Origin of the sequence: Sphingomonas canaveralia, from assembly GCF_047238125.1 — a bacterium.
Taxonomy (GTDB): domain Bacteria; phylum Pseudomonadota; class Alphaproteobacteria; order Sphingomonadales; family Sphingomonadaceae; genus JBDFMH01.
Genome location: NZ_JBDFMH010000001.1, coordinates 341356 through 564087 on the forward strand (window position 1 = coordinate 341356; position 222732 = coordinate 564087).

General features: G+C 67.0%; 216 protein-coding genes and 2 tRNA genes (2 of these 218 cut by a window edge). 121 read left to right on the plus strand and 97 right to left on the minus strand.

Annotation, left to right across the window (positions count from 1 at the left end; translation table 11 throughout):
• Positions 1-138, minus strand: partial view of a HesA/MoeB/ThiF family protein gene (locus tag ABC347_RS01670; protein ID WP_413244051.1) — the 5' end (the start) only. The gene continues 741 nt to the left of window position 1, outside the view; only the first 138 of its 879 coding nucleotides appear in the window; its start codon is at positions 136-138; the stop codon falls past the left edge of the window.
• Positions 135-1082 carry a hypothetical protein gene (locus ABC347_RS01675; protein ID WP_413244052.1) on the minus strand — a complete coding sequence of 316 codons (948 nt, stop codon included), beginning with the start codon at positions 1080-1082 and terminating at the stop codon, positions 135-137. Before ABC347_RS01675 ends, ABC347_RS01670 begins: the two co-directional genes overlap by 4 nt.
• Before the next feature lie 105 nt (positions 1083-1187).
• Between ABC347_RS01675 and ABC347_RS01680 the strand changes: the two genes are divergently transcribed.
• Both ABC347_RS01680 and ABC347_RS01685 read left to right on the plus strand, forming a co-directional pair.
• A complete protein-coding gene (locus ABC347_RS01680; RefSeq protein WP_413244053.1) occupies positions 1188-1709 on the plus strand; it encodes a VOC family protein in 522 nt (173 codons plus the stop codon).
• The gene (locus ABC347_RS01685) at positions 1709-3319 is read left to right on the plus strand and encodes a GMC family oxidoreductase (RefSeq protein ID WP_413244054.1); all 1611 of its coding nucleotides are present in this window, start codon (positions 1709-1711) and stop codon (positions 3317-3319) included. Before ABC347_RS01680 ends, ABC347_RS01685 begins: the two co-directional genes overlap by 1 nt.
• 106 nt (positions 3320-3425) lie before the next feature.
• Here ABC347_RS01685 and dinB read toward each other — a convergent pair whose 3' ends face one another.
• Complete coding sequence (gene dinB / locus ABC347_RS01690) at positions 3426-4505, minus strand: DNA polymerase IV (RefSeq protein ID WP_413244055.1); 1080 nt, start codon at positions 4503-4505, stop codon at positions 3426-3428.
• A gap of 117 nt (positions 4506-4622) precedes the next feature.
• Between dinB and cysD the strand changes: the two genes are divergently transcribed.
• Positions 4623-5537 carry a sulfate adenylyltransferase subunit CysD gene (cysD, locus tag ABC347_RS01695; RefSeq protein ID WP_413244056.1) on the plus strand — a complete coding sequence of 305 codons (915 nt, stop codon included), beginning with the start codon at positions 4623-4625 and terminating at the stop codon, positions 5535-5537.
• A gap of 145 nt (positions 5538-5682) precedes the next feature.
• Positions 5683-7578 (plus strand): sulfate adenylyltransferase subunit CysN, encoded by a 1896-nt coding sequence (gene cysN, locus ABC347_RS01700; protein WP_413244057.1) that lies wholly within the window; start codon positions 5683-5685, stop codon positions 7576-7578.
• Positions 7579-7594: 16 nt separating this feature from the next.
• On the opposite strand, the gene ABC347_RS01705 is transcribed toward cysN, so the two are convergent.
• On the minus strand, positions 7595-8002 hold the full coding sequence (locus tag ABC347_RS01705; RefSeq protein WP_413244058.1) for an endonuclease domain-containing protein: 408 nt from the start codon (positions 8000-8002) through the stop codon (positions 7595-7597).
• A 228-nt stretch (positions 8003-8230) separates the two neighbouring features.
• Here ABC347_RS01705 and ABC347_RS01710 point away from each other — a divergent pair, with 228 nt between their 5' ends.
• A complete protein-coding gene (locus ABC347_RS01710) occupies positions 8231-8614 on the plus strand; it encodes a hypothetical protein (protein WP_413244059.1) in 384 nt (127 codons plus the stop codon).
• Positions 8615-8843: 229 nt separating this feature from the next.
• Here the strand turns inward: ABC347_RS01710 and ABC347_RS01715 are convergent, their stop codons facing one another.
• The 3 genes from ABC347_RS01715 to ABC347_RS01725 form a co-directional block, all read right to left on the minus strand.
• The gene (locus tag ABC347_RS01715) at positions 8844-9164 is read right to left on the minus strand and encodes a hypothetical protein (protein ID WP_413244060.1); all 321 of its coding nucleotides are present in this window, start codon (positions 9162-9164) and stop codon (positions 8844-8846) included.
• A 112-nt stretch (positions 9165-9276) separates the two neighbouring features.
• The gene (gene hemF / locus ABC347_RS01720) at positions 9277-10122 is read right to left on the minus strand and encodes an oxygen-dependent coproporphyrinogen oxidase (protein ID WP_413244061.1); all 846 of its coding nucleotides are present in this window, start codon (positions 10120-10122) and stop codon (positions 9277-9279) included.
• Entirely contained in the window at positions 10119-10568 is a 450-nt protein-coding gene (locus tag ABC347_RS01725) for a tRNA (cytidine(34)-2'-O)-methyltransferase (protein WP_413244062.1), read from the minus strand. The genes hemF and ABC347_RS01725 overlap by 4 nt, the downstream gene beginning before the upstream one ends.
• Positions 10569-10750: 182 nt before the next feature.
• Between ABC347_RS01725 and petA the strand changes: the two genes are divergently transcribed.
• From petA to ABC347_RS01745, 4 genes are all read left to right on the plus strand, one after another.
• Positions 10751-11320: a ubiquinol-cytochrome c reductase iron-sulfur subunit gene (petA, locus tag ABC347_RS01730; protein ID WP_413246978.1), complete on the plus strand. Its 570-nt coding sequence runs from the start codon at positions 10751-10753 to the stop codon at positions 11318-11320.
• A gap of 10 nt (positions 11321-11330) precedes the next feature.
• Entirely contained in the window at positions 11331-12644 is a 1314-nt protein-coding gene (locus ABC347_RS01735) for a cytochrome b (protein WP_413244063.1), read from the plus strand.
• Positions 12645-12667: 23 nt separating this feature from the next.
• Positions 12668-13504, plus strand: a complete 837-nt coding sequence (locus ABC347_RS01740) for a cytochrome c1 (protein WP_413244064.1) — start codon at positions 12668-12670, stop codon at positions 13502-13504.
• Positions 13505-13593: 89 nt separating this feature from the next.
• Complete coding sequence (locus ABC347_RS01745) at positions 13594-14286, plus strand: MOSC domain-containing protein (RefSeq protein WP_413244065.1); 693 nt, start codon at positions 13594-13596, stop codon at positions 14284-14286.
• Positions 14287-14385: 99 nt separating this feature from the next.
• Here ABC347_RS01745 and ABC347_RS01750 read toward each other — a convergent pair whose 3' ends face one another.
• From ABC347_RS01750 to ychF, 3 genes are read right to left on the minus strand one after another with little or no spacing between them, the layout of a single operon-like run.
• Positions 14386-14514: a hypothetical protein gene (locus ABC347_RS01750; RefSeq protein WP_413244066.1), complete on the minus strand. Its 129-nt coding sequence runs from the start codon at positions 14512-14514 to the stop codon at positions 14386-14388.
• Complete coding sequence (locus ABC347_RS01755) at positions 14511-14954, minus strand: MaoC family dehydratase (RefSeq protein WP_413244067.1); 444 nt, start codon at positions 14952-14954, stop codon at positions 14511-14513. Before ABC347_RS01755 ends, ABC347_RS01750 begins: the two co-directional genes overlap by 4 nt.
• A 7-nt stretch (positions 14955-14961) precedes the next feature.
• Positions 14962-16062, minus strand: a complete 1101-nt coding sequence (gene ychF, locus ABC347_RS01760) for a redox-regulated ATPase YchF (RefSeq protein WP_413244068.1) — start codon at positions 16060-16062, stop codon at positions 14962-14964.
• Between the two features lie 153 nt (positions 16063-16215).
• On the opposite strand from ychF, the gene ABC347_RS01765 reads away from it, so the two are divergent.
• Entirely contained in the window at positions 16216-16353 is a 138-nt protein-coding gene (locus ABC347_RS01765) for a hypothetical protein (protein ID WP_413244069.1), read from the plus strand.
• A 43-nt stretch (positions 16354-16396) separates the two neighbouring features.
• On the opposite strand, the gene ABC347_RS01770 is transcribed toward ABC347_RS01765, so the two are convergent.
• The 4 genes from ABC347_RS01770 to ABC347_RS01785 all read right to left on the minus strand — a co-directional run bounded on the left by ABC347_RS01770 (position 16397) and on the right by ABC347_RS01785 (position 19655).
• Complete coding sequence (locus tag ABC347_RS01770) at positions 16397-17152, minus strand: energy transducer TonB (protein WP_413244070.1); 756 nt, start codon at positions 17150-17152, stop codon at positions 16397-16399.
• Between the two features lie 105 nt (positions 17153-17257).
• Positions 17258-17827, minus strand: coding sequence for an aminoacyl-tRNA hydrolase (gene pth / locus ABC347_RS01775; protein WP_413244071.1), 570 nt, complete (start codon positions 17825-17827; stop codon positions 17258-17260).
• Positions 17828-17887: 60 nt separating this feature from the next.
• Positions 17888-18592 (minus strand): 50S ribosomal protein L25/general stress protein Ctc, encoded by a 705-nt coding sequence (locus ABC347_RS01780; protein WP_413244072.1) that lies wholly within the window; start codon positions 18590-18592, stop codon positions 17888-17890.
• A gap of 142 nt (positions 18593-18734) precedes the next feature.
• Complete coding sequence (locus ABC347_RS01785; RefSeq protein WP_413244073.1) at positions 18735-19655, minus strand: TraB/GumN family protein; 921 nt, start codon at positions 19653-19655, stop codon at positions 18735-18737.
• 115 nt (positions 19656-19770) lie between these two features.
• Here ABC347_RS01785 and ABC347_RS01790 point away from each other — a divergent pair, with 115 nt between their 5' ends.
• The 4 genes from ABC347_RS01790 (at position 19771) to ABC347_RS01805 (ending at position 26388) form a co-directional block, all read left to right on the plus strand.
• The gene (locus tag ABC347_RS01790) at positions 19771-20640 is read left to right on the plus strand and encodes a glycine--tRNA ligase subunit alpha (protein WP_413246979.1); all 870 of its coding nucleotides are present in this window, start codon (positions 19771-19773) and stop codon (positions 20638-20640) included.
• Between the two features lie 5 nt (positions 20641-20645).
• Complete coding sequence (gene glyS / locus ABC347_RS01795; protein ID WP_413244074.1) at positions 20646-22988, plus strand: glycine--tRNA ligase subunit beta; 2343 nt, start codon at positions 20646-20648, stop codon at positions 22986-22988.
• 197 nt (positions 22989-23185) lie between these two features.
• On the plus strand, positions 23186-25873 hold the full coding sequence (gene ppdK / locus ABC347_RS01800; RefSeq protein WP_413244075.1) for a pyruvate, phosphate dikinase: 2688 nt from the start codon (positions 23186-23188) through the stop codon (positions 25871-25873).
• A 35-nt stretch (positions 25874-25908) separates the two neighbouring features.
• On the plus strand, positions 25909-26388 hold the full coding sequence (locus ABC347_RS01805; protein ID WP_413244076.1) for a hypothetical protein: 480 nt from the start codon (positions 25909-25911) through the stop codon (positions 26386-26388).
• Between the two features lie 9 nt (positions 26389-26397).
• On the opposite strand, the gene ABC347_RS01810 is transcribed toward ABC347_RS01805, so the two are convergent.
• The 8 genes from ABC347_RS01810 to ABC347_RS01845 all read right to left on the minus strand — a co-directional run bounded on the left by ABC347_RS01810 (position 26398) and on the right by ABC347_RS01845 (position 34097).
• A complete protein-coding gene (locus ABC347_RS01810) occupies positions 26398-26886 on the minus strand; it encodes a hypothetical protein (protein ID WP_413244077.1) in 489 nt (162 codons plus the stop codon).
• A 69-nt stretch (positions 26887-26955) separates the two neighbouring features.
• On the minus strand, positions 26956-27954 hold the full coding sequence (locus ABC347_RS01815) for a type II secretion system F family protein (protein ID WP_413244078.1): 999 nt from the start codon (positions 27952-27954) through the stop codon (positions 26956-26958).
• 19 nt (positions 27955-27973) lie between these two features.
• On the minus strand, positions 27974-28939 hold the full coding sequence (locus ABC347_RS01820) for a type II secretion system F family protein (protein ID WP_413244079.1): 966 nt from the start codon (positions 28937-28939) through the stop codon (positions 27974-27976).
• A gap of 46 nt (positions 28940-28985) precedes the next feature.
• Positions 28986-30269, minus strand: a complete 1284-nt coding sequence (locus ABC347_RS01825) for a pilus assembly protein CpaE (protein WP_413244080.1) — start codon at positions 30267-30269, stop codon at positions 28986-28988.
• Entirely contained in the window at positions 30269-30904 is a 636-nt protein-coding gene (locus ABC347_RS01830; protein ID WP_413244081.1) for a CpaD family pilus assembly protein, read from the minus strand. Before ABC347_RS01830 ends, ABC347_RS01825 begins: the two co-directional genes overlap by 1 nt.
• Positions 30905-30928: 24 nt before the next feature.
• Positions 30929-32554, minus strand: a complete 1626-nt coding sequence (locus ABC347_RS01835) for a type II and III secretion system protein family protein (protein ID WP_413244082.1) — start codon at positions 32552-32554, stop codon at positions 30929-30931.
• A gap of 1 nt (position 32555) precedes the next feature.
• Entirely contained in the window at positions 32556-33584 is a 1029-nt protein-coding gene (cpaB, locus tag ABC347_RS01840) for a Flp pilus assembly protein CpaB (protein WP_413244083.1), read from the minus strand.
• Between the two features lie 42 nt (positions 33585-33626).
• On the minus strand, positions 33627-34097 hold the full coding sequence (locus ABC347_RS01845; RefSeq protein ID WP_413244084.1) for an A24 family peptidase: 471 nt from the start codon (positions 34095-34097) through the stop codon (positions 33627-33629).
• A 47-nt stretch (positions 34098-34144) separates the two neighbouring features.
• Between ABC347_RS01845 and ABC347_RS01850 the strand changes: the two genes are divergently transcribed.
• Together ABC347_RS01850 and ABC347_RS01855 are read left to right on the plus strand one after the other, a co-directional pair.
• Positions 34145-35071 (plus strand): alpha/beta fold hydrolase, encoded by a 927-nt coding sequence (locus tag ABC347_RS01850; protein WP_413244085.1) that lies wholly within the window; start codon positions 34145-34147, stop codon positions 35069-35071.
• Positions 35068-36162, plus strand: coding sequence for an NAD(P)/FAD-dependent oxidoreductase (locus tag ABC347_RS01855; RefSeq protein ID WP_413244086.1), 1095 nt, complete (start codon positions 35068-35070; stop codon positions 36160-36162). Before ABC347_RS01850 ends, ABC347_RS01855 begins: the two co-directional genes overlap by 4 nt.
• A gap of 97 nt (positions 36163-36259) precedes the next feature.
• On the opposite strand, the gene ABC347_RS01860 is transcribed toward ABC347_RS01855, so the two are convergent.
• A complete protein-coding gene (locus ABC347_RS01860; RefSeq protein WP_413244087.1) occupies positions 36260-37780 on the minus strand; it encodes a fumarate hydratase in 1521 nt (506 codons plus the stop codon).
• A gap of 416 nt (positions 37781-38196) precedes the next feature.
• On the opposite strand from ABC347_RS01860, the gene ABC347_RS01865 reads away from it, so the two are divergent.
• On the plus strand, positions 38197-38820 hold the full coding sequence (locus tag ABC347_RS01865) for a hypothetical protein (RefSeq protein ID WP_413244088.1): 624 nt from the start codon (positions 38197-38199) through the stop codon (positions 38818-38820).
• An 18-nt stretch (positions 38821-38838) separates the two neighbouring features.
• Here ABC347_RS01865 and ABC347_RS01870 read toward each other — a convergent pair whose 3' ends face one another.
• Positions 38839-39495: a glutathione S-transferase family protein gene (locus ABC347_RS01870; protein ID WP_413244089.1), complete on the minus strand. Its 657-nt coding sequence runs from the start codon at positions 39493-39495 to the stop codon at positions 38839-38841.
• Between the two features lie 444 nt (positions 39496-39939).
• Between ABC347_RS01870 and ABC347_RS01875 the strand changes: the two genes are divergently transcribed.
• Positions 39940-41841, plus strand: a complete 1902-nt coding sequence (locus ABC347_RS01875) for a ribonucleoside-diphosphate reductase subunit alpha (protein WP_413244090.1) — start codon at positions 39940-39942, stop codon at positions 41839-41841.
• Positions 41842-41891: 50 nt separating this feature from the next.
• Here the strand turns inward: ABC347_RS01875 and ABC347_RS01880 are convergent, their stop codons facing one another.
• Positions 41892-42152 (minus strand): DUF2171 domain-containing protein, encoded by a 261-nt coding sequence (locus ABC347_RS01880; RefSeq protein ID WP_413244091.1) that lies wholly within the window; start codon positions 42150-42152, stop codon positions 41892-41894.
• 58 nt (positions 42153-42210) lie between these two features.
• On the opposite strand from ABC347_RS01880, the gene ABC347_RS01885 reads away from it, so the two are divergent.
• The 4 genes from ABC347_RS01885 (at position 42211) to ABC347_RS01900 (ending at position 44786) form a co-directional block, all read left to right on the plus strand.
• Positions 42211-42402: a hypothetical protein gene (locus ABC347_RS01885; RefSeq protein ID WP_413244092.1), complete on the plus strand. Its 192-nt coding sequence runs from the start codon at positions 42211-42213 to the stop codon at positions 42400-42402.
• A gap of 33 nt (positions 42403-42435) precedes the next feature.
• Complete coding sequence (locus tag ABC347_RS01890; RefSeq protein ID WP_413244093.1) at positions 42436-43488, plus strand: ribonucleotide-diphosphate reductase subunit beta; 1053 nt, start codon at positions 42436-42438, stop codon at positions 43486-43488.
• Between the two features lie 201 nt (positions 43489-43689).
• The gene (locus ABC347_RS01895) at positions 43690-43980 is read left to right on the plus strand and encodes a GIY-YIG nuclease family protein (RefSeq protein ID WP_413244094.1); all 291 of its coding nucleotides are present in this window, start codon (positions 43690-43692) and stop codon (positions 43978-43980) included.
• Between the two features lie 230 nt (positions 43981-44210).
• Positions 44211-44786 (plus strand): hypothetical protein, encoded by a 576-nt coding sequence (locus tag ABC347_RS01900; protein ID WP_413244095.1) that lies wholly within the window; start codon positions 44211-44213, stop codon positions 44784-44786.
• Positions 44787-44831: 45 nt separating this feature from the next.
• On the opposite strand, the gene ABC347_RS01905 is transcribed toward ABC347_RS01900, so the two are convergent.
• Positions 44832-46010: a serine hydrolase domain-containing protein gene (locus ABC347_RS01905; RefSeq protein ID WP_413244096.1), complete on the minus strand. Its 1179-nt coding sequence runs from the start codon at positions 46008-46010 to the stop codon at positions 44832-44834.
• Positions 46011-46180: 170 nt separating this feature from the next.
• Here ABC347_RS01905 and ABC347_RS01910 point away from each other — a divergent pair, with 170 nt between their 5' ends.
• A complete protein-coding gene (locus ABC347_RS01910; protein ID WP_413244097.1) occupies positions 46181-47272 on the plus strand; it encodes an MBL fold metallo-hydrolase in 1092 nt (363 codons plus the stop codon).
• On the opposite strand, the gene ABC347_RS01915 is transcribed toward ABC347_RS01910, so the two are convergent.
• From ABC347_RS01915 to ABC347_RS01930, 4 genes are all read right to left on the minus strand, one after another.
• Positions 47269-48552 carry an MFS transporter gene (locus tag ABC347_RS01915; protein WP_413244098.1) on the minus strand — a complete coding sequence of 428 codons (1284 nt, stop codon included), beginning with the start codon at positions 48550-48552 and terminating at the stop codon, positions 47269-47271. The genes ABC347_RS01910 and ABC347_RS01915 overlap by 4 nt on opposite strands.
• Positions 48549-49376, minus strand: coding sequence for an arylamine N-acetyltransferase family protein (locus ABC347_RS01920; RefSeq protein WP_413244099.1), 828 nt, complete (start codon positions 49374-49376; stop codon positions 48549-48551). The genes ABC347_RS01915 and ABC347_RS01920 overlap by 4 nt, the downstream gene beginning before the upstream one ends.
• A gap of 237 nt (positions 49377-49613) precedes the next feature.
• Positions 49614-49883: a hypothetical protein gene (locus ABC347_RS01925; RefSeq protein ID WP_413244100.1), complete on the minus strand. Its 270-nt coding sequence runs from the start codon at positions 49881-49883 to the stop codon at positions 49614-49616.
• A 74-nt stretch (positions 49884-49957) separates the two neighbouring features.
• The gene (locus ABC347_RS01930) at positions 49958-51652 is read right to left on the minus strand and encodes a S8 family peptidase (protein ID WP_413244101.1); all 1695 of its coding nucleotides are present in this window, start codon (positions 51650-51652) and stop codon (positions 49958-49960) included.
• Between the two features lie 245 nt (positions 51653-51897).
• On the opposite strand from ABC347_RS01930, the gene ABC347_RS01935 reads away from it, so the two are divergent.
• Positions 51898-52185 carry a hypothetical protein gene (locus tag ABC347_RS01935; RefSeq protein ID WP_413244102.1) on the plus strand — a complete coding sequence of 96 codons (288 nt, stop codon included), beginning with the start codon at positions 51898-51900 and terminating at the stop codon, positions 52183-52185.
• Positions 52186-52202: 17 nt separating this feature from the next.
• Complete coding sequence (locus ABC347_RS01940) at positions 52203-54005, plus strand: YcaO-like family protein (RefSeq protein ID WP_413246980.1); 1803 nt, start codon at positions 52203-52205, stop codon at positions 54003-54005.
• On the opposite strand, the gene ABC347_RS01945 is transcribed toward ABC347_RS01940, so the two are convergent.
• Entirely contained in the window at positions 53983-55902 is a 1920-nt protein-coding gene (locus ABC347_RS01945) for a trifolitoxin synthesis, TfuA (RefSeq protein ID WP_413244103.1), read from the minus strand. The genes ABC347_RS01940 and ABC347_RS01945 overlap by 23 nt on opposite strands.
• 205 nt (positions 55903-56107) lie before the next feature.
• Between ABC347_RS01945 and ABC347_RS01950 the strand changes: the two genes are divergently transcribed.
• Positions 56108-56737, plus strand: coding sequence for a hypothetical protein (locus ABC347_RS01950; protein WP_413244104.1), 630 nt, complete (start codon positions 56108-56110; stop codon positions 56735-56737).
• Between the two features lie 16 nt (positions 56738-56753).
• Here the strand turns inward: ABC347_RS01950 and ftsH are convergent, their stop codons facing one another.
• The 9 genes from ftsH to ABC347_RS01995 form a co-directional block, all read right to left on the minus strand.
• A complete protein-coding gene (gene ftsH, locus ABC347_RS01955) occupies positions 56754-58700 on the minus strand; it encodes an ATP-dependent zinc metalloprotease FtsH (protein ID WP_413244105.1) in 1947 nt (648 codons plus the stop codon).
• 66 nt (positions 58701-58766) lie between these two features.
• Positions 58767-59783: a tRNA lysidine(34) synthetase TilS gene (gene tilS / locus ABC347_RS01960; protein WP_413244106.1), complete on the minus strand. Its 1017-nt coding sequence runs from the start codon at positions 59781-59783 to the stop codon at positions 58767-58769.
• A gap of 33 nt (positions 59784-59816) precedes the next feature.
• Positions 59817-59963 (minus strand): hypothetical protein, encoded by a 147-nt coding sequence (locus ABC347_RS01965; protein ID WP_413244107.1) that lies wholly within the window; start codon positions 59961-59963, stop codon positions 59817-59819.
• Between the two features lie 48 nt (positions 59964-60011).
• Positions 60012-60923, minus strand: a complete 912-nt coding sequence (locus ABC347_RS01970; protein WP_413244108.1) for a YbgF trimerization domain-containing protein — start codon at positions 60921-60923, stop codon at positions 60012-60014.
• Positions 60924-60985: 62 nt separating this feature from the next.
• A complete protein-coding gene (locus ABC347_RS01975) occupies positions 60986-61858 on the minus strand; it encodes a helix-turn-helix domain-containing protein (protein WP_413244109.1) in 873 nt (290 codons plus the stop codon).
• A gap of 86 nt (positions 61859-61944) precedes the next feature.
• Positions 61945-64224, minus strand: a complete 2280-nt coding sequence (gene ptsP, locus ABC347_RS01980; RefSeq protein ID WP_413244110.1) for a phosphoenolpyruvate--protein phosphotransferase — start codon at positions 64222-64224, stop codon at positions 61945-61947.
• A 59-nt stretch (positions 64225-64283) separates the two neighbouring features.
• A complete protein-coding gene (locus tag ABC347_RS01985; RefSeq protein WP_413244111.1) occupies positions 64284-65855 on the minus strand; it encodes a methyl-accepting chemotaxis protein in 1572 nt (523 codons plus the stop codon).
• A complete protein-coding gene (locus tag ABC347_RS01990) occupies positions 65852-66175 on the minus strand; it encodes a hypothetical protein (RefSeq protein WP_413244112.1) in 324 nt (107 codons plus the stop codon). The genes ABC347_RS01985 and ABC347_RS01990 overlap by 4 nt, the downstream gene beginning before the upstream one ends.
• A 68-nt stretch (positions 66176-66243) precedes the next feature.
• Positions 66244-67224: an NAD(P)H-dependent flavin oxidoreductase gene (locus ABC347_RS01995; protein WP_413246981.1), complete on the minus strand. Its 981-nt coding sequence runs from the start codon at positions 67222-67224 to the stop codon at positions 66244-66246.
• A gap of 172 nt (positions 67225-67396) precedes the next feature.
• On the opposite strand from ABC347_RS01995, the gene ABC347_RS02000 reads away from it, so the two are divergent.
• The gene (locus ABC347_RS02000) at positions 67397-68461 is read left to right on the plus strand and encodes a phospholipase A (protein ID WP_413244113.1); all 1065 of its coding nucleotides are present in this window, start codon (positions 67397-67399) and stop codon (positions 68459-68461) included.
• Here ABC347_RS02000 and ABC347_RS02005 read toward each other — a convergent pair whose 3' ends face one another.
• A complete protein-coding gene (locus ABC347_RS02005; protein WP_413244114.1) occupies positions 68462-69133 on the minus strand; it encodes a L,D-transpeptidase family protein in 672 nt (223 codons plus the stop codon). It lies immediately after the preceding gene.
• Between the two features lie 105 nt (positions 69134-69238).
• Between ABC347_RS02005 and ABC347_RS02010 the strand changes: the two genes are divergently transcribed.
• Both ABC347_RS02010 and ABC347_RS02015 read left to right on the plus strand, forming a co-directional pair.
• The gene (locus tag ABC347_RS02010; protein WP_413244115.1) at positions 69239-70027 is read left to right on the plus strand and encodes a tryptophan 2,3-dioxygenase; all 789 of its coding nucleotides are present in this window, start codon (positions 69239-69241) and stop codon (positions 70025-70027) included.
• On the plus strand, positions 70028-70939 hold the full coding sequence (locus ABC347_RS02015) for an alpha/beta hydrolase (RefSeq protein WP_413244116.1): 912 nt from the start codon (positions 70028-70030) through the stop codon (positions 70937-70939).
• Here ABC347_RS02015 and ABC347_RS02020 read toward each other — a convergent pair.
• Entirely contained in the window at positions 70875-71780 is a 906-nt protein-coding gene (locus ABC347_RS02020) for an alpha/beta fold hydrolase (protein WP_413244117.1), read from the minus strand. The genes ABC347_RS02015 and ABC347_RS02020 overlap by 65 nt on opposite strands.
• 101 nt (positions 71781-71881) lie before the next feature.
• Between ABC347_RS02020 and ABC347_RS02025 the strand changes: the two genes are divergently transcribed.
• Together ABC347_RS02025 and ABC347_RS02030 are read left to right on the plus strand one after the other, a co-directional pair.
• The gene (locus ABC347_RS02025) at positions 71882-72547 is read left to right on the plus strand and encodes a DUF969 domain-containing protein (RefSeq protein ID WP_413244118.1); all 666 of its coding nucleotides are present in this window, start codon (positions 71882-71884) and stop codon (positions 72545-72547) included.
• The gene (locus ABC347_RS02030) at positions 72544-73485 is read left to right on the plus strand and encodes a DUF979 domain-containing protein (RefSeq protein WP_413244119.1); all 942 of its coding nucleotides are present in this window, start codon (positions 72544-72546) and stop codon (positions 73483-73485) included. The genes ABC347_RS02025 and ABC347_RS02030 overlap by 4 nt, the downstream gene beginning before the upstream one ends.
• 79 nt (positions 73486-73564) lie before the next feature.
• On the opposite strand, the gene ABC347_RS02035 is transcribed toward ABC347_RS02030, so the two are convergent.
• The 5 genes from ABC347_RS02035 to ABC347_RS02055 form a co-directional block, all read right to left on the minus strand.
• Positions 73565-74215 (minus strand): OmpA family protein, encoded by a 651-nt coding sequence (locus ABC347_RS02035; protein ID WP_413244120.1) that lies wholly within the window; start codon positions 74213-74215, stop codon positions 73565-73567.
• A 124-nt stretch (positions 74216-74339) separates the two neighbouring features.
• Complete coding sequence (locus ABC347_RS02040; RefSeq protein WP_413244121.1) at positions 74340-75545, minus strand: toll/interleukin-1 receptor domain-containing protein; 1206 nt, start codon at positions 75543-75545, stop codon at positions 74340-74342.
• Between the two features lie 66 nt (positions 75546-75611).
• A complete protein-coding gene (locus tag ABC347_RS02045; protein ID WP_413244122.1) occupies positions 75612-75938 on the minus strand; it encodes a PilZ domain-containing protein in 327 nt (108 codons plus the stop codon).
• A 78-nt stretch (positions 75939-76016) separates the two neighbouring features.
• Positions 76017-76322, minus strand: coding sequence for a hypothetical protein (locus tag ABC347_RS02050; protein WP_413244123.1), 306 nt, complete (start codon positions 76320-76322; stop codon positions 76017-76019).
• 8 nt (positions 76323-76330) lie between these two features.
• Positions 76331-77869, minus strand: a complete 1539-nt coding sequence (locus ABC347_RS02055) for a L,D-transpeptidase family protein (RefSeq protein ID WP_413244124.1) — start codon at positions 77867-77869, stop codon at positions 76331-76333.
• A gap of 134 nt (positions 77870-78003) precedes the next feature.
• Between ABC347_RS02055 and ABC347_RS02060 the strand changes: the two genes are divergently transcribed.
• From ABC347_RS02060 to ABC347_RS02080, 5 genes are all read left to right on the plus strand, one after another.
• On the plus strand, positions 78004-78633 hold the full coding sequence (locus ABC347_RS02060; protein ID WP_413244125.1) for a murein L,D-transpeptidase catalytic domain family protein: 630 nt from the start codon (positions 78004-78006) through the stop codon (positions 78631-78633).
• Complete coding sequence (locus tag ABC347_RS02065) at positions 78630-79616, plus strand: bile acid:sodium symporter family protein (RefSeq protein WP_413244126.1); 987 nt, start codon at positions 78630-78632, stop codon at positions 79614-79616. The genes ABC347_RS02060 and ABC347_RS02065 overlap by 4 nt, the downstream gene beginning before the upstream one ends.
• Positions 79613-80926, plus strand: a complete 1314-nt coding sequence (locus ABC347_RS02070; RefSeq protein ID WP_413244127.1) for a M24 family metallopeptidase — start codon at positions 79613-79615, stop codon at positions 80924-80926. Before ABC347_RS02065 ends, ABC347_RS02070 begins: the two co-directional genes overlap by 4 nt.
• Positions 80926-81930, plus strand: coding sequence for a LacI family DNA-binding transcriptional regulator (locus ABC347_RS02075; protein WP_413244128.1), 1005 nt, complete (start codon positions 80926-80928; stop codon positions 81928-81930). The genes ABC347_RS02070 and ABC347_RS02075 overlap by 1 nt, the downstream gene beginning before the upstream one ends.
• A 92-nt stretch (positions 81931-82022) precedes the next feature.
• Positions 82023-83570 (plus strand): alkaline phosphatase D family protein, encoded by a 1548-nt coding sequence (locus ABC347_RS02080; RefSeq protein WP_413244129.1) that lies wholly within the window; start codon positions 82023-82025, stop codon positions 83568-83570.
• Between the two features lie 76 nt (positions 83571-83646).
• On the opposite strand, the gene ABC347_RS02085 is transcribed toward ABC347_RS02080, so the two are convergent.
• On the minus strand, positions 83647-84201 hold the full coding sequence (locus ABC347_RS02085) for a hypothetical protein (RefSeq protein WP_413244130.1): 555 nt from the start codon (positions 84199-84201) through the stop codon (positions 83647-83649).
• Positions 84202-84206: 5 nt separating this feature from the next.
• Positions 84207-86039 carry a gamma-glutamyltransferase family protein gene (locus ABC347_RS02090; RefSeq protein WP_413244131.1) on the minus strand — a complete coding sequence of 611 codons (1833 nt, stop codon included), beginning with the start codon at positions 86037-86039 and terminating at the stop codon, positions 84207-84209.
• Between the two features lie 289 nt (positions 86040-86328).
• On the opposite strand from ABC347_RS02090, the gene rpsM reads away from it, so the two are divergent.
• From rpsM to ABC347_RS02115, 5 genes are all read left to right on the plus strand, one after another.
• Positions 86329-86697: a 30S ribosomal protein S13 gene (rpsM, locus tag ABC347_RS02095; protein WP_413244133.1), complete on the plus strand. Its 369-nt coding sequence runs from the start codon at positions 86329-86331 to the stop codon at positions 86695-86697.
• Between the two features lie 114 nt (positions 86698-86811).
• Positions 86812-87201: a 30S ribosomal protein S11 gene (gene rpsK / locus ABC347_RS02100; protein ID WP_107969344.1), complete on the plus strand. Its 390-nt coding sequence runs from the start codon at positions 86812-86814 to the stop codon at positions 87199-87201.
• Positions 87202-87288: 87 nt separating this feature from the next.
• Positions 87289-88356, plus strand: coding sequence for a DNA-directed RNA polymerase subunit alpha (locus tag ABC347_RS02105; RefSeq protein ID WP_413244134.1), 1068 nt, complete (start codon positions 87289-87291; stop codon positions 88354-88356).
• 116 nt (positions 88357-88472) lie between these two features.
• Complete coding sequence (rplQ, locus tag ABC347_RS02110) at positions 88473-88895, plus strand: 50S ribosomal protein L17 (RefSeq protein ID WP_413244135.1); 423 nt, start codon at positions 88473-88475, stop codon at positions 88893-88895.
• Between the two features lie 84 nt (positions 88896-88979).
• Positions 88980-91127, plus strand: a complete 2148-nt coding sequence (locus ABC347_RS02115; RefSeq protein ID WP_413244136.1) for a prolyl oligopeptidase family serine peptidase — start codon at positions 88980-88982, stop codon at positions 91125-91127.
• A gap of 109 nt (positions 91128-91236) precedes the next feature.
• Here the strand turns inward: ABC347_RS02115 and ABC347_RS02120 are convergent, their stop codons facing one another.
• A complete protein-coding gene (locus ABC347_RS02120) occupies positions 91237-92283 on the minus strand; it encodes a methyl-accepting chemotaxis protein (protein WP_413244137.1) in 1047 nt (348 codons plus the stop codon).
• Positions 92284-92429: 146 nt separating this feature from the next.
• On the opposite strand from ABC347_RS02120, the gene ABC347_RS02125 reads away from it, so the two are divergent.
• Positions 92430-92906 (plus strand): hypothetical protein, encoded by a 477-nt coding sequence (locus ABC347_RS02125; protein ID WP_413244138.1) that lies wholly within the window; start codon positions 92430-92432, stop codon positions 92904-92906.
• A gap of 57 nt (positions 92907-92963) precedes the next feature.
• Entirely contained in the window at positions 92964-94523 is a 1560-nt protein-coding gene (gene guaA, locus ABC347_RS02130) for a glutamine-hydrolyzing GMP synthase (protein ID WP_413244139.1), read from the plus strand.
• An 80-nt stretch (positions 94524-94603) separates the two neighbouring features.
• Here guaA and ABC347_RS02135 read toward each other — a convergent pair whose 3' ends face one another.
• From ABC347_RS02135 to ABC347_RS02150, 4 genes are all read right to left on the minus strand, one after another.
• Positions 94604-95053, minus strand: a complete 450-nt coding sequence (locus tag ABC347_RS02135) for a hypothetical protein (protein WP_413244140.1) — start codon at positions 95051-95053, stop codon at positions 94604-94606.
• A 140-nt stretch (positions 95054-95193) separates the two neighbouring features.
• Positions 95194-96177: a DUF2891 domain-containing protein gene (locus ABC347_RS02140; RefSeq protein WP_413244141.1), complete on the minus strand. Its 984-nt coding sequence runs from the start codon at positions 96175-96177 to the stop codon at positions 95194-95196.
• Positions 96174-99743 (minus strand): hydantoinase B/oxoprolinase family protein, encoded by a 3570-nt coding sequence (locus ABC347_RS02145; protein ID WP_413244142.1) that lies wholly within the window; start codon positions 99741-99743, stop codon positions 96174-96176. The genes ABC347_RS02140 and ABC347_RS02145 overlap by 4 nt, the downstream gene beginning before the upstream one ends.
• Positions 99740-101248 (minus strand): helicase HerA domain-containing protein, encoded by a 1509-nt coding sequence (locus tag ABC347_RS02150; RefSeq protein WP_413244143.1) that lies wholly within the window; start codon positions 101246-101248, stop codon positions 99740-99742. Before ABC347_RS02150 ends, ABC347_RS02145 begins: the two co-directional genes overlap by 4 nt.
• Before the next feature lie 120 nt (positions 101249-101368).
• Here ABC347_RS02150 and ABC347_RS02155 point away from each other — a divergent pair, with 120 nt between their 5' ends.
• Positions 101369-102067 carry a glutamine amidotransferase gene (locus tag ABC347_RS02155; RefSeq protein ID WP_413244144.1) on the plus strand — a complete coding sequence of 233 codons (699 nt, stop codon included), beginning with the start codon at positions 101369-101371 and terminating at the stop codon, positions 102065-102067.
• Positions 102068-102122: 55 nt separating this feature from the next.
• Here ABC347_RS02155 and ABC347_RS02160 read toward each other — a convergent pair whose 3' ends face one another.
• A complete protein-coding gene (locus tag ABC347_RS02160) occupies positions 102123-102413 on the minus strand; it encodes a hypothetical protein (protein WP_413244145.1) in 291 nt (96 codons plus the stop codon).
• A 96-nt stretch (positions 102414-102509) separates the two neighbouring features.
• Complete coding sequence (locus tag ABC347_RS02165; RefSeq protein WP_413246982.1) at positions 102510-103490, minus strand: 2-hydroxyacid dehydrogenase; 981 nt, start codon at positions 103488-103490, stop codon at positions 102510-102512.
• A gap of 111 nt (positions 103491-103601) precedes the next feature.
• On the opposite strand from ABC347_RS02165, the gene ABC347_RS02170 reads away from it, so the two are divergent.
• Positions 103602-104090, plus strand: coding sequence for an SH3 domain-containing protein (locus ABC347_RS02170; RefSeq protein WP_413244146.1), 489 nt, complete (start codon positions 103602-103604; stop codon positions 104088-104090).
• Between the two features lie 83 nt (positions 104091-104173).
• Here the strand turns inward: ABC347_RS02170 and ABC347_RS02175 are convergent, their stop codons facing one another.
• Positions 104174-107500 (minus strand): outer membrane beta-barrel protein, encoded by a 3327-nt coding sequence (locus ABC347_RS02175; RefSeq protein ID WP_413244147.1) that lies wholly within the window; start codon positions 107498-107500, stop codon positions 104174-104176.
• Between the two features lie 314 nt (positions 107501-107814).
• Between ABC347_RS02175 and ABC347_RS02180 the strand changes: the two genes are divergently transcribed.
• The 27 genes from ABC347_RS02180 (at position 107815) to ABC347_RS02310 (ending at position 131789) form a co-directional block, all read left to right on the plus strand.
• Positions 107815-108198 (plus strand): tetratricopeptide repeat protein, encoded by a 384-nt coding sequence (locus ABC347_RS02180; RefSeq protein WP_413244148.1) that lies wholly within the window; start codon positions 107815-107817, stop codon positions 108196-108198.
• Positions 108199-108240: 42 nt separating this feature from the next.
• Positions 108241-109011: a prepilin peptidase gene (locus tag ABC347_RS02185; RefSeq protein WP_413244149.1), complete on the plus strand. Its 771-nt coding sequence runs from the start codon at positions 108241-108243 to the stop codon at positions 109009-109011.
• A gap of 96 nt (positions 109012-109107) precedes the next feature.
• Positions 109108-109923, plus strand: coding sequence for a type II secretion system protein N (locus ABC347_RS02190; RefSeq protein WP_413244150.1), 816 nt, complete (start codon positions 109108-109110; stop codon positions 109921-109923).
• Positions 109924-109967: 44 nt separating this feature from the next.
• Positions 109968-112145 (plus strand): type II secretion system secretin GspD, encoded by a 2178-nt coding sequence (gene gspD, locus ABC347_RS02195; RefSeq protein WP_413246983.1) that lies wholly within the window; start codon positions 109968-109970, stop codon positions 112143-112145.
• Positions 112142-113746: a type II secretion system ATPase GspE gene (gene gspE / locus ABC347_RS02200; protein ID WP_413244151.1), complete on the plus strand. Its 1605-nt coding sequence runs from the start codon at positions 112142-112144 to the stop codon at positions 113744-113746. The genes gspD and gspE overlap by 4 nt, the downstream gene beginning before the upstream one ends.
• 23 nt (positions 113747-113769) lie before the next feature.
• Complete coding sequence (gspF, locus tag ABC347_RS02205) at positions 113770-114993, plus strand: type II secretion system inner membrane protein GspF (RefSeq protein WP_413246984.1); 1224 nt, start codon at positions 113770-113772, stop codon at positions 114991-114993.
• Positions 114994-115001: 8 nt separating this feature from the next.
• The gene (gspG, locus tag ABC347_RS02210) at positions 115002-115517 is read left to right on the plus strand and encodes a type II secretion system major pseudopilin GspG (RefSeq protein ID WP_413244152.1); all 516 of its coding nucleotides are present in this window, start codon (positions 115002-115004) and stop codon (positions 115515-115517) included.
• A complete protein-coding gene (locus ABC347_RS02215) occupies positions 115492-115965 on the plus strand; it encodes a GspH/FimT family pseudopilin (protein WP_413244153.1) in 474 nt (157 codons plus the stop codon). Before gspG ends, ABC347_RS02215 begins: the two co-directional genes overlap by 26 nt.
• The gene (gene gspI / locus ABC347_RS02220; RefSeq protein ID WP_413244154.1) at positions 115952-116314 is read left to right on the plus strand and encodes a type II secretion system minor pseudopilin GspI; all 363 of its coding nucleotides are present in this window, start codon (positions 115952-115954) and stop codon (positions 116312-116314) included. The genes ABC347_RS02215 and gspI overlap by 14 nt, the downstream gene beginning before the upstream one ends.
• Entirely contained in the window at positions 116311-116961 is a 651-nt protein-coding gene (gene gspJ / locus ABC347_RS02225) for a type II secretion system minor pseudopilin GspJ (RefSeq protein WP_413244155.1), read from the plus strand. Before gspI ends, gspJ begins: the two co-directional genes overlap by 4 nt.
• Positions 116958-117944, plus strand: a complete 987-nt coding sequence (gspK, locus tag ABC347_RS02230) for a type II secretion system minor pseudopilin GspK (protein WP_413244156.1) — start codon at positions 116958-116960, stop codon at positions 117942-117944. The genes gspJ and gspK overlap by 4 nt, the downstream gene beginning before the upstream one ends.
• Positions 117941-119056 carry a type II secretion system protein GspL gene (gene gspL / locus ABC347_RS02235; protein ID WP_413244157.1) on the plus strand — a complete coding sequence of 372 codons (1116 nt, stop codon included), beginning with the start codon at positions 117941-117943 and terminating at the stop codon, positions 119054-119056. Before gspK ends, gspL begins: the two co-directional genes overlap by 4 nt.
• Entirely contained in the window at positions 119053-119535 is a 483-nt protein-coding gene (gspM, locus tag ABC347_RS02240; protein WP_413244158.1) for a type II secretion system protein GspM, read from the plus strand. The genes gspL and gspM overlap by 4 nt, the downstream gene beginning before the upstream one ends.
• The gene (gene gspN / locus ABC347_RS02245; RefSeq protein WP_413244159.1) at positions 119535-120251 is read left to right on the plus strand and encodes a type II secretion system protein N; all 717 of its coding nucleotides are present in this window, start codon (positions 119535-119537) and stop codon (positions 120249-120251) included. The genes gspM and gspN overlap by 1 nt, the downstream gene beginning before the upstream one ends.
• Entirely contained in the window at positions 120248-120625 is a 378-nt protein-coding gene (locus tag ABC347_RS02250; protein ID WP_413244160.1) for a hypothetical protein, read from the plus strand. Before gspN ends, ABC347_RS02250 begins: the two co-directional genes overlap by 4 nt.
• Positions 120626-120739: 114 nt before the next feature.
• Positions 120740-121318 carry a TerD family protein gene (locus ABC347_RS02255; RefSeq protein ID WP_413244161.1) on the plus strand — a complete coding sequence of 193 codons (579 nt, stop codon included), beginning with the start codon at positions 120740-120742 and terminating at the stop codon, positions 121316-121318.
• Positions 121318-122520 carry a TerD family protein gene (locus tag ABC347_RS02260; protein WP_413244162.1) on the plus strand — a complete coding sequence of 401 codons (1203 nt, stop codon included), beginning with the start codon at positions 121318-121320 and terminating at the stop codon, positions 122518-122520. The genes ABC347_RS02255 and ABC347_RS02260 overlap by 1 nt, the downstream gene beginning before the upstream one ends.
• A 16-nt stretch (positions 122521-122536) precedes the next feature.
• Positions 122537-123649 (plus strand): DUF475 domain-containing protein, encoded by a 1113-nt coding sequence (locus tag ABC347_RS02265; RefSeq protein WP_413246985.1) that lies wholly within the window; start codon positions 122537-122539, stop codon positions 123647-123649.
• 3 nt (positions 123650-123652) lie between these two features.
• The gene (locus tag ABC347_RS02270) at positions 123653-124231 is read left to right on the plus strand and encodes a TerD family protein (RefSeq protein ID WP_413244164.1); all 579 of its coding nucleotides are present in this window, start codon (positions 123653-123655) and stop codon (positions 124229-124231) included.
• A 31-nt stretch (positions 124232-124262) separates the two neighbouring features.
• Complete coding sequence (locus tag ABC347_RS02275) at positions 124263-124838, plus strand: TerD family protein (RefSeq protein WP_413244165.1); 576 nt, start codon at positions 124263-124265, stop codon at positions 124836-124838.
• A gap of 62 nt (positions 124839-124900) precedes the next feature.
• Complete coding sequence (locus tag ABC347_RS02280; protein ID WP_413244166.1) at positions 124901-125905, plus strand: ATP-grasp domain-containing protein; 1005 nt, start codon at positions 124901-124903, stop codon at positions 125903-125905.
• Entirely contained in the window at positions 125898-127097 is a 1200-nt protein-coding gene (locus tag ABC347_RS02285; protein WP_413244167.1) for a trypsin-like peptidase domain-containing protein, read from the plus strand. The genes ABC347_RS02280 and ABC347_RS02285 overlap by 8 nt, the downstream gene beginning before the upstream one ends.
• 21 nt (positions 127098-127118) lie before the next feature.
• Entirely contained in the window at positions 127119-128252 is a 1134-nt protein-coding gene (locus ABC347_RS02290; protein ID WP_413244168.1) for a phosphoribosyltransferase domain-containing protein, read from the plus strand.
• Positions 128252-128986 carry an HAD family hydrolase gene (locus tag ABC347_RS02295; protein WP_413244169.1) on the plus strand — a complete coding sequence of 245 codons (735 nt, stop codon included), beginning with the start codon at positions 128252-128254 and terminating at the stop codon, positions 128984-128986. The genes ABC347_RS02290 and ABC347_RS02295 overlap by 1 nt, the downstream gene beginning before the upstream one ends.
• Positions 128983-130056, plus strand: coding sequence for a cysteine protease StiP domain-containing protein (locus tag ABC347_RS02300; RefSeq protein ID WP_413244170.1), 1074 nt, complete (start codon positions 128983-128985; stop codon positions 130054-130056). The genes ABC347_RS02295 and ABC347_RS02300 overlap by 4 nt, the downstream gene beginning before the upstream one ends.
• Before the next feature lie 14 nt (positions 130057-130070).
• Positions 130071-130982, plus strand: a complete 912-nt coding sequence (locus ABC347_RS02305; RefSeq protein ID WP_413244171.1) for an HpcH/HpaI aldolase/citrate lyase family protein — start codon at positions 130071-130073, stop codon at positions 130980-130982.
• A 21-nt stretch (positions 130983-131003) separates the two neighbouring features.
• Positions 131004-131789: an AIM24 family protein gene (locus ABC347_RS02310; protein WP_413244172.1), complete on the plus strand. Its 786-nt coding sequence runs from the start codon at positions 131004-131006 to the stop codon at positions 131787-131789.
• A 36-nt stretch (positions 131790-131825) separates the two neighbouring features.
• Here ABC347_RS02310 and ABC347_RS02315 read toward each other — a convergent pair.
• A tRNA-Cys gene (locus ABC347_RS02315) sits at positions 131826-131899 on the minus strand.
• A 151-nt stretch (positions 131900-132050) separates the two neighbouring features.
• Between ABC347_RS02315 and ABC347_RS02320 the strand changes: the two genes are divergently transcribed.
• The 5 genes from ABC347_RS02320 (at position 132051) to ABC347_RS02340 (ending at position 138591) form a co-directional block, all read left to right on the plus strand.
• Positions 132051-132701 (plus strand): protein-L-isoaspartate O-methyltransferase family protein, encoded by a 651-nt coding sequence (locus ABC347_RS02320; protein WP_413244173.1) that lies wholly within the window; start codon positions 132051-132053, stop codon positions 132699-132701.
• A 5-nt stretch (positions 132702-132706) separates the two neighbouring features.
• A complete protein-coding gene (locus ABC347_RS02325) occupies positions 132707-134221 on the plus strand; it encodes a TolC family outer membrane protein (protein ID WP_413244174.1) in 1515 nt (504 codons plus the stop codon).
• Positions 134222-134237: 16 nt separating this feature from the next.
• A complete protein-coding gene (locus ABC347_RS02330) occupies positions 134238-134765 on the plus strand; it encodes a DUF2497 domain-containing protein (protein ID WP_413244175.1) in 528 nt (175 codons plus the stop codon).
• A gap of 144 nt (positions 134766-134909) precedes the next feature.
• A complete protein-coding gene (locus tag ABC347_RS02335; protein ID WP_413244176.1) occupies positions 134910-136961 on the plus strand; it encodes a dipeptidyl-peptidase 5 in 2052 nt (683 codons plus the stop codon).
• Positions 136962-136983: 22 nt separating this feature from the next.
• A complete protein-coding gene (locus ABC347_RS02340) occupies positions 136984-138591 on the plus strand; it encodes a histidine kinase famiy protein (protein WP_413244177.1) in 1608 nt (535 codons plus the stop codon).
• 15 nt (positions 138592-138606) lie between these two features.
• Here ABC347_RS02340 and pyrF read toward each other — a convergent pair whose 3' ends face one another.
• The 3 genes from pyrF to ABC347_RS02355 all read right to left on the minus strand — a co-directional run bounded on the left by pyrF (position 138607) and on the right by ABC347_RS02355 (position 141979).
• Positions 138607-139281: an orotidine-5'-phosphate decarboxylase gene (gene pyrF / locus ABC347_RS02345; RefSeq protein ID WP_413244178.1), complete on the minus strand. Its 675-nt coding sequence runs from the start codon at positions 139279-139281 to the stop codon at positions 138607-138609.
• Positions 139278-139622 carry a hypothetical protein gene (locus ABC347_RS02350; protein WP_413244179.1) on the minus strand — a complete coding sequence of 115 codons (345 nt, stop codon included), beginning with the start codon at positions 139620-139622 and terminating at the stop codon, positions 139278-139280. Before ABC347_RS02350 ends, pyrF begins: the two co-directional genes overlap by 4 nt.
• A gap of 62 nt (positions 139623-139684) precedes the next feature.
• On the minus strand, positions 139685-141979 hold the full coding sequence (locus ABC347_RS02355; RefSeq protein ID WP_413244180.1) for a patatin-like protein: 2295 nt from the start codon (positions 141977-141979) through the stop codon (positions 139685-139687).
• Between the two features lie 67 nt (positions 141980-142046).
• Here ABC347_RS02355 and ABC347_RS02360 point away from each other — a divergent pair, with 67 nt between their 5' ends.
• The 5 genes from ABC347_RS02360 (at position 142047) to ABC347_RS02380 (ending at position 148622) form a co-directional block, all read left to right on the plus strand.
• Complete coding sequence (locus ABC347_RS02360) at positions 142047-142955, plus strand: histone deacetylase family protein (RefSeq protein ID WP_413244181.1); 909 nt, start codon at positions 142047-142049, stop codon at positions 142953-142955.
• 63 nt (positions 142956-143018) lie between these two features.
• Entirely contained in the window at positions 143019-144887 is a 1869-nt protein-coding gene (locus ABC347_RS02365) for a 2-oxoacid:acceptor oxidoreductase subunit alpha (protein WP_413244182.1), read from the plus strand.
• Between the two features lie 56 nt (positions 144888-144943).
• A complete protein-coding gene (locus ABC347_RS02370; RefSeq protein WP_413244183.1) occupies positions 144944-145975 on the plus strand; it encodes a 2-oxoacid:ferredoxin oxidoreductase subunit beta in 1032 nt (343 codons plus the stop codon).
• Between the two features lie 11 nt (positions 145976-145986).
• On the plus strand, positions 145987-147366 hold the full coding sequence (locus tag ABC347_RS02375; RefSeq protein WP_413244184.1) for a cryptochrome/photolyase family protein: 1380 nt from the start codon (positions 145987-145989) through the stop codon (positions 147364-147366).
• Positions 147363-148622 (plus strand): class I SAM-dependent methyltransferase, encoded by a 1260-nt coding sequence (locus ABC347_RS02380; protein ID WP_413244185.1) that lies wholly within the window; start codon positions 147363-147365, stop codon positions 148620-148622. The genes ABC347_RS02375 and ABC347_RS02380 overlap by 4 nt, the downstream gene beginning before the upstream one ends.
• A 2-nt stretch (positions 148623-148624) precedes the next feature.
• On the opposite strand, the gene ABC347_RS02385 is transcribed toward ABC347_RS02380, so the two are convergent.
• Both ABC347_RS02385 and purF read right to left on the minus strand, forming a co-directional pair.
• Positions 148625-149335: an SDR family NAD(P)-dependent oxidoreductase gene (locus ABC347_RS02385; protein ID WP_413244186.1), complete on the minus strand. Its 711-nt coding sequence runs from the start codon at positions 149333-149335 to the stop codon at positions 148625-148627.
• A gap of 28 nt (positions 149336-149363) precedes the next feature.
• Positions 149364-150836, minus strand: coding sequence for an amidophosphoribosyltransferase (purF, locus tag ABC347_RS02390; protein WP_413244187.1), 1473 nt, complete (start codon positions 150834-150836; stop codon positions 149364-149366).
• Between the two features lie 94 nt (positions 150837-150930).
• On the opposite strand from purF, the gene hisI reads away from it, so the two are divergent.
• Genes hisI through ABC347_RS02405 form a run of 3 tightly spaced genes read left to right on the plus strand, consistent with a single transcriptional unit; the run spans position 150931 to position 153587 of the window.
• Positions 150931-151299: a phosphoribosyl-AMP cyclohydrolase gene (gene hisI, locus ABC347_RS02395; RefSeq protein WP_413244188.1), complete on the plus strand. Its 369-nt coding sequence runs from the start codon at positions 150931-150933 to the stop codon at positions 151297-151299.
• A gap of 44 nt (positions 151300-151343) precedes the next feature.
• Complete coding sequence (locus ABC347_RS02400) at positions 151344-151775, plus strand: MerR family transcriptional regulator (protein WP_413244189.1); 432 nt, start codon at positions 151344-151346, stop codon at positions 151773-151775.
• A gap of 18 nt (positions 151776-151793) precedes the next feature.
• Positions 151794-153587, plus strand: a complete 1794-nt coding sequence (locus ABC347_RS02405; RefSeq protein WP_413244190.1) for an acyl-CoA dehydrogenase C-terminal domain-containing protein — start codon at positions 151794-151796, stop codon at positions 153585-153587.
• A 13-nt stretch (positions 153588-153600) separates the two neighbouring features.
• On the opposite strand, the gene ABC347_RS02410 is transcribed toward ABC347_RS02405, so the two are convergent.
• From ABC347_RS02410 to rpsA, 3 genes are all read right to left on the minus strand, one after another.
• Positions 153601-153685, minus strand: a tRNA-Leu gene (locus ABC347_RS02410).
• A gap of 42 nt (positions 153686-153727) precedes the next feature.
• Positions 153728-154006 (minus strand): integration host factor subunit beta, encoded by a 279-nt coding sequence (locus tag ABC347_RS02415; RefSeq protein ID WP_413244191.1) that lies wholly within the window; start codon positions 154004-154006, stop codon positions 153728-153730.
• A 323-nt stretch (positions 154007-154329) separates the two neighbouring features.
• Positions 154330-156039: a 30S ribosomal protein S1 gene (gene rpsA, locus ABC347_RS02420; protein WP_413244192.1), complete on the minus strand. Its 1710-nt coding sequence runs from the start codon at positions 156037-156039 to the stop codon at positions 154330-154332.
• 336 nt (positions 156040-156375) lie between these two features.
• Between rpsA and fabD the strand changes: the two genes are divergently transcribed.
• The 5 genes from fabD to mltG all read left to right on the plus strand — a co-directional run bounded on the left by fabD (position 156376) and on the right by mltG (position 160787).
• Positions 156376-157311 (plus strand): ACP S-malonyltransferase, encoded by a 936-nt coding sequence (gene fabD, locus ABC347_RS02425; protein ID WP_413244193.1) that lies wholly within the window; start codon positions 156376-156378, stop codon positions 157309-157311.
• 48 nt (positions 157312-157359) lie between these two features.
• Positions 157360-158103 carry a 3-oxoacyl-[acyl-carrier-protein] reductase gene (fabG, locus tag ABC347_RS02430; protein ID WP_413244194.1) on the plus strand — a complete coding sequence of 248 codons (744 nt, stop codon included), beginning with the start codon at positions 157360-157362 and terminating at the stop codon, positions 158101-158103.
• Positions 158104-158185: 82 nt separating this feature from the next.
• On the plus strand, positions 158186-158422 hold the full coding sequence (locus ABC347_RS02435; RefSeq protein ID WP_413244195.1) for an acyl carrier protein: 237 nt from the start codon (positions 158186-158188) through the stop codon (positions 158420-158422).
• A gap of 111 nt (positions 158423-158533) precedes the next feature.
• Positions 158534-159796, plus strand: a complete 1263-nt coding sequence (gene fabF / locus ABC347_RS02440; protein ID WP_413244196.1) for a beta-ketoacyl-ACP synthase II — start codon at positions 158534-158536, stop codon at positions 159794-159796.
• A 1-nt stretch (position 159797) separates the two neighbouring features.
• Entirely contained in the window at positions 159798-160787 is a 990-nt protein-coding gene (gene mltG / locus ABC347_RS02445; RefSeq protein ID WP_413244197.1) for an endolytic transglycosylase MltG, read from the plus strand.
• Positions 160788-160806: 19 nt separating this feature from the next.
• Here the strand turns inward: mltG and ABC347_RS02450 are convergent, their stop codons facing one another.
• A complete protein-coding gene (locus ABC347_RS02450) occupies positions 160807-160944 on the minus strand; it encodes a hypothetical protein (protein WP_413244198.1) in 138 nt (45 codons plus the stop codon).
• Between the two features lie 367 nt (positions 160945-161311).
• Between ABC347_RS02450 and proS the strand changes: the two genes are divergently transcribed.
• The 11 genes from proS to glk all read left to right on the plus strand — a co-directional run bounded on the left by proS (position 161312) and on the right by glk (position 174583).
• Complete coding sequence (gene proS, locus ABC347_RS02455) at positions 161312-162628, plus strand: proline--tRNA ligase (protein ID WP_413244199.1); 1317 nt, start codon at positions 161312-161314, stop codon at positions 162626-162628.
• On the plus strand, positions 162625-163875 hold the full coding sequence (locus ABC347_RS02460; protein ID WP_413244200.1) for a lipoprotein-releasing ABC transporter permease subunit: 1251 nt from the start codon (positions 162625-162627) through the stop codon (positions 163873-163875). Before proS ends, ABC347_RS02460 begins: the two co-directional genes overlap by 4 nt.
• On the plus strand, positions 163868-164539 hold the full coding sequence (locus tag ABC347_RS02465; RefSeq protein ID WP_413244201.1) for an ABC transporter ATP-binding protein: 672 nt from the start codon (positions 163868-163870) through the stop codon (positions 164537-164539). Before ABC347_RS02460 ends, ABC347_RS02465 begins: the two co-directional genes overlap by 8 nt.
• A 20-nt stretch (positions 164540-164559) precedes the next feature.
• Positions 164560-164922, plus strand: a complete 363-nt coding sequence (locus ABC347_RS02470) for a hypothetical protein (RefSeq protein ID WP_413244202.1) — start codon at positions 164560-164562, stop codon at positions 164920-164922.
• An 83-nt stretch (positions 164923-165005) separates the two neighbouring features.
• Entirely contained in the window at positions 165006-165452 is a 447-nt protein-coding gene (locus tag ABC347_RS02475) for a hypothetical protein (protein ID WP_413244203.1), read from the plus strand.
• Between the two features lie 37 nt (positions 165453-165489).
• Complete coding sequence (dnaE, locus tag ABC347_RS02480; RefSeq protein ID WP_413244204.1) at positions 165490-168984, plus strand: DNA polymerase III subunit alpha; 3495 nt, start codon at positions 165490-165492, stop codon at positions 168982-168984.
• Between the two features lie 77 nt (positions 168985-169061).
• A complete protein-coding gene (locus tag ABC347_RS02485; protein ID WP_413244205.1) occupies positions 169062-169544 on the plus strand; it encodes a flavin reductase family protein in 483 nt (160 codons plus the stop codon).
• 68 nt (positions 169545-169612) lie between these two features.
• A complete protein-coding gene (gene zwf, locus ABC347_RS02490; RefSeq protein ID WP_413244206.1) occupies positions 169613-171067 on the plus strand; it encodes a glucose-6-phosphate dehydrogenase in 1455 nt (484 codons plus the stop codon).
• Positions 171060-171764 (plus strand): 6-phosphogluconolactonase, encoded by a 705-nt coding sequence (gene pgl, locus ABC347_RS02495; RefSeq protein WP_413244207.1) that lies wholly within the window; start codon positions 171060-171062, stop codon positions 171762-171764. Before zwf ends, pgl begins: the two co-directional genes overlap by 8 nt.
• 21 nt (positions 171765-171785) lie before the next feature.
• On the plus strand, positions 171786-173606 hold the full coding sequence (gene edd / locus ABC347_RS02500; protein WP_413244208.1) for a phosphogluconate dehydratase: 1821 nt from the start codon (positions 171786-171788) through the stop codon (positions 173604-173606).
• Between the two features lie 2 nt (positions 173607-173608).
• The gene (gene glk, locus ABC347_RS02505; protein ID WP_413244209.1) at positions 173609-174583 is read left to right on the plus strand and encodes a glucokinase; all 975 of its coding nucleotides are present in this window, start codon (positions 173609-173611) and stop codon (positions 174581-174583) included.
• Here the strand turns inward: glk and ABC347_RS02510 are convergent, their stop codons facing one another.
• From ABC347_RS02510 to ABC347_RS02535, 6 genes are read right to left on the minus strand one after another with little or no spacing between them, the layout of a single operon-like run.
• Positions 174584-174931: a VOC family protein gene (locus ABC347_RS02510; RefSeq protein ID WP_413244210.1), complete on the minus strand. Its 348-nt coding sequence runs from the start codon at positions 174929-174931 to the stop codon at positions 174584-174586.
• Positions 174932-174976: 45 nt separating this feature from the next.
• A complete protein-coding gene (locus tag ABC347_RS02515) occupies positions 174977-175270 on the minus strand; it encodes a hypothetical protein (RefSeq protein WP_413244211.1) in 294 nt (97 codons plus the stop codon).
• Positions 175271-175327: 57 nt separating this feature from the next.
• Positions 175328-176596: an N-succinylarginine dihydrolase gene (locus tag ABC347_RS02520; protein ID WP_413244212.1), complete on the minus strand. Its 1269-nt coding sequence runs from the start codon at positions 176594-176596 to the stop codon at positions 175328-175330.
• Positions 176583-177596 carry an arginine N-succinyltransferase gene (locus tag ABC347_RS02525; RefSeq protein ID WP_413244213.1) on the minus strand — a complete coding sequence of 338 codons (1014 nt, stop codon included), beginning with the start codon at positions 177594-177596 and terminating at the stop codon, positions 176583-176585. The genes ABC347_RS02520 and ABC347_RS02525 overlap by 14 nt, the downstream gene beginning before the upstream one ends.
• A complete protein-coding gene (locus ABC347_RS02530) occupies positions 177593-178804 on the minus strand; it encodes a hydrolase (protein ID WP_413244214.1) in 1212 nt (403 codons plus the stop codon). The genes ABC347_RS02525 and ABC347_RS02530 overlap by 4 nt, the downstream gene beginning before the upstream one ends.
• Before the next feature lie 51 nt (positions 178805-178855).
• Positions 178856-179500 (minus strand): hypothetical protein, encoded by a 645-nt coding sequence (locus tag ABC347_RS02535; RefSeq protein WP_413244215.1) that lies wholly within the window; start codon positions 179498-179500, stop codon positions 178856-178858.
• Between the two features lie 91 nt (positions 179501-179591).
• On the opposite strand from ABC347_RS02535, the gene ABC347_RS02540 reads away from it, so the two are divergent.
• Positions 179592-180680, plus strand: coding sequence for a Gfo/Idh/MocA family protein (locus ABC347_RS02540; RefSeq protein WP_413244216.1), 1089 nt, complete (start codon positions 179592-179594; stop codon positions 180678-180680).
• On the opposite strand, the gene ABC347_RS02545 is transcribed toward ABC347_RS02540, so the two are convergent.
• From ABC347_RS02545 to ABC347_RS02555, 3 genes are read right to left on the minus strand one after another with little or no spacing between them, the layout of a single operon-like run.
• Positions 180677-181687 (minus strand): DUF481 domain-containing protein, encoded by a 1011-nt coding sequence (locus ABC347_RS02545; protein WP_413244217.1) that lies wholly within the window; start codon positions 181685-181687, stop codon positions 180677-180679. The two genes, ABC347_RS02540 and ABC347_RS02545, sit on opposite strands and share 4 nt — an antisense overlap.
• A gap of 25 nt (positions 181688-181712) precedes the next feature.
• Positions 181713-182183, minus strand: coding sequence for an RNA pyrophosphohydrolase (locus tag ABC347_RS02550; RefSeq protein WP_413244218.1), 471 nt, complete (start codon positions 182181-182183; stop codon positions 181713-181715).
• On the minus strand, positions 182180-183160 hold the full coding sequence (locus ABC347_RS02555) for an alpha/beta hydrolase (RefSeq protein WP_413244219.1): 981 nt from the start codon (positions 183158-183160) through the stop codon (positions 182180-182182). The genes ABC347_RS02550 and ABC347_RS02555 overlap by 4 nt, the downstream gene beginning before the upstream one ends.
• A 146-nt stretch (positions 183161-183306) precedes the next feature.
• On the opposite strand from ABC347_RS02555, the gene radA reads away from it, so the two are divergent.
• On the plus strand, positions 183307-184680 hold the full coding sequence (gene radA, locus ABC347_RS02560) for a DNA repair protein RadA (RefSeq protein ID WP_413244220.1): 1374 nt from the start codon (positions 183307-183309) through the stop codon (positions 184678-184680).
• Positions 184681-184689: 9 nt separating this feature from the next.
• Positions 184690-185205, plus strand: coding sequence for a CvpA family protein (locus tag ABC347_RS02565; protein ID WP_413244221.1), 516 nt, complete (start codon positions 184690-184692; stop codon positions 185203-185205).
• 258 nt (positions 185206-185463) lie between these two features.
• On the opposite strand, the gene ABC347_RS02570 is transcribed toward ABC347_RS02565, so the two are convergent.
• The 6 genes from ABC347_RS02570 to ABC347_RS02595 all read right to left on the minus strand — a co-directional run bounded on the left by ABC347_RS02570 (position 185464) and on the right by ABC347_RS02595 (position 191829).
• On the minus strand, positions 185464-186237 hold the full coding sequence (locus tag ABC347_RS02570; RefSeq protein WP_413244222.1) for a helix-turn-helix transcriptional regulator: 774 nt from the start codon (positions 186235-186237) through the stop codon (positions 185464-185466).
• 106 nt (positions 186238-186343) lie between these two features.
• The gene (locus tag ABC347_RS02575) at positions 186344-186994 is read right to left on the minus strand and encodes a TadE family protein (RefSeq protein ID WP_413244223.1); all 651 of its coding nucleotides are present in this window, start codon (positions 186992-186994) and stop codon (positions 186344-186346) included.
• Positions 186991-187587, minus strand: coding sequence for a TadE/TadG family type IV pilus assembly protein (locus tag ABC347_RS02580; protein ID WP_413244224.1), 597 nt, complete (start codon positions 187585-187587; stop codon positions 186991-186993). Before ABC347_RS02580 ends, ABC347_RS02575 begins: the two co-directional genes overlap by 4 nt.
• Positions 187587-189560 carry a pilus assembly protein TadG-related protein gene (locus ABC347_RS02585; protein ID WP_413244225.1) on the minus strand — a complete coding sequence of 658 codons (1974 nt, stop codon included), beginning with the start codon at positions 189558-189560 and terminating at the stop codon, positions 187587-187589. The genes ABC347_RS02580 and ABC347_RS02585 overlap by 1 nt, the downstream gene beginning before the upstream one ends.
• Positions 189561-189746: 186 nt before the next feature.
• Positions 189747-190517, minus strand: coding sequence for a ThuA domain-containing protein (locus ABC347_RS02590; protein WP_413244226.1), 771 nt, complete (start codon positions 190515-190517; stop codon positions 189747-189749).
• Positions 190510-191829, minus strand: coding sequence for an aromatic ring-hydroxylating oxygenase subunit alpha (locus tag ABC347_RS02595; protein WP_413244227.1), 1320 nt, complete (start codon positions 191827-191829; stop codon positions 190510-190512). The genes ABC347_RS02590 and ABC347_RS02595 overlap by 8 nt, the downstream gene beginning before the upstream one ends.
• Positions 191830-191971: 142 nt before the next feature.
• Between ABC347_RS02595 and ABC347_RS02600 the strand changes: the two genes are divergently transcribed.
• Genes ABC347_RS02600 through ABC347_RS02615 form a run of 4 tightly spaced genes read left to right on the plus strand, consistent with a single transcriptional unit; the run spans position 191972 to position 195049 of the window.
• Complete coding sequence (locus tag ABC347_RS02600) at positions 191972-192751, plus strand: SDR family NAD(P)-dependent oxidoreductase (protein ID WP_413244228.1); 780 nt, start codon at positions 191972-191974, stop codon at positions 192749-192751.
• Positions 192748-193506 carry an SDR family NAD(P)-dependent oxidoreductase gene (locus ABC347_RS02605; RefSeq protein WP_413244229.1) on the plus strand — a complete coding sequence of 253 codons (759 nt, stop codon included), beginning with the start codon at positions 192748-192750 and terminating at the stop codon, positions 193504-193506. Before ABC347_RS02600 ends, ABC347_RS02605 begins: the two co-directional genes overlap by 4 nt.
• Before the next feature lie 11 nt (positions 193507-193517).
• Positions 193518-194285 (plus strand): SDR family NAD(P)-dependent oxidoreductase, encoded by a 768-nt coding sequence (locus tag ABC347_RS02610; RefSeq protein WP_413244230.1) that lies wholly within the window; start codon positions 193518-193520, stop codon positions 194283-194285.
• An 11-nt stretch (positions 194286-194296) separates the two neighbouring features.
• Positions 194297-195049 carry a glucose 1-dehydrogenase gene (locus ABC347_RS02615; RefSeq protein ID WP_413244231.1) on the plus strand — a complete coding sequence of 251 codons (753 nt, stop codon included), beginning with the start codon at positions 194297-194299 and terminating at the stop codon, positions 195047-195049.
• Positions 195050-195079: 30 nt separating this feature from the next.
• Here the strand turns inward: ABC347_RS02615 and ABC347_RS02620 are convergent, their stop codons facing one another.
• Together ABC347_RS02620 and ABC347_RS02625 are read right to left on the minus strand one after the other, a co-directional pair.
• Entirely contained in the window at positions 195080-195682 is a 603-nt protein-coding gene (locus tag ABC347_RS02620; RefSeq protein ID WP_413244232.1) for a TetR/AcrR family transcriptional regulator, read from the minus strand.
• Complete coding sequence (locus tag ABC347_RS02625; RefSeq protein ID WP_413244233.1) at positions 195682-197100, minus strand: aromatic ring-hydroxylating oxygenase subunit alpha; 1419 nt, start codon at positions 197098-197100, stop codon at positions 195682-195684. The genes ABC347_RS02620 and ABC347_RS02625 overlap by 1 nt, the downstream gene beginning before the upstream one ends.
• Positions 197101-197249: 149 nt before the next feature.
• On the opposite strand from ABC347_RS02625, the gene ABC347_RS02630 reads away from it, so the two are divergent.
• From ABC347_RS02630 to ABC347_RS02680, 11 genes are all read left to right on the plus strand, one after another.
• The gene (locus tag ABC347_RS02630) at positions 197250-198074 is read left to right on the plus strand and encodes a glucose 1-dehydrogenase (RefSeq protein WP_413244234.1); all 825 of its coding nucleotides are present in this window, start codon (positions 197250-197252) and stop codon (positions 198072-198074) included.
• A 22-nt stretch (positions 198075-198096) separates the two neighbouring features.
• Entirely contained in the window at positions 198097-199437 is a 1341-nt protein-coding gene (locus ABC347_RS02635; protein WP_413244235.1) for an aromatic ring-hydroxylating oxygenase subunit alpha, read from the plus strand.
• Complete coding sequence (locus ABC347_RS02640) at positions 199437-199856, plus strand: nuclear transport factor 2 family protein (RefSeq protein ID WP_413244236.1); 420 nt, start codon at positions 199437-199439, stop codon at positions 199854-199856. Before ABC347_RS02635 ends, ABC347_RS02640 begins: the two co-directional genes overlap by 1 nt.
• Complete coding sequence (locus ABC347_RS02645; RefSeq protein WP_413244237.1) at positions 199853-200263, plus strand: GFA family protein; 411 nt, start codon at positions 199853-199855, stop codon at positions 200261-200263. The genes ABC347_RS02640 and ABC347_RS02645 overlap by 4 nt, the downstream gene beginning before the upstream one ends.
• A gap of 12 nt (positions 200264-200275) precedes the next feature.
• Positions 200276-201022 (plus strand): glucose 1-dehydrogenase, encoded by a 747-nt coding sequence (locus tag ABC347_RS02650; RefSeq protein ID WP_413244238.1) that lies wholly within the window; start codon positions 200276-200278, stop codon positions 201020-201022.
• Entirely contained in the window at positions 201019-201540 is a 522-nt protein-coding gene (locus tag ABC347_RS02655; RefSeq protein WP_413244239.1) for a nuclear transport factor 2 family protein, read from the plus strand. Before ABC347_RS02650 ends, ABC347_RS02655 begins: the two co-directional genes overlap by 4 nt.
• Complete coding sequence (locus tag ABC347_RS02660; protein WP_413244240.1) at positions 201537-202061, plus strand: VOC family protein; 525 nt, start codon at positions 201537-201539, stop codon at positions 202059-202061. Before ABC347_RS02655 ends, ABC347_RS02660 begins: the two co-directional genes overlap by 4 nt.
• 11 nt (positions 202062-202072) lie before the next feature.
• Positions 202073-203302, plus strand: coding sequence for an aromatic ring-hydroxylating oxygenase subunit alpha (locus ABC347_RS02665; protein ID WP_413244241.1), 1230 nt, complete (start codon positions 202073-202075; stop codon positions 203300-203302).
• 113 nt (positions 203303-203415) lie between these two features.
• Positions 203416-204588, plus strand: a complete 1173-nt coding sequence (locus ABC347_RS02670; RefSeq protein WP_413244242.1) for an acyl-CoA dehydrogenase family protein — start codon at positions 203416-203418, stop codon at positions 204586-204588.
• Positions 204585-205655, plus strand: a complete 1071-nt coding sequence (locus ABC347_RS02675) for a phosphotransferase (RefSeq protein WP_413244243.1) — start codon at positions 204585-204587, stop codon at positions 205653-205655. Before ABC347_RS02670 ends, ABC347_RS02675 begins: the two co-directional genes overlap by 4 nt.
• A 52-nt stretch (positions 205656-205707) precedes the next feature.
• On the plus strand, positions 205708-206475 hold the full coding sequence (locus ABC347_RS02680; protein WP_413244244.1) for a TetR/AcrR family transcriptional regulator: 768 nt from the start codon (positions 205708-205710) through the stop codon (positions 206473-206475).
• Here ABC347_RS02680 and ABC347_RS02685 read toward each other — a convergent pair.
• The 8 genes from ABC347_RS02685 to ABC347_RS02720 form a co-directional block, all read right to left on the minus strand.
• Positions 206445-208469: a pyrroloquinoline quinone-dependent dehydrogenase gene (locus ABC347_RS02685; protein ID WP_413244245.1), complete on the minus strand. Its 2025-nt coding sequence runs from the start codon at positions 208467-208469 to the stop codon at positions 206445-206447. The two genes, ABC347_RS02680 and ABC347_RS02685, sit on opposite strands and share 31 nt — an antisense overlap.
• A gap of 1 nt (position 208470) precedes the next feature.
• On the minus strand, positions 208471-208710 hold the full coding sequence (locus tag ABC347_RS02690; RefSeq protein ID WP_413244246.1) for a biotin/lipoyl-containing protein: 240 nt from the start codon (positions 208708-208710) through the stop codon (positions 208471-208473).
• 27 nt (positions 208711-208737) lie between these two features.
• Positions 208738-209745: an alpha-ketoacid dehydrogenase subunit beta gene (locus tag ABC347_RS02695; protein WP_413244247.1), complete on the minus strand. Its 1008-nt coding sequence runs from the start codon at positions 209743-209745 to the stop codon at positions 208738-208740.
• Between the two features lie 23 nt (positions 209746-209768).
• Positions 209769-210767: a thiamine pyrophosphate-dependent dehydrogenase E1 component subunit alpha gene (locus ABC347_RS02700; RefSeq protein WP_413244248.1), complete on the minus strand. Its 999-nt coding sequence runs from the start codon at positions 210765-210767 to the stop codon at positions 209769-209771.
• A 10-nt stretch (positions 210768-210777) separates the two neighbouring features.
• On the minus strand, positions 210778-212079 hold the full coding sequence (locus ABC347_RS02705; protein ID WP_413244249.1) for a M24 family metallopeptidase: 1302 nt from the start codon (positions 212077-212079) through the stop codon (positions 210778-210780).
• The gene (locus ABC347_RS02710; protein ID WP_413244250.1) at positions 212076-212549 is read right to left on the minus strand and encodes a cupin domain-containing protein; all 474 of its coding nucleotides are present in this window, start codon (positions 212547-212549) and stop codon (positions 212076-212078) included. Before ABC347_RS02710 ends, ABC347_RS02705 begins: the two co-directional genes overlap by 4 nt.
• Positions 212550-212570: 21 nt before the next feature.
• A complete protein-coding gene (locus ABC347_RS02715) occupies positions 212571-213332 on the minus strand; it encodes an SDR family NAD(P)-dependent oxidoreductase (protein WP_413244251.1) in 762 nt (253 codons plus the stop codon).
• Between the two features lie 94 nt (positions 213333-213426).
• The gene (locus ABC347_RS02720) at positions 213427-213744 is read right to left on the minus strand and encodes a putative quinol monooxygenase (RefSeq protein ID WP_413244252.1); all 318 of its coding nucleotides are present in this window, start codon (positions 213742-213744) and stop codon (positions 213427-213429) included.
• Positions 213745-213764: 20 nt separating this feature from the next.
• Between ABC347_RS02720 and ABC347_RS02725 the strand changes: the two genes are divergently transcribed.
• Complete coding sequence (locus ABC347_RS02725) at positions 213765-215276, plus strand: tetratricopeptide repeat protein (protein WP_413244253.1); 1512 nt, start codon at positions 213765-213767, stop codon at positions 215274-215276.
• A 33-nt stretch (positions 215277-215309) separates the two neighbouring features.
• Here ABC347_RS02725 and ABC347_RS02730 read toward each other — a convergent pair whose 3' ends face one another.
• The gene (locus ABC347_RS02730; protein ID WP_413244254.1) at positions 215310-217715 is read right to left on the minus strand and encodes a TonB-dependent receptor; all 2406 of its coding nucleotides are present in this window, start codon (positions 217713-217715) and stop codon (positions 215310-215312) included.
• Positions 217716-217936: 221 nt separating this feature from the next.
• Here ABC347_RS02730 and ABC347_RS02735 point away from each other — a divergent pair, with 221 nt between their 5' ends.
• A complete protein-coding gene (locus ABC347_RS02735; RefSeq protein ID WP_413244255.1) occupies positions 217937-219628 on the plus strand; it encodes a DEAD/DEAH box helicase in 1692 nt (563 codons plus the stop codon).
• A gap of 4 nt (positions 219629-219632) precedes the next feature.
• Here the strand turns inward: ABC347_RS02735 and ABC347_RS02740 are convergent, their stop codons facing one another.
• The 4 genes in view from ABC347_RS02740 to ABC347_RS02755 are tightly spaced (at most 20 nt apart) and all read right to left on the minus strand, a layout consistent with a single transcriptional unit that may run on beyond the window.
• Entirely contained in the window at positions 219633-220754 is a 1122-nt protein-coding gene (locus ABC347_RS02740) for an alpha/beta fold hydrolase (RefSeq protein WP_413244256.1), read from the minus strand.
• A gap of 20 nt (positions 220755-220774) precedes the next feature.
• Complete coding sequence (locus tag ABC347_RS02745; RefSeq protein ID WP_413244257.1) at positions 220775-221305, minus strand: hypothetical protein; 531 nt, start codon at positions 221303-221305, stop codon at positions 220775-220777.
• A 9-nt stretch (positions 221306-221314) separates the two neighbouring features.
• Positions 221315-222316, minus strand: coding sequence for a 50S ribosomal protein L11 methyltransferase (locus ABC347_RS02750; protein WP_413244258.1), 1002 nt, complete (start codon positions 222314-222316; stop codon positions 221315-221317).
• Positions 222306-222732, minus strand: partial view of an SDR family NAD(P)-dependent oxidoreductase gene (locus tag ABC347_RS02755; RefSeq protein WP_413244259.1) — the 3' portion only. It continues 287 nt past the right edge of the window; 427 of the gene's 714 nt are visible here — the last part of the coding sequence; the start codon falls outside the window, past its right edge; its stop codon occupies positions 222306-222308. The genes ABC347_RS02750 and ABC347_RS02755 overlap by 11 nt, the downstream gene beginning before the upstream one ends.

The following is a 222732-nucleotide window of genomic DNA, read 5'->3' on the forward strand; positions in this document are numbered from 1 at the left end:
CAGCGCCATCAGCGCCGCGCCGCCCATCCCGCCGGTGCCGGGGATGAACACATGCGCCGCGCGCAGCCGCGCCTGCTCCGCCTCGGTCACGAAGCCGCGGTTGCGCGTCGTCATCTCGGCATAATCGAAGCCGCTCATCGCGCGGGCCTCAGCCGGCCGAGGCTACGGTCCGCCGTCAGCCACTGCGCGGTCGGTGCCACCACCGCCTGCACCGCCAGCATCGCGATCTGCACGCCCAGCCGCGGCAGCGCGCCCTTGGGCACGCTCTCGCTCAGGAAGCGGCGGGCGGTGCCCAAGTTGATCTGGCCGATCTGCAGCACATCGTCTCCCCTCTGATAATCCAGCATCGTCGCGCAGAAATCGTTGTAACGCGGGTCGCGATGCTTGGCGGCCACGTCCAGGCTCTTCTTCAGATTGTCGGAACCCCCGGTGTACGCGTTGGTGATTACCAGCCGTTCCTCGTCGAAGCCGGCATCCGCGCCCACCCCGAACGCATCGCGATGGTCGCGCATGATCTGCCGCGCGATGTGGCGGTGGGCAAAGCTCGGCTGGGTGCCCGGCTGGCCGGGAAAAACCTGATCGAACGTCTCGGCCACCATGCCGACGACGGCCGGTACCTGCGTCACGCTGCTGATCCACAGCGGCCGCATCCGCCCGCGCAGGAACAGCAGGAAACAGGTCAGCCCATAGAGGATCCACGACAGCCCCGCGCTGCGCGCGCCCGGGTCCACCATCACCAGCCCCAGATGCAGCACATGGATGCGCTCGGCGCCCTGGTCGACCGGGATCAGCGGCATCGCGTTGAACGCGATCGGCTGGCCGGTCGCCGCATCGCGCACCAGCGTGATGACGGTGCGGCTCCAGGCCTGCCCGTCATCCGCGAACAGCCCGTAATCCAGGTCGCGCCCGTCAAGGCATGCGCGCACCACCGCGCGGCAATCGGCGATCAGCGCTGCCAGCGCGTCCGCCGGCAGCCAGGCGCCAGGCCGCTCCACGATCTCCACCGCAAAGCGCGCGCTTGGCCGGAAGCTGATGTGAAGATGGTCCGATGCCAGCGCACGAAAGGGCAGGGGAAGCGCCATCGTCGATCAGCAAACCAGATCGCGCAGCCGGCGGCAAGGCGGGTGATTGACCCTTGCCCTGCCGCCGCAATTAAGCGAACGATCCTCACTAACGAGGAGAGAGCGATGCCGTTCGGACCAATCTTCCAGCTCGGCTATCTGGTCGATGCGCTCGAACCAGCGATGAAGCATTGGACGGACGCGTTCGGTGCGGGTCCCTTCTTCGTGCTGCCGCCGCGCCGGTTCGCCGCGTTGACGGTCGATGGTGTGCCCACTGATGACGATGCGATCATCGCCGATGTGGCGCTCGGCCAGCTCGGTCATCTCCAGATCGAGCTCATCGTGCCTGGCCCGGCGCCGTCCACCTATCATCACTTCCTGGATGCCGGCCAGCGCGGTCTGCATCATGTCGGCATCCTGGTCGACGATTTCGACGGCAAGCGCGCGGACGCGCTGGCCGCGGGCTATGTGCCCGAAACCGAAGGCCAGAGCGCGCTCACCCGCATCGCCTATCTGCGACCGCCCTCCACCCAGGGCGGCAGCGTGATCGAACTGGTCGAGACCTGCCTGCAGGTTGACGCAGCGTTCGGCCGGGTCCGCGATGCCGCGGATGGCTGGGACGGGCGCGATCCGGTCCGGCAATTCTGATGGCGGATGCGACGTTCGACTATATCGTCTCGGGCGCGGGCTCGGCCGGCTGCGTCGTGGCCGCACGCCTCAGCGAATCGGGGCGGTATCGCGTGCTGCTGCTGGAAGCAGGGCCGGAAGACAGCGCCTTCTGGATCAAGGTGCCGATGGGCTATCCGATGCTGTTCGCCAATCCGCGCGTGAACTGGATGTTCGAAAGCGAGCCCGAGCCGGAACTGAACGGCCGCCGCATGTATCAGCCGCGCGGCAAGGTGCTGGGCGGCACCAGCTCGATCAACGGCATGCTCTATATCCGCGGTAACGCGCGCGATTATGATCTCTGGCGCCAGATGGGCTGCACCGGCTGGAGCTACGACGAGGTGCTGCCCTTTTTTCGCAAGGCGGAGGATCAGCAGCGCGGCGAGGACGCCTATCACGGCGTCGGCGGCCCGCTCACCGTGTCGGATCAGCCCGGCCGCTCGCCGATCGCGGAGGCGATCGTGGCCGCCGCGCAGGAAGCCGGCATCCCCTACAATCCCGATTTCAACGGCGCGCGCCAGGAAGGCACCGGCTTCTTCCAGACGACCACGCGCAACCGCCGCCGCGCCAACACGTCGCAGGCCTATCTCGCGCCCGCGCGCCGCCGGCCGAACCTCGAGGTCGCAACCGGCGCGCACGCCACCCGCATCCTGTTCGAAGGCACGCGCGCGGTCGGCATCGAATATCGCGATCGCACCGGCCTCCACACCGCTCGCGCCGCGCGCGAGGTGATCGTTTGCGGCGGCGCGTTCGGCTCGCCGCACCTGCTCCAGCTGTCGGGGATCGGCCCGGCCGATCATTTGCGCGCGATGGGCGTGCCGGTCATCGCGGACAGGCCCGCGGTCGGCGATCGCCTCAAGGATCATTTCTATGCCTCGCTGATGTTCCGCTGCACGCAGCCGATCACGATCAACGAGCTTGCCCGCAGCCCGCTCGCGAAGCTGAAGGCGGGGATCGATTATCTGCTGTTCAAGCGCGGCCCGCTGGCCGCCAACGGCATCTTTGCGGGCGCCTTCACGCAGACCGATGCCGCGCAGGATCGGCCCAATCTGCAGATCAACACCAATATGTGGACGGTCGAGAGCCGCACGAAATCGGGTATGAAGCCACACGCCTTTCCCGGCTTCACGATGAGCCCGGTGCATCTGAACCCCGTCGCCAGCGGCACGGTGCGGCTGAAATCGCCCGATCCGCTCGCCGATCCGGAGATCCGCCAGAATTTCTTCCAAGACCGGCGCGATATCGATGCCATGGTCAGCGCCGTGAAGATCGTCCGCACGATCGCCGCCCAGCCCGCGCTCGCTCCCTGGATCCACAGCGAGATCGCGCCCGGCGCGGACCGGCACGACGATGCCGCGATCGAAGCCTGGCTGCGCGCCGCCGCGATCGCCAATCTTCATCCGGTCGGCAGCTGCGCGATGGGCGGCGATCCGTCCGATCCGCTCGACCCGCGCCTGCGCGTGCGCGGCGTCCAAGGCCTGCGCGTGGCGGACGCCTCGGTGATGCCCACGCTCCCCGCCGGCAACACCAACGCCCCCTCGATCATGATCGGCGAAAAGGCGGCCGCGATGATTCTGGAGGATGCGGGGTAGGTTGCGCCACTCCGTCATCCCGGACTTGATCCGGGATCCAGCCTCTTCTTCCTGATCGCGAAAGGCAGCGGGTTCCCGGGTCAAGCCCGGGATGACGGGTGACCCCTCACAGCGCCAGCGCCCCCTGTGCCGGCCGCCCCTCGTCCTCCACGATCCCCGACAGCGTCATCCCCATCAACCTTATCCCTTGGTCCGCCGGCAACAGCGCCGCGAGCAGGCCGGCCCCCGCCGCCTCGAACTGCGCGCGCGTGTCGAACTGGCCCTCCACCGACCTTGCGCGCGTGATCGTGCGGAAATCGGCGTAGCGGATCTTCAGCGTCGCGGTGCGCCCGCGTGCCTGGTGGCGCTCGATCCGTTCCCAGGCGGCGTCGGTCACGCGCGCCAGCGCCGCCATCAGCGCCGCCTGGTCGGTCAGGTCGGTGTCGAAAGTCCGTTCCGCCCCGATCGATTTGGTCGCCCGTTCGGCCCGCACCGGGCGCTCGTCGATGCCGCGGGCGGCGCCGTGCAGATAGGCGGCATGGCTGCCGAAATGGCGGGCCAGTTCCTCCAGCGATCGCGCCGCCAGGTCCGCGCCGGTCTCGATCCCCAGCCGCGCCATCCGCGCCGCCGTTACCGGCCCTACGCCGTGGAATCGGCTCACCGGCAGCCCCGCCACGAATGCCGGCCCCGCCGCGGGCGGAATTACGCACAGTCCGTCCGGCTTGTTCTGATCCGATGCCAGCTTGGCGATGAACTTGTTGTACGAAACGCCGGCCGATGCGGTCAGCCCGGTTTCCGCCTTGATCCGCGCGCGGATCTCCTCGGCGATCGCGCGTGCGGACCCCAGCCCGCGCCGGTCCTCGCTCACGTCCAGATACGCCTCGTCCAGCGACAGCGGCTCGATGAGCGCGGTGTAATCGGCGAAGATCGCACGGATCTGCTGCGATATCGCGCGGTACACGTCGAACCGCGGCGGCACGAACACAAGCTCCGCACAGCGCCGCGCGGCCGTCACCGATGGCATCGCCGATCGCACGCCGTGCACGCGCGCCTCGTAGCTGGCCGCCGCCACCACGCCGCGCCGCTCCGGGCTGCCCACCGCCACCGGCCGCCCGCGCAGCCGCGGATCGTCGCGCTGCTCGACCGACGCGAAGAAGGCGTCCATGTCGACATGGATAATCTTGCGTGGGGCAGGGGCATCGGCCATCGCGGCCCCCGTCTAGCGCGCGTTCGCGCTCCGTTCCAGCGCCTGCGATAGCTTCGCTGGGCCAGCGCATAGCTTTTCGCGATTGGAGCCGCAGCAGTTGGGCTTTAGCGCGCAGCCATGCCCGCCGCACCCGTCCCGCTCACCCATCTCCAGCGCCTCGAGGCGGAAAGCATCCACATCCTGCGCGAAGTGGTCGCCGAGACGCTCAATCCGGTGATGCTCTACAGCGTCGGCAAGGATTCGGCGGTGATGCTGCATCTGGCGAAAAAGGCCTTCTTCCCCGCACCGCCACCATTCCCGCTGCTGCATGTCGACACCACCTGGAAGTTCCGCGCGATGTATGATCTGCGCGATCGTGCCGCGGCCGAGGCCGGCATGCGCCTGATCGTCCACCACAACCCCGAAGCGCAGGCGCGCGGCATCAACCCGTTCGATCACGGCGCGCTTCACACCGACATGTGGAAGACCGAAGGGCTCAAGCAGGCGCTGGATGCGCATGGCTTCGATGCCGCGTTCGGCGGCGCGCGTCGCGACGAGGAGAAGAGCCGCGCCAAGGAACGCGTGTTCAGCTTCCGCTCGGCCAATCATCGCTGGGATCCCAAGAACCAGCGCCCCGAGCTCTGGAACCTCTACAATGCCCGCAAGGCGAAGGGCGAAAGCATCCGCGCCTTCCCGATCAGCAACTGGACCGAACTCGACATCTGGCAATATATCCAGCTCGAGGGGATCGAGATCGTGCCCCTCTATTTCGCCGCGCCGCGCCCGACGGTGGAGCGCGATGGTCTGCTGCTGATGGTCGATGACGACCGTTTTCCGCTCGCTCCCGGCGAGGTTCCGGTCGATCGCTCGATCCGCTTCCGCACGCTCGGCTGCTATCCGCTGACCGGCGCGGTCGAAAGCGAAGCGGTGACGCTCAGCGACGTCATCCAGGAAATGCTGCTGACCACCACCTCCGAACGCCAGGGCCGCGCCATCGACAAGGACGAGGGCGGCGCCGGCATGGAGAAGAAGAAGCAGGAGGGATATTTTTGATGGGCGCGCTGCAAGATCCTCCCCGGAACGGGGAGGGGGACCGCGCGAAGCGTTGTGGAGGGGGATCGTCACGAGCGCCCCGCCTGCCGCACGCCCCCTTCAACGTCCTGCGGACGGTCCCTCTCTCCATGCCGGGGAGGAGCCGGTGACCGCCTACAGCCCCGATGCCCTCATCGCCGAGGATATCGACGCCTATCTCGCCCAGCATCAGCACAAGACGCTGTTGCGGTTCATCACCTGCGGTTCGGTCGACGATGGAAAATCCACGCTGATCGGGCGCTTGCTCTACGATTCGAAGATGATCTTCGAAGATCAGCTGGCCGCGCTCGAAGCCGACAGCCGGCGCGTCGGCACCCAGGGCCAGGCGATCGATTTCGCGCTGCTGGTCGATGGGCTGGCGGCCGAGCGCGAGCAGGGCATCACGATCGACGTCGCCTATCGCTTCTTCTCGACCGACAAACGCAAGTTCATCGTCGCCGATACACCCGGGCACGAACAATATACCCGCAACATGGTCACCGGTGCCTCGACGGCCGATCTCGCGGTGATCCTGGTCGATGCGCGCAAGGGCATCCTCACCCAGACCCGGCGTCATTCCTATCTCGCCCACCTGATCGGCGTCCGCCACATCGTGCTGGCGGTCAACAAGATGGATCTGATCGGCTATGATCGTGCCATCTATGATGCGATCGTCGCCGATTATGCCGCGTTCGCAGCCGAGATCGGCATTGCCGGCTTCACGCCGATGCCGATCTCGGGCTTCAAGGGCGATAACGTCACCACCCGCTCGGCCGAGACGCCCTGGTACGAGGGGCCGACCCTGATCGAGCATCTCGAGACGGTCGAGGTCGATGCCGTGCGCGAGGCCGCCGGCCCCTTCCGGCTGCCGGTGCAATGGGTCAACCGACCCGATCTCGATTTTCGCGGCTTTTCCGGCCTGATCGCGGGCGGCACCGTCCGCCCCGGCGATCCGGTCCGGATCCTGCCGTCAGGTCGCAGCACCACGGTCGCACGCATCGTCACCTATGAAGGCGATCTCGATGTCGCGCAGGCCGGCCAGTCGGTCACGCTCACGCTGGCGGACGAGGTCGATTGCTCGCGCGGCGATGTCATCGCGGCCGCCGATGCGCCGCCGCAGGCGGCCGACCAGTTCGAGGCGACGATCGTCTGGATGGCGGACGAGCCGATGCTGCCGGGCCGCGCCTATTGGCTGAAGCTCGGCACACAGACCGTTACCGCGTCGGTCCAGCAGCCGAAATATCAGGTCAACGTCAACACGATGGAGCATCTTGCTGCCAAGACGCTGGAGCTGAACGCGATCGGTGTCGCCAACCTGTCTACCGATCGCCCGCTGGTGTTCGAACCCTATGGCGAGAGTCGCGCGCTCGGTGGCTTCATTCTGGTCGACAAGATCAGCAATGCCACCGTCGCCGCCGGCATGATCCATTTCAGCCTGCGCCGCGCGCAGAATGTCCACTGGCAGGCGACCGACGTGACGCGCGAGCATCATGCCGCGCTCAAGAACCAGAAGCCGGCCGTGCTTTGGCTCACCGGCCTGTCCGGCGCGGGCAAGTCGACCATCGCCAATCTCGTCGAACGCAAGCTGGCGCGCATGAACCGCCACACCTTCCTGCTGGATGGCGATAATGTCCGCCACGGCCTCAACAAGGATCTCGGCTTCACCGATGCCGATCGCGTCGAGAATATCCGCCGCGTGGGCGAGGTCGCTAGGCTGATGACCGATGCCGGGTTGATCGTGGTCACCGCCTTCATTTCGCCGTTCCGGGCCGAGCGCGAGATGGTCCGCCGGATGATGGCCCCCGGTGAGTTCATCGAGGTCCATATCGATACCCCGCTGGCGGAGGCCGAACGCCGTGACGTGAAGGGTCTCTACGCCAAGGCCCGCGCCGGCCAGCTCAAGAACTTCACCGGCATCGATTCACCCTACGAACACCCCGAGGCCCCCGAACTGCGCATCGACACGACGAAGCTGACCGCCGAGGAAGCCGCCGACCTGATCGTGGAGCGCCTGCTGGGGTGAGCGAAGGCAACGCGAGCTAAAAATCCTCCCCCGGAGGGGGAGGGGGACCAGCGAAGCTGGTGGAGGGGTAGCGCGTTCCGAGCGCCGCACTCTCGATATGCCGAACCACCGCATCCAGATCGCCCAGAACATCACGGGCCGCGACCCTGATTACACGAACTCCCTGCTCGGAAAGCCAGCGATCACGATCCGCATCGCGCTCGGGTCTGTCGCCGCGATCATGGGCTTCGCCATCGATCTCGATCGCCAGCCGATGCGCCGGGCAAAAGAAATCGAGGATGTAGCGGCCTGCTGGATGCTGGCGACGAAAGCGAAGGCCGGCGGGGCGCTCGCGGAGTGCGCGCCACAATATCACTTCCGGCAGGCTCATTGCCCGTCTTAACTCTCGAGCGCGCCATTGCGTGATCTTCGGACCGTGGAGCATGCCGCAGCCTACCCCTCCACCGTTGCTACGCAGCGGTCCCCCTCCCCCTCCGGGGGAGGATCGGAATCTAGTCCCTCCTTCGTCATCCCAGACTTGATTCGGGATCCAGAGCCACGAGCGCAAGTTTCCGCTATATGGATCCCGGCTTCCGCCGGGGTGGCGGGAGAACGACTGGATTGCGTAGAGTGAAGTCGGCTACTTTCTGGAGGACAATCGGGAGAACTGTTCATGCCGTTGTATCGCGTAGCGATAGCCACGATGCTGTGCCTCGGCGGAGTGGGCTGCGGACATCGCGATACCGAGCAAGAGGCTATAATCGCGGCCGCGCTTGCCAGCGATCAAGTTTACCGGGAAATCTCAGGCAAGCGCCCGTGCATACAGGCGGATGTGCGAAGCTCGTCGTCCGGAAGTAACAGCGGCGTGGTCTATCCATTGCCCTCACGTTTGCTCCCAAAGTCGCTTAACCTGTGCGGCAACCAGATCGACGAGTATTTCCAAATTTATGATCCAGAAATTGTCGGGAACCGAGCTACGCTGGACCTGGATTTCCATTGCGGCGGCTTGTGTGGCGCGGGTTCGACACTTGCGCTGGAACGCAGTAATGCCCGCTGAACAATCGTCGAGGTCTCACGGCGTTGGATCAGCTGATGGGCGCGCGACAAACTGTCCAGCCCGCTCTGGGCTCCTGCCTTGCGCAGGAGCACGCCACCGCTCGTCATCCCGGATTTGATCCGGGATCCAGAGCCGCGAGCGTCGTCCTCTGCAACTCTCGATCCCGGATTTCGCCGGGATGACGGTTGGCGAAATGCCTCGTTGCGCTGCCAAACTAGCTAACACCAGTTTATTTCAGCGGCGGAAGTAGTGCCTCTACCTGCTTCGCGAGACGATCGATCTGCCTGCCTATCATCTGGTGAAAGTCGCGGGAAATGGGCGTGGTTCTATCAGAACGACGGCAAGAATAGTCAGTTTTGCCGCGTCCGGCATCAAGATTGATGGTCGGGAAAACAGCGATGACGCGCGCCTTCAATTTGTCGATCCGTAGGTCGTGCGTCCTGCGCTTACGTAGATCAGGGTCGTGGCATAAGTAGGTCCACTGAGCCAATTCCGTGTAATAGTTGAGCGCCGCCAGCTGGGTCTCCACCTGCTGCAGGGTCGCCGGCACTGTGAGTGCAAATAGCGGAGTGCTCAGTACTATGGCGAGTCTCCAAAGGCGCTCATTCTAGCGGGACGGCTCACACATCCAACCGCTCAAATCGTCACACCCCAAGTGGACCTCACTCCCACGCCGCCAGCGGCGGCAGGCTCATCAGGATCGCGTCGATATTGCCGCCGGTCTTCAGCCCGAAACTGGTGCCGCGGTCATAGACCAGGTTGAACTCGGCATAGCGGCCGCGAAACGCCAGCATCTGTGCGCGGTCCGCCTCGGTCCAGGCCATGCCCATCCGCCGCCGCACCAGCGTCGGAAAGATGCCCAGGAACGCCTCGCCCACCGCGCGGGTCAGTGCGAAGCTCGGCTCGAAGTCGCCCTCCAGATGATCGTAGAAGATGCCGCCGACCCCGCGATGCACTTTCCGGTGTGGGATCCAGAAATACTCGTCGGCCCAGGCCTTGAAGCGCGGATAGTCGCCCGGCGGCGCATTGGCGTCGCAGGCCGCCTGCATCGCGGCGTGGAAGTCGGCGGTGTCCTCTTCGTACGGGATCGGCGGATTGAGGTCTGCGCCGCCTCCGAACCAGCGCCTGGTCGTCGCCAGGAAGCGGCAGTTCATGTGCACCGCCGGCGTATGCGGATTGGCCATGTGCGCGACCAGGCTGATGCCGGTGGCGAAGAAGCTTGGATCCTCGCCCGCACCGTGGATCGACTTGGCGAATTCGGGGGCGAACGCGCCGCCCACGGTCGAGACGTTGACGCCCACCTTCTCGAACACGCGGCCCTTCATCAGCCCCTGCACGCCGCCGCCGCCCTTGGCCTCCGGGTCGTCGTCGCGGTTCCAGGGGCGATAGTCGAACGCCGCGTCCGATCCCGCCTCGCGCTCGATCGCCTCGAACGCAGCGCAGATCCGGTCGCGCAAACTCTCGAACCAGTCGCGCGCGGCCTGCTGTTCGGCGTCCAGTGCGATCATTGCGGCCATCCCCCCGTCTGTCTCAGCGCTTCGGCCAATGCGATGCCAGCCGAGACCGCCACGTTCAAGGACCGGAAGCCCGGCCGCATCGGGATCCGCACCGCCAGGTCGCAGCCATCGTGCACCGCATCGGGCACGCCGGCACCTTCGGATCCCAGCAGCAGCATGTCGTCGGGCCGGAACCGGGCATCGGGCAGGGGGCAGGCGGCGCGCGTCGTCAGCAGCACGATCCGGCCCGGCGCGGACGCCCGCAGACTGGCGAAGTCGGGATGGCGAGTCACCGGTGCGGCGTCCGCATAATCCATCCCCGCCCGCCTCAGCGCACGATCGCCGAACGCGAAGCCGCACGGCTCGACGATGTCGACGGCCACCCCGAGGCAGGCCGCCAGCCGCAGGATCGTGCCGACATTGCCGGCGATGTCGGGCTGGTGCAGCGCGATCCGCATGGCCGCTTCGCTACGCGGGCTGCAACGCTGCTGGCAAGCGTGGCAAAATCGATATTGGCAAACCGGCGTGCACAGGGCTACAGCGCGCCAATCGCCCGGGGGCTCGGGCGTCGGCGAAACAGGGCTGCCGCTTGGCGCGCCCTGCCGTTCGTGCATAAGGATAATGGCGCAAAGGCATGGGAATGGCGACGCTCGAACAGTCCGACCATCAGCCGGCAGTGGAGGCCGAAGGCGCCGTCCGCCGTCGCGATTTCATCCACGTCGCCGCGGTCAGCTTTGCTGGTGTCGGTGCCGCCACCGTGCTGCTTCCGCTGGTCAACCAGATGAACCCCTCGGCCGATGTGCTGGCGCTCGCCTCGATTGAGGTCGATCTTTCCGCGATCCAGCCGGGCCAGGCGATCAAGACGCAGTGGCGCAAGCAGCCGGTGTTCATCCGCAACCTGACCCCGAAGGAGATTGCGGAGGCCAATGCCGTGCCCGTCTCCTCGCTGCGCGATCCCCAGACGCTGGCGGAACGCACGAAGGAAGGGAAGGCCAACTGGCTGGTCACGCTGGGCGTCTGCACCCATCTCGGCTGCGTGCCGCTGGGCGCCGCGGAAGGCGAGGCCAAGGGCGATTTCGGCGGCTATTTCTGCCCGTGCCACGGCTCGCACTATGATACCGCCGCGCGCATCCGCAAGGGCCCGGCGCCGCTGAACCTGCATGTCCCCGACTATGCGTTCAAGTCTGATACCGTGATCCAGATCGGCTGAGGTAGAGAAGATGAGCTTTCCCTGGGCGAAGCCTTACGAACCCAAGCTGGGTCTCACCAAGTGGCTGGACGAGCGGCTGCCGCTGCCCCGGCTGGTCTACAACGCGGTCGGCGCCGGCTATCCGGTCCCGCGCAACCTGAACTATTTCTGGAACTTCGGCGTCCTCGCCGGGGCCGCGCTGGGCATCCAGATCATCACCGGCATCGTGCTGGCGATGCATTATGCCGCCAACGGCGCGATCGCGTTCGACTCCGTCGAACATATCATGCGCGATGTGAACAGCGGCTGGCTGCTGCGCTATGCGCACGCCAACGGCGCATCGATGTTCTTCATCGTCGTCTATCTGCACATCTTCCGCGGCCTCTATTACGGATCGTACAAGGCACCGCGTGAAATGGTGTGGCTGCTCGGCGTGGTCATCTTCCTGCTGATGATGGCCACCGCCTTCATGGGCTATGTGCTTCCCTGGGGGCAGATGTCCTATTGGGGCGCGCAGGTGATCACCGGCTTCTTCTCGGCGATCCCGGTAGTGGGCGATCCGATCCGCATCTGGCTGCTGGGCGGCTTCGCGCCGGACAATGCCGCGCTCAACCGCTTCTTCTCGCTGCATTATCTGCTGCCGTTCGTCATCGCGGGCGTCATCATCCTGCACATCTGGGCGCTGCACATCCCCGGGTCGAACAATCCGACCGGCGTGGACGTGAAGGGGCCGCAGGATACGGTGCCGTTCCACCCCTATTACACCGCCAAGGATGGCTTCGGGCTGGGCGTGTTCCTGATCGTGTTCTCGCTGATCCTGTTCTTCGCGCCGAACATGCTGGGCCATCCGGACAATTACATCCCGGCCAACCCGCTCTCCACGCCCGCTCTCATCGTGCCCGAATGGTATTTCCTGCCCTTCTACGCGATCCTGAAGGCGTTCACCGGCGATTTCCTCTGGATCCCGGCGAAGCTGTGGGGCGTGATCGCGATGTTCGGGTCGATCCTGCTGCTGTTCTTCCTGCCCTGGATCGACAGCTCGCCGGTCCGCTCGGCCAATTATCGCCCGCTCTACAAGAAGTTCTTCTGGGTGCTGGTGTTGGACGTGGTGGCGCTCGGCTATCTCGGCCAGGCGGAAGTCACGCCGATGGTCGTGCTCGCCAGCCAGATCTGCGCGGCTTATTATTTCGCCCATTTCCTGATCATCCTGCCCATCGTCTCGGCGATCGAGCGGCCGCTGCCCTTGCCTAACTCGATCTCGGAATCGGTGCTGCATGGCGAGAAGGCGGAAGCCGCGCCTTACGGGGTGGATACCGGCACCGGCCCCGCCGGCCAGCCCGCCTGAGCCTCTCGAGGAGTTAAGAACAGATGGCCCGCATCATCGCCTTCCTCGTAGGCTGTGGTTTCCTTTTCGCGCTCATCTTCTCGGTGATCGTGACCCCGCGTGAAGCGGCCGAGGAATCGGTCGCCCATCGCTTCCACAAGCACCCCAAGGAAGTCGCCTTCAGCAGCGATGGCCCGATGGGCAAGTTCGATCGTGCGCAGCTGCAGCGCGGCTTCCAGGTCTACAAGGAAGTCTGCTCGGCCTGCCATTCGCTGCACCTGGTTGCCTTCCGCGACCTGCAGGAAATCGGCTTCACCGCGCCCGAGGTGAAGGCGATCGCGAACCAGTGGGCGATCGAGGTGCCTTCGGTCGATCCCGCCACCGGCGAGCCCGCGACCCGCAAGGCGCTGCCGTCGGACAAGTTCCCGAGCCCCTATGCCAACGAGACTGCCGCGCGCGCCGCGAACAACAATGCGCTGCCGCCGGATCTGTCGCTGATGACGAAGGCGCGCGAAGGCCACGCGGCCTATGTCTACTCGCTGCTCAGCGGGTACCAGAATCCGCCTGCCAACCTGCCGGCCGAAGCGCAGCCGGGCACGGGGCTGTACTACAACCCCTATTTCGCGAACCTCAACATCGCGATGCCCGCGCCGCTCGCCGCCGATGGCCAGGTGAGCTATGCCGACGGCACCAATGCGACGATCGATCAGATGGCCAAGGACGTCTCGGCCTTCCTGATCTGGACCGCCGAACCCAAGCTTGAGAACCGCAAGCGCACCGGCTGGGCCGTGGTCATCTTCCTGCTGATCGCCACTACGCTGGCCTATCTCAGCTACCAGACGATCTGGGCGGAAAAGAAGGGCAAGCGCGTCGCCGCCTGATCGGCATCGGCGCAGGCGTTGAAAGGGCGCTCCGGCTTGGGCCGGGGCGCCTTTTTCTTTGCTGCGAGGGGCGGGGGCATCTCGTCGTCTTGAAAAGCCAGAATTCAGAAGTCCGCCCGCACAACGTGTCCGGCCATCATGCGGCGAAAGCGAAGCCGAAGCTGCCGACGGAACGACCGCCGATGGTCGATTGCGGTCGTTCATCCACCTGCCTACGTCGTGAGCGGGAGGCTCGGATGCAGGACGGTCGAATAGTCGCGGTTGCCAGCGATGGGGACCATCGCTTCTCTAAACGGCTGGTGTCGCAGATCGAGGTCATCGCCGGGCTCGGCGTCAGGGGCGATGCTCATGCAGGCGACACCGTCAAGCATCGCTCCAGGGTCGCCAGCGATCCAAGCCAGCCGAACTACAGGCAGGTTCACCTGATCCACGCCGAGTTGTTCGCCGAGCTGGAAGCAAAGGGGTTCCGGGTCGGCGCCGCCGATCTCGGCGAGAATGTTACCACGGCCGGTATCGATCTGCTCGCTCTCCCGAGGGGCGCGAGGCTGCGGCTCGGGCGCGATGTGGTCCTCGAGGTGACGGGTCTCCGCAATCCCTGCGCTCAGATCGAGCGCTTCCAGCCGGGCCTGCTCGCCGCCGTGCTGGCCCGCGGACCGAATAACGAGGTGATCCGGAAGGCCGGGATCATGGCGGTCGTGCGAGACGGTGGCGTGGTCCGCCCCGGTGATCTCATCGAAGTCGAACTGCCGCCGCTGCCGCATTCTCCGCTGGAATGCGTCTGAACCTCCACTCTCCACCGGGTCCACACGTCGCCCCAGGCGCGCCGTCACGCGACGCCTGGAGCGATGAAGCGACGGCCGGGCAAAGCCCGGTCGGGCGGCCTAGAAGGCGAGCGACGCCATGATCCGGAAGATACTGTCGTCGCCGCGGCCGCCCAGCACGCCCGAATAGCCGCCCGTGATCGTCAGCGCCTGTGTCGGCGTCCAGTCCCTGCTGCGGGTTCCGATCAACGCCGCGCGAAGAAGCTCGTCGCCACGAAGCTCAGCACCGGCTGGTCATCCTGGTTGAAGGTCGTCGTCCGGCTCGTCACCGCGCCGCGGTCGGGTTTTGATGCGGATGGCTTCACCGCGATCACCTCGGCCTCCACGCGCAGCACGTCGCCGGGATAGACCGGGCGCAGCCAGCGCAGCTCGTCCAGCCCGGGCGATCCCATCGATGTGCCGCCGCCGGTGGCCTGCCAGTGATCCACCATCATCCGCATCGTCATTGCCGCGGTATGCCAGCCGCTGGCCGCCAGCCGGCCGAAGATCGGGCTCGCCGCGGCGGCCGCGTCGTCGAGGTGGAAAGGCTGCGGATCATAGGCCGCGGCAAAGGCCAGCACCTCCTCCCGCGTCACCTCGTAGCGGCCGAATCGCGCCACCTGGCCAACCGCGAAATCGTCGAAGGTCATCGCGCCCTCACACGTTGAAGCGGAACATCAGGATGTCGCCATCCTGCACGGCATAATCCTTGCCTTCCGAACGCCACTTGCCCGCCTCGCGCGCGCCGGCCTCGCCGTTGAACTTCACATAATCATCATAGGCCATCGTCTCGGCGCGGATGAAGCCGCGCTCGAAATCGGTGTGGATCACGCCCGCCGCCTGCGGTGCCTTCGATCCGGCGTGAAAGGTCCAGGCGCGCGCCTCCTTCGGCCCCACGGTGAAGAAGGTCTTCAGCCCCAGCAGTTCATATCCTGCGCGGATCACGCGCGCGAGCCCGGTCTCGCTCAGCCCCAGGTCGCTCAGGAATTCGGCGCGGTCGGCGGGGTCGAGCGTCACGATCTCGGCCTCGATCGCGGCGGAGACGACCACCGCCTGCGCGCCTTCGGCTGCCGCCTTCTCGAACACGCGCGCCGACAGCGCATTGCCTTCGGCCGCAGCACCCTCGTCGACATTGCAGACATAGAGTACGGGCTTAGCGGTCAGCAGCTGGGCGGTATCGAAGATGCGCTGCTCGTCCTCGTCCTTCGGATCGGTCAGCCGGGCGGGCTTGCCGGCGCGCAGCAGCTCCAGCGCCTGGCCCAGCACCGATGCTGCCGCCTTGGCCTCCTTGTCGCCCTGCGCCGCCTTTTTCTGGAATGCGGGCACGCGCTTCTCCAGGCTCTCCAGGTCGGCCAGCATCAGCTCGGTCTCCACCGTCTCGGCGTCGGCGATCGGATCGACCTTGCCTTCGACATGGGTCACGTCGCCATCCTCGAAGCAGCGCAGCACATGCACGATCGCATCCACTTCGCGGATGTTCGCCAGGAACTGGTTGCCCAGCCCTTCGCCCTTGGATGCGCCGCGCACCAGGCCGGCAATGTCGACGAAGCCCAGCTGCGTCTCGATGATCTTGGCGGATTGGCCGATCTTCGCGATCGTCTGCAGACGTTCGTCCGGCACCGCCACCTGGCCGACATTGGGCTCGATCGTGCAGAAGGGATAGTTGGCCGCCTGCGCCGCCGCGGTCTCGGTCAGCGCGTTAAAGAGAGTCGATTTGCCGACGTTCGGCAGGCCCACGATGCCGCAGCGGAAACCCATGGTCTTGGTCGTCCTGTCAGGAATGCCGGCGCAACGGGCCGGCGGATCGCGCCGCCGATAGCGCGCGCGCGTCCCGAATGCCAGCTTGGGCGCCGGTAGAGCGGGTTGCGCATGCGGCCGTTACGGCCCCGATACCAGCAAGGGGATTGCACCATGAGTGACATCAATCGGGACGAGCATGTTGTCGTCGCCAAGAGCAGCTTCAACATCGCCGACATCATCGCCGCGATCGCGCTGCTGCTGCTGCTGGTGCTCGGCCTGCTGAAATTCATGGGCGTCTCGCCGATCTGATGCGGCGTGCGACGGGGCGGCGCGTCGCGGACCCGCCGGCCTTCTATCGCCGCAGCTTCGGCTGCCAGAAGGCGACACGACGAATGGCATAGGACTCGACAGCGCTACCGCTCGCGTCGCGGGCGGGCTGGTACCGCCCCCGTGCGCGGATCGCGCGGCACGGGACCGGGGCGAACGCCGTCGATCCCGACAGGTGGACATTGCGGCACCAGCTGACCTGTCCGCTCGCCAAGATCTGCCACAGCACCGTCACCACCCCGCGCGCGCCGTTTTCCAACGCTTCGTTCGGAAAATCGCGGTCGTCCATCACGATCGGGCGGGCTTCGACAGCCGGCTGGACGATCCGCCCCACCTGCGCGGGATCGATGCCCCATTCCTGCAATTGCCGCCACGAACATCCGTCCAGCGCGCGCAACCCCGCCGGCAGTCCCGTCGGCAGGATCGCGATCTCGCGGCCGTCACCGATCTCGAATGTGATCCGCGTAGCGGTCGACAGATCCTTGGGGGAGGGGATCGCAAGATAGAATTTCTCGCGCTTGTCGGCGATGCGTTCGACGGGGGCGTCGCTGGCCCGCCACCGCAATCCCGGTTCGATGCGGACAGCGCGTTCCCGCTCGCTGCTGTCACGGCCATCGACGGCCGGTGCAAGCAGGGTGAAGAGCATCGTGCTGGAGATCGGGGACCGGTCGATCCTGACCGAAACCGCATCCGCGCCCGATCCGAACGTGCGCAGCAGGCTGCAGCCGCCTTCCGATCGATCGACCACCCATGGCCCGCCGGGCGCGAGTGCTGGCGGCACTGATCGCAAGCCATATCAACCCGGTCGTCAGCCCCGCCATCTCACGCCCCCCGCACGCTGGCGATCAGGCTATCGGCGCATTGGCCGTGCTGCAATCGGCCCGTGTCAGCCCTGCATCCGCAGCGCCACCTCGTTCATGAAGCGGGCATCGTCGCCCGCCGCCAGCCACGGGGCCTCCGCGGCGATCGCGCCCAGCATCTGCGCCAGATCGTCCATCTCAGCCTTGGAATAATTGCCCAGCACATGGGGCGTTACCCGGTCCTTGTGGCCGGGATGGCCGATGCCGATCCGCACCCGGCGAAACGCATTGCCGATATGGGCCTCGGTCGATCGCAGGCCGTTATGCCCCGCGGTGCCGCCGCCGGTCTTCACCTTCACCTTGAACGGCGCCAGGTCGAGCTCGTCGTGGAAGGCGGTGACGTCGCCTTCGGCCAGCTTGTAGAAGCGCATAGCCTCGCCCACCGCGCGGCCGCTGTCGTTCATGAAGGTGGCGGGTTTCAGCAGCAGGATGCGGTCGCTGCCGATCCGGCCGGTGGTGGTCCAGCCCTGGAAGCCCTTCTTCCACGGGTCGAACCGGTGCAGCTCGGCGATCGTATCGAGCGCCATGAAGCCGACATTGTGGCGGTGCAGCGCATATTGCGCACCCGGATTGCCCAGGCCGACCCAGATCTGCATCGATGGGCCTCTTGTGGGGCGAGCCCCTTCCCGATCGCGGGAAGGGGCTGCCGTCGCGGATTACTCCGCCTTGTCGCCTTCGCCATCCTCGGCGTCGGAGTCGGCCTCGGCGGCCTCCTCGGCAGCGGCCTCGGCCGAAGCTTCGGACTGCTCGGCGGCGACCTGCGCCTCAAGCTCCTCGTCTTCCTTGGTCGGCACGGTCGGCGGCACGATCGTCGCGATCGTCACGGCCTCGTCCTCGTTGGCCGGCGTCACGCCCTTGGGCAGCGTGATGTCACCCACATGGATGGTGTCGCCGATCTCGCGGCCCGCCAGCGAGATCGTGATCTCGGTCGGGATGTCGGCCGCATCGCAGACCAGCGCCAGCTCGTGCGCGACGACGTTCAGCACGCCATTGCCCTGCTTGATGCCGGGAGCGTCGTCATGGTCGGTGAAATGCACCGGCACCGATACGGTGACGGTCGCATGCTCGCTGATCCGCAGGAAATCGACATGGATCGGGCGATCGCTGACCGGATGGAAATGCACGTCCTTGGGCAGCGTGCGCGTCTTGCGACCGTCGATGTCGATCATCACGACGGTGTTCATGAAGTGGCCCGTGCTCAGCGCCTTGGCGAGCGCCTTTTCCTCGACGTGGATCGAGACGGGGTCCTTCTTCTGGCCGTAGATCACGGCGGGCACGCGGCCTTCGCGACGCATGGCACGGGAGGCTCCCTTGCCAGCCCGTTCGCGCGTCCCGGCCGACAGCGTAAGCTGATCGCTCATTGCAGTCTCCGATTGCTGGATATCATCAACCCCCGCCGCGCCTCCAGGGATGACCATGACGGGGAGGCGCGCGCATAGCGGAGGCGGCGCGGCGAGTCAAAGTCGGCGAAGATCCGCCCCCGGCGAGGGCGGACAGGAAGGCTCACTGCACCCGTTCGACCTTCAGCCCCTTCTTCTCGAGCAGTTCGCGCACCGATCCCGGACCTGCCAAATGGCCCGCGCCCACGGCGATCAGGATCTTGCCGGGGCGATCCGCCAGCATTTTCTGGATGCTGTCCGCCCAGGCGATATTCCGACGCACCAGCAGCGCCTCGCGCAGCGCGGGGCTGACTTCCAGATCCTCGTCGAAGGTCGCCGCGATCCCGGCCTCGTCTCCCTTTGCCCAGGCGGCCAGCATCTCGGCAAAGTCGTCCTTGGCGGTCTTGGGATCCTCCAGCAGGGTCTCCAGGAACTTGCGCTGCTCGGGCTCGGGCAGGGCATCCAGGAAGCCCAGCTGCTGCTCGGGCGATTCCAGCCCCTCGATCGGCTTCTTCGCATCGTTGAACTGCTTCTGCACGATGTCCTCGACACCGTTGCCCGCTTCCATGCCGAGATCGCCGATCGTCACGCCGACCAGCATCAGCGCCGCCGTCCACGTCTCCATCCGGTCCAGCAGCGATGTCGGCACCGGGCTGCGCTTCAGCATCGTCTCCAGCGCGGCGCGCTTGTCGGGCGCCACCCGCTCGATCAGCGGCGGCAGGCCCGGGCTCGATCCCATCTTCAGCAGCAGCGCGCCGGCCTTCTCGGGCTCCTTGTCGAGCAGCGTCTCGATCACCAGCGTGTCCGCCTGGCCAAATGCCTCGCGCAGCACCGGGTTCTGCCAGGCATAGCCTTCGGGCAGCACGTGGATCGTGCCGAACAGCCAGATCGTCGTGTCCGCATCGCTCACCTTCCACAAGGCGGGCTTCGCGATGTGCAGCGTGGTGTCCGCGGCGGGGGCGGGGGCCTGCACCGGGGCCGGGGTCGGCTCGGGGGCGGCGGCGGTCAGCGCCAGGGCGGCGATCAGCGGACGGAAGAACATCATCGCCGCCTTCGCTACTCCGCCCTGAACGCGGCGTGAAGGGTGCCTCGCGCGCCCGAAGGTTGACCGCGCTCGCTTTGGCCGCATAACGCGCAGCCACAAACCAGGGATATCCTCGATCGTGGCCCAGCCGCTGAGCTTCCAGAACCTGATCCTCACGCTCCATGATTATTGGAGCGCGCAGGGCTGCGTGATCCTCCAGCCTTACGACATGGAAATGGGGGCCGGCACCTTCCATCCCGCCACCACGCTGCGCGCGCTGGGGCCGAAGCCGTGGAAGGCCGCCTATGTCCAGCCCTCGCGCCGCCCCACTGACGGCCGCTATGGCGAGAATCCCAACCGGCTTGGCCATTATTACCAGTATCAGGTGATCCTGAAGCCCAGCCCGGCCGATCTGCAGGATCTCTATCTCGGCTCGCTGGCCCGCATCGGCATCGATTTCACGCGCCACGACATCCGCTTCGTGGAAGATGACTGGGAAAGCCCCACGCTCGGCGCCTGGGGGCTGGGCTGGGAAGTCTGGTGCGACGGGATGGAAGTCACCCAGTTCACCTATTTCCAGCAGGTCGGCGGCTATGATTGCAAGCCGGTCGCGGGCGAGCTCACCTACGGGCTCGAACGGCTGGCGATGTACATCCAGGGCGTCGACAACGTCTATGATCTGCGCTTCAACGATGATGGCGTCAGCTATGGCAACGTCTTCCTCGAAAACGAGCGTCAGTTCAGCGCCTATAATTTCGAGGCGGCCAACACCGATACGCTGTTCCAGCAGTTCCGCATGGCCGCCGACGAGGCGAAGGCGCTGATCGAGCGCGGCCTGCCGCTGCCCGCCTATGATCAGACGATCAAGGCCAGCCACATCTTCAATACCCTTCAGGCGCGCGGCGTGATCTCGGTCGCCGAACGCCAGGCCTATATCGGCCGCGTCCGCGATCTGGCGAAAGGCGCCTGCGAAGCCTGGATGACCCACAACGGATGGGTGGCGTGAAGCCGATGACCGATTTCCTCCTCGAACTCCTGTCCGAAGAAATCCCCGCGCGGATGCAGGCAAAGGCCTGTGCCGATCTCGAGCGGCTGTTCGCGGCCGAGATCGCGAAGGCCGGGCTCGCCGCTGCCGCGATCGAAACCTATGCCACCCCACGCCGGCTGGCGCTGATCGCACGCGGCCTGCCCGCCGCCACCGATCCGGTGTCAGAGGAGACCAAGGGCCCGCGCGCCTCCGCGCCGCCGCAGGCGCTCGAAGGCTTCCTGCGCAAGACCGGCCTCACCCGTGATCAGCTGGTCGAACGCGACGGCGTGTTGTTCGCGGTCGTCGAGCAGCCCGGCCGCGCCACTGCCGATGTGCTCGCCGCCGCGATCCCCGCGATCATCCGCGCCTTCCCCTGGCCGAAATCGATGCGCTGGGGCACCGCGTCCGCCAGCACCGCGTCGCTGCGCTGGGTGCGCCCGCTGAAAGGCATCGTCGCGCTGCTGGGCGATAATGTCGTGGCGCTGGAGATCGACGGCATCGTCAGCGGTGCCGCCACCGTCGGCCACCGCTTCCACCATCCCGATATCGTCACGATCGGCAATGCGGACGATTATGCCGCCAAGCTGCGCGCCTGCCACGTGATCCTCGATCCGGCCGAGCGCCAGCAGATCATCCGCGACGGCGCCGCCCGCGCCGCCGCCGCCCGCGGCCTGTCGGTCGTGCCGGACGAGGGGCTGGTCGCCGAGAATGCCGGCCTTACCGAATGGCCGGTGCCGCTGCTCGGCGATTTCGATCCCGCCTTCCTCGAAGTCCCGCGCGAGGTGATCCAGCTCACCATGCGCACCAACCAGAAATATTTCGCCTGCGTCGATGCCGCCGGCGCGCTTGCCCCGAACTTCATCTGCACCGCCAATATCGATGCGCAGGACGGCGGTGCCGCGATCGTCGCGGGCAACCAGCGCGTGCTCTCCGCGCGGCTGTCGGACGCGAAATTCTTCTGGGAACAGGATCTCAAGATCCCCCTCGCAGACCAGGCAAGCAAGCTCTCGCAGATCGTCTTCCACGAAAAGCTCGGTACCGTCGCCGACAAGGTCGATCGCGTCGCGAAGCTGGCCCGCTGGCTGGTGGAAGAGGGGATCGTGAAATCCTCCTCCGCGCAGCGGCAGACCCTCGCCGACATGGCCGAACAGGCTGCCCGACTCTGCAAGGCCGATCTCGTCACCGGCATGGTCGGCGAGTTCCCCGAACTGCAAGGCGTGATCGGCGGCTATTACGCCCGCGCCGAAGGCCTGCCGGAAGCCGTCGCCGACGCGATCCGCGACCATTACAAGCCGGTCGGCCAGGGCGATGAGGTACCGACCGCGCCGGTGACGGTAGCGGTGTCACTGGCGGACAAGCTGGATACGATTTTCGCATTCTTTGCGGCCGGTGAGCCGCCGAGCGGTTCTCGTGATCCATTTGCGCTTCGCAGGCAAGCTTTGGCTTCGATCGCGATAATCTTGCGCAATAATGTTAGAGTTGGGCTGCGATCAGTCTGGCATTCCCTCGGCGTTATGCAGCAGGAAGGCTATGCGTATCGAATGGCCGACGATATTGCCGACCTTGGAGAGCGTCTTGATACATATACAAAAGATTTGAGAAGGCGTCATGCTGGTGAATACGACCGGCTAAATGCGTTGATTGACGAGGCTATATCGGACTTTTTGCTGCGAGTGCCCGAAATCAGTTCCGATGCCTTTAATCGGCCAGAACAACAAAGGCGCATTGGTGCAGCGCACCGGAATCACATAGCCAGTCATCTATGGTTCCCCGATTGGAAAGCTGTGGAGAATGCTGGACAGCTAACGGCATTTTTTGTTGCCGACCGCCTGAAAGTCCAGCAGCGCGAAGCCGGCGTCCGCCACGATCTGATCGATGCCGTGTTCGCGCTCGGCGGGGAGGACGACCTTGTCCGCCTGCTCGCCCGCGTCCATGCGCTCCAGGCGTTCGTCGCCACCGATGACGGCGCGAACCTGCTCGCCGGATACAAGCGCGCCGCCAACATCCTCCGCATCGAGCAGAAGAAGGACGGCACGCAGAACTTTCCTACAGCCCCCCCTCCGGGCTATACTGCGCAGCCCGCGGAGGCCGCGCTGGTCGCCGCGCTCGATGCGGCCGAGCCGGCCGCTGCCGCCGCGGTCGAGCAGGAGGATTTCGCGCGTGCCATGCAGGCCCTGTCCACCTTGCGCGCGCCGATCGACGGCTTCTTCGACGATGTCACCGTCAACGATCCCGATCCCGCGATCCGCGCCTATCGGCTGGGCCTGCTCGCGCGGATCCGTGATGCCGTCCATCGCGTCGCGGATTTCTCGAAGATCGAGGGCTGATCCGCCGCGCCGCCCGCGCGCTGGACGGTGTGAACTTCGTCCCGAAACGGGATTCTTCGTGTGTGGCCGGCGCAATGCGCGGCCGACCGCAAGCGTTCGGGCATCCGAGCAACCCCTCTCCCTTTGCCGGAGTTGTGTCACGCGGTGCTGCGGTGCAATAGGCGCGCAATCGAGAGACGATCCGGAGCAATTTTCTGATGGCAAGCGCAGCGGTGGCTGAAACGTCCGATCGCTATGTCTACCGCTTCGGCGGCGGCGTGTCCGATGGCGGCTCCGGTGACAAGAATCTGCTCGGCGGTAAGGGCGCGAACCTGGCGGAGATGGCGTCGATCGGCCTGCCGGTGCCGCCGGGCTTCACCATCTCCACCGCGATGTGCGCGCGCTATTATGACGAGGGCCAGGCCTTCCCCGAAAGCCTGCGCGCCGAAGTGGCGGGCGGCATCGCCCATATCGAGGCAGTGACGGGCAAGGCGTTCGGCGATCCCGCCAACCCGCTGCTCGTCTCGGTCCGCTCGGGCGCGCGCGCCTCGATGCCGGGAATGATGGATACGGTGCTGAACCTGGGCCTGAACGACGAGACCGTCGCCGGCCTCGCCGCCGTCTCGGGCGATCCGCGCTTCGCGTGGGACAGCTATCGCCGCTTCATCCAAATGTATTCGGATGTCGTGCTCGAGCTCGATCATGGCGCGTTCGAGGAAGCGCTGGAGATCGCCAAGGAAGACAAGGGCGTCAGCCTCGATACCGAATTGTCCGCCACCGACTGGGAAGCGCTGGTCCGCCAGTACAAGGCGATCGTCGAGGAGGAATGGGGCAAGCCCTTCCCGCAGGACGTGCACGAGCAGTTGTGGGGCGCGGTCGGCGCGGTGTTCGGATCGTGGCAGTCCGAACGCGCCAAGGTCTATCGCCGGCTGAACGGTATCCCCGGCGAATGGGGCACCGCGGTCAACGTGCAGGCGATGGTGTTCGGCAATATGGGCGAAACCTCGGCCACCGGCGTCGCCTTCACCCGCGATCCCTCGAAGGGCGATCGCGCTTATTACGGTGAGTATCTGATCAACGCGCAGGGCGAGGATGTTGTCGCCGGCATCCGTACGCCCCAATATCTGACGAAGGCCGCGCGTGAGGCCGCCAATGCGAAGCCCGCCTCGATGGAAGAGGCGATGCCGCAGGTCTATGGAGAGCTCGCCAAGGTGTTCGACCTGCTCGAGACGCATTACCGCGACATGCAGGATATCGAATTCACGGTGGAGCAGGGCAAGCTCTGGATGCTCCAGACGCGTGCCGGCAAGCGCACCGCGAAGGCCGCGCTGAAGATCGCGGTCGACATGGCGGCAGAAGGGCTGATCACCGAGGCTGAGGCAGTCGCCCGCGTCGATCCGTCCGCGCTCGATCAGCTGCTGCACCCCACGCTCGATCCCGCCGCCCCGCGCGATGTGATCGCCAAGGGATTGCCGGCCTCGCCGGGCGCCGCATCGGGCATCGTCGTGTTCGATGCCGATACCGCCGAAAAGCGCGCCGAGATGGGCGACGCCGTCATCCTGGTCCGCACCGAGACCAGCCCGGAGGATATCCACGGCATGCACGCCGCCCGCGGCATCCTCACCGCACGCGGCGGCATGACCAGCCATGCTGCCGTGGTCGCGCGCGGCATGGGCCGCCCCTGCGTGTCGGGGGTCGGGACACTGGCGATCGATGCGAAGGCGAAGCGCTTCCGCGTAGGCGGGCGCGAGGTGGGCGAGGGCGATGTCATCACCATCGATGGCGCGACCGGCGAAGTGATGCTGGGCGAAGTCGCCACGGTGGAGCCCGAGCTGGCCGGCGATTTCGGCACGCTGATGGTCTGGGCGGACAAGGTCCGCCGGCTGAAGGTGCGCACCAACGCCGAAACCCCCGCCGATTGCCGCACCGCGCGCCAGTTCGGCGCCGAAGGCATTGGTCTCTGCCGTACCGAGCATATGTTCTTCGATGCCGCGCGCATCACCGCCGTTCGCCAGATGATCCTGGCGGAGGACGAGAAGGGCCGCCGCGTCGCGCTGGAAAAGCTGCTGCCCGAGCAGCGCGACGATTTCCGCCAGATCTTTGAGATCATGGCCGGCCTGCCCGTCACCATCCGCCTGCTCGATCCGCCGCTGCACGAATTCCTGCCGCACGAGGAGGAGGAGTTCGCCGAGGTCGCCAAGGCGACCGGGCTGGGCGTGGAGGCGCTGCGCCGCCGCGCGGCCGAGCTGCACGAATTCAACCCGATGCTCGGCCATCGTGGCTGCCGGCTGGGCGTCACCTATCCCGAGATCTACGAGATGCAGGCGCGTGCCATCTTCGAGGCCGCGGTCGAAGTGGCGGAGACGAGCGGCGACGCGCCGATCCCCGAAGTCATGGTCCCGCTGGTTGGCACGCGGCGCGAGCTGGAGCTGATGAAGACCGTGATCGACAAGGCCGCCGAAGCGGTGTTCGCCGACAAGGGCCGACGCATCGACTATCTGGTCGGCACGATGATCGAACTGCCGCGTGCCGCGCTCAAGGCGCGCGAGATCGCCGAGGTCGGCGAATTCTTCTCGTTCGGCACCAACGATCTCACGCAGACGACGCTCGGCGTCAGCCGTGACGATGCCAGCCGCTTCCTCACCGCCTATGTCGACAAGGGCATCTACGCCAAGGATCCGTTCGTCAGCCTCGACATCGATGGCGTTGGCGAGTTGATCGCGATGGCGGCGGAACGCGGGCGCGCGGGGCGGCCCGATATCAAGCTCGGCATCTGCGGCGAACATGGTGGCGATCCCGCCTCGATCGCCTTCTGCGAACAGCTCGGCCTCGATTATGTCTCCGCGTCGCCCTATCGCGTGCCGATCGCGCGGCTGGCTGCAGCGCAGGCGGCGCTGAAAGGCTGATCCGTGCGTTGACCTGTCTACAAGGAGATAGGCCGATGCACGCGCTGAAGATGATGATGCCGCTCCTGCTGTTCGGCTGCGGGCAAGGCGAGGGCGCCGAACAGCGCACCGTCACCCAGGCTACGCGCGAAGGCGCATCGGTGTCGCCGATGCCCGAGGGACGCGGAGGCAAGGCGCGGATCGACAAGGGCGGGGGCACGCTTCCTGCGACCGCGACGTTCGACTATACCGGCGATTGGGCCGCCACCGCGGATCTGTGCGCCGGCGGCCGCTGGCGCTTCACCCGTGATGGCGTGTCCACCGCCGGCGAAACCAGCTGCACCGGCCGCGCGATCGACGAGAGCGCCGATCGCATCACGCTCGATTACGCCTGCACCGCCGAAGGGCTCGAAACGCAGGAGCGCTGGACGATCGACCATCTTGCCGACAATCGCATCCGGGTCGTCCGCGCCGAAACCAATGGCAAACCGATCGGCGACGTCACTCTGCAAAGCTGTCCGACCGCCGCCGGCTGACCGCGCTGATCAGTTGAAGAAACGACCGCGATGCTCGTCGTGCCGGCCGGCTTCCAGCATGTCGGCCTGCTCGCGCCAGCGCTGCCGCTCGATATGGCCGGGCTCCCAGCCCATCCGTCCTTCAAGCGCCGCCTCGTCCTTCGCGCTCAGCGCGCTGATGTCGCGATAGCGGTGGATGCCGGCATCGTTCAGCCGCGTCTCGCCCTCGCGCCCGATGCCGTGGATCAGCGACAGATCATCGCGCTTGCCCCGCGCCGCCGCCGCGATTCCGCCCGCTGCGCCCACGCCCACTGGCGCATGGCGCTCCAGTTCGGCGATGCGCGCATTGGCCGCTTCGATGCGGGCGTCCTTGGCTTCGCGCAATGCGGCATGCTCGGCCCGCTCGCGCTCATATTCGCGCTTCCAGCGCCGTCCGCCGGATCGTGATGCTAGGCCGAACAGCCAGCCCAGCAGCAGCACGAGCAGCAGCACGCCCCATTCGTTCGTCGAAAAGCTCATCGTGCATCCCCTGCCGATTACAGGGGTGAAACGGGGCGCACCGCACCCCGTTCCATTACGGCTTAGTTCCTAGTTCCGGTTGAGGAAGCTGTCGCTGATCGAGCAGGCCGCCGGCCCGAGGATCACGATGAACAGCACCGGCAGGATGAACAGGATCAGCGGCACGGTCATGATCGCAGGCAGGCGGGCTGCCTTCTCTTCCGCGCGCATCATGCGTTCGTTGCGGAATTCGGCCGAAAGCACGCGCAGCGCCGAAGCCAGCGGGGTGCCGTACTTCTCGGTCTGGATCATGGTCGTCACGACGCCGCGGACCGAATCCAGGTCGACGCGGTTGGCCAGATTCTCGAACGCAGTCCGGCGATCGGTCAGGAAGCCGAGCTCGATTGCGGTCAGTGCGAATTCGTCGCCCAGCTCGGGATAGGCCTTGCCCAGTTCCTTGGCGACGCGGTGAAACGCGGCATCCACGGTCAGGCCGGCTTCGGCGCAGATCACCAACAGATCCAGCGCGTCGGGCAGACCTTTCCGGATCGCGGCCGAACGCTTCGTGATCTTGTTCTTCACGATCGTGTCGGGCGCCTTGTAGCTGCCGATCAACGCAGTCGCGACCAGCCCGAACTGCTTGATCGGGCTCCAGTCCGGCACGACCTTGAACACATAGACGGCAAGCGCCGCACCGCCGCCGATCACGATCGGCAGCACCAGCCGACCGAAGATGATCGCGACCGCGGCGTCCTTCGAACGGATGCCGGCCTGCGCCAGCTTCTTCTGCGCATCCTTCAGCTGCGTATCCTGCAGCACCTTCAGCGATGCCAGGAACGAGCGCATCCGATCGGTCGTCTCGTTGGACTTGGTCAGCTTCACACGGCGCTTGGACGTGGAGGCAGTGATGCCGGCTTTCAGCTGTTCGCGACGCTCGTTCAGCGCCTTCACGCGCTTCGCCATCGGGTCGCGCACCGTTGTCGCCGCATAGATGGCGACAAGCAGCGCGAAGGTGGCGACGGCCGTCATCATCGTCGCGACGAAGAAGACGTCGACTCCCATCAGGGTCGGGCCGGCTGCGGTTTCCATGTTGCTGTCCCGCCCTCGCTCAGATCTCGAAGTTGATCATCTGTTTCATGATGTACGCACCGATCGCCATCCAGATCAGCCCGCCACCACCGGCAATCATCAGCCGCTCGTCGCTGAAGAACTTGCCCATATAATCATAGTTGATGTAGCAGATCATGCCGAACACGGTGAAGGGCAGCGCGCCGATGATGTAGGCGGATGCCTTCGATTCCGAAGACATCGCCTTGATCTTCAGCTTCATCTGGCTGCGCTTGCGAAGCACTTCCGCAAGGTTTGAAAGCGTCTCGGCAAGGTTGCCGCCCGTCTCGCGCTGGATCGCCAGGGTGATCGTGAAGAACTGGAATTCGGGCGTTCCCAGCCGGTCTGCGGTTTCCTGCAGCGCGGCATCCATGGTGCGGCCGATCTTCATCTTGTCGGCGACCGCGCGGAATTCGATGCCGACCGGGCCGGGCACTTCCTGGCCGACCACGCCCAGCGTCTCCGAAATCGGCAGGCCGGAGCGCAGGCCACGTACCAGCAATTCGATCGCGTCGGGGAATTTCGCGGTGAACTTGCCGACCCGCTTCTTGATCGCCATCCCGACGATCATGTGCGGCAGGCCCAGCCCCACGAACAGCCCCAGGAGCAGCGCCAGCATCAGCGGCAGCCCCTTCAGCCAAGCAGCCAGACCGACGATCGCGAGCAGGCCCAGCGAGATGACGGCATATTTGCCGAGCGTCCAGTTCTTGCCGGTCATCTCCAGCCGCTTCCGCAGGATCGCCGGGTTCGGGATCAGCTTGGTGAAATAGCTGTCGAGCCTGGTGTCGCGCTGCGCCAGGATTTTGCGCATCTGCGCGGCGACCACGGCTTCGCCGGTGCCGGTGTGGCGCGCCTTGACGGCGTCGAGCCGGCGCGTCCTCGCCTTGCCCGTGGACGGGCCGGAGAAGGCGGCCACCGCCAGCAGCACCATCGCCGCCAGCCCGCCAATGAAGAGGATCAAGGTCATTCGACTGCGCCTCTCGTCACGCCAGTTCGGGCCACCGCAGCACGGATCAGGCCGGCTTCTTCTTCAGCATCGTGCGGAAATCGCCGATCTTGCCCATCAGCGACTTGCCTGCCGATCCACCCTTGCCTTTGCCGTCCTTAGTGGGGGCGGCGCCGGCCATGTCGAGCAGCTGGGTCGCCAGATCGGCCATCGTCGTGCCGGCCTTGCCGGCTTTGGCGACCTCGGCCAGCGGCTTGCCGAGCTTGGCGGCCTGGCCGGCCAGCCTGGGCTCCAGCGGGATCACGAAATCGATCTTGCGTTCGATCGACGTCTCGAAATCTTTGCGGCTGATCTCGGGATCACCCTTGGCCGGCACCTTGTTGGCGACCACCACCACGCGCGATTGCGGGGCGGACGACTTCAGCCATGACAGGATGCGGATCGTATCGCGGGTCGCGGCCAGCGTCAGTTCGGTCACCACCACCGATGCCTGCACTTCGTGCATCAGGTGCGGATACTGGACGACCATGTGCCGCGGCAGATCGATCACCGTGCATTCGAACGCGCTCTTCAGCTCCTCCTGAAGCTGGTAGAAGGCGGCTCCGTCGGTCATCATCGGCGCGCTGATCGGCGCCTCGGCGGACAGCACGGCCAGCTTCTCGTTGGCCTTCACCATCGCGCGTTCCAGGAACAGCCCGTCGATACGGCCCGGATTGTCGATCGCATCGATCAGCCCGCGGCCCGGCTCGAGATCCAGTGCCAGCGCGCCGGTGCCGAAATGCACGTCCAGGTCCAGCAGCGCGGTCGAGCGCTGGGATTTGTCGCCGAACAGCCAGGCGATGGACGCCGTCAGCGACGATGCGCCGACCCCGCCGCGTGCACCGATCACCGCCGCTACCAGGTGCGGGCGATCCGCCGCTGCACCGGTATCAGCATTGCGTGGGCCGCTGATCGTCATCTGCGCATTGGCGAATGCATCGCGCAGCTGATCCGGGCTGAACGGCTTCAGCAGATAGTCCTGGATGCCGGACGCCACGAGATCGCGGTACAGCCGAACATCGTTCACCTGGCCCGCGGCGATCACCACCGTACCCGGCTCGCAGACTTCGGCCAGCGCGTTGATGTCGTTCAGCGGATCGCCCGATTCGGACAGATCGACGAACAGGATGTGCGGGCTGGCGGAAACCGAAAGCGTCTGCACGGCATTGCGCAGCCCGCCGCGATTGACCTTCTCCTGCGCCCAGCCGAGCTCGGAGACGACGGGCCGCAGCATGTCGGCCGTCGATTCGTCGCAGACGAAGGCCGTGAACGGTTCGCGCAGGCCCGCGCGCGGGTTGAACGGTGCGTTCATTACTTGCCTCCGCCCTGGGTGGATTCGCTCTTCAGCTTGCCGCCGGCGCCGCTCGGCTCGGTATCGCGATAGGCCTTCAGCGCGCGCGCGGTGACCGCGGCATCGACGCCGGTGCTGTTGCGGCCGACCACCAGATCTTCCGGATTGGCGACCATCGCCGCCAGGTTCGAATTGGTGGCGCAGCCATAGTTGGGCGTGCCGGCACCTTCGAAGTCGATATTGGCCGGTCGATCCCAACGCGGGCAGTTCGGCACATTGGCGACCGCCCGGCTGACGACCACGCGGACCGCGCCCTGCGGCACCTCGCCCTGCGTGATCGGGGCGGTGCGATCCACCAGCAGGCCGTAGCGTGCGGCCACCTTGGCAACCGCGGCGCGGCTGCCATCGGCATAGCCCGACGGGTCGTCGATCGAGACACGGTCGCCATAGCGCAGGTCGATCGATTCGAACCAGTCGCCCAGTCGCTGGGCCTCGCCGCTAGCCAGCCCGTCGTAGCCGCTGCTGGCGACGTCGAGCACATAGTCGGTGCGCTGCACCACCGGCTGGTGGATGGATTCAAGCCCGCGATTGGCAGGTCCGCACGCGGCGAGCGTGAGGCCGAGACCGATCAGGGCGGCGGCGCTTTTGATACGCATCTGTCTATCTCCTCCGCGCGGGGCTCAGTTGATCGAGAAGCCGGGCGCCGCGGCGGCACCCTTTGCAGCTGCGCCGGCCGCACCCCGCGCCGGGGCGGGCGGGATCAGCGGGCCGTTGGCCTGCACCGGCGGGGCCGATGTCGGCTTCGGCCGTTGCTCGCCGCTCTTGCCTTCGAACAGTGCGCCACCCAGCACTCGGTCCAGATCGGTCGGGGCGCGATAGCCGTCGGTCGGCAGCTTCACCTCGTTGGCCGATACCGGCTTCACCAGGTACGGCGTCACGATGATCACCAGCTCGGTTTCCTGCCGGCGGAAGCTGTTCGAACGGAACAGCGCACCGATGATCGGCAGGTCGCCCAGGCCGGGGGCCTTGTCGATCGCATTGTTGTGATTGTTGGAGAGCAGGCCGCCGATCATGAAGCTCTGGCCGGAGCCGAGCTCGATCGTCGTCTCCGCGCGGCGGGTGCTCAGGCCCGGCACGGTGAAGCCGTTCAGCGTCACCGATCCCGCGCTCGTCAGCTGCGAAACCTCGGGCCGCACCCGCATCGAGATCCGCCCGTCGGCCAGCACGAATGGGGTGAAAGCCAGGCTCACGCCATATTGCTTATACTCGACCGAAACCGAGCCCAGCCCCTGGCTGACCGGGATCGGCACTTCGCCGCCGGCAAGGAAGCTCGCCGTCTCGCCCGACAGCGCGGTCAGGTTCGGATTGGCGAGCGTGGTCACCAGACCCTGCGTTTCCGCCAGGTCGATGGCGGCCGCCAGGTCGAGCCCGAACAGCTTGCCGGCCAGGCCGATCGCAGTCTTGCCCGCGCCTTGCCCAAGTTTGGCGAAGTTATAGGCCGTGCCGGCGCCGCCGGGGCTCGTCACGAACTGACGGGTCAGCGGATTGAACGGCAGCGTCGCGCCGGTGCCCGCTGGCAGGCCCAGGAAGGAATCCGCATTCAGCTGCGGGAAGTTGGCGGTCGAGATGTCGCCGATCGTGCCGAAGTTGCGGCCCTGCGCCACGCCGAACAGGAACCCGCCGGTCGTGTCGCGGCTGAGCAGGTTCACGCCGATATTCTTGACGAAATCGCGGCTCACCTCGGCGATCTTGACCTGCAGGTTCACCTGCAGCGGCGTCGCCGCCTTGATCCGGCTCACCACCTGCGTGTTCTCGCCGACGAAGGCCTTCACCAGGTTGGTCGCCTCGGCCACGTCTTCGGGCGTCGACACCGTGCCGGTCAGCAGCACCAGCCCGTTCATCGGGGTGGCGGTGATCGCAGCTTCGGGCATCGCCAGCTTCAGCATCGTGCCGACGCTGTTGATGTTCTGCCCAACCCGCACCGTCGCCGACCAGACGACTGCGCCGGCCTTGTTGGTGGCATAGACGTTGGTCTCGCCGCCGGCCTTGCCGAACACATAGAGCTGGTTGGCGGATTTCACCTGCACGTCGGCCACGCTGTCGTTGGCGACGAAGATGTCCGACATCGCGGCGGGCAGCTTGATCAGCGTGCCGCGGCCGACGGACAGCGTGACCGTCTCGCTCGGCTCACCGGCGTTGGCGGGCATCTGGGCGTAGGTCGGCGTCGGTGCCGCGGCCAGGCCGCCGGCCAGCGCTGCGGCCATGATCAGGCCGATCGCGCCGCCGTTCATCAGGGACTTGACCATGTTACTTCCCCCCCACGGGAACTTCGGAGACGGTGTTGCCGCGCGCGATCCGGACGATCGGGCCGGCGGGGCGCGGCAGCAGGCCGCTCGACGTGACCATCGACTGGCCACCGGCAGCAGCCGGCTGGCCGGGCTCGACCGGCTTGGCCGGCACGCTGCGGCGCTGGAAGCGCGAGACGTCGGCTCCGGTGGAGAAGCTGTTGTCCCCATCGACCGGACGCGAAGCCACTTCGAGCAGGAACTTCTTCTCGACCTTGGGATCGTCGCTTTCGGGCACGCTCACTTCGCCGGCGGCAATGGCGCGCTCCAGCTCCGCGGTGTTGTCGGCGATCGATCGCAGCGAAAGGCTGATCGAACCGATCGTCTGGGCAACCGCCAGTTTCTCGGCGATCTTGGGCGTTGCTTCGACCGTGACGGTGGAGAAGGTGGTGACGACAGTCTTGCCTTCCTCGTTCACCACATTGTCGGTGCGCTGGTCGGTCGCCAGCACGCGCACGTTGCGCATCACCGTCTCGGAAACCTTGAGCGGGGGGCCATCGCCGCCGCCAGCCACGTCCTGCGTTAGCATCACGTCCACCCGATCGCCGGGGAAGATGAAGCCAGCGACCGAAGACTGGGCCGATACGGGCAGCGTGACGGCGCGCATGCCGGGGCCGAGCGCTGCGGCCAGGAAGCCGCGATCGCCGGGCTTCACCAGCGCGCCTTGCGTCAGCGGCTGACCGGCCGTCACCGGATAGCGCACCACCGTGCCCTGCAGCGCGGCCGGATCGGCCTCGCCCTTGATGAAATAGGCCTTCTCCACCAGATCCTTGGGCCAGGGCTGATACTTGAAGCTGTCGGGCCCGATGATCGTGCCGACAGGTAGCGCACGGGTCGCGACCAGCACTTCCGGCCCAAGCGGCACGGGTGCCGGGATGGCGGCCTGCGCGGTCGGCGCGACGGATCCTGTGAACAGGCTTCTGGCCATTAGGGCCGAGACCCCGGCCATAACGAGCGCGCCAATCAGCAGCGCGAGCTTCTTAACATCCATGACGGCAAAAGCCTCCCACAGGGCCGGTTGAACCCACGCTGATCAATGATCCGAAATGGTTAAGATATCGTTGGCCAGAACCCACAAACCCGCGATAGAAATGGCGATTCCGTACGGCACCTCGATCTGTCCGCCGGCGCGCCGCCAGCGATGCCAGATCAGCGTCGCCAGCGTGACCGCGCCGCCCGCGATCGCCATCACCGTCAGCATCCGCAATTGCGGGCCGAGCGGCAGCCACAGCGCGAGCGCCGCGATCAGCTTGACGTCGCCGCCGCCCATCGCGCCCAGCGCGAATAGCCCGGCGAACAGCATGAAGATCGCGAACGCCGATCCGATCTGCAGCGCCATGTCCGGCCAGATCGATATGCCCGTCGCCCACCAGTAGAGCGGTGCGCCAAGCGCGATCGCCAGCGTCAGCGGGTTGGGGATGTCGCGGCGGCGCAGATCGCCCCACGCTGCCCACACGAGGAGTGCGGCCAGGCCCGCCGAAAGGATAGGGATCGTCCAGTGCATCCGATCCCCACTAGACGCCACCGCTTGCCAAACCGTAACCAGCGCCGATGCAGCCCGCCCCCTTCGATCGCCGTGCGCACCCCGCCGGCTTCATGATCGAACGCTGGCGTGCGCCGGACGGCTGGGATCATCGGCGCTTTTCCTGGCCTCAGCCGGCTGGGACTGGGGTGCGTGGCAGCCTGATCGTGCAGGGCGGGCGCGGCGATTTCATCGAGAAATATCTGGAAGCGATCGCCCATTTTCACTGCCGCGGCTGGGCAGTGGAGGGATTCGATTGGCGCGGGCAGGGCGGATCGGGCCGCACGGCTGACGATCTTCGCACGATCCCGGCGATGGTCGATGATCTTGCCGCGTTCGTGGCCGAATGGCAGCCGCGCACGCCCGGCCCGCACGTCCTGCTCGCCCATTCTATGGGCGGCCATGTCGCGCTGCGCTTGGCCGCGGAGCGCGCGCCTGCGATCGACGCGCTGGTGCTGTCCGCACCGATGCTGGGTTTGTCGGGTGGGCGTCCGCCAGGTCCGGTCGGCAGCGCGATCGCCGGATTGTTCTGCCGGATCGGCCTGTCCGCACGCGATGCGTGGGCCGAACGCGGCGAAAGCGCGTTCCGCCGAGTGATGCTCACCGCCGATGTCGATCGCTTTTCGGATGAGGGTTGGTGGAAGGCCGCCGATCCTACCCTCGCGCTCGGCCCGCCGCGCTGGAGTTGGATCGCCGGCGCCTATCGATCGATCGCCGCGCTGATGGCGCCCGGTATCCTCGAACGGGTGCGCGTGCCGACGCTGCTGCTGGCGGCTGCGCGCGATCGTCTGGTCGATAGCCGCGCGATCCGGCGCGCCGCGGCCCGGATCCCCGGTGCGCGTCTTATAGTGCGCGATGACGCGGCGCATGAACTGCTGCGCGAGGCGGATGGCCCGCGCACGGCCTTTCTCGCCGCCATCGACGACTTCCTCGACGAAAGGGCCGCGCCGCGATGATCCGGACCGAGATCGCGATCGTCGGCGCGGGGATGGCGGGCGCCAGTCTGGCTGCCGAGCTCGCGGCGCATGCGCAGGTGCTGCTGATCGAGGCGGAAGGACAGCCCGGCTATCACAGCACCGGTCGATCCGCTGCATTCTGGTCCGAAACCTATGGCGGCCCCGCCATCCAGCCGCTGACCACCGCGTCGGAAGCGCCGTTGCGTGACGGCGGCTATCTCGCGCCGCGCGGCGCGCTGCACATCGCGCGTGCCGGATCGGTGGATCGCCTGGCCGCGCTGCGGGCCGAGTTCGAAGGGACCGGCGTGCGGCTCGATCCGGTCGATCGGGCGGGGCTGGAGGCGATCGTACCTGGGCTGCGGCCCGATTGGACCGCCGGCCTGTCCGAGCCGAGCTGCGCGGACATCGATGTCGCGCGTCTCCACGCCGATTGCCTCGCCGCCGCGCGCCGCGCCGGGGCGCAGCTGCTGGCCGATGCCGAGGTCCGGTCCCTAGCACGTGAGCCGGGCGGCTGGCGGATCGAGACGCGCGCCGGCGCGGTCATCGCCGATATCGTCGTCAACGCAGCTGGCGCCTGGGCCGGCGCGGTGGCGGCGCTGGCAGGCGCGGCGCCGATCGCGATCACGCCCTATCGCCGCACGATCGTCCAGCTGGCAGTAGATCCGCCCGCGCCGGCCGCGCTGCCGCTGGTGATCGACATCGACGAGCAGCTCTATTTCAAGCCCGAGGCGGGCGGTCGGCTCTGGCTGTCCCCGCATGACGAGAGCGAGCAGCCTGCCGCCGACGCGCAGCCCGAGGAGCTGGACGTCGCGATCGCGATCGACCGGCTGGAACAGGCAGTCGACTGGCGTATCCTGAAACGCGAGCGCGCCTGGGCAGGCTTGCGCAGCTTCAGCCCCGATCGCGCGCCCGTCTACGGCTTCGACGCCCGCGCGCCGGGCTTCTTCTGGTGCGCGGGGCAGGGCGGCTTCGGCATCCAGACCGCGCCGGCCGCCGCTTTGCTGGCGGCCGCGCTTCTGCTCGGAAAGTCGCTGCCCGATACGCTGGCGGGCGTCGATGCAGAACGCTACGCACCGGGTCGCTTCGGCTGACCCTCACCGTCATCCCGGACTTGATCCGGGATCCAGGGCCGTAAACCCTGCCGCCCATAACCCTGGACCCCGACTTTCGCCGGGGTGACGAGAGAGCTCACACCCCCTCGAGCAACCGCTCCCGCGCGATCTTCTCGCGCCACACCAGCGGTGCGGTGTGGTGCACGCTTTCGCCGGTGGCATCGACTGCCACCGTCACCGGCATGTCCTGCACCTCGAATTCGTAGATCGCCTCCATGCCCAGATCCTCGAACCCGACGACCTTGGCGCCCTTGATCGCGCGCGCGACCAGATAGGCCGCGCCTCCGACCGCCATCAGGTACGCGGCCTTGTGCCGCTTGATGCTGTCTACCGCCGCCGGCCCGCGCTCGGCCTTGCCGACCATCGCCAGCAGGCCCGTGTCCAGCATCATGTCGGTGAACTTGTCCATCCGCGTCGCGGTTGTCGGGCCGGCCGGGCCCACCACCTCGTCCCGCACCGGATCGACCGGTCCGACATAATAGATCACGCGACCCGCGAACTCGACCGGCAGCGGCTCGCCCTTGGCCATCATGTCCTGGATACGCTTGTGCGCGGCGTCGCGCCCGGTCAGCATCTTGCCGTTCAGCAGCAGCCGGTCGCCCGGCTTCCAGCTCGCCACCACCTCGGGCGTGAGCGTGTTGAGATCGACGCGGATCGATTCCTTCGAAGGCGTCCACTGCACCTTGGGCCACTCGTCCAGCTTCGGCGGCTCCAGATAGGCCGGGCCGCTGCCATCGAGGTGGAAATGCGCGTGGCGCGTGGCCGCGCAGTTGGGGATCATTGCGACTGGCTTCGATGCGGCATGCGTCGGCCAGTCCATGATCTTCACGTCGAGGATGGTGGCGAGCCCGCCCAGGCCCTGCGCGCCGATGCCCAGCGCGTTGACCTTGTCGAAGATTTCGATCCGCATCTCCTCGATCTTGGTCTGGGGCCCGCGCGCCTTCAGCTGCGCCATGTCGATGTCGCCCATCAGCGATTCCTTGGCCAGCAGCATCGCCTTTTCGGCGGTGCCGCCGATGCCGATGCCAAGCATCCCCGGCGGGCACCAGCCGGCGCCCATCTGCGGCACCATCTCCAGCACCCAGTCGACGATCGAGTCGCTGGGATTGAGCATCTTGAACTTGGATTTGTTCTCGGATCCGCCGCCCTTGGCCGCCACCGTCACTTCGACATGGTGGCCGGGCACCATCTCCACGTTCAGCACCGAAGGCGTGTTGTCCTTGGTGTTCACGCGGCTGAAGGCGGGATCCTTCAGGATCGATGCGCGCAGGCGGTTTTCCGGGTGTAGATAGGCGCGACGTACGCCTTCATCGATCACCTCCTGCAGCGATCGGTCGCCTTCCAGCAGGCATTGCTGGCCCCATTTGACGAAGATGGTGACGATGCCGGTATCCTGGCAGATCGGCCGGTGACCTTCCGCGCACATCCGCGAGTTGGTCAGGATCTGCGCGATCGCATCCTTGGCGGCCGGGCCCTGCTCGGCCTCGTAAGCCACGCCCAGCGCGCGGATATAATCCATCGGGTGGTAATAGCTGATGAACTGCAGCGCATCGGCCACGCTGTCGATCAGGTCGGCCTGCTTGATGATAGTCGTCATGTCCGTCCCCGCGAAACGATGTCGCGGCTGCCTTAACCCCGTGACTGCGGCCGATGCACGATTTTTTGTGGATGGGTGACGCGTTTCGCCGTGCGCCTGCGCCTTTGTTATCGAGGATCGGTATCGGCTTCGTTGCGACCCGCTGTCGGCGCCGGTCCTCAACCCGGCAATTCGGTTCATTTCGGAGTCGGCCGGGCACGACTTTGCTGTATCGTCCCAATAGGGCTCCGCCTGTGATCGCGGACCCGCTCGAAGGGGGTCGACGCTCCGCTCGCCGGGCGGCATGGCGTTCGGCCGGAATGGCTCCCTTCGCCCACGTGCGTATCCGCTGTGACTGTGATGACGTCATGACCCCGGTCGATAACGATCCGGATGATGGGGGGCGATGCTGCGATGATCGATCGGGAAGGCTGCGAATGACCCCGCCCGCAACCCATGCCAAGGCGCCGGTAAGGCTGCGGCGGCGCGCCGTCCGCCCGGAGGTCGCGCTGGCCGCGACGCTTGCGCTGATCGCCATGCTGGCTGGGCTGGTCGTGGTCGGCGGACCCTCGCGCTTCCTGTGCGATACGGCGCGCGCCGAATATCAGGGATACCGCCTCTATCGCGCTCGGTTGCTGTCGGATGCGGCCGCGTGCCGGGTCACTGCCGACCCTGCGACGTGCTTGCGGGCCGGGGCGTGGGGCGCCGCCCCGCTCCGCTATGAGATCGAGGCGTGGCACGAGGTCGATCAATGCGAGGTCCAGCTCGCCCGGCTGCAGCGATTTGGCCTAGCGGACGGTACCGGCTGGGCCGGCTGGCACCCGGGCGTGGCGCGCACCGTCCCATGGGTGCTGCTGGCCGGCTGCCTGGTTGGCGGCGGCATCGCACTTCGATACGCCGTCCGGCCGCGGCGGGCGAGCGCCCCGGCCAGTGGCCGGTTGATCGCCGCGATCGCCACAACCCAGCTGGCGTTCGGCGCGGTCGTTGCTGCCGGCGCGCTGTTTCCCGAGACGTTTCCGTCGAACGCCGCGAATGCCGGAGAGGATCGCCGCCGCCGCTGAGGTCGCGTCGCCGACCCCTTATTCTCCATCGGGGATCGGCAGCGGGAACAGCGGGCGATAGGGCCGTGCCTCGTCAAGTGCGCGGGCATAGGATGGCCGCGCCAGCAGCCGCCGACGATAGGCATGCAGCCGTTCGAACCGCGCCTCGATCGGATGGCTCCAATGCGCATAGAGCAGGGCAGGCGCAGCCCCGCAGTCGGCAAGGCCGAACCGGTCGCCCGCGGCCCATTGGCGGCCGTCGCCCAGCCGCTCGTCCAGCCATGCATAGGCTGTGTCGAGCTTCATGCGTGCCTGGTCGGCGCTGTCCGCAGTCCCGCGCCCGATCGCCGCGAGCACGATCTCGGTCTGAACGGTCATCACATGGTTGTCGAACACCCGATCCATGAACCGCGCTTCCAGCGCATCGGCAGGATCCTCGGGCAGCATCCGGGCCCCACCGGGATGATGGCGGTCGAGATGCTCGATGATGATCGTGGCTTCCGCCACCGGCCGGTCTGCATCCACCAGCAGCGGGAATTTGCCGAACGGCCAGAAGCTGCACAGTTCGGCATGCCCCGCAGGGTCATCATGCGCCAGCAGCCGCGTCTCGAATGGCGTGCCACGCTCGTACAGCGCGACCAGCACCTTCTGGCAGAAGGAGGACAGCGGATGAAGGTACAGCAGTGGCACGGCCATGGGCGCCTCCGATTTGTTCATTATCCTGATAGCGCTTGCGAAAGGCGTTGTCGTGCGTCCCCCGGCCCACGCTTTCGGCCGCACGCTTCAAAAATTTTGTTCATCACTCGTTCCTCTTGCGCGGTCCGAAAAGCGAGGAAAGTCCATGCGTCGCTGCACCTGCGAAGAGAGCGTCGGGTGATGCCGGCAAGCAACGCTTTCGTTCAACAAGATATTTACCGTCTTGCGTCCGATCCCGGTTCGGGCACTAATGCTGGTAGGCGGCGAGGGGGCTGGCCTACCAGATTGTGAATCGACGTCGGCGACCCCATATCGGGATCGGCGCGTACCTTTCCCGCGGACGATGGGGCAGGGTGCGGATTCACGGTCGCTTTCCGGCCCCTGGCTGCTAGGCTCGTGGGTCTGGCCCCCGAGTCGAACGGAAACAGAACGGGGACGCCGGCAATGGACCTTTCGGGAAGCAGCGAAGCGGGTATGAACGACGTGGCGACGATCCTTGAGACGAACTCCGCTCCCCCGCAGCCGCTGGAGGCCGACGGCCCCGGCGCGCGGCCCCAGCCCTGGCCGGTCGAGGTTGATCATGGCCGCGATGCGCTGCTCACCGATTTCGGCAAGGAGACGCTGAAGGACCGCTATCTGCTGCCCGGCGAAAGCTATCAGGATCTGTTCGTCCGCGTGGCCTCCGCCTATGCCGACGATCAGGCGCATGCCCAGCGGCTCTACGACTATATCTCGCGGCTGTGGTTCATGCCGTCCACGCCGGTACTGTCCAACGGCGGCACCGGGCGCGGGCTGCCGATCAGCTGCTATCTGAATTCGGTGCCCGACAGCCTGGAAGGCATCGTCCAGACCTGGAACGAGAATGTGTGGCTGGCGTCGCGCGGCGGCGGCATCGGCACCTATTGGGGCGCGGTGCGCGGGATCGGCGAACCGGTCGGCCTGAACGGCAAGACCAGCGGCATCATCCCGTTCGTGCGCGTCATGGATTCGCTCACGCTCGCGATCAGCCAGGGGTCGCTGCGCCGCGGCTCGGCAGCCTGCTATCTCGATGTGTCGCACCCCGAGATCGAGGAATTTCTCGAGATTCGGAAGCCCTCGGGCGACTTCAACCGCAAGGCGCTGAACCTGCACCATGGCGTGCTGCTGACCGATGCCTTCATGGAAGCGGTCCGCGCGGGCGAGGAATGGGAACTGAAGAGCCCCAAGGACGGCTCGGCCCGCGGCAAGGTCGATGCGCGCGCGCTGTTCCAGAAGCTGGTCGAAACCCGGCTGGCGACGGGTGAGCCCTATATCGTGTTCGCCGATACCGTGAACCGCACCATGCCCAAGCATCAGCGCGATGTCGGCCTCAAGGTATCGACCTCGAACCTGTGCTCGGAAATCACGCTGCCCACCGGGCGCGACCAATATGGGCAGGATCGCACCGCAGTCTGCTGTCTGTCGTCGCTCAACCTGGAGATGTGGGACGAGTGGCACGGCGACAAGCGCTTCATCGAGGATGTGATGCGCTTCCTCGACAATGTGCTGACCGACTACATCGCCCGCGCGCCGGACGAGATGGCGCGCGCCAAATATTCGGCGGAGCGCGAACGCTCGGTCGGGCTCGGCGTGATGGGCTTCCACAGCTTCCTGCAGGCGCGCGGGCTGCCGTTCGAAGGGGCGATGGCCAAGAGCTGGAACCTGCGCATGTTCCGCCACATCGCCGCCGGCGCCGCCGAAGCGTCGATGCTGCTCGCGCAGGAACGCGGCGCCTGCCCCGATGCCGCCGATGCCGGGGTGATGGAACGGTTCAGCTGCAAGATGGCGATCGCGCCGACCGCATCGATCTCGATCATCTGCGGCGGCACTTCCGCCTGCATCGAGCCGATCCCTGCCAACATCTACACGCACAAGACGCTGTCGGGCAGCTTCTCGATCAAGAACCCGTATCTGCAGCGCCTGCTCCAGGCCAAGTCGAAGGACAGCGATGCGGTGTGGAACACGATCCTGGAAAAGGGCGGATCTGTCCAGCATCTCGATTTCCTCAGCCAGGAGGAAAAGGATACCTACAAGACCAGCTTCGAGATCGATCAGCGCTGGCTGCTCGAACTGCAGGCCGATCGCACGCCCTATATCGATCAGTCGACCAGCCTGAACCTGTTCATCCCGGCCGATGTCGAGAAGTGGGATCTGCTGATGCTGCACTTCCGCGCGTGGGAACTGGGGCTGAAGTCGCTCTACTATCTCCGCTCGAAGAGCATCCAGCGCGCCGGTTTCGCGGGCGGGGTGGAGGCCGACAACACGCCCGATCTCAAGCAGATCGAGCTCGACGCCAAGGACTATGACGAATGCCTGGCCTGCCAGTGATCGGACGCCCCGGGATCGCGCGGGCGATCCCGGGGACCGCGATCGGCAGGTCAGGCCTCGGTTTCGAAGCTCACCGCCACGTCGGCATTGGCGCTCAGCCGCACGGTGCCGTCCTCGATATCGGCCACCAGGCCGCCGTCGATATAATGATGGTGCCCTTCGTGCGCGCCGGTCGCGCCTTCGATCTGCGGTCCGCTGTCCTTCTTGGTCAGCTTGATGCGGTTGCCTTCCACCTTGTCGACCGTGCCGACATGCACGCCGTCCGCGCCGATCACTTCGGCATGTTCCTTCACCTGGGAAAGATCGGCCATTGTTCGTCTCCTGCTCTTGGGGTTCGGCGGGTCAACGCATCACGCGAAGGATCGCCGCATGACCAGCGCCGCCCTCTGGCTGATGGTGATCATCGGCCTTGTCGCCGGCGCGATCGGCGCCGGGCTGCTGCTCACCGCGCCCGCGCGCAGGCGCCCGCAGACGCGGTATGTCTCGCGGCTGGCGGGCGTCATGTTCGCCGCGGTCGGGCTGATCCTCATCGTCTACGTGGCTGCCTGGCGCAGCTTCTGAACCCCGCTCCAATTGCCTGAACAGGACAAGATCATGTCGCTTCTCTCCGCCTCGCGCACCTACAAGCCGTTCGAATATCCGTGGGCGTTCGATTACTGGAAGCGCCAGCAGCAGCTGCACTGGCTGCCCGAAGAAGTGCCGCTGGGCGAAGATTGCCGCGATTGGGCGCAGAAGCTGACCGATCATGAGCGCAATCTGCTCACCCAGATCTTCCGCTTCTTCACCCAGGCCGACGTGGAAGTGCAGGATTGCTACCACGAGAAATATGGCCGCGTGTTCAAGCCGACCGAGATCAAGATGATGCTGACCGCGTTCAGCAACATGGAAACGGTCCATATCGCCGCCTACAGCCATCTGCTCGATACGATCGGCATGCCCGAAAGCGAATATTCGGCCTTCCTCCAGTACAAGGAGATGAAGGACAAGCATGATTATCTGAGCACGTTCGGCGTCGATACCGACGAGGATATCGCGCGCACGCTGGCGATGTTCGGCGGCTTCACCGAAGGGCTGCAGCTGTTCGCCAGCTTCGCGATGCTGATGAACTTCCCGCGCTTCAACAAGATGAAGGGCATGGGCCAGATCGTGTCGTGGAGCGTGCGCGACGAGAGCCTGCACTGCGATGGCATCATCAAGCTGTTCCACACCTTCGTGAAGGAGCGCGATTGCCTGACGACCGCGGTGAAGGAGGATATCCTCGACCAGTGCCAGAAGACGGTGCGGCTGGAGGATGCCTTCATCGATCTGGTGTTCGAAATGGGCCCGGTCAGCGGCATGACGCCGAAGGACATCAAGAAATATGTCCGCTACATCGCCGATTGGCGGCTCGGCCAGCTCGGCCTGAAGCCGATCTACATGATCGACGAACATCCGCTGCCCTGGCTGGCGCCGCTGCTCAACGGTGTCGAGCACGCCAATTTCTTCGAAACCCGCGCCACCGAATATTCGAAGGCCGCCACCCGCGGTAACTGGGGCGAAGTCTGGGACAGCTTCGACCGCCGCAAGGCCGCGAAGACCGCGCCTGCCGCCAACGAGGATGCGGGCGAGGGGGACATGTTCTCGCGCGCGGGGGTTGCGGCGGAGTAGTGAGCAGGAAATCGGGGACGTTTATCGCGGCAGGCTCGTCTACCGAATTTTCGTCGCCCCTGCGCAGGCAGGGGCCCATGGCTCTCGTAGCTGGGTGCCGCGCCGGGATCGTGGCAAACCCGCTCGTCATTGGAGCCTCGATCCTGTGGCCTATCGACCAGACATGGGCCCCTGCCTGCGCAGGGGCGACGGGATGGTGGAATGCAGGGCGGCTGGGTTTACATCATGACGAACGGCCCTAGCGGGACGCTTTATACCGGCGTTACGTCCAATCTCCGTGCGCGTGTCTACCAGCACCGCATCGGCGTCGGCTCCGAATTCTGTGCCCGCTGGGGTCTGATCCGGCTCGTCCATGCCGAGCTATTCCCGACCGTGCTGGAGGCAATCGCCCGCGAGAAGGCGCTCAAGCGCTGGAAGCGCGGCTGGAAGCTCGATCTGATCGCGAAGTCCAACCCGGAGTGGCGCGATCTGTTCGACACTATCAACGCCTGATTCCGCCACCGCCCGTCGCCCCTGCGCAGGCAGAGGCCCATCACTCTCGCGGCTGGGGGCAGCGCCGGGACCGTGGCAGATCCGCTTGTTATCCGGGCCGCGATGATGCGGCATATCGACCAGACATGGGCCCCTGCCTGCGCATGGGAGACGGCGCGCGAAAAAAATGCTGTCCTACAACCAACCAAATGGGATAAATGGCTGGCTCCCTTAGCAAGGAGTGACCAGACATGCACACCTATCCCGAACCCAGCGTCGAGGATTTCGTCAACTTCACCCCCGCCGGCCTGCAGGCGCGGCATGACGGGTGGACGGCGGAGCGGCAGCGCACCTTCATCCTCACGCTCGCTGATACCGGCTGCATCTCGAAGGCCTGCGCGGCGGTCGGCATCCAGTCCTCCTCCGCATACCGGCTCCGCCGCCGCGCCGATGCGCGCGGGTTCGCCGCTGCCTGGGATCAGGCGCTGGTCCATGCCTCGCAGCGGCTCGTCACCATCGCGATGGAGCGCGCGCTCGTCGGCAATGTCCGCGAAGTCTATGTCGATGGCGCGCTGGTGCGGACCGAGCGCGTACCGGCGGACCGGCTGCTGACCTTCCTGATAACCAAGCTGGATAAGTCTCGTTTCGGCTGCTTCTCCGGCCTGATGCCGGTCGCGATCGAGGATCCGCGCGCGGTGGCCGCGGCCGAGCTGCCGCGCCTGCTCGAGGATTTCCGCGATGTCGACGAGCCGATCGATGCCGAACTGCGCTTCCCGCCGCCGCTGGTCGATGCCCCCGATTACAACGTCGATCTCGACCGGATGTAGCGCACAAGCGCTGCTTTCGCTGCTTTCGGGTATCGCGATACCGGTTCACCGCCCCCGCGCCAGCCTTTCCTCCGTGCTCGTGAAGGCGGATCGGCGGCCGGGGTCGGCGTCCGCGACCCCGGTCGCGAAATAGGCGATGCCGGTGCCGGCCGCGCGATCGATCCACAGGCCCGATTTCAGGCCATAGGCATCGCCCGCATGGCCGATCCGCGCGCGGCCGTCGCCGAACGGATCGTCGCGGCAGCCAGGGGCGTGGGTCGCCAGCGTCTGCATCGCCAGGCCATAGCGGCAGAAGAACCCCGCGGAAGGATCGCCATTGCCGCCGTCATACGTCCAGTCCGGCCCGGTCAGCCGCGCGATCGATCCGGGGGAGAGCAGGCGGATGCCGTCGACCGTGCCGTCGCCCAGCAGCAGCCGGCCGATCCGGGCAAGATCACGCGCGGAGATGCGCAGGCCGCCCTGCGGCGAGAACAGCGCGCCATTCTCGCCCGCCCGCCAGCGCGCCAGATCGCACGTGCCGTTAGCGGCGGGAACGACCGGGCAGGGCGGGCGCCGCCCGCCGAGATCGTCGCGGACGGGGGCGTGCGCGCCGTCGTACAGCACGACCGCGCGGCCGATCGCGCGGTTGCCGCACATCGCCCAGTTGAAGCAACCGTCGATCTTCAGCGGCGCCAGCACCAGCCGGTCCATCAGCCGGTCGAACCGCTCGCCGGTCGCCGCTTCCATCACGCTGGCGATCACGGGGAGATTGAGGTTCGTGTATCGGAAGAAGGCGCCGGGCGGATGATCGCCGTCCCAAGCCTCCGGATCGGCCAGCGCGGTGCGCAGGCTTGCGCCCAGCGGCAGCGCATAGTCGATCCCGTCGGTCAGGCTCGATCGGTGGGACAGCAGCAGCCGCAGCGTGATCGGCCGATCGGGGAAGGCGGGATTGCGCAGCCGCCAGCCGAGCCGATCGGACACGTCGGCATCCAGATCCAGCGCGCCCGCCTCCACCAGCCGCATCACCCCGATCGCGGTGACGAGCTTGGAGATCGAGGCGATCCGCACCGGATCGTCGGGCGTGATCCGGCGGCCCGCGGCGATATCGGCGAGCCCGGATGCGCGGACGCCGGTCTCTCCGCCGCGGTCGAACGTCACGCGCACCTCCGCCACCGGCAGGGCGGCCGGCGGGACAGGGGCGGTCGCGCAGGCGGAAAGCAGCAGCAGGGGAAGCAGGCGATGCATCGGGCGAGGTTAGCCTCATTCGTCACCACGGCGAAAGCCGGGGCCCAGGGCCACGGGCGACGTCGCTTGCGACCCTGGATCCCGGCTTTCGCCGGGATGACGAACGTAGCGCGCTTTCCATCCCCCCGTGCGCCCCCTATCTCCACTGCAGCAACCGCACGGGAGACATCATGCGCCGTATCCTGAAGGGCCTCGGGATCGGCCTGTTCTTCCTTCTTGTCGCGGTCTGCCTCGCGATCGCGCTGGTGCCGCCGTTCCTCGATCGCATCTATTACCGCGGGCCGGTGTCCGCGCATTTCGACGGGCAGCATTTCTTCAACCCGGATGGCGAGCAGGGCACCGGCGGGTCACAGGCCAGCGCGCGCAACCCGTCGCGTTTCCTGCGCTTCTTCCTGCGCACCGATCGCGCGCCCTGGCCGGAAAGCGTCGCCGTCACGCCGGCGAAGCCGACGGCGCGGGTTGCGGGCGGGGCGATGCGCGTCACCTGGATCGGCCATGCCAGTGCGCTGGTCCAGGTCGATGGGCTCAACATCCTCACCGATCCAATCTGGTCCGAGGTCGCCTCGCCGTTCCCGCCGCTGGGGCCGGGCCGGGTGCGCGCGCCGGGCATCCGCTTCGATGATCTGCCGAAGATCGATCTCGTGCTCGTCAGCCACAATCACTATGATCACATGGATCTGCCGACCTTGAAGCGGCTGTGGGATCGCGATCGGCCGCTGATCGTCACCAGCCTCGGCAACGATACGATCCTGAAGGCGAACGGCATCGACGCGGTCGCGCGCGACTGGGGCCAGGCGGTACCGGTGAAGCCGGGCGTGCGCGTCGTGGTCGAGCGGGTCCATCACTGGGGATCGCGCTGGGGCGTCGATCGCAACCGCGCCTTGTGGTCGGGCTTCACCGTCGTGCTGCCGGGCGGCAATTTCTACACCGCGGGCGATACCGGGCCCGGCGATCTGCGCTGGCCGATGGATACGGCATCACGCGGGCCGCTTCGGCTCGCGCTGATCCCGATCGGCGCGTTCCGCCCGCGCGCGATGATGAGCGGCAACCATATCGGCCCGGTGGAGGCGGTGCAGGTGTTCGAGCGCAGCCGCGCCGCCCATGCGCTGGCGATGCACTGGGGCACCTTCCAGCTGTCGAACGAGGCGATCGACGAACCGCCCGCGCTGCTCGCCGCCACGCTCCGGGCGCGCGGCATCGCTCCCGGTCGCTTCCGCGCGGTCGAGGTGGGCGTGCCGTGGGACGTGCCGGCTATGCGCTAGTCCTTGCGCGCCATCGCGCTGGTCCAGCGGGTCTCGGGCACCAGTGTATAGACGGCGCAGGTGATGCCGATCATCCCTGCTACATACCAGAAATAGAGCGACTCGCGGCCCCAGCCCTTCAGCAGATGCGCCAGCGGCTCGGCGGTGCCACCGAAGATCGAGATGCTGATCGCATAGGGCAGCCCAACGCCCAGCGCGCGGATGTGGGGCGGAAACATCTCCGCCTTCACCGTGCCCGAGACGGAGGTATTGCCCGCCACGATCAGCAGCGCGGCGGATATGAGCAGGAAGGCGGTGACGGGATCGCGAGTCGCGCCGATCGCGGTCATCAGCGGCACCGCGGTCAGCGTGCCCATGATGCCGAACCAGTAGAGCAGGGGCTTGCGCCCGATCCGGTCCGACAGCGCGCCGTAAAGCGGCTGGACGCACATGAACACGAACAGCGCCGCGGTGCAGACCAGCGATGCGGTGCCCTTCGCGAAGCCTGCCGTCGTGACCAGATATTTCTGCATGTATGTGGTGAAGGTATAGAAGGCGACATTGCCGCCCGCTGCCATCAGCAGCACGATCAGCACCAGCTTCGGATGGCGGAACAGTTCGCGCAGGCCGGTCTTGCGGCGGATCGTGCCGGGCTCCTCCAGGAAATCGGGCGTTTCCTCGATTCCCCGGCGGATGAAGAACACGACTACCGCCAGCGCCGCGCCGATCAGGAACGGGATGCGCCAGCCCCACGCTTCCAGCTGCGCCTCGCTCAGCACCAAATATTGCAGCGTCACCAGCACCGCCAGCGCCAGCAGCTGCCCCATGATCAGCGTGACATATTGGAAGCTTGCCCAGAAGCCGCGATGCTCGGGCTCGGCGATCTCGGCGAGATAGGTGGCCGACGTGCCGAACTCGCCGCCGACCGACAGACCCTGGATCATCCGCGCCAGCGTCAGGATGACCGGCGCCAGCACGCCGATGCTCTGATAGGATGGCACAACCGCTATCATCAGCGAGCCGAGGCACATCAGCGTGACCGACCAGGTAAGCGCCACCTTGCGGCCATGCTTGTCGGCCACCCGGCCCAGCAGCCAGCCACCGACCGGCCGCATCAGGAAGCCCAGCGCGAACACGCCGCTCGTCTTCAGCAGTTCCGCGGTGGGATCGCCGGACGGAAAGAAGCTGGCCGAGAAATAGAGCGCGAACGCGGAATAGGCGAACCAGTCATACCATTCGACCAGATTGCCGAGCGAGCCGCCGAAGATCGACCGCAGCCGCGCCGCCCGGCCCGCTATCATGGATAGAGGCCCAGCGCGTCGACTTCGGCCTGGTCCAGATCGATGCCGAACACGAAGTTCAGCCGCAGCCGATAGGCCTTGGCGCTCGCGATCTCGGCCTCGACATGCTCGCTGCCGTTGCGCCGCGAATAGCGGGTGTCGGTCAGCGTGGCGAAGCCGGCCGGCAACACCAGCGACACGATGCGATGCTGCACGAACCGGCTCGTCGGGGCGGTGGCGGTCCAGTGGTTGGCCAGCAGCAGGTCAGCCGGCCAGACTGAATCCAGCGTAAAGCTGTATTGTGGCAACCAGCCTGCTTGGCCGGCACCGCGTCCATCGGTGGTGGCCGCATCGCCGTGGCGCTCCAGCATCCAGCCATGATCGGGATCGCGGCGCAGCCGGTGCTCCGCGCCGTCAGGGCTCGTCGCCGTCGCACCGTCTTCCAGCGGCATCGGCGGCGCATAGCTGCCACCGAAGCCTGCATCGGCGATCCAGTCCTGCCCGTCGATCGAGACCAGGCTGAACGTGTGCGTCTTCGGCGGCGTCTCGCTGGCGCCCAGCCACACCCGCGCGAGCAGCGGCCGCGCCTCGTAACCCACGGCGTGCAGAGCGCGCAGAAACAGCTGGTTCTGCTCGAAGCAATAGCCGCCACGCCGCCGCGTCACGAGCTTGCCGAACACCGCGTCCGGCTCGAGGCTGATGCCACGGCCGATGGCGATGTCCAGATTCTCGAACGGAATGGTCAGGCGCTGATGGCGCTGCAGCAGGTGCAGCCCATCGGCATCGGGCGCAGGCGCCGTCTTCAGATGGATGCGCGCGAGATAGGAAGTGAGATCGAACGACATCGGCATGGCTTAGCCGGACCGGCGCAGTCGCGAAATAATTTTGCGTGTTGCCGATCTGTGCGCGCCGACACAGCGACTCCGCTGCGGGATGGTAAACGGGGGGTGCGACCCGAGGGTGGGATGTCCCATCCTACTGTGGCCCGGCAGCGCAAGCTGCCGGGCCACTTTTTCTCGCAGCAGTCGGAACAGGGACGCGCGCGTGCGACGCCGGCTGGCCGCGGCACTGGCCGACCGAGATCAGCGCTCCGGCTCATCCATCGGCGCGATCCGGGCATTGCCATAGGCGCCTTCCGCCGGGTGGCTCGCGCCATGCCGCCGGATCGCGCCGAGAGCGCTGTCGGCAGCCGCGGCTTCGATCAATACGGTGTAGAGATGTTCCTGTGGATCGGTGGCGATCACGCCGAAGCTCGAGTCGAGCGCAGCCTGTGACACGTCGAGCCAGACCGCCGCCTGGGCCAGGGTGGGCGTGCCGTGGGGATGGTGGAACTGGATCATGAGACCGGGCATCGGCTATTTCCTTCGCTGCGGATGACGACCGGCGGGCGGGAAGGGTTCCCGCCCGCCGGCACTCGGGAATGGTGTCAGGCGCCGCCGCAACCGCAGCCTGCCGCCTTCACCTTCGACGGCGCGGGTCGATCGCCCCCGCTTCCGCTCCGCCCCTCGCCCGCCCCATCGGCGAGCCCGAGTGTGTAGAACAGATCCGCCACCTCGTCGGTCGACAGCGTGTCGAGCAGACCGGCCTCGCCGAGATCCGCCATCGCCAGGCTATCGTCCGCTGCGCCGAACAGGCCTTGCGCGGGCGCGCCACGCCGGATCGGACCCGGCTCCGGGATCGGGAAGCGGTCTTCGGGAATACCGCGGCAGATCCAGGGATAGCGCTTGCAGATATCGATGGGGATCGGGCGCGGCCCGCACAGCCGCGGAATCCGCCGGCAGATGTCGATGATGATCGGCTGCAGGCGCTGCGCGATGGTGCAGCCATTGACGACGCCGAACCCATGATCGAGATCGAAGCCGGCGGTGCCCAGATCCTGCGCGGTCGAGCGCAGCAGATCGCGGATCGCGGTCGGCGTGCGCGATGCATTGCCCGCGATATAGGGCCGGCGCGATCGGATCGCCGCCACCAGCCCGGCCACCACCGGCGTCGCGGCGGACGTGCCGCCATCGGCCGCGTAGACGCCGGACCCTGCGAAATGGGTATATCCGCAGACGTCCGGCTTGTCGCGCACCAGCGCGCCCGGCCCCTGGTTGGAATAGCCGACCCGCGTCTTGGACGTATCGACCCCCGCCACCGTCAGCACCGAGGGGTGGCTGTTCGCGCCATAGATGGTGCCGGTCACGCCTTGGCAACGGCCATCGGGGCAGGGGGCGCCGCAATTGCCGGCGGCGAACAGGATGTCCGCGCCCAGCCGCTCCAGCGCACCGACGATGCGGTTGAACGGGTGGTTGGGGTTATGCGAATAATTGCCGGGGTGGCCGCGCGGATAATCCCAGCTCGGGTGGAACATGCCCCAGCTGTTGTTGACGACCATCGATGCATTCTCGCCCGGCCGCCGTGCGCCCGCCATCACCGTACACAGATGGCTGTAGGCCCGCACCGCATCGGAAAGCAGCCCTTCCATCACGGTGCCGCCCTGCGCATTGGATGCCAGCAGCGCGATATCCAGCAGCGTGCAGTTGGGCGCGGCGATACAGACGTCGAACGCGCACATCGTGCCGTGGCCGACCGCGCCCTGGCCCGGGATGATCGCCGGACGCGGCGCCCAGCTGCGGGCGGCATCGAACTGCGGATGCTTACCCTTGCCGTTCAGGTAGTTCATGTTCACGCCGGTATCGACGATCGCGACCAGCACGCCCGATCCCGTGGCGCCGGCCTGGCGCAGCCGGCTGGTGCACAGCAGGCGCTCCACATCCGTATGGCTGCCCATCGGCGGGCTGCCCGGGCAGATCTGCATCGGCTGGATCGCGACATCGGCATACACGCCGACGACATCGCCGCGCGCCGCGATCGCATCCTCCGTGCCTTCTTCCACGGTTGCGCGCACGATATAGGTCGATGCCTCGGGTGCCATGTCGACATCGACCTTCGCGCCGAATTGGTGGCCCACTTCCATTGGCGTCCGTGCCGTCACCTGTGGCACCTGCGTCGGCGGAAAGGCGGGGTCGATCGCGATTTCGGCACCCAGGTCGGGGGCCGCGTCCAGCGTTGGTGAGCCGAAGGCGGCCACCAGCGATGGTGTCGCCTGAAGCTCGATGATGATGTTGCGGGTTGCCATGTCGTCCTCCATCGGAATGTCGTGCGTCCGTCTGGGGCCGAAGGGATCGGCACTGCGGACATCGGCTGGATTAGACGCCAGTCGTGATCCGCCCGGCGATGCCAGCGTGAAACCAGCGTCAAATCGTTTGCCGCCGCGTGAAAAGGCGGTCCGCCACGACTGCGGAGCGCTTGACTCGATGGGCGGCGCGGCATGATGCCGGGCTGCCGGCAGCAGGGTGCCGGCGCATGTTCACGGAGGCGATCATGGCCAAGGGTGAAGCACCGGGGGCGGAGGTCGATCCCCGCCTGTTCGTGATACGGTTGGAGGGCGGCGACGGGCCGGCCTATGCGATCTGCGAGCGCAGCGCGCTCGTGGCCAAGCCTGCGGGCCGCGCTGATCCGATGGCGGACAGCCTGTTCAAGCGGATCGACCAGTTCTTCCGCGATGGCGAGAAGGCCGGCAAGATGTTGTCGGCAATCGGCCTGCCGGCGGAACTCGACCCGAAGGGTGGCGGCTACATGATGATGTCCAGCATGGGTGACGATCGGTAGCACCGCCGGATCGCGCGCTGCGCGCCGCGCCGGCCGAGGCGTGGGCCGATCGGATTGATGCGATCGCGCGCGCCATCGGCATCTCGCGGATCGGAAATGTCACCGGCTTCGATCGGATCGGTATCCCGGTCTGGCAAGCGGTGCGACCCATGTCGCGATCGCTCAGCGTTTCGCAGGGCAAGGGGCTCAACCGGGCACAGGCACGGCTGTCGGCGGTACTCGAGGCGCTAGAGCTCCATTGCGGCGAACGCTGCCCACCGGGCGATCGCACCGGTACCCTTACCGCGCTGGGGGCCGATTGGGGGCGTCAGGGCAGTGATCCGCACAGGATCCGCGATTGGATCGACGGCATCGATCTTCTGAGCGGGCGCCGCATTCCGGTGCCACGCTCGCTCGTCTTGCTCGACATGACCGGACCGGCCGGCGATCTGGATGGGTGCAGCGATGGCATGGGTGCCGGCGGTACCCGCGATGAGGCGCGGCTTGCCGGCCTGTGCGAACTGATCGAGCGCGAGGCCCATGCCCGGTGGCAGGCCCGACCCCGTGCCGAGCGCGCCGCTACCCGGCTGATCCCGGACACGATCGATGACCCCACCGCCGCCCAACTGATCGCCATGTGCACCGCCGCCGGCTGCCTGCCGACGATCCACGACCTGTCGGACGAGTTCGGCACCGCGGCGTTCCTGTGCGTTTTGCGCGAAGCAGGCTCGTCTGATGCCCGGCGGATCGCGCCGGCGGGCGGCAGCGGCTGTCATCCCGATCGATCCTTCGCACTGCGCCGGGCGATCCTCGAAGCCGCCCAGACGCGTGTCACCGCGCTTGCCGGCGCGCGCGAGGATCTCTCGCAAGCCCATTATGACGATGCCGGCCAGCTAGATCTGGCGCTTGCCGTGGAAGACGCGCTCGCCGGGCCGCCGCAGCGATCGTTCGGCACGGTCCCGCATGCCAGTTACACCACGGCCGCGCAGGCGATCGATGCGCTGCTGCGACATCTGCCCGGGCCAGTCGCGGCGATCGACTTCGCGCCCCCCGTCGCCGGCGTCGCCGTTACCCGGCTGATCGCGCCGTGGCAACAGGTGCCGCGCATCGCCCGTGGCCCGCGCGCAGAGCCGATCGATGCCGCATCCACCGGTGGCCGACTGATCTTCGTCGGGCCGAGCGCGCCGGCATTGCTCGCAGCACCGCCGCCCGGCATCGTCACCCGTCCGCCTGCGCGCTGTGGAGATGTCGCCGCCGCCATCGCCGGGGGGGCGTCAGCGATTGGCCTTGTCGATGGTGTGTTCGGAGATGCCCCCAGCGTCTGGCACAAGGAACTGCTGTTCGCGATCGAGGCTGGCGTCCCGGTGTTGGGCGCGGCCAGTCTCGGCGCGATCCGCGCTGCCGAACTCAGGCGTTTCGGCATGATCGGTATCGGCGCGGTCTTCGAAGCCTATGAGGCTGGCCGGATCGCGCGCGACGATGCCGTGCTGGTGGATCACGCTCCTCCCGCCCTTGGCTGCCGACCGCTGAGCCTGGCGCTGGTCGACATCTGCGCCACGCTCCGCAGCATCACCTGGCCGATCGGCCTCGCGCGCAAGCTGATCCGCGCCGCCGCCGCGCTGCCGGTACCCGAACGGACGTGGCCCGCGATCCTTTCGGCAGTGGGGGTCGACGATATCGCGCTGAAGGCACGGATCGCGGCGTCCGCAATCTCGGTAAAGCAACGCGATACCGCTGCCCTGGTGAAAGCGATGATGTCCGATCCGATGCCGGCGGCGCGCATCGCACCGGTGCCGGTCACCCGCTTCGTCGCGCAGTTCAGCCCAGTCCGGCGCGTCTGAGCCCTTCGCTCAGCCGCGTCCGATCCGATGCGCGCGCGAACGGCAGGCAGGTCTCCAGCGATCCCACCAGATCCGTATCGGTCGGGATCGCGGCTCCGGTCCACATCCGCATGAAACGCTGGCGCAACGCAGCGGTCAGGTCGCTGCCGCCGTCGTTCAGCCAGCCGCCATTGGCGACCCGCAGGCCCAAATAATGGAAGGAAGCCGCGCCCTGCATCGCGAAGTGGCGCTCAGCCTCGCGATGTTCGCCGCGCAGCATCAGCAGCGTCGCCAGATCGGCGAAATAATCTCCGTGCGGCACCGGGTTCAGCTCGATCGCCCGGCTCAGCAGCCGTTCGGCCTCGTCATGGTCGCCCAGATGAACCAGGCCGAAGCCGGCCGCGTTCAGGCAATCCGCATTATAGGCATTCAGCAGCAGCGCAGCGCGGAAATTCTGGCGCGCGGCGTCGGGCTCGTGCGCGCGGACCATGCACCAGCCGAGCACGATCCGCGCCCGCGAGTTCATCGGATCGAGCGCGGCGGCGCGCTGCGCCAGGTCGAGCGCCCGTTCGCGCAACGCCGCCACGTCATGCCCCGCGATCGTCTGCAGATAATCGGTATTGTAGATGCGGGCGAGCAGCAGCAGCGCCTGTGCATCGCGCGGCGTCGCCGCCAGCGCGCGCTCCAGCAGGTCGGCCGCCGCGCGCGCCTCGGCATAGCTTGCAGCCGCCGCCACCAGTGCCCGCGCCCGCAGATAAAGCGCGACCGGCGCATCCGCCGCCGCCGGCAGGGCATGGCCCACGTCGCGCGCGATGGTCGGCTCGATCGCGCCCACGATCCGGGCCACGATCCCATCGATATCGTGGGCGACGCTCCCCGGCTCGATCTGCGCCTGGTGCGTCCACAGCATCCGACCCGATCGGCGGTCGCGCAGCCGCAGGTTGGCGCGCAGCATGCCTTCCTGCGATCGCACCGATCCTTCCAGCACATACACGGCGATCGCCTGTGCAAGCACCGCCGGGTCGGCTTCCTCGCCGGGGGCGGATACGGCGATGTCGCGAAACCGCGCCAGCACGGTCAGCACGTCGTCCGCGCAGATCCGGGCCATCATCTGGGTCTGCGGATCATCGCCGAGCACATCGAACGGTGCCACGATCACGATCGGCGGCGTGGACGGCGCCTCATCGCTCGCGATCGGCAGCGCGGCGGGGGCGTGGAGCCCAGCATTCAGCGCGGCCTGCGTTTCCGCGGCAGGTTCGGCATCGCAGTCATTGGCCAGCGCCGTCGTCAACCGGCGAAAACGCCGTCGCGCGGCGGCCTGGTCGCCGGCCAGGAAATCGAATCGCATCCCCGCGCGTGCAACCATCTCATTGCCCGGGTCGAGCGTCTCCAGCGCGGTCGCGATCGCCTGGCCGGTTGCCGGCGGGCAGGCGGCGGTTTCGATCAGCCGCAGCGCATCACCCACGATCCGCTCCGCCGCGCCTGCGCGCTGCGCCTGCAGCCAATGGTCGAATTCGGTCTCGATGCCGTCCAGATCGGCAAACAGCTCGCCTTCGATCGCCGCCAGCGTCGCTGCGGTCGCGGTCAGGTCCCCGGCCCTGAGGGCAGCCGTCAGCTGCGCCAGATCGGTTTCGACCGCACCGGGTGCCAACCGCACCGTCAGCCTGTCCGCCAGCACGCGATCCTCGCCGATTGCTCCGCGCAACTCGGTCAGCGCCTGGCGCACGCTGGCGCGCGCCTGATCGGGCCCGCGCGTGCCCCACAGCAGCCCGGCCAGGCGATCGCGCGACGCGCCGCCTTCGCCGCAGGCCGCGAGATAGGCGAGCAGCGCGCGTGCCTTGCGACCCCGCGGCGGCGCGATCCCTGTCGCACCGGCGATGCCCAGCGCACCGAAACATCGCAACGTCACCCGATCCATCGATCCGTCTTCCCGCGATGAAGGTCCATTATCCTGCCGGAACGATGCCACGGCAACCGGGGGTGTCGATCGGGCGTGTCGGCCCGTCGACGAACGCTGGCGCAGGTCCGTCGCAGCGGATAGGCAAGCTAACGCAATGTCTTTCATCTCGACGCCGTCCGATCGCTCCCCCAGCCGACCGCGGTGGAGGACCGTTTTGCGCAGCATGATCGCAGTTGCTGTGTCGGTTTTGGGGACGGCGGAGCTGGCTGCGGCCATGCCTTCGGGCCATGAAGCGATCGCGGCGGCGGCGAGTTGCGTGATCCGGGCGGAGCCGGATCGCAGCATCGCCCGCGTGTCGGTCATCCCTGGCACGGTCCAGGAGGATGCGCTGCTCGCGGCGCTCGAACCGGCTTTCCAGCGCTGCAGCGTTGACGCGGGCGTGGCGGTGCGCGGCAACTGGGTCGCGCTTGATGGGCAGCTGGCTGAGGATCTTTATCGCCGGGCGATCGCACGGCGGCGGGCAACGCCGGTCGATCAGGTCGAGGCCGGCGATGCGCTGCCGGGCGCGATCCTTTCGCAAATGCAGGATTGGCCGCGCGATAGCGCGACGGTAGCGTGCGCGGTCGCGCTAGACCCCGGCGCCGCCGATCGCCTGATCCGCACCGGACGCGGCACCGATGATGAAGCGCGTGCAATCATGCCGATCCGCACGATCCTGCCGCGATGCCTGCCGGTCGGGCAGCAGCTGGCGATCTTTCCGATGGCGCTGCGCGGGGAAGTGGCGCGCGCGCTTTATCGCGATGTCAGTGATCTGATCGATATCGTCCAGGGCCGGACCGCGGCTTCCCGCTGATCCGGCCCCCGATCGATCAGGCGCCCTGCGGCGCGGCGCCGCCGAAACCGCCCGGCCGCTTGCTCTTGGGGATCGACGATCCACCGATGCCCAGCGCGATCGGCTTGTTGCGATTGCCCTGATTGCGGTCGATCGGCTCGCCGGCGACGACCTTGTTGATCTCCTCGCCGGACAACGTCTCATATTCGAGCAGCGCCTGCGCCAGCGAATGAAGCTGATCGATGTTGTCGGTCAGCAGCTTCTTCGCCTTTTCGTAGCTGCCTTCGACGATCTTCTTGATCTCCTCGTCGATCAGCTGCGCGGTCTGGTTCGACATGCGGATCGGGCGGCTCTGCGAATAGCCCAGGAAGCTCTCACCCTCCGGCTCGGCATATTCGAGCGGACCCAGCGCGTCGGACATGCCCCAGCGCGTCACCATGTCGCGTGCCAGGCCCGATGCGTAGCTGATGTCCGACGACGCACCGGACGACACCTTGTCGTAGCCGAAGATCACTTCCTCGGCGACGCGGCCGCCCATCGAGACCGACAGGTTCGCGAACATCTTGTCGCGATGGTAGCTGTAATTGTCGCGTTCCGGCAGGCGCATCACCATGCCCAGCGCACGGCCGCGCGGAATGATGGTGGCCTTGTGGATCGGGTCGGATGCCGGCTCGTGGATCGCCACGATCGCATGGCCGGCCTCGTGATAAGCGGTCATCCGCTTCTCGTCCTCGGTCATCACCATGGACTTGCGCTCGGCGCCCATCATCACCTTGTCCTTGGCCAGCTCGAACTCGGCCATGGCCACGAGGCGCTTGCCGAAGCGTGCGGCCATCAGCGCGGCTTCGTTGACGAGATTGGCGAGGTCCGCACCCGAGAAGCCAGGCGTGCCGCGCGCAATCGTGCGGGCATCGACGTCAGGCGCCAGCGGCACCTTCTTCATGTGGACCTGAAGGATCTTCTCGCGGCCCTCGATGTCCGGGCGCGGCACGACCACCTGGCGGTCGAAGCGGCCGGGGCGCAGCAGCGCGGGATCAAGCACGTCGGGCCGGTTGGTCGCGGCAACGATGATGATGCCCTCGTTGGCGTCGAAACCGTCCATCTCGACCAGCAGCTGGTTCAGCGTCTGCTCGCGCTCGTCATTACCGTTGCCCAGGCCGGCGCCGCGGTGGCGGCCGACCGCGTCGATCTCGTCGATGAAGACGATGCACGGCGCGTTCTTCTTGGCCTGCTCAAACATGTCGCGCACGCGGCTGGCGCCGACGCCCACGAACATCTCGACGAAATCGGAACCCGAGATGGTGAAGAAGGGCACGTTCGCCTCACCCGCGATCGCACGAGCCAGCAGCGTCTTACCGGTGCCCGGCGAACCGACCAGCAGCGCGCCCTTCGGGATCTTGCCGCCCAAACGAGCGAACTTTGTCGGATCCTTCAGGAACTCGACGATCTCCTGCAGTTCCTCGCGCGCCTCGTCGATGCCGGCGACATCGTCGAACGTCACCTTGCCCTGCTTCTCGGTCAGCAGCTTGGCGCGGCTCTTGCCGAAGCCCATCGCGCCCGAGCCAGCATTCTTCTGCATCTGACGCATCACGAAGAAGGCAATGCCCAGGATCAGAATGAACGGCAGAGCCTGGACGAGGATGATCTGCCAGAAGGAAGCCCGCTCCTCGGGCTTGGCGCTGAACGCGACATTCTTGTCGGCCAGACGCTGGACCAGCGTCGGATCGGTCGGCGCATAGGTGCGGAAGGTGGTGCCATTGGTATAATGACCGCTGATCACCTCACCGGCGATCTCGGCATCGCGCACGCTGCCTTCATCGACCTTGGACAGGAATTCGGAATATTGAATCCCGTCCTGCCCTTGCGTCCGCGCGCTTGAATCGAACAGCGAGACGAACAGCACCAGCGCAAGCAGAATGCCCGCCCAGATCGCCAGGCTCTTCATCCACGGGTTGCCCTGCGGTTCCTTGTCGTCACTGTTCATGCGTCGGTCCACCTCTCAGTGCCTAAGATAGGCACGTGCGGGTTAATGGCAATGGAACAAAGCCGATCAGGCTGATCGGATGCGGGACGGTCCGGTCGGCCTGCGCGGCGGGGCGGGGGCGAAGTGCCACAGGGCATTACGCGGGGTCGCCTTGATGCCTCGGATCGTCGCGGCGCGGCCGGCCTCGAGCGTCGCGATCAGCCGGTCGATCGCGGGGCCGTCGTCAGGATATTGGCCGAGATGGGCGATCGCCTTCATTGTCAGCCGCCGGATGAATTCGCGCGGCAGCCCGGTGGTGTCGAGCAGCGCGCTCCCGGCCCCGTCCGCATCGCCGTGATCGAACCGCAGATGCTCGCCCGCAATCCGCTGCTCGGTCCAGTCCAGCGCATCGCTGGCATCAAGGAGGTTGCGGGCTACAGCGGCCAGCCGGCGCGGATCGAGCAGGTCGGTCTCGGCGAGCAGCGCGCGGAACCGCGTCCGATCATGACGCGGGTCGGTGTTGGACGGATCGATCACTGGCACCAGCCCCGCATCCGCGACGATCGCACCCAATTCCGCGCGCGACCAACTGAGCAGCGGGCGGATCAGCATCACCGGCTGCTGCTCGGGCATGCCGCCCAGTCGGCCAACCGGGGCGATGCCGGCGAGTCCAGCCACGCCCGATCCACGCGCGAGCCGCATCAATACGGTTTCCGCCTGATCATCGAGATGGTGGCCGGTCGCGATCCAGGCGATGCCCTCGGCCGCCGCCCATTCGTGCCACGCCCTGCGCCGTGCGACACGGGCTGCGGCTTGGATGCCATGCCCATCGCGGCGAACCGCCACAGTGGCGATGCTGTGCGCAATGCCGAGTGCTGCGCAGATCCTCGCCACATGTGTGCATTCTGCCCCCGCCTCTGCGCGAAGGCCATGATCGATGCTCAGCGCGATCACACCGTCAGGCAGCGTCGCGTTTGCCAGCAGCAGCAGTGCGAGGCTGTCCGGTCCGCCGGAAACCGCCACGCCCAACCGCTCCCCCGCGCGCCAACCGAGGCCGAGCAGATCGCTGCGAAACCGGTCGATCGATGCGGGCTGGATGGTCACCCGGCGGTGCTAGCCCATGCCGGCGAACCGCGGCTACTTCTTTGCGGCTGCCTTGCCGCCCTTCTTGCCGAGCTCCGCCTGCGCAGCGGATGATTTGCGCGGGTGCTTCTCGCCTTCCTTGGCGGCCTTGGCATTGGCCTTCTGCGCGGTTTCGCTGCCCTTGCCCTTCTTCTCGGTCATCGCGTCCGTCTCCTCGGGCGCATCAACGCACGGGACGGCGCACCAGGTTCAGCCGCTGCACTTCGCGTTGATCCGCGCCTTGGCAACATTGTCGCGCAACGACTGGCTGATCTTCTCGCCATATTCGCGGGTCAGCGCGTCATAGGCCTCGCACGCCTTGGTCGCTTGCGGTGTCGGCAGGCGCATCAATGCCTGGCCGAGATAATAAAGGCTGTCAGGCGCGCGATCGCCACGCGGATTCTTCGTGTAATTGGCGTGGAAGGCGACCGCCGCCGCTGCCGGCTTGCCGTTGTCGAGATAGGTGCGGCCGAGCAGGTTCTGCGCATAGCTTGCCCGCTTATGCTGCGGATATTTGGCGAGCATCGTTTTCAGCGCAGCTTCGGCGCCGGCATAATCCTTCGTGTTCCAGGCGCGGTAGCCGGCAAGATAGGCATCCTCGCCGGGGTCGGCGGATGCGGCCGGTGTCGAAGGTTCGACGACAGGTTCGACTTCGGCCGGCGGGCGGGTCGATGCCCGCGGCGGGGGGCCCGAGTCGATAACGGGCGGCGGGGTCTCACCCGCTGCCGGCGCGAAGCTGCCGCCTCGTTCCAGGGCGTCCAGCCGCGATCCGGTGTCGCCGCGCAGCTTGGCCAGCTGTTCCTCCAGCTGGCGCAACTTGAACCTGTCCTGCTCGATCTGCCCCGTCATCCGCTGCAGTTCCTGCTCGAGCGACGACACGCGCGCGGTCAGATCGGCCAGCGGCGCGCTGGCGGGCACGCCGCCTGGCACCTGCTGTGGGGCGGGCGCGCTGATCTCGGGTTCCAGATATGGCTGGCCCCCGGGGAACACCTTGCGCTGTACGGCGCGCATCTCCTTTTCCAACCGGTCGACCCGGTTGCCGATCCCGGGTGCGGAGGATTGTGCGAAGCCCGGAGACGCGGCGCCGATCAGCAGCGCGACGAGCAGGGTCGGTTTCATCATGGGGTGCGGGTTCCGATTGCCAATGTCGCGATCCTTGTGGCGAATGCCGCCTGTCGCCAGCCTTAAGGCCGGGGGGCGGGGGGTGGCACGCCCGTGGTTGGCGGCGGCACCAGCGGTTCCGCACGCACCGAGGGCGCACCGGGCGTGGCGGCCGCGGCGCGCAACGCCGCCGGCTTCAGGCTCACGTCGCGCACGATCTTGCCCGGCGTGCCGAACGCCGGGGCGACGCTCGTGCCGATCTCGATCCGGAATTTCTCGGGCTGGCCGGTCCAGATCATCGGATTGACCGCTGTCGCCGGCACGGCGAAGCGCTGGTCGGCCGCCATCACTCCCATGAACAGCGTGTTCGATCCATCGTAGATCTTCACCCAGCTCGGTGCGAGCGCAATCACCGTGACCGGACCATCCGCGGCGGCCGGGGTGGCGCTCATGGGCGCTGTCGTGCCGGGTGCCGCGCCCGGCAGCGGCTGTGCGGAAGGATCGGTGCCTGCGGCCAGCCGCTCACGATCCTCGGCGCCCGATCCGAACAGGCTGTCGCCGCGCCAAATCGCATAGGCGCCGGCGATCAGCACCGCGACCACCAGCGCAACGATCGCCAGCAGCCGTGGCGGCACGCGTGCCGGGTCGGCGGGCTCGAACGGTTCGGGCACGGCCCGCACCGGGGTCTGGCCCAGCTCGCCGCGGAACTGCTTGGCGATGTCGGCCGGATCCAACCCCACTGCGCTGGCATAGGTGCGGACGAAACCCACGCTGTAGGTGCTCGCCGGCAGCCCTTCGGTGCCGCCGGCCTCGATCGTGCGCAAGTGGCGGACCGGCACGCGGGTGCGTTCGGCGATGTCGTCGACACTCAGGCCCAGCGCCTCGCGCGCCACCGAAAGCCGTTCGCCGACGCGGGCAGTGGAAAGACCGGCCGTTTCGGTTCCGGTATCTGACATGCGACCTCCCGGCGGGCCGATGCTGGCCGCCTCGATCCCTGTTTCGCCCCGGCGATGCAGCAAAGTCAAACCGACAGTTGCCGGCTTCAGCTGATCGTGACGCCGGACCGGTCCGCCCATGCGGCAAGTGCCCCGCGCAGATCGCGCGGCGCCGCCACCAGCAGCGCCGGCATCTCCGCGCGCAGTGCCGCGACATCCAGGCTGCGGATCATCGCCTTGACCGGGCCGACCGCTGCGGGCGTGATCGAAAGCCGGCCGATGCCAAGCCCCAGAAGCGCCATCGCCTCCAGCGTGCGCCCGCCCATCTCGCCGCATACGCCGACCGGCACGCCGGCCGCCTGCGATTGCGCGGTCACCCGCGCCAGAAAGCGCAGGATGGCGGGGCTCAGCCAATCATAGCGCTCGGCCAGCTTCGGATTGGCGCGATCGGCCGCGAACAGGAACTGGGTCAGGTCGTTGGTACCGATCGACAGGAAATCGAGCTTGGGCAGGATCAGGTCCAGCTGCTCGGCCAGCGCCGGCACTTCCAGCATCGTGCCATAGCGGATCGCCTGCGGCAGCATCCGGTTGCGCTCGTGGATCCAATTGCGCTGGCCTTCGAACAGGGTGCGCGCGGCATCGAATTCCCAGGGTTCGGAGATCATCGGGAACATCACGTGCAGCACGCGGCCCGCGGCCGCCTCGATCAGCGCCCGTGCCTGCGCCTTCATCAGCGCCGGCCGTTCCAGTGCCAGCCGGATCGCGCGCCAACCCATCGCCGGGTTCTCCTCGCGATCGGCATTCTCGTCGTTCAGATAAGGCAGCGCCTTGTCGCCGCCGATATCGACCGTGCGGAAGATCACAGGCCGGTCGCCGGCAGCGTCCAGCACGTCGCGGTACAGCCGCTGCTGGCGTTCGCGCTGGGGCAGGGTGGCGGAGACGAGGAACTGGAATTCGGTGCGGAACAGGCCGATCCCGTCCGCCCCGGTCACGTCCAGCGACGCGATGTCGTCGCGCAGGCCGGCGTTGATCATCAGCGTGATCCGCTCGCCATCGAGCGAGACCGGCGGCAGATCGCGCATGGCGGCGAATTCGGCGCGGCGCTTCTGGGTTACGCCCAGCTTCGCATCGAACGCATCTTCCATTGGCGGGTTGGGCCGCACGAACAGGGCGGCTTCGCCTACGTCCAGCAGCAGCGGATCACCGTCGGCGATGCTGTGGCGCACGTCGCGGACGCGGCCGAGTACTGGCACGCCCATCGCCCGTGCCACGATCGTCACATGCGCGGTCAGCGACCCTTCCTCGAGCACCACGCCCTTCAGCCGGCGCCGGTCATATTCCAGCAGTTCCGCCGGCCCCAGGTTGCGCGCCACCAGGATCGTGTCGTGGCGCAGGCCCATCTGGGCGGCCGTGCCGAGCTGGCCCGATACGATCCGCAGCAGCCGGTTCGAAAGATCTTCCAGATCGTGCATCCGGTCCGCCAGCAGCGGATCGGAAATCGCGCGCATCCGCATCCGCGTGCGCTGCTGCACACGCTCGATCGCGGCCTCGGCAGTCAACCCGCTGTCGATCGCCTCGTTGATCCGCCGGCTCCAGCCTTCGTCATAGGCGAACATCTTGTAGGTCTCGAGCACGTCCTGATGCTCGCCCGCCACGCCGAACTCGGCCTGGCTGGTCATCCGGTCGATCTGCTCCCGCATCTGGCGGAACGCGGCATAGACGCGCTGGCGCTCGGCCTCGGTATCCTCGGCCACGGTATGCTCGATATGCACGCGCGGCTGATGGAACACGGCCCGCCCGCGCGCCATCCCCTCGACCAGCTTCAGGCCGGTCAGCCGGGTCGGTCCGGACTCGCGCGATCCGCGGCTGCCGGGGGCATTCTCGTCGATCAGCCCGGCGCCCGCGATCAGCTCGGCCAGCACCATCGCGACGGTCTGCAGCGCCTCGATCTCGACATCGTCGTAGCGGCGCGATGCTTCGTGCTGCACCGCCAGCACGCCCACCGCGCGCTCGCGCCGTACGATCGGGACACCGGCGAAGCTGTGATACAGTTCTTCGCCGGTCTCCGGCTTGTACAGGAATTCGGGGTGGCTGGTCGCCTCGTCCAGGTTCAGCGTCTCGACATTCTCGGCGATGGTGCCGACCAGCCCCTCGCCCAGCGCCAGCTTGGTGACATGCACCGCTTCCTGCTTCAGTCCGCGCGTGGCGAACAGTTCCAGCAGCCCGTCACGCAGCAGATAGATCGAGCACACCTCGCTCGACAATGATTCGCCGATGATCTCGACGACCTGATCCAGCTTCTTCTGCGCAGGCGTGCGCGCCGCCATCACGTCGTGCAGCCGGCGGAGGATCTCGCGGGCGGCAAAGGTGGCGGCGGCGGCGGGCATGATCGAACCGCTATCAGATCGCCCCGCGCGGTGCCACGCCGGGGATCATGTTTCGTGGTTCAGGCGGCGCGCAATCGTTGCACGAACGATCGCGTCGATGTCTCCAGCGTCGTCGCGTGGCCCAGCAGCGCGCCCGCCGCATTGCGCACCTGATCGGAAAGCGATCCGGCTTCGTTGGCGACGGCGGCAGCCCGGTCGATCCGCTGCGCGATCTCGTCAGCGCCGGCAGCGGTGTGAGCGGCGCTACGCTCGATCGATTGCGCGGTACCGCGCTGGGTGTCGATCGCGTGGCGGATCGCAGCGGTGGCATCGGCGAGATGATCGACGGTGCCGGAAACCGCATGCAACGACCGGGTGGCCACGTCTGCACTGCCGCGCACCGCATCGATCAGCGCGATGATCTCGCGCGCCGCCGCGGCGGTCTGTTCTGCCAGCGATTTCACTTCGGTGGCCACCACTGCGAAGCCCAGCCCGGCGTCGCCTGCCCGCGCCGCTTCGATGCGCGCATTCAGCGCCAGCAGGTTGGTGCGCGATGCGATCTGGCGAATCCGGTCGGTGAAGTCGGCAATATCGGTGGTGCGCGATGCCAGCTGACGGACGGCATCGTCGCCGGTGCCGCTCGTGCTGCGGGCCTGCGCGCCGAGCTCAGCCTGCTGTTCGACGCTAGCGGAGATGCTGCTGATCGATTGCGATAGGGTCGCCACGCTGGTCGCCACGGCGCGCGCGGCGGCCGATGCGTCGGCGGCGCTGGCGGCTGCGGCGCGCGACTGATCGCCGCTGGAATGGGCGAGCGCATTCAGCGCGCCAGCCGATCGATCGAGCTGGCCGGCCGCTTCGCCCAGCGAGAGCACCATTGCGCGCACCGATCCCTCGAACTGCTCGGCCAGCGCCAGCAGATCCGCCTCGCGCTGCTGCGCGGCGGCGCGTTCGGCCGCCTCGTGTCGAGCGCGCTCCGCAGCGGCGACCCGTTCGGCCAGCGCTGCAGATTCTAGCGCCGCTTCGGCCTGGGCCTGCGCGTCACGTGCGCCGCGCATCGCAGCTTCGGCGATGCCGCGCGCGGTGGTGGCCTCGAGCGCCAGCCGATCGCTGGTCGTTCGGGCCGCCTCCATCCGTTCCAGCAGCTGCTTCAGTTGCAGCGTGATATGGGTCAACACCGCGCACTGCAGGATCACGGCCAGCGCATGGACGATCACGCGCACCACATTGCCCTGGCCGGTGAAGACCCAGGTCGGCATCACATATTCAAGCAGCAGGTGGTGGATCGCGATCAATACCGATGCCAGCAGGATCGGGCGCCAATCGCACAGCACCGTCAGCGCGGCCAGCGCCACGAAGAAGTACATGTGCATGTCCATCTGCCATTGATGGTCGCGCATCAGGAAAACGAGCAGCGCGGGATGCGCCGCGGCGATCGTGCCGACGGTCAGCCGCGCGACCGCGTCATGGCGCTTGCGCAGCACCATCGCGGTCGGCAGCAGGTTGAGCAGGGCGGCGATCAGGCCGGCGGTGAACCCACCATGCGCGCCGATCGCGAGGCCCAGCACCGGCAGCGCCAGAGCGAAGCACCAGCCGCAGGCGACCAGCCAGATCATGCCGCGGGCGCGTAGCGATTCGATATCGAACCCGGTCATGCGCGCGATCCTCCTGCGCCCTGGATGCAGCCTGCGGGTGGCGCGGCGAGCAGCAGGATGGCGTCCGTACCAATCCGGCGGGTCAGCAGGCCGCGATCGCTTTTCACGACCAGCGATCCGGGCAGGGGGCCACGCCCGATCAATGGGGTATCTGGGCCGATCGCGGAGAGCGCCTGATGCGCAGCGGCGGGGGTCAGCGGTACCAGCCAGAAGCGGCCTTCGTCCGGCGGAGCCAGCGTCAGGATGGTCAACGCCGCGATCACGATCAGGATTTGGGCGATCATCGGGCCGCGACCAGCGATGTCATGCTTAGCGTGCATGACATCTGGCTACCCGCCAACGATGATCAAGACGTTAACCTTGTTGCGGATTCTGCGGAAATTTCGGCTTAACGCCGCGCCAGGGCGGCTTCCGCCTCGTCCGCCAGCGTCGCCAATATGTCCGCGATCGGTTCTTCCTTCGTGACCATGCCGACCGACTGGCCGGCCATGATCGATCCATTGTCGATGTCGCCATCGATCACCGCACGGCGCAGCGCGCCTGCCCAGTAATGCTCGATCTGCAGCTGCGCCTCGGCCATGGCGACGCGACCTTCGTCCAGCGCCTGCGCCACTTCGCGCTGCTTGGCAGTGAACAGTTCGGTCGATGCGTTCTTCAGCGCGCGGACAGGGATGACGGGCAGCCGCGGATCGATTTGCACACTGGCGATCGCGTCACGGGCGGATGCGCGGATGAACGCCTTCTTGAATGCGGGATGCGCGATGCACTCGGTCGCGCACACGAAGCGCGTGCCCAGCTGCACGCCGGCCGCGCCCATTTCCAGATAGCCTGCGATCGCCTCGCCGCGGCCGATGCCCCCGGCCACGAACACGGGCAGCTGGTCGGCGATCACCGGCAGCATTTCCTGCGCCAGCACGCTGGTCGATACCGGCCCGATATGGCCGCCTGCTTCCATCCCCTCGATCACCAAGGCATCGACACCGGAGCGGATCAGCTTCTTGGCCAGGCTGAGCGCCGGGGCAAAGCAGATCAGCTTGGCGCCCGACGCCTTGATCCGATCGATCGATCCGGCCGGCGGCAGCCCGCCCGCCAGCACGACATGGCCGACCCGGTGGCTTGCGCAGACATCGATCAGCGCGGTCAGGTCGGGGTGCATCGTGATCAGGTTCACGCCGAACGGCCGGTCTGTCAGCGCCTTGGTACCCGCGATCTCGGCATCCAGCAGCGCGGGCGTCATGGCGCCGCATGCGATCACGCCGAACCCGCCTGCGTTCGACATCGCCGCCACCAGGTTGCGCTCGCTGACCCACGACATCGCTCCCGCCATGATCGCGACATCGCTGCCGAGGAAGGCCGCGCCGCGCGTCATCAAGGCGTTCAGTCGGTCGTGCGTCATGATCGGATCGGGTCCCGTCCAGCGTCTGGTCGCGCCGGCCCTAGCCGGGTGCGGGGCGCGGTGCCACCGTTTCAGCATCGGAACATTCGCGCGGCTCGGGCGTCCGGCGGCGATGCGCACGCTTCTTACCGCCGTCTCCCTCCTGATGATCGCATCGCCCGCCATGGCCGCGCCCGAACTGACGATCGGCCGGGTCGAGCAGACGGGCGCGGTCGAGATCATCGTGCTCAACCCCGATCCCGGCGCTGCCCACTATGCTGTGCCCGAACGGATCACCGCCGGCACTGCCGTGCTCACCCGCGCAGCAGGGCAGGCCGCAACGGTGGCGGTGCCGGCCGGCGGGTTTGCCCGGCTCGCGTTCGTGGCGGACAAGCCATCGCAGGTGGCGGGCATCGCGGTGCCGTTGCCCGCGCCGCTGCCGGCGGATGACGCGCAGATGGCCGCCGCTGCAGTGCCGCCGCCGCCGTCGGCCGATGGCGATCGCGGCAATGCCTTCCTCGGCAACCTTTCCGCTTATGAACCGATCTATGCGGTCTATGGCCCGGGTACCAACAGCGATGCCCGGCTGCAGATCAGCTTCAAATATCAGCTGTTCGGGGATCCCGGCGCGGTCGGCCCCGGCGCGCCTGCGCTGAACGGGCTGCACTTCGCCTTCACGCAGCGGTTGTTCTGGAACCTCGGTGCCGACTCCTCGCCGTTCCGCAACGTCGATTACATGCCCGAGATCTTCTATCTCGTTCCCGCCCGCCCGGTCGGGCAGGGACGCCTGCTGCTGGGCGGGCAGATCGGTGCGCGGCACGAAAGCAACGGCCGCGACGGGCTGGAGTCGCGCAGCCTGAACACGGTCTACATCCAGCCGACCGCCACGGTGCCGGTCGGCGACTACAAGCTGACGGTAGGGCCGCGGCTGTGGGCCTATGTCGGCGACACGTCCGACAATCCCGATATCCGTCGCTATCGCGGCAACACCGGCCTGTTCGCCGAATTCGGGCAGGATGACGGGCTTCGCTTCAGCGCAACCGGCCGCATGAACCTCGGAAACGGCAAGGGCGCGATCGATACGCAGCTTTCCTATCCGCTCGATCGCATCGTCGCGTCCAACCTGAACCTCTATGTGTTCGGCCAGGCCTTTGCCGGCTATGGCGAAAATCTGCTCGACTATGATCGCGTCCAGCGCCGTGTACGGATAGGCATCGGCATCGTGCGCTGATCAGGCCGGCTTGATCGCCTCGCCCATGTCCAGCCGCTTGCCGTTGGTCACGATCACCGTATCGCCATGGCGGACGACCTTGAACAACTTCCGGGCAAAGGCGGTCGGCACACCGACACAGCCATGCGTGGCGCGGCCGTACACCACATCGGCTCCGTGGATCGAGATGCCGTCATTGGTCAGCCGCAGCATGTAGGGCATCGGCGCGCCATAGAGATTGGAGATATGGTCCGCGTCCTTCTGGCTGACCTGGAACGCGCCGAGCGGGGTCGGCTTCTCGTCCGCGCCATAGAGGATCACAGCGCTCCCGATTTCGTAACCGCCGCGGAATACCGACAGCGTCTGGGCGGCCAGATCGATCGTGACCACGATCGGCCCTTGCGGCGCGCCGCTCTCGTCCCAGACCGAATCGCCGTGGCGGAACGGGGCCGGCACGTCGAGGATACGGCGAACGACGAACGGCTCCGGCTTGGGCCGGGGTGGGATCGGTGTCGCGCGTGCGATTGCCACGGGTGCCGGTGCCGGTGCCGGCGGTGGTGCCGGCACGACGCGGATCTCGGGCTGCGGGGTTGCCACATCGCGCGGTGCCGCCAGGAGGGATGCGATCGCCGCCCCGCCGGCCGTAGCCAGCATCAGCACCGCCATCGTGCGGGGGCTGAACGTGCCCGCCATCGATCCCATCTCCCCTTGGCCAGTGCCCGCTGTGCGCGATGCGCGGTTAAGATCAGGTGAGGCGCAGTATATCGCAGCGGCGCGCCGCGGGCTATTCCACCCGTCATGACCGATATGACCTATGCCCGCTATCTGGCGCTCGATGATCTTCTCGCCAGCCAGCATCCGATCTCGCCGGAACATGACGAGCTTCTGTTCATCGTCATTCACCAGACCAAGGAATTATGGCTGAAACAGATGATCGCGGAGCTGCACCAGGCGATGGCGCTGGTGCGCGACGATGCGCTGGTCGAAGCCTACAAGATCCTCGCCCGGGTCAGCCGTATTCAGGCGGTGATGACTCTGTCCTGGGATGTGCTGACGACGATGACGCCGTCCGACTACACCCGTTTCCGCGGCGTGCTGGGCGGCTCGTCTGGCTTCCAGTCCGATCAGTTCCGTACCGTGGAATTCCTGCTCGGGCTGAAGGCTGCGGGCCATCTCGACTATCAGGCGGATCGTCCGGAAGCGCGCGCCGCGCTCGAAGCTGCTTTACATGCGCCAAGCCTGTGGGATGAAGCGAACCGCGCGCTCGCCCGCGCCGGCTTCGATCTGCCGATGCATGTTCTCGAGCGCGATTGGTCGCAGCCTTACCAGCCGGATGCCGTAGTGGAACGCGCTTGGGCCGAGGTTTATCGCGGCACGGAGCGCTGGTGGGAGCTCTATCAGCTTGCCGAAAAGCTGGTCGATCTCGACGATGCGCTCGCCAACTGGCGACACAAGCATGTGCTGACGGTCAGCCGCATCATCGGCGGCAAGCGTGGCACCGGCGGCACCGCGGGCGTGCCGTATCTGCAATCCACGGTCGCAAAGCGCTGTTTCCCCGAACTCTGGACATTGCGGACCTTGCTCTGAATGGCACGGTGGCTGGCGTTCGGGTCTGCGGCGGGCCTAGCGCTCGGTCTACTGGCGAGCTGGCTGGCCGGATCGGCGATGGTCGCACCCCGGCCGATGGCGATCTCAGATCCACCCTCGCCGGCCAAAGCGATGACAACCGTCGCGTCCGATGGCGCCACGGTCGCCGGAAGCTACTGGCCCGGGCGGGCCGCAGACACGCCGGCAGTCCTGATGCTCCATGGGGTGCAATCGAACCGCCTGCAGCACGCGGCAACGGCGGGGTGGCTGGCCGCGCGTGGTTATGCAGTGTTGGCGATCGACTTCCGGGGGCATGGCGAGAGCGCCCCGCGTCCGCGCAGCTTCGGCGTGAACGAAGCGCGCGACGCAGCGGCCGCGCTGGCCTGGCTCCGCAGGCGCCAGCCGGCGCGCCGCATCGCTGTGGTGGGCGCGTCGATGGGCGGCGCCGCCGCGCTGCTGGGCGAAGATGGTCCGCTCGATGTCGACGCGCTGGTGCTGCAGGCCGTCTACCCCGATATCCGCCACGCGATCCGAAATCGGATCGCCGAACGCCTCGGCCGCCCGATCGCGACGCTTCTGGAGCCGCTGCTGTCCTTCCAGACGCGGGCCCGGCTCGGCGTATGGCCGGACGCCATCTCCCCGATGACCGCGATCGCCGCGTTCAAGGCGCCCGTGCTGGTGATCGGCGGGGGGAATGACCGGTCGACACCCCCGGCAGAAACGCGCGCATTGGCGGGCGCAGTACCAAGGCTGGCGAGCCTGTGGATCGTGCCCGGCCTCGGCCATGCCGAAACCACCGGGCTTGCAAGCAACGACTATCGCCGCCGGCTCGCCCGCTTTCTTGTCGCTACGATAGGAGCGCCAGCACCGCCCGCAGCGCCGCGACGGTTGCCAGCGGCTGATCGATCATGACGTGGTGGCCGGCGTCGGGGATGCCGATCAGCGGCATATCGGGGGCGTCGCGGCGCAGGCCTTCCAGAATTTCGTCGGTCACGATCAGCGATCGATCGCCGTAGATCGTCGCGATCGGGATCTGTGCGCGCTTCAGGTTGATGCGGCTGTCGGTCAGCGTCACCTTCGCGCCATAGTCATTGTCGAAAGCCCAGCCGAGCCCGCCGTCGACCGGGCGGAACGAGCGCCGCGCGATCCCATCGGCGATGTAATCGTTGGCGCATGCCTGGGGCGGCATCAGCCGATAGCGCGCAAGGCCGTCCTCCAGCGTCGCGAAAGGCGGACGCGGTGGCGATCGCATGCCCTGGTTCGCCTCGGACCGCACCATATTCACCGATGCGTCGATCACGATCGCGGCCGAAAGCCAGGGTTCGGGATCGGCGGCGGCAAGCACGGTCGGCGCCCCGCCGAAGCTGTGGCCGGCGGCGGCCGGCGCGCCGGCCGCATCGAGCGCCGCCGCGCGCACCACTGCGCGCATCTCGTCGGCATGCTGCGCGATCGAATAGGCGTTGCGCCGGTCCGATCCCCCCATGCCCGACAGCGAAAGCGCAGCCACGCGCCGGCCCGTGGCCAGCATCGGTGCCAAGTGCGCCCACCAGTGCGCATGCGCCCAGCCGCCATGCACCAGCAGCAGCCCGGGTGCGCCGATCTCGCCCCACGTGAGATACTCGATCCGCGCGCCATCCACTTCGACGAAGGCGGGGGCAGGGCAGGCGGCCATCGCAGCGGCGTACCATTCGGGCGCGGGGGGTACCGCCCCGGCATAGCGGGCGAGGATGTAGCGGTCGTCGGTTCCGGACATGGCGGTGCTCATGGCCGCAAGTGGCGCGGCTTCCAAGCGATTGTTGGCGCGCGCCTGCGGAGCCGCTAGCACCGGACCCGACACCGCAAGGGAGAGCGCGGATGAGCCAATATCTGCCGCTGGCCGGCATCCTGGTGGTGGTGATCGGCTTTCTGCTGCGGATCAATCCGCTGCTGGTGGTGGCGGCTGCGGCCCTGGCGACGGGGCTCGGCGCGGGAATGAGCCCGCTCGCGCTGCTGGCAGCGTTCGGCAAAGCCTATAACGACAATCGCTACATCGCGATCATCTGGATCGTCCTACCCGTGATCGGGCTGCTGGAACGGCACGGGCTGCAGGAACGCGCCCGCCTGCTGATCACCGATCTGCGCGGCGCGACCGTCGGTCGCCTGCTTTTGGCCTATCTGCTGTTCCGCCAGATCACCGCGGCGCTGGGGCTGACATCGATCGCCGGCCATGCCCAGACGGTCCGGCCGCTGGTGGCGCCGATGGCGGAGGCGGCGGCGGCACAGCAGCAGCCTGGCATCGATCCGGACGGCCGCGAACGCGTGAAGGCGATGGCTGCCGCCACCGATAATATCGGACTGTTCTTCGGCGAGGATATCTTCCTGGCGATCGCCTCGATCCTGCTGATCAAGGGCTTTCTGGAAGGCTATGGCATCGTGCTGGAACCGCTCCAGCTGTCGGTCTGGGCGATCCCGACCGCGATCGCCGCCTTCATGATCCACGGCGCGCGGCTGCTGATGATGGATCGGCGGTACGGGCGATGATCGGGCTCGGCTTCGTTTATCTGCTGGCGGGCATCATGTTCGCGCTGTTTGCAGGCCTTACGCTGGCCGATGCCGCGCACCCGCGACGGATCGGCACCGCGGCCTTCTGGGGGCTGGTCGCGCTCAGCTTCCTGGCCGGGGATCGGTTGGGCGATCTCGGCAACGGCGTGCTGGTGGTCGTGCTGGTGACGCTCGCCGGCGCCGGGGCGCTCGGCCGGAGTGCCCCGCAGACCAGCACGGTCGAGGAGCGGCTGGCGGAAGCGGCGCACCGCCGCAACCGGCTGTTCATCCCGGCATTGATCGTCCCCGCCACCGCGCTGGGCGGCACCTTCCTGTTCAAGGCGGTGCCCGGCATCGTGGAGACGAAACAGGTCACGCTCGTCAGCCTGGCGCTCGGCGTGTTGCTCGCGCTGGCCGCCTGTTACGCCTGGCTGCGTCCGCGTGCAGCCGCGCCGTTCCAGGAAGGGCGGCGGCTGATGGATGCGGTCGGCTGGGCGGCTGTGCTGCCACAGATGCTGGCCGCGCTCGGTGCCGTCTTCGCGCTGGCGGGCGTGGGGGAAATCGTCGGCGGTCTCGCCGGTGCGGCCATCCCGCAGGGCAGCCGCATCGTCGCTGTCGCGGCCTATGGCGTGGGCATGGCGCTGTTCACCATCGTGATGGGCAATGCCTTTGCCGCCTTCCCGGTGATGACTGCGGCGATCGCGATCCCGCTGCTCATCCGCGGTGATGGCGGCGATCCTGCGGTGATCGCTGCGATCGGCATGCTCTGTGGTTTCTGCGGTACGTTGCTCACGCCGATGGCGGCGAATTTCAACATCGTGCCGGCGGCATTGCTCGAACTGAAGGATCGCAACGGCGTGATCCGCGCGCAGGTTGCTACGGCGATCCCGCTGCTGGCAATCAACATCATGCTGATCTGGTGGTTCGGGTTCGACTGAGCCGGCGGCGCTGTCGCGCCGCCGGCTCTCCCCTGGAAAGGGTCCGCCCGCCGCGATCGCGCGCGGCGGGAGGTTCGGTTCAGTTCAGCACCACTGCCATCACGCGGCGGTTCGTCGCCGAAGTGGCGGGCACGCCCGGCAGCGGCCGGCTGGAGCCGAGCCCCACGACTTCGAGGCGGCTGGCATCGACACCCGCCGAGACCAGATAATCGGCCGTCGATTGGGCACGGCGTTGCGAAAGCGCGCGGTTGGACGTGGCCGATCCCACGGCATCGGTATGCCCTTCGATCCGGAGCCGGTGGCTCGCCAGCTTCGGTGTCTCAAGTGCGGTGGCCAGCTTGGCGAGGCGGGCCTTGGCACCTTCGGTCAGCGTCGCCGATCCCGATGCGAAATCCAGCTTCAGGTTCGCGGCGCCCGGCTGGGCCGGTGCAGCGGCGCGCGGTGCGCTGGCGGGCGCGGCGGATGCCATCGCCTGGCCGTTGGCCGGTGCGATCCGAGCGGTTTCCCCCGCAGCGCGCGAACGAGCGAAGGTGAAGCCGCGGGTGCTGGACGTGCGCGCGCCGCTCGGGGCGGCGGCGGTGGGCGCGTTAGCGACGGCTGCCGGGGCGTCGCAGTCGCCGGTCAGTTCACAGACGAAGCCGTTGACCTCGGCATCGGGTTCCGCAGCGAACGCAATGCCGGTTGACGCGAGAAGCAGCGCGAGGGCACCGATCTTGAACGTGGCACGCATTGGATTCTCCTGAATTCATGTCGATCGGCAGCGCAGTCTGCATCCCGATCGTTGCCATGCTTTTACACCAGTTCGCCCGAGTCGCGTTGTGATATTGGGCACGGGGGCGGCATGAATTCGCCGATCATTGCGGCCGGATATTGTACCAGACCATCTCGGCTTCGGCGTCGGTACCTTCGGTTACCCGGCCAAGATAATCGGCAAAGGCCTTGGCTTCCTGCACCGTGCCCTGCGGTGGCTGCTCGGGCAGGGGCTTCGATCCCGTCACCAGAAGCAAGCCGGTCCATCCGACATGGTCGGACCGCACCGAGAATTCGTAGCCGCGATCGCCTTCCTTCACGAGGCCGACGTCGTAATCCTTGAGCGCCTCGAGCGCGGCGAAGTCGTTCAGCACCCAGGTTACCTTGCCGGACGGCTCGAGCCCGAACAGCGCCATCGCGCGGTCACCGCCGTCGAAGTTCAGCTTCACGCGTGCCTCGGCGAGATTGGTGCCTGCGATCTGGCCGACGCCTTCGCTGTTCACGCGCAGGCGGGTGCCTTCCTCCTTGCGCAGCCGTCGGGGCACGTCGATCGCGGGGCAGCCGGCCGATCCGATCCGCGCGATCCGGTCGGTCGTCACCGTCATCGGCATGCCTTCGCCGCGATAAAGGCTGCGGATCGTCTCGCCCGCGCGCTCGGGGTCGTCCGAAACGCCGGTCAGCACCAGCTTGCCGGCGGATCCGTTGTCGACCGGATCGACCTGCAGCCACGCGCACGGGATCGCCGCCAACCGCGCCAGCACCATCTGCTCGGCGCTCTCGCGGCTTTCCCATGGCTTCAGAAGGAACAGCGCTGCCGCTGCCACGATCAGCACGGCGGCGACGAGCAGCGCGATCAGCTTGCCCTTGCCCTGCTTGGGCGGCGCCTCGTCTTCGAAGGCACCGGCGGGCAGCGCGGCCAGCCGTTTCTGGACAGCATCGACCAGCTTGTCGAGCTTGCGATCGCGCGCGCCGCTCCAGCCGCCCATGTCCACCGTCTGTAGACCGGTGAAGCCGAACGGCGGGGCCACCTTGTCGAGCAGTACGCCAAGATAGGCGCCGCGATCGCGCGGTCCCGCGGCCTCGGTCGCCACATGGCGGCCATCCCCACGCGCGGTCGATGCGGTTGACCAGAGCACGACCACCACCCAGGCCATTTCCAGCGCGCTCGCAAACGTCTCGCGCCGGCTCGCGCCCGGCGGCACCGGCTGGTCGCCGACCACGATCACGCCCTTGTCGCGCAGCGCGGCGATGATCGCGTCCGCCCGCGGCTTGTCCTCCGGCTCGTAAGAGACGAAGACGATATCGCTCATTCGACTGGCCCCCAACACCCGACCGCCAAGCAATGCGACCGAATCACAGCGCGGGCAAGAGGTGCGTCAGGCGGTCGGCACGAACCGCGAGAGGACGGCTGCGTGCAGCGGCGTCAGAAAAGCGCAGCCGATCCGCGCACCGCGAACCCAGCAGACCCGGGCCTGCTGCGGCTCGATACCCGGCAGCCGCAGCCACACCTGGGTGCCGATGCGGACTTTCTCAAAGGTTTCGGTCTGGAAGCCGTCGGTCGAAAGATCGATCAGCTGCACGGGCGCACCCGATGCGCCTTGCTGGCGCAAGGCAGCGTCCAGCTTGACCGACAATCGACGCGCGCGGCGGGGCGCCTGCTCGGACGCCGGGGCGGCCATGTCGAGATGGGCGGATACAGTCATACGCACGTCCTGAATCGATGTGACGTGCGTAGCAGCCTATCCCTACCGAACCGTTAAGCCGGCAAACCCGAGACCTGGCTATTGCTCGGATTCGGCAGGGCTTTCCTCGCTATTGGCCGGCAGCCGTGCGGTCATGCCGGTCGCCTCGGCATCCTCCAGCGTCTGCTCGTCGATCGATGGCTCTGGCAGCGGCTCGGCAGCCACCGCCACGTTCTCCACCGGTGCGGGCTCCGCCGCGTTCGCAGGTTCGGGCTCGGGCTCGACCGGCGGCAGCGGCGCCTCGTAGCTGTCATTTTCGACCGGCGGCGGCGGCGGGGCGTTGCCCGAACAGGCGGCCAGCGCCAGGCCGGACGCGAGCAATGTGGCGGTGGCGATACGGATCATCGGTTTCCTCAACGAAGGGGGGCGCGGCTGGCAGTGACGGTCGGCGCGTCGGTGGTGGCGCCCTTGGCCGCCAGCTTGTCGGCCAGCAGCTTGTCCCACTTGTACGGATCGGCGCGCAGGCTGGTGGCACCGTTGCCGGATGCGAACGCCGTCCAATAGAGCAGATAGATGCTCACCGGCTGGGCGAGCTTCGCGCGCACCGTCTTGCCCTTGGCCAGCGCCTCGTCGATCGCGGTCGGCGTCCATTCGGGCGTCGTCGCGAACACTTCCTTGGCCAGTTCGACCGGTCGTTGCAGCCGCACGCAGCCATGGCTGGCCAGCCGGTCGAACTGATTGAACGTGGCCTGGGCCGGCGTGTCGTGCAGGTAGACGGCATAGGGATTGTCGAAATCGAACTTCAGCTTGCCCAGCGCGCTGCGCTCGGAGGATTGCTGCAGCCGCTTGCCGCCCTCCGGCGTCTCGATCACGCGGAAGCCGTTGCGCTTTAGATAGCCGGGATTCTTGCGCTCCTTGGGCCAGAGCTCCTTGGTCGCGATCGAGGTGGGCACGTTCCACGGCGGATTCAGCACCACGCTATGAATGCTCGATTGCAGCATCGGCGTTTCGTCGCCGGGCCGGCCGGTCACCGCGCGCATGGAGCTTACCGGCGTATCGCCTTCGAACCGGGTCAGCACCGCTGCAGCGATGTTAACCTGGATGCGATTGGTGGAAAGCTCGCGCGGCAGCCAGCGCCAGCGTTCCATGTTGGCCATGATCTGACCGATACGGTCATCGGTCGAAACGTTGAGCGCGGCCAGCGTCGCCGGGCCGAGCGTGCCGGTCGGCTCGACCCCGAACCGCTTCTGTGCGCGCTGCAGCGCGGTCTGCAGGGCCGTGTCGAACTCACCGGTAGCCGCTATCGTGTCGTCCTCGGCGCGCAGCCGCTTGCGCAGGCTCGCCACACGCGGGCCGGTCGCGCCCTTGCCGATTGGCGGTCCTTCCGCGATGCGCGGCCAGCCGCCCTTGTCGGCGATCGTCCGATAACGGGCCAGCGCCTTGCGCAGCCCATCATAGCCAGCATAGGGCGGCGGCAGATCGGCGATCCACTGCGCCAGCCGGCCATCCGCCACCGCGCGGTTGAAATCGGGCCACGGGTCATAAGGGGCCGGGCGCAGACCCCAATCCTCTGGAAAATCGGTCGGGGAGAGCTGGCCGTTGCGCAGCCGCACCGCCTGCGCCATCGCGGCGTCGATCAGTGCCGTGCGATCGGATGCGTCGGCAGACGGGATGCGCGCGGCCGCCAGCCCATGCTGGGGCGCATCGCGCAGCATCCGCACCAAAGCCTGGGCCTGCGCCTCAGTCAGCTGCGGATAAACCCGCGGCGCCGCCGGCGCGGCCGGCGGTAGCAGCTGGATCGGCGCGCCTGGCGCGGCATCCGGCGTGTAAGTCACGGCGTCGTCCACGGCCCCGGGCGCGGCCGACTGCGCGAACGCGGTCGCAGCGGGAGACAGCATCACCGCGGCGGCAAGCGCCAGATGGGTTGACCAGCGATCATTCAAGGGGAACATGGAACTCCACTCGCTCGGGTTGTGGGTGGCCCAGTTGCGAAAACCACAGGTAGCGCGCGAGGCCATCGCTTCGCAACGCTTCAGCGGCGGATCGGCACCGCTGGGCGAAATAAATCGGAGAAGCTGTCCCCCGCATGAAGATCGATCGTCGAATGCTGATCCGCGGGGCGGCGGCCTGCCTGGCGCAGGCTGCGCTGCCGGCGCGGGCGGAAGTGCCGTTCGCGGGCGGGCTGGCCGGTGCCGATCCGGGGCTCGATCCGCTGCTGCGCGCGCGTGCGCTGGATGCGCTGGCACGGCACAACGGCCGCTTCTGGTCGCGGGATCGGATTGGCATCGTCGACTATGGCAAGCCATCGTCGGTGCCGCGACTGCACATCGTCAACATCATCGATGGCACCACCCGCTCGATGCTGGTCGCGCACGGCAAGGGGTCCGATCCTGACCATACGGGCTTCGTCCAGCGCTTCTCGAACGTCGAAGGATCACTGTGCAGTTCGGAGGGCGCCTATCTCACCGGTCGCCGCTATGAAGGCGTGCACGGCGCCGCACGCCGGCTGGTCGGTCTCGATCTGACCAACGATCTGGCCGATCCGCGGGCCATCGTGATCCATTCGGCCTGGTATGTCGGGCCGGAGATCGTCGCCAAGCAGGGCGTGCTCGGCCGCAGCGACGGCTGCTTCGTCGTCTCGCCGGCCGAGATCGCGACGCTGCTGGCCGAACTGCCCGAGGGACGCCTGCTCTATTGCGGGGCTGCCGGACGGTGACGGCGGGCGGATTGCGGACGGCGGCGCGCGCGGTCGCGGATCCCTTCATCCTGCTGCTGGTCGGCACCGTCGTGCTGGCATCGCTGCTGCCGCCGCGCGGGCCGGCGGTCCCGCTGTTCGCGAATCTGGCCGATGGCGGCATCGTGCTGCTGTTTTTCCTCCATGGCGCGAAACTGTCGCGCGAGGCGATCTGGGCGGGCGCGCGCAACTGGCGGCTTCACCTGGCGGTGGTCGGAATGACTTTCCTCCTGTTCCCGCTGCTCGGCCTGGCCCTCGCTCAGCTGCCATTGCTCGATCCCACGCTGGCGGCGGGGATGCTGTTCCTGTGCCTGCTGCCGTCGACCGTGCAATCATCGATCGCCTTCACCTCGATCGCGGGGGGCAATGTCGTCGCGGCACTGTGCAGCGCGTCGCTGTCGCAGCTGATCGGCATCTTCGCGACACCGGCGCTGGTCGCGCTTACCATGAACGCGCATGCCGGCATGTCCTTCGACGCGCTCGAGAAGATTCTGCTGCTGCTGCTGGCGCCGTTTCTGGCCGGCCATTTCGCCAGGCCGCTGATCGGCGGCTTCGTCGCGCGTCACAAGGGGCTGGTCGGGCTGGTCGATCGCGGTTCGATCCTGCTGGTCGTCTATGTCGCGTTCGGGGCGGCGGTGGTCGGCGGGTTGTGGTCGCTGGTGTCGCTGATCGATCTGGTGACGGTGGTGGCGCTCAGCTGCGCGCTGCTGGCAGTCATCTTTTCTGCCAGCTGGGGTCTCGGCGGTCTGCTCGGCTTCGCGCGCGAGGATCGGATCGTGCTGTTGTTCTGCGGTTCGAAGAAGAGCCTCGTCGCGGGCGTGCCGATGGCAGGCATTCTGTTCGCGCCGACGCAGATCGGTATGATATTGCTGCCGATCATGCTGTTTCACCAGATCCAGCTGATCGCCTGCGCGATCCTCGCGCGGCGCTTCGCCACGATTGCCGGTCGGGAGAATATCGCATGAGGCGTCCGTTGATCGCTGCGCTGCTGCTGGCGGGCGCGCCCGCCCGCGCGCAGGAGCCGGCTCCCGCGATGCCGGCGATCGCGTCGCTGAAGGACCACGCGGCCACGCGCGATGCCTGGCTGGCGAAGCAACTCGATACGCTGCTGCCGCGACTGATGCGCGCGCACGGCATCGACATGTGGGTGCTGGTGGCGCGCGAATATGCCGAGGATCCGGTGCTTGCCACCATGCTGGATGCGCGCAGCTTCCATGCGCGCCGCCGCACTATCCTGGTGCTGTTCGATCCGGGCGGCGACAAGCCGATCGAGCGGCTGACCGTCAGCCGTTATGGGCTGGGTGGGCTGTTCGCGCCCGCCTGGGATCCGGCGGCCGAACCCCAGTGGGCGACAGTGGCAAAGCTGATCGCGGCCCGCGACCCCCGCCGCATCGCGCTTAACATATCGGCCGACAGCGCCTTTGCCGATGGCCTGACGGCCAGCCAGCATGATGCGCTGGTCGCTGCGCTGCCGCCGGCGCTCAGGCAGCGGATCGTGCCGGCCGGCGGGCTCGCGATCGATTGGCTGCAGACCCGCATTCCCGAAGAGCGCGCCGCCTATCCGGGGATCGTCCGCATCGCGCATGGCGTGATCGCGGAGGCCTTTTCGAGCCAGGTGATCCGCCCCGGCGAAACCCGCGCCGGCGATGTCGTCTGGTGGATGCGCGAAAAGGTCCGTGCGCTCGGCCTGTCGGTCTGGTTCCAGCCCTCGGTCTCGATCTTCCGGCAGGGCGCGGCCGAGCTTTCGGGAGACGAAGTGATCCTGCCCGGTGATCTGCTGTGGACCGATTTCGGTATCATGCATCTCGGTCTCGCCACCGATACCCAGCATCTGGGCTATGTGCTGAAGCCGGGCGAGCGAGAGGCTCCGGCTGGGCTGCGTGCCGGCCTTGCCGATGCCAATGCCGCGCAGGATGGGCTCGTCGCCGCGTTCAGGACCGGCGCGACCGGCAATGATCTGCTGCTGGTCGCGCGCAAGGCGGCCGCGGCGCGCGGTATCGATGCCAGCATCTATTCTCACCCGATCGGCCATCATGGCCACGGAGCGGGCCCGGCGATCGGCTTCTGGGACGATCAGGCGCCGGGCCCGCGCGGCGCCGGGCCGGTGCGTGCCGATACTTTCTGGTCGATCGAGCTGGCCGCCACGCGCGCGGTGCCCGAATGGGGCGGGCAGCGCGTGCCGTTCCGGCTGGAAGAGGACATGATCTTCGACGGCCGCGAGGTCATCTGGGCGGATGGCAGGCAGAATCGCTTCCACCTGATCGGCCGCGACTGATGCCCAACCGCTCCACCATTCGCGACGTTTCGGATCGGGCGGGGGTCTCGATCAAGACCGTATCGCGGGTCATCAACAAGGAACGCTATGTCCGCGATGCCACGCGGCTGAAAGTGGAAGCGGCGATGGCCGCGCTCGATTTCCGCCCGTCCGCCGCTGCCCGCGCCCTCGCCGGCGCGAAATCGTGGCAGGTCGCCGTGCTCTACGACAATCCCAGCCCCTATTATGTGTTCCACCTGCTGGCCGGCGTCCGCGAAGGGTGCCGCGAACGCGGCTTCCGGCTGATCCCGCACGAATGCGATGCCTTCGATCCGGCGCTGGTTGACGAGATCCGGGCCCTGTTCTTCGAGACGCACATCGATGGGCTGATCCTGTCGCCCCCGGTCGGCGAGAACCGCCCGCTGCTGGCCGAACTTTCCCGACGCAAGCTGCCGTTCGTGCGGATCGCGCCCGGCATCACCGATACGGCCGCGTCGGTCTCGATCGACGATGCCGCGGGGGCGGAAGCGATGACTGCGCATCTGATCGCGCTCGGCCACCGCCGGATCGGCTTCGTCAGTGGCCATCCCGGCCATCCCGCCAGTGCCGAGCGCGCGGCCGGCCATGCCCGCGCGCTGGCGGTGGCCGGAATCACGCCCGATCCTGCGCTGATGCGGCCGGGCCGCTTCGATTTTGCCAGCGGCCGTGCTGCCGGCGCCCAGCTGCTGGATCTGGCCGTGCCGCCGACTGCGATCTTCGCTGCCAACGACGATATGGCGGCGGGCGTGATGGCGATCGCACACGAACGTGGGCTGGCAGTGCCGGGCGACGTCTCGATCGCGGGGTTCGACGATACTGATCTGGCGGGGATGCTGTGGCCGCCGCTCACCAGCGTCCACCAGCCGACTCGCGAACTCGGCCATGCCGCGGCTGGCCTGCTGCTCGATGCCGCGGCGGGGCACCGCCTGCTCGACCATCAGCTGATCGTGCGCGGATCGACCGCGCCGCCGTCGGTACAAGGCTGATCGACGCCGGTCATCGCGCCGTCATCCGCCCGCGCCATTTGCAACCGTGCGGGCGCTGTCTAGTCAGGGCCGTCGTCCAAGGGAGCATGTGAATGGAGTTCGATCGCAGGCAGTTCATCGGGGCGCTCGGCGCGGGCGCGCTCGGCGCGCCGGCGATCCTGCGCGCGCAGGCTGTGTTCCGGGACTATCCGTTCCGCCTGGGTGTCGCCGCCGGCGATCCTGCGCCCGATGGCTTCGTGATCTGGACGCGGCTCGCCCCCGATCCGCTCGAACAGCAGGGTGGCATGCCGATGGTGCCGGTCGAGGTGGAATGGGAAGTGGGGGCGGACAGCCGCTTCGCCACCATCGCGCAGGCCGGCAAGGCGATCGCACGACCCGAGCTTGGCCATGCTGTCCATGTCGAAGTCGGCGGGCTGCAGCCGGGCCGGCCCTATTGGTACCGCTTCCGGATCGGGCGCGAACGATCGATCGTCGGCACCGCGCGCACCGTGCCCCTGCAGGCGGCAAAGGTCCGGTTCGGCGTGGCCGGCTGCCAGGCCTATGAGGATGGCTTCTACACGGCCTATCGGCACATGGCGGCAGAGGCCGACCTCGATTTCGTCTATCATTATGGTGACTATATCTATGAGGGGCGGGCCCAGCCGGTCGCAATCGGCTATGACGGTCGGCTAAAGCCGTTCGTGCGCGAGGTGGTCGGCGGCGAGATCTATTCGCTCGACGATTATCGCCGCCGTTATGCGCAGGCCAAGCTGGATCCCGATCTGCAGGCCGCGCATGCCGCCGCCGCCTGGTTCGTCACGATGGACGATCACGAGATCGATAATAACTGGGTGCAGGATATCGACCAGGACGACACCCCGCGGGACATTTTCCGCTATCGCCGCGCCGCCGCCTGGCAGGCCTGGTACGAACATATGCCGGTCCGCCGTGCGAGCATGCCCAACGCCAGCGGCGTGCAGGTCTATCGCCGGCAGCGCTACGGCGATCTGCTGACCGCGCATTTCTGCGACACCCGCCAGTTTCGTAGCGATCAGCCCTGCGACGACGGCTTCAAGCCCGATTGCCCGGGCACCAGCGATCCCAAGGCGGTGGTGCTGGGGTCGCAGCAGGAGAAGTGGCTGGTGGATGGGCTGCGCGGAGCCGGCACGCGCTGGAATGCGGTCTGCCAGCAGATCATGATGATGCGGCTGGATCGCCGGACGGGCAAGGAACCCGTGCCGATCCGCAATATCGACAGTTGGGCCGCCTATCTCGCCCCGCGCGATCGGCTGCTTTCGTCGATGAAGGGCCTTGGCAACGTCGTGGTGCTGACCGGCGACGAGCATCAGAATTTCGCGGGCGAAGTGGCCCCTTCGGCCACGCCGGATCGGCCGGTCGCGGTCGAATTTGTTTCGACGTCGATCAGTTCGGGCGGCGATGGCGGCGACAAGCGCTACGGGACCGAGCAAATCATCGCCAACAGCCCCGAACTGAAATGGACCAACGACCAGCGCGGCTACCTGCTCTGCGACGTCGGCCGCGATCTTTGGAATACCCAGTATCGCGTGCTGGACAAGGTCAGCACACGCGACGGCCAGATCGCGACCCGCGCGACCGCGACGGTAGAGCGGGGGAAGGTGAAGGTGGAGGGGCTGGCCTGACCGAACCTATGGGGGGGCGCTGATTGACCTTCCCGCTGCTCATGTTGCCCGGAACGTCTCCCTTGTGACGCTGCGTTCAGCAGTGATGTGGCATTTGATACTGGCGTCGATAAGGCGAGAAGCCTTCGCCAAGGAGCGGGATGCATTCTACGGCATCTGGCACGAACGACTTGCCGGCTATCACGCCCACGAAGCGCCAGCGCTCGGACGCCGTGTCACGTTCCTTGAGCCGCTGTTCGTTCAACGCCACGGGACGGCCGATCGCGGGGAGGGCGAAAAAGGCGCTTTCGCCGCCCTGTTCAATCACGACGAGCTGATTCGAAGGCGTCAGATAGAGATTACTGCGCCGGCGATCGCTCGCCGCAAAAATCTCATCGGACGCGCGGCCGTATCGATTGAAGACATTTACGATCCATCGGCTGCCCTGCAGGTTCAGGTCCACGGTGACAAGAACATTGCCGTCGTCGAGCTCGACGACCGGGCTATTGGAGCAGCCGATAACAAGGAGGCTCGCCAAGGCATATCCGAAGCGGGCAGATACTGATCTCCGGCCCCGCATCTTTTTTTCGGCCTTAGCGGCCGATTTATCGGTCTCACTTACGACGGCTGATACCCGCAGCATATTTGACATGCTGCTCAATAAGCCAGCGCTACCCCATCCGCGCGCATGTCGGCGCTGGTCGCATAGACGCGCTCGCCCGGCTGGCGCATGCGTTCGACGCAGCTGTAGCGGCCGAAGCCGCCGTCCGACGCGCCGATCGTCCAGCCCATTTCTGCCAGCGCGGCCTTCGTGCGCGCCGGCACGCCGCTCTCGAGCCGCAGCAGGCCGGTCGCGGGTTCGTCGCCGGCATCCTCGCCCATCGTTTCGGACGATCCCTCGTGATGCCAGCGCGGCGCATCGCCCGCCGCCTGCACGTCCAGCCCGTAATCCACGCGGTCGAGGATGATCTGGGTCTGGCCCTGCGGCTGCATGTCGCCGCCCATCACGCCGAACGACAGCCAGGGCTGGCCGCCCGCGGTCGCGAAGCCGGGGATGATCGTCTGGAACGGGCGCTTGCCCGGCGCATAGAGGTTCGGGTGGCCGTCCTGCAGCGAGAAGAGCTGGCCGCGGTCCTGGAACATGAAGCCCAGCCCATCGGCCACCAGACCCGATCCCATGCCGCGGAAGTTGGACTGGATCAGCGAAACCATCATCCCGTCCTTGTCGGCGACCGAGAAATAGGTGGTGTCGCCGCGGCTTGGCGCGCGACCCGGCTTCACGTCGCGGTTGATGGCGTTCGGGCGGATCAGCGCGGCGCGCTGCTGCGCATAGTCCTTGGAGACCAGCCATTCGACCGGCACCTTCGCGAACTCCGGATCGGCATAATATCGGGCGCGATCCTCATAGGCGAGGCGCTTGGCTTCGGCCTGCAGGTGGATCGAGCGCGGGCTGAGGAAGCCTTCGTCGCCCATGTCGAACCGTTCCAGCATGTTCAGCATCTGCAGCGTGGCGACGCCTTGCGTGTTCTCCGCGATCGCATGGACGGTGACGCCGCGATAGGTCGTGCTGGCGGGATCGCTCCACTTTGCCTTGTGCGCCGCCAGATCCGCGCGGGTCAGCCAGCCGCCGATACGCTTGAAATAGCGCTCGATCGTATCCGCGATCGGCCCATCATAGAATGCGTCGCGGCCGTCGTCGGCGATCGTGGCGAGCGTCCGCGCCAGATCGGGATTGCGGAAAATTCGGCCTTCGCGCGGCTCCTCGCCATTCGGCATATAGGTGCGCAGCGCGTTCATGGTCTCTTCGATGCCGCGATCGGGGCGGCGGAAACCGCGAAGCGCCAGCACCATATATTCGGCCACCACCGGCGACAGCGGTACGCCTTCGGTGGCGTAGCCGATCGCAGCGGCGAACAACTCCTTCCACTTCAGCTTGCCGTGGCGCTGGTGCAGTGCCCACCAGCCGTCGACCGTGCCCGGCACCGACACGGTGACTGCGCCATAGGCGGGCAGAGTGCCTTTCGGCGCGCGCGCACGAACGGTGGCGAGCGACAGATTGCGCGGTGATCGGCCCGAGCTGGCCAGCCCTTCGACCTTGCCCGTCTTCGGATTCCAGACCAGCGCATAGAGATCGCCGCCGATGCCGTTGGCGGTCGGCTCGAGAAATCCGAGGCAGGCGTTGATTGCGATCGCGGCGTCGGCCGCCGACCCGCCCCGGCGCAATATGTCGAGCCCGGCCTGCGTGGCATAGGGGTGGGACGAGGCGGCCGCGCCGTTCGCGCCATAGACGGCGGATCGCGTGGCGAAGCTCGCGCCCGTCACCCGATCCCCGGCGCGCACGTCCGGCCGATCGACCCCGCCATAGATCGGTGCGCGCGCACGGGCGGAAGGGGCGGTGGCGGGGCCGACGCGCGGACGCGGCTGCGCCTCGGCGAGCGTGGCGGCGGCAGCGGCCGCGGGAACGGCGGCAAGAAAGGTGCGGCGATGCAAGGGCGGTCTCCGGATGTGGCCCACACCGTCTAGCCCACTCCGCCTCGCCTGCGAAGGCAGGTGCCGACGTCCACTTCGTTGCCCCCTGCCTGCGCAGGAGCGATGAGGGGAGGGGCGTCGCGACCCGACTCGCTTGACAGCTTGGCCCGCCGCCCGTAAGCCGCGCGCATCCCGAGACACCGGCCCCCGGCGGCGCAGCTTATGCGCGCGTCGGCTTTTCGTGGTTTCGGGTTCACGCGTCGAGATGAGACGGTCGCCAGCCGTCTCGTGGAGCAGGAGAAAGTCACACATGGCTCGTATCGCGGGTGTCAACATCCCGACCAACAAGCGCGTCGAAATCGCGCTGACCTATATCCACGGCATCGGTTCCGCCAAGGCCAAGGAAATCACCGCCAAGCTGGGCATCGAGCCGCAGCGTCGCGTCCAGGATCTGACGGACCAGGAAGTCCTCCATATCCGCGAGACGATCGATGCGGACTACACCGTGGAAGGCGATCTCCGCCGCCAGGTGGCGATGAACATCAAGCGGCTGATGGATCTGGCCTGCTATCGCGGCCTCCGCCATCGCAAGGGCCTGCCGGTCCGCGGCCAGCGCACGCATACCAATGCGCGCACCCGCAAGGGCAAGGCCAAGCCGATCGCCGGCAAGAAGAAGTAATCGGAGAGACGCCAGTCCGGGGGACTGGCGGCCCCGATTACTCCGCCGGACGGCGGCCCGCCACACGGCGATGGCCCAACCGGCGCTACAGCAAGACTAGGTCAGGACAGAAAAATGGCACGCGAACCCCAGCGCATCAAGCGGCGCGAGCGCAAGAACATCACCGCCGGCGTGGCGCATGTGAACGCCAGCTTCAACAATACCATGATCACCATCACCGATGCCCAGGGCAATGCGATCAGCTGGTCCTCGGCGGGGATGATGGGCTTCAAGGGCAGCCGCAAGTCGACGCCTTATGCCGCGCAGGTCGCGGCCGAGGATGCCGGCAAGAAGGCCGCCGAACATGGCGTCCGCACGCTCGAGGTCGAGGTCAAGGGCCCCGGTTCGGGTCGTGAATCGGCGCTCCGCGCGCTGCAGGCGGTCGGCTTCCACATCACCTCGATCCGCGACGTGACGCCGATCCCGCACAATGGCGTGCGCCCGTCCAAGCGTCGCCGCGTCTGATCCGGCCTGCGGGCGCCGCCCACCGGCGCCCGATTGTTTTCCCGGTGCCTGCGGACGCGCGGGCGCCCAACCCCCAAGGGGACCCAGATGGCTGTCAACGCAAAGAACTGGCAGGAAATGAAGAAGCCGAACGGCCTTGAGAAGAAGGCCGGCGGCGATGGCAAGCGCAAGGCGACCTTCGTCGCCGAGCCGCTGGAGCGTGGCTTCGGCCTCACGCTCGGCAACTCGCTGCGCCGCGTGCTGTTGTCCTCGCTGCAGGGCGCGGCCGTCACCTCGATCAAGATCGAGAATGTCCTTCACGAATTCTCGTCACTGGCGGGCGTCCGCGAGGACGTGACCGACATCGTGCTGAACGTGAAGCAGATCGCGCTCAAGATGCAGGGCGAAGGCCCGAAGCGCCTCCAGCTGGCCGCGACCGGCCCGGCTGAGGTGACTGCGGGCGACATCGCCGTCTCCGGCGATATCGAGGTGATGAACCCCGATCTGGTGATCTGCCATCTCGATGAGGGCGCGACGCTCAACATGGAGCTGACCGCCGACATCGGGAAGGGCTATGTCCCGGCGTCCGCCAACCGCCCGGCCGATGCGCCGATCGGCCTGATCCCGGTCGATGCGCTCTACTCGCCGGTCCGCCAGGTCGCCTACAAGGTGGAGAATACCCGCGTCGGCCAGGAACTGGACTATGACAAGCTGACGCTGACCGTCGAGACCGACGGCACCGTCACGCCGGACGATGCCGTCGCCTATGCGGCGCGCATCCTGCAGGACCAGCTCCAGCTGTTCGTCCACTTCGACGATGCGATGGTCCAGCCGTCGGCGCCGATCGGCCATGCGATCCCGTCGGGCGCGGGCCTGGGCGCGGAGCCGGAAGGCGACTCGAACCAGCTCAATCGCTACCTCCTCAAGAAGGTCGACGAGCTCGAGCTGTCGGTCCGCTCGGCAAACTGCCTCAAGAACGACAACATCATCTATATCGGTGATCTGGTCGGCAAGACCGAGGCGGAGATGCTGCGCACCCCGAACTTCGGCCGCAAGTCGCTGAACGAGATCAAGGAAGTGCTGGCCTCGATGGGTCTGCGGCTGGGCATGGAAATCCCCGGCTGGCCGCCTGAGAATATCGAGGAAATGGCCAAGAAGCTGGAACAGGAATTCTGATCGGCGCGGATGCCGCAAGGCATCCGCTCCAATCGGACGGGCGATTGGCGGTAGCCCTCAACACCGCCTGGCTTGGGGTACCTGATCCGGCCCCCTGACGAACGAAGGAAAGAGACATGCGCCATCGTGTAGGCGGTCGTAAGCTTCAGCGGACCTCGACCCACCGCCTTGCCCTGTTCCGCAACCAGTCGGCTGCGCTCATCAAGCATGAGCAGATCCTGACGACGGTCGCCAAGGCCAAGGAGCTGCGTCCCTATGTCGAAAAGCTGGTGACGCTGGCGAAGAAGGGCGGCCTCGCCAATCGCCGCCTGGCCCATTCGCGGCTGCTGGACGATACCCAGCTGGTGAAGCTGTTCGATGTGATCGCGTCGCGCTACGCGGATCGCAACGGCGGTTACACCCGCATCATCAAGGCGGGCATCCGCGCTTCGGACGCTGCGCCGATGGCGATCATCGAGTTCGTCGATCGCGACGTCTCCGCCAAGGGCCAGGACTCGGGCCCGGTGCAGAATGATGACGATCTGGACGAAGCCGCCTGATCGGGCGTTTCGCTTCATCGAAAGGTTGCGGGCAAGGCCGGGGACGCTAGTCTCCGGCCTTTCCTTTTTGCCTGAAGGATTTCGATGAGACTGCTGCTTGCCACCCTGATGCTGGGATCCGCGATGACCATGCCTGCCGCCGCCCAGACGATCGCCTATCCCAAGACCGAAGCCGGCGCCGTCGTCGACGATGCGTTCGGCCAGAGGGTGCCCGATCCCTATCGCTGGCTCGAGAATGACGTCCGCACCGATCCGAAGGTTCGCGCCTGGGTTACGGCAGAGAACCAGGTGACAGACGCCTATCTGGCGACGCTGCCCGGCCGTGCCGCGACCGAGGCGCGGCTGAAACAGCTGTGGAATTACGAACGGTTCGGCGTGCCGCGGAAGGCCGGCCAGGCCTATTTCTATACGCGCAACAGCGGCCTGCAGAACCAGTCCCCGCTCTATGTCCGCACCGGGCTGGGCGGCGCGGAAAAGCTGCTGATCGATCCCAATCTCTGGGCCAAGGATGGCGCGACTGCCTTGGGTGAATGGGAGCCGTCGCACGACGGTACGAAGCTTGCCTATGCGATCCAGGACGGCGGCAGCGACTGGCGCACCGTCAAGATCCTAGACGTCGCCAGCGGCCAGACCGCGGCAGACGAAATCAAGTGGGTCAAATTCTCCGGGCTCGCCTGGGCGAAGGACGGCTCGGGCATCTTCTATTCGCGCTTCGCCGAGCCTGCGGCCGGCGCGGAATATCAGTCGCTGAACGAGAATCAGCAGATTTACTTCCATAAGCTGGGCACGCCCCAGTCTGCCGATCGCCTGATCTATGCGACGCCCGATCGGCCGAAGCTGAACAATGCCGCGCAGGTCAGCGACGATGGCCGCTGGCTGGTGATCACCAGCAGCGAAGGCACCGACGATCGCTACGAGATCACGCTCGTCGATCTGTCCAAGCCGGACTGGAAGCCGTTCACGCTGATCAAGGGGCTGGAGAATAACTGGCAGCTGGTCGGCACGCAGGGCACGAGCCTGTGGTTCGTGACGAACAAGGGCGCTCCGCTCCAGCGGGTGGTGCGGCTCGATGCGGCCAACCCGTCCGCGCCGCCGCAGCAGATCGTCGCCGAAGCGAAGTCGACGATCGATTCGGCGACGATGGTGGGCGACAAGCTGGCGATCGCCTATCTGGTCGATGCCAAGTCGCAGGTGAAGCTCTACACGCCCGACGGTAAGGCCGCCGGTGAGATCGCGCTGCCCGGCATCGGCACGCTGGCGGGTTTTTCCGGCGAGGCGGGCGATCCGGAAGCGTTCTATGCCTTCACCAGCTTCAACGTGCCGACCAGCATCTATCGCTACGACTCGGCCAGCGGCCAAGCGACGCCGTTCGCGCTGCCCAAGGTGGCATTCCGGCCGGAAGACTATGAGGTCAGCCAGCGCTTCTTCGCCTCGAAGGATGGCACGAAGGTGCCGCTGTTCGTGGTGCACCGGAAGGGACTGGAACTGAAGGGCGGCGCGCCGACGCTGCTGTACGCCTATGGCGGGTTCAACATCTCGGTCACGCCCAGCTTCAGCCCGGCCAATCTGGCGTGGATGGAGATGGGTGGCGTGTTCGCGGTCGCCAACATTCGCGGCGGCGGCGAATATGGCAAGGCCTGGCACGATGGCGGGCGGCTGAACAACAAGCAGAATGTGTTCGATGATTTCATTGGCGCGGGCGAATATCTGATCCGCGAAGGCATCACGACCAAGGACAAGCTCGCGATCCGCGGCGGATCGAACGGCGGCCTGCTGGTCGGCGCGGTCGTCAATCAGCGGCCTGATCTGTTCGCCGCCGCGCTGCCCGCGGTCGGCGTGATGGACATGCTGCGCTTCGATCGCTTCACCGCCGGCCGCTACTGGGTCGACGATTATGGCTATCCGTCGCAGGAGGCGGACTGGAAGATCCTGCGCGCCTATTCGCCCTATCACAATATCCGCAGTGGGCAGGATTATCCGGCGATCATGGTGACGACCGCCGACACCGACGATCGCGTGGTGCCCGGTCACAGCTTCAAATATGCCGCCGCGCTGCAGGCCGCAAGGATCGGGGACAAGCCACACCTGATCCGCATCGAGACGCGCGCCGGCCACGGTTCCGGCAAGCCGACCGACAAGCAGATCGAGGAATATGCCGATATGTGGGCGTTCATCGGCAAATGGACCGGAATGGCGGCCCCAGCGGCAGGGGCTGCGGCTTCAGGAAACTGACCTACTCACGTTTGCGCCAAGCTTGTCGAAGTGCCGGTCCTCTCTCTGCGCGAGAAGGACGGGGCTTCGACATGGTGAGCGCCAACGGAGAAGGTAAGATCAGCTCCGCTCACGCCGCCTTGCGCGTTGTCGCCAACTGGGCACCGATTTCCTGCTCGGTCGGCATGCGCTGCTCGATCAGGCAGGCCAGCCCCAGCCCATCGAAGCCATGATAGGGCAGCGCACGCGCGTGGGCGGCGATCGCGTCGGGCCGGGTTTCCAGCCCGCGTGCGCCCTTGCCGATGGTCGCCAGCGTGCCGAACGGCGCGCCCCATGACGATGCGACGATGCGACCCATCTGATCGACGATGCTCACCCGGCTGCGGCCCTTGTCCGCCTCGCCGAACAGGTTGCGGTCCGAGATCTGGGCGGTGATGTGAGTCTCCCAGTCGAACTCGACATACATAACGCCCGCCGTGGTGCCGTCCGGCCCGCGGATCGCGCTGACCAGCACCAGCACGGCGCGGTCGTCCGACCAGGGGTTCAACCAGACCTCGTCGGTGAACCAGTCGCCTGCGTCGCGGCTGGCCATTGCGGTGGTGAATTGCGGCTGGCCGATCATGTTCGTCGAACAGACCCGCGCATGATCATTGGCGGACATCGCGACCCGGCCATCGGCGGCGGCGGCGAAGACGTTCAGATAATATGGCGAAAAGCGGCTCAGCGTGCGCATCCGCGCGGCGCCCGCCGCCAGCGCTTCGGGCGTCTGCGTGATCACGCCTGCGATCACCGCCGGATCGGTCGCCAGCATGCGCAGGTCGATGCTGCGCGCGAACAGATTGCGGCTGACCGTCTGGATCACGGTCTGCGCAAGCTCGACGAGCCGCGCGCCTTCGATCTCGGCCACCATCTCGTCGGCGATGCGCGCGCCCAGCGCCAGCCGGTCGAGCACATCGGCCCGGAACTTGACGGACGAGGTTCGCGCGAGCCCGGCCAGCGCCTTCACTTCCTGCGCCACCACTGCGAAGCCGCGCCCGGCCTCGCCGGATCGAGCGGCTTCAATTGTGGCGTTCAGCGCCAGCAGGTTGGTGCGCCCAGCGATGCGCTCGTTCTCGCCAGCGTAATGCTGGACTTCATCACGCAGGCTGGACAGCAGGGACCGGATACGACGCGGCATGGAAACACTCCGTGGATCAAGCAGTTGTATCGGCCACGTGGTAAACAAAGCCTTAGTCATTCGACGCGCAGTTCAGCGCGCGGTCAGCCGCTGGTAGTAAGGTCAGGCCAACCAATTCGACTGCGGCTGTGCCGCGAGGAGGACGCATGAGGATGACGATGATGCCGGCGGCGCTCGCCGCTTTGCTGCTCGCGACTGCCCCGGCGGCGTCGCAAAACCCAGGGGATGGGTCGCTCGGCCGCAGCGTGGCGCGGGCGCAGGATGCGCTGGAACGCGAAATGGCCGCGATGGCGATCACCGCTGGGCGGATCGCCGACGATGTCGGTCGCAAGATGGATCGTGAGATCGCAGGCTATCGCGGCGCGCGCACTGACGATCGGGGCGGCAGCCTGCCGCGCCCCGGCCGGGGCGACGAGGAGGATGCAGCCGCCGAGCGCTGCGCAGTGGCCGCCGAGGGGCTGGCACAGGGCGCGCGGGCGGACGTCACCTCGGTCGAGCCGGACGGGAGCGGCTGGCGCGTCGGCGGCGTGGTCGAACCGTCGCAGGATCGCGGCGCACGCGGCTTCATCTGCGGCACGCGGCTCGGCGAGGTCCAATATGTGCGGCTGAGCGACGAAGGCTGATCGATGATCGGCGGGCGCGGTGGACAGTCGCCGCCCGCCCGCCTATCGGCTGCGCGCATGACCCAGCCCAGCGATTGCATCCTGATCGTCGATTTCGGGAGCCAGGTGACCCAGCTGATCGCGCGCCGCGTACGCGAAGCCGGCGTCTATAGCGAGATCGCCCCGTTCAACGCCGCCGATGCCGCCTTCGATCGGCTGCGGCCGAAAGGCATCATCCTCTCTGGCGGCCCGGCTTCGGTGGTGGAGGAAGGCAGCCCGCGCGCGCCGCAGCGCTTCTTCGAGGCCGGTATCCCGATCCTCGGCATCTGCTATGGCCAGCAGACGATGTGCCAGCAGCTCGGCGGCCAGGTCGTCGATGGGCATGGCGAAGGCGAGTTCGGCCGCGCCTTCGTCGAGGTGACCGGGCGTTCGGCCCTGTTCGACGGGCTCTGGCAGGAAGGCGAGCGCCACCAGGTCTGGATGAGCCACGGCGACCGTGTCGATCGGCTGCCCGCCGGTTTCGCCCCCGTCGCCGTCTCCGATGGCGCGCCCTATGCCGTCACCTCCGATGAGGCACGGCGCTTCTACGGCGTGCAGTTCCATCCCGAAGTCGTCCACACGCCTGATGGCGGCCGGCTGATCGCCAATTTCGCGCGCCATGTCTGCGGGCTGACCGGCGACTGGACGATGGCCGAATTCCGCGCCGCCAAGATCGCCGACATCCGCGCGCAGGTCGGCAAGGGCCGCGTGATCTGCGGTCTGTCCGGCGGCGTCGATTCGGCGGTGGCGGCGGTGCTGATCCACGAGGCGATCGGCGATCAGCTGACCTGCGTCTTCGTCGATCACGGCCTGATGCGCGCCGGCGAGGCCGATCAGGTGGTGGGCCTGTTCCGCGAGCATTACGGCATCCCGCTCGTCCATGTGAATGCGGAGACGCTGTTCCTGTCGGGGCTGAAGGGCGTCACCGATCCCGAGGCCAAGCGCAAGTTCATCGGCAAGACCTTCATCGAGGTGTTCGAGGCCGAGGCCCGCAAGATCGGCGGCGCGGAATTCCTCGCGCAGGGCACGCTCTATCCGGACGTGATCGAAAGCGTCAGCTTCACCGGTGGCCCGTCCGTCACGATCAAGAGCCACCATAATGTCGGCGGCCTACCCGAGCGGATGAACATGAAGCTCGTCGAGCCGCTGCGCGAGCTGTTCAAGGACGAGGTCCGCGCGCTCGGCCGCGAACTGGGCCTGCCGGACGTGTTCGTCGGCCGCCACCCGTTCCCCGGCCCCGGCCTCGCGATCCGCATCCCCGGCGAGGTGACCAAGGAACGTTGCGATATCCTGCGCAAGGCCGATGCCGTCTATCTCGACGAGATCCGCCGCGCCGGGCTCTACGATGCGATCTGGCAGGCGTTCGCGGTGCTGCTCCCGGTCCGCACCGTCGGCGTGATGGGCGATTTCCGCACCTATGATTCGGTCTGCGCACTGCGCGCCGTCACTTCGACCGACGGCATGACCGCCGACGTGTTCCCGTTCGACGCCAGCTTTCTGTCCCGCGTCGCTACCCGCATCGTCAACGAGGTCCAGGGCATCAACCGCGTGACCTACGACTATACCTCGAAACCCCCCGGCACGATCGAGTGGGAATAGGCTCCGGAATGGGTTGGCAGGTCGAGGGAAGCGTGAGCTACGGGTGTCATACGCTGTCCGCTTTCGCCCAATTGCGGACCTTAGGGTTCAGCAAGGTAAGCGCGTTCGCCCTCCCGCTGCAAACTGTCCAGCGACTGGTCAGATCCGGGTTTGATGAGCGGCTCGGTGGGTTGGGTGTTGCCGACGCACCTTGGAATGCCATCAGCCTTTACAAATCTGAGAAGATTGTATCCGCCGAGTGAATGACGCCGGAGCCAAAAGCGCTTCGATCGAAGGCCATTTTGCAATTTGGTATGCTGCAAAGAAAGGGCCGTAACACGACCAGTAGTCGCAGGCCCGATTACGACCCGCGTCACATCAAGCTCAATAAACCACGGCCAAATCATGACGATGCTGCCATCATCGGTCTCGGGGAAGACGCTAGGTGTCTGTCGAAGAAGCCGAGCTTCGACAACGGCATCGTAGCAGTCAGGAGGCTTCAAAGCGCTCTCAGCGGCTACCGTCGATGAGAACATGGCAAGTTTCACCACGCAAAGCCGGATCGCATGTTGAACCCTCATGCGGCCAGCTTACCGCCTTCAATGTCCGCTTTCCACCAAACTCGGACATTCAGCCGCCAGTCGTGCGATGACATGCCGACGCCTCCTGATGGGAGCGCTGCGTTACGAAATCATCTCCCCAGCAGCGCCAGCAGCGCGAAGCTCGCCAGCCAGTGGGTGCCGGCATAATGTTCGTCGATGTGCGACAGGCTCGCTGCGAGATGGGCATCCGCGATCCGGGTGATCCGATCGCTGCGGTCATCGCCCGCGGGCAGCGCGGCGGCGATCGCGCGCCAGCACCAGGCTCGGCTCAGGTTCAGGCCGTCGAGATGGGCGATGCGGTAATCACTGCGGTCGCTCACGATCAGCGGGGCCATCAGGACGGCCGGCTCGCCGCGGTCGAACGCAGGCAGGTAGCGCGCGAACCAGTCGACGAACCCTTCCGGATCGACCCGCGCCATCAGCACCGCCTCGCACAAGGCGGCCGACAGAAAATCCTCGCCGCTCGGCTCCCATAGCTGCAACACCTGATCGCCGCCGAACCGGTCGCGCGCCCAGTCCGCGATCAGCGCCGCCAAGCTATCATCGTGCCGCGTTGCCCAGTCGTGCGCCAGCACCAGCGCGAAAGCGGTGTTGGCATGGATTCCGGCGCGGACCGGATATGTCAGCCGCGGCAGATAATCTGCAAGGCGTGCAGCGAAGGCGCGCGCCAGCGGCTCCAGCATCTTAGCGTGCGGGGCGGGCAGGGCGGCGTGCAGCGCCAGCAGCCAGCCCCAGCCATAGGGCCGCTCGAAGGTGGCGGCGGTCGGCCGATCGAGAAAGGCGCGCTCGCCTTCCACCTTGTCGGCCGTGAACTGCGCGTCGAACAATGCCGCGATCGATGCGGTCTCTTCCAAATCGGGGAAGCGCGCGGCGATCACCGCCAGCAGCCAGTGGCTGTGCACGCAGCTGTGCCAGTCGAAGCTGCCATGGAAGATCGGGTGCAGCGCGGCCGGCGTGCGGCAATCGGCGTCGCCGGTCAGCACCTGATCCAGCTTGTAGGGATAGGGGAGGGTGACATGGCCGAGCGCGATCCGAGCTAGCCGGCCGGCGATTTCGCGCGTGAGCCCGGTCATGCTTCCCCCTTCCCATAACCGCCGCCGCCGGGCGTTGCGATTTCGAACAAGTCGCCCGCCTCCATCGCTACCGTGGCGGCGGCAGGCAGATCCTCGATGCGGCCGTCGCGGCGTTCCACTCTGTTGCGCCCCGGCGCGCCGTTGCCCCCGCCGGCCAGCCCGAACGGGGGCACGGCGCGGCGGTTCGAGAGGATCGCTGCCGTCATCGCCGCGCGAAAGCGGATCCGCCGGATCGCGCCGTCCCCGCCCGGCTGCGCGCCGCGCCCGCCCGATCCCGGCCGGATCGCGAAGCTTTCCACCAGCACCGGGAAGCGCGTCTCCAGGATTTCGGGATCGGTCAGCCGGCTGTTGGTCATGTGCGTCTGCACCGCGGCGGTGCCGGGATGATCGCGGCCGGCGCCCGATCCGCCGCAGATCGTCTCATAATATTGGCGGGTCTCGTCGCCGAAGGTGAAGTTGTTCATCGTCCCCTGCGCGGCCGCCATCGCGCCGAACGCGCCGAACAGCGCGTCGGTCACCACCTGGCTGGTCTCGACATTGCCGGCGACGACCGCCGCCGGATAGCGCGGGTTCAGCATCGATCCCTCGGGCACCACGATCTCGAACGGCTCCAGGCAACCGTCGTTCATCGGGATCGGTTCGTCCACCAGAGTGCGGACCACATACAGCAAAGCCGCACGCACGATCGATCGCGGCGCATTGAAATTGTCGTCGCGCTGCGCGCTGGTGCCCGTGAAATCCACCCGCGCCGTCCGCGCCGCGCGATCGACGTCGATCGTCACGGCAACCTCGGCGCCATTGTCCATCGCATAGGCGAAGCGCCCACCGTCGATCCGCGCCAGCAGTGCGCGCACCGTCTCCGCCGCGTTCGCCTGGACATGGCCCATGTAGGCGCAGACCGTCTCCAGCCCATGCTCCGCGCACGTCCGCCGCAATTCCTCCGCCCCGCGCGCGCAGGCCGCGATTTGGGCGCGGATGTCGCCAATATTCTGGTCCGGCCCGCGCGCCGGCCAGCGCCCACCGGCCAGCAGCGCGCGCAACTCGGCCTCCAGGAAACGACCTTCGTCGACGAGTAGAACATCGTCTAGCAGCACGCCTTCCTCGGCGATGCTGCGGCTGTCCGACGGCATCGAACCGGGCGTGGTTCCGCCGATATCGGCCTGGTGCCCGCGCGCCGCGACGTAGAAGCGGGGCGCAGCATCCGTCGGGTCGGCGAAGACCGGCATGATCACCGTCACGTCGGGCAGGTGGGTGCCGCCATGATAGGGGTCGTTCAGCGCATAGACGTCGCCCCGCCGCATGCCGCGCCCGTCCGCCCCGCCGAGCCGGTTTGCCATGACGGCGCGGATGCTTTCGCCCATCGATCCCAGATGCACCGGCATGTGCGGCGCATTGGCGACGAGATTGCCGGCCGCATCGAATAACGCACAGGAAAAGTCGAGCCGTTCCTTGATGTTCACCGAATAGGCGGTTTGCTGCAGCGCGACCCCCATCTGCTCGGCGATCGCCATGAACAGGTTGTTGAACAACTCCAGCAGCACCGGATCGACGTCGGTGCCCGCGGCCCTGCGGGCTTCGCGCGGCGCCATGCGTTCGATGATCAGGTTGGCCGTTGTGTCCACGGTCGCGCGCCAGCCGGGGGCGATGAAGGTGGTGCCCGATCCGTCCACGATCAGCGCGGGTCCGTCGATCGCCTGGCCCGCAGGTAGCGCATCGCGATCGAACAGCGGCATCGCGCCGCCGGCGTTGGGCACTGCGGGGGTGTTGGCGGCCGGGGCGAAGCGCGCGCCCGCAGCCAGCGTCGGGCCGATCGCCTCCGCCTCGGCCGCATCGGCGATGATCGAAGTGCCCTCCGCTGCGAAACCGAAGCGGGCGCGGTGCAGATCGGTGAACCGCGCGGCCAATGTGCCGCAGGGCTCGGCGGCCAGCGTCAGCGTGCTGTCCGCACCGGCATAGCGCAGCCGCAGCCGGCGTTCGGTGGCATCGACACTGCTGCCCTGATCGGCAAGCGCTCGCGCCGCCTCCTGCGCCAGCCGGCCGAGTGCCGCGTCGATCGCGGGATCGTCGGCGGGCAGCGCCACCGTCGCCTCGCGCACGACGCGTTGCCGCGCCAGCCCCATCCCGAATGCCGAAAGCACGCCGGCCAGCGGATGGATCATGATCCGGTCCATCGCCAGCGCATCGGCCACGGCACAGGCATGCTGCCCGCCCGCGCCGCCGAAGCTGACCAGCGTGTACCGCGTCACGTCGTGCCCGCGCGCCACCGAAATCGTCTTGATGGCATTGGCCATTGCCGCGACCGCGATCGTCAGGAATCCGTCCGCCAGTTCCTCGGCCGTGCGCCGCAACCCGGTCGCGGCTTCCACCTCGTCCGCCAGCGCCGCGAAACGCTGTTCCACGATGTCGCGATCGATCGGCAGATCGCCGTTCGGGCCAAACAGCGCGGGGAACCGATCGCCCCGGATCCGCCCCAGCAGCAGGTTGCAGTCGGTGATCGTCAGCGGACCGCCGCGGCGGTAGCAGGCCGGCCCCGGGTCTGCGCCCGCCGATTCCGGGCCCACGCGCAGCCGCGCGCCATCGAACCGGCAGATCGATCCACCGCCCGCCGCCACGGTATGGATCTGCAGCATCGGCGCGCGCACGCGCAGGCCTGCGACGATCGCCTCGCCGGTCCGCTCGAAGCTGCCGGCATGGTGCGACACGTCGGTCGATGTGCCGCCCATGTCGAACCCGATTAGACGGTCCAGCCCGGCGGCATTGGCGGTCGCCGCCATGCCCACGATGCCGCCGGCCGGGCCTGACAGGATCGCATCCTTGCCGCGGAACGCGCCGGCATCGGCCAGCCCGCCGTTCGATTGCATGAACAGCAGCCGGGTCTGCGTGCCCAGCCCGCGCGTCACCTGATCGACATAGCGGCGCAGCACCGGCGAAAGATACGCGTCGACCACAGTCGTCTCGCCGCGCCCGATCAGCTTCACCAGCGCCGCCGCCTCGTGGCTCACCGAGATCTGCGGAAAGCCGATCTCGCACGCGATCTCGGCCAGCCGCCGTTCGTGGGCCTGATGGCGATAGCCGTGCATCAGCACGATCGCGACGGCGCGCAGACCGCTGTCGAACGCGCCGGCCAACGCCGCCCGCGCCGCCTGCTCGTCGAGCGGCACCAGCGTCTCGCCCTCGGCCGTCACGCGCTCGTCGATTTCGATGACGGCGGCATAGGCCTGTTCGGGCAGCACGATGTGGCGTGCGAACAGGTCGGGCCGCGCCTGGTAGCCGATCCGCAGCGCATCGCCGAACCCGCGCGTGATCGCCAGCAAGGTCGGCTCGCCGCGATGTTCGAGCAGCGCGTTGGTGGCGACGGTCGTGCCCATCTTGACCGTATCGACATTGTCCAGCGTATCACCGTCCGCGACCAGCAGCCGTTCGATGCCGGCCACCGCGGCATCGGCATAGCGATCGGGGTCGTGGCTCAGCAGCTTGGCGGTGCGGATCGCGCCGCCGGGCGTCAGCGCGACGATATCGGTGAAGGTGCCGCCGCGATCGATCCAGAACTGCCAGCCGTTGCTCATCCGAACAAAGTCGGTGCCGGATCGCGGGTCGGCTCCGGCGCGGCATCGGGTGCTTCCGGCCCGGTCGCCCAGCCCAGCCGGGGCAGGCCGATCGATCGCCGGCCCTTCAGGTCGGTGCGCGGCACGAAGATGCCCTGCGCCTCCATATAGCCCAGCAGCCGGCGTGCCCGGCCGATTGAATGGGTGCCATAGACGCGGGCGACATCGGCATCGCTCGGGCAAGGCGCTTGGTCCCGTGCGGCGCGGGCGATCAGCAGGAACACGCCCAACATGTCGTCCGGCAGCTCTGATCCGATCGCCAGCGCAGTCGCCCAGTCGTCCTCGCCGCCATCGGCCGCGAACAGCCCGGCGCGTGCCATTGCCAGCCGGCGAGTGAAGCCGGGCAGGTCCAGCGGGGCGGGGGACAGCCCCTTCATCCGGCAACGCACGCCGAAATCCTGAAACAGCACCGCCGCGGTGCGATGGCTCGATTCGGCATCGGCCACCATGTCCGCCAGCACCGCCTGCACGATCGGCTCGGCATCGACCGGTTCGGGCGCGGATGCGGGCGCGGCGGCCATCGGCGTCAGATCGGGCCGTGCGATCCGGCGCATCAGTTCGTCCGCGCTCGGCGGGGCGGGGCGGGGCGGTGGCGGCGGGGGCGCAGGCTCGCTCGCGCCGTCGAACAGCAGCGCCTGCGCGGCTTCCCCGTCCACGCGCGGCAGCGGCGCCAGCTTGGGCGTGCCGCCCGTGCCAGATGTCTCGACCGCGCCGATCCGAATCGCGCGCGGCCGGCGGCAGAGCGCGGGGCCTAGCGCCAGGAAATGCCCGCGCTCAAGATCGCGGATCTGCTCGGCCTGGCGGCGCTCCATGCCCAGCAGATCGGCCGCGCGCGCCATGTCGATATCCAGGAAGGTGCGACCCATCAGGAAGTTCGAGGCCTCGGCCGCCACATTCTTGGCGAGCTTGGCCAGCCGCTGGGTCGCGATCACGCCCGCCAGCCCGCGCTTGCGGCCGCGGCACATCAGGTTGGTCATCGCACCGAGCGATCCCTTGCGTGCGTCCTCGCTCACCTCGCCGGCCACGGCGGGGGCGAACAGCTGCGCCTCGTCCACCACCACCAGCACCGGGAACCAGTGATCGCGCGGCGCATCGAACAGCGCGCCCAGAAAGGCGGCGGCGCATTTCATCTGCCCATCGATATCCAGCCCTTCCAGGCTCAGCACCACCGATACGCGGTGCGCGCGGATCCGCGCCGCCAGCCGCGCCACTTCGGCCTCGCTATGGTCCGCCGCCTGGATCGAAACATGGCCGAAGCGATCGGCCAGCGTCACGAAATCGCCTTCGGGATCGATGATCACCTGCTGCACCCATTCGGCGCTGCCCTCGATCAGCCGGCGCAACAGGTGTGACTTGCCCGAGCCCGAATTGCCCTGCACCAGCAGCCGGGTCGCCAGCAGCTCTTCCAGGTCCAGCATCGCGGGCGCGCCGGACCCATCCGTCCCCATGTCGATTCCGATGGTCACGCCTGCCTCCTGCCTGATCGATGCGGGCAGGGGCAAGCCGCCAGCGGCAGGCCGCGCTATCCTATCCACAAGAATGTCTGGGGGTGCGGCGCGCCGGCCGCGCATCCTAGACAGGCGGCCATGAAGACCGCGCTCATCATTCGCCACACGCCCTATGAGGGGATCGCCGGGTTTCGCCTGCCGGTGGAACAGGCCGGCTATGTCATTGATCGCATCGACGTTGCGGATTGCGCGTTCAGCCGCACCGATTTTCTGTCACCCGATCTGCTGGTGATGATGGGCGGCCCGATGGGCGTGTATGAACGCGATGCCTATCCCTGGATCGATTGCGAGATCGCGCGCCTGCGCGATCGGCTGGCGGCTGGGCGGCCGACGCTCGGCGTCTGCCTCGGTGCGCAGATGATCGCGCAGGCGCTGGGGGCCGATGTCCATGCCGGTCCGGTCAAGGAAGTCGGCTTCCATCCCGTTACGCTGAACGCGGCCGGCGCGGCCTCGCCCGTGCGGCATCTGGATGGCGTGCCGGTGCTGCACTGGCACGGCGATACCTTCCCGTTGCCGGCCGATGTCGAGCTGCTGGCCTCCACCGATGCCTATCCGCACCAGGCATTCCGCCGCGAGAACTGGCTGCTCGCGCTGCAATGCCATCCGGAAATGGGGCAGGATCCGCGCTTCGAGGCTTGGCTGGACGGGGCGGACGATTATCTGGCGGAAGCCGGCACGAACGCCGCTTCGCTGCGGGCGGCGCACGATGCGCATGGCGCTTCGGCGGTCGCGGCGGGGCGGGCAGTGATCACGGAATGGCTGGCCGGCCTGCCCTGAATATGAAAACGCCCGACCTTTCGGCCGGGCGCTTCGTCACGATCTTTATGATCGATCAGCGGCGATAGACGCGGTATCCACGCTTGTTCAGGTAATAGCGCCGGCCGCGGTTATCGCGATAATATTTGCGGTTCTTGCTGAGCGCGGTCACGGCCGCACCGCCGGCCGCGCCGATCAGCGCGCCGTCACCAGTCGAAAGACCCGGGATGATCGCGCCGGCGACTGCGCCGCCGCCCGCACCGATCGCGGTGCCCTTCAGGATCTGGCCGGCGCTCTGCGCAGTGGCGGGCGCTGCAAAGCCCAGCGAGGCGGCAAACAGCCCGGCGATGATGGTACCCTTTTTCATGTCATATCCTTCCATGTCCGAAACGCAGGCTGAAAACGGCCGCCAAACCGGCTGGTTCCTTTATCCCGCGTTCATGTGCGGCAGGTCGGACAGGGATCAGGCCCAGCCTTCCAGCACCTGATCGGGCGGCCGATGCCCGTCGATCCAGGCACGGATATTGGCGATCACCTTTTCGCCGGTGGCATCGCGCCCCTCGATCGTGGCCGATCCCATGTGCGGCAGCAGCACCACATTGTCGCTGGCCAGCAGTCGCGAATCGATCGCCGGCTCATGTGCGAACACGTCGAGTCCCGCGCCCGCTATCCTCCCCGACTCGAGCGCATCGACAAGCGCCGCCTCGTCCACGATTTCGCCGCGCGCGATGTTGATCAGATAGGAGTCGGGCCGCAGCAGGCCGATCCGCCGCGCGTCGATCAGATTATGCGTCTCGGGCGTGTGCGGGCAGTTGATCGATACGATGTCGACCGCACCCAGCATCGCATCCAGCTGGGGATAGTAAGTCGCCCCCAGCTCCTGCTCGACGACGGCCGGCAGCCGGTGGCGGTTGTGATAGTGGATCGCCAGCCCGAACGCGCGTGCGCGCCTTGCGATCGCCTGGCCGATCCGGCCCATGCCGACGATGCCGAGCGCCTTGCCGCCGATCCGGTGGCCCAGCATGTGACACGGGCTCCAGCCCTTCCAGTCGCCGGATCGCACCAGCTTCTCGCCTTCGGCCAGGCGGCGCGGCACCGAGAGGATCAGCGCCATCCCCATGTCGGCAGTATCCTCGGTCAGTACGCCGGGCGTGTTGGTCACGATGATGCCGCGCGCGCGCGCTGCCTTCAGGTCGATATGATCGACGCCGTTGCCGAAATTCGCGATCAGCTTCAGCTGCGGACCCGCTGCCGCGATCAGATCGGCGTCTAGTTCGTCGGTTATGGTCGGCACGATCACGTCGGCCCGCGCCAGCGCATCCGCCAGGCGGGTGCGATCGAAATCGGCGTCCTCGTGATTGGTCTCGACCGTGAACAGCTCGGCCATCCGCCGTTCCACCGCGTCGGTCAGCCGGCGGGTGACGATGACGAGGGGGGACGGCATGGTCATGCGGCGGGCTTGGCCCCTGCCGGCGGGTCGCGTCAAGCGCGATCCCGTGCTTGCCGCCGGGCCGCCGCCGCGCCTAATCAGGCGAGTGATAGTAGGGAGCATCGAATGACGGGCAGGCGGGGCAGGGCGGCGGCAATCGGCATCGCGGCCATGCTAGGAACAGCGGCGATCGCGCAGACGCCGCGGCCGGTGCCCTACTGGGCGTCGCTCGCAGCCGGCGATGCCCTGCTGCGTACCGGGCCGGGTCGCGAATATCCCGCCACCTGGCGCTATCGCCGGCCCGAACTGCCGCTGAAGGTCGTCGCGGTCCACACCAGTTGGCGCAAGGTGCGCGAGCCTGACGGTACCGAGGGCTGGATGGCGGCTGTGCTGCTGACCGACCAGCGCACCGCGATCGTGACCGGGGCCGAGCCCGCCGCGCTGCGCACGTCTCCTGATGCGTCGGGTCGGATCCTGTGGCGTGCCGAGCCGGGCGTCACGGGCAAGATCGCCAAATGCGCGGGCGGCTGGTGCGAGCTCGATGTGCGCGGGCGCACCGGTTTCGTCGAGATTGCTCGCCTGTGGGGCGTGGATCCCGGCGAGACGGTCGAATAGCGCTCGCCACATCCCATCTGAAACGGAAAACCCCGCCGCTCGATGAGAGCGACGGGGTTTCCTTTGCCGGCCTTCCGATCGGATCAGAAGGTGAAGCGCGCACCCACGCTGATCGCATAGAGCGACTGGCGCGGATAGATCGTGTCGGTCGGCGTCGCGTTGGGCGCCGAGTAGCGATATTGCGCGCAGGCTTGCGAGGTGTTCGCGGTCGACTGCGCCGTGGTCGGGGTGGTGCCGGTCGCGACCGGGGTCGTCAGACACTGCACGCGGACGGCGGGGATCGTGTACGGGAAGTTATACTCCCGGATCTGGCCCCACTTCTTGTTCAACAGGTTGGTGAAGTTTTCGATATTGGCGAACAGCGTGATCCGCGAGTCGCCAAGCCCGGTCGGGATTTCCTGGGCAACGCGCAGGTCGATCCGGGTGAACCACTTCGAGTTGAACGCATTGCGCGGCGCGATGCTGCCCCGATACTTCTGAAGCCCGGTCGAATTGATCAGGTTCTCGAAATAGGTCTGGGTGGCGGCCGAGTCGTAGCTGACCAGCGCATCCGTGCCCGAGGTCGGCACATAGAGCAGGTAGCGCGAGTTGTTGCCGATCGTGCCGAACACGCCGCTGCGCGCGTTCGAGATGTCCTGCATCGTGAAGCTGTACGGCCGGCCGATGCGGGTCTCGCCGAACAGGGCGAAGGTCGTCTTGTAATCGCCGAAGAAGGCGTGGTCGAACGTGACGTTATACTTGATGTTGTGCTTCACCTCGTCGTTCGAGATGCCGTAGGCCGCACCGTTTGCATCAAGGAAGCCGCCATTGCCATAGTTGGACGATGCGGTCGACGAGGTCGCCGGGGCCTGATCCTTGATGTCCTGCCAGGTGTAGCTGGCACCCACCGACAGGCCGAAGTCGAACGACTTGTCGACCCGCGCGACCGCGATGTAGCTGCGGCCAAGCTTGGTGTTGGTCAGGAACAGGTCCGAATTGGTGTCGGCAAAAGTCGTTACCGACTCATACCGCACGCGGCCGTCCGGCGTCCGCAGCGCGGTCGGGCGGACACGCAGATCGGTGAAGAACACCTGGTTGCGCACGGCCGAGTAGAGGAAGTCGGCTCCGAACGTCCAGCCGCCACCCAGGAAGTTCTCGAACTCGGGCGTCCAGTCGACCGATCCGGTGGCGCGCCACTGCGACGGCAGCTTGAAGTTCGGATCGAGCGCGTTGGTCGGCGCCGTCGCCGACGATGCGACGTTCGACAGCACGGCGTTGGCTGCCGGATCGATGCTCGTGCCGTCGACGCCGTTCAGCACCGCATCGCCCTGCGCGGCAGTCGCGCCGGTGATCGTGCCGTTGTTGTTGCGGCGGATGTCGATCGAGTTCGACAGGAAGCCGGTGTTCGAGAAGCTGTTGGACACATACACGTCCGGCGAGCCACCCGAGAAGATGCCCACGCCGCCGCGCAGCGAGATGTCGCTGGTCGGCTTGAAATCGACGCCGATACGCGGCTGGAACACGCCGCGGCCCGAGATATAGGCCGTGTTCGGGAAGCCGTAGCGGGTCGTGAAGTTCTGGTTCAGCGCCGGACGGCTATGGCCGCCATACATGTCGTAACGCGCGCCATAGGCCAGCGTCAGCATGTCGTTGATCCGCCACGTATCCTGGATGCCGAACGCGTAGGACTGATAGCGGAAGCGCGCCGCCGCATCGTCCGGGTTCAGCGAGGGCACCGCGTTCTGGTAACGCAGGCGCTGCGCGTTGCCGGCCTGGAAGTCGGCGATCGAGTCGAAATAATAGTCGCCGGCGCTGCGCTGCAGGAACAAGTTGAAGATCTTCGTGTCCTGCACGTCCGCGAACACGCGGAGATCGTGGTCGTCGCGGGTCAGGCGCGCCTGCACCAGGCCGCCATAGGTGCGGCTGGTCAGCGAGTTGGACTGGCGCGAGATATCCGGACCGAACGAGACGGTCGCAAAGCCCGGCTGGCAGGCCGTCGATGCACCGGTCCCGGCCGAACCCGGAGCGGCGCGATCGGAGGTCGGCGCGGTGCAGACCTGGAACTGCGCGAAGCCACGACCCAGGATCGGATCCTGGCCGCGTTTGTAATCCTTGTAGAAGCCACGGACTTCGGTCGAGAATTCATCGCTCCAGTCCGAGTTCAGCTGGACGACGCCGGCATGCAGCCGGTTCGACGAGGTGTAACCGTTCGATTCGAGGCCGAGGCCGGGGCTGCCGGTCGCGAACGTGTTCTGGCCGAGCTTGATCGAGTCCTTGGTGTACAGATAGGTGATCGACGCGCGCTGCGTTTCGGACAGGTTGGCGTCGACGCGCGCCACCAGTCGGTCGTCGCGATCGTCCGAGTTGTTCAGGACGCCGCCGGTGTCATAGCCATAGTTGGACTGGGCGATCGCGCTGATCTGATCGACCTGCGCCTGGGTAAGGGTCGGGATCGCGGTACCGGCATTGTTGTCCACCGGGCCTTCGGCGATCGGGGTGCCGGCGCGCAGCCGCTCGCCCGCCACCATGAAGAACAGCTTGTCCGGGATGATCGGGCCCGCAATCTCGATGCCGTAATTCTCGATCTTGAAGTTCGGCAGCGTCACGCGGCCGGTCGGCACGCCCGGACCCGCCTTGGTGCGCTTGCCGGTCAGTTCGTCGGCCGAATAGGAATAGAAGCCGGTGCCGTGGAACTCGTTGGTGCCCGACTTCAGGATGGCGTTGATCGCGCCGCCCTGGAAATTGCCTTCGCGCACGTCATAAGGCGCGACCTTCGTCTGGAACTGGCCGATCGCGTCGAGCGGCACCGGCGAGCGGCGGGTGGGCAGGCCATCCGGGTTCAGGCCGAAATTGTCGGTGACGGGCACGCCATCGACCGAGAAGCGGTTGAAACGGGCGTTCTGGCCGGCGAACGAGACGGCGCGGCCGCCCGAGGGCGTATCGTCGAGGCGGGCGAACGGATCGCGGCGCATCAGGTCGCGCACGTCGCGGTTGATCGTCGCGACATTGGCGATGTCGGCTGCAGTCAGCACGGTTGCCGGGCCCTGGCTCACGGTCCGCGCGCTGGGCAGCGAGCTGGCGGTCACGACGATTTCCTCGCCGCCCGCAGCCGCGAGCTCGACCGTGACGTCATAGGGTTGCGCGATGACGGTGAAGATGTCGGTCACGCTCGCATTCGGATAGCCGCTGGCGACGGCCTCGACCGTGAACGGGCCGCCGATGCGCAAGCCGGACGCCTGGAAGCTGCCGGCGGCATCGGTTACCACGGTCGAACGGGTGCCCGAAGGGACGTGCGTCACGGTCACCGTGGCGTTGGCGACAGGCGCGCCATCCGCGGTCACCGAGCCGCGAATGCTCGACGTCGTTTCCTGCGCATAGGCGGCGGACGTGGCGAGCGCGACCATGGCGCAGCCGATGAACAACTTCCTCATTATCAGGACCCCTTTTTGGTAATCACCACGGCCCCTGGCCGGCGGTGGGCAACCCCATGACGATACGGACGGACGAACCGGTTACAGCGATGTTACAGATTCATGGCAGCCCCTTACGGCGCTGCAACATGCCGCCTGATAGGCCCGAATCCGCGCGCAACCAAGCTTTGCCAGCCGAATCGGCTTGGCAATTTTGCGGTGCAGCATGGCCCGTCTGTAGGGGATAAAGTCGCAGAAAACTTGGCTCTTGCGCGCACGTCATGAAAGTGAAACAAACATCGCTATCGTAGGTCGGTTTGCTCGGGAGAGGGGCAATGAAGTTTCTTCGTGCAGCTGTTGCAGCAGGAACACTATCGCTGGGAACAATCGCGATCGCGGCCCCAGTCGAGGTCGCCGCCGATCTGCCGGTCGGTGCGCTCGGCGTGCACGCCATCGATCAGCAGGATTGGGCGACGGCCGAGCAGCGGTTGCGCAGCGCTCCGTCGCAGGTCCGGTCGGATCCGGCCGTGCTGATCAACCTGGGCGAGGTCTATTATCGCACCGGCCGGCTGGAACGGGCGCGGGACGCATGGTCGCGCGCGCTGGCGGCACCGCGCCACCATCTCGTCACGCTCCGCAACGGTCGCGTGGTTTCCACCGATGTTCTCGCGCGCACGGCATTGGCGCGGTTCCAGATGGCGAGCGTCGTCGTCAAATAAGCGGTTGCACGCCGTTGCTGCCCGCGCGATTCGCGGGCGGCGATGCTGCCCGACCTGATCGAACTTCCGCGCCCGATCGCGAGCCTGCTGGGCGGCGGCGCGGGCCTGATCGCCGGCAGCTTCCTGGCGACCGTCGCGATCCGCTGGCCGGCCGGTCGATCCGCGCTGGCCGGCCGATCTGCCTGCGACGGTTGTGGCCGTTCCCTTCGCCCGCTCGAGTTGATCCCGCTGCTCTCCTGGCTGCGTGCGCGCGGCAAGTGCCGCACCTGCCACAGCCTGATCGACTCCCGCCATCCGATCGCCGAGCTGATCGCTGCCATGATCGGCGCGGTCGCGCTGGCCGTGGCACCGGGCTGGGTCGGCATCGCCGGCGCGCTGTTCGGCTGGGTGCTGCTGCTGCTGGCCATGCTCGATCGCGATCATTTCTGGCTGCCTGATCGGCTGACCCTACCCTTGGCGGCAGGCGGCCTTGCCGTATCGCTGGCTGGGGTCGGCCCTAATCCCCGCGACAGCCTGATCGGTGGCGTCGCCGGCTTTGCCGCGCTCTGGCTGATCGCGACGCTCTACAGGCTAGTGCGGCGTCGCCGCGGCCTGGGCGGCGGTGATCCCAAGCTGATGGCGGCGATCGGTACCTGGACCGGTTGGGCGCTGCTGCCGGCGGCGCTGCTGGCCGCGAGCCTGCTTGGCCTCGCGATCGTGGCAGGGCTTGCGCTGGCCGGGCGACGGGTCAGCGCCCGCACGCGATTGCCGTTCGGCGCGCTGCTCGCCCCCGCAGGATTTCTGGGCTGGATCCTGATGGCGCGCGGCGGCTGACGCCGATCTGAAACAATTACATCCCTTTCCTGCAATCCCACTGTCATATAGCCTCACTAGCCGGTGCCGCGGGGGTGGTGGACCTTTATGCGTTTGATGTTGGACCCGCGTGCTGCGCGGTTGTTGCGAAGCTTGCCGCGGACCAGCCCCTACGGACTTGTCGAGCTGCTGCTGTTGCTGGCGCTCGCCTGGCAGCTGGCCCGGCTGGTCTGGGTGGTGCTGACCCCGGTCGGCCCGCTCGGTGATTGGCGCCCCGCCGCGGCTGCGCTGCCAAGTGCCCCGGCCAACATCGCCGCCACGTTCGATCCCTTCTTCCGCTTGAGCGGTACCGGGCCCGGCCCGGTGGTGGTGACCGAGCTTAACCTGAAGCTCTTCGGCACCCGCGCCGATCAGGCCACGGGGCGCGGCTCCGCGATCATCGGCCTGCCCGACGGCAGCCAGCAGAGCTTCGCGGTCGGCGATCAGATCCTGCCCGGCGTCACGCTCACCGCGGTGTCGTTCGACGGCATTACGATCGCGCGCGGCGGGGCGGCCGAACAGCTGTTCCTTGATCAGTCGACCCCGGCCCAGACCGTGAGCGCCGTGCCCACCGGCAGTGCCGCCGCAATCGCGCCGCCCGTGCCGCAGGGCCAGGCCACCGCCGCCGCGCTCGTCGCCGGCACGCAACTGTCGCCGCGGATCGCGGATGGCGCGGTCACCGGTGTCACGCTGCAGCCGACCGGCGATGGCGCGGCGTTCCGCGCGGCCGGGCTGCAGCCGGGCGACGTGCTGGTGTCGGTCAACGGCCAGCCGATCCGCGATGCCGCCGATGCCCAGCGCTTCGGCCAGATCATCCAGCAGGATGGCGGCGCGGGGATCGAGGTGGAACGGGGCGGCGCCCGCGTCGCGCTGCGCGTGCAGGTGGCGAAGTGAGGCGCGCACTGCTCGGGGCCGCCGCGCTCGCGCTGGTGCTGGCCATGCCGGGTTCGGCGCAGCAGGTACTGAACCTGCGCGATGCCGATATCCGCGCCTTCATTCAGGATGCCAGCCGCGTCACCGGCCGCACTTTCGTCATCGATCCGCGCGTGCAGGGCAAGGTCTCGGTGGTGACGGACCGGCCGCTCAGCCGCACCGAATATTTCGAGGTCTTCCTCTCCACGCTGCGCGCCAACGGGCTGGTTGCGGTGCCCGCGGGCGGCGGCGCGTTCCGCATCCAGCCGGCCGAAGGGGCCGCCGCGCGTGGCCAGGTGGCGCAGGGCAGCAACGCCTTCGCCACCGAAGTCATCCGCCTGTCGACGATCGATGCCACCTCGGCGGTGGAAACGGTGCGCCCGCTGGTCAGCCAGGGCGGATCGGTCACCGCCAATCGCGCGGGCAATGCCGTCGTTGTCGCCGACTATGCGGACAATATCCGCCGCATCCGCGATCTGCTGAACCGGATCGATCGCGATACTTCGGCCACGCGCGTCGTGCCGCTGCGCAATGCCGGCGCGCGCGATCTCGCCCAGTCGCTCCAGCAGCTCGTCGGCGCGGGGGCCGCCGGCGGCCAGCCGGGCGGGCCCGCGCCGGTCTCGGTCGTCGCGATCGACAGTTCGAACGCGATCGCGCTGCGCGGCGATCCCACCACCGTCGCCCGGCTCGTCCAGATCGCCGAGGATCTCGATCGCCGCGCCGCTTCCGGCACCGAGATCCGCGTGATCTTCCTCCAGCATGCCGACGCCGAGAAACTGGTGCCGGTGCTGCAGACGCTGGTCGGCCAAGCCGTCGCCAACACCCCCTCCGCCGGGGCGAATGCGGGCGCGGCGGGCGGCGCCACTCCGGCGGCTGCGAGCGTGCCGGCGGTGGGGCCGCAAGCCGGACGCGGCCAGCCCGTCGTCGCGCGCTATGAAGGCGCCAACGCGGTCATCATCTCGGCCCCGTCCGATCTGCAGCGCACGCTTGGCGAAGTCGTCCGCCAGCTCGATTCGCGCCGCGAACAGGTGCTGGTCGAAGCGATCATAGTCGAGATATCGGATACCGCCGCCAAGCAACTCGGCGTGCAGTTCCTGCTCGGCGGCAACGGTATCCCGTTCGCCGCCACTAACTATTCCAACTCCGCGCCGAACATCCTGACGATCGCGGGCGCGATCGGCGCGCGCGAGCTCAATACCTCGACCACGACCGTCAACGGCAACACGACCACCACCACCACCAACAGCGGCGTCAGCGACACGCTGGCCCAGGCGGCGGTCAACTCGATCCTGTCGGCGGCGGGCGGCTTCGCAGGCTTTGCGGACGTGTCGGGGGACAATATCTTCGGCGCGATCATCAACGCGGTGAAGCAGGACAACAAGTCCAACATCCTCTCCACCCCATCGATCATGACGCTGGACAATCAGGAAGCGAAGATCCTGGTCGGCCAGGAGATCCCGATCACCACCGGCCAGGCGCTCAGCGACAATTTCGACAACGCCTTTCGCACCGTGCAGCGCCAGAATGTGGGCATCCAGCTGGAAGTGAAACCGCAGATCGGGGCGGGCGGATCGATCAAGCTGTTCCTGCGCCAGGAAGTCTCGTCGATCGCGGGGCCGGTGTCGGGCGATTTCAACGATCTGATCCTGAACAAGCGCGAGATCGAGACCACCGTCACCGTCGACGATGGCGAGATCGTGGCGCTGGGTGGCCTGCTCGACGATAATGAGCGCCGCACGATCGAGAAGATCCCTCTGCTGGGTGATTTGCCCGCGATCGGCGCGCTGTTCCGGTCGAAGGCGCGCAGCCGCACCAAGACCAATCTGATGGTGTTCATCCGCCCGACCATCCTGAAGACCGCCGCCGACAGCCGCGCGGTGGCCGAGCGCCGCTACGGCTATGCCCGCGAGCAGCAGCTGATCCAGAAGCCGAACGTGGAACCCAGTCTGGACGAGCTGGTGCGCGACTATATGGGGGCCACGCCGCCGCTGCCCGCGGTGCCGCTGCCGGGCAGCAACCCGCCTGCGCTGGCGCCGCCCGCCACGGTCGCACCCGCGCAGATCATCACGCCGCAGGTCGCCCCGATCGAGACCGTGCCGCAGGCGCCCGTGATCCAGCCCGAGGTGATCCGGCCCACGGTGCGCTCGTCCACCTCGGTGATCCAGACCGTGCCGGTGCCGCCCGAAAAGAAGCGCCGGCGATGAAGATCGCGCGGGGAGAACAGCCTTCCCGTTATCCCGGCGAAAACCGGGATCCAGAGCCGCAGGCGCTGGCGCCCGTGGTTCTGGATCCTGACGTCCGTCAGGATGACGGTGTCGTCCGCATCCGCCCTCCCGCCTTCATCCCCTATGCCTTCGCGCGCCGCTTCGGCGTGGTCGTGCTGGACGAAGCCGATGGTGCGCTCACGCTCGGCCTGCGCGAGGGCGAGAGTGCCAAGCCGCTGATCGAGGTCCGCCGCCATCTCGATCGCCCGTTCGCGGTGGAACGCGTGCCCGCCGAACAGTTCGATCGCGTGCTGTCCGAACGCTATGCGGTCGATGGCGATGCCGCCGCCGCCGCGGCAGGCTCGCTGGGGCTGGGCGACGATCTCTCGCTGCTGGCGAGCGACCTGCCGACCGCCGACGATCTGCTCAATTCGGCGGACGATGCGCCTGCCATCCGCCTGATCAACGGCATCATCGCCGATGCCACCCGCCAGGGCGTCTCCGACATCCATATCGAGCCCTACGAGACCGGGCTCGTCGTGCGGATGCGGATCGATGGGGTGCTGCGCGAGACGTTGCGGATGCCGCCGCATGTGGCCCCCGTCGTCGTCAGCCGCATCAAGGTGATGGCACGGCTCGACATCGCCGAGCGCCGGCTGCCGCAGGACGGCCGCATCGGGCTAACGCTGGCCGGCAAGCTGATCGACGTCCGCGTCTCCACGCTGCCCAGTCGCGCGGGCGAGCGCGTCGTGCTGCGCATCCTGGACAAGGAGAATGCCGGCATCACCATGGATGCGCTCGGCATGCCGCCCGCGATCCTGTCGACCGTCCAGGGCGCGATGCGCGAGCCCAACGGCATCATCCTCGTCACCGGTCCGACCGGTTCGGGCAAGACGACCACGCTCTACGCAGGCCTTCGCCTGCTGAACGATGGCAGCCGCAATATCCTGACGGTCGAGGATCCGGTCGAATATGCGGTCGAAGGCGTCGGCCAGACCCAGGTGAACTCGAAGGTCGGTCTCGATTTCGCGACCGGGCTGCGCGCCATCCTGCGCCAGGATCCCGATGTCGTGATGGTCGGCGAAATCCGCGATCGCGAGACGGCCGAGATCGCCGTGCAGGCCTCGCTCACCGGCCATCTCGTGCTGTCCACCGTCCATACCAACGATGCCGCCGGCGCGATCACGCGGATGCGCGACATGAAGGTGGAGCCGTTCCTGCTTGCCTCCACGCTGCGCGCGGTGATCGCACAGCGGCTGGTGCGCCGACTTTGCCCCGAATGCCGCGTCGCGGTGCCCGCGCCGCCCGCAATGGCCGCGCTGCTTGGGATCGCGCCCGGTGATCCGGTGCACGAGGCGCGCGGCTGCCCCGCCTGTGGCAACAGCGGGTACAAGGGCCGGATCGGCGTCTACGAGGCGATCCGCATCGACGACACCATCCGCCGCCTGATCAATGCCGGTGCGGACGAAGGCGATATCGCCGCGCACGGCTTCCGCAGTTCCGCTGATCTCGCCCACGCCGCGCGCGCGCTGGTGCAGGATGGGGTGACGACGCCCGAGGAAGCCGTCCGCATCATGCGCCGGGATGCGGTCGATGCGTGAGCGCGCCCGCCGAGGGGCAGCCGATGCCCGCCTTTGACTATCTCGTCCTCGATACCGGTGGGCGCGAGAAGCGCGGCCAGGTGCAGGCGGACAGCCCGGCCGATGCGCGCGCGCGGCTGGAACGGCAGAAATTCTATGTTGTCCGCGTCGAGCCGGGCAGCGCCGCCGCGCCGCCGCCCGCCTTGCTGTCGCGCCGGATCGGTCTGCGCCGCAAGCTGTCGTCGAAGCAGCTGACATTGTTCACCCGCCAGCTCGCCACGCTGGCGCAGGTCACGCCGCTGGAAGAAGCGCTGCGCACCATCTCGCGCCAGTCCGAACAGGAAGTCGCGCGGACGGTGCTCGGCGCGGTCCATGCCGGCGTGCTCGAAGGGCGGCGCCTGTCCGATGCAATGAACCGCCAGGCCGCCAGCTTCCCGCCGCTCTACCGCGCGATGATCGCGGCGGGCGAGGGGGCGGGCACGCTGCCCGCGATCCTAGAACGGCTGGCGCTGCTGCTCGAACGCCAGGCGCAGGTTCGCGCCAAGGTGCTGACCGCGATGGCCTATCCGGTGGTGCTGGCGGTGGTCGCGATCGGGGTGGTGTTCGCGCTGATGCTGTTCGTGGTGCCGCAGGTCGTCGAACAGTTCGACAGCGTCGGCCAGCAGCTGCCGCTGCTCACGCGTATGGTGATCGGTACGTCCGAATTCCTGCAGGGCTGGTGGTGGGCGCTGCTGATCGCGTTCGCGGGCGGCGGGCTGCTGTTCTGGCGGGCGCTGAAGGATCCGGCGGTGCGGCTGGCCGTCGATCGGCGGATGCTGCGGCTGCCGCTGCTCGGTCGGCTGATCCGCGATCTCCATGCTGCGCGGCTGTCGCGCACGCTGGCCACGATGGTGCAGAGCCGGCTGCCGCTGCTCGAGGGCCTGTCGCTCACCACGCGCACGGTCCACAACCGCGCGCTGCGCGCCGCATCCGAAGAGATAGTCGAGGCGATCCGCGGCGGCGGCAGCCTGTCCGCCGCGCTCAAGCGCGCGGGCGTGTTCCCGCCGCTGCTGGTCTACATGGCCGCCAGCGGTGAGGCGGCGGGCCGGCTCGATATCATGCTCGAACGCGCCGCCGACTATCTGGAACGCGAGTTCGACGGCTTCACCGCCACCGCGCTGTCGCTGCTGGAACCCGCGATCATCGTGGTGATGGGCGGGGTGGTGGCGCTGATCGTGCTGTCGATCCTGCTGCCGATCCTCCAACTCAACACGCTTGCCGCAGGATGATGACTGCCATGATCAAATCCCTCCGTCGCTCCTGCGCCGGCAACAGCCCATGTCCCCCCGGCGTGGCAGGCCAGCCGGTCACGAGCCCCGACCCGCGCTGCGGCGACGATGACGAGGCCGGCTTCACCCTGGTCGAGCTGCTGGTCGTGATCGTCATTATCGGCCTGCTAACGACCATCGTCGTAATCAACGTCTTCCCCGCACAGGATCAGGCGCGGATCGGCAAGGCCAAGGCCGATATCTCGCTGCTGGAACAGGCGGTCGAGATGTACCGGCTCGACAATCTCACCTATCCCGCCACCGGCGATGGCCTGCAGGCGCTGGTCACCGCCCCCGCCGCTGCCGCGCAGACCGGGCGCTACCGCCAGGGCGGCTATGTGAAGCGGCTGCCGGATGATCCGTGGGGTGCGGCTTACCAATATGCGGCTCCGGGCCGGCATGGCCCGTTCGACATCTACAGCCTTGGCGCGGACGGCCGCGAAGGCGGCGAGGGCGAGAATGCCGATATCGGCAACTGGAAGTAGCACGCACCACAGCGGCGACGCCGGCTTCACGCTGGTCGAACTGCTCGTGGTGCTGACGATCATCGGGCTGGCCGCCGCTGCGGTCGTCGTCGCGATGCCCGATCCGCGCGGATCGCTGCGCCAGGAAGGTGAGCGCTTCGCCGCCCGCGTCCGCGCCGCGCAGGAACAGGCGATCGTCGCGGCCAGCCCGGTCGCGCTCACCGTCTCGCCCGGCGGCTATGCGTTCGAAACGCGCCGCCACGGCCGCTGGCGCGCGATCACCGATCGGCCGCTTGAACGGCGCGAATGGGGGGCGGGCACGCAGGCGGTGGTCGGCGAGAAGGGGACGCTGCGCGCGATCTTTGATCCCACCGGCGCGGCTGATCCGGTCGCAGTCACGCTGCTGCGCGGCGATGCGCGGGTCAGCGTCTCGGTCGCGGCCGACGGGGCGATCGATGTCGCGGGGTGAACAGGGCTTCACGCTGATCGAGCTGATGGTGGCGCTCGCCATCTTCGGCCTGGCGGCGCTCGCGCTGCTGCGGCTGGAAGGCGCCACGCTCGCCACTACCGCGCGGCTGCAGGATCAGGTGCTCGGCCAGATCGTCGCACGCAACGTCGCGGTGGCCGCCGTCACCGATCCGGTCGCGCCGTCGGTCGGCGTCGAACAGGGCAGCGAGCAGAATGGCGGCCGCAGCTGGGCGTGGACGCGCGCCACTGCCCCCGGCGGCGATGCCGGCCTGCTCCGCATCGACGTCACCGTGCGCGCGGCGGACGGCGGCCAGGCCGGCGCGCTGACCCTGTTCCGGCCGGCGACATGAGAAGGCCGCATACCCGCACCCCCGTGAAGGCCGGGGACCAGTTGCGGAGCCCAACGGCGCCCGCCAGCGAAGCCGGCTTCACGCTCGTCGAACTGATGGTGTCGCTGTTCATCTTCGCGCTGCTAGCGGCGGCCGGCGTCGCGCTGCTCGGCTTCAGCGTGAAGGCGCAAGGTGCGGCGGGGGAGCGGCTGGACGAGGTCGCCGCACTCCGCCGCCTGTCCGCACTGATGGCGGGGGATCTCGCTCAGGCCACCGCGCGCATCAGCCGCGATCCCGATGGCCGCCCGCGCGCCGCTTTCGTCGGCACCCCCGGCGGCGGCCCGATTGCCCTGGGCTTCGTGCGCGCGGGCTGGAGCAATCCAGACGGCGCGGCCCGCGCCTCGCTGCAGCGGGTCGACTGGCGGCTGGAGGGAGACCGGATCGAGCGCCGCGCCTATCCGATGGTCGATGGCGCCACGCCGGCCGCCTGGTCGCCGGTGATGCGCGGCGTCTCCGCGCTTACGCTGCGCTATCGTCTCGGCGGCGAATGGCGCGAGGTGTGGGATCCCGTCCGGCCGAGCGCGGTGCCGCGGGCGGTCGAGGCCACCGTCACCGTCGATGGCGTCGGCCCGGTCCGCATGCTGTTCCTGTCGGGCACCGGCCAATGATCCGCGTCGCCCATGCCGAGGAGGGGGCGGCGCTGCTGGCGGTGCTGATGCTGGTCGCGGTGATGGCCGCGATCTCGGTAGTCGCGCTGGAAAAGATCGCGCTGGCCACGCGGCTCGCCGCCAACGGCGCCGCGCTCGATCAGGCGCGCGGGCTGGCGCTGGGCGGAGAGGCGATCGCGCTCGCCCGCATCGGCCAGCTCGCCAATCGCGAACGGCGCACCACCACGCTGGCGGGCGGGTGGCAGGGACGCGCCTTCCGCATGCCAGTGCCGGGCGGCATCGCCACCGCGCGGCTGGTCGATGGCGGCAACTGCTTCAACCTGAACAGCGTCGCCGAAGGGCTGGTGCCGACCGATCTTGCGCCGCGCCCGGCAGGCGTGCAGCAGTTCATCGCGCTGATGCGGATCCTGGAGATCCCGGAAGGTGAGGCGCGCCGTGTCGCCGCCGCCACCGCCGATTGGGTGGATGGCGACTCGATCCCCAATCCCGACGGGGCGGAGGATGAGACCTATGCCGGTGCCGCCACGCCGTATCGCGCGGCCAACACGCTGATCGCCGATCCCAGCGAGCTGCGCGCGATCGCGGGTGTCACGCCCGAGCTCTACGCCCGGCTCCGTCCCTGGGTCTGCGCGCTGCCGACCGCCGATCTGTCGCCGCTCAACGTCAACACGCTCACCCCCGATCAGGCGCCGCTGGTGGCGATGCTGGTGCCCGATCAGCTCGATCTCAACCGCGCCCGCGGTATCCTCACCGCGCGACCGGTCGAAGGGTTCGACAATCCGACCGCCTTCTGGAAGCTGCCTGCGCTGGAAGCGCTGGTGCCGCCCGCCGAAGTCGTCGGTCAGCCCCAAGTCCGTACGCGCTGGTTCGCGCTCAGGCTTGACGCCGAACTGGGTGCCGCGCAGGTGCGCGAGGAGGCGCTGATCGATGCCGGGCTGGTGCCCGCGCGCGTGGTGGCACGTCGCTGGGGGGACGAGGAATGAGCGCGGGCCGCCTGCTGCTGCTGTTCGCCGGCGACGGCGATGCGCGCGCGTCCGATGGCTGGCTCGAGCTCGAGGGCGGTGCCGTCACCGCGCGGGGTGACAGCTGGGTCACCGCGCCCGCCGATCGCCCCGGCGCGGTCCGTCGCAAGGTGGTGATCGTGGCACCCGGCCAGCAGGTCGCGCTGCACTGGATCGAACTACCGTCGCTCAGCCCCGCTCAGGCGCGCGCAGCTGCACGGATGACGGCGGCGGAGATCAGCCTCGATCCCGTCGATCGCCTGCATGTGGCGCTGGGCTCGCGTCAAGCCGATGGCTTTCATCCCATTGCAGTGGTCGCGGCCGATCGCATGGCGGGCTGGCTCGGCCAGGCGCAGGCGCTTGCGCTCGATCCCGATCATGTCGTGCCCGAACCGATGCTGATCGCGCCACCGGAAGCGGGCGAGCGGCACTGGGCGCTGCCGCACGCCATCGTCGCCCGCGGGCCGACCAGCGGCTACACGGTCGAACCCGATCTCGCGGCGCTGCTGGATGAAGACGGTGTCGAGCCGGTCGATACCGTCACCGTGGAATCGGGGCTGGCCGGCCTGCTCGATCCGCCTCCGCTCGATCTGCGGCAGGGCGCGTTCGCGCGTCGCCGCCGCTGGCGGATCGATTGGGCGCAGGCGCGGCGGCTGGCGATCGTCGCCGGCGCGATCTTGCTTGCCACGCTCGCTATCCAGGCTGCCCTGATCCTGCGCTATTCGATCGCCGCCGATCGCACAGAGGCGGAGATCGAGACGGTCGCCCGCACCGTGCTGCCGCGCGCCGCCGCGCTGCCCAATCCCCCCGCGCAACTGCGCGAGCGGCTGGCCGATCTGCGCGGCGGCGGCCTTGGCTATGGCACCGTCGCAGGGTTGCTGTTCGATGCCGTCCGCGCGACCCCGGATGTCGAGCTCGGCGCGCTGCAGTTCGATCGCGATGGCACGCTCACCGCCACCATCCTCGCCACCGGCGCGCCCGAGATCGCGGCACTGGAAGCGCGGCTCGATGCTGCCGGGCTCGATGCCGATACCGCGCCGCCCCGCAGCGGCGGTGGCCGCCAGATCTCCGAACTCACGGTGCGCGCACGATGATCGATCGGCTGAAGATCTGGTGGGCCGGGCGCACCCTGCGCGAACAGCGGCTGCTGCTTGTGATGGCGGCGCTGCTGGCGATCACCATCGCCTGGGCCGGCATCATCCGGCCGACGGATGATGCGCTCGCCGATGCCCGCGCCCGCCATGCCCGCGCGGTGCTGGCGCTGGGCGATGCCCGCGCCCAGGCCGATGCCATCCGCCTGCTCGAACGGCGCGCGCCGCCGCCGCTGGGCGCGCCGATCCAGGCGTTCCTCGCATCCCAGGCCAGCGAGGCGGGGTTCACCGTCGCCCGCATCGAACCGCTCGGATCGTCGGGTGCGACGCTCGTCATCAACGCGGTCCGCGCGCCCGCCTTCTTCGGCTGGATCGGCCAGCTGGAAAGCCGCTACGGGCTCGTGGTCGATCGGCTGGTGGCGCGCACCAACAGCGATGCCACGCTGTCGGTGCAGGTCGATCTGCGCGGACGGGGGCGCTGATGCGGATCCGCCTGCCTGTCGGCCACCGGCTGTTGCTGGCCGCCGCCACCGTCGCGATGCTCGTGCTGCTGCTGCCGGCCCGACTGGCGCTGGGTCTGGTCGGCATGGACCGGGTCGGCCTTTCCGCGCGCGCCGCCGAAGGCAGCATCTGGCGCGGCCGCCTGGTCGAAGCGCGGCTGGCGGGCGTTCCGCTCGGCGATCTCAGGATCGGTCTCAGCCCCTGGCCGCTGTTCGTCGGCCGCGCCCGGCTCGATCTGGCGCGCGACGGCGATCTCGATCCCGCCGCCGGCGCGATCAGCGTCAGCCGCCACGCGCTCGGCATCGATGATGTCACCGCGCTCGTGCCGCTGGCGGGGCGGCTGGCGCCGCTGCCGATCGCCGCGCTCGATCTGGCCGATGTCTCCGCCCGGTTCGAGGATGGCGTGTGTATCGCAGCCGAGGGTCGGGTCACCGCGCGGCTGGCGGGCGATGTCGCCGGCCTGTCGCTGCCCGGTGGGCTCACCGGCGAGGCACGCTGCGACAATGGCGCGCTGCTGCTGCCGCTCGCCAGCCAGACGGGGATGGAGACGCTGGCGCTGCGGTTGCTGCCGGGCGGGCGGTATCGGGTGGATTTGGCGGTGCGCGGCAACGATCCGGCAGTGCGTGATCGGCTGCTCGCGGCTGGCTTCGCACCGGGGGCCGGCGGCTATGCGCTGGGGGTGGATGGCACATGGTGACAGCCGCGCTCTGGCTCGCCCTCTCGCTCGGCACGCTGCCGCGGCAGGATCTGGCGCCCGGCGAATGCGCGATCTTCCTGTGGCGCGGTGATCCGCGGCCAGCGCTGCTGCTGGTCGCACGCGGTGGCGCGGCGCGGATCGCGCTCGGCAGCGGCGCGCGCGATCTGGCGCGAGCGGATGGCGCCGATCCGTCGAAGCCCGCGGCCAGTGCGCGCTATGCCGATGCCACGCTGTCGGTCTCGGTCGATCTGGTGTTGGAGGAACGCGAGGGGCTGGCGAAAGGCGCACTGGTGCGCGACGGCACCGTCTCCGTAACCGAAGCGGGCGGCGATACGCTCGTCCAGCCGGTCGGCGGCCTCCTGGCCTGCCGCTAATGCTTGCCGGCACCACGCCGCAACGATCCGGTCATCTTTTGCCGCCAAGCCCTGTTGCATCGCGCAGGCCGCTGGGCTTTGTTCGGGCGTGATGGTCAATCGGGAGCGGGCGTGATGGTCAGTCTGGTCAAGGGGCAGAGCATCCGGCTCGAAAAGTCGGGCGGCGGCACGCTGACCCGGGTCACGATGGGGCTCGGCTGGGATGTCCGCAAGGCCAAGGGGTTGGGCCGGTTCTTCGGCGGCGGCGATGATGTCGATCTCGATGCGTCGGTGCTGCTGTTCGACGGCAATCGTCAGCTGGTCGATTCGGTCTGGTTCCGCCAGCTGCGCTCGAAGGACGGTTCGATCATCCACACCGGCGACAACCGCACCGGCGCGGGCGATGGCGATGACGAGCAGATCATCGTCGATCTCTCTGCGCTGCCGCCCGCGGTGCAGACGCTGGTCTTCACCGTCAACAGCTTCACGGGCGACTCGTTCGAGAAGATCGAGAACGCCTATTGCCGGCTGGTCGATGCCACCACCAATGTCGAACTGGCGCGCTTCGATCTGTCCGGCAGCGGCGCGCACACCGGTCAGGTGATGGCGAAGGTCGCGCGCGATGGCGCCGGCTGGTCGATGAAGGCGATCGGGGACAAGACCACCGGCCGCACCTTCCACGACATGATGCCAGCGATCTCGGCGCACTTCTGATGGTGGATCTGACGCAGGGCGGCAATGCCCCGCTGCCGGGGGATCCGGCGATCGTCACGGTCGATTGGTCTGCGCCGGCGGCGGTGGAGGCCGATGTCTCGGCCTATCTGCTGACCGAGGCGGGCAAGGTCCGCAGCGACGACGACATGATCTTCTACAACCAGCCCGAAGGCGCCGGCGGCGCGATCCGCTATGCCGCGGGGCAGAGCGGCAAGGGCCGGTTCGAGATCGCGACCGGCCGGCTGCCAGCCGATGTCGTGCGGATCGTGATCTGCGTGACGATCGACGGCGGCGCCGCCAAGGGCCAGACGATGGCGATGCTGTCCGGCGCGCGGATTGCGGTCGGCGGCGATGCGATCGTCTATGCGCCGATGCTGTCGGGCGCGACCGAGGCGGCGATGATCTTCGGCGAGCTCTATCTGCGGAACGGCCAGTGGAAGTTCCGCGCGGTCGGCCAGGGCTTCAACGGCGGCCTCGGCCCGCTCGCGCGCTCGTTCGGCATCGACGTCGCGGACGATCCCGCACCGGCTGCGCCTGCACCCGCGCCCGCACCGCCACCACCACCCCCGCCACCGCCTGCAGCTGCTTCCCCGCCGCCGCGCCCGGTCAGCCTTGCCAAGATCTCGCTCGACAAGCCGAACCAGACCGTCAGCCTCGAAAAGCGCGGCGGATCGTTCGGCGAGATCGTCGTCAACCTGAACTGGTCGCGCGGCAAGAAGTCGTTCTTCGGCGGCGGCTCCGCGATCGATCTCGATCTCGGCTGCCTGCTGGAACTGGCCGACGGACGCAAGAGCGTGGTCCAGGCGCTCGGCCGCCTGTTCGGCAGCTTCCACAATCCGCCCTTCATCGCGCTGGAAGGCGATGACCGCACCGGCGACGTGTCCGCGGGCGAGACGATGCGCATCAACGGCGCGCAGTGGAATCAGCTCAAGCGGATCGCGATCTTCGCCAATATCTATGATGGCGTGCCCAACTGGCAGCAGACCGATGGCGTGGTCAGCGTCACCATGCCCGATCAGCCGCCGATCGAGGTGCGGATGACCGAGGGCCGCAACGACAAGCGGCTGTGCGGGATCGTGCTGCTGGAGAATGACGGCGGCACCATCAAGGTGACGCGGATCGTCGATTATTTCCGCGACCAGAGCGAACTGGATCGCGCTTTCGGCTGGGGTCTGCAATGGACCAGCGGTCGCAAGGACTGACGGGGGACGCGCGTTGATTCGCAAATATTACACAGGCTCGCTCATCTTCACCGCGCTTTGCCTGGGCATCGCGGCGTGGCTGGGCTGGAACACGGGCGGTGGCATGCAGGCGCTGCTGGCCACGCTGTGGATCACGCTCGTGCTGGGCGTGCTGGAGGTGTCGCTGTCGTTCGACAATGCGGTCGTCAACGCGACCGTCCTGCGCGACATGGATGCGAAATGGCGGCGCGCCTTCCTCACCTGGGGCATCCTGATCGCAGTGTTCGGCATGCGGATCGTGTTTCCGCTCGCCATCGTCGTGATCGCGACCGGGCTGGGGCCGATCGAATCGCTCAAGCTCGCGGCGGGCAACCCCGCCGAATATGAACGCATCATCACCTCTGCCCATGTCGGCATCGCCGGTTTCGGCGGCGCGTTCCTGGCGATGGTCGGCCTGAAATTCTTCTTTGATGCCGACAAGGAAGTGCACTGGATCGACATCGTCGAACGCCAGCTCGCCAAGCTGTCCAGCGTGCCCGCGGTCGAGATCGGCATCGTGCTGATCGCGCTGGTCGGCATCGCCAGCGTGCTGCCCGATGCCGATCGGCTGGTGTTCGTCGAAGCCGGCATCTTCGGCCTGCTCACGTACATCGCGGTCGATGCGCTCGGCTCGCTGCTCGAAGGCGCGGAGGATGCCACTGGACAGGTCGCGCGCTCGGGTCTCGCCTCGTTCCTCTATCTCGAAGTGCTCGATGCATCCTTCTCGTTCGATGGTGTGATCGGCGCGTTCGCGCTGTCGAAGGACATCTTCATCATCGCACTGGGTCTCGGCATCGGCGCGATGTTCGTCCGCTCGATGACGGTGATGCTGGTCGACAAGGGCACGCTCGCCGAATATCGCTATCTCGAACATGGCGCCTTCTGGGCGATCCTGGCGCTGGCCGCGATCATGCTGACCTCGGCCAACGAGGCCTGGCACATCCCCGAAGTCGTCACCGGCCTGATCGGCGCGGTTCTGATCGGCACGGCCTTCTGGTGGTCCAAGCGCCACAACCGGCTGCATCCCGAGGAATCGCATCAGGTCGATCTCGGCAGTCATGATCCTGTCGCCCCCACGGGCGAGAAGCTCGGCAACATTGGACATAACTGAGCCATGTCGATCAGCATCGCCAAGGGCGGCAATATCAGCCTCAGCAAGGAAGAACCGGGCCTCACCCGGATCGTGATCGGGCTGGGCTGGGATACGCGGGTGACGAGCGGGGCGGATTTCGATCTTGATGCCTCCGCCTTTCTGCTGACTGCGGAAGGCAAGGTCCGCTCCGACGCCGATTTCATCTTCTACAATCAGATGAAATCCGCCGACGGATCGGTCGAGCATAGCGGCGACAATCGCACCGGCGCGGGCGAGGGGGACGACGAATCGATCAAGGTCGATCTCGCCAGCGTGCCTGCCGGGCTGCAGAAGATCGCGGTGGCGGTCACGATCCATGATGGCGAGGCGCGCGGCCAGAATTTCGGCATGGTGTCGAACGCCTTCATCCGCGTGGTCAACGCCGCCAATGATCGCGAGATCGCGCGGTACGACCTGTCGGAAGACGCGTCGGTCGAAACGGCGATGATCTTCGGCGAGGTCTATCGCCACAATGGAGACTGGAAGTTCCGCGCGGTCGGCCAGGGGTTCAAGGGTGGTCTTGGCCCGCTCGCGCGCAGTTTTGGCGTGGACGTCGGCTGACCGCCGACCATAGCAGAGAGGAGTTCCGAACATGCCGGTATCGCTTTCCAAGGGCGCGAACGTCAGCCTCAGCAAGGAAGCCCCTGGCCTGACCGCGGTGCGCGTCGGCCTGGGCTGGGATACGCGCGTGACAGACGGCAGCGCATTCGATCTCGACGCGTCGGTGTTCGTGCTCGCAGCCGACGGCAAGGTCGCGTCCGATGCCGATTTCATCTTCTACAACAACAAGACCGGCGCCAGCGGCGCGGTCGAGCATCAGGGTGACAACACCACCGGCGAAGGCGCGGGCGACGACGAGGTCGTGAAGGTCAATCTCGCCAATCTGCCGGCCAGCGTCACCAAGCTGGCCTTCGCAGTCACAATTCACGACGCCGATGCCCGCAAGCAGAATTTCGGCATGGTCTCCAATGCCTATATCCGCGTGCTGAACGAAGCCGGCGGCAGCGAGATCGCGCGCTACGATCTGTCGGAAGACGCCTCGACCGAAACCGCGATGATCTTCGGCGAGCTCTATCGCAATGGCGATGAGTGGAAGTTCAAGGCGATCGGCCAGGGCTTTGCGGGCGGCCTCGGCCCGCTCGCCCGCTCGTTCGGGGTCAATGTCTGAGCGAGGCGCGTCCCGCCGTCTGGTTCAACCAGGGCTATTCCAGCATCCGTGATGCGGTGCTGATGGTGCGTGACGGGGCGGGCGGCCGGGTAAGGCTGCTCGCCTCGCACCGCGATCCCGCCGCCCCCGTCCTCGCCGCGGCGGACGAGGCCTTCGCCGAACCGGATCTGGATCGCCGCGCCGATCCCGATGGCTATGCGGGCTGGTGCATCGATCAATGCGCCGCGCGCGGCATCGATCTGTTCGTGGCGCAGAATGGCCGCTTCGATCTCGCCGATCGCGCGGCCGATTTCGCCCGTGTCGGCACCCGGCTGGCCGTGCCCGCAGATCGCGCAACGCTGGAACTGATCGAGGACAAGGGCCGCTTCCACGCCGCCGCCACCGATCATGGCCTGCCGACGCCGTGGACGCGAGAGATCCACGATGCGCCCTCGTTCGATGCCGCGCTGGCAGAGGCCGCCGCGCTCGGCCATGAACCCTGCGTCAAGCCGCCGCACGGCGTGTTCGCCGCTGGCTTCTGGCGGCTCGATCCGGCTGTGCCGCTGTTCGCCACGCTGATGAACCCGGATGCGCACCGCATCGCCCCCGCCGCGCTGCGCGCCGCGATTGCCGACGCGCCCGATCCGGTGCGGCTGCTCGTGCTCCAGCATCTGCCCGGCGCCGAATGGAGCGTCGATCTGGTCGCCGATGCGGGCACCACGCTGGTCGCGGTCGCGCGCCGCAAGCTCGCGCGCGCGCAGCGGCTGGAAGCGGACGGCCCTGCGATCGACATCGCCCGCGATGCGGTCCGCGCATTCGGCCTGTCCGGGCTGGTCAACGTCCAGCTCAAGGCCGCTACCGCCGACGATCGCGACCCGCGTATCCTCGAGATCAACACGCGGATGAGCGGCGCGTGCCGCTATACCGAGCATGCCGGGGTCAACCTGCCGTGGATCCAGATCGGCACGCTGCTCGGCCTGGTCGATCGTGCCGCCATCCCGCACCCTACAGGCGGCGCGCTGGTGGCGCCCGTCACCATTCCCGAGCGACTGCCCGATCCCGAAGCGAAAGCCGCCGCCCATGCGTGACCTGACGATCGGCGAGCGCGTGGGCATCGACGCGGCCGAGATCCGCATCGATGTCGACGGGCCGGAGATGGACGCACGCGCCGGCCAGCTCGGCGCGGTCGTCGTCGCGCTTGGCCCCGATCGCGCGCTTGCTCCCGGCTATGATCCGATCACCGCCACCGGCGGCGAGGTCCGCCCCGGCATAAGCTTCGTCGAGAATGGCGTGCTGCGGATCGAGCTTTCGAAGCTGCCCGCCGCGGTCGATCGCATCATGATGATCGTCTATATCGTCGGCGGCGTCGGTTCCGGCATCACGCTGCGCGATTTCCGGTCGTTGACCGCCACCGCCAACGACTATCGGATGCCGTTCGATCTCGCCAATCGCGGCGAAGCGGCGATGATTCTGCTCGAAGTCTATCGCCGCGGATCGGATTGGCGGCTGACCGCGAACGGCCAGGGCTTCGTCGGCGGCATCGGCGCGCTCGCTCATGCGCTCGGCATCCGTATCGATGTGCCGCACCCGCCCGAGCCCGATCGCCCGCCGCATCATTTCCATGAAGATCGCCCCGGCCCGTCGCGCCGCGCGCCCGGCGCCAGCTTCTCGGGCAGCGGCTTCGCGGTCGACGATCGCCACATCCTCACCAACGCGCATGTGATCGATGGCGCGCGCACCATCCGCGTGAAGAGCGATCGGATGACGGCCGATGCCGAACTGGTGTTCACCGATCCCCGCAACGATGTCGCGCTGCTCCGCATCGAACGCGACATCGGCGCGCGCGCACGTTTTCGCGGCGATCTGCGGATCGATCTGGGCGAGGATATCGTGGTGCTGGGCTTCCCGCTGTCGGGCCTGCTCGGCACCGGGCCGCAGGCCAGCGGCGGGAATGTATCCTCGCTGAGCGGGGTCGGCAACGACAGCAGCGTGCTGCAGTTCACCGCCCCGATCGCCAGCGGCAACAGCGGCGGCCCGATCCTGGACATGGCGGGGCATGTCATCGGCCTCGTCCACGCCTCGCTCAATCTCGATCATGTCCGCCGCGCCGGCAACAATGCCGAGAACGTCAATTTCGGCGTCAAGGGCGCGATCGTGCGTGCCTTCCTCGCCACCGCCGGCGTCGATCCCGTCCTGGCCGATGGCCATGCCAGCCGATCCCGCGCGGACATCGTGAAGGAAGCGCGCGGCTATATTTTCCGCATCGATTGCGAAGCCTGATCGGCTGCGGCACATCGCGCCATGGCCGATCAGGAACATCCCCGCGAACGCATCGTCCCGCTTTCCTCGGGCACGATCCGCATCAACACCACGCGAGCGGATTGGCCGCTCGATCGCGCCTGCGCCTTCGCCGCGCGCGACAATCCCCGGCGCGGCTTCCTGGTCGTCTCGAAGCTGCTTGGCCGCCACATTCCTGCCCGCCCGTCCGAAATGCGCGCCAGCATGATCGATCTTGCGCGCGCGCTGCCGGCCGATCTGCCGGGGCCGATCCTGTTCCTGGGGCTTGCCGAAACCGCAATCTGCCTGGGGCAGGGGGTGCATGAAAGCTACCGCGCGATCACCGGGCGCGACGATTGCCTGTTCCTCCATTCCACCCGCCAGCAGATCGATCATCCGCTGCTCGCCCGGTTCGATGAACCGCACAGCCACGCCTCGCGCCACCTGATCTATCGCCCGGTCGAGGGGCTGGCACTGCTCACCGCCGCGCGCACGTTGGTGATGGTGGACGACGAAGTGTCGACCGGCACCACGCTGCGCAATCTGGCGGACGCGCTGGTGGCCGAGCTGCCGGGGATCGAACGCATGGTCGTGGCGACGCTGGCCGATTGGTCGGATGGTGCCGCCGTCGCTGCAATGCCGCGCCCCGCTGAGATTGCCAGCCTGATTGCCGGCCGGCTGGAATGGACGCCGGGCGCGCCGCCCCCGGCCGAGCCGCCCGCCTTCGATGTCGCCGCCCGCGCGATGGGCGGCCTCGCCGCGCATCATAATTACGGGCGGCTCGGCCGCGTCGATACCGCGGACGAGGGTGATGCGCTGGCCGATACGCTTGCGCTGCCGCCGGCTTCGCGCGTTCGCATCGTTTGCACCGCCGAATTCACCTATCCGCCGTTCCGGATCGCCGAATGGCTGGAAGCGGCGGGACATGACGTGGTCGTGCAATCCACCACGCGCAGCCCGGCGCGTATCGATGGCGCGATCGCCCACGCGCTGCGTTTCGCGGACAATTACGGCACACCGGTGCCCAATTATCTTTACAATGTCGCCCCCGACGATCCCCGGATCAGCGTGATCGTGCACGAAACCCCGCCCGGCAGCATCGATCCCGCTCTGGTCGCGGCGCTGGACGCGCGGCTGTTGTGGATGGGGACACGCTGATGCGGGCGATCGCGCTGGTCGATCTCGACGACACGCTGTTCCAGACGCTGCGCAAATGCCCGCCCGGCCTGGCCGAAACCGCGCTCACCCCGCTCGGCTATGCGGTCGATGGGTCGCCGCTCAGCTATGCCACCCCGTCGCAGATGGCGCTGATCGGCTGGCTGTGTGAGACGACGCGCTTCGTGCCCGTCACGGCGCGCGGGCTGGATGCGCTGCGCCGCGTGCGGATCCCGTTCCAGGCGGCGGTCTGCGCCCATGGCGGCGTGGTGCTTGGCGATGACGGCGCGATCGACGCGCAATGGGCTGCCCATGCCGCCGCGGCCTCGCACGCGATCGCCCCTGATCTCGAACGGCTCGCCGGCTCGCTGTCCGCCGCCGCGCCCACCCTGCGCGTGCGCGTGCTCACGGAAGGCGAAACGCCGCTCTACGTGCTCGCCAAGCATCCGGACGCCGACGATGTTGCCCTTCACGCCGCAGTCGATGGCGTTGCCGATCAGGTGCCGCCCGGCTGGACGATCCACCGCAACGGCAACAATGTCGCCATCATGCCGCCCTGGCTCGGCAAGCAGCATGCCGTCGCCCACCTGTTGCCGCGGCTGCGCGCCGCCCATCCGGACGTGCCCGTGATCGGCATCGGCGACAGCATCACCGATGCTCCGTTCATGGCCCAATGCGATTTCGCGATGGTGCCGCGCGGATCTCAGCTCGCCCTGGCCACCGGCCTGCTCGCATGAGCTTCCACGGCAGCTATGATCCGCAGGACGTCACCTTCCTGCTCAAGCCGGTCGATCTGGCACCAACCCCGATCGCCGACAAGGAAGCCGCGATCCAGTCCGGCGCGCGCCATTATTCCGAGATGCTGTCGGTCGAGACGCCGCCGGGTGCGGACTATCTGGCGCTTTACGATGCCGCACTTGCCCGCAACGGCCGCCGGCTCGCGCAGGATATCGTCACGCTGGCCGCCGCGATCGACGCGCGCGCCCCCGCTGGCCGGGAAATCGTGCTTGCCTCGTTCGCACGCGCGGGCACCCCGATCGGCGTGCTGCTGCGCCGCGCGCTCGTCCGCATCGGGCGCACGGTCACGCATTATTCGATCAGCATCATCCGCGATCGCGGCATCGATCGGGTGGCGCTCGCCCATATCGCCGCCGCGCATGATCCCACCGATGTGGTGTTCGTCGACGGATGGACGGGCAAGGGCGCGATCGCGGCCGAACTGCACGCCGCGCTGGCACGGGACGGGCCGGACTTCGCGCCCGTGCTGGCCGTCGTCGCCGATCCCGCCGGGGTCGCCGAACTTGCTGCCAGCGCGGACGATTATCTGATCGCCTCGGGGCTGCTCAACGCGATCGTCTCGGGCCTGGTCAGCCGCACCGTGCTCAATGCCGCGCTGGTCCGCCCGGGCGATTTCCACGCCTGCGTCCATTATCGCGACTTCGAGCCGATCGATCGCAGCCGCGCGTTCGTCGATCATGTCGATGCGCTGGCGCAGGGTCTGGCACCGCTGGCACCGGCCGCGCCGGATGACGCGCCTGCCCGTCGGCAGCACTGCCGGGCGCTGCTCGAAGGGATCATGGCGTTGACGGACACCACCGATCGCAACCGCATCAAGCCCGGCATTGCGGAGGCCACCCGCGCTGTGCTGCGCCGGCTGCCCGATCGGCTGTTCCTGCGCGATGCCGCCGATCCGGATGTCGCGCATCTCGTCCATCTCGCGAGCGAAAAGAGCCTTGCCGTCGAGCCGCTCGCCCCCGGCAGTCGTTACCGCGCGGTCGCTGTCATCAAATCGCTCGGTTCGGAATGAAAGACCTGTCGGCCATGACCTTCGATCCGATCGCGCTCGGCGCCACCCTCTATGTTCCCGCCACGCGAGACGACATCGCCCCGATCCTCGCCGGCACCCGCCATCCCGATCTGCGCTCGGTGGTGCTCTGCCTCGAGGATTCGATCCGCGCCGATGAGTCCGCGTTCGCACTGCGCCGGCTCGAAGCCTTGCTGTCCGGGCTCGGCACGCGGCAGCGCGGGCCGGCGCTGTTCGTGCGCCCGCGAAACGCAACCATGTTGGAGGAGATTTCGGGTTTCGCCGGCATTGATGCCGTCACTGGCTTTGTGCTTCCCAAGGCCACGGCGGACAGTATGGCGGATTATCTGGCCGCGCTCGCCGCAGCGCACGACCATCACCTGCTGATGCCGACGCTTGAAACGCGCGAGGCGTTCGACGGGCACGAGATGCGCCGCCTGCGCGATCTGCTGATGGCGGTGCAGGATCGGGTGCTGGCGCTGCGCATCGGCGGCAATGATCTGATGCAGACGCTGGGCGCGCGCCGCTCCGGATGCCGCACCATCTATGAAGGGCCGCTCGGCCCCACCATCGCCACGCTGGTCGCCACCTTCGCGCCCTGGGGTTTCGCGCTCACCGCGCCCGTGTTCGAACGGTTCGACGATCCGGCGCTGCTGCGCGAGGAAGTGGAACGCGATATCGAGCATGGCCTGATCGCCAAGACCGCGATCCACCCCGCGCAGATCGCCGTCATCCACGCCGCTTATGCGGTGCCGCAGCGCGATCTGGTGGAGGCGCGCGCGATCCTGGACAGGCAGGCGCGCGCCGTGTTCGCCACCGCCGGCGGAATGACCGAACCCGCCACCCATCGCGGCTGGGCAGAGCGGATCGTGCGTCGCGCGGATCATTTCGGTATCGTGCCCGCGCCGGATGCCGCGCGCTCGGCCTGATCGTTTGCAGGGAGGAAGCAGATGTCCGATTTTCGCACCAGGATCGACGAAAAGGCCGGCCGCGGCGCCCGGTTCGAACTCTACCAATATACCCGCAAGATCGTATCCCAATATGTCTATGTGCCGGGCACCGGGCAGGGCGCCGGTGGCTTCGGGCTGACCGTGCCTTCGCCGCCCACCGCCACCCGTACGCTACGCATCATCCTGGAAGGCGGCGCCGCGCTGCTCGAACCGGGCGCGCTGCAATATGCCCACGGCGCACTGCAGGTCGATGTCCAAAAGAATGACAAGAACAGCAACTTCTTCAGCCGCGCGATCGCGTCTGCGGGCACGGGCGAGTCCGGCTTCGCCACCCGCTTCGCCGGGCGCGGCGAGGTCTGGACCGAACCTACCACCAAGCATTTCATCATCGCCGAGATGGATGGTCCCGCCGATGCGCTGATCCTGGACGACAAGGCATTCTACGCCTGCGAGGGATCGGTCGAGATCAAGACCCATGTCCACCGCACCTTGTCGGGCGTGCTTTCGGGCAACGGGCTGATGCAGCCCAAGCTGGAAGGGGCAGGGGTGTTCGTCGTCGAATCGCCGGTGCCGGTGGACGAGGTCGAGGCAATCGAGCTCGATGGATCGGGCGAACTGATCGTCGATGGCGATCTGATGATGATGTATTCGGCTTCGCTTCAGTGCGAAGTGCGCCCGCTCGTCCGCGGTCTTCGCAACGCGATGCGCAGCGGGGAAGGGCTGGTGTTCGTGTTCCGCGGACGCGGCACCGTCTGGCTCACGCCGACCATGAAGATCGGCGCCTGAGCGCGGCAGGCGATTCGCGTCTGTCTGTCGTGGGAATGGAGGCCCGACCGGGAATCGAACCCGGGTGCAAGGATTTGCAGTCCTCTGCGTCACCACTCCGCCATCGGGCCGGAGCGGGCGGCAATGTCGCGCTGCCGACACGCTGTCAAGTCGCAGCGCCCCGCCGCATGATGCTTGGCGCACTCGCCTCGACACGATAGACGGACCGACGCGCGTGTTAGTGTATTGCCTAACTAAAACAGTTGTGCGACGAGGTTGGCCGTGACCGAGATCAATTACGAATCCCTGCGCGCGGCGATGGTCGCCAGCCAGCTCCGCACCAGCGGCGTGAACGACGCCGGCGTGCTTGCCGCGATGGGCGCCGTGCCGCGCGAACGCTTCGTGCCGGCGGCGCGGGCTGCGCTCGCCTATGTCGATACGCTGGTGCCGTTGTCGGGCGCGCGCCGCATGAACACGCCGCTCGCCACCGGCCGGCTGCTGACCGAACTCGCGCCCCGCACCGGGGAAAGCGCGCTCGTCGTGGGGGCCGCCACCGGCTATGCCGCGGCCGTGCTCGCCCGGCTCGGCGCGAACGTCGTCGCGCTGGAGGAGGATGCCGCGCTTGGCGATGCCGCGCCCGCGATCGCGGGTGTCACCTGGGCGCAGGGGCCGCTGGCCGAAGGCTGGGCGGCGGGCGCACCTTATGATCTGATCCTCGTCGATGGCGCGATTGAGCGCATTCCCGATGCGCTCGTGGCCCAACTGGCCGATGGCGGCCGGCTCGCAACCGGCCTTGTCGAGCGCAGTCTCGTCCGGCTGGCGGTAGGCCGCAAGTCGGGCGATGCGTTCGGCGTCGTCACCGTCGCCGATGTCGATGCCGCGCCGCTGCCGGGCTTCGCGCAGCCCGCGACCTTCAGTTTCCAGGGAGTCTGATCTTGATGCGTTCGAGCCTGCTGGCGATCGCGGCGATGACTGGGCTTGCCGCCCAACCGGCGCATGCGGCGTCGCTGCGTGAAGCGCTGGTCCAGGCCTATCGCGGCAACCCCACGCTGACCGGCCAGCGCGCCAGCCAGCGGGCCACCGATGAAGGCGTGCCGCTGGCGCGCGCGGCCGGCCTGCCGAACCTCGGCTCGACCGGTCAATATAGCGAGTTTCTGCTGCGCCAGCGCGGATCGAGCATCAAGCGGCTCGCCGCGGCCGATGTCACGCTGAACGTACCGATCTATTCGGGCGGGGCGGTTAAGAACGGCGTCCGCGCCGCCGATGCGCGCGTCGAGCAGGGCCAGGCCGTGCTCCGCTCGACCGAGGCCAACATCTTCACTCAGGTCGTCGGCGCCTATCTCGATGTGATCCGCGATACCGCGATCGTCGAGCTCAACCGCGGCAATGTCCGCGTGCTGGAAACGAACCTGCAGGCGTCCAACGACCGGTTCGAGGTCGGCGATCTTACCCGAACCGATGTGGCACAGTCCGATGCCCGCCTTGCCATCGCGCGCAGCCAGCTCCAGTCGGCGCTCGCCCAGCTCGATTCGAGCCGCGAGAATTATCTGCGCCTTGTCGGCGCCGCGCCCGATGCGTTGGAGCCGCCGCCGCCGTTGCCGCAATTCCCGGCCACGCCCGACGATGCGGTCGATGTCGCGCTCGAAAACAATCCCGATCTCGTCGCCGCCAAGCGCGCCAGCCGTGCCGCCGATTACGATATCCGCGTCGCCCAGGCCGAACGGCTGCCCACGCTGTCGGCGTTCGGCACGGCCGACTACACCAATTTCCTGGGTTCGCTGCAGGGCGGCATCGCGATCGATCCGGGCACCGGGCTGCCGATCCCGGCCGCCGCCAGCCAGACGCAGAAGACCGCCACCGTCGGCTTGCGTGCCACGCTGCCGCTGTTCCAGGGTGGCCGGCCGGGGGCGCTGGTGCGCCAGGCGCAGGCCCGCAAGAGCCAGACGCTCGAGCAGATTACGGCCACCGAACGCTCTGTGATCGCCGATGCACGCGCCACCTATTCGCTCTATGTCGCCGCGCAGGAAGTGATCCGCTCGTCGCAGCAGGCGGTCTCGGCCAACGAACTCGCGCTGGAAGGCACGCGGGCCGAAAACAGCGTCGGCACGCGCAACGTGCTCGATGTGCTGAATGCCGAGCAGGAATTGCTCAACAGTCGGGTCCAGCTCGTCACTGCCAGGCGGGATGCCTATGTCGCGGGTTTCGCGCTGCTGGCCGCGATCGGCCGTGCGGAAGCGCGCGATCTCGGTCTCGATGGCGGCGTGCTCTATGATCCGCAGGTCAATTACCGGCGGGTACGGGGCTCGATCAATGATTGGGCGCAGGATCCGAAGCCGCAGCCGGTGGCGCCCAGCACGGCCGGCATCCCGCTGCCGTCGCAAACGCTGATTCAGGGCCCGCCGGCCCCGGCCGCGCAGCCGTTAACCACACAGTCGACAACCCCGTCGAACTAAGTAATAACACCGGCTCATGGAGGATCTCGCCAAGGAGCCGTCGATGGAGGACATCCTTGCCTCCATCAAACGCATCATCGCCGAGGACAATGGCCCGCCGCCCGCCGCGTCGCGCGCGCGCCGGCCGGTCATCGTGCGCGATCCGGTCGATCCGCCGCCCGAGCCTGAGCCCGAAGCAGCCCCCGAAGCAGCCCCCGAATCAGCCGAGGAGGCGGTCCTGGAACTGACCGAACCGATGGCGGGCGATCCGCCGCCTGCGCCCGCGCCGACACCAACGCCCGCGACCGCCGATCGCGAAGCTCAGGCGAAACCCGCCGTCGATCCGATCGTATCGGATACGACGGCCGTCGCCAGCCGCCACGCGTTGGCCGCGCTTTCGGCGCTGGTCGTCAAGCCGCAGGCCGGGCAGGAAAATACGCTCGACGGTCTGGTCCGCGAAATGCTGCGGCCGATGATGAAGCAGTGGCTTGATGCGAACCTGCCCGAGATCGTCGAGGCAATGGTTGCGCGCGAAATTCAGCGGATCACCGGCCGCAGCGTCTGATTCGCGCCGGCGCGGGCATCGGGCAGCAGGTACGCGCAGCCGGCATATCGTGCTGGATCTCGGTCCCCCGCCACCCCCCCCCTGAGCCCGATCCGGAACGACAGGCCATTGAGCGGCAGCCGGATTCGCCTATGGCTGGCGGCCATGATGTTGCTTCGTTGTGCGAGCCTGCTCGCGATCGCCTGTGCCGCGCCGGCCGTCGCCGCGCCGCTCACTCCCGAAATCCTGGCCGGTCTGTCGCGCGTCTCCGCGCCGGTCGTCTCGCCCGATGGCCGCTGGCTGGTCTGGCAGCAGCGCGAGACCGATCTCGCCGCCAATCGCGGCCGCACCGATCTGTGGGCGCTCGATCTGAAGGCGCGTGCCGCCGCCCCGCGCAAGCTGGCGGCTGAAGCCGAAGCCAATGAATCCGACCCCGCCTTCGCGCCTGATGGCAGCGTCTGGTATCTGTCGGACAAGGGCGGCGATGCCGAAGTCTGGCGCGTCGCCATCGACGGCAGCGGCGCCGCCCCCGTCACCAGCGGCAAGCGCGGCATTTCCGGCTTCCTGATCGCGCCCAAGGGCGATCGCCTGCTCGTCTGGGCGGATCGCAAGCCCGGTGCGCCCTCGCTCGAACCCGCGATGGTGAAGCCCGATCCGAACGCCGGCAGCGCGCGCACCTATGATCAGCTGTTCATCCGCCATTGGGATACATGGGCTAATGGCGATCGCTCACAGCTGTTCGTGCTACCCGTCAGCGGTGGCACCGCCAGCGGAGACGGCACCGCGCTGGTCGGGTCGCTGGTCGGCGATACGCCGTCCGAGCCGATGGGCGGGGCGGAGGAACTGGCCTGGGGCGCGGATGGCGCCACCGTCTATTTCACGCTGCGTGAAGCCGGCCGAATCGAGCCGACCTCGACCAACATGGATATCTTTGCCGTGCCCGCGGCCGGCGGCGCTGCCCCGCAGAACCTGACTGCGGACAATGATGCCACCGACAGTCTGCCGGTCGCGTCGCCGGATGGCCGCTGGCTGGCCTATGCGGCGATGGAACGGCCGACCTACGAGGCCGATCGCCTGGGCCTGCGCCTGCGTGATCTGCGCACGGGCCAGGTCCGTCGCCTGGCGGACGATTGGGATGTCTCGGTCGCGTCGATCGCCTGGACACCCGATGGCAAGGCGCTGCTCGTCACCGCGCGCGACAATTTCGATCAGCCGCTGTTCCGGGTCGATATCGCCACCGGCCGCCGCACCCGGCTGACGAAGGAGGGCAGCGTTTCCGCGGTCGCGCCGCTCGCCGATGGCGGCGCGATCGTCGCGATCGACAGCGTGACTGCCCCGGCCGATCTCTACCGGGTCTCGGCACGCGGCAAGCTCGCCCGGCTGACCCGCGTGAACGCCGATCGGCTGGCCGGCATCGACATGCCGCAAGCCACGAAGTTCAGCTATTCCGGTGCCGGCGGCGATACCGTCTGGGGCTATGCGCTCAAGCCGGCCGGCCTTGCCGCGGGGCAGAAGGCTCCGGTTGCCTACATCGTCCATGGCGGGCCGCAATCCACGCTCGGCAATGGCTGGTCCTATCGCTGGAACCCGGCGGTATTCGCGGGCGCTGGCTACGCCGCTGTGTTCGTCGATTTCCACGGCTCGGTCGGCCATGGCCAAGCCTTCACCGATTCGATCAACAAGGATTGGGGCGGCAAGCCGCTCGATGATCTGAAGCTGGGTCTGACCGCTGCGGGTCAGAAATTTGCCTGGGCCGACACGTCCAACGCCTGCGCGCTCGGCGGATCCTATGGCGGCTATATGATGAACTGGATCGCCGGCCAGTGGAACGATGGCTTCAAGTGCCTGGTCAATCATGCCGGTGTCTTCGATGCCCGCGCGATGGCCTATGAGACTGAAGAACTTTGGTTCGACGAATGGGAACATGGCGGACCCTATTTCGAGCAGTCGGCCGAATATGAAAAATGGAACCCGGTAAACCATGTCACCAATTGGCAGACGCCGATGCTGGTCCTGCACGGGGAAAAGGATTTCCGGATTCCCTATACCCAGGGCATCGCCGCCTTCACCGCGCTCCAGCGCCGTCAGATCCCCTCGCGGCTGGTGATGTTCCCGGACGAGAACCACTGGATCCTGAAACCGAAGAACAGCCTCCAATGGTATCGTGAGGTGTTCGCCTGGATGGGCCGCTGGACCGCACCGCAGGCAACCAAGTGACGCCCGGAGCTTTCTGGCATCGATGACCGACATTTCAGAAAAGCCGAAGAATCGGTCGCCCGAAACGGCGCCGCGGATCGATCGCAGCGCAGATCTCGGCGCGCATAGCGGCGACATCTTTTTCGCGGCGGTCGAAACCACGCGCATGCCGATGATCGTCACCGATCCCAACCGGCCCGATAACCCCATCGTGTTCTGCAACCGCGCCTTCGCGCAGATGACCGGATATGGGCTGGAGGATATCGTCGGGCAGAATTGCCGTTTCCTGCAGGGCGAGGATACCGACCCGGCGACCGTTTCCGAGGTGCGCGACGCGATCGCCAATCTGCGCGAGGTGTCGGTCGAGATCCTGAACTACCGGAAGGATGGCTCGTCCTTCTGGAACGCGCTGTTCATCTCGCCCGTCTATGCGAAATCCGGCGAGCTCGTTTACTTCTTCGCGAGCCAGCTCGATATCTCGCGCCGCCGCGATGCGGAGGAGGCGCTGCGCCAAGCCCAGAAGATGGAGGCGGTCGGCCAGCTCACCGGCGGCATCGCGCATGATTTCAACAATCTGCTTCAGGTCATCATCGGCTATGTCGATGTGCTGAACGCGCGGCTCGATCTAGCGTCCGATCCCGGCACCGGCCGCGCGGTGGAAGCAATCGGCAAGGCCGCCACCCGCGGCGCAACCCTTACCCAGCAATTGCTCGCCTTCGCGCGAAAGCAGGATCTGAAGGGCCGGCTGGTCAATGTGAATGGGCTGGTCGAGGGCTTCCGTGCGCTGATCGAACGCACGCTCGGCGGCGGGATCGAGGTGGCCTACAACCTCACTTCGGAAGATGCGAACACCCGGATCGATCCGGTGCAGGCCGAAATGGCGTTGCTGAACATCCTGATCAACGCGCGCGATGCGATGCCGAAGGGTGGCCGCATCACCATCAACACCGCGCACCGCACGCTCACCACCGGCGCCACGCCGAACGGCACTCCGCCGGGCGATTATATCGCGCTCACCGTGCGCGATACCGGCACCGGCATCCCTCCGGATATCATCGCCAAGGTGTTCGAACCCTTCTTCACCACCAAGGAAGTCGGCAAAGGCACCGGGCTTGGCCTGTCGATGGTCTATGGCTTCATGAAGCAGTCGGGCGGCGGCGTCACGATCGACAGCACGCCGGACGAGGGCACCGCGATCACGCTGCTGTTCCCGCGTGCCGATGGCCGCGAATTCGGCGGGCTCGATCGCAAGCGCGAGCAGCGCCCCGGATCGGAGACGATCCTGCTGGTCGAGGATCAGGAGGATGTGGCGGTGCTGGGCGAGATGATCCTCGCCGATTTCGGCTACAACGTCCATGTCGCGCGCGATGCGCGCGAAGCACTCGCCATCCTGGAACGCGGGGTGCAGTTCGATCTGCTGTTCAGCGATATCGTGATGCCGGGCGGCATGAACGGCGTGATGCTCGCGCGCGAGGTGCGCCATCGCCGACCTGGCACCAAGATCCTGCTGACGACTGGCTTCGCCGATCGCGCGCCGGAGGCCGGGCAGGGCGGCAGCGCCGAGTTCGACGTGATCCACAAGCCCTATCGCCGCGCTGATCTCGCCACCCGCGTCCGCCAGATCCTGGATGGCCCGACCGGCACCGGCTGAACCCGCGAAGCCCCGCTACAGCGTCGCCTCGATCGCGCGCGCGGCCGCGTCGGGATCCTCCGCCCCCGTGATCGGCCGTCCGATCACCAGGATGCTGGCGCCAGCCGCCTTCGCCTCGCCCGGCGTCATCGGGCGCTTCTGGTCGCCAAGGTCGGCCCCCGCTGGCCGCAATCCCGGCACGACGAAGAAGCCGCCCGGCCACGCCTTGCGCGCCGCCGCCACTTCGTGGCCCGAACAGACCACGCCATCGAGCCCGGCTTCCTGCGCCAGCGCGGTCAGCCGCGCGACCTGATCGTGCGGATCGGCGGCCATGCCGATCGCGGTCAGGTCGCTACCGTCGAGGCTGGTCAGCACCGTCACCGCCACCACCTTGGTGCCCTGCGGGGCGGCCGCCTTGGCGTCCTCCATCATCGCGCGGCCGCCCGCGGCGTGCACCGTCAGGATCGCGGGGTCGAGCGGACGCAGCGCCTGGATCGCCTTGCCTACCGTGTTCGGAATGTCGTGCAGCTTCAGGTCGAGGAAGATCGGCAGCCCGATCGCGGCCATCTCGCGCACGCCCGCGCGGCCGTTGGCCATGAAGAATTCCAGCCCCAGCTTGATCCCGCCGACATGATTGCGCACCGCGTTCGCCAGCGCCTTCGCCCGCGCCATGTCCGGCGTGTCGAGCGCGACATAGATGCTGCCGCTCATGACATCGCCGGCGGGGCGACGATCGGCCCGACGGGGGAGGCGACCACCGTGTCGCCGCGCGCGATCACGGGATCGATCGCCGGATCGGCCGGCCCGCGCAGATCGGCCAGCGTCCGCTCGGCCGTCTCCAGCCGCCGCCGCAGCCGCCAGCGCGTCGCCCGGTACAGGATCAGCGGCGGCAGCAGCCCGGACAGGAACGCGATCGCCAGCAGCACGGGCAGCTTGGTTTCGGCCAGGAAGCCGCCCCACAGCGCCACTTCCACCGGCTTCCAGTTGTTCATCGCGAAGATCACCGCGATCACCGCGACGACGACCCAGAACAGGGTGCGCAGGAAATGCATCGGTTCGGTCTCCTTGGCCTTTCTGTCTATGCCCGGCCGCGCGCGATTGCCAGTCCGCCGCGTCAGCCGATCTCGCGCTCCAGCGACGCCAGCAACTCCGGGATCGTTGCCAGCCGCTCGCGTTCCTCCGCCAGGATCGCGCGGAACGCGTCGCGCTTCAGCGATGCGATCCGCCCGGGCGGCAGCCGGCGTCCCTCGGGCAGTGTCGAGACCACGATGTCGATCAGCCGCTCCGCCCCGTGCAGCCGCCCCCACAGATAGTCATTCTCCCGATACGCGCGCGCAAAGAACGCCCCGAACGCGTTGAAGCGAATGCCTTTCAGTGTCGCCTCGGCACCGCCCTCGCGGATCGAGGCGCAATCGTCGGGCGCGATCCGGTCGACCCGCACTGGATTGAATTCGTCCTGTCCGTCGCCCAGCAGCGGCAGCGTCGCCACGTCGTAGAAGGGGAAGCCGAGATAGGCGAGCAGCAGTGCGCGCCGCTCCGCCTTGGGCAACGCCGCCAGCGCATGCGCCATCGCGTCGTCGGCGCGGTCGTCCACCAATCGCAGATCGCGCGCCGCCGCCAGCCGCGCCAGCGCCTTGCCCACTTCGGTTGGGCCGGCATCCGCCGCCTCGACCAGCGTCTCCCCGTAAAAGGCGGTCCGCTGCCGATCCAGATAGAGCGACAGGCTCGCATAGACGGCGTCGCGCGCGCCATCCAATGCCGGGTCAGGCGTGCTTGCCTGATGCTCGATCTCGCCCAGCCGCCGCGCCACGAACCGCAACCGGCGGATGCGGAAGCCCAGATCATGATCGCGCAGGAAGCCGATCGTCTGCGGCGCGGCGCCCGCTCCGCCAATCGCATCGGCCGCGCTGATCCCCTCGGCTGCCATGTAAGCGGTGATCCCGGCGCGCACCCGTGCCACGCGGTGGCGATCGCCGCCGCCCGCCAGCGCCACCAGCAACTGGGCCAGATCGTCGGCCACGGCGGAGAGTTTCAGCTGGCCGTAGGACGCATAGGCATAGCCCGCCGCGCGCGCGGCAAGCCCCTGCGCCTTGTTGCGCCATGCCGCCAGCCGGGCCGGCGTCGGGCTGTCCAGGAACCAGGTCGATCCGAACCCGGCCTCGATCGCCGCTTCCACCTCGCCGCGGATCGATTCGACGATCCGCGCGGTTCGTGCGATCCGCCCGCTGCGCGCCTCGATCGCTTCCAGATTGTCGCGGATCGGCTGCTCGCGCGGAATATCGGACAAGGCCCCGAAGATCGTCTGGAAGAAGCCGGGCAGGGCGCCGCTGCCGTCTGTTTGTCCGCGCAGGCTGGGCTTGGGATCGATGTAGACGAAGCGCCGGTCCACCTCGCGCGCGGCCGGCCGGTCGCGCAGCGCATCGATCGCGGGGCGGAACGGCGCATTGGCCAGCACCGATCCGTCGATCAGCACGGCCTTCTCCGCTGCGCCGATCGCGTGGTGGCGCGGCAGCGCGCTCGCCAGGAACGTCTCCCGGTTGGGCCAGCCCCGCCGGGTCTCGGCCAGCACCCGATCCATTTCCGCCACCCCGAACGGCGGGAACGCGCCGGGGAAGCTGGCAGTGGCGCGCGCGGCGAAAGCCAGTGCCGCCGCATCGCCCAATGTACGTGATTGCTCGCCACGGTCGCTGAAGCCGATCGTCAGCCGATGCTCGGTCTCGACGATCTCGGCGGGGGTATTCAGCGTCAGCCGTTCCGGGTGGCCGTGGAAATCGGTCACCGTCACCATCAGGTCCAGCGGCTGCCCGTCGGGCAGCAGCGGCGCGCCGCACGGGCTGGCCGCCATGGCGTCAAATGCGTCCAGCAATAGCCTGGTGAAGCCGTCGCCCGAAAAGGGCGGGGCAAACCATTTGGCCTGCACGAAACTGGTGAGCTTGGCGCGCACCTCGGCACGCACAGCGGCGTCCAGGTCGGCGGTGGCCCCGCCCGATCGCCGCCCCGCGGCCCAGGCGATCGGCGCGGCCCACAGCTTGGAGACCGCCGCCATCGGCCGCTGCGCCGGATCGATCAGCACATCGACATCGGCGGTATCCAGCCACAGGTCGGTCAGCGGCTCCAGGCTCTGCCCGGTCGCGATCGCCTGCGCCAGGAAGATGCCGTTGATGCCGCCGGCGGAGGCACCTGCGATGATGTCGGCGAACACATGCACGTGCAGGTCCGCCTCGTCGGCGATCTCCCCCAGCAGCCGCTGGTACACGCCTTCGCTGCCGTCCGCCGCGGGCGCACCGCGATCGAAGCCTCGGCCCGCGCGCGCCAGCCGCCAGATCTCCTTGGTGATCCCGTGCATGTACACGGCAAGGCTGATGCCGCCATAGCAGACCAGCGCCAGCCGCAATTCCTTCGCCCGCATGGCCGCCAAGGTGGCACGCGCCGGCCCGGCTGGGAAGTGGCCGCCAGCGTCCCTATCTGGGCGATCGATGCCGCTGCATTTCGTTCATGATCCGCTCTATTCCGCCCCGCGCATCGCCGGCAGCGGCTTTCCGGCCGATAAATATGGCGCGCTGCTCGATGTGCTGCGCGAGGACGGTCGTCCTCTGGCGATCCACCCGCCGCAACCGATGCCGCGCGCTTGGATCGAGGCGGTCCACGATCCCGACTATGTCGCCGAAGTGATCGGCTGCGCCGTCCCGCGCGAAAAGGAACGGCGGATCGGCTTCCCGGTCACCGAACGCGTCGCGGCGCGCGCGCAGATGTCGCCGGGCGGCACGTGGCTGGCGGCAAAGCTCGCGCTGGTCCACGGGTTCGCCGCCAACGGCGCAGGCGGAAGCCATCATGCGCTGCACGCGACTGGAGCCGGCTATTGCGTGTTCAATGATCTCGCCATCGCCGCCAACCGGCTGCTGGCCGAGGGCGATGCCCGGCGCATCCTGATCGTCGATCTCGATGTCCATCAGGGCGATGGCACGGCGGCGCTGATGGCGGACCGCAGCGACGTCTTCACGCTGTCGCTCCACGCCGAAAAGAATTTCCCCGCCCGCAAGGCACGCTCCTCGCTCGATGTGCCGCTGCCCGATAATATGGGCGATGTCGATTATCTGGCCGCGCTCGATGGCGTTCTGCCCGGCGTGATGCGCGATTTTGCGCCCGATCTGATCCTCTATCAGGCGGGTGTCGATCCGCACGAGGATGACAAGCTCGGTCGGCTCGCGCTCACCGATGCCGGCCTGGCGGCGCGCGATCGCCGGGTAATGCGCGCCGCGCGCGATGCCGGCGTGCCGATCGCCAGCACCGTCGGCGGCGGCTACGGCCCGGATCGCGGGCTGATCGCGCGCCGCCATGCCGCCACGCTGTGGGCTCTGGCGGACGAAGCGGGGGCGATCGCCTGATTCCCGTTGACCCGTGCCGCCCCGGGCCTAACCCTGTCGGCGGAGCGGGTGCAAGGACGGTGCATGGCAAGTGCGGTACATGAGCTGACTCCGGCCGAGGCGAATGCCGATCCGGCGCCGGAAGCGGTGGTCGTGCGGTTCGCGGGTGACAGCGGCGATGGCATGCAGCTGACCGGCGGCCAGTTCACCTTGTCGACCGCGCTCGCTGGCAATGATCTTGCCACCTTCCCCGATTTCCCCGCCGAGATCCGCGCCCCGCAGGGCACCTTGTTCGGTGTCTCCGCCTTTCAGATCAATTTCGGCTCGACCGCGGTGGAGACGGCCGGCGACGCGCCCGATGTGCTGGTGGCGATGAACCCGGCGGCGCTGAAGGTGAATGTCGGCCAGCTCCGGCCCGGCGGGCTGGTGATCGCCGACAGCGGCGAGTTCACGACCCGCAATCTCGCCAAAGCCGGCTACGACGCCGATCCGTTGCAGGATGGAAGTCTGGCGCGATGGCAACTGCTTGCGTTCGATATCTCGCAGCTGACCTTGGATGCGGTGAAGCCTTTCGGGCTCGGCAAGAAGGAAGCTCTGCGCTGCAAGAATATGTGGACGCTGGGGCTGGCGCTCTGGATGTTCGATCGCGATCGCGCACCCCTGGTCGATTGGCTGAAGGCCAAGTTCGCCAAGGCGCCGGTGCTTGCCGAAGCCAATATCGCCGCACTCAACGCCGGCCATGCCTATGGTGAGACGGCCGAGATCGGCGCCGCCGTCCGCCCGCATCGGATCGCCGCCGCGCCCGCCGAACCCGGGCTCTACCGCACCGTCACCGGGGCCGAGGCGATTTCGCTCGGGCTGGTGGCGGGGGCGGCGCTGGCCGATCTGCCGATGATGTTCGGCGGCTATCCGATCACGCCGGCTTCCGCGATCCTCCACCATCTTTCGCGGCTCAAGGAATATCGCGTCACGACCTTCCAGGCGGAAGACGAGATCGCCGCGATCGCCGCTGCGATCGGCGCATCCTATGCGGGTTCGCTCGGGGTCACGTCGTCGTCGGGACCCGGCATCGCGCTCAAGGGGGAAGCGATCGGACTTGCGATCATGACCGAACTCCCGCTGGTGATCGTCAACTCGCAGCGCGGCGGTCCATCCACGGGCCTGCCTACCAAGACCGAGCAGTCCGATCTCTACCAGGCCGTCTATGGTCGCAACGGCGATGCGCCGCTGCCGGTGATCGCGGCGCGCTCGCCCGCCGACGCGTTCGACTGCGCGATCGAAGCGGTGCGGATCGCGACCCGGTACATGACGCCGGTAATGCTGTTGACGGACGGCTACATCGCCAATGCGGCTGAGCCTTGGAAAGTGCCCGACATGGCGAGCTACGAGCCGTTTCCCGTCAAGCACTTGGCTGATGTTCCTGACGGCGGGTTCAAGCCTTATGCCCGCGATGCGCGGCTCGCCCGGCCCTGGGTTAAGCCGGGCACGCCGGGTCTGCTCCACCGGATCGGCGGCATCGAGAAGCAGGTCGATACTGGCCACATCAACTATGAAGCCGCCAACCATCAGGCGATGACCGATCTGCGCCGTGCCAAAATCGATGGCATCGCGGTGCCGGATCAGCAGATCACGCTCGGCGAACCGGGCGGCGCGCTTGTCCTGATCGGCTGGGGCTCCACCTTCGGGCCGATCCACCAGGCCGTCCGCCGGATGCGCACACGAGGGTATGATGTCAGCCACATCCACCTTCGTCACATCTGGCCGCTACCGGCAAATTTGGCTTTCCTACTCGGATCTTATCGGCATATCCTTGTGCCGGAAATGAATAGCGGCCAACTCAAGACGGTGCTGCGCGACCAGTATCTGGTCGATGCCCGCCCGCTGTCGAAAGTCACCGGTCAGCCGTTCCGGATCGCCGAGATCGAAGCGGCGATCGCAGACGCGTTGGCCTGAACGATGCGCTCGAACGGTGTGAACTTCGTCCTGAAACGAGACAGGTGGTCGGCTGCATGAACGAGATGACGACCGTCGCGAAGACGGGTCCGAAGGATTGGGAAACCGATCAGGAAGTGCGCTGGTGTCCCGGCTGCGGCGATTATGCGGTGCTGAAGGCAGTCCAGCGCACCATGCCCGAATTGGGGGTCGCGCCGGAAAATGTCGTGTTCGTCAGCGGTATCGGCTGCTCCAGCCGCTTCCCCTACTATATGGAAACCTACGGCTTCCACACCATCCATGGCCGCGCGCCCGCCGTTGCGACTGGCATCAAGCTTGCCAATCCAGAACTCGATGTCTGGATCATCACCGGCGACGGCGATGCGCTGTCGATCGGCGGCAATCACACGATGCACCTGCTCCGCCGTAACCTCGACTGCCAGCTTTTGCTGTTCAACAACGAGATCTACGGCCTTACAAAAGGCCAATATTCGCCGACCTCGCGGGTCGGCACGCGCAGCCCTTCGACACCGTTCGGATCGGTCGACCAGCCGGCCAGCCCGTGCGGCTTCGCACTCGGTGCCGGCGCCCGCTTCATCGCTCGCGCGATCGATGTCCACAAGAAGCTGCCCGATGTATTGAAGGCGGCCCATGCGCATCGCGGGGCCAGCTTCGTCGAGATCTACCAGAACTGCATCGTCTATAATGATGATGTGTTCGCCGCCTTCACCGACAAGGCGAACGCCGCCGCACGCCAGCTCTGGCTGGAACATGGCCGGCCGATGCTGTTCGATGGCGGCGCCAGGGGCATCGCGCTCGATCGGCAGGCGTTGCGGCTCGACGTCGTCGATGTATCGGATGGCGACTGGCAGGCCGCGGGCGTGATCGTCCATGACGAGACCAACCGGGGCATCGCCCAGATGCTGATCGACATGAAGGGCGACATGCCGGTCGCGCTTGGCGTGATTTTCCAGCATCCGGCGCCCACCTTCGATCGCGCGGTGGCGGCGCAGAACGAGGCCGCCGCACGTGGCAAGCCACGCGATCTCCAGGCGCTGATCACGCGCGGTCAGACATGGCAGGTGGAAAAGGAGCCGCGCGTCGACTAGCGCGCTTCTACATGACCGATCCCGTCCTCGTCTGGTTCCGCCAGGATCTTCGCCTGTCCGATCAACCCGCGCTGGCCGCCGCCGCGGGCGAGGGGCCGGTCGTCGCCGTCTATGTGCTTGATGACGACGCGCCGGGCAAATGGCCGATCGGCGGTGCGCAGCGATGGTGGCTGCATCACAGCCTTTCCGCTCTATCCGACTCGCTCGCGGAAAAGGATGTGAAGCTCGTCCTCCGCCGCGGCGATGCGGCTTCGGAGGTGGCGAAACTGGCGGGCGAGGTCGGCGCGGCCCGGGTCCACGCACTGCGCCATTACGAGCCCTGGTGGCAGCAGGTGGAAGCGGCGCTCGCCCGCAAGGTGGAGCTGTGCCTGCATGATGGCACGCAACTCGCGCCGCCGGATGCGATCCGCACCGGCACCGGCGGCCGGTATCGAATGTTCACGCCGTTCTGGCGTGCGCTCAAGGATCAGATGCCGCCGCCGCTGCCGATCCCCGCGCCGGCCGGCCTGAAGGGAATCGGCAAGCGAATCGCATCGGACAAGCTGGCAGATTGGAAGCTTCTACCCACCGAACCCGACTGGGCCGGCGGCTTCGACGTCTGGACGCCGGGGGAAGCTGGCGCCAAGGCGGCTCTGAAGCGGTTCCTGCCGCATCTGGATGCCTATGACGAGGCGCGCAACCTGCCGTCGATCGACGGCTCCTCGCGGCTGTCGCCCCACCTCCATCATGGCGAGATCTCTCCCGCCAGCGTCTGGCACCACACCGCCAAGCACGCACGCGGCGCGGCCGAGCCGTTCCTGCGCGAAGTGGGATGGCGCGATTTCACCTCGAACCTGGTCGATCAGATGCCGCGCTATGGCGATACCAACGGTCGCGACGCGTTCGACCGGCTGCCATGGCGCACCGGCGCCGCGGCCGATCGCGACTTCACCGCTTGGACCAAGGGGCGAACCGGCTATCCGATCGTCGATGCGGGGATGCGCCAGCTCTGGGCAACCGGCTGGATGCACAACCGCGTCCGCATGATCGCCGCGTCCTTCCTGATCAAGCATCTGCTGATCGATTGGCGGCGCGGCGAGCGCTGGTTCTGGGATACGCTGGTCGACGCGGATTACGGCAACAACAGCGTCAACTGGCAATGGGTGGCCGGTACCGGGGTCGATTCGAACCCGTTCGGTCGGATCATGGCCCCGCTGACGCAGAGCCCGAAATTCGATGCCGGCGACTATATCCGGACCTGGGTGCCGGAACTGGCCAGGCTGGGTGATGATGCGATCCACGATCCGCACGAGGCCGGGAAAGCGCCTGCAACCTATCCGGACAAGCTGATCGGCCACAAGGAAGCGCGTGAGCGCGCGCTCGCTGCTGCCGCAAAGACGCGCGCCGCATGAATGCACCATCGCCGCGCGGTCGCCATCTGGTGACCGCCGATCGTGGCTTCGCGGTCGGCGGCGGACTGGTGGCGCGGGTGCTGGCGCCGGGGGCGCGGCGTGCTCTCGATCGGATCGACCGGGGCCTTGCGGCGGGCGCGATCGACGTCAAGCTGCCCGATGGCAGTCGCCGGTTGCTGGGCGGGCGCGGCGCAGGGCCGATCGCCGTTGTCGACCTGCGGTCGTGGCGCGCGCTGGTGCGGCTCTTCGTGTCAGGCTCGGTCGGCTGGTACCGCGCCTGGGCGGAAGGCGAATGGGCCAGCCCGGATCCGGTCGCGTTGTTCCACCTGTTCGTGCTGAACCGGCAGGGGCTGGGGCAGGCGGGGCGCGCCAAGGGTGCAGGCCGTCTCTTCAACCGCGCGGCGCGAGCAGTTCGGCGCAATACGCGCGCTGGCGCACGGCGCCACATCGCCGCCCATTATGATCTAGGCAATGATTTCTACGCCGCATGGCTCGACCAGACCATGACCTACTCGAGCGCGGTGTTCGCCGATCCGGCTGATCCGGGCGAAGATCTGGGCATCGCGCAGAAGCGCAAGAATCGGCTGCTGCTCGATCGGCTGGCGTTGAAACCCGGGGATCGCCTGCTCGAGATCGGCTGTGGCTGGGGGGAGCTGGCCCGCACCGCCGCGGCGGACCATTGCGCGCAGGTCACCGGATTGACGCTGTCAGCCGAACAGAAGGCGCTTGCCGAACAGCGCACCGCCGGCCTGCCTGTCACCATCGATCTGCGCGACTATCGCGATGCGTGCGGTCCGGTCGACGCGGTCGTGAGCGTCGAGATGGTGGAAGCGGTCGGCGAAGATTATTGGCGCACCTATCTCGAGACGATCGCGCGCGTTCTGAAGCCGGGCGGCCGCGCCGCGATCCAGTATATCTGCATCGATCCGGCGATCTGGCCGCGCTATGCCGGCAACGCCGATTTCATCCAGACTTATATCTTTCCCGGCGGCCTGCTGATCCACGAGCCGCGTTTCCGCGCTCTTGCCGAGGCTGCGGGCCTGCGCTGGGAAGATCGCAGCGGCTATGGGCTCCATTATGCGGAAACGCTGCGCCGCTGGCGGCTATCGTTCGATCAGGCCGTGGCGGAAGATCGCCTGCCGCCCGGCTTCGATGCGCGCTTCGACGATCTGTGGCGCTATTACCTGATGTATTGCGAAGGGGGGTTCCGCGGCGGCGGCATCGATGTGGCGCAGGTCACGCTGGTCCGCACCTGACCTCAGGCCTCGATGCGCAGCCGGTGCCCGGTCTCGAAGTCATTCTGCAATAGCGCCACGATCGCATCGGCGACGGCAGCCGGTGGTTTTAGCGTCGCCTGATCCTCGCCCGGAAAGGCACGTGCGCGCATGGTTGTCGCGGTCGCGCCCGGGTCCACGATCGCGGTGCGCAGGCTGCTGATGTTGCGCATCTCTTCGCCGTAGGCGGAAACCAGAGATTCGAGCGCGGCCTTCGACGCCCCATATGCGCCCCAGAACGGTCGCGGCGCAGCCCCGACACTGGACGTGAGCGCGATCAGCCGCGCGCGATCGCTGGCGCGAAGCATCGGATCGAACGCCGCGATCAGGGCCTGCTGCGCAGTCACGTTCAACGTCAGCAGCCGCGCCCATTCCTTGCCATCGATCGCAGGCACCGGCGCCAGCGTGCCGAGCATCGCCGCATTAAGGACCAGGATGTCGAGCGCCTGCCAACGCCCCGCGATCGCCGTAGCAAGCCGGGCGATGGCATCATTCTCGGTCAGGTCGAGCGGGGCGATCGTTGCGCTGCCGCCCGCGCGGTGGATGCGGTCCTCGACCTCCTCGAGTCCGCCCGCGGTCCGCGCCACCAGGATAATGTGCGCGCCGGCCGCCGCCAGCGCCTCGGCCGTGGCGGCCCCGATTCCACGCGACGCACCGGTAACAAGGGCAAGGCGATCGGCAAGCGGCAGGGTCATCAGGGTCTCGATCAGCAGGGAGGAAAGGTCAGACCGCGACGCGCTCGTCGAGCAACGCGAGCTGGTCGACCTGCTCGACATCCTCCTGATCGGTCAGGTGAGTCGGATAGTCGCCGGTGAAGCAGGCGTCGCAATATTGCGGGCGAGTATCCTCGCGCATATCCTCGCCCAGCGCGCGGTACAGGCCGTCGACCGAGACGAACGCCAGGCTGTCCGCGCCGATATATTTGCCCATCTCCGCCACGCTCATCTGGGCCGCGAGCAGCTTCGCCCGCTCAGGCGTATCGACGCCGTAGAAGCAGCTGTGGCGCGTCGGCGGACTGGCGATGCGCAGATGCACCTCCTTCGCACCAGCATCGCGCAGCATCTGGAGGATCTTCACGCTGGTGGTGCCGCGCACGATCGAATCGTCGATCAGCACGACGCGCTTGCCAGCGATCAGCGCCCGATTGGCATTATGCTTCAGCTTGACGCCGAGATGGCGGACCTGATCGCCCGGCTGAATGAACGTCCGCCCGACATAGTGCGAACGGATGATGCCCAATTCGAACGGAATACCCGAAGCCTGGGCATAGCCGATCGCCGCCGGCGTACCCGAATCGGGCACGGGAACGACAAGATCGGCCTCGACCGGATTCTCGCGGGCAAGCTCCGCCCCGATCGCCTTGCGGACGCTGTAGACCGACGAGCCATCGACGATCGAATCAGGCCGCGAGAAATAGACATGTTCGAAGATGCAGGGGCGCGCCGGCACGTCGGCGAATGGCCGGTGCGAGCGGACGCCCTTGTCCGACACGATCACGATCTCGCCCGGCTCGATCGCCCGGATGAAGCTGGCGCCCACGACATCGAGCGCGACCGTCTCGGACGCGAAGATATAGGCATCGCCGACCCGGCCCATCACCAGCGGCCGCACTCCCAGCGGATCGCGGCAGGCGATCATGCCTTCCGACGTCAGGCAGACCAGCGAATAGGCACCTTCGACACGCTTGAGTGCATCGATGAAGCGATCGAGCAAGGTGCGATAGGTCGAAGTGGCGACCAGATGGATGATCGTTTCGGTATCGCTGGTCGACTGGAAGATCGCACCGCGGCGGACGAGATCCTTGCGCAAGGTCTGCGCGTTAGAGAGATTGCCGTTATGCGCGATCGCAAACCCGCCGGACGACAGCTCGGCAAACAGCGGCTGCACATTGCGCAATGCGGTCTCGCCCGTAGTCGAATAGCGGACATGGCCGCATGCAACTCGGCCCGGCAAACGCTCGATCACGTCCGGCCGGTCGAAATTCCCCGCGACATGCCCCATCGCACGGTGGGTGTGGAACGCCTTGCCGTCCCAGCTCGTGATTCCGGCCGCCTCCTGGCCGCGATGCTGGAGCGCGTGAAGGCCAAGAGCGGCCATCGCCGCAGCGGTATCGGCGTTCCAGATGCCGAACACCCCGCATTCCTCGCGCAGCGTATCGCCGTCGATATCGGGATCGAAGGGGTGTGTGGTCAGCATCTGCGAATCCGGCAGTGGCAGGGGCGTTGGCGCGCATATAGGGGGGGCTTGGGGCTTTGTCGCCCCATCTGCTTGGGGATAGCCGGAGAAGCCGATGCCGAGGACTGCGGAAGAGACGGACCTGCTGCGTCCGCGCTATGATGCGAACGGGCTGATCACGGCGATCGCGACGGACATCGACAGCGGAGAGCCGCTGATGCTGGCGCACATGAATGCCGATGCGCTGGCGGCGACCATTGCTACCGGCGACGCCGTCTTCTGGTCGCGTTCGCGCGCCCGGCTGTGGCGGAAGGGGGAGACGTCCGGCCATGTGCTGAAGGTTCTGGAACTGCGAATCGACTGCGATCAGGACGCCGTATGGCTGCGAGTCAGACCAAATGGTCCAGCGTGCCATACCGGTCGACGCAGCTGCTTCTATCGCCGGATCGACGGCGATCGGCTGGTATTCGTTGATACGCCGTAGGGGAAGGGATTGACGTTCACGTCAACGTCACATAGTTTTTCGGCATGTCGAACGCTGCCGCCCGCGCCGCCATCCACATGCCTGATGCCCAGGGGCGGGAAAGCTTCACCATTTCCGATCTGTCGGAGGAGTTCGGCGTTACGGCGAGGGCACTACGCTTCTATGAGGATGAAGGGCTAATCGCGCCGCAGCGGATCGGGCTGACCCGCGTCTATTCGCGCCGCGATCGTGCGAGGCTGGCCTGGATCCTGCGCGGCAAGCGCGTCGGCTTCAGCCTATCCGACATTCGCGAGATGATCGACCTCTACGATCTCGGCGATGGCCGCTGGACCCAGCGCCACGTAACGATCGAGAAATGCCGCGATCACATCGCGCAACTGCAGCGCCAGCGCGCCGATATAGACGATGCGATTGAGGAGCTGGACGCATTTGTCGATCTGCTGAGCCGCGCCGAGAATGCGGACAGCCGCAACTGAATTTCAGGGAGCAGGACAATGCCGACCTATACCGCCCCGGTGCGCGAGAGCCGCTATGTGATGGATGCCGTGCTGGGGCTGGAGCGCTATGCCAACCTGCCCGGGTTCGCCAATGCGACGCCTGACATGGTCGAGGCGGTGCTGACCGAAGGCGCGAAGTTCTGCGAAGACATGCTGTTCCCGCTCAATCAGAGTGGTGATCTGGAAGGATGCACGCGCCACGACGACGGCAGCGTGACGACGCCGGTCGGCTTCAAGGCTGCCTATGACGCGTTCATGGCCGGCGGCTGGACGACGCTGGCCGGGCCGGAAGAGTTTGGCGGTCAAGGTTTGCCTCACGTCGTGGCGACCGCGTTCGAGGAATATCTGGTTTCCGCCAACATGGCGTTCGCGATGTACAACGGGCTCACGATGGGCGCGACCGCGGCGCTTCTGGCCAAGGGATCGGACGCGCAGAAGGCGCTTTATGTGCCCAAGATGGTGGCGGGCGAATGGTCCGGCACGATGAATTTGACCGAGCCGCATTGCGGCACCGATCTTGGCCTGATCCGCACCCGCGCCGAACCGCAGCCGGACGGGAGCTATCGGATAACAGGCACCAAGATCTTCATCTCGTCGGGCGAGCATGATCTGACGAGCAACATCGTCCACCTCGTGCTGGCCAAGATCACGGGTGCGCCGGACACCGTGAAGGGCATCTCGCTGTTCGTCGTGCCGAAGTTCCTGCCCGACGCGAACGGCGACGCCGGGGAGCGCAATGCGCTTTCGTGCGGATCGATCGAACACAAGATGGGCATCCATGCGAACGCGACGTGCGTGATGAACTACGATGGCGCCACGGGCTGGCTGGTCGGCGAGGAGAATAAGGGCCTCGCGGCGATGTTCATCATGATGAATGCTGCCCGGCTCGGCGTCGGCCTGCAGGGGCTGGGACAGGGCGAGATCGCCTACCAGAATGCGGTCCAGTATGCGAAGGACCGTCGCCAGGGTCGGGCACTGACCGGCCCGGCCGAGCCGGATCAGAAGGCCGATACGCTGTTCGTCCACCCCGACGTCCGGCGGATGCTGATGGAGGCGAAAGCCAATCTCGAAGGGTCGCGCGCGCTGTGCCTGTGGGGCGGGCTGCAGGTCGATCTCGCGCATCAGGCCCAGACGGCCGAGGAGCGCCAGGCCGCGGACGATCTGATCTCGCTGCTGACGCCGGTGATCAAGGGCTATGTCACCGATCTGGGCTACCAGATCGCCACCAATGCGCAGCAGATCTATGGTGGCCATGGCTACATCCGCGAATGGGGCATGGAGCAATATGTCCGCGATGCGCGGATCGCGATGATCTACGAAGGCGCCAACGGCGTTCAGGCGATGGATCTGGTGGGTCGCAAGCTGGGCAAGGACGGCGGCCGCGCAATCATGGCGCTGTTCGCCATCATCTCGGAAGAAATCGGGGCTGCGAAAGCCGATCCGGCCGCCGCGGACTATGCCGCGCGGCTGGAAAAGGCCGTTGGCGAGCTGCAGGCCGCGTCGATGTGGCTGATGCAGAATGGTCTTACCAAACCGAACAATGCCGGCGCCGCTGCCTATAGCTACATGACGCTGATGGGGATCGTGTCGATCGGCTGGATGTGGCTGAAGATGCTGCGTGCCTCGACCACTGCGATCGCGGCGGGCGAAGGCGATCGTGCGTTCCATGAGGCCAAGCAGGTGACGGCGCGCTTCTATGGCGAACGGATCCTGCCGGATGCGGGCGCGTTGCGGCGCAAGATCGAGGGCGGGGCGGAGGCGATCATGGCCCTGCCGGTCGAAGCCTTCTGATCCGATACATCGCTGGTGCGGGCGGCGGGACTCGAACCCGCACTCCCGAGGGAAGCGGATTTTAAGTCCGCTGCGGCTACCGGTTTCGCCACGCCCGCACCAGCGCACAAAGGCCCGCGTCGGGGCCCCCGGTCAAGCCCTCAGACATTCAGCCGCGCGCGCATCTCCTTGCCGGGCTTGAAATAGGGCACACGCTTGGCATCGACATCGACCGTGTCGCCGGTCCTCGGATTGCGCCCGGTGCGCGCATCACGCGCGCGCGTCGAGAAAGTGCCGAACCCGCGGAGCTCGACTCGTCCGGATGCAGCGAGCTGGTCGATCACCGCATCGAAGAAGAGCGCGACGATATGTTCGACTTCCTTCAGCGAGAGCTCTGGGTTCTCGCGCGCCAGCTTCTGCACGAGTTCAGATCTGATCATTGCAATTCCCCCAATATGTGGTGCGACCCACCGTTGACCGCCTACGCCTTGCCGACCATCTGGCCCCGTCCCCACACAAGTGCCGTCCGATCAGGATCAACTATATAGTGCCGGCTATTTCGCCTCGGTAACGATTGCAACATCTTGCTCAAGATTAGCGGAAAAACACCCGGTTTGCGATCGAATGGATACCGCTAGCGCCGGAGCGAAAATATGACCTCCGTCACTTTTGCGACGAGCCAAGCCATTGAAAAAAAGCAAATGGGGCGCGGGGCAGTTGCCCCACGCCCCATCGCGCAGTTTCAGGTATGCCGGCCGGGCGATCAGCTCTTGCTGTTCCGCGCCTTCAGCGCCTCGCCCAGAATGTCGCCCAGCGACGCGCCCGAGTCGGACGAGCCATACTGCGCAACGGCCTGCTTCTCCTCCGCGAGCTGCATCGCCTTGACGGAGAAGTTCGGCTTCTTCGAACGATCGAAGCCGATCACCATGGCGTCGAACTTTTGCCCGACCTGGAAACGCTCCGGACGCTGCTCGTCGCGGTCACGGCCGAGGTCGACGCGCTTGATGAAGCCCGTCGCGCCATCCTCACCGGCCTGCACTTCGAGGCCACCATCGCGAACCTCGAGCACCGTGACGGTGACGACCGAGTTCTTGCCCAGTCGACCAGCCGAAGTGGCGGAGTCCGCCGACACGCCGCCACGCTCAAGCTGCTTCATGCCGAGCGAGATACGCTCCTTCTCAGGATCGACGTCGAGCACGATCGCCTCGACGGTCTCGCCCTTGTGATGCAGGTTCAGCGCGTCCTCGCCGGAAATGCCCCAGGCGATGTCGGACATGTGGACCATGCCGTCGACGTCCCCGTCCAGCCCGATGAACAGGCCGAACTCGGTGGCGTTCTTGACTTCGCCCTGCACGGTCGAGCCGACCGGATGCGCCTCGGCGAAGGCCTCCCACGGATTGTTGATCGCCTGCTTCAGGCCCAGCGAGATCCGGCGCTTGTCCTGATCGACCTCGAGGATGACCACGTCCACTTCCTGCGAAGTCGACACGATCTTGCCCGGATGGACGTTCTTCTTGGTCCAGCTCATTTCTGACACGTGGACCAGGCCCTCGATCCCCGGCTCCAGCTCCACGAAGGCGCCATATTCGGTGATGTTGGTCACCCGGCCGGTGAACTTGCCACCGATCGGATATTTGGCGGCTGCGCCTTCCCACGGATCGCTCTCGAGTTGCTTCATGCCCAGCGAGATGCGCTGCGTGTCCTTGTTGATGCGGATGATCTGCACCTTCAGCGTATCGCCGATGTTGATCATCTCGCTCGGGTGGCCGACGCGCTTGTAGCTCAGATCGGTCACGTGCAGCAGGCCGTCGATCCCGCCGAGATCGACGAAGGCACCGTAATCGGTGATGTTCTTGACGACGCCGTCGATCACCTGACCCTCGGCCAGGCTCTGGATCAGGCCCGTGCGCTGCTCGGCGCGGGTTTCTTCCAGCACGGCACGGCGCGAGACGACAATGTTGCCGCGGCGGCGATCCATCTTCAGGATCTGGAACGGCTGCGGGATGTCCATCAGCGGGGTCACGTCGCGAACCGGGCGAATATCGACTTGCGAGCCGGGCAGGAACGCCACGGCCCCGTTCAGGTCGACGGTGAAGCCGCCCTTCACGCGGCCGAAGATGATGCCTTCGACGCGCTTGCCTTCGCCGAACTCGCCCTCAAGTTTGTCCCAGGCGGCTTCGCGGCGTGCGCGATCGCGCGACAGCATTGCTTCGCCGTGCATATTCTCGACGCGATCGACATAGACTTCGACCGTATCGCCGACCGAAAGCTCGGCCTTCTGGCCGGGAGCGGCGAATTCGCGCAGGGCGACGCGGCCCTCGGACTTCAGGCCGACGTCGATGACGGCCATGTCGTTCTCGATCGCGGTGACGGTGCCCTGAACGACGCGACCCTCGAAGCTCTCATGCTCGCCGAGGGTTTCGTTCAGGAGGGCCGCGAAATCGTCGCGGCTCGGTGTGGCGGCGCTTGCCATAGGGTTGGAGTTTCCTGTCGCTATATTTTTTCCGGCCATCCGGTTGGATCCGGAGGTCTTTTGGCCGAAATGCCGCCGCGGCCCCATGCCGACGACGGCGTCCGGCACGCAGCGAGGCGGAGGGGCTTCACGCAAATGCGAAAAGGGTGCGCCACGCGTAGGGCATCGCCCCCGCCGTGCGCACCGACCTCCGCGGGTCGCAGCCCGCAGGACGGGCGCGCTATAGCGACGTAAGGGCCCGGGGGCAAGGTGTTGCGGCGAGCGTACCGGGTTGCCAGCCATGGCGCGCGCTCCTAATCCGGCCGACTTTCCCGATCCCGGCGGAGACCCAAGATCATGCGTGCATTCCTGTTTCCTGGCCAGGGCAGCCAGTCCGTCGGCATGGGCGCCGGGCTTGCCGCGGCCAGCCCGGCCGCGCGCGAGACATTTCAGGAAGTGGACGACGCGTTGGTCCAGTCGTTGACGCGGCTGATGGCGGAAGGGCCGGAAGATCAGCTGGTGCTGACCGAGAACGCCCAGCCGGCGATCATGGCAAACGCCATCGCGACACTGCGGGTTCTGGAGCGCGAGGGTGGCATCCGGCTCGCCGAGAAGGCGGATTATGTCGCCGGTCACTCGCTTGGCGAGTATAGTGCGCTATGCGGCGCCTCCGCGCTCGACCTTTCGACGACCGCGCGCCTGCTGAAGCTGCGCGGCCGTGCCATGCAGGCGGCGGTGCCGGTCGGCGAAGGGGCGATGGCCGCGCTGCTCGGGGCCGATATCGACAAGGCACAGGCGCTTTGCGATGCGGCTGCGGCCGGCGAAGTCCTGACCGTGGCCAACGACAATGATCCGTCGCAGGTTGTGATTTCCGGCCACCGCGGTGCGGTCGAGCGCGCCATCGCATTGGTGAAGGATCATGGTATCAAGCGTGGGGTGCTGCTGCCGGTTTCGGCGCCGTTCCACTGTCCGCTGATGCAGCCCGCCGCCGATGCCATGGCCCAAGCGCTCGACAAGGCTGCGCTCCAACCGCCGCTGGTGCCGGTCTATGCCAATGTGACCGCCGCTGCGGTCGCCGACCCTGATACGATCCGCGGCCTGCTGGTCGAACAGGTGACCGGGCGGGTGCGCTGGCGCGAGAGCGTGGCGGCGATGTGGGAAGCTGGTGTCACTGACTATGTCGAGTTCGGCGGCAAGGTGCTGGGTCCGATGATCAAGCGGATCGCCCCGGACGCGCAGGTGACGAGCGTGATCACGATGGACGATATCGAGCAGCTTTCGAAAGCGCTGTAGGGCGCGGCGCGCGCGACCGCTTTGAACAGAGATGACCAGGAGGATGGGATGTTCGACCTAACCGGGATGACGGCACTGGTAACCGGCGCCAGTGGCGGGATCGGCTCCGCGATTGCCGAAGCGCTGGCCGGGCAGGGGGCGCGGCTGGCGCTGTCGGGCTCGAATGTCGACAAGCTGGAAGCCTATCGTGCGACGCTGGGTGGCGATCATGTCGCACTCGACTGCGATCTTTCCGATGGAGCGGCGGTCGACGGGCTCGTCCCGCGTGCGGTGACGGCGCTGGGCGGCAAGCTCGATATCCTGATCAACAATGCCGGCGTGACGCGCGATAACCTGGCAATGCGGATGAAGGACGATGAATGGGATCAGGTGATCCGCGTCAATCTCGAAGCCGCCTTCCGCCTGATCCGCGCCGCGGCCAAGCCGATGATGAAGGCGCGGTTCGGTCGGGTCGTTTCGATCTCTTCGGTGGTGGGCGCGACCGGCAACCCGGGGCAGGCCAATTACGCGGCGTCCAAGGCAGGCCTGGTCGGCATGTCGAAGGCGCTGGCGCAGGAACTGGCCAGCCGCAACATTACCGTCAACTGTGTAGCGCCGGGCTTCATCCGATCGGCGATGACCGATGTGCTGCCCGATGCGCAGAAGGAGACGCTTACCGCGCGGATTCCCGCGGGCAAGCTGGGCGAAGGCTCTGATATCGGGGCCGCGGTCGTCTATCTCGCCAGTCGCGAGTCCGGCTATGTCACCGGCCAGACGCTGCATGTGAACGGCGGCATGGCGATGATCTCGTGACGGGGGCTTAACCCCGGCCACTTGCAACCCTATCTGCCCACCGCTAGGGCAACCGGCAACAAGCCTGGAGGAAGGTAAGAATATGAGCGAGACCGCCGAGCGCGTGAAGAAGATCGTCGTCGAGCATCTCGGCGTCGAAGCCGAGAAGGTCACCGAGGACGCCAGCTTCATCGACGATCTCGGCGCCGACAGCCTCGACATCGTCGAGCTGGTGATGGCGTTCGAGGAAGAGTTCGGCGTGGAGATCCCCGACGATGCGGCCGAGAAGATCGGCACCGTCAAGGATGCGATCAGCTATATCGAAACCCACAAGGGCTGAACCGATCGGTGGGCCGGCCCGGAAAAGGGTGGCCCGGCCATCAGCAGGCCAGTCGGAACGGCTCCGCGGCATGACCGGGGAGCCGTTTCGCGTTCGAGAGGAGGGACGCGCATGCGTCGTGTCGTCGTCACCGGCCTTGGCCTCGTCACCCCGCTGGGTGCCGATGTCGAGACCAGCTGGGCCAATATCCTGGCCGGCAAGTCGGGCGCTGGCCCGATCACGCGTTTCGACGCGTCGGATCAGAAGTGCCGCATCGCCTGCGAGGTGAAGCCCGCCGACCATGACTATGGGTTCGATGCCAACCGGCGCGTCGACCACAAGGTGCAGCGGCAAGTCGATCCCTTCATCGTGTTCGGCATCGATGCCGCCGGCCAGGCGCTCGAGGATGCGGGGCTGACCGAGATGAGCGAAGCCGAGCGCTTCCGTGCAGGCTGCTCGATCGGCGCTGGCATCGGCGGGCTGCCCGGCATCGAGAGCGAGTCGATCGTGCTGCACCAGAAGGGGCCGGCCCGGGTCTCGCCGCATTTCGTGCATGGTCGGCTGATCAACCTGATCTCGGGGCAGGTCTCGATCAAATATGGTCTGATGGGCCCGAACCATGCGGTCGTCACTGCCTGTTCGACCGGCGCGCATTCGATCGGAGACGCCGCCCGCATGATCGCGATGGACGATGCCGATGTCATGCTGGCAGGTGGCGCAGAAGGCGCGATCTGCCCGCTGGGTATCGCCGGCTTCGCGCAGGCGCGCGCGCTGTCGACTGCGTTTAACGACCAGCCTGAAAAGGCGTCGCGGCCCTATGACAAGGATCGTGATGGTTTCGTGATGGGCGAAGGCGCGGGAGTCGTCTGCCTCGAGGAATATGAGCATGCGAAGGCGCGCGGCGCGAAAATCTATGCCGAGGTGATCGGCTACGGCCTGTCGGGCGATGCCTATCACGTCACTGCCCCGCATCCGGAAGGCTCTGGCGCTTATCGTTCGATGGAAATGGCGTTGCGCAAGTCGGGCCTGAAGCCATCCGACATCGATTATATCAACGCCCATGGCACATCGACGCCGCTTGGCGATGAGCTGGAGCTCGGTGCCGTGCGCCGGCTGTTCGGCGATGCGATCGAAACCGTGTCGATGTCGTCGACTAAGTCGGCGATCGGGCATCTGCTCGGCGGCGCAGGCGCAGTCGAATCGATCTTCTGCATCCTCGCGATCCGCGATCAGATCGTGCCGCCGACGCTGAACCTCGACAATCCGAGCGACGGCGTGCTGGGCGTCGATCTCGTTCCGCTTGTCGCGAAGAAGCGGAAGGTGCGCGCTGTCCTGAACAACTCGTTCGGCTTCGGCGGCACCAACGCATCGCTGGTCCTGCGGGCGGTCGACTGACATGGCGGGCCGGGCGCGTCGGCGCAGCCGCACCCGGCCTATCCTGTTGATCCTGCTGCTGGCAGCGGCCGGCGGTGCGTGGTTCTATGTCAGCAACGGCTGGACCGGCGCGGGACCTGCCGACCGGGCAGTGGCCGTCTCGATCCCCGAAGGTGCCACCCTAACGGCCGCCGCGCGCGTGCTCGAACGGGAAGGGGCAATCCGGTCGGCACGCGATTTCCTTCGCAACGCCAAGCTGTTCGGTGGATCGGCGGCAATCAAGGCCGGTGAGTATGAGTTCCCGGCTCGCGCAAGCGCACGGGAAATCCTCTCCCTGTTGCAGGCGGGGCGGACTTTGCAGCGGATGGTGACGATCCCGGAAGGCATGCCGGCCGTGCTGGTCCATGAAAAGCTGACGGCCGAGCCCCTGTTGACCGGCAAGGTCGTGGTTCCCGCCGAAGGCTCCGTTCTGCCCGACAGCTATAGTTTCGAGCGCGGCGAGCAACGGGCTGCCGTGCTGAAGCGCATGCAGGCGGCGATGACCAAGACCGTCGACACGCTCTGGGCTTCGCGCAAGCCGTCCACTGCCGTCGTGAACAAGCGGGATGCCGTGATCCTGGCGTCGATCGTGGAGAAAGAGACGGGTATCCCATCTGAGCGCCGTACGGTCGCTGCCGTATACTCCAACCGGCTTCGCATGGGTATGAGGCTTCAGGCCGATCCGACCACGATCTACCCGATCACGAAAGGCCGGCCGCTCGGACGACGTATCCGTCGGTCGGAGCTCGACGCGGTGAATGCCTACAACACCTATGCGAAGGCTGGGCTACCGGCCGGGCCGATCGCCAACCCGGGACGCGAGTCGATCGCGGCGGTGCTGGATCCGGCGCCGAGCAAGGCGATCTATTTCGTGGCGGACGGGACGGGCGGCCATGTCTTCGCGGAGACACTGGCGCAGCATAATGCCAATGTCGCCAAATGGCGGGCATTGCGGGCCGCGCGCGGGGAATAGCGCGCAGCCCGCGGCACTGTCACATCTGTGTCGGGTGTGATCCCGGCGGTGGCGCGACCGGATCGGTGGGCTGGACGGGTATAGGATCGGTCGGCTCGGGAACGGGCGGATCGACCGGGGTCGGGATATCACCGGGAACGGGCGGTTGGCTTGCCATGTCAGCTCTCCTTCGCCCGGAAGAACGCCCGAACCCACAAACGGTCCCGACACGCAAACGCCCGGATCGTTTCCGATCCGGGCGCCGCGTGACGAACGTGCGTCAGCCCCCTCTGAGCCCGGCCCGCACGCTGAACGTCCCCTTCAACGCCAGCGGGGCCAGAGCCTCCCCGAACCACGGCCGTTTGCTGCCTGTGTTCGTGAGGATGGCCTAGCCCGCTGTCGCAACTTTGTCATTCTCCAACACGTAGCAACATTTCGAATCGAACCGTGCTGTGCCCGATTCGCCACAGCGGGCATCGGTTGCCGAGCGGCGCGCTACCCCGTAGGACACCGGCCAACCAATGCCAGCACGCCCGCGGAGCCTCATGCGCCTGTCCAGACATTTCCTGCCCGTGATGAAGGAATCGCCGGCCGACGCCCAGATCATCAGCCACAAACTGATGTTGCGTGCGGGCCTTATCCGCCAGACGGCGGCGGGCATCTATGCCTGGCTACCGCTTGGCCACCGCGTGCTACGCCGGATCGAGCAGATCGTGCGCGAAGAGCAGGACCGGGCGGGCGCGATCGAACTGCTGATGCCGACGCTGCAATCGGCCGATCTGTGGCGCCAGTCCGGTCGGTACGACGCCTACGGGCCGGAAATGCTGCGGATCCGCGACCGGCATGATCGCGACATGCTGTATGGGCCCACAAACGAGGAGATGATCACCGCCATCTTCCGCGACAGCGCCCGGAGCTACCGCGATCTGCCGCGCATCCTGTACCACATCCAGTGGAAGTTCCGCGATGAGGTGCGGCCGCGCTTCGGCATCATGCGCGGGCGCGAATTCCTGATGAAGGATGCCTACAGCTTCGATCTGGACGAGGCTGGCGCGCGCCACAGCTACAATCGCATGTTCGTGGCCTATCTGAACACCTTCGCGCGCATGGGCCTGCGTGCGATTCCGATGCAGGCTGATACCGGTCCGATTGGCGGCGATCTCAGCCACGAGTTCATCGTGCTTGCGCCGACCGGCGAGAGCGAGGTCTTCTATCATTCCAACTGGGAGCGGCCGGCCGAGCTGTCTTCGGTCGACTTCGACGATGTGGCGGGCCTGCAGGCCATCGTATCGGGCTACACCGCGGACTATGCGGCCACCGACGAGAAGCGCGATGTCGCGCGCGAAGCGGACGCAGGCGATGCCCTGCGCCAGTCCCGCGGGGTCGAAGTGGGCCACATCTTCTATTTCGGCACCAAATATTCGGCCGCGATGGGGATGACGGTGCAGGGCCCGGACGGCGCCCCCGTGACGCCGCAGATGGGAAGCTACGGCATCGGCGTCTCGCGGCTGATGGGCGCGATCATCGAGGCCAGCCATGACGACAAGGGCATCATCTGGCCGGACGCGGTGGCGCCCTACGCGGTGGCGCTGATCAACATGCGAGCCGATGACGCCAGCTGCGCCGCCGCCTCCGACGATCTCTACGCGCGCCTGCAGGCGGCCGGCGTCGAGACGCTGTACGATGATCGCGACGAGCGCGGCGGTGCGAAGTTCGCAACGGCCGACCTGATCGGTCTGCCCTGGCAGATCGTGATCGGCCCGAAGGGTCTGGAAAAGGGCGTGGTCGAACTTAAGCGCCGGGCGACCGGTGAAAAGCTGGAGCTGTCGGTCGAGGACGCGATCGCGCGGGTCTCCGAGTGATCCTCAACCGCTATGAACGCATGGTTGCCCGGCGCTATCTGCTGCCGGGCAAGGGCGAGGGGTTCATCTTCCTCGTGGCCGGCATCAGCCTGATCGCGGTCGCGCTGGGCGTGGCGGCGTTGATCATCGTGATGAGCGTGATGAACGGCTTCCGCGCGGAACTGTTCGACAAGATCGTCGGGCTGAACGGCCATGCCGTTGTTCAGGGCTATGGCGGCAAGCTGCCCGACTGGCGGGAGATCGTGCGCGAGGCACGCGCGACTCCCGGTATCACCAGCGCGACTCCGCTGATCGAGCAGCCGTTGATGGCAAGTTATGACGGTCGCGTCGAAGGCGTGCTCGTGCGCGGGATGACCATCGCCGATATCCGCGCCAACCCGGTGATCCGCGACAAGGTGCTGGCCGGCTCGCTTGCCGCGCTGACCCCTAATTCCGGCAATGTCGCAATCGGCGCGCGCCTGGCCGAGGCATTGGGGGCGGAAGTCGGTGGCCAGATCAGCCTGATCAGCCCGCAGGGCCAGACGACGCCGTTCGGCACGGTGCCGCGGATCGTGAGCTACACCGTTGCCGCGATCTTCGAGGTCGGCGTCTATGATTATGACAAGGCGTTCGTGATCCTGCCGATGGAGGATGCGCAGACCTTGCTGATGCTCGGCGATTCGGTCGGCATGGTGGAGATCGATACGCAGGATGCCGATCGCGTCGATCAGATCCTGCGGCCGCTGGCGGGCAAGGTGGCGGGGCAGGGCGAACTGCGCGACTGGCGATCGATGAACGCAGCGCTGTTCGAGGCGCTGTCGGTCGAGCGGGTGGTGATGTTCGTGGTGCTGTCGATCATCATCCTGGTCGCGGTGTTCAACATCCTTTCGTCGCTGATCATGCTGGTCCGCGCCAAGACGCGCGATATCGCGATCCTGCGGACGATGGGCGCCAGCCGCGGCGGGCTGGTGAAGGTGTTCATGACGGTGGGCGTCACCATCGGATCGCTGGGCATCTTGGCCGGCATGATCCTGGGTTTCGTGGTGCTCTATTTCCGCCAGCCGCTGGTCAATGGCGTGCAGCGACTGACGGGACAGAACCTCTGGGATCCCTCGATCCGCTTCCTGACCGAGCTGCCATCCAAGACTGATCCGTTCGAAGTGCTGGCGATCGTGCTGATGGCGCTGGTGCTGAGCTTCCTCGCCACGCTCTACCCGGCGTTCAAGGCGGCTGGCACGGATCCGGTCACGGTGCTGCGCTATGAGTGACATCCTCGCCGTGACCGGCCTTACCCGCAGCTTCGAACAGGGCGGGGAGCGGATTGACGTCCTGCGCGGGGTCGACCTGTCGGTTGCGCCCGGTGAAATCGTCGCGCTGCTGGGCCCATCGGGATCGGGCAAGTCGACCTTGCTGCAGGCGGTCGGCCTGCTTGAGGGCGGGTTCGAAGGCTCGATCCGGATCACGGGCGAGGAAGCAGCCCGGCTCGACAATGACGGCCGCACGCGCGTGCGGCGTGATCGACTGGGTTTCGTCTACCAATTCCATCATTTGCTGCCGGACTTTTCGGCAGCCGAGAATGTGGTGCTGCCGGCCCTGATCCACGGCGCGACCCGCCCGGATGCGGAACGGCGCGCGGCCGACCTGCTGAGTGCCCTTGGGCTCGGCCACCGGTTGACTCATCGACCGGCGCAACTGTCCGGTGGTGAACAACAGCGCGTCGCAGTTGCTCGCGCGCTCGCGAACCGTCCTGCGCTGGTGCTCGCCGACGAACCGACCGGCAATCTCGACGAGGCAACGGCCGACGTCGTGTTGGCCGAATTCCTCCGGTTGGTGCGCGAGGAAGGGTCTGCCGCGCTCGTCGCTACGCATAACGAACGGCTGGCAAGCAAGATGGACCGCGTCGTTCGCTTGCATGAAGGCGTGTTGGCCTGACCCTTGAAGCGGTCCAACTGGTGTATTATTTTGGCGATACACCAGTTCGGAGATCAGGCATGACAGAAGACGAAATCCGCCGCATCTTTGCCGGCGTCGAAGCCGTGTCAGGCAAGTTTAAGACCCGGACCGGAAAAGTCGATATCGCGAAGATCATCGATCGCGGGCAGCAAGTGCTGAGCGCCCTCGTACAGGAAGGCGTCGTCGAAGCCGAACCGGTGAAGCCGGTTTCGGCAGTGCCGACACCTCCGGTGGAAGATGCAGTAGTGACCCATCACTTCGTCCTGCGTCCGGGGCACGCGGTGGCGATCACTCTGCCGCAGGATCTGACCGCGACCGAAGCCGAGCGGCTGGCGGGCTTCATTCGCACAATTCCATTTTGATCAGACCGCACGCGAAATAATTTGCAGGTCGTGTTCCGATAAATGCTGTGGTGCGTTGTTGCGCTGCAGCAGAGGAATTCAGGATGGCAGCGATGTTCGACATGGCGATAGCCTTCACCAAGGCGGGGCAGGACATGTGGCGGCTCGGAGTGCAGAGCGCGGAGACATATGCCGCGGCAGGCCGCGTGATCGAGAAGCGGAGCGGCGTGATCGGCGCAGCCCTGCGCGACCCGCTGGCCGCGGACTATGGCGAACTGGGCTTGATGGGATCGGAGAAAAGTGCAGCTTTTTCGGCCTCAGGGTTATCGCTGTGGAATGACTGGGTGAAACTGCAGGCTGAGATGGTCGAGCAGATGCGCGATTTCGGCACGCTGGCGACTTGGATGGCGGACCCGCGCGCGCTTGCCACCTCGTCGCGGATGGCGCAGCGGTCGGCACGGATGACCACGCTGGCGGCGGAGATGGGCGGCAAGGCGCTAGCCCCGGTCCACAAGGCAGCGACTGCAAATGATCGCCGCCTGCGAAAGTGACATCGCCGAATCGCGGGGGAAGGCCTAGAGCGGGGGCATGGTCCCCTATGTGCCGCTGCGCATCTTCTCATGCTTCACGATGCTCGATGGTTCTATCGAGCCGAAGGCGATCGCGAAACATGCGCGCAAGCTGGGCTTCCCGGCTGCCGCGATCACCGATCGCAACGGCCTGTACGGCGCGATGGCCTTTTCCGACGCTGCTACGAAGGACGGTGTGCAACCCATCGTCGGCACGATGCTGGCCGTTGCCCGTCCCGATATGGCGGAAGGCAAGCCGCCGACTCTCGACTGGTTGGCGCTCTATGCTCAGGACGAACGCGGCTACGACAATCTCTGCGCGCTCGTTTCTGCCGCCCATCTGGCCCGCCCCATCGCGCAGGAGCCGCATGTCGGATTCGACCTGATCGAGCGCCACAGCGAGGGCTTGATCGCGCTGACGGCGGGCGGCGAAGGCGCGCTCGCACGGCTGCTGGCCGATGATCAGGGGGCCGCCGCAGGCGCCTATGCCGATCGGCTTGAAACGCTCTTTCCAGGCCGGCTCTATATCGAAATCGCGCGGCGCGAGCAGGATATCGAGCGCAGGTCAGAACCCGCGCTGATCGATCTGGCCTATGATCGCGATCTCCCACTGGTCGCGACCAACCCTGCCTGTTTCGCGGAAGCCGATTTCCACGCCGCGCATGATGCGATGCTGTGCATCGCCGCGTCGACCTATGTCGACAGCGAGGACCGGGCGCGGTCCAGCCCCCACGCCTGGCTGAAGCCTGCCGATGAGATGGCGCGGCTGTTCGCCGACTTGCCGGAGGCGATCGCCAATACGCTCGTCGTCGCGCAGCGGTGCGCAGTGGCCGCGCCCTATCGCAAGCCGATCCTGCCCAGCCTGGCCGGTGATCGCGAAGGCGAGGCCGAAGCGCTACGCCGCGACGCACGCGCCGGACTTGAGCAACGGTTGGAAAAGGCGGGGATAACCGATCCGGCAGAGCGCCAGGCCTATTTCGGTCGACTGACGTTCGAATGCGATGTCATCGTCAACATGGGGTTCCCCGGCTATTTTCTGATCGTCGCCGATTTTATCAAATGGGCCAAGGAACAGGGTATCCCGGTCGGTCCGGGACGCGGATCGGGTGCTGGCTCGGTCGTTGCCTGGGCGTTGACGATCACCGATCTCGATCCCCTCAAGTTGGGCCTGCTGTTCGAGCGTTTCCTGAACCCCGAGCGCGTCTCAATGCCCGACTTCGACATCGACTTTTGCGAGACTCGGCGCAGCGAGGTGATCAGCTATGTCCAGGCCAAATATGGCGCGGATCATGTCGCCCAAATCATCACCTTCGGCCGGCTGAAGGCACGCGCGGTGCTGAAGGACACCGGCCGGGTGCTGCAGATGAGCTATGGCCAGGTCGATCGCCTGGCCAAGCTGGTCCCGAACCATCCGACCGATCCGTGGACGCTGGAGCGATCCCTAAACGGCGTGAGCGAGTTCAAGGCTCAGTATGACGGCGATGATCAGGTTCGTCGGCTGATCGATCTTGCGATGCGGCTGGAAGGGCTTCCGCGCCACAGTTCCACGCATGCCGCGGGTGTAGTGATCGGCGATCGGCCGCTGGATCAGCTGGTGCCGCTCTACCGCGACCCGCGGTCGGAATTCCCCGTGACCCAGTTCGACATGAAATATGTCGAGGGCGCCGGCCTCGTGAAGTTCGACTTCCTCGGCCTGAAGACGCTTTCCGTGTTGCAGAAAGCGGTGCGCTTCCTGGCCGATCGCGGCGTCACGGTCGACCTAGACGCGCTCGAATGGGACGACCCGGAGGTCTACAAGCTGCTCCAGCGCGGCGACACGGTAGGCGTCTTCCAGCTCGAATCCGAAGGTATGCGTCGCACGCTGGCCGCGGTCCGTCCGACGAATTTCGGCGACATCATCGCGCTGGTGTCGCTCTATCGGCCAGGGCCGATGGATAATATCCCGATGTTCGGCGACCGCAAGAACGGGCGGGCGGCGATCGAATATCCGCATCCGCTGCTCGAGACGATCCTGGGCGAGACTTATGGGATCTTCGTCTATCAGGAACAGGTGATGCAGGCGGCCCAGATGCTCGCCGGCTATTCACTGGGCGAGGCCGATCTGCTGCGCCGCGCGATGGGCAAGAAGATCAAGGCGGAGATGGACGCCCAGCGCCAGCGCTTCGTCGATGGCTGCGGGCGCAACGACATCGCGCCGCAAAAGGCGAACGAGCTTTTCGACCTGATCGACAAATTTGCCGGCTATGGCTTCAACAAGAGCCACGCCGCGGCCTATGCACTGCTTGCCTATCAGACCGCGTGGCTGAAGGCGCATCACAAGCCCGAATTCTTTGCGGCATCGATGTGCTACGACATGGCGCTGACCGACAAGCTGGGCATCTGGGTGGAGGATATGCGCCGCGCCGGCGTGCCGTGCCTGCCCCCCGACGTAAACCTGAGCGGCGCCGAATTCACGGTCGAGCAGGTCGGTGTGCGCTATGCGCTTGGCGCGCTGAAAGGCGTGGGCGAGGCTGCAATGGAAAAGCTGGTCGCCGAGCGTGCCGCCAATGGCGCATTCACCGATCTTGATGATTTCGCGGCGCGGATTGACCCGCGGCTGATAAACCGCCGCCAGCTGGAAGCGCTGGCCGGGGCCGGGGCGTTCGACGTGCTTGCGCATGAGCGCGCGGCGGTGTTCGCGGCGGCCGAGACGATCCTCGCGCATGCGGCCTCCGCCCATGACGCGCGAACCAGCGGGCAGGGCGGGCTGTTCGGCGAAGCGGGCGTCAGCGCTGCCCCGATCCGCCTGCCGAAGTCGGTCAGCTGGTCGCTGGCCGAGCGGATGGCGGCCGAGAAAGAGGCGTTCGGCTTCTATTTCTCTGCCCATCCGACGGACCGCTACCGCCACCTTGCCCAAGCGGAGAAGGCGCGCAGCTTCGCTGAATGGTGTGCGATCCCGGCGCCCGCGGCAGCCGAACCGGTGTTCGAGAATGGCCGTCGGCAGGCTGCCACCACCTATCGCATGGCCGTGCTGGTCGAGGAGGCGCGCTGGCGTACGTCCGCGCGCGGCCGGCGCTATCTGATGGCGACGTTGTCGGATGCGTCGGGCCAGTTCATCGCATCGAGCTTTGACGACGAGGCCTCGGAGGGGCTCGAGGTCGCGGCGCGGGGCGGGGACTGCGTGCTGGTGGAAGCCGAGCTTGAGCGGCGGCCGGGTGAGGAAATCCCCCGCGCCACGGTGCGACGGGTGCGCAGCTTTGCCGGGCTCGCAGGCCAGACCCGGCTGGTGCTGGAAGTCGAGGCGGATGATCCGGCCGCCGTGCCGGCATTGGCTCAGCTCGTCGAAGGTGAACGCGGCGGCCGCGGCGAACTTCGGCTGCGTGCCATACTTGGCGACGGGGGCACCGCCGAGGTTCGGCTCGTCCGCGATCTCTTGCCGGATGCCGAGCTGGCCGCACGGATCGAACGCCTGCCCGGTGTGGTGAGCGTGCGGCTGTCAGCTGCGGAGCTGCCCCGGCTGGCGCTGGTGGGCTGATTTCCACGAGCCTTTACAAGCCGCGCACCCGATCCCAAGGCGGGTCGACCGCGACTGCGGCGTGAGAAGGAGCATCAATGGCGGACGGTGATCTCGAAGACCTGTTTCGCAACGCGATGCGCCGCGTCGCCTCGACCGTCCATGTCATCACCATCACCGTCGATGGCCAGCCGATAGGGATGACGGCGACTGCCGTCTCCTCGCTGACCGCCAGCCCGCCGAGCCTTCTCGCCTGCGTCAACCAGTCCGCCTCGATGCATGGTGCACTTGCCGCTGCGCGGCATTTCTGTGTGAACGTGCTTCACAGCGATCAACTCGACGTATCGCGCGCCTTTTCCGACAGCCGGATGCGGGATGTGCGGTTCGAGAATGGCGATTGGGTGCGCGACGATCATGCGCCCTGGCTGCGCGATGCCCAGGCTTCGCTGATCTGCGAGCGTAATCAGCTGATCGCGTTCGAGACGCATAGCATCGTCATCGGCCTCGTACAGCAGGTGCGCATCCGCGATGCCGTCGATCCGTTGATCTACCTCGACGGCCGGTACGTCCGCGCCGACTGATCATGCATGCGGTCGGGTTGCCAGCCGACGACAGCGTTGTCATATCCGGCAACCGGAAGGGGAGCTGAATGTCGAATGGTGCGCATACGCTGATCCTGTTCGGGGCGACGGGCGATCTGGCGCAGCGGATGTTGCTGCCCTCGTTGTTCGGGCTCGATGCGGATGGGTTGCTGCCCCGGCAGCTCAGGATCGTGGCAACCGCACGCAGCGATCATGATGACGCTGGATTCCGCGCGATTGCGGGCGAAGCGCTTACCCGTTCTGTCGAAAAGGACCGACTGGACGACACCAAGGTTTCCGCCTTTCTCGACCGTCTGAGCTATGTGCCGCTCGACGCGTCCAATCCGGCGGGCTTCGCTGAGCTGGCCGCCGCGGCGAATGGTGAAGGGGGGCGATCAATCTTCCTGTCGACCGCACCCAGCCTGTTCGAGCCGACGATCGAGGGATTGGCCGCGTCCGGGCTCGCGGAAGGCAATACCCGTCTCGCACTGGAAAAGCCGCTTGGTACCGATCTCGCTTCTAGCCGGGAGATCAACGATGCGGTCGCGCGTCATTTTCCGGAGGAGCGGACGTTCCGGATCGACCATTATCTGGGAAAGGAGACTGTCCAGAACCTTCTGGCGCTCCGCTTCGCGAACACGATGTTCGAGCCGCTGTGGAATGCGCAGGGCATTGATCATGTCCAGATCACGGTCGCGGAAACGGTGGGCCTGGAAGGTCGGACCGCTTATTTCGATGGATCGGGCAGCCTGCGCGACATGGTCCAGAACCATATGCTCCAGCTGCTCGCGCTCGTCGCGATGGAGCCGCCGGCGCAGTTTGACGCGACCGCGATCCGTGACGAGAAAGTGAAGGTGCTAAGGTCGCTGCGCCGGATCGATGCGACCACGGCCGCCAGCCATTCCGTGATCGGCCAATATGGCAAGGGCGCGGTGGCGGGGGCGCCGGTGCCTGGCTATGCCGACGAGCTGGGCCGGCCATCCGAGACCGAGACGTTCGTCGCGATCAAGGCCCATGTCGATAACTGGCGCTGGCGCGGTGTGCCCTTCTACCTGCGGACCGGCAAGCGCCTGCCGCAGCGCGAGTCGGAGATCTTCATCCAGTTCAAGCCGGTGCCGCATTCGATCTTCGCTGCCCGCGGCGCCGTCACGCAGCCGAACAAGCTGGTGATCGGGCTGCAACCGGAAGAAAATATCCGCCTGATGGTGATGGCGAAGCTACCCGGGTTGGACCGGCAGGGAATCCGCCTGCGCGAAGTGCCGCTGGATCTGGGCATGGCCGATGTCTTCGCCGACGTGCGCCGCCGGATCGCCTATGAACGGCTGCTGCTCGATCTGGTCGAGGGCGATCCGACATTGTTCGTGCGCCGGGACGAGGTCGAGGCGCAATGGGAATGGATCGACGCGATCCGCAGCGGCTGGGAAGCCAATGGCATGACGCCAAAGAGCTACCCGGCGGGAACCTGGGGCCCCTCCGCTGCGATTGCATTGACCGAGCGTGATGGAGTGAGCTGGCATGATTGAAGCCGAATGGTGGGAATATGACGATCAGGGCGATCTGATCGATGCGGTGGCGGGCGATGTCGGCTTCATCATCGAAAGCGCGCTGGATGCGCGTGGCCAGGCGTTGCTTGCGCTGCCGGGTGGCAAGACGCCCGTGCCGATCCTCGAGAAGCTGGCGACCATGAAATATGATTGGAAGCGGGTCACCATCGTGCCGACCGACGATCGGCTGGTCGCCGTGAACGATCCACTGTCGAACGTGGCGATGCTGGCGCGGATTTTCCTGCCGAAGGGGGCCCGCGTGCTCCCGATCGGATCGGAGAACAAGGATCACAAGGCGGCCGGCAATGCCGCTGATGCGCGCCTGCAGGATCTGCACTGGCCGCCCGATCTCGTCTGGCTGGGCGTCGGCGCGGACGGCCATACCGCCTCGATTTTCGCCGGGCCCGACTTGAAGGATGCGCTGGACGCCCCGAAGGCGCGCCGTGCCGTGGGTGTGCTGCCCGATCCGCTGCCGCCCGAGGCACCGGTCGCACGTGTCACGCTGACCCGCGCCGCCATCCTGTCGGCGCGCACGATCATGCTGGTGCTGGCCGGCAAGGAGAAGCGCAAGGTACTTGAACGGGCGCTCAAGGATGGCCCGATGTCGACCGTGCCGGTGGGCCGCGTTCTGGCGGATGCCGAACAGGCGATCGACATCCATTGGGCGGCGGAGTGATCCGGTCGCGAAAGGATTGAGATGACGCTCCACCCCGAGATCGCCGCCGTCACCGATCGCGTGATCGACCGGTCCCGCGCCGGCCGCGCGGCCTATCTCGATCTGATCGCGCGTGAGCGGGAAAGCGGGGTGGATCGCCCGAACCTCAGCTGCGGCAATCTGGCGCACGGCTTCGCCGCCTCGGGCGAGGACAAGCCGGCGATCCGCGACAATCGGGGCATGAATATCGGGATCGTCACGGCGTTCAACGACATGCTGTCCGCACACCAACCCTATGGCGGCTATCCTGACCGGATGAAGCTGTGGGCGCGGGAAGTGGGGGCGACTGCCCAGGTGGCGGGCGGCGTGCCGGCGATGTGCGATGGCGTGACCCAGGGCCAGCGCGGCATGGAGCTGTCGCTGTTCAGTCGCGATACGATCGCGCTGTCGACTGCCGTCGCGCTCAGCCACGGCATGTTCGAAGGCGCCGCGCTGCTCGGCATTTGCGACAAGATCGTGCCGGGGCTGCTGATCGGTGCGCTGCGTTTCGGCCATCTCCCCATGATCCTGGTGCCGGCGGGGCCGATGCCGTCAGGCCTGGCAAACAAGGAAAAGCAGCGCGTTCGGCAGCTCTATGCCGAGGGCAAGGTCGGCCGTGCGGAACTGCTCGAAAGCGAGAGCGCATCATATCATGGCGCCGGCACCTGCACCTTCTATGGTACCGCAAATTCCAATCAGATGATGATGGAAGTGATGGGGCTGCACATGCCCGGCGCCGCCTTCATCAATCCGGGCACGAAGCTGCGCCAGGAATTGACCCGCGCTGCGGTTCACCGCCTCACCGCGATCGGTTGGGATGGCGACGATTACCGGCCACTCGGCCGCTGCATCGACGAGAAGGCGATCGTGAATGCCTGCGTCGGCCTGCTCGCCACTGGCGGATCGACCAATCATGCAATCCATATTCCCGCGATCGCGCGCGCGGCCGGGATCCTGATCGATTGGGCGGATCTGGATCGCCTGTCGGCAGCCGTGCCGCTGATCGCACGCGTCTACCCGAATGGATCGGGCGACGTGAACCACTTCCACGCTGCCGGCGGCATGGGCTTCGTGATCGCCACGCTGGTCGGGGCGGGGCTGCTGCACGACGATATCCTGACAGTTGCGGGCGACCGTCTGCTCGATCACGCGCGAGAGCCGATGCTGGACGACGAAGCGCTGGTCTTCGCGCCACCGCCGGTCGAGACCCGCGATGCGGCGATGCTGCGCCCCGCCGATAATCCTTTCCAGCCCGATGGCGGGATGCGCCTGGTGCAGGGAAATCTCGGGCGCGGGACGTTCAAGACATCGGCGGTCGATCCGGCGCGGTGGACGATCGAGGCGCCCGCGCGCGTGTTTCATGATCAGGATGAGGTGCTGGCGGCGTTCAAGGCGGGCGAACTTGAACGCGATGTCGTGGTCGTCGTGCGCTTTCAGGGGCCGCGCTCCAACGGCATGCCGGAGCTCCATAAGCTGACCCCGCCGCTGGGCGTGCTTCAGGATCGCGGCTTCCGCGTCGCTCTCGTCACCGACGGGCGGATGTCCGGCGCGTCGGGCAAGGTGCCCGCGGCGATCCATGTCAGCCCGGAAGCGCTGGGCGGCGGACCGCTGGCGCGGTTGCGGGACGGGGACGTCATCCGCCTCTCGGGGGAAACCGGGACGCTGGATGCCATCGTCGATCCTGTGGAATGGGCTGCACGCGAGCCGATCCCGGCACCGCCCCCTGCGATCGGCACGGGCCGCGAACTGTTCGCGCTGATGCGGCACGGCGCGGACGAGGCGGAGCGCGGGGGATCCGCAATGTTGGCGGCGGCGGGTCTCTGACCATGGAGATCGTCGCGGCGGATATCGGCGGCACGCATGCGCGCTTCGCGATCGCCGAGGTGGCCGAAGGGCGTGTCGTGCGCCTGGACGAGGCCGTCACGCTGAAGACGGCCGAGCATGGCAGCCTGCAACTGGCGTGGGAGGCATTCGCCCGCGAGATCGGCCGCCCCCTGCCGCGCGCAGCCGGAATCGCGGTCGCCAGTCCGATCCAGGGTGAAGTCCTGAAGCTCACCAACAATCCGTGGATCATCCGTCCGGCAATGATCGCGCAACGGCTGGGCCTGGACGATCATGTCCTCGTCAACGATTTCGGGGCGGTGGCCCATGCCGTGGCACAGGTTGCGCCGGATCAGTTGCGGCATCTCTGCGGCCCCGATCAGCCGATTCCTGACGAGGGCGTGATCAGCATCGTCGGGCCGGGCACTGGGCTGGGCGTGGCGCTGCTGCTGCTGCGCCGCGACGGCCGTAATCACGTGATCGAAACTGAGGGCGGTCATATCGACTTCGCGCCGCTCGACCGCATCGAGGATGCGATCCTGGCGGATCTGCGCGCCAAGTTCCGGCGCGTATCGATAGAGCGGGTCGTGTGCGGTCCGGGGCTGGTAAACATTCACGCATCGCTGGCTGCGATCGAAGGGCAGCCGGTCCCCGCGCGTGATGACAAGGCGCTGTGGGCGGCGGCGCTTTCCGGGGCCGACAGTCTTGCGGTCGCAGCGTTGGATCGCTTCTGCATGAGCCTGGGTTCGGTCGCGGGAGACATCGCGCTGGCGCAGGGCGGCCGCGCCGTCGTCATCGCCGGCGGCCTCGGGTTGCGGATCGCTGACATGCTGCCAAGCTCCGCCTTTGCGCAGCGCTTCACCGCCAAGGGGCGGTTCGAAACGCTGATGTCGAAGATCCCGGTGCGATTGCTTGTCCACCCGCAGCCCGGCCTGCTCGGCGCTGCCGCCGCCTTTGCCGAACATCTGGCACGCGACTGACTAGTCGATCGGCCAGCCAACGCGGATCAGCGTTCCGTCCGGGTCGCTGACCGCGAACTCCAGCAGGCCCCATGGTTTTGGTTCGGCTCCAACGCCCATCGCCTCCGCGAGAGCCGCGACATCTGCGCTGTACAGATACACGCCATGAGTATTGCGTGCAGGATCGACCGATCCGGGCGTTACCGCGGTGAGATGCAGGCTGGCGCCGTTCGCATCGTGCATAATGCAATAGCCATGGTGCGGGTAAAAGGCGCTGACCTTAAAGCCGAGCCGTTCGTAGAAGGCGCGACTGGCGGCGAGATCGGTCGCCGGCAGGATCGCCACGGCCCCATGCGTGATGTCGGTCATCTCTTGTCCTCCGCCCGGTTCCTGAACTAGCGGGCGAGGGGATGATCAGTCGAGCTGGATCTCGATGGGCGTGCGGCGGGGCGCGGCCGATCCTTTCGCGCGGAGCGCCGCGCGCGCTGCCGGTGAAAGCGGTGCATCGCGGAACTCGGCCCAGTTGATGTCGCCGGGCTGGCGCGGTTTCCACACGATCGCCTTGCCACGCGGCACCGGATGCCAATCGCTGTCGTGGCTGCGAATGAGATCGCACCCGCAAGCTGCGCAGCGGCCGAAGAAATGACCCGCGTTGAAGACCGGATCGGGCAATGCGCGATGCCTGCCCAGCTTGCAGAAAATGCTCAACGGCCGGCTCCCTGACTGAATGCCAGACCAATCTGCCGGAAAATGGTTAACCGCCGGTCACCGCAATTCCTGCAGCATCAGGCAATCGAGCAGTGCGGCGCGAGCCGTTTCCGCTTCGCTCCAGAAACCCGGGTCGGCGAGCATGTCGAGCTCGACCCGGTCAGGCCAGTATCCGGCGATCACGTCCGCGATCCGATCGAGCTTCCCGGCATCCACCAGGAAGCGGGGATCCACACGCGCGGGATCGGCCACCACGCGCAGCCGCAGGCAGGCCGGGCCGCCGCCATTGGCCATGGATTCGCGGACATCGACGACGTCCAGCCGGCGGATCGGGCCGTTGCCGGCGATCATGTCCTGCAGCCAATTCCAGACCGATGGCGTTTCGCGCGCTTCGCTGGGCAGGATCAGGGCGCTTTCGCCGGACGGCAACGTCACCAGCTGGGCGTTGAAAAGATAGCTGGCGATCGCGTCGGCAAGGCTGACCGCGCCTGCCGGCACCTCGACGATCTCGACATCGGGCATGGCGCGGCGCAGATCGGCATGGAAGCTGAGCCGATCGGCAAACGCCTGCTCGTGCGCAAACAGCACGCGGCCATTGGCCACTGCCACGACATCATTGTGGAAGGCGCCGGCCGCGATTGCTGCGCTCGATTGCTCGGCGAACAAGGTTCGCGTGGAATCGAGCCGGTGCGCCCGCGCCACGGCACGGCTCGCCTCAACATGCTGGCGGGCAGGGAAAGGGCCCCCAGCGACGCCATACACGAACACCTCCACTCCAGGCGCATCATGCGAAGCCGCGAGCCGCATGTGATTGGCTGCGCCCTCATCACCGAACGGCGGCGGCACCGGCCCGTGAACTGCGAAGGCATCCGTGTCCGCAAACGCGGTCCGCAGCTGGTCCAGCGTCTCGGGCCATTCATGACTGCGGTGGGGCATCGTCACCAGATTGGCGACGGTCAGATGACAGCGACCATCGTCGGTGTCCGGCGCGGGCGAAACGGTCGCGGCGTTCGCCGCCCACATCGGCGACGCGGACAGCGCATTGGCGAGCAGACCGTGCGATGCGGTCTCGGGCGTCGTGGCGAGCGACTGCAGCCAGGCCCGATCCGGCCGACGATGCGGCAGCAGGATGCCCTGATCGAGCCCGAGCGCGAGATTGGCGCGCATCTTGGCGATGCCTTGCAACGCGGCCGCCCGCGGTCGCGATACCGCGCCGGCATTGCGGGTAGCGGCCAGGTTGCCGAGGCTCAAACCGGCATAATTGTGGGTCGGCCCGACGATGCCGTCGAAGTTAATCTCCACCAGGCGGCGGTCAGCGTGCGACATGAACGATCTCCGCGCCCGCCACCACGCCCAGCGCATCGGCGCCGTCCTGATCCATGATCATGTCATCGCCATCTGCAATCGTGGCATAGGCGGATCGAAAGCTCGCGAGCCGGCCGGTCGCTGCGATCACGCGTCGCCCGTCCACCGCTGCGGCGGTTGCCGACAGCTTGCCGTCATGCGCGCCCTTGACGGTGCGCAACTCGTCAACCTTCGCGGCCATCGTCGGGCCGCCGTCGAAGATGTCGACATAGCCTTCGTGGCGGAATCCCTCCTCCTCCAGCATCCGCATGGCTGCGCGACCGGAAGGGTGGGGCAGGCCGATCACGTTTCGGGCAGGCTCGGGTAGCATCGCGGTGTAGATCGGATGCTTCGGCATCAGATCCGCGATGAACTGGTTGCCATGCTTGGCATTGAATTCGTCGGCTTCCTGGAAACCCATGCCGAAGAACTTGCCGGCCAGCCCATCCCAGAAGGGCGATCCGCCAGCCTCGTCGATCACGCCCCGCAGCTCGGCGATCACTTTGTCGGCGAAGCGGGCGCGATGCTGGCGAATGAAGAGATAGCGGCTGCGCGCAAGCAGCATGCCGAGCCCGCCGGCGCGCTCGCGCGGGTGGAGGAACAGGCCGCCGACCTCGGAGCAGCCTTCATAATCGGTCGTCAGCCCCAGCATTTCGGCCCGGAAGGTGCGGCCGAGTTCCTTCGACGTCTGGCTGAGCACACCCTGGCGATAGCTGTAGAATGGCCATTTCTGGCCCACCTTGCTGAAGATCTGCGCCGTTCCGGCGACCTGCCCGCTCGCCCGGTCCTCCAGAATCAACAGATAGAGATCGTCGCCCGGCGCATCGTCCGCTTTGGCGAAGGCGGCCGCCGATGCGGCGAGTTTGGCGGACAGCGCATCGCGATCGGGCGGCAGGTTGGTGAAGCCGCCCCCGGTGAGCTTTGCCATTTCGTAGAGCGCGGCCAGATCGTCCGGCCGCGATGCCCGGATCACGAAGCTCATGGCCGGCCGCGCTCGGCGATACGGGCGATTACGAGCGCCGACAGCATTGCGCGCTCGGCCAGGCTTTCCACGATCAGATACTCCTCCCCCGAATGGATCGCGCCGCCGCGAACCCCCATCGTATCGACTACGGGCACCCCGCAGGCGGCGATGTTGTTGCCGTCGCATACTCCGCCCGATGGCCGCCAGTCGATGGCCTGGCCGAGCGCCGCACCGCAGTCCCGCACCAGCCCGAACAATCGCTCCGCATCGGGCGTCAGCGGCTTCGGCGGCCGCCCGAAGCCGCCATGGCAATGGATCGCGACATCATGCTCGGCCGCAACCATCGCGATCGCGGCATCGAGATGGGATCGGGCGCGGGCCTGGTCTTCGGGCGTCGCCGGCCGCATGTTCACGCGCAGCACGGCATGGTCGGGCACGACGTTGTTCGGCCCGCCGCCTTCGATCCTGGCCGGATTGACCGACAATCGCGGCCCGGCGGCCTTTGCCAGGCGCAGCGCAAGATCCGCGGCGGCGACGACGGCGTTGCGCCCGTCCTGCGGGTTGCGCCCGGCATGCGCCGCCCGTCCGGTGACGACGATCGAGAAATTGCCGCTGCCGGGCCGCGCACCGGCCAGCGTGCCATCCGGCAGCGCCGCCGGCTCGTAGGTCAGCGCCGCCGCCTTGCCCTGCGCGCAGGCAGCGATCAGCGGCGCCGATCCCGCCGATCCCACTTCCTCATCGCTGTTGATGAGCAACTGATAGCCGAGCCGGGCGGCCGCGGGATGGCGCTCGACTGCGGTCAGCGCGGCCAATGCTACCGCGATACCGCCCTTCATGTCCGCCACGCCGGGTCCGTTGAGCGTCCCGTCATCCATCCAGCGCAGCGCCTGAAACGGATGATCGGGCGCGAACACGGTATCCATGTGCCCCGTCAGCAGAATCTGAACAGGTGCCTGCGGTCGCACGCTGAGCAGCAGATTGCAGCCATGCGCGATCGGGCGGGTCCGCCCGTCTCCGTCCACCGCATCCACGGGCGCCGCATCGAGCAGTTCGACTTCGCCAGGCAGCGCCGCGCACGCATCCGCCAGCAGACCCGCCATCGTGGCGAGCCCTGCCAGGTTGCGCGATCCGCTGTTGATCGCGGACCATGTCTCGGTGTGCGCCAGCATCGGTTGCGCGGCGGCGCATTCGAGCATCGCCTGGTCGTCACGGGTCAGTTCATCCATCGACCGGGTCTAGCGGCTCACAAGCGGCGGGTTAAGCCCTCCGCTGCCGGCTCAGGCTGGTGCCGGGATCCTGCGATCGATCGTTACCCGGTCCGGTGTGGCTGGATCGAATGTCAGCTCGGTCACGACCTGGCCTTTGGTGCCGAGCCACAACATAGTCGCGGCATTGCGGGCCGAAATGGCCCACGGCGATAGCCGCGTCAGTTCGCGGATGATGCTCTCGTCGCTGGCGCACAGCCCTGATCTGGTTGTGTCGGTGCAGTGAAAGCGCGGCGTCTTTTCATTTAGCCGCAACTGTCTCAATCGTTCGAGCGCTGCGAAGCCACGTGCTGGCTCCACGCCCGAATTCAGGTGCACATATTCCGAATTGGCGCAGGTTTCCGCCACGAGCGCGGCGATTTCGCTCGTGCTCGATATGCCTGACAGGATCGGTGCCCGATCGGGTCCATCGGCCTGGAAGCGCGCGTGCCAACGTCGCCGGGTACAGCCTGGTCCATCTTTCCGAGCGCGCTCGACGAATTCTAGCCGCCTAAGGCCGGGCGGCTCCAGTCCGCCGATCGCCGGCGTCTCAACAGAATCGATTGGTTGATGATCCTGATCACGAAGTACGGTTTCGCCGGCTTTTGCGGGTGGCATCCGTGCAATGTCAGAAAGCGTGGGGGCAGATTGAAGTAGCAGCAGGACGGCAGCAATCATTTCGGCTTTCCGTGCAAATGGCGGCCACATCCTGCCCGTTTCAACGGGCTGATGCTAGCTTCGCGCCGACTCGCAATCCGAAGGACCGGACATGACCGATCGCATCCGAACCGCTTTCATTGGCCTGAACCCACAATCGCACTGGGCGGCCTCAGCGCATATGCCCGCACTGCGTGCGCTGTCCGATCGCTTCGATGTCGTCGGCGTCGCCAATAGCAGCGCCGAAAGCGCGCGCCGGTCTGCCGAGGCGTTCCGGCTGCCCCATGCCTTCGCGGACGCCGACGCATTGATCGAATCAAGCGAAGTGGATCTGGTGGTGGTAACCGTGAAGGTGCCGCATCATTTCGATCTGGTCAGCAAGGCGATCGCGGCCGGCAAACATGTCTATTGCGAATGGCCGCTCGGCAACGGGCTGGCGGAAGCGGAGGCGCTCGCGCGCCTGGCCGAAGATGCCGGGATCGTGGCGGCGGTCGGCACCCAGGCGCGGGTCGCGCCCGAGATCCTGCATCTCGGTCGGCTGATCGCCGATGGCTATGTCGGAGATGTGCTCTCTACGACGATCGTGGCGGACGGAAACGCCTGGGGGCCGCAGGCGACGTCCGACTATGCCTATCTTTACGACGCGTCCAACGGCGCCACCATGCTGACGATTCCGATTGGCCACACGCTGGCGGGCGTGCGCGATGTGCTCGGCGAAGTCGGTGCGGTCGATGCGCGCTTTGCAGTGCGCCGGCCCGATATCATGATCACCGATACGAGCGAGCGGCTAACTGCGACATCGCCCGATGATGTGATCGTGATGGGCGCGCTGGAAAGCGGCGCGACGCTCAGCATCCATTATCGCGGCGGCCGCTCGCTTGTCACGGGACTGCTGTGGGAAATCTGCGGGACGGAGGGTGACATCCGTGTCACCGGTGCCAACGGGCATACCCAGCTCGTCGATCTGTCGCTGCATGGCGCCCGCGGCGATGCGACCGAGCTCGAACCGCTCGTGCCACCTGCCGACGCCTATGCCGGCCTGCCCGAAGGTGCTGTCGCCCGCAACGTCGCCGCGCTCTATTCGCGCATCGCCGAGGATATCCGCACCGGATCGCGGACCGCACCAAGCTTCGCCGATGCCGTCGGGCTGCACCGCGTCATCGACCGGATCGAGCAGGCCGCGGCGGATGGCGGCGCCTAGAAGCTGTAGACCAACGTCGCCCGGCTCTGCGTATCGAGTGTGTCGCGGCCGAGCGGCGCATCAGGCTGGTACTGGATATTGTAGCTCAACCTGGCTTTCAGCGCGCCGATCAGTCGTGTGTCGAGCGCGGTCGTGGCCAGCGCGTTGCTCGCGCCTTCTTCCAGATAGACCGACGCGTTCTGCGTCAGGTTCAACGTGGGCGACACCTTCCAGCGAAAGTCGAACGAGGCGCGGCCGGCGAACCGGGTTTCGTCTTCGGCGGCGATGAAGCCTGTGTGGCGAACTGCGGGGCCGCCTTCGATCGACAGGTTGAGCTCGTCGCCCTTCAACACTGCATAGCCGATTCCCGAGCCCACGGTGTAGCGGCTGGCATAGCCCAGGAAGCGATCCCGCTCATATTGGGCCAGGCCGTAGGCATAGAGGCGGTCGTCGACCTTATAGTTCGGCTGGTAGCTGGCATTCACCCGCTCCGCGGTCGTGACGCCGAAGTTGCGCTGCACCTCCGCACGGCCGACCAGCTTGTGGCGCCAGTCGATCCCCTCGCGTTCCAGGGACACCGCGCCGTACAGGCCGAGCGCATCGGTATTGCCGGTCGAACGCGTCGCGCCGAGCTCGACCGAGCCCTTGAAATAGTCGAGCGGGCCCGATGCGCGCAGCGCCGCGATTCGCTCGCGCTCGATCCGTGCCGCTCGCTCGGCAACCCGCGCCAGATAGGCGGTGTGGATCTCCTCGATCTTGGGGGCGGTTTCCGGATTGGTCGCCTTGGCGAACTTCACGACCGCCGCGACCGCCTGGGTATCACCCGAATCGATCGCCGCATCGATCACCGCGCGCACCGTATCGGGCAGTTCCGGTGGCGCATCCGGCAGCCGATCGGGCGCTAGGATCGGCAGCGGCGAGGGTGGGGGCGCAGCGAAGATCACGACTGTCGTGGGCGCGGCCATCATGGGCGGGGCGGGCGGAATCGGCATCGTGGCCGCCTGCGCGGCGATCAGGATCGCAAGCATGGGATCGGCTAACTCCGTGCCGTCTTCAGAGATGGGCGCGGAATGCTTCTAGCACATCGGCGTAGAGCTGCCGCTTGAACGGCACGATCATATCGACGAGATCGCCCGGCTCGGCCCATTTCCAGGCGCGAAATTCGGGATGGGGCGTCTGGATGTTCACATCCGCGTCGGTCCCCAGGAAGCGCATCAGGAACCAGCGCTGGCTCTGGCCGCGATAGCGCCCCTTCCAGACTTTCGTCTGCAGATCGGCCGGCAGCTCGTAGAGCAGCGGCTCGGGCGCCTTCGCGACGATATCGACCAGCCGCCGGGGAATACCGGTCTCTTCCTCGAGCTCGCGATAGGCCGCCGTCTCGGCATCCTCGCCGTCGTCGATCCCGCCCTGCGGCATCTGCCAGGCATCCAGCGCATTATCGAGCCGTTGCCCCACGAACACCTTGCCCTCTGCATTCAGCAGCATGATCGCGGCTGCGGGCCGATAGGGCAGGTGATCGGTCATTGGCCGGCCGCCTGCGCCATCACCCGGTTCGCCTCCGCCTCGACGATCATCGTCTTCAGCACGGCCAGGCTGGCGGCGATATCGGCGCGGCCGGACGGCATGGCCTGGCGCAAGGTCGCGAAGGCGTGGATCGTCCCGATCGCCTCGCGATAGACGGTGGGCACGCCCGCCGCGATCGTCTTCGCGGCATAGGCGCGGCCCTGATCCAGCAGCGGATCCAGGCTCGCCGTCAGCACCAGCGTGGCCGGCATGCCGCTCTGGTCGGCCAAAATCGGGCTGGCGCGCCAATCCTTCGGATCAGTCGGGTAATGGCCGTCGAACCAGGCCATCATCGGCTTGGTCAGGAAATAGCCTTCGCCGAATGCGTCGAACGACGCATAGTCGCGGGCCGGGCCGACCGTGGGATAAATCGGCCATTGTGCGATCACCGGCACCGCCGCCGGATCGTCGCGCAGTGCCAGAGCGCTCGTGATCGTCAGCAGCCCGCCTGCACTGTCGCCGGCCAGCACAAGCGACGTCGGCTTCAGGCCCAGCGCATCCGGCGCGCTGGCAACCCAGCGGGCAGCGGCCTCGGCATCGATCTGCGCGCAGGGAAAGCGATGTTCCGGCCCCATCCGGTAATCGACTGAGACGACGGGCAGATCGAGCGTGCGCGAAATCTCCGCGCACAATGGGCCGACGGTATCGAGATCGCCGATCACGAAGCCGCCGCCATGATAATAGACGACCACCGGGCCAGGCGGACGATCGGGGTTGGCATCGAACAGCCTGAGCCCGATCTTGCCGCCTTCCGGTCCCGGCATCGACAGATCGCGCATCAGCGCGATCTCGCCAACTGGAACCTCGGTCAGCTGGCGCGCGGCGCGGTTGTTGGCGCGCACCGTAGGCGGATCGAGCGTATGCAGCGGCGGCGCATCGAGCCCCTTCAGATAGTCGAGAAAGGCGCGGACATCTGGGCGGATCACGGGTTCGGTCATGCCGGCCTGTTAAGACGATTGCGCCTGCGAAGGGAAGGGCGGCGGGCAATCATTCCTCCCGGCCGAAAAACGATGTCCACCTTGCTCTCTGGCGTCATACGTCGCCGCCCGCTATGTTCCCGCTTCGTTCAGCCGTTGGAGCCATGATGGCCAAGCCTCTCAAGCGCTATGTCTGCCAGGCCTGCGGATCGGTGAGCCCGAAGTGGCAGGGGCAGTGCGTCGACTGCGGGGACTGGAATTCGCTGGTCGAGGATGCGGGCGGGGCAGTGACGCCGTTCCGCGCGAAGCACGACCTTCGCTCGGGCGGGCGGGCGTTCGCGCTGCTCGGCCTCGATTCAGATATCCCGCTACCCGATCGGATGAAGACCGGCATCGCCGAGCTGGACCGAGCGCTGGGCGGCGGGCTGGTGGCGGGTTCGGCCACGCTGATCGGCGGCGATCCCGGCATCGGCAAGTCAACGCTGCTGCTGCAGGCCGCGGCGAAGCTGGCGCTGGCCGGGCGCAGCGTCGCCTATGTCTCGGGCGAGGAAGCGGCCGATCAGGTGCGGTTGCGCGCGCGGCGCCTGGGGCTGGGCAATGCCCCGGTCGGGTTGGCCGCAGCCACGTCGGTGCGCGATATCCTGACGACGATGGAGCAGGGGCCGCCACCTGCGCTGCTGGTCATTGATTCGATCCAGACCATGCATTCGGATCTGATCGAAGGCGCGCCCGGCACGGTCAGCCAGGTCCGCGCGTCGGCCCATGAACTGATCCGCTATGCCAAGGATCATGGCACCGCGCTGGTGCTGGTCGGCCATGTCACCAAGGATGGATCGATCGCTGGCCCGCGCGTGTTGGAACATATGGTCGATACGGTGCTGTCGTTCGAAGGCGAGCGTAGCCATCAGTATCGCATCCTGCGCGCCGCGAAGAACCGCTTTGGCGGTACCGAGGAGATCGGCGTGTTCGCGATGGCCGAGCAGGGGTTGGACGAGGTCGGCAATCCGTCCGCGCTGTTCCTGACTCAGCGCGGTGCGGACGTGAGCGGGGCAAGCGTGTTCCCGGCGATGGAGGGGACGCGGCCGGTGCTGGTCGAGATCCAGGCGCTGACGGTGCGGCTGGCGAGCGGGGCCACCCCGCGCCGCGCTGTGGTCGGTTGGGATTCGGGCCGGCTTGCGATGATCCTGGCGGTGCTGGAGGCACGCTGCGGGCTCAGCTTCTCAACGGCGGAAGTCTATCTGAACATCGCCGGCGGTTACCGCGTGATCGATCCCGCAGCCGATCTGGCAGTCGCGGTCGCGCTGATCTCGGCTCTGGCCGAACGGCCGGTGCCATCGGATCTGATCGCGTTCGGCGAAGTGGCGCTGTCGGGCGAGATCCGGCCGGTCGCGCATGCCGGGCTCAGGCTGAAGGAGGCCGCCAAGCTGGGCTTCGAGCGGGCGATGGCACCGGCCGGGATCAGCGAGCAACGGGGCGGAATGCAGCTTAGCGGGTTCGCGACGCTCGGCGCGCTCGTTGACCATGTGCTGGGGCGCGGATAGCAGCCGGCCATGGGATTGACTGCTCTCGACATCGCCGTGCTGATCCTGGTGCTGGGTGGCGGCGCGCTCGGCGTGGTGCGCGGCTTCGTGACCGAGATCCTATCGATCTTCGCCTGGGTGGCGGCGATCATCGCGCTCAAGCTGTTCCATGGGCCGGCAACCGATCTGCTCGAAGCGGTCGTCGGCACGCGATCCGGGGCTGCGGTGCTCGCGTTCGTGCTGCTGTTCGGCTTCGTCTATGTTGCGGGCAAGCTGATCGCAGGTCAGTTGGGGCGGCGCACCCGCCAGTCGGTGCTGGGTCCGGTCGATCGCCTGCTGGGGCTGGGGTTTGGTCTACTTAAGGGCCTGTTGATCGCGACGCTGGCCTATCTGCTGGCGACACTGGCGATCGACACGCTGTGGGGCGCCGATTCGCAACGGCCCGACTGGCTGCGCCAATCTCGGACTTATCCGTTGCTGAACGCCAGCGGCCGCGCGATCGTTGATTTCGTCGAGGAACGCCGCCGCGCCGTAGACGGGCAATAGCCGCCTTTTGCGGATCAAAACCAGCGAAAGCAGCGATTGTGACGGGGTTTCGCGACTCCGATGACAGGCGTCGCCCGGCCGGCGGTACCGTCTGTTACGGTGAGAAAGTACCAGATGTCCTGCGGCGACGTTATCGAGCGTCGGTCAGGACTGAGAAGGAGCCACGTCCTTCTTAGCCTATCTGGTACGCTGTAGGACAGCAGATTCTGGCCACCGGACGCGTATCAACCTTACGCGAAAATCCTCCGCGGCGTCGGCCTAGCTGTTCAGCCCGATATAGCCGAGCTGCGCCGCCTTGAAGACGGTCTGGCTGCGGTTGACGGCGTCCAGCTTGATCGACGCGTTGTGGATGTGGAAGCGCACGGTGGCGCGACTGCGTTCGATGATCGTGCTGATCTCGTGATCGGTCTTGCCGATCGCGGCCCAGCGCAGGCATTCGACCTCGCGCTTGGACAGGCGCGAACCGGCCGGCAAGCGCTGCGCCTTGCACATCACCGGCACGTAGCTGGCAATGAAGGTGCGCGCGTAGACGCCAAGCTCGTCGCCAAGCGCATCGAATTCAGCCGACAGATCATCGCGGCTGCGATCGCGCAACGTGAAGCTGACCGCGCCGACCTGGCCGAACGGCAGATGCACCGGCACGACGATCGCCGCCTTCGTCAGCGCGCGCGTCTCGAAATTATGAAGCTCGATCTTTTGCAGGAAGGCATTGGTCTGCTTGCTGAAGATGCCCAGCGCGTTCGCCCAGAAAGGCTCGCTGGTATAGCGGCACGCCCCAGTCAGCGGCGAATCAAGCGCGATCCGCGGGCTGTGCCACCAGCGATCATCCTCGTCGTCGGTCCATCCGAAGACGTCGCGGGCCAGGATCGCGCCATCGGCATCGACCATGGGATCCTTCATCGCGATATTGCGACAGGCGGCGATCCTGAAATCGCCCAGTTCGGCAACGATGTCGCGAAACGCTTCTGCCGCGCGCCGCACACTGGCCGCATCGGTGATGCGCACGCGATCGATGTTCTCAACTTTCAGCACCCGCCCCGTCCCTTATATGGATCAGCTGTCGAGCTTCCTCTCGGACGAAAAACCTATCCTTTTGTTGGGGTATTGGCAAGCGCCTTGTGCCGACGACCGGCGCGGATCAGGTGCAGGTCGACGCAGTCTCCCCGATACTCGGATAGACCTGCGAAGTATCACGATCATCGCGCACCAGCATCGCTGCGGTCTCGACGATATCAGACGACGGCGCCCAGGCCGCTGAGATCAGGGGACGATAGCGGTAGCCGATCTCCACGAACATGGCCGGCACGCCAGTGATCGCGGCGACTCGCCCGTTGGGCGGGCCCATGCCGGTCACGCTCGATCCGGTGGCGCCATCGCCTTGACTGCCATAGCTGGACGGATGTGCGAGCGCGCCGGTGCATCGCTGCCAGTGCAGCCACTGTCCGGTCTTGGCGGCATTCACCTCAAGGCTGGTCAAAATGATCCGGCCGCGACGACCGATATCGAGCCCGCCCGCCTGCAATGCGGCGCCGGTGAGCACGTCATTTATATCGCCTTCGGTGATCGGTTTGTTGCGCGCCACGCTCTGTGCGCCGATCCGGGATCCGTTGTCGACGACCAGCAACGCGAGCTGGCTGACCTGCTGGCGTACCAGCGCATAATTGGCCAGTTCCAGCATGTACATGATCAGGATCAGCAACACCGGCAGGATCATCGCGAACTCGATCATCGCCAGGCCACGTGTGTCCCCGCGCAAGCGACGTCCGAGCCGGCGGTAGGCGGCGATCATGCACAGGTTCCGTTCAGCGGTTCGGCCTGCAGTTCCGACGGCTGATTGCGCAGCAGCGTCTTGGCGTGGAGCGTGACGGTGTCGGAATAGCCGAACATGCGGCCCAGTCCGAGCCGTGGATAGGCGACACGCGCTTCGTACAGGACCACGTCCTTCGCGCCGCCGCGGCCGCGCACGCCGGTGTCGGTATCGCGGATGCCGTTGCGGTTATAGTCGACGAAGGTGTCGCCGGCCTGGCACACGCCATCGGCGTTGGCATCCCGCACCATTTCCTCGGCGCGGTTCCGGGCCTTAGTGTAATTGTAGAATGCGGTCTGGGTGAAATCTATCCGCGCTTCATGCGAGATCTGCCGGATGCGCCGGCGGACTTCGCCCTCCACCACCGCGCGCCGGGTCGCGCTGGCGCTGCCCTCGAGCGCCATGTCGCGCGCGGCCTTCTGCAGCTGGCCGTCGAGCACGGTCTGCGCATACATTGTGTGGCCCAGTTCGAGCGAGCCGAGCACGGTCATCAGCAGCACCGGCGCGACCAGTGCGAATTCGACGATCGTTATCCCGCGCGTATCCCGGGCGAGCTGGCGGAGACGATGTGCCATCAGCGCGTCAACCGAAGCTGCGAGATCTGTGCGGCGATCTCGGAGAAGCGCGCATTGAGCTCGGCCGCGTTCTTCGCCTCGAACGCGCGGTTGGGCGATGCACAGTCGGTGAGCAGCCGTGTCAGCGAGGTGCCGAACGCGATCACCCATACGGTGATGTTCTTCTGATCCTTGGCGATCGTGCAGAGCCGCGCGAGACGATCCTCGACGATCGCGTTCTGGCCTGCATCGGTGGGCACTGCGTTGGCGGCGGTGCGCCGCCGGTCGATCGCGGAGAAGCCGAACGCTTCGTAATTGGCGAACTTGGTCTCGGTCGCGCCATCGGTCATGAAGATCAGGTGCCGCGCGATCGCGCCGCCATTGCTGGTCGCCTGGTTCTCCGCCGCGAACAGCCCTTGCGGCGACATCAGTCGCAGACCCCACATGAAGCCGATATCGTGATAGGTGAAGCCGGCCGCTTTCAGCGACGTCACATAGTTGTTCACCGTCGTGGCATTGGCCTCGGCCAGCTTGCGCGCGGCGGTGGGGCAGGCGCCGCGTTCCAGCGGCGAATCCTTCGGTGTCAGATAATTGCCGCTGGCGCGCTTCACGTCTGTGGCGACCGGCGTGCCCCAGTTGGCGGTCGCCGTGTAGCTGGTGTTCGACCGGCCATAGACAAGCTCGGGCAGGAACGGCCGCCAGCGCGATGCATCGCTATCGGGCACCTTGTCAACGTCCATCGCATAGTCGTTGACGGTCAGCGGATCGGAGGGGCGGCGCGTCTGGCGTTCTTCGATGCAGGCACCGCGGGTGGCGTTGCCCCAGTTGATCGTGCGCGACGCGTGATTATTCTCCACAAGCGCAGTGAATGTGCCGCCCGACGCGGTGGCGCCGGAACCTTTCAGCGCGGTGACATCGTAGCTGACCGGCTTGTAGTTCCACCAATAGGTATAGGTCGATGCCTTGGTCTGGCCGGCCTTCGGGTTCGCGGTCACCGTTCGGGTGTAGGTCTGCGTGTAATTGGTATAGACATTCTTCGTGATCGTGCAGACGCCGGACGAGTTCAGCGACGCCGAATAGCTGGTTCCCTTCACGACACGCGTGGCCTGGCCGGTGCGCGGCACCGCGGTGGCGTTCGGATCCCAGACGAAGGTGGTGGTGTCGCTGTAGCTCTCGTTGGCGGGCGCAACGCAATTCTCGGGCGAGCCGGTGGAGGTGGTCGTCACCTTGGTGCCCGACCAGGCGGAATAGTTCGAATCAGTCGTGATGGTGTCGGATTCCTTGGCGCCCGGCACCTCTTCGACAGTGTCTTTCACGCGCGACTGATAGGTCGCATTGTCGACGATCCAGGACGGCTTCAGAAGCAGCCCGACATTGACGGTGGAGGAATAGGGCACGAAGCCGTAGCGGACCTGCGTGCCGGCGGCCTTCGCATTCTCCAGCGACGTGTGGAAATTCTTGACCGCGGTGCGCAGCGCCTCCAGCCGGTTGACGGTGTCGCCGGGGTTCGTCTCGGTCATCGACAAGGTGGTATCGAGCACGAACATCACGTCGCTGTTGGGCAGCTGCAGCTCGGCGCTGCATTCCACCGCCAGATTGACATGATCCTTGCCGAAAATGTGCATCACGACGGTCGGCAGCGCCACGCTGGCGCTGGTATGCACGACCATGTCGGTGCCGACCTGGAAGCCGACGTGACGGTTGGTGCTGCCATAGCGGCCATCTGCGAAGGTCGCGTCGAAGAAGGTGCGCGCGGTCGCCTCGGATGCCGAAGTCCAGGTTGCCGCCGGCATCGAACGCCGGCCCGCCAGCGCCGCCGCATCACATGCCTGCTGCAACCGCGACTTTGCAAGGTAGATCCGGCTCATGTCCAGCGCGCCGCCGAGCATGCCGGTCAGCGGAATGATCGCCATCGCTCCAAGCGCGAGGACATTGCCGCTGCGGCTTCGCCTTAGATTGGCGCAGAAGCCGCGAAAACTAGTCGCACCGGCCATGAGGATCGTCCCGATAAAATCTCTTCGGGATCGAATTAATCGTGAAATCTGTAATATTTGCGCCCGGCAGTAGTTAACTGCCAATCAAGAAAGCTTGTTATCTTCTAAGGAAAGAAGTTGCCAAATTACTGACGGCGCGGGGACGGGCCCGCCGATCGGCGACGGGCGGTCCGCACCGCAGATGGCTCAGCCGCGGTCGGGCTTCACCCAATCGAGCCCGCGGCGCAGCAGGGTGTAGAAGACCGGCAGATCCCAGGCGCACCGATCCACCGTCGGCCACCATTGCGCCAGCGGCTGGAGATCATAATGGCCGCGGCAGTGGCCGAGCGTGAGATACAGGACCCCGCCTTCGCCATGCTTCTTGATGTACAGCACGGGATGGTTACCGGGCGCATCCGCCGCCTCGACGAAGCCGGTGCCGGGTTCGGAACATTCGGTATCGAGCAGCACGTGCAGATCGCCGTGACGCTCGAGATGGTAGAGCTCGTCGGTCGTCTCGAACGGCTCCACCCCTTCCACCAGCGGGTGGGTGGGATCGGCGACACGTACCTGATAGGGTTCGATCGGCGGATGGCTGACGAACTGGTTGCCGAGCAGATCCATGAACAGCGGCGCTTCGCGCGGCGCATCCCACAGACCGTTGTCGAGCAGCCGCAGGATCGAGCTGGTGCCGTGCAGCGCATACCAGCGCCCGCCCGCGACCAGCCAGTCGCGCAGCACTTCCTGGGCGGCCTGCGAGGGGACGACATCGCAGGTGTAGGTGACGATCATGTCGGCACCGCGCAGCGCATCCAGATTCTCGTAATCCTCGAACACGCGGGTGCGGATGCGTTCATCCTCGCCGAACAGCTTCAGCAGTTCGAGCCGGGCGAAATCGATGTCGTGATACTTTCCGCCCGCGATCAGTACGCAATCGATCCGGTCGGAACCAGGACGCTTCTTTTCGGCATCAGCCATTCGCGGCAACCCCCAACGCATCGTTCAGCAGTTCGTGGAAGCGCTGGATGCGTTTTTCCTGGCCCGTGAGCAAGCCGCCCGTATAGCCCAGCGAGTGGAGGCCCTGCTGCTGGCCGACCGCGATCGACATGTCCTGATCGGCGACATAGCCCAGCGTCTTCTCGCCGTAGATCACGACTTCCTTCTCGGCATCGTCATACGGAACGATGCCGACCGGGGTAACGACCTCGTTGCGCCCTTCGACCGGCGGCATGATGTACCAATGCTCGAAGATGCAGCTTTCGGGATCGGTCGGGTGCGGTTCCGAACGCAGGATCTGGAAGCCGTCCGGGCTCATCGTGATGGTCAGGTTCGGCCACAGCGTATAGTGATAATAGTCGGTCAGCTGGCTGTCCGTCATCGTATCGTGATGCTTGAAGCCGCGGACCTTGCCCAGTTCGCGCTTGGCCTTTTGCACCGCCAGCCGCGCTTCGCGGGCTCGGCCTTCGAACTGGGTGGGCTCGAGATCCCATTCCTTCAGCAGATCGGCCAGGATCGGCTCGACCGCGTCCGGCAGATCGAGGCGACCCGAGGGCTGGCAGCCCTTCTGCACCATGCGGTTGTGCCCGCTCGGATACATCTCGAAACTGGTGTCGAGATAATCATCATCGATGAAATCGGCCAGCTCCGGGTGGAGCGTGGGCAGATGGTAGCTCTCGTTGAAATTGTCGCGGATGATCTTCCAGTTGCACGGCACGACGCAGCTGACGTGCAGCACGCGGCGCATCTTTTCCATGCCGTACCCGGCCAGCTGCTCGGGCAGCGGATCGAGCCATTCACGCAGCGGCTTCGCGTTCCGATCCATATTGTACCAGACGAAGCCGCCCCAGGTGTCGCAGGCGATCTCGACAAGCTTGGCCTTGCCGCAAGGGTTGCCGCCGGGGAAATCCTCGACATCCTGGGCGTGCAGCAAAACGCCGTCCTTGCCCCATTTCCAGCCATGGTAGGAACAGGTGATCGCATCCGCGCCGCCGACTTCGGACCAGACCAGCCGGTTGCCGCGGTGGAGGCAAGCGTTGAAGAACGCCTTCACCGAGCCGTCGTCCTGGCGGATCATCACCACGGATTCGCGCATGAAGTTGTGGACGACATAGTCGCCCGGTTCCTGCAGATCGTTCAGCATGCCGCCGACGTGCCAGATCTTCTGCCAGAGATGATCCCACTCGGCCTGCATCCATTCCTTGGAATAATAGCGTTCGCCCGAAATGCGATCGCCACGCACGGGGGGATCATATTCGTCGCGCTTGCGACCCATGAAGGTTTCGACGGTCATCGCTTGCATCCGCTCCTGGACAGGCTTGATTTCAGAATGCCCCTGCGTCCGCGGCGGGGCACCTTGCCGAAAGCATAGGTTTACACCTTTGCGAGCCGCGGCGCACGGTCGATCATAAGGACTGGACAAGGAGCGGGACGGGATGCGCAGGCTGGAGGGCAAGGTGGCGCTGGTGACAGGCGGCACCGGGGGGATCGGCGCGGCGACGGTCGCGCGGCTGGCCGCGGACGGCGCGCAGGTGGTGTTCACCGGATCGAACGCGGAATCCGCGGCGAAGGTGACGGAGGCGACCGGCGCCGATTTCGAGGCGGCCAAGGTGGAGGACGCCGCCGGCTGGCCCGCGCTGATGGACAAGATCATCGGGCGCTATGGCCGGCTCGACATCGCATTCGCCAATGCCGGCATCGAGGGCGGCGACGGCAGCGTCGAATCGATCGCGATCGACGGCTGGGAACGGATCGTGGCAGTGAACCTGACCGGCGTGATGCTGACCTGCCAGGCGGCAGTGAAGGCGATGCGCGCCAATCCGGGCGGCCCCAGCGGATCGATCATCGTCAATTCGTCGATGTCGGCCTACAAGCCGATGGGCAACTTCATCGCCTATTCCACGACCAAGGGCGCGCTGATCGCGCTGACCAAATCGGTCGCGATGCACTGCGCCAACCAGGGCACGCCGATCCGCGCCAATTCGATCCACCCCGGGGTCGTGGAAACCGACATGATCAAGAACATCATCGCCAAGCAGCCCGATCCCGATGCGGCGCGGGCGGCCTATAACGGCATGGCACCGCTGGGCCGGATGGCGCAGGTGGATGAAGTGGCGGCGCTGGTCGCGTTCCTTGCATCGGACGAGGCGGCATTCATCTCCGGATCCGAATATGCGATCGACGGCGCGTCGACCGCCGGGATGATGGGCGTATGAGCCGGCTCGAAGGGCGGGTGGCGCTCGTCACCGGGGGCCAGAAGGGGATCGGCCGCGCGATCGCGGAACGGCTGCTCGCCGACGGCGCATCGGTGATGATCGCCGATCTGGCCGACAGCGCCGACGACGACCTGGCCGCGCTGGGCGGCAAGGCAGGCTATGTGAAATTGGACGTGGGCGACGAAGCCGACTGGAAAGCGGCGATCGCGGCGATCCGGGACAGGTTCGGCCGGCTGGACATCCTGGTCGCCAATGCCGGCATCGGCGGGGTCAATCCTGTCGCGCAGATGTCGCTCGACGACTGGCACAAGACGCTGCGCGTGAACCTGGACGGCGTGTTTCTCGCGACCAAGCACTGTGCCGAGATGCTGGGCAAGGGCGGCGCGGACTGGTCCGGCGGGGCGGCGATCGTCAACATCTCATCGATCATGGGCCTCGTCGCGTTGCCAGGCGTCAGCGCCTACAACGCCAGCAAGGGCGCGGTGCGGCTGTTCACCAAATCGACCGCGCTGGAATTCGCCGCGGCCAAGCTGCCGATCCGCGTCAATTCGGTTCATCCCGGCTTCGTGGAGACGCCGCTGCTGCGCGACAGCTCGACGCAGGAGGAAAAGGATTTCTACAAGGCGAGCACGCCGATCGGCCGACTGGCGCAGCCGAGCGAGATCGCTGCGGTCGTCGCCTTCCTCGCCTCCGACGATGCCAGCTACATGACGGGGTCCGAGCTCGTCGTCGACGGCGGCTACACCGCACAATAGGGATCGGGCAAATGGACGTGATGGACGGCGCGGTTGCGCTGGTGACGGGTGCCGGCGGCGGCATCGGATCGGCGACGGTGGCCGCGCTGATCGATGCCGGTGCCGAAGTGGTGGCGACCGACCTGCGCGCGCCCGATTGCGGCACGCTCAACCTGGCGCATGACGTAGCGGACGCGGAAGACTGGGCACGCGTGGCCGCCGCGATCGAGCAGCGCTGGGGCCGGCTCGACTGCCTTGTGAACAATGCCGGGATCGCCACAATCAGCACGATCGAGGAAAACAGCATCGCCGAATGGCGCCGGCAGATGAGCGTGAACGTGGATAGCCTGCTGCTGAGCCTGCAGGCGACGCTGCCGCTGTTGAAGATTGCCGGCAAGGACCGGGCAGGCGGGGCCTCTGTCGTCAACCTCTCGTCTATAGGTGGGCTGGGCGGTGCGCCGTTCATGGCCGCCTATTGCACCAGCAAGGGCGCGGTGCGGCTGTTCAGCAAGAGCGCCGCGCTCGAGTTCGCGGCGCTGAAGTACAATATCCGCGTCAATTCCGTGCATCCCGGCGGGATCGAGACGGGGATGATGGAAGATATCCTGGCAGCCTATGTGCGGCTGGGGGCGGCCCCCGACGTGGAGACGGCGCGCGCGGGCGTGGATGCGCAGCATCCGCTCGGCCGCTGGGGCAAGTCGGAGGAGATTGCGGGCGGCATCGTCTTCCTGTGCTCGCCCGCCGCCAGCTTCATGACCGGATCGGAACTGGTGATCGACGGCGGCTTCACGGCGCATTGAGGAGACGGACGATGCTGGGAATTGACGGCAAGGTCGCGATCGTGACGGGGGCCGCATCCGGGCTGGGCGCGGCGATCGCGGCGCGGCTGGATGCCGAGGGGGCGACCGTGATCGCGACAGATATCGACGCCGCCAACGGCGCCGCCGCGGCCGGAGCCCGCAATCGTGGCGCCTTCCTGCAGCATGACGTGACGCAGGAAGCGGACTGGACCCGCGTGGTGGCCGAGACGCAGGAGCGGTTCGGCCCGCTCGACATCCTCGTCAACAATGCCGGGATCACGACGGTCGGCTCGATCGAGGATCTGAGCTACGCAGCGTTCCGCAACGAGCTGGACATCGATCTGTGCGGACCGTTCCTGGGTTGCCAGGCGGCGGTGCGCGCGATGGGCACGCGCGGCGGCGCAATCGTCAACATCTCGTCGGCATCGGGACTGAAGGCCAGCGGCTGGCTGGTCGCCTACAACGCCGCCAAGGCCGGCGTGACGCTGATGACGAAATCAATCGCGCTCTATTGTGGCGAGAAGGGCTATCCGATCCGTTGCAACACGGTTCACCCCGGCGCGATCGAAAGCCCGATGATCGAGAAGGCGGGGCTGCAGACGGGGGATGTCGACGCATTCCGCGCAGACCTGATCAAAACCCACCCGATCGGCCATCTCGGCCAACCCGAGGATATCGCGTCGATGGTAGCGTTCCTGGTGTCGGACGAAGCCGGTTTCGCAACGGGCGCCTCGTTCGTCGTGGACGGCGGGCTGACGCTGTGAGCCAAATCCTCCCCCGGTGTGGGAGGATCTTCAGGCCGCGCGTTGGGCTTCGCTCGGTTCGGTCAGGCCGAGCGCTGCGATTTCGGCTTCGATCAAGGTGCGCTGGCGGGCGGGGGGCCATTCTGCCGGGTCGTAGGTGGCCTGGGTGGCGAGGCCGCTGACCATCACGAGCAGGCGGCGGGCCTGATCGTCACGCACGCCGGCTTCGGCAATGCCGCCGGCCGCGGCGATCAGTTCGGCGAAGAAGGCCTTTGCCTCGCGGCCGCGCTGCTGCTGTTCGGCCATGAACAGCGGATCGGCCATCGCCGCGCCCCAGAAGGCGAACCAGATCTTCCAATTGTCGCGCCGGCGGCGGTCGATCGGCAGGATCGCTTCCAGGCAGCGGACCAGCCCTTCGCCACGATCGCGGCGGCGGCGGGCGATCTCGATCGTCTCTTCCATCGCGAACCGGTACGTCGCCAACATGAGTTCGCGCATGTCGCGGAAATAATGGCTGACGATCGCGGTCGAATAGCCCGCCTCGCGCGCGATCGAGCGGACGCTGACCGCGGCCAGGCCGCCCCCCGCGATCAGCCGCGCGGCAATGCGGATCACCTGCCTGCGGCGCAGATCATGATCGACGATCGCAGGCATCAGCCGATCGCGGACCGCGGATCGCCGGGGGCGATGTCGAGATAGCTGTCGAGCGTCTGGTGGATGTGGCGGATGCGTGATTCCTGATAGTTGGCGAAGGTGGCGGTGCGCTTCTTCGATGCGGCCATGCCTTCCTGCATCCAGCCCATGTTACCGGTGTCCTGATCATAGATCTCGCCCAGCGCGGCATCGACGCCGGGGACGGTGGTGTAGCTGTCCTCGATCCCGATCCGCACCGCTTCATAAGGATCGGGCCGGCCGCCGGGCGGCAGCGGGGCGAGCAGCAGCAGATCGAAAAGCGCCTTGGTCGGGTCCATGCCCAGCGGCCGGAACCGGTAGACGATGGGGAAGGACGGCGCGAGGAAGAAATGGCCGTTGGGGAACACGAAATAGCCGACGGTATCGATGATCTCGCTGGTCGAGCGATCGTCGAGATCCTTGCCGCCGGCCTTGATCACCGACTTGAAGTAATCGGCCATCACGGTGCGGGCCGAACCCTCGGCAGGCACCGTCAGCGCATCGCCCAGCGTCGAGCGGTCGCCGAGCACCATCGTGTCGATGATTTCCTGCTGGCTGACGCCGGGCCCTGCGGTCGGACTGGCGACGCCGGCAAGGCTGAAGAGCCGGTTCACATGGGGTGTGAACGTATCATATTGGGTGTTGATATCACCCGTGCCCTTCTGCAGCTGATAATGGGTAACGGGGGTGTGATAGCTTTCGAGGAACGCCTCGGAAGCCACCTTCCAGTTGCAGGGCAATTCCTTCTGCACATGCAGCGCGACGTAGCGATCCTCCATGCCCGCATGCGCGGCGTGATCGGGCAGCGGGGCAAGATACTCCTCCAGCGGCATGGCATCATCATCAAGATTGATGAATACGAACCCGCCCCAGGTGCCGACGCGGGCTTCGGGCAGGCTGAACTTCGCCTGATCGACGTGCGGGAAATCCCAGGCGCAGGGCAGTTCGCTCAGCTGTCCTTCGAGATTCCAGGTCCAGCCGTGGAAGGGACAGGCGAGCTTGGGGCTCCAGCCTTCGGTGAAGCTGGGCTTCAGCTTGGTGCCGCGGTGCAGGCAGGCATTGTAATAGGCCTTGATCTCGCCCGCGTCCGTGCGCGTGATGATCAGCGACCACGGGCCGATATCATAGACATAATAGTCGCCCGGATTGGCGACATGTTCCTCGCGGCAGGCCCATTGCCACGTGCGCGACCACATCCGGTCCATCTCCAGCTGGAAAAAGCCGGGATCGGTGTAGCGTTCGTACGGAATGTCGCGGTCGCCCAGAAAGGAATAGCTGTCGAGCCGGTAGGAGGCGGGCAGACGATCGGCATCGGGATCGCGCGCGATCACTTCCTGCACGGTCGAGGCACCGGGGCAGCGCGCGGCACCGGGGGCAGGAAACCTTTCGGGAGCGTTCATCGGCCATCCTCTCGCGATAATTTTCCAACACCTGTCATAAATAGCGGTGGCGGCCAACCTGCGCTTTGGTAGAGTGGCACGCGCAGGCGGCGGGGCGCACCCCTTCGCCATCGTACGCCTCATCAAGGGGCGGCGGAACAGGAGAGCCGATGCAAGGCGATTTCACGGGCAAGGTGGCGCTCGTCACCGGTGCCGCGCGCGGCCAGGGGCTGGCAGTCGCGCAGGCGCTGGCCCGGGGCGGCGCGAAGGTTGCGATGTCCGATATCGGGCAGAGCGAATTGGCGACGGTCGGCTATCCGCTCGCTACATCGGACACGCTGGAGGCGGAGGCAGAGGCGTTGCGCGCCGAGGGTGCGGAGATATTGACCGCAGCCTGCGACGTCCGCGATCAGGCCGCGATCGATGCGTTCGTGACTGCCGCGGTCGATCAATTCGGCGGGCTCGACATCATCGTCAACAATGCCGGCATTTTGAGTGGCGGCCGCCCGACCCACGAGATCGACGACGCCACCTGGGATGCGGTGATCGCCATCAACCTGACCGGCGTGTTCAAGGTCAGCCGGGCAGCGGCACCGCACCTGATCGCGCGCGGGGGCGGACGGATCATCAACATCGCTTCCGTCGCGGGGCTGATCGGCACGCCGAACTTCGGCCATTACTGCGCATCCAAGCATGGCGTCGTCGGGCTGACCAAGGCGATGGCGGCCGAACTGGCGCCGCATGCCATCACCGTGAACGCCGTCTGCCCCGGCGCGGTCGATACCAAGATGGTGCAGCATTCGATGACCGAACTGGCCGAGCAGATCGGTGGTACGGTGGATGACGCGTGGGATGCTGTGCTGTCCGTCCATCTGATCAAGAAGCCGATCCGGCCCGACCAGATCGCCGCGGCGGTCGCCTATCTGGCGAGCAACGCGGCTTCGCTGACGACCGGTTCCTGCCTGACCGTAGATGGCGGTTGGAGCACGACTTGAAATTCTCGCAGGGAGACGATCCATGCTGCACGAAAAGCCGCCGACCGCACCGACCTTTCCGACCGCGCCCGATGGCGGCGAGAAGCCGTTGCGCGGCGATCCGATCACTGCCGAACGCTATTTCTCGCGCGATTTTGCTGCAGCCGAGTGGCGCAGCATGTGGACCCGCGTCTGGCATGTCGGCGGGCGGATGGCGCAGCTCGAGGAAGCGGGCGACTTCATCGTTCACAACTTCCTGAAGGAATCAGTGCTGATGGTCCGTCAGGAGGACGGATCGGTCCGTGCCTTCTACAATAGCTGCCGCCACCGCGGGAACCGGCTGGCCTGGACCGAGGCGGGCGGCGTGACCGAAGGGATCAGCTGCGCCTATCATGGCTGGCTCTATGGGCTGGATGGCGTGCTGAAGGCGGTGCAGGACGAGGATGATTTCCCGCAAGGATCTCCGTGCGGCAAGCTGCGCCTGAAGGAAGTGCCCTGCGCCACCTGGGGCGGCTTCGTCTGGTATTCGATGGATCCGGATGCGAAGCCGCTGCTGGACTATCTCGACCCGATCCCGACGCTGTTCGCTGGCCGCAACCTCGACGAGATGGTGCGGGTGGTGTGGCGGACGGTGACGGTCAATACCAACTGGAAATTCTCGCCCGACAATTTCAACGAGAGCTATCATCTGCCGACCGTGCATCCGCAGATGCGACAGATGATCGACGAGGATTACAAGAACACTCGGTTCGACATGTTCCCGAACGGGCACAACCGAATGATCGAACAGGGCCAGCCATCGATGCGCGCCGATTTCCCCAACATGGTGGAGCCGGTGTGGGAGATGATGCTGTCCGACTGGGGGCTGGACCCCAAGGCCTATGAGGGCCGCGCGCGGGACGGGCGGCTCGCGCTGCAGGCCGCGAAGCGCGCGCAGGGCGGCGCGCGCGGCTGCACCTATTTCGATGCGATGCTCGACGACGAACTGACCGACTATTTCCACCACACGCTGTTTCCCAACGTGACGATCACCGGCACGCCCGATGGCGTGCATTTCTTCCGGACCGAACCGCTGGCGAGCGACCCCGAATGGTGCACCTTCGACTATTGGTACATGGTGCCGCGGATCGAGGGGCAGGACGAGGTGGCGACGGTCTACGGGATGCGGCCCTACGAGGAGGCGGAGCATGAATGCTCCACCTACGGCGACAGCAGCGGTGGCCACCATCTCGGCGATTTCATCGATCAGGACCTGTCGGTCGCGGTGGCGCAGCAGATGGGCTTCCATTCGCGCGGTTACGAGGATCCGTATCTGTCGGGCCAGGAGAGCCGGGTCCGCCGTTTCCACGAAGTGTTGAACGATTATCTGGAGGGACGACGCTGATGGCTTTCACCGGACCGCTCGAAGACCGTGTCGCGATCCACGAGCTGGTCGCCAGCTATGGCGATGCGGTGACCCGCCGTGACGCCGACGCCTGGATCGCCAACTGGGCGGACGGCGCGGTGTGGAAGCTGCCCGCCATCCCCGGTATGGAACGGGTCGAGGGCAAGGACGCGATCCTGAAGGCGTGGGTGGATGCGATGCCGGGCTGGCCCGAGCAGATCAACTTCCAGCGCTGCGGCGCGATCACGGTGGAAGGCGACCGAGCGACCGGGCACACCTATACCGACGAGATGAATGCCGACACCACCGGCAAGTGGGAACGCTGGATCAATCGCTACGACGACGAGTGGGTGAAGCAGGACGGCCAGTGGAAGTTCGCCAGCCGCAGCCTGACCGTGCTGACGATCCGCCCGGCATGAGCGAGACCCGCGACGGCGGCTGCCTGTGCGGCGCGGTGCGATACCGCGCGGCCTGGCCGCCGCTGGCGCAGGCTACCTGCAGCTGCCGCAACTGCCAGAAGCAGGCGGGATCGGCAGTCTCGGTGGTGCTGGTGTTCGCGCGCGACGCGCTGGCGGTGGATGGCACGCTCAAGACCTATACCGATCGCGGGTCGAGCGGGCAGGACGTCTATCGCCGATTCTGCCCCGAATGCGGATCGCCGGTGATCACAGATACGCCGCGCGCCGAAGGGCAGGGCGTGATCTTTGTGAAGGGCGGCACGCTGGACGACACCAGTGACTTGGCTCCGACTACGCATTATTGGCAGGACCATGCGCAGGGCTGGATGCGCTATCCCGAAGCCGACGTGCGACTGGCACGCGAGTAGAGGGAGCGGATGATGGGGCGGGTCGCAGGCAAGGTTGCGTTGATCACGGGTGCGGCGTCCGGGCTGGGCGCCGCGGACGCGAAGCGACTGGCCGAGGAAGGCGCGCAGGTCGTGCTGACTGATATGAACGCCGCGATGGGCCGCGAGACGGCCGCGGCGATCCCCGGCGCGCTGTTCCTAGAACATGACGTGCGCGACGAGGCGCGCTGGCAACAGGTGATTGCCGAGACGGTGGCGCAGTTCGGCGGGCTCCACATCCTCGTCAACAATGCTGGGCTAGTGCGCTTCGCCAATGTTGAGGAGTGCACCCTCGAGGAGTTCCGGCTGCACCAGCAGGTGATGGTCGAGGGCACGTTCCTGGGCTGCAAGCATGGCATCCCGGCGATGGCGAAATCGGGCGGGGGATCGATCGTCAACGTCTCTTCGGTCGGCGGGCTGAAGGGGATCGACGTGCTCGCCGCCTACAGCGCGGCCAAGGCGGCGCTGATCGGGATGACCCGCAGCATCGCGGTGCATTGCCAGGACCGGAAATACGCGATTCGCGTCAACGCGATCGCGCCCGGTGCGCACGACACGCCGATGACGCGACAGGCGCTGGAGCAGCTGCCGCACGATGGCGACGGCATGGCCCAGATCCAGGCGCAGGGGCAGGGCAAGCCAGAGGACGTCGCCAATCTGGTGCTGTTTCTGGCATCCGAGGAATCGCGCCAGATCACCGGAACGACGCTGGTGATCGACAATGGGGAGACGATGCGGTGAGCGGGTTCGACCTGGAGGCCGAAGTGCGCGATCTGGCCGCGCGGCGCGACATCGCCGCGGCCTGCCAGCGGTACATGCGCGGGCAGGATCGGCTGCTGCCCGAGCTGCATCACAGTGCCTTTCATGATGATGCCCATGTCGATTGCGGGCTGTTTGCCGGCGATGCCGCTGGTTTCGTCGGGTTCGCACAGGGCTTTCTCGGTGATTGCAAGGGGAGCCAGCACCTGATGGGCCAGCACAGCATCTCGATCGATGGCGATCGCGCGACCGGCGAGCTCTATTTCCTCGCCTGGCACCGGATCGTGGAGGACGGTGCCGACAAGGATCTGCTGGTGTGCGGCCGCTATGTGGACCGCTACGAGCGGCGCGCCGGGGCGTGGCGGATCGCCGACCGGCGCGAGCTGATCGACTGGGCGCGGACCGACCCGGCCGCCGACGGTTTCCTGGCGGCGCAGGCGGGCAAGCTGCTGATGGGCGCGCGCGGCGCGGCCGATCTGAGCGCGCAGGTGGCGGCATGATCGCCGGCCACCCGATCCGCCAGATCGCCTATTTCGTGAACGACGTGCGCGCGGCGGCGGCGCGCCATTCCGCGCTGTATGGATCAGGCCCGTTCTTCGTGGCCGAGCATATCCAGGTGCGGCGCGCCGATTATCGCGGGACGCCAGGCGAGCTCGATCACAGCTCGGCTTACGGCCAGTGGGGATCGTTGATGGTGGAGTTCGTGCAGCAGAACGATCCGGGCCCGTCCGTCTTCCGCGACATGTATCCGAACGGTGAGGAAGGGATGCACCATGTCGCGCTGATCGTGGACGATCTGGCGGCGGCGCGCGCGCGGTTCGAGGAAGCCGGCATGGCCTGCGCGCTGCATGCAGAGATGATGGATGGCTTCACCTTCCTGATGATGGATGCGGTGAAGCAATATGGCCATTTCATCGAGCTGTACGAAGGCGTGCCTTCGCTGACCGGCTTCTATGATTATGTCGCCCGCCAAGCGGCGAAGTTCGATGGCACCGATCCGGTGCGCGATATCAAGCTCTGAAGGAGGTTGGCATGGACATCGGGACCCGGGTTGCCGAACGGATCGAATGGGAAGCGAGGCGGGATGCGCCGCCGGCAGACTTCCCGGCGCTGCCGGAGATTCCCGGCGGCCGCTACACGCGCGACGATTTCTTTGCGGCCGAACAGGCGCATGTGTGGCGCAAGGCCTGGGTGCCGGCGGGGCGGACCGAGGATCTGAAGGAGCCCGGCAGCTACCGCATGTTCGAAAAGCTGGGTGTGCCGATCATCCTTGTGCGCGGGCGCGACGGTATCCTGCGCGGCTTCTACAATACCTGCCGCCACCGCGGTGCGCCGGTGGTGCGCGAGGAACAGGGCCGCACCACGCTGCTCCGCTGCCAGTATCACAGCTGGTCCTACGGGCTGGACGGCAAGCTGATCGGCGTGCCCGACGAGCGCGACTTCGCCTGTCTGAACAAGGCCGATCGCGGCCTGCTGGAAGTGGCCTGCGCCGAATGGGGCGGGCTGGCCTTTATCAACCTCGACAAGGATGCGTCGCCGCTGGCCGAACATCTCGGCCCGCTGGTTGACGAACTGGCCTGCGTGGGGATGGACGGCCTGCGCACCGTGCACATCGAACGCTATGTGGTCGACTGCAACTGGAAGGCGGCGATGGATGCCTTCCTCGAAGTTTATCACATCAACACCATCCACCCGACCAATGCCGGCATCATGCTGGACAGCAAGGCGGCGGCGATGGGGCTGATGCCGGGTGGCCATTCGCGGATGGCGACGCGCAAGAACATGAACAAGGGCATCAACTTCGTCGAATTCGAAGGCGCGCCCGACATCCCGTCGATGCCTGACCTCTATCGACTGAACAACACCGCCTATTGCGTCTTCCCCAACCTGATCACCCCGGTGGAGCCGACCGGTTTCCCCCTGATCTTCTTCTGGCCGCGCGGACGCGGGCAGACTGAGATCGAGGCGGTGTACGTCGCGCCGGATTGGGGCGATGCGCCGCGGCCCGCCTTCTGGGACACGTTCCTGGGCATCTTCCATGACGTGATGCTGGAGGACATGCAGAACCTGGCGCCGATCCAGAAGTCGCTCGACAGCGAAGCCTTCACCGGCATGATGATCAATTATCAGGAGCGCCGGATCTACTGGTTCCACGAGGAGATCGACCGGCGGCTGGGCGCGGAGAATATCCCCGAGGGACTCGCGGTGAAGCAGGTGCTGGAAGGCTTTGTCGAGGAGCCGCTGGCGATGGCGGCGGAATAGCGCCTCTGCCTTTGCGCAGGATTGACGCGGCGGATCGCGCATAGGACTTGGGGCCCGCCTATGAGGGAGATCCAAGCCATGACCGATCCGAACGCCTGCCGGAGCAGCGCACGATGAACGGCGTGGGGATCGAGCGCGCGACCGAGATCGCTGACAAGGTCGAGCGGTTCGTGCGTGAGGTGGTGATTCCTTACGAAAGCGATCCGCGTCGCGATGCGCACGGCCCGCTCGAGGACTTGGTCGTCGAGTTGAAAGACAGGGCGCGGGAGGCTGGCGTGCTTTCGCCGCACATCCTGGCCGATGGCGGCCATCTTAACCAGCGCGAGACCGCGATGGTGCTGCGCAAGAGCGGCCTTTCGCTGCTGGGGCCGATCGCGTGCAACACGGCCGCGCCCGATGAAGGCAATATGTATCTGCTCGGCAAGGTCGGCAGTCCGGAAATCAAGGAGCGGTTCCTGAAGCCGCTGGTCGAGGGCAAGGGCCGGTCCGCCTTCTTCATGACCGAGCCGGCGGCCGAGGGCGGGGCGGGATCCGACCCGTCGATGATGCAGACGACCTGCCGCAAGGACGGCAACCACTGGGTGATCAATGGCCGCAAGGCGTTCATCACCGGGGCCAAGGGCGCAATCGTCGGCATCGTGATGGCGAAGTCGGAAGACGGCGCCTGCATGTTCCTGGTCGATCTGCCCGACCCCGCGATCCGGATCGAACGCGTGCTCGACACGATCGACGGATCGATGCCGGGCGGCCATTCGATCATCGCGATCGACAATCTGCGCGTGCCGGCGGACCAGATGCTGGGCCATTCGGGCGAAGGCTTCAAATATGCGCAGGTGCGGCTCTCGCCCGCGCGGCTGTCGCACTGCATGCGGTGGACGGGCGCATGCATCCGTGCGCAGGAGATCGCGGTTGATTATGTCAATCGCCGCCATGCGTTCGGCAAGCCACTGATCGATCATGAAGGCGTCGGCTTCATGCTGGCCGAGAACATGATCGACCTGAAGCAGGCCGAGCTGATGACCGATTGGTGCGCGGACGTGCTGGACACGGGCGCGCTGGGCACGGCCGAAAGCTCGATGGCCAAGGTCGCGGTATCGGAAGCGCTGATGCGGGTGGCGGACCGCTGCGTGCAGATGATGGGCGGCACCGGGGTCAGCGGCGATACGATGGTCGAGACGGTCTTCCGCGAGATCCGCGCCTTCCGCATCTATGACGGGCCGACCGAAGTCCACAAATGGAGCCTGGCCAAGAAGATCAAGCGCGACTGGCGTGAATCCCAGGCATGAGCATCGACGCCGACGCCAATACCGGAACCACCCCCGTGCGCGAGGCGCACCGCTTCGACGAGGCGGCGCTCGACCGATGGATGCAGGACAATGTCGAGGGCTATGCCGGCCCGCTTGTCGTGGAGCAGTTCAAGGGCGGGCAATCCAACCCGACCTATAAGCTGGTCACGCCCGGCCGATCCTATGTGCTGCGCCGCAAGCCGCCCGGCAAGCTGTTGAAGGGCGCCCACGCGGTGGAGCGCGAGGCCAAGGTGCTGACCGGTCTCGCCAGGGCGGACTTCCCGGTGGCGCGCGTGCACGGCCTGTGCACCGATGACAGCGTGATCGGCACCTGGTTCTACGTGATGGACATGGTGGAAGGCCGCATCTTCTGGGATGCGACCTTTCCCGAAGTGTCGAACGCCGAGCGGCCGGCCTATTTCGATGCGATGAACGCCACCATCGCGCAGCTGCACGGGATCGACCCGGACGCCGTGGGGCTGGGCGATTATGGCCGCGCAGGCGGCTATCTCGAACGGCAGATCAAGCGCTGGTCGACCCAATATCTGGAAGATGTCGAAGCAGGGCGCGACCCGAACATGGATCGCACCGTGGAATGGCTGGCGGCGAATGTGCCGTCCGGCGACGAGACTGCGATCGTGCATGGCGATTTTCGCTGCGACAATATGATCTTCCACCCGACCGAGCCGCGCGTGCTGGCGGTGCTGGACTGGGAACTGTCGACTCTGGGCCATCCCGGTGCCGATTTCGCCTATCATGCGATGATGTACCGGATGCCACCGCACCTGGTGGCCGGGCTGGGCGGGGCGGACCTCAAGGCGCTGAACATTCCGAGCGAAGCGGAGTATCTGGCTGCATATTGCGCGCGCCGCGGGATCGACGGGATGCCCGACTACGACCTCTACGCGGCGTTCAACTTCTTCCGGTTCGCCGCGATCATCCACGGCATCAAGGGCCGGGTGATCCGGGGCACCGCTGCATCGGCGCAGGCCCGCCAGCGCGCAGACTCCTTCCCCGAACTGGCGGCGCTGGCCTGGGCGCAGGCGGAACGCGCAGGCGCACGCTGATCACGCAAACTTAGCGGTGGCGCGGGGCCGCAGCGCTTGCCATGAGCGGGCCATGGCCGAACCGTCAGATCAATCCGCGCTGCCAAGCCGTTCGGGGCGCAAGAAATATTCGAGCCCCGCGATGGCCGAGCGCCGCCAGCGCATCGTCGACCGGGCGCACGAGATACTGGGCGAGGGCGGGGTGCCTGCGCTGACGATCGGCCGGCTGAGCCGCGAGGCCGGGGTCGCGCCGCGGACGCTGTATCGGCTGTTCGGCGACAAGGAAGGCGTGATCTTCGCCACCGTGCACGATCGGCTGCGCGAGGTGCGGCTGGCGATCGCGCGGCGGGCTAAGACCTATACGATCGAGACGGTGTTCGACGAGCTCGACTGGATGGTCTCGGAAATGAACCGAGACCTGCTCTATGGCCGCACCGTGATCGGCTTCTTCTTTTCGACCGAGCCCCGCCCGGATGCGATCCGCGAGCTGGGATCGGTCGCCTACAACCGTTTCCGCAACTGGCTGGATCGCGAGATCGCGCTGGGCCACGCGACACGCGCGCTGGATCTCGAGCGGATCGCGCAGGAACTCGTCGCGACCGAATATGTGATCTACCATCGCTGGGCGGTGGGTACGATCGACAATGATGCCTGCCGGCTCGAACTGCACGCCAATTTTCTGAAGAGCGCGGTGATCGCGCTCGATGGTGCGGCACGTGACACGCATCTGGCGCTGCTTGCCGAGAAGCACCGTGCGCTGGGGATGAGCGCGATCGGCGCGGCGGCCTCCGCCAACCGCGCCGCACGCGATCAGGGGGCGGATTTCACCGGCAAAGCATAGGCGATGATCTCGTCCGATCGCGGCGTCTGGAACCACATATGCTGGCCGGATGCGATCACGACATATTGGCGCCCGTTCGCCATATAGCTCATCGGTGTCGTCTGGCTGCCGCCGGGCAGGCGATCGCGCCAGATCTCACGCCCGGTCGCCATCTCGATCGCACGCAGATAGCGATCCATCGTGGCGGCCACGAACAGCACGCCGCCGCGGGTGGCGACCGGGCCGCCGATATTGGGCGTGCCCTGGTTCAGATCGAACGGCAGCGGCACCGGCACTTCGTGATTGATTGTGCCGAGTGGCCGATCCCACAGCGTCCGCCCGGTCCTCAGATCGATCGCGGTGAGCCCGCCCCAGGGCGGCGGCGTGCACGGCGCGCCCCAAGGCGACAGCAGCCATTCGCGCTTCACTTCATAAGGCGTGCCCGCCATCGGCGAGACATCCTCGGTCTTGGTGACCTTGACGGATCCGCCAGCGCCCGAGCCGCGCGGCTTGAGCGTTATGACGGACGCGACCCGCGTGGTGTTGATATAGAAGATCTGGCGCTGCGGATCGACCGCGCCGCCGCCCCAGTTGGCACCCCCCGATGCCGCCGGATAGGTGATCGTGCCCTTCAGGCCGACCGGCGTGAACAGGCCTTCGCTACGATATTTCGCGATCAGATCACGGCACTTGCCCCGATCCCACGGCGTGAAGCCCCACGCCTGATCGGAGCTGATCGATTGCGGCGCGATCGGGCGGGGCAGGCGCGGGCGCGGCTGGGTGGGGGACAGCCATTCGCCAGGCGCGCCGCCCTGCGGCACAGGCACCTCGTCGATCGGGAACAGCGGGCGGCCGGTGCGCCGATCGAACACGAAGACATAGCCCTGCTTGGTGGGCTGAACGAGGGCGGGAATGCGAGTGCCACCGCGATCGATATCGATCAGCGTGGGCTGGGCCGGGGTGTCATAGTCCCACACGTCATGGTGGATCAGCTGCTGTGCCCAGACCAGCCTGCCGGTGCGCGCATCGAGCGCGACGACGCTGTTGGCATGACGATTGTCGCCCGGCCGCAGACCGCCATAATAATCGGGCGAGGCGCTAGAGGTGGGAAGATAGACCATGTTCAGCGCCGGATCGGCGGCGATCACGGACCAGACATTGGCGGCACCGGTGGTGCGGCGGCTATTACCCATCCAGTCGCGATCGGATCCGCCTTCCTGCGGGATCGGATCGAACGTCCAGATCTCGCGGCCCGAGCGCGCATCGAACGCGCGGATGATGCCGCGCGGGGCCGCCGAGCGGACATTGTCGAGCACCATCGTGCCCACGACAATGCTGTCGCCCGAAATCGCGGCCGGGCCGGCGAGCTTCACTTCACCGAGATGGTGGACGGGGCCGGGATCGATCCTGACGGTCCCCCCGGTGCCGAAGCCGGCGCAGGTGCGGCCGCTGACCGCATCGATCGCGATCAGCCGCATGTCGACGGTGGCGAGGACGATGCGCGTGGCGCAGGGCGCGGTGGGCGGCAGCGTGGCATCGCGCCACTGCGAGATACCGCGGCAGATATACTGGTCCGGCAGCTTGAAGTTGGGATCGATCTTGGGATCGAACACCCATTTCTCGCGGCCCGTGGCGGGATCGAGCGCGATCACGCGCGCGAACGGCGTGCAGGTGACGAGCGATCCGGCCGCCAGGATCGGGGTCGTCTCGCTGGTGCTGTCCGCCAGCATCGACTCGGGGCGGCGGCCGAGCTCGCCAGTTGAATAGCGCCAGGCCACCTTCAGATGCATCGCGTTGCCAGGCACGATCTGGCCGGCATCGGTGTAACGCGTGCCGCCGGCAGTGGCGCCCCACTGGTCCCACGCGGTCTGCGCAGGCTGATTGCCGGGGATGATGAGCGGGGGCAGCGGCGGATTGGCGATCCGCCACCAGAGCGCGGCCAGCGCCACGATCAGCAGCACGAGGATGCCGCCGATCAGCCGCCAGCGCCGTGGTCGTGCCCCCGCCGCCGCCATATCAGACCGCGATCGTGGCGATATGGGCGCGCACGTCGACCGTCTCGCCTTCCTCGGCGACGATCTCGGTCAGCGTGCCGGTGCCGGGGGAGGGCACTTCGACCGTGGTCTTGGCGGCTTCCACCTCGAGCAGCGGTTCGCCCTGCTCTACCTTGTCACCCACTGCCTTCAACCAGCGCACGATCTCGCCATCCTGCATGCCCATTCCGAACTGGGGCAGCAGCACTTTCATATTCGCCATGATCAAATTCGTCCTTGTTGCGATGGATCAGGCCGGCACCGGCTGCGCGCCGGCGCCCGCCGGTGCGCCGACCAGCTGGCGGGCGGCGGCGACGATGCGATCGACCGTGGGGTAGAGCGGCTTTTCGATCAGCGGGCTGAACGGCACATGCGTATCGGCGGTGCAGACGCGCAGCACCGGGCCGCGCAACGCATCGAACGCATGCTCGACGATCAGCGCCGCGATCTCGCTGGCTGCGCTACAGGTCTGATGCGCAGGGTCCACCATGATCGCGCGGCCGGTCTTGCGGACCGATTTCAGGATCAGGTCCTTGTCCAGCGGCACCAGGCTGCGCGGATCCACCACTTCGATCGAGATGCCCTCGGCCGCCAGCTTCTTTGCGGCCTTCAGTGCTGTTGGCACGCCGCCTGCGATGGCAACGACGGTGATGTCGGTGCCCTCGCGCTTGATATCGCCCTTGCCCAGCGGGATCAGGAAATCGACGTCGTCGGGCACCTCGTCCTTGCTGGACCAGCAGATGCTGTCCTCGAAACTGAGCACCGGATCATTGTCGCGGATCGCCGCCTTCATCATGCCCTTCATGTCATAAGCGGTGGACGGCGCCATTATCTTCAGGCCGGGCACGTTCATGAACATCGAATAGGGCCGGTCGCTATGCTGCGCGGCGTTGGAATTGCCGTAGAACAGCACCGATCGGATCACCATCGGCAGGCTGGCTTGGCCGCCATAGATATAGCGCGACTTGGCGACGATGCTCATGATCTGATCCATCGCCGGATACAGGAACGACGACAGCGTCACATCGACGATCGGCCGCATGCCGACCATCGCCGCGCCCGCGCCCGCGCCGACCATGCCGTTCTCCGAGATCGGGGTATCGCGGACGCGCTCCAGCCCGAACGCATCGACGAAGCCGGTGGTGGTGCCGAACACGTTGCAGATGATGTCCTCGCCCATGATGAACACGCGATCGTCGCGGGTCATCTCCTCATGCTGGGCCTGGAGGATCGCTTCGAGATAGGTGGCTTTTGCCATCGGGACTTGCTCCTCGGGTCCGCTCAGGCGGCGGTCAGAAAATCGGGGACCGGCAGCGGATCGGCGAAGACATCGTCGAACGCATCGGCCTGGGTCGGATAGTCGCTGTCCCGCGCGAACTGGAGCGCGTCCTCGACCTCGTCGGCTGCTTCCTTCTCCATCGCGTCGAGCGTGGCCGCGGCGACGCCCTGCGACAGCAGCTTCTCGCGATAGAGGGTGATCGGATCGCGCTTGCGCCAGCGATCGACCTCGTCGCCGCGGTCGAGCAGGATGCGGCCCATGTTCACCGCATGATCGGCGTAGCGATAGGTCTTGGTTTCGACGAGAGTCGGGCCACCGCCGGTGCGGGCGCGCTCGACCGCTTGCGCAACCGCGGCCTCGACCGCATCGACATCCTGCCCGTCGACGATGATCGCGGGCATGTTGTAGGCCTTGGCGCGATCGGCGACATCCTTGACGGGCACATGGGTGACGGCCGGGGTGGAGACGGCATAGCCGTTATTCTCGCAGACGAAGATGGCCGGCAGCTTCCATACCGCGGCCAGGTTCATGCCCTCGTGGAACGCGCCTTCACCGGTGGCACCATCGCCGAAGAAGCAGAGCGCGACGCGGCCATCGCCCTTCAGCTTGGAGCCCAGCGCAGCGCCGGCCGCGACTGGCACGCCCGAGCCGACGATGCTGGTCTCGCCCAGGCTGCCGACCGAGAAATCGGACAGGTGCATCGATCCGCCCTTGCCCTTGCAGATGCCGGTGACCTTGCCGAGCAGTTCGGCCATCAGCGGGCGCAGCTTGGCGCCCTTGGCGATCGGGTGGCCGTGGCTGCGATGGGTGCCGACCATATAATCCTGATCACCCAGCGCCATGCAGGCACCCACGCCGGACGCTTCCTGCCCGGCATAGGTGTGCAGCGCGCCAGGGATCTCGCCCTGCGCATGGATCGCTTCCGCCTTGTCCTCGAACGCGCGGATCCGCAGCATCCGGCGATATTTCTCGAGGCTGCGGTCGTTGCTCAGATCGGTCATGCTTGTCCTCTCAGGCCAGCGCGGGTTCGCGGGCGGGGGCGGTTTCGGCGACGATCAGTTCCAGCGGCGCGGCGTACATTGGTTCGGGGCCGTCGCTGGTGATCGCGTAGACATTCTCCATGTGGCAGGGGCCGAGCTTCGCGCCGAAGAACAGGCTGTCGAGGCTGATCAGCATGCCTTCCTCCATCACGAAGCCCTGCTTGACGCCGGCCAGGCCGGCGGCGGGATAGGGCAGCGGGATTTCCAGCGGCATCAGCCCGATGCCGTGCGCCACGGTCAGCAGCTTTTCGGGTGTCGGCATGCCGGCGGCCTTCAGATGTTCGTAGCCGATCGCGGGCAGGCTATGGGTGGACACGCCGGGACGGAGCTGATCGACCATCTTCAGGAAGCCGTCGCGCAGCACATCGTGCAGCCGCTGATAATCCGCCGAAGGTTGGCCGATCACCGCGGTGCGATTGATGTCGATCCAGAAGCCGTCGAGCACGCCCTGCGTCTCGAGGATTACGATATCGCCCTGCCGCAGCCGGCGCTTGCCGGCGGTGCGGAACAGATCGGGCGTGAAATCATCCTCGTCATAGGCGCCGCCGAACAGCATCGCGCCTTCGTCGACCGGAATTACGCCGTTACGCACCATGAAATCGCAGATGCCGGCCTGAACATCGTTCCAGTCGACGCCTTCGTGCAGTAGCGAGCCGGCATGCGCGATAACGCGATCGGCCATCAGCCCGACCTTGCGGTAGCGCGCGATCTCCTCCGGCGTCTTAACCACACGGACGCGCATCATGAAATCGAGCGCATCGCGATACTCGTGCGGAACGACAGGCGCCACCTTGGCCGACACGCGATGCTCGTCGAACGCGATAGTGGTGCCGGCCATGCCGTGATCGGCCAGCGCGCGAGTGATCGCCGCTGCGATATCGGGCTGGCATTCGCCCCGGATCGCGCCTGCCAGCGCGCCGGCATCCTCGGCCAGCTGGCCGCCGTTGCGATCGGGATCGATGTAGCGGCCGACCTCGCAGAAGTTCAGCAGATCGAAGGTACGCAGCTCGTCATAATCGCATTGCTCGCCATTCTTGTTGAGCACGGCAACGATGCCGAGATTGGCTTCCGGGATCGCCAGGATGGTCGGCTTGGCGGAATCGGCGAACACGATCGCGGCCGCATAGGGCTCCATCTGGGTCCAGCGTTCCAGCACCGAATGATAGCCGGTGGCGTAGCGCACGTCGTGCGGATGAGTGAGCACGGCCGCGTCGAGCCCTTCGGCCGCCATCATCTGCTGCAGCCGAGCGATACGCGGGTTGACCGCGCTCATGCCGCCTCGCGGTGCTGCTCGGCTTCCGCGCCCTCGTTCGACACGTCGGCGACGAGCGCGCCCTTCGACAGATCGCGCAGGAATTCATGGTTCAGGATGAAGCGGACGCCGCCCTCCTCATCGGTGAACGCAACCGCGCCGTGGCCCATGAACAGATATTCGGTCACCTGCTCGCAGCGCGCCTCGGCATGGCGCGAGCCGATCGGTTCATAGCCATAGGTGCCGGCAGGTGCGGAGCCGACATCGTAGATCAGCTCGCCCTTGGTGACGAAGTACGAACCGTGGCCCAGATGCCAGTGCGGCGCGAAAGTGGCGCCGGGCTGCATCTCGACCCACAGCACCCAATCCCCCGTTTCCTCGCTGTAGCGCAGCAGGCGGATGGTGGTGCCCTGGCCCAGTTCGTGCGGGCGGGCATCGGCGATGTTGACGATCAGGTCGCCCTGCTTGCCGGCATCATGCTCGTACGTCATCGGTCGTCTCCCGGTCAGAAATCACATGGTCGCGGTCAGGCCCTCGTCGGCTGCGATCACCGCACCGTGGACGGCGCTGGATTGCGGGCTGGCGAGGTAAAGGATCAGGTCGGCGATCTGGCTGGGCGCCATGAAGAAATCGCGTCGCGGCGAGGGGTGGGTGGCCATCAGTGCGGCGATCGCATGTTCGCCTTCGGGCGTACGCAGCCCGGCGGTGAGCGGCGTCGCCACCGCGCCGGGGCAGACGCAGTTGATGCGGATGCCCTTGGGGCCCTGTTCGGCGGCCAGCGTGCGCGCCAGCATCGCGACGCCGGCCTTGGACGCCGAATAGGCGCTGTCGCCGGAACGGCCCGCGGTTCCGCTAACCGAGCTGACGAACACGATGCGGCCTTCGCCGCGCGCAATCATCGCCGGCAGCACCGCCTGCGTGACATAGAATGTGCCCTTCAGGTTCACATCGATATGGAGATCGAACAGCGAAATCGGGCTTTCCGGCACCGGGTTCGGCGCCCATGTGGCAGCATTGTTGACGAGGATGTGCGCGGGGCCGAGCTCGTCGGCGAGCGACGCGACCGCGGCGGCCACTGCATCGGCATCGGCGATGTCGACCTGCCGCGCCGCAGCTGCCTTGCCCGCGCCAACCGCGGCATCAAGCTCGGCTTGCGGCGCGTTCGACAGGATCGCGACGGTGGCGCCTTCGGCGACGAACTGCGCGACGACGGCTTCGCCGATCCCCGACGTTCCGCCGGTGACGAGCGCGACCTGTCCGGCGAAGCGGCTCATGCTGCGGTCCGATCTGCGTTCACGAAGCTCTCCGTTCCAGCACTATATCCCGCTTTCCGCGCCGCCGCGAACCCTGCGACCTTGGCGAGGGCGATCATGCCGCCTGCTCCGCGATGTCGGCATCGGAAAGCGGCGTGTAGCGCACGATTTCCGGCTGGCCGTCGACGCAATCCCACCCTGCGGCGGACATCGCCTGATGATAGGGCATGTCGGGGTGCGCGGCGAAGGCGGCCTCATCGACGAACACCTCGGTGAACACGAACATCGCGGGATCATCCACCTGCCGCATCACCTGGAAGACCGGCACGCCAGGCTCGTTGGCGCGCACGTCCTGCTGCAGCTTGGCGGTCAGCGCGGCGAAGCGATCTGACTTTTCGGGCTTGGTGCGAACGTGCATGAGAAGGCCGATCATGGGGTAGGGACCTTTCGCCGATGGCGGGTGATATGCTGAACGAAGCGGCGCGGCTGGCGCAGGGCAGCGATCCCGCGGCTGCGCGCCCGGTGATCGCACGGCTGCTGGCGCGCGATCCACACGATGCCGATGCTCTGACGCTGAGCGGCCTGGTGGCCCAGCGGACCGGCGATGCGGCGGAAGCGGTGGCGGCATTCGGCCAGGCGCGCGACGCCGACCCCGCCAACCCGGCGCGGATCGGCAACCACGCGATCGCGCTGAAACAGGCGGGTCGCTTCGCCGAGGCGATCGCGGCGTTCGAGGCGGCGCTGGCGATCCGGCCGGCCGCGGCGGTGACGCTGGCCAATCTCGGATCCTGCCTGATCGCGGCCGAACGGGCGACGGAAGCCGAGCGCGTGCTGCGCCAGGCGGTGGCCGCCAAACCCGATCATGGCGAGGCCTGGAACAGCCTGGGGGTGGCGCTCGTCCGGCAGCGCAGGGCGGCTGAGGCGATCGATGCCTATCGTCGGGCGCTGGCAATCCGCCCCGGCCACATCGAAGCGACGCTGAATTTGATCGATGCGCTGATCGCGGCGGGGGACGCCGAAAAGGCCGAGCCGCTTTCGCGAGAGATGCAGCGTCTGCATCCTGCCAACCCGCGGGCCGCCAACCAGCTGGCCGGGCTGCTCGAGCGAAGCGGCGAGCGCGAAGCCGCGATTCAAATCTATCGGGAGGCGTTCGCGCGGGGACCGATCAATCATCCGATCGGCGTGAACCTGGCGACCGCGTTGATTGCCGCCGGTCGCGATGCGGAGGCGTTGCCGGTGCTCGATCGGTTGATCGCAGCGCTGCCGACCGTCACCACGCCGCTGGCGCTGCGCTGCGCTGCGCTCGATCGGCTGGGGCAGGCCGAGATGCGCGATGCGCTGATGGCGGTCGACCGGTTCGTGAGCATTCACGACATCGATGCGGTGATGGGTTTCGCCTCGATCGACATATTCAACCGCGCCCTCGAAGCCGAGCTTCGCGCGCATCCGTCGCTGACGTTCGAGCCGGCTGGACTGGTCACGCGCGGCGGTCGCCAGAGCGACGAGCTCACCAATGCCGACACACCTGCGATCGCCGCGCTCGCCGCTCTCGCGCGAAACGCGCTGGCGGAGCGGATCGTTTCGATCGGATCCGGCGACCACGCCTTTCTGATGGCGAGGCCGGAACGCTGGTCGCTGACGATGTGGGGCACGATCCTGTCGCCGGGCGGTGCTGTCGATCCCCATATCCATGCGCCCAACTGGCTGTCGGGCGTCTATTATCCGACGCTGCCCGCCGCGACCGACGACGGCGAGGCGGGCTGGTTCGCGATCGGGGCGCTGCCCGACCGGCTGGGTGGGGGCGGGACCATCCGGACCATGGCACCGCGCCCCGGCCGGATGATCCTGTTCCCATCCTATCTCTGGCATGCGACGCTGCCATTCGGCGGCGATGCCGAGCGGATCAGCTTCGCATTCGATCTGGTGCCGGAAGGAATCGGCCGCCCCCATCGACTTGACCGGTAATCCGGGCAGCGATGAGGACGGCGCGTCCATCGATCAGAACTTCGCCGACAGCTCGACGCCGAAGGACCGCGGCGGCGCATAGTTGGTGAAGTTGAACAGCCCGGCGACCGAATTGGCCGAGACGCGATACGTCTCGTCCAGCAGGTTCCGGGTAAAGACCGACACCCGGTACTTGTCGCTCGGATCGGTCCAGTGGACACTCGCGCCCACCAGCGTGCGCGCCTCGCCCTGCGTGAAGGGCGCATTCAGCGTGACCGATTCATATTCGGACTGATAGTTCAGATCGGCATTCAGGCTGAGCGTACCCCACGCCGCTGGCGGGAATTCATAGTTCGCGCTGACATTGCCCGTGAACTTCGGCACGTTGCGCAGCTTCAGGAAGGATGCGTCCTCGTTGGTGCCGTTGCCGTCGATGTCGGTGAAGAACTCCTTGTACTTCGCTTTCTGGAAGCCGGCCGATGCGCCCAGCGTGAGGCCGTCGACTGGCACCGCGCTCGCTTCCAGTTCCAGGCCGTAGACTTCCGCCTTGCCGGCGTTGGTCGTCCGCGTTTCCTGACCGGGCAGGCCGGTGATCGGATCGATGAAGGGCACCACGGCATCGCGCTGCAGGTCGTCATACTTCACGAAGAAGGCGGCAGCGTTGAAGCGCAGCCGGCGATCCGCGGTCTCGGTCTTCAGGCCAAGTTCGAAGCTGTCGGCGGTCTCTTCGCGGAACGGCAGCGCCGAGGTGGCGGACATCGCCTGCTCGTTATAGCCGCCCGACTTGTAGCCCTGGCTGTAGGTGAAATAATTGTTCACCCCGTCCGCGATCTCCCAGCGATAGCCGGCGCGAATGGTGGGCTTGGAGAATTTGGCGCTGTCCGAATATTCCGGCCAGAAGCCCGTCGCGATGACCGAGCGGCGGACCTGAGGCTGGACCGAGAAGCTCTTCTCTTCCTTGGTGTAACGTCCGCCGAGGAAGATCGAGAAAGGCTCGGAGATCTTGTATTCCGCTTCACCGAACGCGGCGTAGCTATCGACCTTGTAGCCGCCGGTGGACATGTTCGGATCGGTCAGCGCGGTCGGATCGCCCAGGAAGCGCAGGAAGCCGAGCAGCGACGTCGCCGTCAGATCGAGCTTCTGGCCCCAGTACATCGCGCCGACCGTGAACTTCAGTACATCCGAGAAATCGGACGAGAAGCGGCCTTCCAGGCTGTACTGCTTGCGGACGTCGTCACGCGTGGAGACGAACAGATAGGCGTTCTCGCCGGTATAGTCTGACGGCAGGATCGATTTGACGCGGCGATAGCCACCGACCAGCGTGAACGCGCCGAGGCCATCCACCTTGTGCTCGCCGCGCAGATAGCCGCCGTCGACATCGATCCGGTGGCCGAGCAGCGTGCCCGGGCAGGTGGGATCGGCGGTCGTGCCCTGATCCATCGCATTGCCGCGACACAGCGTGGTGCCGGTGTTGAACGGGCTCTGCCCGGTCGTCTGGATCCCGGGGAAGCCGACGACGTCGAACAGGAAGCCCGGCGGCGTCTCGTTCACGCTTGGCGGGGAGTCGCCGCGATCCCGCAGGATCTCGTAGGTGGCCATGATGCTGGTATCGGGGCCCGGTTCCCACAGCAGTTTCGCGCGCCCGCTGAAATATTCGCTGCCGCCGATCCGCTGGCCGCGACCGGGCACGCCCGAGATGCCATCGACATTATTGTTCTTGGTGAGCCGGTAGTAGCCGTCGCTCTTGAGATAGGAGCCCGCGGCGCGGAAGAAGAGCGTTTCGCCGAGCGGGATGTTGATCGCGGCCTTGGCTTCGCGGGTGTTGAAGCTGGAATAACCGACGCGCACTTCGCCGCCGAAATCCTTTTCAGGCCGCTTGGTGATGACGTTGACGACGCCGCCGACGGTGTTCTTGCCGAACAGCGTGCCCTGCGGACCGCGCAGCACTTCGATCCGCTCGATATCGAAAAGATCGAACAGCTGGGTCTGGACGTGGGCAAGGACGAAATCGTCGACCACAACGCCGATCGCGGGTTCGAACGTCAAAATGATGTCGCCGGTCGACTGGCCGCGGATACCGATCGAAGCGGCGTTGAAGCCGGGCACGTTGGTGATGACGACGTTCGGCACATCGCCTGCCAGCGCGCGGATGTCGGTCGCGAACTTGCGATCGATTGCAACCGCCGAGAAGGCAGTGACGGCGACCGGGGTTTCCTGCAGCGACTCGGCCACGCGCCGGGCCGTCACGACGATATCCTCAAGCCCGGTAGCCTGCCCGGCGGCGGGGGAGGGCGTAGCAGGAGCGGCAGGATCGGTCGGCGTCACGCCTTGGGCGGCGGATGGCGGCGCTTCGTTCGGTGCGGCATCAGTCTGGGCCAGGGCCATCGTGCTGGTGCCCGCCAACAGGCAACCGACAGCCGGACCCAAGGCGCGCGTGGCGCCCCGCAACAAATTCCCCATCACATCCTCCCTTTATGTTCATCCGCTTGCACGCGAATCAAACATCCCCACGGCCAAAATGGCCGCGGGCGATAAAAGAGCATAGATGATCGTTTGTGCAAACAGAAAAACATGCACGATTGTCTTTTTTGCAATGCAGCGGACTGCTTTGGATCGGCCGTTGGCGTCTGCCATGTTAACGCCGGACTTGCCTGCGCGCGATTAGCTGCCATGGGAACAGCATGCCTTTTTCCAGCCTGCCCGCGCCGATCACGGACGCCCTTGCCGAACGTGGCTATGCCGCAACGACCGATGTCCAGGCCGCCGTGCTCGAGGACGCTGCGCGCGACCGCGACCTGATCGTGTCCGCACAGACCGGATCGGGCAAGACGGTGGCGTTCGGGCTGGTGATCGCTCGCCAGCTGCTGGACGACGAGGGTAGATTGCCGCCGCCGGGCCATCCGCTGGCGCTGATCATCGCGCCGACCCGTGAGCTGGCGCTGCAGGTGGGACGGGAGCTGCAATGGCTGTTCCAGCGCACCGGCGCGCGCATCGTGCCTTGCGTCGGTGGGATGGATCCGGCGCGCGAGCGGCGTGCGCTGGCCGGCGGCGCCCATATCGTGGTGGCGACGCCCGGCCGGTTGCGCGACCATCTCGAGCGTGGTGCGCTGGACCTGTCCAGCCTGGCGATCGCAGTGCTCGACGAGGCCGACGAGATGCTCGACATGGGGTTCCGCGAGGACCTGGAAGAAATTCTCGACGCCACGCCGGATACGCGCCGGACCTTGCTGTTCTCCGCCACGATGCCGCGCCCGATCGTGGCGCTGGCGCGGCGCTACCAGCGCGATGCACTGACCATCTCGACCGTCGGGTCGGAACGCGGCCATGGCGACATCGCCTATCAGGCGGTGGTGGTGGCACCGTCGGATATCGAGAATGCCGCGGTCAACCTGCTGCGCTTCCACGAGCCGGATACGGCGATCCTGTTCTGCGCTACGCGCGAAGCGGTGCGACATCTGCATTCACGGCTGATCGAACGCGGGTTCAACGCGGTCGCGCTGTCGGGCGAGCATAGCCAGAACGAGCGCAATCATGCGCTGCAGGCGCTGCGCGATCGGCGCGCGCGGGTCTGCGTGGCGACCGACGTTGCGGCGCGCGGCATCGACCTGCCATCGCTGAGCCTGGTCGTGCATGTCGAGCTGCCGCGCGATGCGGAAGCTTTGCAGCACCGGTCCGGCCGCACGGGGCGCGCGGGCAAGAAGGGTACGGCGGTGTTGATCGTGCCCTATCAGCGGCGGCGGCGGACCGAAGCGATGCTGCGCGATGCGCGGGTGGCCGTGGAATGGGTGCCGGTGCCGAGCGCGGCAGCGGTGCGCGAGGCCGATCAGGCGCGGCTGATCGCGCGGCTGGCCGAGCCGGTCGAGCTGGATGAAGAGGATCGTGCGCTGGGCGCGCGTCTGCTGAGCGAACGGCCCGCCGAGGAGATCGCGGCGATGCTGGTGCGCGAGCATCGTGCCAAGCTGCCCGCTGCCGAAGAGATGCTGGATGCCCCGGCGCCCGGCGCGCAGCGGGTGGACGGCCCGCGGCCAGGGTTCGAGGACAGTATCTGGTTCGTGATGAATGTCGGCCGGCGCCACAATGCCGATCCGCGCTGGCTGCTGCCGCTGCTGTGCCGGCGCGGTCACCTGACCAAGGGTGAGGTCGGCGCGATCCGGATCGCGGCGGAGGAGACGATGTTCCAGGTGCCACGGGCAGTCGCCAGCCGCTTCGTGGCGGCCCTCAAGCGGAGCGACGCCGCCGATCCCGACAGCGGACTGCGGATCGAGCAGGTGCGCGGCGACGGCCCGCCGCCGCCGTCACGCGCGCCACGGAGCGGGCCGCGCCGTCAGGGTCCACCGCCGGCGCGGGGCCCGCGCAGCCCACGCGGCCGCTAGCGGATCACGGCGCCACGTCGCCGGCGCGGGCGGCGATCGGTCGCGCGACGTCGACCAGCGTGCGCAGCAGCTTGCCGGGCTCCTCGCTGGTGATGTGGTGGCCCGAGCGTTCGAACCAGACGAGCTGCTTGGCCGGCGCCTCGACGGTCGCGAACCATTCCGCGGCCACGTCGCTCGACACATTGATATCGTGGCGGCCGAGCAGCAGGATCAACGGAGTCCTCAATGTGCGGATGGTCGACAGGTCGGTCGCGAGCACGCTCGGCAGCAGCGCCTGCGTCACCGCCGGCTGCCCCTTGAACGCCAGTCGTACGTCCTGATCGCTATATTCCGGGGCCAGCCTGATCGCCGCCGCCTCGAACTCGCCGCCGGTGCGTCGCCATGCCGCGCCGCCATATTGGTTGAGCCATTTGCGCTGGGTCAGGATCGCGGCCACCGTCAGCGGTGTGCCAGCCTGGGCATATGGGGCGATCGATTCGAGTTCGCGGATCGCCTCGGCATTCCCGGCGGCCTTCGCCTTTGCCAGCGTCCAGGCATAGCCGCGCCGCTCGCTTTCCAGCCCATCGCTGATCTGGCCCATGCCGATATAGGCATGCAGCCAATCCGGGTGGGCGTAGGCCAGCTTCAGCCCGAGCATGCTGCCCCAGCTATGCCCGAGCACGAAGATCTTGCGCTTGCCGAACCGCTTGCGCGCCCACTGCACGATCTCCTCCGCGTCGCGCTGGAAGCGTTCGGGTGTCAGCGTTGCGGGATCGACAGCGCCGCTGGTGGAATAGGTCTTACCAGCATTGCGCTGATCCCATTGGATAACCGTGAAATATTCGTCGATGCCGCGGTTCCACCACCAGTCTAGCGGCATCTCGACGAAGCCGGGACCGCCATGGAGATAGAGCAGCACCGGATTGCGCAGATCCTGGCTCCGGATCGACACGACCTGGCTGATGCCGCCGATCTGCACGGTCTCGATCGCCTGCAATCCTTCCGGGCTGACGATCCTGCGAAGTTCCGCGATGATGTTGACCGCTTCGGCGCGGCTGTTCGGGCCGACCGGCGGGGGATCGGACGGCTGTGACCGGGCGGGGGACTGAACCAGCAGCAGCGCGGCTAGCAGGGCGATCCTCGACATGCTCGTTCCTCCCGATCGGTTCAGTCCTGCCACCGCTCGATGGCTTTGGCGTACGCGGTTTCGGCGCGCGCGCGGGCGGCTTCAAGCTTTTCGATCGCAGCCTCGTGCCGCCGCTCGATCGCGGCCCGCTCGCGGGCGAGTTCGGCTTCGCGCTTGGCAAGCTCTGCCCGTTCTCGGTCTATTGTGGCGCGGGCCTCGGAGAGCTGCGCCTCGGCAGTGTCGAGTTTCGCTCGGCTGGGCTTTGGCTTTGGCCTCGGCTCTGGCTTCCGTTTCGGTGCGGGATCGGCGGCTGCGGCCGGCTGGCGGCGCTTGGCTATCGGCAGCGCGGCGAGCTGCTCGGCGGTGGTGCCGCGCGACCGCGTAATGACTTCACCGGGACGGGTTAGCGGCTCCGCAGCCAGTGCCGCATCGGTCACTTCCTCGGCCACGCCGCGCGCGAACAGATCCTTGGTCGTACCCCACGCCGCGAGGGCCGCCTTGCGGCTGGGTGCGGCGACATAGGCGTCGTGAAATCCGGTGGCGGTGCGGAAGACCTTCAGCTTGCGCGCCACCGGATCGTCTCAGCGTCCGTCGCTGCGCCAGTCGCCCAGGCCGCTGGCGGCGACGACCGTGCCGCGCCGTCCATTGGCGCGCTTGACGAGGCGCAGCGTCGGCCAGTCGCCGAGCTGGATGGTGTCGGCCAGCCGCAGCCCCTGCCGGCGATAGGCAGTCGCCACGCGATCGGCTTGCGTATCCAGCAGCCCCGCCAGGATCAGCGACCCGCCGGGCAGCAGCGCCGCCGACAGCGCGGGCGCGAGATCGATCAGCGGGCCGGCCAGGATGTTGGCGATCAGCAGATCATAGGGAGCGCGCGCCTTCAGCCGGTCATGGTCGAGCCCTGGGGCGGTCGCCAGTTCGATCCGGCCGGGGCCGCGGCCGACCCGGATGCCGTTGACATACGCATTCTCGGCCGAGACTTCGATCGCGATCGGATCGATGTCCGACGCAATCGCGCGTGCCGCAGGCCACAGGCTGAGCGCGGCGAAGGCCAGCAGGCCGGTTCCGGTACCAACGTCAGCAATATCGTTGAAGCGGCGGCCCGATCCGCGCAGGCGATCAAGCATCATCAGGCAACCGGTCGTGGTCTCGTGATGGCCGGTGCCGAAGGCGCGACCGGCCTCGATCACGAATCCCGTCGTGCCAGCGGGCGCGCGATCCGGATGGCTGGGCGTGCGGACATGGAAGCGGCCGGCACGGATCGGCTCCAGCCCCGCCTGGCTCAGGGTCACCCAGTCGGCCTCGGCGATATGCTCAATCGCGGGTTCGCGTCCCGTCGCGCTCGGCACCAGCGCAACGACCGCGTCGATCGCGGCGGCATCCGGCTTGGTCTCGAAATAAGCGTCGAGCCGCCAATCGTCCGGCTTCGATTCGTCCGGCTCGCTGGTCATCAGCGTCGGCGCGGGATCGAGGCCGGGGAGGGGATCCTCGGCCAGCGCGATCGCCTCGGCTTCGATCTTGGTGCACGGCAGGCTGAGCTTCCAGCTGCCGTCGTTGCCGGCCTGGGGCACCCATTCAGCGGACATAGCTGGCGCCATTGATGTCGATCACGCCGCCGGTCATCGATGGCGGGGCCTCAAGCGCCAGGAAGCGGACCGCAGTCGCGACCTCGTCCGGCATTGCCACCCGGCCGAGCGGGATATCGGCCAGCAGCTTATCACCGCCGCGGCTGGCCAGATACTCATCGGCCATGCCGGTCATCGTAAAGCCAGGGCAGACCGCAAACGCCAGGATATCGTCCTTCGCATGGGCGCGGGCGATGGTCTTGGTCATCGCTACCATGCCGGCCTTTGATGCGGCATAATGCCAGTGTGCGGGGCTGTCGCCACGGTGCGCGGCGCGGCTGGCGATATTGACGATGCGGCCGGCGGCGCCCCGCTCGCGCCAGTGAAGCACGGCGCGGCGGCAGAGCAGGGCGGCGGCATCGAGGTTGATCGCCATC

What these genes read in the sequence shown, in the direction of transcription:
- ABC347_RS01675 (WP_413244052.1), bottom strand. Translation starts at nt 1,082, where the DNA reads ATGGCGCTTCCCCTGCCCTTTCGTGCGCTGGCATCGGACCATCTTCAC.
- ABC347_RS01680 (WP_413244053.1), top strand. Translation starts at nt 1,188, where the DNA reads ATGCCGTTCGGACCAATCTTCCAGCTCGGCTATCTGGTCGATGCGCTC.
- ABC347_RS01685 (WP_413244054.1), top strand. Translation starts at nt 1,709, where the DNA reads ATGGCGGATGCGACGTTCGACTATATCGTCTCGGGCGCGGGCTCGGCC.
- dinB (WP_413244055.1), bottom strand. Translation starts at nt 4,505, where the DNA reads ATGGCCGATGCCCCTGCCCCACGCAAGATTATCCATGTCGACATGGAC.
- cysD (WP_413244056.1), top strand. Translation starts at nt 4,623, where the DNA reads ATGCCCGCCGCACCCGTCCCGCTCACCCATCTCCAGCGCCTCGAGGCG.
- ABC347_RS01705 (WP_413244058.1), bottom strand. Translation starts at nt 8,002, where the DNA reads ATGCTCCACGGTCCGAAGATCACGCAATGGCGCGCTCGAGAGTTAAGA.
- ABC347_RS01710 (WP_413244059.1), top strand. Translation starts at nt 8,231, where the DNA reads ATGCCGTTGTATCGCGTAGCGATAGCCACGATGCTGTGCCTCGGCGGA.
- hemF (WP_413244061.1), bottom strand. Translation starts at nt 10,122, where the DNA reads ATGATCGCACTGGACGCCGAACAGCAGGCCGCGCGCGACTGGTTCGAG.
- ABC347_RS01725 (WP_413244062.1), bottom strand. Translation starts at nt 10,568, where the DNA reads ATGCGGATCGCGCTGCACCAGCCCGACATCGCCGGCAATGTCGGCACG.
- petA (WP_413246978.1), top strand. Translation starts at nt 10,751, where the DNA reads ATGGCGACGCTCGAACAGTCCGACCATCAGCCGGCAGTGGAGGCCGAA.
- ABC347_RS01735 (WP_413244063.1), top strand. Translation starts at nt 11,331, where the DNA reads ATGAGCTTTCCCTGGGCGAAGCCTTACGAACCCAAGCTGGGTCTCACC.
- ABC347_RS01740 (WP_413244064.1), top strand. Translation starts at nt 12,668, where the DNA reads ATGGCCCGCATCATCGCCTTCCTCGTAGGCTGTGGTTTCCTTTTCGCG.
- ABC347_RS01755 (WP_413244067.1), bottom strand. Translation starts at nt 14,954, where the DNA reads ATGACCTTCGACGATTTCGCGGTTGGCCAGGTGGCGCGATTCGGCCGC.
- ychF (WP_413244068.1), bottom strand. Translation starts at nt 16,062, where the DNA reads ATGGGTTTCCGCTGCGGCATCGTGGGCCTGCCGAACGTCGGCAAATCG.
- ABC347_RS01765 (WP_413244069.1), top strand. Translation starts at nt 16,216, where the DNA reads ATGAGTGACATCAATCGGGACGAGCATGTTGTCGTCGCCAAGAGCAGC.
- pth (WP_413244071.1), bottom strand. Translation starts at nt 17,827, where the DNA reads ATGCAGATCTGGGTCGGCCTGGGCAATCCGGGTGCGCAATATGCGCTG.
- ABC347_RS01780 (WP_413244072.1), bottom strand. Translation starts at nt 18,592, where the DNA reads ATGAGCGATCAGCTTACGCTGTCGGCCGGGACGCGCGAACGGGCTGGC.
- ABC347_RS01785 (WP_413244073.1), bottom strand. Translation starts at nt 19,655, where the DNA reads ATGATGTTCTTCCGTCCGCTGATCGCCGCCCTGGCGCTGACCGCCGCC.
- glyS (WP_413244074.1), top strand. Translation starts at nt 20,646, where the DNA reads ATGACCGATTTCCTCCTCGAACTCCTGTCCGAAGAAATCCCCGCGCGG.
- ppdK (WP_413244075.1), top strand. Translation starts at nt 23,186, where the DNA reads ATGGCAAGCGCAGCGGTGGCTGAAACGTCCGATCGCTATGTCTACCGC.
- ABC347_RS01805 (WP_413244076.1), top strand. Translation starts at nt 25,909, where the DNA reads ATGCACGCGCTGAAGATGATGATGCCGCTCCTGCTGTTCGGCTGCGGG.
- ABC347_RS01810 (WP_413244077.1), bottom strand. Translation starts at nt 26,886, where the DNA reads ATGAGCTTTTCGACGAACGAATGGGGCGTGCTGCTGCTCGTGCTGCTG.
- ABC347_RS01815 (WP_413244078.1), bottom strand. Translation starts at nt 27,954, where the DNA reads ATGGAAACCGCAGCCGGCCCGACCCTGATGGGAGTCGACGTCTTCTTC.
- ABC347_RS01820 (WP_413244079.1), bottom strand. Translation starts at nt 28,939, where the DNA reads ATGACCTTGATCCTCTTCATTGGCGGGCTGGCGGCGATGGTGCTGCTG.
- ABC347_RS01825 (WP_413244080.1), bottom strand. Translation starts at nt 30,269, where the DNA reads ATGAACGCACCGTTCAACCCGCGCGCGGGCCTGCGCGAACCGTTCACG.
- ABC347_RS01830 (WP_413244081.1), bottom strand. Translation starts at nt 30,904, where the DNA reads ATGCGTATCAAAAGCGCCGCCGCCCTGATCGGTCTCGGCCTCACGCTC.
- ABC347_RS01835 (WP_413244082.1), bottom strand. Translation starts at nt 32,554, where the DNA reads ATGGTCAAGTCCCTGATGAACGGCGGCGCGATCGGCCTGATCATGGCC.
- cpaB (WP_413244083.1), bottom strand. Translation starts at nt 33,584, where the DNA reads ATGGATGTTAAGAAGCTCGCGCTGCTGATTGGCGCGCTCGTTATGGCC.
- ABC347_RS01845 (WP_413244084.1), bottom strand. Translation starts at nt 34,097, where the DNA reads ATGCACTGGACGATCCCTATCCTTTCGGCGGGCCTGGCCGCACTCCTC.
- ABC347_RS01850 (WP_413244085.1), top strand. Translation starts at nt 34,145, where the DNA reads ATGCAGCCCGCCCCCTTCGATCGCCGTGCGCACCCCGCCGGCTTCATG.
- ABC347_RS01855 (WP_413244086.1), top strand. Translation starts at nt 35,068, where the DNA reads ATGATCCGGACCGAGATCGCGATCGTCGGCGCGGGGATGGCGGGCGCC.
- ABC347_RS01860 (WP_413244087.1), bottom strand. Translation starts at nt 37,780, where the DNA reads ATGACGACTATCATCAAGCAGGCCGACCTGATCGACAGCGTGGCCGAT.
- ABC347_RS01865 (WP_413244088.1), top strand. Translation starts at nt 38,197, where the DNA reads ATGACCCCGCCCGCAACCCATGCCAAGGCGCCGGTAAGGCTGCGGCGG.
- ABC347_RS01870 (WP_413244089.1), bottom strand. Translation starts at nt 39,495, where the DNA reads ATGGCCGTGCCACTGCTGTACCTTCATCCGCTGTCCTCCTTCTGCCAG.
- ABC347_RS01875 (WP_413244090.1), top strand. Translation starts at nt 39,940, where the DNA reads ATGGACCTTTCGGGAAGCAGCGAAGCGGGTATGAACGACGTGGCGACG.
- ABC347_RS01880 (WP_413244091.1), bottom strand. Translation starts at nt 42,152, where the DNA reads ATGGCCGATCTTTCCCAGGTGAAGGAACATGCCGAAGTGATCGGCGCG.
- ABC347_RS01885 (WP_413244092.1), top strand. Translation starts at nt 42,211, where the DNA reads ATGACCAGCGCCGCCCTCTGGCTGATGGTGATCATCGGCCTTGTCGCC.
- ABC347_RS01890 (WP_413244093.1), top strand. Translation starts at nt 42,436, where the DNA reads ATGTCGCTTCTCTCCGCCTCGCGCACCTACAAGCCGTTCGAATATCCG.
- ABC347_RS01895 (WP_413244094.1), top strand. Translation starts at nt 43,690, where the DNA reads ATGCAGGGCGGCTGGGTTTACATCATGACGAACGGCCCTAGCGGGACG.
- ABC347_RS01900 (WP_413244095.1), top strand. Translation starts at nt 44,211, where the DNA reads ATGCACACCTATCCCGAACCCAGCGTCGAGGATTTCGTCAACTTCACC.
- ABC347_RS01905 (WP_413244096.1), bottom strand. Translation starts at nt 46,010, where the DNA reads ATGCATCGCCTGCTTCCCCTGCTGCTGCTTTCCGCCTGCGCGACCGCC.
- ABC347_RS01910 (WP_413244097.1), top strand. Translation starts at nt 46,181, where the DNA reads ATGCGCCGTATCCTGAAGGGCCTCGGGATCGGCCTGTTCTTCCTTCTT.
- ABC347_RS01915 (WP_413244098.1), bottom strand. Translation starts at nt 48,552, where the DNA reads ATGATAGCGGGCCGGGCGGCGCGGCTGCGGTCGATCTTCGGCGGCTCG.
- ABC347_RS01920 (WP_413244099.1), bottom strand. Translation starts at nt 49,376, where the DNA reads ATGTCGTTCGATCTCACTTCCTATCTCGCGCGCATCCATCTGAAGACG.
- ABC347_RS01925 (WP_413244100.1), bottom strand. Translation starts at nt 49,883, where the DNA reads ATGCCCGGTCTCATGATCCAGTTCCACCATCCCCACGGCACGCCCACC.
- ABC347_RS01930 (WP_413244101.1), bottom strand. Translation starts at nt 51,652, where the DNA reads ATGGCAACCCGCAACATCATCATCGAGCTTCAGGCGACACCATCGCTG.
- ABC347_RS01935 (WP_413244102.1), top strand. Translation starts at nt 51,898, where the DNA reads ATGGCCAAGGGTGAAGCACCGGGGGCGGAGGTCGATCCCCGCCTGTTC.
- ABC347_RS01945 (WP_413244103.1), bottom strand. Translation starts at nt 55,902, where the DNA reads ATGGATCGGGTGACGTTGCGATGTTTCGGTGCGCTGGGCATCGCCGGT.
- ABC347_RS01950 (WP_413244104.1), top strand. Translation starts at nt 56,108, where the DNA reads ATGATCGCAGTTGCTGTGTCGGTTTTGGGGACGGCGGAGCTGGCTGCG.
- ftsH (WP_413244105.1), bottom strand. Translation starts at nt 58,700, where the DNA reads ATGAACAGTGACGACAAGGAACCGCAGGGCAACCCGTGGATGAAGAGC.
- ABC347_RS01965 (WP_413244107.1), bottom strand. Translation starts at nt 59,963, where the DNA reads ATGACCGAGAAGAAGGGCAAGGGCAGCGAAACCGCGCAGAAGGCCAAT.
- ABC347_RS01970 (WP_413244108.1), bottom strand. Translation starts at nt 60,923, where the DNA reads ATGATGAAACCGACCCTGCTCGTCGCGCTGCTGATCGGCGCCGCGTCT.
- ABC347_RS01975 (WP_413244109.1), bottom strand. Translation starts at nt 61,858, where the DNA reads ATGTCAGATACCGGAACCGAAACGGCCGGTCTTTCCACTGCCCGCGTC.
- ptsP (WP_413244110.1), bottom strand. Translation starts at nt 64,224, where the DNA reads ATGCCCGCCGCCGCCGCCACCTTTGCCGCCCGCGAGATCCTCCGCCGG.
- ABC347_RS01985 (WP_413244111.1), bottom strand. Translation starts at nt 65,855, where the DNA reads ATGACCGGGTTCGATATCGAATCGCTACGCGCCCGCGGCATGATCTGG.
- ABC347_RS01990 (WP_413244112.1), bottom strand. Translation starts at nt 66,175, where the DNA reads ATGCACGCTAAGCATGACATCGCTGGTCGCGGCCCGATGATCGCCCAA.
- ABC347_RS01995 (WP_413246981.1), bottom strand. Translation starts at nt 67,224, where the DNA reads ATGACGCGCGGCGCGGCCTTCCTCGGCAGCGATGTCGCGATCATGGCG.
- ABC347_RS02000 (WP_413244113.1), top strand. Translation starts at nt 67,397, where the DNA reads ATGATCGCATCGCCCGCCATGGCCGCGCCCGAACTGACGATCGGCCGG.
- ABC347_RS02005 (WP_413244114.1), bottom strand. Translation starts at nt 69,133, where the DNA reads ATGGCGGGCACGTTCAGCCCCCGCACGATGGCGGTGCTGATGCTGGCT.
- ABC347_RS02010 (WP_413244115.1), top strand. Translation starts at nt 69,239, where the DNA reads ATGACCGATATGACCTATGCCCGCTATCTGGCGCTCGATGATCTTCTC.
- ABC347_RS02015 (WP_413244116.1), top strand. Translation starts at nt 70,028, where the DNA reads ATGGCACGGTGGCTGGCGTTCGGGTCTGCGGCGGGCCTAGCGCTCGGT.
- ABC347_RS02020 (WP_413244117.1), bottom strand. Translation starts at nt 71,780, where the DNA reads ATGTCCGGAACCGACGACCGCTACATCCTCGCCCGCTATGCCGGGGCG.
- ABC347_RS02025 (WP_413244118.1), top strand. Translation starts at nt 71,882, where the DNA reads ATGAGCCAATATCTGCCGCTGGCCGGCATCCTGGTGGTGGTGATCGGC.
- ABC347_RS02030 (WP_413244119.1), top strand. Translation starts at nt 72,544, where the DNA reads ATGATCGGGCTCGGCTTCGTTTATCTGCTGGCGGGCATCATGTTCGCG.
- ABC347_RS02035 (WP_413244120.1), bottom strand. Translation starts at nt 74,215, where the DNA reads ATGCGTGCCACGTTCAAGATCGGTGCCCTCGCGCTGCTTCTCGCGTCA.
- ABC347_RS02040 (WP_413244121.1), bottom strand. Translation starts at nt 75,545, where the DNA reads ATGAGCGATATCGTCTTCGTCTCTTACGAGCCGGAGGACAAGCCGCGG.
- ABC347_RS02045 (WP_413244122.1), bottom strand. Translation starts at nt 75,938, where the DNA reads ATGACTGTATCCGCCCATCTCGACATGGCCGCCCCGGCGTCCGAGCAG.
- ABC347_RS02050 (WP_413244123.1), bottom strand. Translation starts at nt 76,322, where the DNA reads ATGATCCGTATCGCCACCGCCACATTGCTCGCGTCCGGCCTGGCGCTG.
- ABC347_RS02055 (WP_413244124.1), bottom strand. Translation starts at nt 77,869, where the DNA reads ATGTTCCCCTTGAATGATCGCTGGTCAACCCATCTGGCGCTTGCCGCC.
- ABC347_RS02060 (WP_413244125.1), top strand. Translation starts at nt 78,004, where the DNA reads ATGAAGATCGATCGTCGAATGCTGATCCGCGGGGCGGCGGCCTGCCTG.
- ABC347_RS02070 (WP_413244127.1), top strand. Translation starts at nt 79,613, where the DNA reads ATGAGGCGTCCGTTGATCGCTGCGCTGCTGCTGGCGGGCGCGCCCGCC.
- ABC347_RS02075 (WP_413244128.1), top strand. Translation starts at nt 80,926, where the DNA reads ATGCCCAACCGCTCCACCATTCGCGACGTTTCGGATCGGGCGGGGGTC.
- ABC347_RS02080 (WP_413244129.1), top strand. Translation starts at nt 82,023, where the DNA reads ATGGAGTTCGATCGCAGGCAGTTCATCGGGGCGCTCGGCGCGGGCGCG.
- ABC347_RS02085 (WP_413244130.1), bottom strand. Translation starts at nt 84,201, where the DNA reads ATGTCAAATATGCTGCGGGTATCAGCCGTCGTAAGTGAGACCGATAAA.
- rpsM (WP_413244133.1), top strand. Translation starts at nt 86,329, where the DNA reads ATGGCTCGTATCGCGGGTGTCAACATCCCGACCAACAAGCGCGTCGAA.
- rpsK (WP_107969344.1), top strand. Translation starts at nt 86,812, where the DNA reads ATGGCACGCGAACCCCAGCGCATCAAGCGGCGCGAGCGCAAGAACATC.
- ABC347_RS02105 (WP_413244134.1), top strand. Translation starts at nt 87,289, where the DNA reads ATGGCTGTCAACGCAAAGAACTGGCAGGAAATGAAGAAGCCGAACGGC.
- rplQ (WP_413244135.1), top strand. Translation starts at nt 88,473, where the DNA reads ATGCGCCATCGTGTAGGCGGTCGTAAGCTTCAGCGGACCTCGACCCAC.
- ABC347_RS02115 (WP_413244136.1), top strand. Translation starts at nt 88,980, where the DNA reads ATGAGACTGCTGCTTGCCACCCTGATGCTGGGATCCGCGATGACCATG.
- ABC347_RS02120 (WP_413244137.1), bottom strand. Translation starts at nt 92,283, where the DNA reads ATGCCGCGTCGTATCCGGTCCCTGCTGTCCAGCCTGCGTGATGAAGTC.
- ABC347_RS02125 (WP_413244138.1), top strand. Translation starts at nt 92,430, where the DNA reads ATGAGGATGACGATGATGCCGGCGGCGCTCGCCGCTTTGCTGCTCGCG.
- guaA (WP_413244139.1), top strand. Translation starts at nt 92,964, where the DNA reads ATGACCCAGCCCAGCGATTGCATCCTGATCGTCGATTTCGGGAGCCAG.
- ABC347_RS02140 (WP_413244141.1), bottom strand. Translation starts at nt 96,177, where the DNA reads ATGACCGGGCTCACGCGCGAAATCGCCGGCCGGCTAGCTCGGATCGCG.
- ABC347_RS02145 (WP_413244142.1), bottom strand. Translation starts at nt 99,743, where the DNA reads ATGAGCAACGGCTGGCAGTTCTGGATCGATCGCGGCGGCACCTTCACC.
- ABC347_RS02155 (WP_413244144.1), top strand. Translation starts at nt 101,369, where the DNA reads ATGAAGACCGCGCTCATCATTCGCCACACGCCCTATGAGGGGATCGCC.
- ABC347_RS02160 (WP_413244145.1), bottom strand. Translation starts at nt 102,413, where the DNA reads ATGAAAAAGGGTACCATCATCGCCGGGCTGTTTGCCGCCTCGCTGGGC.
- ABC347_RS02165 (WP_413246982.1), bottom strand. Translation starts at nt 103,490, where the DNA reads ATGCCGTCCCCCCTCGTCATCGTCACCCGCCGGCTGACCGACGCGGTG.
- ABC347_RS02170 (WP_413244146.1), top strand. Translation starts at nt 103,602, where the DNA reads ATGACGGGCAGGCGGGGCAGGGCGGCGGCAATCGGCATCGCGGCCATG.
- ABC347_RS02175 (WP_413244147.1), bottom strand. Translation starts at nt 107,500, where the DNA reads ATGAGGAAGTTGTTCATCGGCTGCGCCATGGTCGCGCTCGCCACGTCC.
- ABC347_RS02180 (WP_413244148.1), top strand. Translation starts at nt 107,815, where the DNA reads ATGAAGTTTCTTCGTGCAGCTGTTGCAGCAGGAACACTATCGCTGGGA.
- ABC347_RS02185 (WP_413244149.1), top strand. Translation starts at nt 108,241, where the DNA reads ATGCTGCCCGACCTGATCGAACTTCCGCGCCCGATCGCGAGCCTGCTG.
- ABC347_RS02190 (WP_413244150.1), top strand. Translation starts at nt 109,108, where the DNA reads ATGTTGGACCCGCGTGCTGCGCGGTTGTTGCGAAGCTTGCCGCGGACC.
- gspD (WP_413246983.1), top strand. Translation starts at nt 109,968, where the DNA reads ATGCCGGGTTCGGCGCAGCAGGTACTGAACCTGCGCGATGCCGATATC.
- gspE (WP_413244151.1), top strand. Translation starts at nt 112,142, where the DNA reads ATGAAGATCGCGCGGGGAGAACAGCCTTCCCGTTATCCCGGCGAAAAC.
- gspF (WP_413246984.1), top strand. Translation starts at nt 113,770, where the DNA reads ATGCCCGCCTTTGACTATCTCGTCCTCGATACCGGTGGGCGCGAGAAG.
- gspG (WP_413244152.1), top strand. Translation starts at nt 115,002, where the DNA reads ATGATCAAATCCCTCCGTCGCTCCTGCGCCGGCAACAGCCCATGTCCC.
- ABC347_RS02215 (WP_413244153.1), top strand. Translation starts at nt 115,492, where the DNA reads ATGCCGATATCGGCAACTGGAAGTAGCACGCACCACAGCGGCGACGCC.
- gspI (WP_413244154.1), top strand. Translation starts at nt 115,952, where the DNA reads ATGTCGCGGGGTGAACAGGGCTTCACGCTGATCGAGCTGATGGTGGCG.
- gspJ (WP_413244155.1), top strand. Translation starts at nt 116,311, where the DNA reads ATGAGAAGGCCGCATACCCGCACCCCCGTGAAGGCCGGGGACCAGTTG.
- gspK (WP_413244156.1), top strand. Translation starts at nt 116,958, where the DNA reads ATGATCCGCGTCGCCCATGCCGAGGAGGGGGCGGCGCTGCTGGCGGTG.
- gspL (WP_413244157.1), top strand. Translation starts at nt 117,941, where the DNA reads ATGAGCGCGGGCCGCCTGCTGCTGCTGTTCGCCGGCGACGGCGATGCG.
- gspM (WP_413244158.1), top strand. Translation starts at nt 119,053, where the DNA reads ATGATCGATCGGCTGAAGATCTGGTGGGCCGGGCGCACCCTGCGCGAA.
- gspN (WP_413244159.1), top strand. Translation starts at nt 119,535, where the DNA reads ATGCGGATCCGCCTGCCTGTCGGCCACCGGCTGTTGCTGGCCGCCGCC.
- ABC347_RS02255 (WP_413244161.1), top strand. Translation starts at nt 120,740, where the DNA reads ATGGTCAGTCTGGTCAAGGGGCAGAGCATCCGGCTCGAAAAGTCGGGC.
- ABC347_RS02260 (WP_413244162.1), top strand. Translation starts at nt 121,318, where the DNA reads ATGGTGGATCTGACGCAGGGCGGCAATGCCCCGCTGCCGGGGGATCCG.
- ABC347_RS02270 (WP_413244164.1), top strand. Translation starts at nt 123,653, where the DNA reads ATGTCGATCAGCATCGCCAAGGGCGGCAATATCAGCCTCAGCAAGGAA.
- ABC347_RS02275 (WP_413244165.1), top strand. Translation starts at nt 124,263, where the DNA reads ATGCCGGTATCGCTTTCCAAGGGCGCGAACGTCAGCCTCAGCAAGGAA.
- ABC347_RS02280 (WP_413244166.1), top strand. Translation starts at nt 124,901, where the DNA reads ATGGTGCGTGACGGGGCGGGCGGCCGGGTAAGGCTGCTCGCCTCGCAC.
- ABC347_RS02285 (WP_413244167.1), top strand. Translation starts at nt 125,898, where the DNA reads ATGCGTGACCTGACGATCGGCGAGCGCGTGGGCATCGACGCGGCCGAG.
- ABC347_RS02290 (WP_413244168.1), top strand. Translation starts at nt 127,119, where the DNA reads ATGGCCGATCAGGAACATCCCCGCGAACGCATCGTCCCGCTTTCCTCG.
- ABC347_RS02295 (WP_413244169.1), top strand. Translation starts at nt 128,252, where the DNA reads ATGCGGGCGATCGCGCTGGTCGATCTCGACGACACGCTGTTCCAGACG.
- ABC347_RS02300 (WP_413244170.1), top strand. Translation starts at nt 128,983, where the DNA reads ATGAGCTTCCACGGCAGCTATGATCCGCAGGACGTCACCTTCCTGCTC.
- ABC347_RS02305 (WP_413244171.1), top strand. Translation starts at nt 130,071, where the DNA reads ATGACCTTCGATCCGATCGCGCTCGGCGCCACCCTCTATGTTCCCGCC.
- ABC347_RS02310 (WP_413244172.1), top strand. Translation starts at nt 131,004, where the DNA reads ATGTCCGATTTTCGCACCAGGATCGACGAAAAGGCCGGCCGCGGCGCC.
- ABC347_RS02325 (WP_413244174.1), top strand. Translation starts at nt 132,707, where the DNA reads ATGCGTTCGAGCCTGCTGGCGATCGCGGCGATGACTGGGCTTGCCGCC.
- ABC347_RS02330 (WP_413244175.1), top strand. Translation starts at nt 134,238, where the DNA reads ATGGAGGATCTCGCCAAGGAGCCGTCGATGGAGGACATCCTTGCCTCC.
- ABC347_RS02335 (WP_413244176.1), top strand. Translation starts at nt 134,910, where the DNA reads ATGATGTTGCTTCGTTGTGCGAGCCTGCTCGCGATCGCCTGTGCCGCG.
- ABC347_RS02340 (WP_413244177.1), top strand. Translation starts at nt 136,984, where the DNA reads ATGACCGACATTTCAGAAAAGCCGAAGAATCGGTCGCCCGAAACGGCG.
- pyrF (WP_413244178.1), bottom strand. Translation starts at nt 139,281, where the DNA reads ATGAGCGGCAGCATCTATGTCGCGCTCGACACGCCGGACATGGCGCGG.
- ABC347_RS02350 (WP_413244179.1), bottom strand. Translation starts at nt 139,622, where the DNA reads ATGCATTTCCTGCGCACCCTGTTCTGGGTCGTCGTCGCGGTGATCGCG.
- ABC347_RS02355 (WP_413244180.1), bottom strand. Translation starts at nt 141,979, where the DNA reads ATGCGGGCGAAGGAATTGCGGCTGGCGCTGGTCTGCTATGGCGGCATC.
- ABC347_RS02360 (WP_413244181.1), top strand. Translation starts at nt 142,047, where the DNA reads ATGCCGCTGCATTTCGTTCATGATCCGCTCTATTCCGCCCCGCGCATC.
- ABC347_RS02365 (WP_413244182.1), top strand. Translation starts at nt 143,019, where the DNA reads ATGGCAAGTGCGGTACATGAGCTGACTCCGGCCGAGGCGAATGCCGAT.
- ABC347_RS02370 (WP_413244183.1), top strand. Translation starts at nt 144,944, where the DNA reads ATGAACGAGATGACGACCGTCGCGAAGACGGGTCCGAAGGATTGGGAA.
- ABC347_RS02375 (WP_413244184.1), top strand. Translation starts at nt 145,987, where the DNA reads ATGACCGATCCCGTCCTCGTCTGGTTCCGCCAGGATCTTCGCCTGTCC.
- ABC347_RS02380 (WP_413244185.1), top strand. Translation starts at nt 147,363, where the DNA reads ATGAATGCACCATCGCCGCGCGGTCGCCATCTGGTGACCGCCGATCGT.
- ABC347_RS02385 (WP_413244186.1), bottom strand. Translation starts at nt 149,335, where the DNA reads ATGACCCTGCCGCTTGCCGATCGCCTTGCCCTTGTTACCGGTGCGTCG.
- purF (WP_413244187.1), bottom strand. Translation starts at nt 150,836, where the DNA reads ATGCTGACCACACACCCCTTCGATCCCGATATCGACGGCGATACGCTG.
- hisI (WP_413244188.1), top strand. Translation starts at nt 150,931, where the DNA reads ATGCCGAGGACTGCGGAAGAGACGGACCTGCTGCGTCCGCGCTATGAT.
- ABC347_RS02400 (WP_413244189.1), top strand. Translation starts at nt 151,344, where the DNA reads ATGTCGAACGCTGCCGCCCGCGCCGCCATCCACATGCCTGATGCCCAG.
- ABC347_RS02405 (WP_413244190.1), top strand. Translation starts at nt 151,794, where the DNA reads ATGCCGACCTATACCGCCCCGGTGCGCGAGAGCCGCTATGTGATGGAT.
- ABC347_RS02415 (WP_413244191.1), bottom strand. Translation starts at nt 154,006, where the DNA reads ATGATCAGATCTGAACTCGTGCAGAAGCTGGCGCGCGAGAACCCAGAG.
- rpsA (WP_413244192.1), bottom strand. Translation starts at nt 156,039, where the DNA reads ATGGCAAGCGCCGCCACACCGAGCCGCGACGATTTCGCGGCCCTCCTG.
- fabD (WP_413244193.1), top strand. Translation starts at nt 156,376, where the DNA reads ATGCGTGCATTCCTGTTTCCTGGCCAGGGCAGCCAGTCCGTCGGCATG.
- fabG (WP_413244194.1), top strand. Translation starts at nt 157,360, where the DNA reads ATGTTCGACCTAACCGGGATGACGGCACTGGTAACCGGCGCCAGTGGC.
- ABC347_RS02435 (WP_413244195.1), top strand. Translation starts at nt 158,186, where the DNA reads ATGAGCGAGACCGCCGAGCGCGTGAAGAAGATCGTCGTCGAGCATCTC.
- fabF (WP_413244196.1), top strand. Translation starts at nt 158,534, where the DNA reads ATGCGTCGTGTCGTCGTCACCGGCCTTGGCCTCGTCACCCCGCTGGGT.
- mltG (WP_413244197.1), top strand. Translation starts at nt 159,798, where the DNA reads ATGGCGGGCCGGGCGCGTCGGCGCAGCCGCACCCGGCCTATCCTGTTG.
- ABC347_RS02450 (WP_413244198.1), bottom strand. Translation starts at nt 160,944, where the DNA reads ATGGCAAGCCAACCGCCCGTTCCCGGTGATATCCCGACCCCGGTCGAT.
- proS (WP_413244199.1), top strand. Translation starts at nt 161,312, where the DNA reads ATGCGCCTGTCCAGACATTTCCTGCCCGTGATGAAGGAATCGCCGGCC.
- ABC347_RS02465 (WP_413244201.1), top strand. Translation starts at nt 163,868, where the DNA reads ATGAGTGACATCCTCGCCGTGACCGGCCTTACCCGCAGCTTCGAACAG.
- ABC347_RS02475 (WP_413244203.1), top strand. Translation starts at nt 165,006, where the DNA reads ATGGCAGCGATGTTCGACATGGCGATAGCCTTCACCAAGGCGGGGCAG.
- dnaE (WP_413244204.1), top strand. Translation starts at nt 165,490, where the DNA reads ATGGTCCCCTATGTGCCGCTGCGCATCTTCTCATGCTTCACGATGCTC.
- ABC347_RS02485 (WP_413244205.1), top strand. Translation starts at nt 169,062, where the DNA reads ATGGCGGACGGTGATCTCGAAGACCTGTTTCGCAACGCGATGCGCCGC.
- zwf (WP_413244206.1), top strand. Translation starts at nt 169,613, where the DNA reads ATGTCGAATGGTGCGCATACGCTGATCCTGTTCGGGGCGACGGGCGAT.
- pgl (WP_413244207.1), top strand. Translation starts at nt 171,060, where the DNA reads ATGATTGAAGCCGAATGGTGGGAATATGACGATCAGGGCGATCTGATC.
- edd (WP_413244208.1), top strand. Translation starts at nt 171,786, where the DNA reads ATGACGCTCCACCCCGAGATCGCCGCCGTCACCGATCGCGTGATCGAC.
- glk (WP_413244209.1), top strand. Translation starts at nt 173,609, where the DNA reads ATGGAGATCGTCGCGGCGGATATCGGCGGCACGCATGCGCGCTTCGCG.
- ABC347_RS02510 (WP_413244210.1), bottom strand. Translation starts at nt 174,931, where the DNA reads ATGACCGACATCACGCATGGGGCCGTGGCGATCCTGCCGGCGACCGAT.
- ABC347_RS02520 (WP_413244212.1), bottom strand. Translation starts at nt 176,596, where the DNA reads ATGTCGCACGCTGACCGCCGCCTGGTGGAGATTAACTTCGACGGCATC.
- ABC347_RS02525 (WP_413244213.1), bottom strand. Translation starts at nt 177,596, where the DNA reads ATGAGCTTCGTGATCCGGGCATCGCGGCCGGACGATCTGGCCGCGCTC.
- ABC347_RS02530 (WP_413244214.1), bottom strand. Translation starts at nt 178,804, where the DNA reads ATGGATGAACTGACCCGTGACGACCAGGCGATGCTCGAATGCGCCGCC.
- ABC347_RS02535 (WP_413244215.1), bottom strand. Translation starts at nt 179,500, where the DNA reads ATGATTGCTGCCGTCCTGCTGCTACTTCAATCTGCCCCCACGCTTTCT.
- ABC347_RS02540 (WP_413244216.1), top strand. Translation starts at nt 179,592, where the DNA reads ATGACCGATCGCATCCGAACCGCTTTCATTGGCCTGAACCCACAATCG.
- ABC347_RS02545 (WP_413244217.1), bottom strand. Translation starts at nt 181,687, where the DNA reads ATGCTTGCGATCCTGATCGCCGCGCAGGCGGCCACGATGCCGATTCCG.
- ABC347_RS02550 (WP_413244218.1), bottom strand. Translation starts at nt 182,183, where the DNA reads ATGACCGATCACCTGCCCTATCGGCCCGCAGCCGCGATCATGCTGCTG.
- ABC347_RS02555 (WP_413244219.1), bottom strand. Translation starts at nt 183,160, where the DNA reads ATGACCGAACCCGTGATCCGCCCAGATGTCCGCGCCTTTCTCGACTAT.
- radA (WP_413244220.1), top strand. Translation starts at nt 183,307, where the DNA reads ATGGCCAAGCCTCTCAAGCGCTATGTCTGCCAGGCCTGCGGATCGGTG.
- ABC347_RS02565 (WP_413244221.1), top strand. Translation starts at nt 184,690, where the DNA reads ATGGGATTGACTGCTCTCGACATCGCCGTGCTGATCCTGGTGCTGGGT.
- ABC347_RS02575 (WP_413244223.1), bottom strand. Translation starts at nt 186,994, where the DNA reads ATGATCGCCGCCTACCGCCGGCTCGGACGTCGCTTGCGCGGGGACACA.
- ABC347_RS02580 (WP_413244224.1), bottom strand. Translation starts at nt 187,587, where the DNA reads ATGGCACATCGTCTCCGCCAGCTCGCCCGGGATACGCGCGGGATAACG.
- ABC347_RS02585 (WP_413244225.1), bottom strand. Translation starts at nt 189,560, where the DNA reads ATGGCCGGTGCGACTAGTTTTCGCGGCTTCTGCGCCAATCTAAGGCGA.
- ABC347_RS02590 (WP_413244226.1), bottom strand. Translation starts at nt 190,517, where the DNA reads ATGGCTGATGCCGAAAAGAAGCGTCCTGGTTCCGACCGGATCGATTGC.
- ABC347_RS02595 (WP_413244227.1), bottom strand. Translation starts at nt 191,829, where the DNA reads ATGACCGTCGAAACCTTCATGGGTCGCAAGCGCGACGAATATGATCCC.
- ABC347_RS02600 (WP_413244228.1), top strand. Translation starts at nt 191,972, where the DNA reads ATGCGCAGGCTGGAGGGCAAGGTGGCGCTGGTGACAGGCGGCACCGGG.
- ABC347_RS02605 (WP_413244229.1), top strand. Translation starts at nt 192,748, where the DNA reads ATGAGCCGGCTCGAAGGGCGGGTGGCGCTCGTCACCGGGGGCCAGAAG.
- ABC347_RS02610 (WP_413244230.1), top strand. Translation starts at nt 193,518, where the DNA reads ATGGACGTGATGGACGGCGCGGTTGCGCTGGTGACGGGTGCCGGCGGC.
- ABC347_RS02615 (WP_413244231.1), top strand. Translation starts at nt 194,297, where the DNA reads ATGCTGGGAATTGACGGCAAGGTCGCGATCGTGACGGGGGCCGCATCC.
- ABC347_RS02620 (WP_413244232.1), bottom strand. Translation starts at nt 195,682, where the DNA reads ATGCCTGCGATCGTCGATCATGATCTGCGCCGCAGGCAGGTGATCCGC.
- ABC347_RS02625 (WP_413244233.1), bottom strand. Translation starts at nt 197,100, where the DNA reads ATGAACGCTCCCGAAAGGTTTCCTGCCCCCGGTGCCGCGCGCTGCCCC.
- ABC347_RS02630 (WP_413244234.1), top strand. Translation starts at nt 197,250, where the DNA reads ATGCAAGGCGATTTCACGGGCAAGGTGGCGCTCGTCACCGGTGCCGCG.
- ABC347_RS02635 (WP_413244235.1), top strand. Translation starts at nt 198,097, where the DNA reads ATGCTGCACGAAAAGCCGCCGACCGCACCGACCTTTCCGACCGCGCCC.
- ABC347_RS02640 (WP_413244236.1), top strand. Translation starts at nt 199,437, where the DNA reads ATGGCTTTCACCGGACCGCTCGAAGACCGTGTCGCGATCCACGAGCTG.
- ABC347_RS02645 (WP_413244237.1), top strand. Translation starts at nt 199,853, where the DNA reads ATGAGCGAGACCCGCGACGGCGGCTGCCTGTGCGGCGCGGTGCGATAC.
- ABC347_RS02650 (WP_413244238.1), top strand. Translation starts at nt 200,276, where the DNA reads ATGGGGCGGGTCGCAGGCAAGGTTGCGTTGATCACGGGTGCGGCGTCC.
- ABC347_RS02660 (WP_413244240.1), top strand. Translation starts at nt 201,537, where the DNA reads ATGATCGCCGGCCACCCGATCCGCCAGATCGCCTATTTCGTGAACGAC.
- ABC347_RS02665 (WP_413244241.1), top strand. Translation starts at nt 202,073, where the DNA reads ATGGACATCGGGACCCGGGTTGCCGAACGGATCGAATGGGAAGCGAGG.
- ABC347_RS02670 (WP_413244242.1), top strand. Translation starts at nt 203,416, where the DNA reads ATGAACGGCGTGGGGATCGAGCGCGCGACCGAGATCGCTGACAAGGTC.
- ABC347_RS02675 (WP_413244243.1), top strand. Translation starts at nt 204,585, where the DNA reads ATGAGCATCGACGCCGACGCCAATACCGGAACCACCCCCGTGCGCGAG.
- ABC347_RS02680 (WP_413244244.1), top strand. Translation starts at nt 205,708, where the DNA reads ATGGCCGAACCGTCAGATCAATCCGCGCTGCCAAGCCGTTCGGGGCGC.
- ABC347_RS02685 (WP_413244245.1), bottom strand. Translation starts at nt 208,469, where the DNA reads ATGGCGGCGGCGGGGGCACGACCACGGCGCTGGCGGCTGATCGGCGGC.
- ABC347_RS02690 (WP_413244246.1), bottom strand. Translation starts at nt 208,710, where the DNA reads ATGGCGAATATGAAAGTGCTGCTGCCCCAGTTCGGAATGGGCATGCAG.
- ABC347_RS02695 (WP_413244247.1), bottom strand. Translation starts at nt 209,745, where the DNA reads ATGGCAAAAGCCACCTATCTCGAAGCGATCCTCCAGGCCCAGCATGAG.
- ABC347_RS02700 (WP_413244248.1), bottom strand. Translation starts at nt 210,767, where the DNA reads ATGACCGATCTGAGCAACGACCGCAGCCTCGAGAAATATCGCCGGATG.
- ABC347_RS02705 (WP_413244249.1), bottom strand. Translation starts at nt 212,079, where the DNA reads ATGAGCGCGGTCAACCCGCGTATCGCTCGGCTGCAGCAGATGATGGCG.
- ABC347_RS02710 (WP_413244250.1), bottom strand. Translation starts at nt 212,549, where the DNA reads ATGACGTACGAGCATGATGCCGGCAAGCAGGGCGACCTGATCGTCAAC.
- ABC347_RS02715 (WP_413244251.1), bottom strand. Translation starts at nt 213,332, where the DNA reads ATGAGCCGCTTCGCCGGACAGGTCGCGCTCGTCACCGGCGGAACGTCG.
- ABC347_RS02720 (WP_413244252.1), bottom strand. Translation starts at nt 213,744, where the DNA reads ATGATCGGCCTTCTCATGCACGTTCGCACCAAGCCCGAAAAGTCAGAT.
- ABC347_RS02725 (WP_413244253.1), top strand. Translation starts at nt 213,765, where the DNA reads ATGGCGGGTGATATGCTGAACGAAGCGGCGCGGCTGGCGCAGGGCAGC.
- ABC347_RS02730 (WP_413244254.1), bottom strand. Translation starts at nt 217,715, where the DNA reads ATGGGGAATTTGTTGCGGGGCGCCACGCGCGCCTTGGGTCCGGCTGTC.
- ABC347_RS02735 (WP_413244255.1), top strand. Translation starts at nt 217,937, where the DNA reads ATGCCTTTTTCCAGCCTGCCCGCGCCGATCACGGACGCCCTTGCCGAA.
- ABC347_RS02740 (WP_413244256.1), bottom strand. Translation starts at nt 220,754, where the DNA reads ATGTCGAGGATCGCCCTGCTAGCCGCGCTGCTGCTGGTTCAGTCCCCC.
- ABC347_RS02750 (WP_413244258.1), bottom strand. Translation starts at nt 222,316, where the DNA reads ATGTCCGCTGAATGGGTGCCCCAGGCCGGCAACGACGGCAGCTGGAAG.